Below are 225,318 nucleotides of genomic sequence, written 5' to 3'. Positions count from 1 at the left end.
CTATGCTTATTGGGACGGCAAGAAAAATGGGCAACAGCAGCAGGGCGAATGGCAAAAGCGTTTCGATGCGTATGCCAAGGCCTATCCCGCCGAAGCCGCCGAATTGCAGCGCCGCATGCTAAGCGAGCTGCCCGGCGACTTCGCCGAGCGCGCCCGCGCCTTTGTCGAAGCCACCAACCAGAAAGCCGAAACGGTCGCCACGCGCAAGGCCTCGCAATTGGCCATTACCGCCCTTGTCGAGATGCTGCCCGAGATGCTGGGCGGCTCCGCCGACCTGACCGGTTCCAACCTGACCGACTGGAAGGGCGCCGAGCCGGTACGCGCCGGAGAGCTGCATTTGCGCTTTGGGCGCCACATCAATTACGGCGTGCGCGAGTTCGGCATGGCCGCCATCATGAATGGCGTGGCTTTGCATGGCGGCTACCTGCCTTTCGGCGGCACCTTCCTGACGTTTTCCGACTACTCGCGCAATGCGCTGCGCATGGCCGCCCTGATGAAGCAGCGGGTGGTGCATGTGTTCACGCACGATTCCATCGGCCTGGGCGAGGACGGCCCCACGCACCAGTCGGTGGAGCATGCCGCCAGCCTGCGGCTGATCCCGAATCTGCATGTCTGGCGCCCTTGCGACACGACTGAAACGGCGGCCGCGTGGGCCTATGCCATTCAGCGTCCAAGCAGCGTGGGCATGACTGTGCGCGACGGCGGTCCCAGCGCCTTGCTGTTGTCCCGCCAGAACCTGCCCTTCGTGCCTCGCGACGCGCAGGCCATTGCCGGCATAAGCCGGGGCGGCTATGTGCTGCGCGATGCGCAGGACGCCCGCGCGGTTATCATTGCGACAGGATCCGAAGTGGCGCTGGCGCTGGGTGCGCAAGAGCAGCTGGCCGCCAAGGGGATTGCGGTCCGTGTGGTTTCCATGCCTTGCACCAACGTATTCGATGCGCAAGACCGGCAATGGCGCGAATCGGTGCTGCCCAAGGGCTTGCCGCGCGTCGCCGTCGAGGCGGGCGTTACATCGGGCTGGTACAAGTATGTCGGTCTGGACGGTGCCGTGGTGGGTCTTGATACCTACGGCGAATCCGCGCCGGCCGGTGCCTTGTTCAAGTTTTTTGGCTTGACCGCCGAGCACGTCGCTGCGGCCGTCGAACAGGTTTTATAAACAGGAGAGCAATAATGACGATACGCGTGGCGATCAACGGCTATGGCCGTATTGGGCGCAATATTTTGCGGGCGCACTACGAAAGCGGCAAGAAGCACGATATTCAAATCGTGGCCATCAACGATTTGGGCGATCCCAAGACCAATGCCCATCTGACTCGTTTCGACACCGCCCATGGCAAGTTTCCCGGCACGGTGACGGTCGATGGCGATTACATGGTCGTCAACGGCGACAAGATCCGTGTACTGGCCAACCGCGATCCCTCGGCCCTGCCTTGGGGCGAACTGGGCGTGGACGTCGTGCTTGAATGCACGGGCTTTTTCACCAGCAAGGAAAAGGCCGGCGCGCACCTGAAAGGCGGCGCCAAGAAAGTCATTATCTCGGCCCCCGGCGGCAAAGACGTCGATGCCACCATCGTTTACGGCGTCAACCACGGCGTGCTGAAGGCCAGCGATACGGTCATCTCGAACGCGTCGTGCACCACCAACTGCCTGGCCCCGCTGGTCCAGCCTTTGCACCAGAAGCTTGGCATCGTCAATGGCCTCATGACGACCATTCATGCCTACACCAACGACCAGGTCCTTACCGACGTCTATCACGAAGACCTGCGCCGCGCCCGTTCCGCCACGCACAGCATGATCCCGACCAAGACCGGCGCCGCTTCGGCCGTGGGCCTGGTCCTGCCTGAATTGAACGGCAAGCTGGACGGCTACGCCATTCGCGTTCCCACCATCAATGTGTCCATCGTCGATCTGTCCTTCGTGGCGGCGCGCGAGACCACTGTGGAAGAAGTCAACGGCATCCTGAAGGCGGCCTCGGAAAGCGGCCCTCTGAAGGGCATCCTGCAATACAACGACGAACCGCTGGTGTCGGTGGACTACAACCACGATCCCGCTTCCAGCACGGTCGATGCGGGCCTGACGAAAGTGTCGGGTTCCCTGGTCAAGGTGTCTTCCTGGTATGACAACGAATGGGGTTTCTCCAATCGCATGCTCGATACCACGGTTGCGCTGATGTCGGCCAAATAAGCCGGGTTTTTTCATGGGCAAGGGCGGGGCAACCCGCCCTTGCCGTGTCTGTCCTATCCCCTAAGGGCCGTTCGCATTATGTCTACCATTAAAACTCTTTCTTCCCTGGCCTCGTCGGGCGCGCTTTCAGGCAAACGCGTATTCATCCGTTCGGATCTGAATGTGCCCTTGAAGGACGGTGAAATCACCGAAGACACCCGCATTCGCGCCTCCGTGCCCGCCATACGCATGGCGCTCGATGGCGGGGCCGCCGTCATGGTGACCTCGCATTTGGGCCGCCCCACGGAAGGCACGGTGGCTCCGGCCGATACGCTGGCCCCGGTCGCGCGCAGGCTTTCGGAATTGCTGGGCCTGCCGGTCACGCTGCTGGCCGACTGGGTGGACGGCGTCCAGGTCGGACCCGGCCAAGTGGTGCTGCTGGAGAACTGCCGCTGCAATGTGGGCGAGAAAAAGAACGATACGGATCTGGCGCGCAAGATGGCGGCGTTATGCGATGTGTATGTCAACGACGCCTTCGGCACCGCCCATCGCGCCGAGGCGACCACGCAAGGCATGGCGCGCTTTGCGCCGGTGGCCTGCGCCGGGCCTTTGCTGGAGGCCGAGCTGGACGCGTTGGGCCGTGCGCTTGAAAATCCCAAGCGCCCCTTGGTGGCTATCGTGGGCGGTTCCAAGGTTTCGACCAAGCTGTCCATTCTGCAAGCCTTGGCCGGCAAGGTCGACCAGTTGGTGGTGGGCGGCGGCATCGCCAATACCTTCATGCTGGCGGCGGGCCTGTCCATAGGCAAGTCGCTGGCGGAGCCGGATCAGATGGACCAGGCCAGCGCCGTCATCGACATGATGAAACAGCGCGGCGCCGATGTGCCGATTCCTTCCGATGTGGTTTGCGCCAAGGAATTCAGCGCGACGGCGGCCGCGACGGTCAAGGCGGCGGCTGATGTCGCCGGCGATGACCAGATCCTGGATATCGGCCCCGACACCGCCCAGCAACTGGCCGCCATCCTGAAGCAGGCCGGAACCATAGTCTGGAACGGCCCGGTGGGCGTGTTCGAATTCGATGCGTTCGCCAACGGCACCAAGGTGGTGGCCCAGGCTATCGCCGATTCCCAAGGCTTTTCGATCGCCGGCGGCGGCGACACGCTGGCGGCGATCGCCAAATACGGCATCGAGGACAAGGTGGGTTATATCTCCACCGGCGGCGGCGCCTTCCTGGAATTCCTGGAAGGCCGGACGCTGCCGGCCGTGGAAATCCTGCAGCAGCGCGCGCAAGGATAGGCCGGTCAAACCCTGATCAGGGCCCGATAGCCTTCGATAGCGTCGGGCCAGTCCAGCGCGAAGCCGCTGGCTTTCAAGCGCGCGTTGTTCAGGCGCTTGCCGCCGGCTTCGGTCGGCGCGGCGCCGGCCCTGGCGGGGCGCGGCGCGCCCAGCATGTCGGCCAGCGCGTCGTACAGCTGCGCCATGGGCATAGGCCTGTCATCGCTGCCGACATAGCGGGACTGCGCCTGATCCAGCATCAGCAAGTGGGCACAGGCGCGCGCCGCATCCTCGATGTGGAAGCGATTCGTCCAGTGAACCGGATCTTCGGTGACGGCGGCCCGGCCTTGGCGCAGCTTGTCCAGCAACTGTGTGCGGCCCGGTCCATACAGTCCCGACAGGCGCAGCGCCACAGCCTTGCCGCCCAGGTGCTGTTGCAGGCGATTCTCGGCCTCCAATAGTATTTCGCCGTTATAGCCCTGCGGATGGGCCGGCGTGTCCTCGTCGACCCAGTCCTGGCTGGCGCCATACACGGCGGACGAGGAAACGAACACGAAACGGCGCAAGGCCCCGGGGTCCAGCGCCGCCAGCAGGTTGGCGGCGCCATCCACGAACGCCGAGCGATAGGCTTGCGGGCTGCGTTCTCCGGGGCTTACGGCGTAAAGCACATGGCTGATGCCACGCGGCAGGCGCAGCGTGGAGGCATCGGCCAGGTCGGCGCTCAGCCATTGCAGGCCGGCCGTGCCCTGCGCGGTTGGACGGCGGCGCAAGGCCCAGACATCATGTCCCTGCGCAAGCAGGATGCGGCCCGCGCGGCGGCACAGGTCGCCGCCGCCGGCCAACAATATGGTGTGTTTTTCAGTGTTCATCTTCTGTGCGCAATCAAATAGAGCCTTCATCGTAGAATAACAATTCGGAAAGCCGGGGACCGGGCAAAGGCTCCATGCTAACCAATCACTACGGGGCAAATGCCATGATGCACAAGAACTTTATCGCCAATCAATGGGTAAGCGCGCTGGCGGGACAAACCGTGCCGGTCATCGATCCTTCCAACGGCCAGCTTTACGCCGAAATCGCCCGGTCGGGCGAAGCCGACATCGATGTGGCCGTCAGGGCAGCCCGCGCCGCCTTCGAGGGCGCATGGGGCAAGATGGCGCCGGCCGAGCGCAGCAGGCTGCTTTTGCGCGTCAGCCGCGCCCTGCAGGATCAGCACGAGGTACTGGCCCAGATCGAATCCAGGGACACGGGCAAGCCGATGCGGCAGGCTCGCTCCGACGCCGCCGCCGTGGCGCGGTATTTCGAGTTCTACGCCGGCGCGGTCGACAAGCTGCATGGCTCGACCATCCCTTACCCCAGCAATTACACCGTGCTGACCGTGCGTGAGCCGCATGGCGTGACCGGCCATATCGTTCCTTGGAATTATCCCTTGCAGATTTTCGGGCGCAGCGTCGGGGCGGCGCTGGCCGCCGGCAATGCCTGCGTGGTCAAGCCGGCCGAGGACGCCTGCCTGTCGCTGCTGAAGGTGGCTGAAATCGCCATGGAAGCCGGCCTGCCCGCCGGGGCGTTGAATATCTGCACCGGCCTGGGCATCGAGGCGGGCGCCGCCCTGTCCGCGCATCCGGGCATAGACCATATTTCATTTACCGGTTCGCCGCAGACCGGCCAGCAGGTGGCCATGGCGGCGGCGGGGCATTTTGCCCCCGTCACACTGGAGCTGGGGGGCAAGTCTCCGCAGATACTGTTTTCCGACGCCGATATCGAAGCCGCCTTGCCGGTGCTGTTGAATGCCATCATTCAGAACGCGGGGCAAACCTGCTCGGCGGGCAGCCGCTTGCTGGTGCAGCGCGCCATCTATGCCGATGTCGTCGGGCGGCTGTCCGAACTGTTCAAGGCCACGCGCACGGGGCCGGCGAGCGACGATCCGGATTGCGGGCCGCTGATCAATGCCAAACAGCAGGCGCGCGTGCGCCAATTTCTGGCAGAGGCCGAAAGCTCGGGTATTTCGCTTGCGGCGCAGGGGGCGCTCGATCCCAACGCACCCAAGGGCGGCTTCTATCAGGCGCCCGTATTGCTGGGCGATGTGCCGCCCGCGCACCGCCTGGCTCAAGAAGAGATCTTCGGCCCTGTGCTGGCCGCCATTCCCTTCGAGACCGAAGCCGACGCCTTGCGCATCGCCAATGGAACCGCCTTCGGCCTGGTGGCCGGCATCTGGACGCAGGATGGCGCAAGGCAGCTGCGTATCGCCCGCGCCATCCGTTCGGGCCAGGTGTTCATCAACAACTACGGCGCGGGCGGGGGCGTCGAGCTGCCTTTCGGCGGCACGGGCCAATCGGGCTATGGCCGCGAGAAAGGCTTCGAAGCCCTGTATGGCTTCACCACGGTCAAGACCATCGCCATCAAGCATTAACCTTTTTAATCGGAAACCTCATGTCCCTGCCGCCAGCCCTTGTACGCCAGCATCCGGATCAACTCCTGGTGGGCCTTATCTCCGTTTCCGACCGCGCAGCCGGCGGAACCTACGAAGATCAGGGCATACCCGCCTTGCAGTCCTGGCTGACGCAAGCCATCGTCCAGCCGCCGCAATATGCGGCGCGGCTGATTCCCGACGAGGCGCGGCGGATATCGGACACGATCGTGGAGCTGGTGGATGTTCTGGGCTGCGACCTGGTTTTGACCACGGGCGGCACGGGCCCGGCCCGGCGCGACGTGACGCCTGAGGCCACCCTGGCCGTCGCAACCAAGGAAATGCCCGGCTTCGGCGAGCAGATGCGCCAGATCAGCCTTAAATTCGTGCCCACCGCCATCCTGTCCCGGCAGGTAGCCGTCATACGTGAAACCGCCGATCGCGCGGCGCTTATCATCAATTTGCCGGGCCAGCCCAAGGCTATCAAGGAAACCTTGGAAGGATTGAAGGGGGCCGACGGCCAGGTGCTGACGGCTGGGATTTTCGCGGCGGTCCCATATTGCATCGATCTGATCGGCGGTCCCTATATCGAAACGCGCGACGAGATCGTCAAGGCCTTCCGGCCCAAATCCGCCATTCGGCCGGCTGCCCGTACAGATTAAGAAGGGATCTGTATCGTATCGATACCAGCGGCGGCAAGCGGGCCTGTACATTCGGGTAAAATGGCTGGAACCCTTATTAATTGATTTCAGGAGTCTTTTCATGGCCCTTGTTTCCATGCGCCAGCTGCTCGACCACGCAGCCGAGAATGGCTATGGCATACCAGCGTTCAACGTCAACAACCTTGAGCAAGTTCAAGCGATCATGGAAGCCGCCGCTGAAACCGATAGCCCGGTCATCATGCAGGCATCCGCCGGCGCCCGCAAATACGCCGGCGAAGGCTTCCTGAAGTACCTGATCCAGGCCGCGGTCGAGACCTATCCCAACATTCCCGTCGTCATGCACCAGGATCACGGTCAGTCGCCCGCCGTGTGCCAGGGCGCCATCGACCTGGGCTTTTCCAGCGTCATGATGGACGGCTCCCTGCAGGCCGACGGCAAGACCATCGCCGAATACGAATACAACCTGGATGTCACCCGCAAAGTGGTCGAAATGGCTCATAAGCTGGGCGTGACCGTCGAGGGCGAACTGGGCTGTCTGGGCTCGCTTGAAACCATGAAGGGCGACAAGGAAGACGGCCACGGCGCGGAAGGCACCATGACCATGGAGCAGCTGCTTACCGATCCCGAGCAGGCCGCCGACTTCGTCCGCCATACCCAGCTGGACGCCTTGGCCATCGCCATCGGCACCAGCCATGGCGCCTACAAGTTCACGCGCAAGCCCACGGGCGACATCCTGTCGATTTCCCGCATCAAGGAAATCCACCGCCGCCTGCCCAACACCCATCTTGTCATGCACGGCAGTTCCAGCGTGCCGCAAGACCTGTTGGCCGAGATCCGCGAATTCGGCGGCGACATGAAGGAAACCTACGGCGTGCCGGTCGAGGAAATCCAGGAAGCCATCAAGTTCGGCGTCCGCAAGGTCAATATCGACACCGACATCCGGCTGGCCATGACGGGCGCCATCCGCCGTTTCATGGCAGAGAACCCCGGCAAGTTCGATCCGCGCGAATACCTGAAGCCGGCCCGCGAAGCCGCCAAGAAAATCTGCAAACAGCGCTACGAGCAATTCGGCACCGCCGGCAATGCCAGCAAGATCAAGCCGGTATCGCTGTCCGAAATGGCCAAGCGCTACGCCGCCGGCGAGTTGGCCCAAGTCGTTCAGTAATTCAATCAATGCGCTTGTCGCAGATCTAGCTCTGATCCCGTCCGGCAGGATGCCGGCGGGATTTTTTGCCGCCGGGCCGCCCCAAGGCAAAAAGCGCCCCCCTCGGGGGGGCAGCGCGCCGAAGGTGCAGCGTGGGGGGCATTTTTGCCGCCGGGCCGCCCCAAGGCAAAAAGCGCCCCCCTCGGGGGGCAGCGCGCCGAAGGTGCAGCGTGGGGGGCATTGTTGCCGCCGGGCCGCCCCAAGGCAAAAATCCCCGGCTAGGGGTATCGATTCTTTTTCAAGGATACATCGTGGTTCAGGCTCTACATCAATCAAGCATCAAATCGCTGCCTCTGCTCGCTCGCGGCAAAGTGCGCGACATGTACGCGGTAGGCGATGACAAGTTGCTGATCGTGGCGTCCGACCGCATTTCCGCCTTCGATGTCATTCTTGACGACCCCATTCCCGGCAAGGGGCAGGTGCTGACCGAGCTCACCGAGTTCTGGCTGAAGAAGCTGGCCCACATTCTTCCCAATCACTCCACCGGCATCGATCCGGCCGAGGTGGTCGCCGCCGACGAGCGGGACCAGGTCGCGGGCCGCGCCGTGGTGGTCAAGCGCCTGAAGCCCATATTGGTGGAAGCGGTGGCGCGGGGCTACCTGATCGGTTCGGGCTGGAAAGACTACCAGGCCACGGGCAGCATTTGCGGCGTTGCCTTGCCGCCGGGCTTGCAGCAGGCCAGCCGCCTGCCCGAGCCTATCTTCACACCAGCCGCCAAGGCGGAATTCGGCTCGCACGACGAGAACGTGGATTTCGATTATGTGGTGGGCCAGATCGGGCAAGAACTGGCCGAAAAAATCCGCGCCGTCACCCTGAAGCTGTATTCCGAAGCGGCGCAGTTCGCGGCCGGCAAGGGCATCATCATCGCCGATACCAAGTTCGAGTTCGGGCTTGACGAACAGGGCCAACTGCATTTGATGGACGAAGTCCTGACCCCCGATTCTTCGCGCTTCTGGCCGGCCTCGGGCTATGCGGTCGGTGTCAGCCCGCCGTCCTTCGACAAGCAGTTCGTGCGCGACTGGCTGGAAACCCAGACCTGGGATAAAACGCCGCCCGCGCCCAAGCTGCCGGCCGAAGTCCTCGAAAAAACAGCGGCCAAATACCGCGAGGCGGCCGACCGCCTGATGGCATAAGCGCCGCGCGCATTGCGCGGCAGCCCGTACAATAAAGAGTCCATTGGGGGCTCTTTGCATTTATATGGCTGGATTTCACATGACTGATCCGAAGCAAGGCAATGACGGCGCGGCGCCGGTGGTGGGCATCATCATGGGCTCGTCCAGTGACTGGGATGTCATGAAGCATGCCGACGCCATCCTGGAGGAATTCGGCATCGCCCACGAAATGCGGGTGGTGTCGGCGCACCGCATGCCGCTCGATATGGTGGACTACGGCGCCCATGCCGCCGAGCGCGGCCTGCGCGCGATCATCGCCGGCGCCGGCGGGGCGGCGCATTTGCCGGGCATGATGGCGGCGCTGACCCCCGTGCCGGTATTCGGCGTGCCGGTGCCTTCCAAGTATCTGCGCGGCGAAGATTCCCTGTTGTCCATTGTGCAGATGCCCAAGGGCGTGCCGGTCGCCACCTTCGCCATCGGTGAAGCGGGAGCCGCCAACGCGGCCCTGCATGTCATTGCCTGCCTGGCCACGACCGATCCGGCCTTGCAGCAGAAGCTGGTGGCGTTTCGCGCCAGGCAGACCGAGGCGGCCAGGGCCATGGTGGTTCCCCCCCATGTCACGATGTAGCGCGGTCTTCCGTATTTTTGTTTCTTGTTTTTGACGACAGGTTGTCACCCATGAATGAAGCTTCTGATTCCTTTACTATCGTGCCGGGAGACTGGCTGGGCATGATAGGAGGGGGGCAGTTGGGCCGCATGTTCTGCCATGCGGCGCAAAGCATGGGCTACAAAGTGGCGGTGCTGGATCCCGACGAGCACAGTCCAGCGGGCGCCGTTGCCGAACTGCATATCCGGGCCGGCTACGAAGACTCCGCCGGGCTTGAACAACTGTCCAAGCGCTGCAAGGCCATCACCACCGAATTCGAGAACGTGCCCGCGCAAAGCCTGCGGACCTTGGCGCTGCGCTCCGCCGTAAGCCCTTCAGGCGATGCGGTGGCCGTGGTCCAGGACCGCATACAGGAAAAGGCCTTCATCAAGGGCACGGGCGTGCCCGTTGCTCCTTATGCGCCCGTCCGGAATCGGGCCGATATCGCCGCGGCGTCCACGGAGCTTTTCCCGGGTATTCTTAAAGTCGCTCGCCTGGGCTACGACGGCAAGGGACAGGCCCGGGTCAAAAGCCGCGAGGAAGCGCAGGCGGCGTTTGCGGAATTCAAGGAAGCCGAATGCGTGCTGGAGGCCATGCTGCCGCTGGCCAGTGAGCTGTCGGTGGTGATGGCGCGCGGCGCCGACGGCCGGACCGTGATTTACCCGTCGGCGCAGAACGAGCACCGCGACGGCATTCTGGCGGTTTCCACGGTCGATGCGTCCTTGCTGGCCCCCGGGCTGGCGGACAAGGCGGCCGATGCGGCACGGCGCATTGCGCAGGCGCTGGACTATGTTGGCGTGCTCTGTGTGGAATTCTTCGTGCTCAGCGATGGCAGCCTGGTGGCCAATGAAATCGCGCCGCGTCCCCACAACAGCGGGCACTACACCATGAACGCCTGCGTCACCAGTCAATTCGAACAACAGGCCCGCGCCATGGCCGGTTTGCCTCTGGGCAGCACCGAGACTCTATGTCCGGTCGTCATGCTGAATATTCTGGGTGATGTCTGGTTCGATCCGGCCAGCGGCGTAAAGCGCGAGCCCGATTGGGCGCGGGTTCTGGAAGTGCCCGGCGCCAAACTGCACCTGTACGGCAAGGCCGAGGCGCGGCGGGGGCGCAAGATGGGGCACATCAATGTGCTGGGCCAGACCTTGGCGCAGGCCCGGGAAGGCGCGGCGCGGGTGGCGCGCATTCTGGGCATTGAATTTCAAGCATGAATACGCCCGCAACGCCGGCGCCGTCCGATATGGCCCTGTTGCTGGCCAAGGCCGCGCGGCGCCTGGAGGCTGGACGCCTGGTGGCTTTTCCCACCGAAACGGTCTACGGTCTGGGCGCCGATGCCGAGAATCCGGCAGCCATCGCCCGCATCTATCAGGCCAAGGGCCGGCCTTCGAATCACCCGGTCATCGTTCATGTGGCGCCCGAGGCCGACATCGGCTATTGGACGGCTTCGGTCCCTGCCGAAGGGCGCGCGCTGATACAGGCATTCTGGCCCGGACCGCTGACGCTCATTCTTCCCCGGGCCGCGCACATTCCCGCCGCCGTCAGCGGCGGGCAGGACAGCGTGGGCCTGCGCTGTCCGTCGCATCCGGTCGCGCAAGCACTCCTAAGGGAGTTTGCGCGCCTGAAGCCCAATGGGCAGGGCGGCGTCGCCGCGCCGTCCGCAAACAAGTTCGGACAGGTGTCGCCCACCCATGCCGCCCATGTGTCCTCCGAGTTTCCCGATCTGGGGCCGGAGGAACTGATGGTGCTGGAAGGCGGGCCGTCGCAGGTGGGCATTGAGTCCACCATTGTCGATGTGTCGCGCACGGAGCGCGGCATCGGTCCCGTGCTGCTGCGTCCCGGCCATATATCGGCCGCCCAGATTGCCGAGGTATTGGGCGCGGAGCCGGCGCGTCCGGATGCGGCCGCGCCGCAGGTTTCGGGTTCGCTGAAGGCGCACTACGCGCCGCACACACCCTTGCTGCTGCGACCGCTGGAGCGCTTGCTGGAGGACGCTTCCCGGCCCGCCGAAGGACGCACGGCGGCGGTGGTTTTCCCGGGCCACGCGGGGCATCCCATGGAGCAGGTCGACTGGCTGGAGTGCCCGGATGACCCGGCTTCGTATGCGCGCGACCTGTATTCCCTGCTACGCCGCCTGGACCAGCAGGGCTATGCCCGCATCCTGATGGAACAGCCGCCCCGCAGCGCCGCCTGGCAAGCTGTGAACGACCGCATAGGCCGCGCCGCCGCGGCATTCGACCCGCGCTAAACGCCCAGGTAGCGCATCAGCACTTCGGGCCGGCCGGCCAGCGCCGCACTGTCCCGGGCTTCGACCAGGCAGCCTTTTTCCAGCACCACGCAGCGATCGGTGTGGGCCAGAACCTTGCGGTAGTTGCGGTCGACGATCAGGGTCGACATGCCGGTGCCCCGCACGGCGGCGATGATCCGCCATATCTCCGCAATGATCAGCGGCGCCAGCCCTTCGGTGGCCTCGTCCAGTATCAATACATCGGGATTGGTCATGAGCGCGCGGCCGATGGCAAGCATCTGCTGCTCGCCGCCCGACAACTGCTGTCCGCCGTGATCCAGGCGCTCGGACAAGCGCGGAAAGGTTTCGAGCACGCGTTCGTAGGTCCAGTCGTTGCGGCCGTCATAACCCGGGCGGGCGGCCACTTGCAGGTTTTCGCGCACATTCAGATTGGGAAATATCCCCCGTCCTTCCGGCACATAGGCCACACCCAGCCGCGACACCTGGTAGGGCGCCGACCGCGTGCAGTCCTTTCCGCGCACAGTGACGGTGCCGCCGCTGGCGGGCACGTGGCCCATGATGGTTCGTATCAGGGTGCTTTTTCCCATGCCGTTGCGCCCAAGCAGGCCTATGGATTCGCCTGGGTCTATCCGCAGGCTGACGCCTTGCAGCACATGGCTTTCGCCGTAGTGGGCATGCAGGGCGTCGGCCATGACCAGGGGGCTCATTCGCCGTCTCCCAGATACGCCGTCTGCACGTCGGGGTTGTCGCGTATGGCTTGGGGCTGGCCATGGGCGATGACCTTGCCGTTGACCATGACGGTGATCTCGTCGGCCACCTTGAACACCGCGTCCATGTCGTGCTCGATCAGCAGCACTGCATGCTCCGCTTTCAGCGATGCCAGCAGATCCAGCATTCTCTCGGTTTCCTCGGGTCCCATGCCGGCCAGCGGTTCATCCAGCAGCAGTACGCTGGGCCGCGTGGCCAAGCTCATGGCGATTTCGAGCTGCCGCTTGCGCCCATGCGAAAGCAGGCCGGCCAGTTGGAGCACGTCCGGCTCCAGCCCCACAAGGGAAATGGCCTGGTCCGCCGCTTCGTTGCTGTAGCGGCAGCGGCTGGCGGGGGCGGCCCAGTTCCAGAAGGCCTGATGGCCGGCCTGCGCGGCAAGGCGGCAGTTCTCGTGCACGGTCAGCGACGGAAAAATGGTGCTGCGCTGATAGCTGCGCCCCAGGCCGGCGCGTGCGCGGCGCGGCTGCGACCACGAGGTGACTTCCTGGCGATGCAGGAAGATGCTGCCTTCGTTGGGCGCGAGCTCGCCCGCCAGCACGCTGACCAGGGTGGATTTTCCGGCGCCATTCGTGCCGATGACGGCATGCACGGTTCCGCGGGCAAGGGATAAGGAAACCTGGTCGAGGGCGGTCAAGCCGCGGAATCGGCGGCTTATGTTTTGCGCGGACAGAAGAACGTCTGTCATGGTTTGGTCCTTGGGAGGGGGGCAATCGGCGCGGTCTCGCGCCGATTGCGCCGGCCTCGCCATTGCGCCTGGAGGCCGATCAGGCCGTTGGGCATGAGGGCCACCAGGGCGATGATGCTAAGGCCGAAGGTCAGGTGCCAATGGGCGGACCAGTCGCCGAACAAGGTCTGCGACTGAAAAGCCTCTTGCAGCAGTGTCAGGCCGGCCGCGCCCAGGATGGCTCCCCATAAACGGCCGCTGCCGCCCAGGATCACCATCAGCAGCACCAGGCCCGATTGTTCCCATGCAAGCAGCTCGGGATTGACGAAGCCGTCTTTGGCGGCATACAGCAAGCCGCTTGCGCCGGCCAGCGCGCCGGCAAGGCCGTAGGCGACCAGCTTGTAATTGAAGGTGGAGTAGCCCGCGCTGCGCATGCGCTGCTCGTTGACCCGGATGCCGGTCAGTGCCGCGCCGAAGCGCGAACGCATCAGCATGGCCAGGAAGGCCCAGACCAGCAATAGGCAGGCCAGGGTAAACAGGAAGAAGCTGTAGGGGCTGTCGATATTGATCAGCACCGACTCGCCCAGGCGCAGCTCGGGCCGGAAGTACAGATAGATACCGTCGCTGCCGCCGCCCACATCGGTGTCATGGAAGACGTAATAGGCCATCTGGGAAAAGGCCAGCGTCACCATGATGAAGTAGACGCCGCGGGTGCGCAGCGCCAGGGCGCCGGTCAGCAGGGCATACGCCAGCGCGCAAAGCATGGCGGCGGGCAGCATCCACAGCAGATTGCCCGGCCCGGATTCAGGCGAGAGCAGCGTGGTAACGTAGGCCGCGATGCCGAAGAACGCCGCGTGGCCCAGGCTGACCAGGCCGGCGCCGCCCACCAGCAGTTGCAGGCTGAGCGCGAAGATGGAATAGATCATGATCTTGATCGCCAGGCTGATGTAGTAGTCATTGGCGATCAGGGGGAACAAGGCAAACAGGCACAACAGCCCGGCCATGCAAAAGAGGCGCAACATAGCTTGCATGAGTCAGCCTTGCTTGAAAAGCCCTTCGGGCCTGAACAGAAGAATGCCCGCCATCAGCACGTACACCAGCACGCCCGCGACGCTGGGGAAGAAAACCTGGCCGAATGTGTCGACGAAGCCCACCAGCATGGCGGCCAGGAAGGCGCCCTTGATGGATCCGATGCCGCCGATGACGACCACGACGAAACAGATGATGAGGACGCTGTTGCCCATGCCGGGGTATACCGATGAGATGGGTGCGGCGATGGCGCCAGCCAGCGCCGCCAGCGCGACCCCGATGGCGAACACGATGCGGTACAGGCGGTTGATGTCTATGCCCAGGGAACTGATCATTTCGCGGTTGCTGGCCCCGGCCCGTATCATCATGCCCAGCCGGGTCCGGCCCAGCACCCAGTACAGCAGGCCTGCGACCACCAGGCAGACGATGGAGATGAACAGCCGGTAGACCGGATAGGTCATGACATCGCCCAGCGCGATGGAGCCGGCCAGCCAGTCGGGCGGCGCGACGCCATGCACATCGTTGCCGACGGCCAGGCTGCGCAACTCTTCGAATACCAGGATCAGCCCGTATGTCATGAGGACTTGCTGCAAGTGATCGCGGCGGTACAGGAAACTGAAGAAGGCCCATTCAAGAAAATAGCCCAGAATGGTTGCCAGCAGCAGGCAGAGCAGTACGGTGACCAGAAAGCCTCCGCCCGCGTACTGGGCGACAACCGGCTGCAGGGCGAAAGCCATGTAGGCCCCGATCATATAGAAGCTGCCATGGGCCAGATTGATGATGCCCATGATGCCGAAGATCAGTGTCAGGCCGCTGGCGACCAGGAACAGCAACAGGCCGTACTGCACCGCGTTCAGGCACTGAATCAGGAATATGACCGGGTCCACGAAGGCTCCTTGGGCTTACAGGCGGCAGCCGCGGGCCGGATCGGCCAGCGCCTTGATGGCGACGCCCTGGCTGAGGTTCTGGTCGCCCTTGACCTGACGCAAGTAGATATCCTGGATGGGATTGTTGGCCTTGGACAGGGTGAACTTGCCGCGCGGGCTGTCGATGGTGGCGGCGCTCATGGCGCTGCGCATGGCGTCCTTCTTGGATACATCGCCCTTGACGGCGGCCAGGCCGGCGGCCAGCAACTGGGCGGCGTCATAGCCCTGCACGGCATAGACGTCGGGTTGCATCTTGGGGTAGTTCTTGGAATAGTTTGCACGGAAGGCATTGTCGCGCGGTGTGTTCAGCCCATCGGCATAGTGCAGCGTGGTGAACAGGCCTTGCGCCGATTCGCCCTGCGCCTTCAGCGTGCCGTCCGTCATGAAGCCGCTGCTCAGCAGGGGCACTGTCTTGCCCAGGCCGGATGCGGCGTAATCCTGCACGAATTTCACCGCGCCGCCGCCCGCGAAAAAGGTAAAGACCGCGTCGGGCTTGATCGAGGCGACTTCCGTCAACAGGGGCTGGAATTCCACGTTCGGGAAGGGCAGGGTCAGTTCCTTCACGACCTTGCCGCCGTGCTTCTCGAAGGATTCCTTGAAGCCGGCGATGGCTTCCTTGCCCGCCGCATAGTTCCAGGTGATGGTGACGGCCGTCTTGTAGCCCTTTTCGGCGGCAACCGGACCCATGGCATAGGATGGCTGCCAATTGGAAAACGAGGTGCGGAAGATATTCTTGCTGCACAGCGGTCCGGTGATGGCGTCGGCGCCGGCGTTGGGAATGATCAGGGTGGTATCGGAATCTTTGGCGGCCTTGGCCAAGGCCATGGCGACCCCCGAGTGCACCGTGCCGACCAGGATGTCGACCTGGTCGCGCTTGATCAGGCGGTTGGCGTTGTCGGGACCCTTGGACGGGTTGGACTCGTCGTCCACCTGGAAGTATTCAAGTTCCTGGCCGGCCAGCTTGCCGCCTTGTTCCTTCACGTACAGCTTGAAGCCGTTTTCGATGGCTTGGCCCAGGGCGGCGTAGGTGCCGCTGTAGGGCAGCATGAAGCCCACCTTGACGCTGGCCAGGGCATTGCCCCCCGTCAATGCGAGGGCCGTCGCCATGGCGGCGCCTGTCAATACATGTTTCATTTGTCTGCTCCTTTGGCTTTTTATGGAATGACTGCATTATGCGCAATGCGCGGTGTGGCGGTAAATCAGGGATGGCGTGAATTGAGTTTATTCAGGAAGGCGCTTACCGCGCCGATGACCGTGGCGGGCTGATCGCGATGCGGCGAGTGGCCGCAGTCCGGAATGATGCAAAGTTCCGTCTGCGGAGCCAGGCGCTGTATGCCGCGTATCTGCTCCAGCGTGCCGTATTCGTCGCCTTCGCCTTGAATGGCCAATACCGGGCATTCGATCTTGTCCAGATAGGATTCGATGTTCCAGGCGCGGAATTCGGGATTCAGCCAGATATCGTTCCAGCCCCAGAAGGCGGAATCCGGATCCTGGTGGTAGCGGCCCAGTTTTTGCGGCAAGTCGGTTTTCAGATAGGCGTCGCGCGCCTGCTCGATATTCGAAATGGTGATGTCTTCCACGAAAATGTGGGGGGCCGCCACGGCGATGGCTTTTACCTTGTCCGGATACATGGCGGCATACAGCAAGGCAATGGAGCCGCCATCGCTGTGGCCGAACAGGACGGGACGCTCGTCCGCAAGGCCCAGCGCCTGGAATAAGGCGGGCAGGGCATCCCGCGCCTGTACATGCATGAAGCTTACCGGCCACTTTTCTTCACGGGGCCGCGGCGTGCTGCCGCCGTACCCATAGCGCGAAAAAACCAGGCCACGGCAACGGGCGGCCGCACAGACCTGGGCGGGCCAGTCCTTCCACATGGAAACCGACCCAAGCCCTTCGTGCAGGAACACCAGAAGGTCGCTGCCGGTTCTCTCGGGCGCTATCCATTGACATTCTATCGTCATGTCGCGCCCCATGGCGTCTACCGGGACAAGCTGGGTGGCGGGGGCGGCAATGGCTTGATTCATGGGCCTGTTCTATTTGTTCAGTTGGCGAAGGCGGAAACGCTGGATTTTTCCGGTGGCGGTTTTGGGCAGGTCGTCGATGAAATAAATACTGCGAGGATACTTGAAAGGGGCCAGATGTTGTTTTACATAGGCCTGAAGCTCGTGTTCGATGCCGGGGTCGCCCATCTGGCCGTTGCGCAGCACGACGTAAGCCGTGGTTTTCATCAGGCCGTCGCTGTCAGCCACGCCTATGACCGCCGCTTCCAGCACGGCATCGTGCTGGGCCAGCGCGTTCTCGACCTCGATGGGCGACACATACTGGCCGCTGACCTTGATCATGTCGTCGCTGCGTCCCGCATAGGTGTAGTAGCCGTCGGCGTCGCGAGTGTATTTGTCGCCGCTTTTCAACCATGGGCCCTGGAAGGTTTCCAGTGATTTTGAGCGGTTGTGCCAGTACATCAGGGCGGCGCTGGGGCCTTTGATATACAGATCGCCGATGGTGTCCACGGGAACGCTGCGGCCGTGGTCGTCGCGCAGGTCGACTTCATAGCCGGGCACGGGCTGGCCGGTCGTGCCATAGCGTATCCGGCCCGGCTGGTTGGACAGGAAGATATGCAGCATTTCGGTGGACCCGATGCCATCCAGGATGTCGCAGCCGAAATGCTGTTGAAAGCGGTTGCCCAGGTCCTTGGGCAGCGCTTCGCCGGCCGAGGCGCAAACGCGCATGGAAACGCTGTCCCGGGCGGGCAGCGAGGGCGAGGCCAGCATGCTGGCGTACAAGGTGGGTACGCCGCAGAATACGGTGGGGCGATGTTCCGTCAGGCGCTTGAACACCGCATCGGGCGTGGGACGTTCGGCCATCAGGACCGTGGTGGCGCCTACGGATAGTGGAAAGGTCAATCCATTGCCCAGGCCATAGGCGAAGAACAGCTTGGCCGCGGAAAATACCGTATCGCTTTCTTTTACGCCCAGCACGGGCTTGCCGTAGAGCTCGGCCGTGTACCACAGGTTGGCATGCGTATGGATGACACCCTTGGGTTGCCCGGTGGAGCCCGACGAGTAAAGCCAGAAGGCGACTTCATCGGCCGCCGTGGGACAGGCGGCTGTTTCGTCGGCTTGCGCCATCTGCTGTTCAAATTCATGGACGTCCGAAGGCAGCGCGCCGTCGGCCTGCGACACCACGGTATGCTTGACGTCATGCCCGCCCGACATGGCCTGCCGCAATGTGGGCAGCAGCGCGCCCGATACGAATACCGCCTGGCTGCGGCTATGGCGCAGCATGTAGGCATAATCGTCGGCCGTCAGCAGCGTATTGGCGGCCACCGGCACGACGCCGGCATGCAGGGCGCCCAGGAAGGCCACGGGCCAATCGACGGTATCGTGCATCAACAGCAAAATGCGTTCTTCGCGCCTTAGTCCCAGGTTCCGCAGCACGCCGGCGAACCGGGCGATCTTTCCGGCCAGCTCGCCATAGGTCAGCGTGCGTTGGTCATCGATATACGCCGGCTTGTCCGCCCTGGCGGAATTAAGTTGCACAAGATGAGCGGCGTAGTTCAGCTCGGTAGGGCAGGCTTGCATCGGGTGTCTCCGGAATTTTTTATCGTGTTCTTGCCTATACGGGCGGCGTTGGAGCTTGCGCTTTGAACGCGTCAATATCTTGATGCGAATCAACTTCCACCGCTACAGAATGCAAATTAGGGCTTTTGTTCTGTCAAGTCAAGCACTATAATGCATGTTCATCGATAGCTTAGGGTTTTTCTGGGTGAAAAAGAAACTACTAGACCGGAAAGCAGCCGTGGCCCTGCTTGATTCCAGCAGCGGCACGGACCCCTATCTGAGCTCCCTGGGCGAACGGGTCCGGCGCATGCGGGCCATGCGCGGCATGACGCGCAAAGAGCTGGCGCGGGCGGCCGGGGTTTCCGAACGCCACCTGGCGAACCTGGAGCTGGGCGTCGGCAACGTGTCCGTCCTGGTGCTGAGGCAGATTGCCCACGCCTTCAATTGCGCGATGGCCGAACTTGTCGGCGACGTCACCACGGCCAGCCCCGAATGGCTGCTGATCCGCGAAGTGCTTGACAAGCGGTCCGAGCAGGAATTGCAAAAGGCGCGTGAAGCGCTGATTCAGCTTTTTGACGATCCCGTTTCCTCCGGGCGCCGCAACCGCATGCGGCAGATTGCCCTGGTCGGCCTGCGCGGCGCCGGAAAATCCACATTGGGCCGCATGCTGGCCGCCGATATCGGCTACCCCTTTGTCGAGCTCAGCGCCGAGATCGAACGCGTGGCGGGTTGCGGCATTCTTGAAATCCACAGCTTGTACGGACCGACGGCTTATCGCCGCTACGAGCGGCGCGCTCTGGAAGAGACTTTGCAGCTCTACCCGGAAATGGTCCTCGCCACGCCGGGCGGCCTGGTGTCGGAGCCGGCCGCCCTGAACCTGATGCTGTCGCATTGCTATACGGTCTGGGTCAAGGCCAGCCCCGAAGAGCATATGGAACGCGTCATGGCGCAGGGCGATTTCCGGCCCATGGCCGGCAATAACGAAGCCATGGCCGACCTGAAGCGCATCCTGGCCGGCCGCGAAGCCTTTTATTCCAAGGCCGACTGGGTGTGTTCGACCAGCCATGTCACGTTGGAGCAGTGCTTTGAAGGCTTGCGCGCGCACATCCGCGAGGCGGCCGGCCTGGAGGCTTGATAGGCGGGCGGAACGCTGCTGGGCAAAGGCCTCTTGCGGCCGGGCGAGGCGGTTTGGATTAGAAGTGCATTTTCATGCATGTTTTGTTGACACTGAATTTTATCTGCAATATTATGCATGCAAGGCCTTACGGCAGGCATTATCTTTCAGTTTCCAAAATCAGGAACCCTCTCATGACTGAAGCCAGCACTCAAGTGGATTTCCGCACCGACCCTTCCCAGTACAGGCATTGGGTTCTTACCTTCGATGGCGCCGTTGCGACGCTGGCCATGGATGTGGCGGAAGACGGCGGCATCCGGCCCGGCTACAAGCTCAAGCTGAACTCCTACGACCTGGGCGTCGACATCGAATTGCACGATGCCCTGCAACGCATACGCTTCGAGCATCCCGAGGTCCGCACAGTGGTGGTCACCAGCCTGAAAGACCGCATTTTCTGTTCGGGCGCGAACATCTTCATGCTGGGCTTGTCCACGCATGCGTGGAAGGTCAACTTTTGCAAGTTCACCAATGAAACCCGCAACGGCATGGAGGACTCCAGCCGGTTCAGCGGCCTGAAGTTCGTGGCTGCCTTGAATGGCGCCTGCGCGGGCGGCGGCTACGAGCTGGCCCTGGCCTGCGACGAAATCCTGCTGATCGACGACCGGTCTTCGTCGGTATCCTTGCCGGAAGTGCCGCTGCTGGGCGTGCTGCCGGGCACCGGCGGCCTGACCCGCGTGACCGACAAGCGCAAAGTGCGCCATGACCATGCCGATATTTTCTGCACACTGGTCGAAGGCGTGCGCGGCCAGCGCGCAAAGGATTGGCGCCTGGTCGATCAGGTGATCAAGCCGGGGCAGTTCCAGGAAGAGGTCGCGCGGCGGGCCGCCGAACTGGCCGCGCAAAGCGACCGCCCGGCGGATGCGCAAGGCATCCGCCTGACGCCTTTGCAGCGGCTGCATGCCGACAGCGGCATCGAATACAAATATGTGCAGGTGCAGATAGACCGCGAAAAGCGCCTTGCCACCTGGACCGTGCGGGCGCCCGAAACGGCCGGGCCCCAGGATGCCGTCGGCATCATGGCCCAGGGCGATGCGTGGTGGCCCTTGCAGCTCGCGCGCGAGCTGGACGACGCCATCTTGCACATGCGCAGCAATGAACTGGATATCGGCACCTGGGTATTCAAGACCCGCGGGGATCCCGCCCTGGTTATGGACATCGACCAAGTTCTGCAGCGCCATGCCCATCACTGGCTGGTCCGCGAAACGCTGGGCATGCTGCGCCGCACGCTGGCCAGGCTGGATGTCAGTTCGCGCTCGATGTTCGCCTTGATCGATGAAGGCTCCTGCTTTGTGGGCACCCTGTTCGAACTGGCGCTGGCCTGCGACCGTTCCTACATGCTGGACGATCCCGATGCCGAACAGCCGGCCCGGATTGCCGTTGACGAATTGAATCTTGGCCACTATCCCATGGTCAACGGACAAAGCAGGCTGAATCGGCGTTTCTATGAAGAATCCGGGCCCATCGATGCCGTTCGCGCCGCCATGGGCGAAATGATTTCCGCGGACCAGGCCGAAGCCCTGGGCCTGGTCACGTTCTCGCCCGACAGCATAGACTGGGACGATGAAATCCGCATTGCGCTCGAAGAGCGCAGGGCGCTTTCACCCGATGCGCTGACCGGGCTGGAAGCCAACCTGCGCTTCGGCGGCCGGGAAACCATGGAAACCCGCATATTCGGACGCTTGACGGCATGGCAGAACTGGATCTTCAACCGTCCCAACGCCGCTGGCGAGAAAGGGGCGCTAAAGCTGTACGGCAAGGGCGAACAGGCCAGTTTCGACTGGAATCGCGTCTAGCCCCGCTGATCATAACGACCGGAATATCCCTAGGAGAGCAGACATGTCGGGCATCAATTACTCGGAAAAAATACCCAATAACGTCAATCTGTCGGGCGACCGCGCCTTGCAGCGCGCATTGGAGCACTGGCAGCCCAACTACCTTCAATGGTGGCGGGAGATGGGCCCCGAGGCCACCCAGAATTTCGACGTCTACCTGCGCACGGCTGTCAGCGTGCAGCCGGACGGCTGGGCTCACTTCGATCATGTAAAGATGCCGGACTATCGCTGGGGCATCTTCCTGGCGCCGCAGGATGGCAATCGCAAAATACACTTTGGCGAAAACATCGGCCGCGACGTATGGCAGGACGCGCCCGGCGAGCATCGGGCCAATCTGCGCCGCATCATCGTGACGCAGGGCGACACCGAGCCCGCCTCGGTCGAACAGCAGCGCCATCTGGGCCTGACCGCGCCGTCGCAGTATGACTTGCGCAACCTATTCCAGGTCAACGTCGAAGAAGGGCGCCACCTGTGGGCCATGGTCTATCTGCTGCACCGCTATTTCGGCCGCGACGGCCGCGAAGAAGCCGATGCCCTGCTGCAGCGCAATTCCGGCGACGAGGACAGCCCGCGCATCCTGGGCGCCTTCAACGAAAAAACGCCCGACTGGCTGGCGTTCTACATGTTCACGTATTTCACCGACCGCGACGGCAAGTTCCAGTTGTGCGCCCTGGCCGAATCCAGTTTCGATCCCCTGGCGCGCACCACCAAGTTCATGCTTACCGAAGAGGCCCATCACATGTTCGTGGGCGAATCCGGGGTGTCGCGCGTTTTGCAACGCACCGCCGAGGTCATGAACGAATTGAAGACCGAGGACCCGGCCGCATTGCGCGCCGCGGGCGTCATCGACCTGCCGACCATACAGCGTTACCTGAACTTCCATTACAGCGTGACCATAGACCTGTTCGGCGCCGACCAGTCCTCCAATGCCGCCATCTTTTATAGCTCCGGCCTGAAGGGCCGGTACGAAGAGGGCAAGCGCACGGACGACCACGTCCTGAAGAACGATACCTATCGCGTGCTGGAAGTGGTCAATGGGCAACTGCGCGAGACGGAAGTGCCCATGCTCAATGCCTTGAACGAAGTGCTGCGCGACGATTTCATCAAGGACTCCATGGCGGGCGTGGGGCGCTGGAACAAGGTGCTGGAAAAGAACGGCATTGCCTTCCGCCTGCAGGTGCCGCACAAGGCCTTCAATCGCCGCATAGGCACATTGGCCGGCATCCGCGTCTCGCCGGAAGGAACCGTGCTGAGCGAGGAACAATGGAAAATGCACGAGCATGAATGGCTGCCCACGCCCGAAGACCGCGAGTTCGTCGCATCGCTGATGGGGCGCGTGGTCGAACCGGGCAAGTTCGCCAATTGGATCGCTCCTCCCGTCATCGGCGTGAACCGCCAGCCCATCAATTTCGAGTACATCCGCTTCAACTGACATGAGCGCGCCCATACCGTCCAGGGTGCTGAACCAGCACCTGATCGACCCCGAAATCTGCATACGGTGCAACACCTGCGAGGAAACCTGTCCCATCGATGCGATCACGCACGACGGAAACAACTACGTGGTCGATCCCGGTATCTGCAATCACTGCATGGCCTGCGTGCCGCCTTGTCCCACGGGTGCGATCGACAATTGGCTGAAGGTGTTGTCCGACCAGGCCTATTCCATGGAGGAGCAGTTCGGCTGGGACGTCCTGCCGGCGGCGCGGGACATTCCCGAAGACGGCCCCGAAGGCGAAACGGCGGCCGGCGTCGCGGACGAAAACGCTCCGGCGGGCCCGCCGGATGAATTGTCGGCGCTGGAAGGCAGTCCCTCCACCGCTGCGGGCGCCGCCATACCGCCCTGGTCCGCGGCCCACCCCTACGTCAATATGTACACCCACAAGAACCCCATCGTGGCGACGGTGGTGGGAAATTACCGGGTGACGGGGGACGATACCGAAAGCGACATCCGGCACATCGTCCTGGACTTCGGCACAGCATCCTTTCCCGTGCTGGAGGGCCAGTCCATCGCCATTTTCCCGCCGGGTACAGATAGCGCGGGGCGTCCTCATCATGCCCGGCAGTACTCCATTGCCAGCCCCCGCGACGGCGAACGCCCACGCTACAACAATCTGTCGCTGACCGTGAAGCGGGTTACCGCGGATTACGATGGCAAGGCCGCGGCGGGCGTGTGTTCCAACTATCTGTGCGATCTCAAGAAGAACGATACGGTGAAGGTCATAGGGCCTTTCGGCAACACCTTCCTGATGCCCAACCACCCAGACGCCAACATCATCATGATCTGCACGGGTACGGGATCGGCGCCCATGCGGGCCATGACCGAGCGCTGTCGGCGCATGCTCAAGGAAACGGCATTCACGGGCAGGCTCATGCTGTTCTTCGGTGCGCGGACCGAGCGCGAACTGCCTTATTTCGGACCGCTAATGAATCTGCCCAAGGACTTCATCGATATCAACCTGGCGCTGTCGCGCGAGCAGGGACGGCCCAAGCGCTATGTCCAGGACCTTATCCGCGAACGGGCCGCCGATGTGCTGGCGCTGCTGGACAGCGAAAATACCTGTATCTATGTCTGCGGCCTGAAAGGCATGGAAGACGGCGTGTTGCAGGCGCTTGAATCGGTGGCGTCGGATGCGGGCCGCTCGTGGCCGGACCTGCATGCGCAATTGAAATCGCAAGGCAGGCTGCACTTCGAGACCTACTGAGGGCAAGGGCGGGGCAAACCCCATATTGCCTTTAGGGTTAAACTGCCTCGCTTACCAGTCAGGGAAATGCTCAGGTTTTGCCATGAAATTTAGCGAGTTCAAAGTTGGGATGGTCATCAAGCACGGGCCGGTCGTCGTCGAACAGGATCAGATGCTGGATTTTGCCAAATCGTACGACCCTCAGTGGTTTCACGTCGATGTGGAGCGTGCGAAAGAAGGGCGCTGGGGCGGCCTGATCGCAAGCGGCTGGCTGACTTGTAGCCTGGCCATGCGCATGGCGGTGGATGCGGCCTTGCACGACTCCGAGTCGTTCGGATCGCCAGGCCTGGAGCGGCTGCGCTGGCTGTTGCCGGTGCGCCCGGGCGACGCGATAAGGCTGGAAGCCACGGTCGACTCCGTGCGCACCTCATCCACGCGCGACGACCTGGGCATCATGCGCTGGTCGTGGCGGATATTCAACCAGCGCGACGAGCAGGTGCTCGAGGTCGAGGCAACCAGCCTGTTCGACCTGGGATCGCCGGCCGCATAGCCTTTCGGACAAAAACAAGGGCCGCCTTTTGGGCGGCCCTTGTTGCATAAGCGCTGTTCAAGACGGCGTCGGGTATTTAGAAAAACGCCTGCAAGCCGGTCTGGGCGCGGCCCAGGATCAAGGCATGGACGTCGTGGGTGCCCTCGTAGGTGTTCACGACTTCCAGGTTGACCAGGTGGCGGGCCACGCCGAATTCGTCCGAGATGCCGTTGCCGCCCAGCATGTCGCGCGCCAGACGGGCGATGTCCAGCGCCTTGCCGCAGGAATTGCGCTTCATGATGGACGTGATTTCCACAGCGGCCGTGCCCTCGTCCTTCATGCGGCCCAGGCGCAGGCAGCCTTGCAGGGCCAGGGTGATCTCGGTCTGCATATCGGCCAGCTTCTTCTGGATAAGCTGGTTGGCGGCCAGGGGGCGGCCGAACTGCTTGCGGTCCAGGGTGTATTGGCGGGCGGTGTGCCAGCAGGCCTCGGCCGCGCCCAGCGCGCCCCAGGCGATGCCGTAGCGTGCGGAGTTCAGGCAGGTAAAGGGGCCGCGTAGGCCGCTGACCTTGGGCAGCATCTGGTCCGCGCCGATCTCGACGTCGTCCATGACGATTTCGCCGGTAATGGACGAGCGCAGGCCGACTTTGCCGTGGATCGCGGGGGCGGACAGGCCCTTCATGCCTTTATCCAGGATGAAGCCGCGGATCTTGCCATCGTCGTCGCCGCCGACCACTTTGGCCCACACGACGAAAACGTCGGCGATGGGCGAGTTGGTGATCCACATCTTGTTGCCGCTGACGCGGTAGCCGTCGCTGGTTTTCACGGCGCGGGTTTCCATCGCGCCCGGATCCGAACCGTGATTGGGCTCGGTCAGGCCGAAGCAGCCTATCCACTGGCCGCTGGCCAGCTTGGGCAGGTATTTGCGTTTCTGCTCTTCGCTGCCGAATTCATTGATGGGCACCATCACCAGCGACGACTGCACGCTCATCATGGAGCGGTAGCCCGAGTCGATGCGTTCGACTTCGCGGGCGATCAGACCGTAGCTGACGTAGTTCAGCCCGGCGCCGCCGTATTCTTCGGGAATGGTGGCGCCCAGCAGGCCCAGTTCGCCCATTTCGGAAAAGATGGCGGGGTCCGTTTTTTCGTGACGGAAGGCTTCAAGTACGCGGGTGGCAAGCTTGTCCTGGGCGTAGGCCTGGGCGGCATCGCGCACCATGCGCTCTTCCTCGGTAAGCTGCGTATCCAGCAAAAGAGGGTCTTGCCAATGAAAAGAGGGGGCTGCCGACATAAGGGGCTCCGATTAAGTAGGTTCTAAGGTTCAGGTATCTTGGTTGTGACGGGCCGGATTCCGGCTCCGCCAGCGCATTACGACTGGGCCGCCAGGGCCTGTTCGCGGATTTTCTGTAAGGTGGTCGAAGGCGAAATGGTTTCGGGATCGATCAGGCAATGCAGTATGGCCGGCTTGCCGCTGGCCAGGGCGCGCTCGAAGGCGGGCGCGAACTGCTCTGTCGTTTCGACCCGTTCTCCGTGGCCGCCGAAGGCCTGTGCGTAGGCGGCGAAGTCGGGGTTCTGCAATGTGGTGGCCGACAGCCGCGCTGGGTAGTGGCGCTCCTGGTGCATGCGTATGGTGCCGTACATGCCGTTATCGATCAGCAGCACGATGATGGGCAACCGGTATTGCACAGCGGTGGCGAACTCCTGGCCGTGCATCATGAAGCAGCCGTCGCCGGCGAAGCACACTACGGTTTTCGAGGGATCGATGCGCTTTGCGCCCACGGCCGCCGGCAGGCCGTAGCCCATGGAGCCCGAAGTGGGCGCCAACTGAGTGCCGTAGCGCTGGAAAGGATGGAAGCGATGCAGCCAGGTGGCGTAGTTGCCCGCGCCGTTGCACATGATGGCGTCGTCGGGCAGGGCGGTGCGCAGGTAGCTCATGACCTGGCCCATCTGCAAGGCGCCGGGATGCGTGATTTTTTGCGGATCGGTCCATGCCAGGTAGCTGGACCGCATGCGGTCCAGTTCGCCCGCCCAGGCCGGCTGGCCGGCGGGCTGAAGGGCGGCGAGGGATTGCGCGAACGATATCGGCGACACATTGATGGCCAGGTCGGCGCGGTAGACGCGGTTCAATTCCAGCGCGTCCGGATGCACATGGACCAGGGTTTGCGCCGGCACGGGGATGTCCAGCAGGGTGTAGCTCTGGCTGGCGATCTCCGACATGCGTCCGCCCACCAGCAGGATCAGGTCGGCGTCCTTGATGTATTGCATGAGCGCGGGGTTGCCTCCCAGGCCCACGTCGCCCACAAAGCAAGGGTGGCTGGTGGAAAACAGCATCTGGCGGCGGAACTGCACGGCCACCGGCAATTGCCGCTGCTCGGCGAAGGCGGCAAACCGGTCCACGGCTTCCTGGTCCCAGCGCGTGCCGCCCAGGATGGCAATGGGCTTGCTGGCCCGCGCCAATTGGGCGGCCAGCGCATCCATCTGTTGCGCGGTGGGCGCGCTTTCAAGGACTTCGTAATGCGGCGCGTCGGCCACTTCGGCATATTCGACCAGCATGTCCTCAGGCAGGGCGATGACCACCGGACCCGGGCGCCCCGAGGTTGCCACATGGAAGGCGCGCGAGATGATTTCCGGTATGCGTTCGACCTGGTCGATTTCGGTGACCCATTTGGCCTGCGTGCCGAACACGGCACGGTAGTCCATTTCCTGGAAAGCCTCGCGCTCGCGCATGCCGCGTTCGATCTGGCCGACGAACAGGATGAGCGGCGTGGAGTCCTGCATGGCGATATGCACGCCCGCCATGGCATTCGAAGCCCCGGGGCCGCGTGTCACCATGCAAATGCCGGGCTGCCCGGTAAGCTTGCCGTGGGCGTCGGCCATCATCGCCGCGCCGCCTTCCTGGCGGCATACGGTGACCTGGATGGAGGCGTCGTGCAGGCCGTCCAGCACGGCCAGGTAGCTTTCTCCGGGAACGCAGAAAACGTGTTTTACGCCTTGCACGGCCAGTTGGTCGACAAGAATGTGTCCGCCCAGGCGAGGGCGCGATATGGGGGATGAGCTTGCTTTCATAAGGTTCGAGAGTAATGTGCGTTGACTGCACAACGCAATTGATAAAATTGCACAATGTCTTGCCTATTATGCAAGACTCCGATCAACATCCGTCGCCGTCGATTCTACCGCCGGCGCGGGCATTGCACTAAGATCAGGCTAATGAGAAACGGCATACCCAATCTGGGAGCGCTCCAAGCTTTCGAGGCCACCGCCCGCCTGGGGTCTTTTTCCAGGGCGGCGGAAGAGCTGTCGCTGACGCATAGCGCGGTCTATCGGCAGGTGACGGGCCTTGAGGAGAGGCTGGGGGTCCAGCTCCTGACGCGTGTGCGTCGGCGAGTCGCCGTGACCGAGGCTGGCGCGGAATACGCCGCGCGCGTGCGCCATCACCTTGAGCAACTGGAAAAAGACACTTTCGGGCTGGTCTCGCGTTCCGGCATGGGCCGCAGCCTGCACGTGGCCGTGCTGCCCACCCTGGCCACCACCTGGCTGGTGCCGCGCTTGCCCGACTTCCAGCGCCTGCACGGCGATATCGCCGTCAGCCTGTCTGTCAGGACACTGCCCTTTCAGTTCAACGATTACCCCTTCGATGCCGCCATCTATCATGCGCCGCAGATCTGGCCGCAGACGGTGGGCATAAAGTTGTTCAACGAGGGAGAACTGCTGCCCGTCTGCATTCCGGAGCTTCTGAAGCCCGGTGCCGATGCCGGCCGCGCCCTGGACGGCCTGACCCATTTGCACATGCTGTCGCGTCCCGACGCCTGGCGCCAGTGGTATCAGGCACAGGGCAGGGAATACCTGCCGTCGATGAACGCCGGCCCGCGCTATGAATTGTTCACCATGACCCTGGCGGCCGTGCGGGCCGGGCTGGGGGTGGCCCTGGTGCCGCGCTTCCTGGTGCAGGACGAGCTGGCCAGGGGCAGCCTGCTGTCCCCCTGTGACGGCGTGCTGGCCGTCAGCGACGCCTATTTCTTCAGTTACCCGGAGTCCAGCGAACGCAGCGAAGCCTTGCTTTCCTTCGAATCGTGGCTGGCCGGGATCACTCAACCATGATGGAGACCGTGCATGATGGCTAAGCCCCTGGTTCGGCCCAAAAACGGATTGGCTGCCATCGGGCATGCGGCCGTGCGCGGCGGCGTGGCCCTGCTGCTGTCCGCCGCCTGCGCTTGGCCGGCCTTCGCGGCCGCCCCCCTCGACGCCGGTCGGGACCGGCCCGCTCAGGCCAAAGAGGACATACAGCCCGAAGCGGGCACCGGCCTGTCGCAGCGCCGGATTGTACGGGCCCGCGACTACATGATCAGCAGCGCCAACCCCTTGGCCAGCCGGGCGGGCGCCCGCATCCTGGATCAAGGCGGAAGCGCGACCGACGCCCTGATCGCGGCGCAGATGGTGCTTAACCTGGTCGAGCCGCAATCTTCGGGGATAGGCGGCGGCGCCTTCATCGTCCGCTACGATGCGAAGCAGGGGGTGGTGCAGTCCTATGACGGCCGCGAAACGGCGCCAGCGGCTGCGCGCAGCGATCGTTTCATGAAGGACGGTAAGGCCATGCCTTTTTGGGAGGCCGTCAATAGCGGCCGCTCTGTGGGAGTGCCTGGAGTCGTGGCGGCTCTTGGGCTGATGCACCAGCAGCACGGCCGGACAAGCTGGGCCAGCCTGTTCCAGCCGGCCATCGATCTGGCCGAGAAAGGCTTCGCGGTTTCGCCGCGCCTGCATGCCTTGCTGCAAGACAATCAGGCTTTGCGGCGGCAAGCCGCGGCGGCCGCCTATTTTTATGATGCGCGGGGCGAGCCATGGCCGGTGGGCCACGTCCTGAAGAATCCCGCGTTCGCGGCCTTGCTGCGCCGCATTGCCCAAGGCGGGCCGCGGGCCTTCTATGAAGGCGAGGTGGCGCGGAACATCGTCGACGCGGTTGCCTCGCACGCCGTGCCGGGCGATCTAAGCCTGGCGGACATGTCTTCCTACCGGGCCAAAGCGCGCGCGCCGCTGTGCGCGCCCTACAAGGCCTATAGCCTGTGCGGCATGCCGCCGCCCAGTTCCGGTCCGTTGGCCGTGATCCAGATGCTGGAAATCCTGTCGCACACCCCTATCGCCGATCTGCCGCCCACTTCGCTCCAGGCGGTCCATTATTTCTCCGAAGCGGGCAAGCTGGCCTTTGCGGATCGCGACATCTACCTGGCCGATCCGGATTTCATCGACGTGCCCGTAAAAGGCCTGCTGGACAAGCGCTACCTGGCCTTGCGGGCCGGGCTGATAAAGCCGGACGCCACCATAGGGCGGGCGCCTGCGGGCGACCCGGTGGGCTTGAAGGCGGTCCGCGGCCAGGACGATTCCCCCGAGCTGCCTTCCACCAGCCATGTGGTCGCGGTGGACCGCGGGGGCAATGTCGTGTCCATGACCAGCTCGATAGAAACGGCGTTTGGCAGCAAGATCCTTGTGGATGGCTTTCTGCTGAACAACCAGTTGACGGACTTCTCGCTGTCTGACGTGGATGCGCAAGGCAAGCCTGTGGCCAACCGGCTGGAGCCCCTGAAGCGGCCGCGCAGTTCGATGGCGCCCATGCTGGTGCTCAAGGATGGCAAGCCTTATATGGCCATCGGCTCGCCGGGCGGCGCGGCCATCATCAACTATGTGGCAAAAACCTTGTTGGGCGTGCTGGACTGGGGCCTGGACATACAGCAGGCGATCGACCTGCCCAATTACGGCAGCCGCAATCGCTTTACCGAGCTGGAAAAAGGCAGGCTGCATGGCTTGGCCGCGCCCCTGAGGGCCATGGGCCACGAAGTGCGCGAGGTCGAGTTTCCCAGCGGACTGCAGGGCATCGTGCTGACGCCCGACGGCCTGGAAGGGGGAGCGGACCCGCGGCGCGAAGGCGTCGCGGCAGGAGGCTAACGGAAGACCACCGTGCGCTGGCCGTTCAACAAGATGCGGTGCTCCACATGCGAGCGCACCGCGCGTGCCAGCACCAGGGATTCCACATCGCTGCCCACCTGGGTCAGGTCGTTGGCGCTCATGGCGTGATCCACCCGCTCGATATCCTGTTCGATGATGGGGCCTTCGTCCAGGTCGGCGGTCACGTAGTGGGCCGTCGCGCCTATGATTTTCACGCCGCGCGTGTGGGCCTGATGGTAGGGGCGGGCGCCCTTGAAGCTGGGCAGAAAGCTATGGTGGATATTGATGGCCTTCCCCGACAGCGCCCTGCACAGCGTATCCGTCAGTATTTGCATGTAGCGTGCCAGCACGACCAGGTCGACGTTCTCCCGCGCCACGATGTTCAGTATCTGCTGCTCCTGGTCGGCGCGCGTATCCGCATTCACCGGCAGGTGGTGGAACGGTATGCCGTAGGCGTGAGCCATCCCGGCGAAGTCCGGATGGTTGGACACGATGCCGGCAATCTCCACCGGCAACTGCCCGCTGTGGGTGCGGAACAGCAGGTCGTTCAGGCAATGGCCCTGGCGGCTGACAAGAATCAGCAGGCGGCTTTTTCGCTGGGCATCGTAAATCTTGGCCTGCATGCCGAACCTGGCCGCCACGGACGAAAAGGAGGCTTCCAGGTCCGGGACGGCGGCCGGCTCGGGCAGCACGAAATGGACGCGCAGAAAAAAGCGCTGGGTTTCCAGGTCGCCGAATTGCTGTGCGTCGATGATGTTGCCATGCAGGTCAAGCAGCCAGCTGGTGACGCTGTGCACGATGCCGGTGCGATCCGGGCAGGAAAGGGTCAGGATGTAGTCGTTCATGTGTGATACAGCTGGCGATGCGCTAAGCGGGTGACTGGAGCGAGGCTTTGACTTTCTGTGCAATGGCCAGGCATGCCGTCAGTGCGGGCGATTCCAGGCCGAACAGGTTTACCAATTGCGGGATTCCATGGGACGAGGGGCCGGCAATGATGAAATCGGCGGCCGGCGAGCCCGGGCCGACGATCTTGGGGCGGATGCCGGTGTAGCCAGGGTTCAGCGCGCCGTCGGGCAAGGCCGGCCAATAGCTGCGCACCGCTTCGTAGAAGGTATCGGCCCGCCGGGCATCCAGCGTGTAGTCCTCATGGTCCACCCATTCCGTATCCGGGCCGAACTTGGCCTGCCCGCCCATGTCCAAAGTCAGGTGCACACCCAGGCCGGCGTCGTTGGGCATGGGATAGATCAGCCGGCCAAAGGGTGAACGGCCGGCCAATGTGAAATAGTTGCCTTTGCAGAAATAGGCGGTCGGTATCAGCCCTTCGGGCTGGCCGCGCAGCTTGCGAGCCGTCATGGGCGCCGACAATCCGGTGGAATTGATGACGCAGTTGGCGGTCAGTTCCATGGGTTCGTCGCCCTTGAATTCCAGATGGAATTCACCGGAGTCCAAAATGCGGCCGGCGCTGAACTCGGTGTGGAAGACGCATTGGGCGCCCTGGTTCTCAGCATCGCCCTGCAAGGCCAGCATAAGCGCATGGCTGTCGACGATGCCGGTCGAGGGCGATACCAGCGCGGCATCGCAGACCAGGGCGGGCTCAAGCTCGCGCGCTTCGGCGCCGCTGATGCGGTACAGGTCGTTGACGCCATTAAGGCTGGCCTGTTCGGCAATGTGCTGGAGCTTTGCGCTTTGCTCCGGCGTTGCGGCCACGATAAGCTTGCCCAGCCGCTTGTGCGGTATGCCGCGTTCCGCGCAATAGGCATAAAGCATTTCCTTGCCGCTGACGCATAGTTGCGCTTTCAGGCTGCCCGGCGCGTAGTAGATGCCCGCATGGATGACTTCGGAGTTGCGCGAACTGGTGCCGGTGCCAATGGCCTCGGCGGCTTCCACCACCAGAACCTCCCGTCCGGACAAGGCCAGTTCGCGCGCGACGGCGAGTCCAACAACGCCTGCTCCCAGGACGACACAATCTATATCTGCCATAAGTTTCTACATCAAAAAACCACCGGCCTGCCTCAATTGCTGGAAAGCGGCTCGGTCGAAGGGGTTAGATCAAAGTCGCCAGCATGGTAAACCAAAGGCTGGCCGAAGTTGCGGTGGCAATGCTCCACCTGTCCGATGAAAATCGTATGGTCCCCCGCATCGTGCTGTGTCAGGTTGTAGCATTCGAACCAGGCGGCGCATTCGGGCGCATCCAGCATCAGCGTTCCGCCGGGCGCGCGCGTCAGCGCCAAGCCCTTGAAGCGGTCCGCCTGGGCGCCCTGCGCGAAGCGTTTCGCCAGAGATAGCTGGGGCGCGGCCAGCACATGGACCACATACCGGCGCGCTTGCAGAAAATGCGCCAGCGACGACGCTTTTTTCGACAAGGTCCACAAGACCATGGGCGGTTCCAGGGACACCGAATTGAACGAGCTTATCGTCAATCCCACGGGGCCGCCGCCTTGGCTGGCTTCAGTCGTGATGACCGTTACCCCGGTGGCAAAACGGCCTAATGCTGATCGGAAGAAGCGGGAATCGAAGTCGGGAGGAGTCGCTGTCATACAAGGACGGGGCCGGCAGCCGCGATCAGGGCGCCAGGCGCAGGCGCGACCATTGCCGATCCGCGCCGCGCTGGAAAACCAGGCGGTCATGCAGGCGAGACGGGCGCCCCTGCCAGAACTCGACATAGTCGGGCGTAAGCCGGTAGCCGCCCCAATGCTCGGGGCGGGGCGGTTCGGCGCCCAGCGATTCGGTCAGCGCGGCGTTGCGGGCTTCCAGCTCGGCGCGCGTGATGGGCTGGCTTTGGGGAGACACCCAGGCGCCTATGCGTGAACCCAGCGGGCGGCTGTGGAAATATTCGTCGGACTCGGCCGCCGAGACTTTCTCAACGGTGCCCTCCAGGCGCACTTGGCGCTCAAGCGCGGGCCAGAAGAAAAGCAGGCTGGCGTGGGGGTTCCGGGCCAGCTCATCGCCCTTGCGCGAAGTGTAATTGGTAAAGAACACCAGTCCGCGCTCGTCGAACCCCTTGAGCAGGACGATACGGGCCGACGGCCGGCCGGCCGGCGTGGCGGTGGCCAGCGTCATCGCATTGGGTTCGGGCACCCCGGCCTTCAGGGCCTCGCCGAACCACAGGGTGAACTGCTCGATCGGCGTGGCCGCCAGGGACGCTTCAAGCAGCTCGAACTTTTCATACTTCTGGCGGATATCGGCAACAGACATGGCAGCGCAATAAAAGTGGTGAAGCAATAGTTTACCCGGTTGCGGATAGCGGCTAGGCGTTGCCGGCCAGCGACAGGCGCAGTTCGCCCACCAGCGCCTGCAGGCGCTTGTCATGGATATTGGACCGTTTCAGGGCCTGTGCCGTTTCCAGTACATACTCTACGCAAGGTCCGTAGCTGCCGTGCGCATTGCGCACGATATGGATGAGCCGGTCGGTGGGCAGGCCGCGCACATAAGCGTCCGTATTGCGGTTCATGGTAAAGACCAGGGCCGTCACCGGACCGTCATCGGTCCGGCAACTGAGCCATTTGGGCAGGTAGGCGCCGCTGGGCATCTCGCGCCGCCACAGCGCTTCCATGGTCGTTGGTACATCCCGGGCGGGAATGCGGTAGGCCATGCCCCGGCAGGATCCGCCCGCATCCAGGCCGAAAACCAGACCCGGCTGATCTGGAGTGCCCCGGTTGACGCGGGACCACAGGCACAGCGCGCGGTGGTAGCCGTGGAGCAGCGCATCGCGTTTTTCGGTGAACTCGAATTCCGGCCGCCAAATCAAAGAACCGTAACCATAAACCCAGATATCCTGATCGGCCTTCCAGTGGGCCAGGGACTGTTGCAAGGAGGCGTGTCGTTCAGCTTCGGTAAGCAGGCGGAAACTGCCGGGTGCGGGGATGGGATGCGGATCAGGCGAGAAAACGGTGTTCACTTTGTGGGCGGCTCCAGGTGCGAGTGGATAAGCTATTTTAAGGCAGTCCGCGCCCAGCGCCGGTTCCTGTTGATCAAGTGTCGCTTTTTGGCAGTGCACGCCAGTCCGGCTTATTGGAGCGGCGCGTGTAAACTTCCTTCCTGGCCGTCAGGTACGCGATCTTGCGCCGACGATCCGACATTTTGATTCCCGAGCCCGCCATGCCTGATGCCTATTCCTCTATCGATACTCAACGCCGTTTCGCCGGCCTGGAGCGCTTGTACGGACCCGGCAGCCTTTCGCGCTTGAGTGCGGCCCGGGTGACGGTGGCGGGCATAGGCGGTGTGGGATCCTGGTGCGCGGAGGCGCTTGCACGCTCGGGGGTCGGCGCACTTGGCCTGATCGATCTGGATCATATTGCCGAATCCAACATCAACCGGCAGTTGCACGCCTTGAGCGAAACCCTGGGGCAGGCCAAAGTCGTGGCCATGGCTCAGCGCGTGCATGGCATCAACCCCGCATGCCGGGTGGACATGATCGACGATTTCGTCAGCCCGGAAAACGTGGTGGACCTCATTCCGGCCGATACTCAGCTTATTGTCGACTGCACCGACCAGGCCGCGGCCAAGATCGCAATGATTCTGGAGGCCCGGCGGCGGGCGATTCCCATCGTGGTGTGCGGCGGCGCGGGTGGCAAGACCAACCCGCTGGCCTTGCGCGCCGGCGATCTGTCGGCGGCCGTCAATGATGCGCTGCTGTCCAAGCTGCGCAATACCTTAAGACGCCAGCACCGTTATCCCAAGGCGTCGGATCATGCCGGCAAGGTGCGCAAGCGGGTGCCCAAGATGGGCGTGCATGCTCTGTGGTTCGATCAGCCCGTCCTGTTGCCGACGCAGTGGCTGCAGTCGGAAAGCGATGCCGTGGCGGGAGGCGATGCGCTGGCCGGAATTGCCGATGGCAGGCAGGAACTGGGTCAGATGGCGGTCCATGCCCCGCAGGCCGCGGCCCTGCAAGGCCTGTCCTGCGCCGGCTACGGCTCCGGCGTGACCATCACCGCCGCCATGGGCATGGCGGCGGCCAACGAAGCGATACAGTGGCTGCTGGCCGGGCGATTCACGCAATGATCGTGCCTTCCAGGTACTGCACGCAAGCGCCCGCGACGTAGACGCGGTCGCCTTCCACCCGGCAATTCAGCACCCCCGTCCGGCGCGAGGCCTGCAAGGCCACCAATTCGGAGCGGCCCAGGCGCTGCGCCCAGTACGGCGCCAGCCCGGCGTGAATGGAGCCCGTCACAGGGTCTTCTTCGCCGCCGTTGGCCGGCCAAAAATAGCGCGACGCAAAATCGTGCCGGTCGCCCGGCGCCGTTACCGCGACATCCAATGGAGCCAGTTTCTTCAGTTCCTGCAGATCGGGCACCACGTTGACGACCTCGTCCTGGTTTTCATACACGGCTAGATAGGCCTGCTGGTTCTTCAGCACCTGTGCAGGTCGGATGGACAGGCCTTGAAGCAATGCCGGCGGAATATCCGTGACCGGCGTGGGCGCGCGATTCGGGAAATTCATTTCGATCAGGCCGTCTTTCTGTTGCGAGACCGCGATGTCCCCCACCGCCTTCGCCCAGAATGTGATGGGCGAGCTTGCCATATCGTGCTTGAACATGACATAAGCGCTGGCCAGCGTGGCATGTCCGCAAAAGGCGATTTCGGTCATGGGCGAAAACCACCGGATCAGGAACTTGCCGTCGGCGTCGCGCACGAAGAATGCCGTCTCCGACAGATTGTTCTCGGTCGCGATGGCCTGCATATCGGCTTCGGGCAGCCAGGTATTCAGCGGCACCACCGCGGCGGGATTGCCCTTGAATGGTTCGTCGGTGAACGCGTCGATATAGAAAATGGAAAGCTTCATGATGGAAACCCTGGGTGGAACAAGGGATCAGGCCGCGGCCAGGCCGCTTAGCCGCCGCGGTCCGGAGGGTGTCTGGATGTGAGCGATCAGGTGCGCGGGCGTGCCGGGGCCGGCGGGCAGGACGTCCAGCGGGCCTTCGAACCCGATTTTTTCAAGCAGGTCGTCGGCCGTCTGGGCGTCGGAATGAAACGCTTCCACGCGGATCAGGGAGCACCCGGCATCGTGCAGCCCGCTGGCGGGATGCGGGTCGGTTTCCCATTGTATGAGTGACGGCGCAATGCCTTGCATGACAAGGCCGCCGTCAGCCGGGATGCTTATCTTCCACTGCAGCGGCCCGCGCGTCATGGCTTCGATATGGCCCAGGGGAATGGGCGATGCGGCGCACGCGTCGTGGATATTCCCGCTGCGGGCGACCCAGGTCGCAAGCCTGGCCGGCTGGCCGGCGATGCCGTCCAGCCCGAACCAGCGTGGCCGGTCCGGCGGCAGCGCCTTTGGATTGATGGCGATGACTTCCAGATAGACCTCGTCGCCCAGCTTCAGCAGCAGGTTATGCGTGCCCATGCGCGAATGTTCGCCCCCCGGCTGCGGGGCCACGCCCAAGGCGCTTTCCACGTAGGCCGCGCCCTCGGCCAGCGATGGCGCTGTAATGACAATATGGTCGATGCAGGAACGAAGCATGGCCGACTGCGGCCTCCCGATGTGATCTGTGCAGCTACTAGCATAGCGCACGCGAAGGAGGGGTGCAGCAGGAGAAAGGGGAATAACACGCTGGAATCGAGCTCCCTGGCAGCGGGTCCGAAACTTGCTGGCGCATTGACGCCCGCCGGGCGATCCGCAAGGCGTTCGCCTTGCCTAGGAGAAGGAAATGAAAATACGGGTTTTGCTATCCATGATTCTTTTGGCGGCGCTTGCGGCCGGATGCAGCAATACATTTCGCGGCGCGGGGCAGGACATCGAGCGCGGAGGAGAAAAGATCCAGGAGAAAGCGGGCTAGCCGGACCCGCGTAACGCAGCGGAGGCTCGCGGGTTGCCTATGTACGGTGCGTCTTGCCGCCGATCACACTTTCTTGACGAACTCCGACTTCAGGCTCATGGCGCCAAAGCCATCGATCTTGCAGTCGATATCGTGATCGCTGTCGACCAGACGTATATTCTTGACCTTGGTGCCGATTTTCACCGTTCCAGCCGATCCTTTCAGCTTCAAGTCCTTGATGACCGTGACGGTGTCCCCGTCCTGCAAGACGTTCCCCGCTGAATCGCGATAGGTTCTTTCGGCCGCGGCAGCCGGCGCGCTTGCCTGCGTCGGCCACTCATGCGCGCACTCCGGGCAGATATAGGCGCCTTCATCCTCGTAGGTGAATTCGGAATTGCATTTTGGGCAGGGCGGAAATGTACTCATGTTTGATCCTTGATGCCTGAAGAAGGCTGTAAAAGCGCGAAAGTATAGGATATCCGACTCTGCTATAGTCCTTGGGCTACCGGGGCCGCATCCTGTTGATGTATCCGCCCGGATTCGACACACTTACCAAGGAAGGACCATGACCAGCCCGATGTATATCCACTCCGTTCCGGTCTTCAAGCAGATGCTGACCGCCCTGAAAGCCATCGTGGCGCAGGCCGATGCGCACGCAGCCGCCAAATCGATAGAGCCCGATGCGCTGCTGCGGGCGCGCTTGTATCCGGATATGTTCCCCCTGATTAAACAGGTGCAGGTCGCGGCCGACTTTGCGCGCGGAATCTCGGCGCGGCTGGCCGGCCTGGAAGTGCCCAGCTATGAGGGCAAAGAGGCGACCTTCGCCGACCTTGATGCGCTGCTGACCAAGACACTGGCTTTTCTGGATAGCGTGGATGCGTCCAAATTCGAAGGCGGGGAAACCCGGGACATCGTGCTGCGCCCCGGCACGCCGAAAGAAAGAAAATTGAGCGGCCGGACGTATCTGGCCAACTACGGCTTGCCTCAATTTTTCTTCCATGTCACCACAGCCTACGATATCTTGCGCCACAATGGCCTGGCGATCGGCAAACGCGATTACATGGGCGCGTATTGATCGGCCCTTCCGATGGACAGGCTCATCTCGGCCGCGGCGCATGCGCTGGCGGGGGGCGACCCTCTCGGCGCGCTTAATCGGATCGCTTTGCGCGACGATGCGCCGGCGCTTGCGCTTCGCGGCGTAGCCATGGCGCAGCTTGGCGATTTCGTCCGCGCCAGAATACTCGTGCGAAAGGCGGCGCGCGCCTTTGGCTCGCAGCAGGCCGTGGCCCGCGCCAGATGTGTCGTGGCCGAGGCCGAGATTGCGCTGGCGTCGCGCGACTTGGGATGGCCCGCGAAATCGCTGGACGCGGCGCGGGACACGCTTGAAGTGCACGGCGATAAGGCTAACGCCGCGCACGCGCGGTACCTTGAAATTCGCCGCCTCCTTCTTCTTGGATTCCTGGATCAGGCCGAACGTAAACTCGCCGACCTGGATCCCGCTCCTTTCCCGCCTTCCTCCCTGGCTGCCCACGAATTGGTCGTCGCAGGCATCGCGTTGCGGCGCCTGCGGCCCGCCGTGGCGCGCGCCGCACTGATCCGGGCCCGGGAGGCGGCGCAACGCGCGGGCATTCCTGCGCTGGCGGCCGAGGTCGACGACGCATTCCTTGTTTTGAGCACGCCCGCGGCGCGCTTGATTGCACGTGGCGGCGATCGGCCCCTATTGCTCGACGAGGTGGAAGCGCTAATGGCTTCCGATGCACTCATCGTGGACGCATGCCGCCATGTTGTGCGCGGCGCGGAATCGACGGTTTCGCTTGCGCGGCGTCCTGTGCTGTTCGCGCTGGCGCGCGCGCTGGGCGAAGCATGGCCTGATGACATGTCCCGCGATGCCTTGGTCGCGGTGGCGTTCCGCGCAAAGGCCGCCGACGACTCGTACCGCGCGCGCTTGCGGGTCGAGATAGGGCGGCTGCGTACGGAGCTTCGGCCTTTGGCCGACGTCAGCGCGACCGATAAAGGGTTTGTGCTGGCGCCGCGCCGGCAATGCCGGGTTGTTGTGCTGGCCCGGCCTGTCGAAGAGAAGCACGCGACGATCCTCGCCTTCCTGGCGGATGGCGAGGCATGGTCCAGTTCGGCCCTGGCGCTCGCTCTTGGGGCCAGCCAGCGCACCGTGCAGCGGGCGCTGGACTTGCTGGCCGCAACGGGCAAGGTGGAGTCGTTTGGCAAGGGCCGAGCCCGGCGTTGGACCACCGTATCCGTTCCTGGATTCACGACAACTTTGTTACTCCCGGCCGCGCTGGCAATCGATTAATGTGTGTTTAGCGGGTTTGTGTTTAAGCCCGCTAAACGACACATCAATACATTAGGATGGGAAGCATGAATAGATCAAACGCCGAAATTCTCCGCGAATATGAGCCCCTTCCCGATATCGATGGCATACACGGTGTCACCTATGATGGGCGGCAAGTCTGGTTTGCTTCAGACGGGCGGGTGAATGCGCTCGATCCCGAGAGCGGAAGAGTATTACGTTCCATCGAAGTTCCCGCAGAGGCGGGAACCGCCTTTGACGGCCGTCACCTGTTTCAGATGGCCAAGGGCCACATCAGAAAGATCGACCCCGCGACGGGCCGCGTGCTTGCCACGATACCGTCTCCGGGAGGTCAGGACTCCGGCCTGGCCTGGGCCGAAGGCACATTATGGGTGGGGCAGTATCGGGAACGCAAGATCCATCAGATCGATCCCGAGACGGGAGCCATACTGCGGACCATCGAATCCAACCGCTACGTCACCGGCGTAAGCTGGGTCGATGGAGAGCTTTGGCATGGAACCTGGGAAGACGATGCCAGCGAACTAAGGCGGCTCGATCCATCATCGGGAAAGGTGCTGGAGATACTGGACATGCCGTCCGGAACGGGCATATCGGGCCTTGAGTCCGATGGCGACGGTTTGTTTTTTTGCGGAGGAGGGGACAGTCGGGTGCTGAGGGCGGTTCGCCGGCCGCGGTCTGTAAAGTAGACGCGGCCGATTCGACCTCCAGAACGGCAACTCCTTTGTTGCTTGCTGTCGGCAGACCCTAGCGCTTTTCCGCTTGCGGTTCTGCCAGGTAAGGCGCCATCACCTGCGCCAGCCAATTCAGGATGGCTTGTACGCGGGGTGCAATCTGGCGCCGCTGCGGATAGAGCAGTGACACCGGCATCGGCGCGGCCGTGAAATCGGGCATGACGATGGCCAGCCGGCCTTCATCGACCAAGTGCATCGCGCCAAGGATCGGCACCTGGATCAGGCCCAACCCTGCCAGACACGCTGCCTGATAGGCATCTGTGCCATTGACGACGACTGCGCTGCGCATGGGATGGATGCGGACTTTGTTTCCGTCCTGCCACTCCCAACCGGCGCCTTGTGTTCCCAGCGTGGCGGCATAGTGGACAAGCCGGTGCCGCGACAGATCGGCCAGGGTCTTGGGCGTGCCATAGGTTTGCAGGTAGGAAGGGCTGGCCAGATTGCACATCCGCATCGCGCCCAGCGGGCGCGCAACCAGGTCGGTATCGGCCAGTCGACCGACACGCAGCACACAGTCGAATCCCTCTTGCAGCACATCCACATGGCGGTCCGTCGTGCTTATTCCGAGTTCAAGCAGAGGATGCCTGGACAAGAATTCGGGCAGCTTGGGAATGATCAGCTTGCGCGCCAGCGTATTCGGCAGGTCGATGCGCAATCGGCCTTGCAAGCCGCTGTCGGCGGGCTGGAACATCCCTTGCAATTGTTCCGCGTCGGCGATCAGGTCCTTGCATCGCGTCAGGAATTGTTCCCCATCCGAGGTAAGCCGTACGTGGCGTGTGCTTCGCTGCAGCAGTCGGGCGCCCACCAGCAGTTCCAGCTGTTGTACCGCTGTGGAGACCCGGCCTTTCGTCAGTCCCAATTGATCGGCGGCTTGCGTAAAGCTGTTGAGTTCGGCAACCCTGGAAAAAATCCGCAGTGTATTGAGATCCATGGAATTATTGTACTTTTTTAATAAACAGATAGTGTGTTTATTGGCTATTTATCCAATATATAAGAACGATTAAAGTTTATCAACGTTCATTCATTGGCCATCAAGGAGAGCAACATGGCAGAGTCAAACACACGAATCGCACTTATCACCGGCGCAAGCCGGGGCCTGGGCCGCAGCGCGGCGCTGAAGCTTGCGGAGCAGGGGATGGATATCATCCTTACCTACAAGGACAACGGGAACAAGGCACAGGAGGTTGTGCATCAAATTACGGCGCTGGGCCGCAAAGCCGTGTCGCTTCAGTTGGACGTAGGCGACAGCGGCGGCTTTTCCGCCTTTGCGGGGCGTGTGAAAGGCGCGTTGTTGGACACTTGGCAGCGTGATCAATTTGATTGTCTCGTCAATAACGCCGGCACCGGGCTTCAGGCGCCGTTTGCCGAAACGACGGAAGAGCAGTTCGACATGCTCGTCGATATCCACCTGAAAGGCACATTTTTCCTGACCCAGAAGCTGCTGCCCTTGATCAGGGATGGCGGCCGCATCGTCAACATTTCGTCGGGCCTGGCACGCTTCTCGTTTCCCGGGTATGCGGCATACGCCGTCATGAAAGGCGGCATAGAAGTGATGACCCGCTATATGGCGAAAGAGCTGGGACCGCGAGGCATAAGCGTGAATACCATCGCGCCCGGCGCCATTGAGACGGATTTCGGCGGGGGGGCGGTGCGCGACAACGCACAAGTCAATGCGCAGATCGCAAGCATCACCGCAATGGGCCGCGTCGGACTGCCGGACGATGTGGGCGGCGCGGTGGCGGCGTTGCTTGCCGATGGCACACACTGGATCAGCGGCCAGCGCATCGAGGTTTCCGGCGGCATGGTGCTTTGATTCGGGCCGCCGGCGGCCGTGTTCGCCCGCCGGCGGAACCCTACAGCAAGCGAAAGGCCAGGACCGCCACCAGGGTCGGCGGCAGCGCTCCGATCAATAGGCCCAAGGGCTGGATGGCGTTGTGCGAGAACTTTTCTTTCAGGATCGCCGCGCCGGCCGGATTGGGGGCGTTTGCAATCAAGGTCAAGCCGCCGCCGGTAACGGCTCCCGCCACAAGAGCCGTCTTGAAGTCCAGGCTCAAGCCTTCCACCAAAGAGCCCAGATAAGTCAGTGCCGCGTTGTCGGTAATGGCGGTCAAGGCCGTGGCGCCGAAGAAAACCGCGTTCGCGTCCATGCCCATCAGCAGGGGCTCCAGCCACCACTGCTGCAAGCCGCCCAGGACGACCAGGCCGGCCAGGAAGAAGGCGACCAATAACGCTTCGCGAAGGATCAGGGGATTCTGGTGCCGCTGGTAGGCGGTTGCGAATCCCAGGAAAAACAACAGCAGGCCCATGAATACCGGTGGGTGATGCGCGAACACCACGACCAGGATCAGGAAAGCCAAGTGGATCAGAATGACCGCGGCTGGCACCGCTGCGGCTTGATCTTTCGGCTTGGCCGCCATATGCCCCAATTCGCGCCGGAACAGCAGCATGGCCGAGCCGGCGTTGAACAGCACTGCGATGGCGGCCTTCCATCCGAAGTTGGCTATCATGAACCAGATGTCCCAGTTCCATTTGGCCGCAACCATCAGCACGGGCGGCGCCGCGAACGGCGTCAGGGTGCCGCCGATGGATATATTGACAAACAGGACACCCAGCGTCGCATACTTCAGTTTGGTGGAAACCTCGCGCGAGAACAAGGTGTCGCGCAGCATCAGCGCGGCCAAGGTCATGGCGGCGGGTTCGGTAATGAAGGATCCCAGCAAGGGTACGAAAGCCATGACCAGGAAATAAAGCGCCATGCCCTGGGGCAGGGGCAGGTAGCGGGCGATGAATCGCACGGCGGAGCCCGCCAATTGCAGGATGGGCCGCGTGCCCGCAACCACCATGATGGCGAACACGAACATCGGTTCGGTGAAGTTCCTGGATTCCAGGTAGGAGATCGCCTCTGGCTTGCCGCTGATGCCGAACATGAAAAGCATCAGCACCATGGCCCAGAAGCCGAAAACCACCTCGACTTCGCCAAGCAGATGCCAGATGCCGGCGTGGCGAGGCTGGGTATGAGCCAGGCGCTCGAAGTATTTGGTGGAGAAGGTATGCAGGACGGCCAAGCCGAACAGGGTGGCGCCAATGATCTGGATAAGAGTGGGTGCGTTCATGAGTCGTGTAAAAACCGCGTGGCGGCCCGACCATCGCATAAACCTGCCACACCCCAATGTGTGAACACCCGCATTGGAGTATAGCGTATGAATCGTTGAAGAAGGCCGTCGCCTTCTTATCCGCGCTTCGGTATGTCCAGGCCTCTGGCAACAGCGGGGCGGCTCAGGAAGCTGTCAAGCACGCGCGTGACATTGCTGAAGTCCTGGATGCCCACCAGCTCGCCCGCGGCGTAGAAGCCGATAAGATTGCGCACCCAAGGAAAGACGGCGATGTCGGCGATGGTATAGGCGTCGCCCATGATCCAGTCCCGGCCGGCCAGTCGTTCATCGAGCACGCGCAGCAGCCGCTTCGATTCGGCGACGTAGCGATCGCGCGGACGCTTGTCCTCGTAATCCTTGCCGGCGAATTTATGGAAGAAACCCAATTGGCCGAACATGGGGCCTATCCCGCCCATTTGGAACATCAGCCACTGTATGGCTTGGTAGCGCTCGGCGGGGTCTTGCGGCATGAAGCGGCCGGCCTTGTCGGCCAGGTAAATAAGGATGGCGCCGGACTCGAACAGGGGCAGGGGCTGCCCGCCCGGGCCATCCGGATCCAGTATGGCCGGGATCTTGTTGTTGGGACTCAGCGAAAGGAATTCCGGCGATGTCTGGTCGTTCGTATCGAAGCTGACCAGATGGGGCTCGTAGGGCAGGCCGGTTTCTTCCAGCATGATCGATGCCTTTACGCCGTTGGGCGTGGGCAGCGAATAAAGCTGGATGCGCTCGGGGTGTTGGGCTGGCCATTTCTTTGTGATGGGAAAGACAGACAGGTCGGACATGTGTTTCCTTGCGGTAGGTACGAATTGCATCAATATAGCCCAGGGCCGCGCTAGCGCATCTCCTGCGCGTATCGCAGGCGCGCCTCTTCCTCCAGGCGCGCGTCTTCCAGATCGTCCATCAGGCTGTCCATGTCGACGGGGCTGTTGTCCGTCTCGACATGGCCGGTAAGCGGGGTATCGATGGTCAGCGCGCCTGCTTCGAACAGCGCCCAGATTTCCTGGCCGTAATTCGATTCAAGAAGCCGCGGCGCATACTGGCCGAAGAAAACCGCCAGGTTGTCGACGTCGCGCTTGAGCATGGCGGGAGCTTCGCTGTTGCCGGCCGCATCCACCGCCTGGGGAAGATCTATGATGACCGGGCCGTCGGCGGCCAGCAGGATGTTGTATTCCGACAAGTCGCCATGTATCATCCCGGCGCCCAGCATGCGGACGACCTGCGTCAGCAACTGCCCGTGCAGTTCCAGGGCCTGCGCTTCGGTGAACGCGACATCGTTCAGGCGCGGCGCCACGTCGCCGGCCTGGTCGACGACCAACTCCATCAGCAGGACGCCATCGGTGCAGATATACGGCTGGGGCACGCGCACGCCCGCGTTGGCCAGGCGAAACAGCGCATCGACTTCGGCGTTCTGCCATAGCTCTTCCTGCATCTGCCTGCCGTAGCGTGTGCCTTTTTCCATGGCGCGCGCCTGCCGGCTGTTCTGCACCTTGCGGCCATCCCGGTAGGAGGCGGCCTGCCTGAAGCTGCGCTGCTTGGCATCCTTGTAGACCTTGGCGCAGCGCGTCGAGTCTCCGCTGCGCACGATATACACCGTAGCCTCCTTGCCGCTCATCAACTGGCCCAGCACCTCGTCGATGAGTCCTTCTTCAAGCAGGGGAGTGAGTCTTTTGGGCGTTTTCAGATGACCGCCTTGTGCAAAGGGAAGGCGATCCGTTGGCTGCGCGGCGGCGTTGCCGCAGGCGATGCGCCGGCGTGACGGGAAAATGGAATCATGCCTGATTATACGGGTTCGAAAGGCGGTATCGCCGCATCCAGCCATCCGCGCAAAGCGTTGGACACGCGCAGGGCCGGCGCGTTCAGCAGGTCGCCGCGGGCCAGCACCGCCACGCGGGCCAGGCCGGCATCCAGCAGAGCCTGCCGCTGTACGCCGGGCAGCAGCCCGCAAGCGTCGGGCGGTGTCAGCCAATTTTCCGAGCCGTCCCAGACGTAGATATTGCTGCGGCTGCCTTCGCAGACTTCATCCTTGTCGTTGCAGTACACGATATCGAAGTACCCGGGATGCCGCTCCAGCCAGGCCTGGGCTTGTGCATACCAGGGCCGCCTTGTCGTCTTGTGCCGCAGCCATAAGGCTTCGGCTTGCAGCGGCGTGGCGCACACGCGCAGTTGGACGGGGGTGGGCGTAGGCGGAAGCGGATTGGCTTGCAGCGATAGCTTGCCGTCTACGCTGACCAGCAGTCGCAGGCGGTGGACGGACTCCGCGTCCAATCCGGCAAGGCATTCATGGATGGCGGCGTCCAGGTGTTCGCCGGGCCAGGCGTAGCCCAGCGCCAGGCACGAGGCCCGCAGCCGTCGGCGATGGCCGGCCAGCAAGGGGATGCGGCGCCCGGTTTCGACGCGCATGGTTTCAATCAACTGAATATTCTGCAAGTCCATGGCATGCCTGGCTGGTGGTTGATGCGGTTTGGGGTTTGTCCGGGTTTGAAGCGGAACCGGTCTCCAGGATGCGCGCCTTCCACAGGCATTCCTGCCATTCCAGTTCGGCCTGGGAATCGTGGACAATGCCGCCGCCCACGCCAAAGATGCCGCTACGCCCGTCCGTCATTTCTATCGTCCGTATGGCCACGTTCAGCGAGCAGTCGCCATTCGGCGCCAGCCAGCCGACGCTGCCGCAGTAGATGCCGCGCGCCGAAGTTTCCAGCGCCCTGATCTTGCTCATCGCCGCGATCTTCGGCGCGCCGGTGATCGAGCCGCAGGGGAACAGCGCGCGCAGCAAGTCCTCCAGGCCGGCATGCGGGGCCTGGGCGGTCACGGTAGAGGTCAGGGTCCAGACCGAGGGATAGCGCTCCAGCGCGAACATGTCCGTTACCTTGACCGATCCCGGCGTGGCCAGGCGTCCCAGGTCGTTGCGCAGCAGGTCGACGATCATCAGGTTTTCGGCGCGGTTCTTTTCGCTGCGCAGCAGATCTTGAGCAGCCCGCTGGTCTTGCGCGGGGTCGGCATGGCGCGGCGCGGTGCCTTTCATGGGGCGCACGGTCAGCGCGGCGCCCTGGCGGGATACGAACAATTCGGGAGAGAACGACAGGATGCTGCGCGCGCCGTCTTCGATGTAGGCGCCATGCGCGGCGGGGTGCCTGGCCGCAATATGCCGGTACAGATCGCGCGGCGTTGCGGAACTTTCCACGGCAATAGGGAAGGTGTAATTGGCCTGGTACAGCTCGCCGCGCCCTATGCTGGCGCGCAGGCGGGCAATGTTTTCAAGATAGAGCCTCTTGTCGATCCGGGGGCGGATTTGCAGGGAAATCGGATCTTCGGATTCGGGCGCGTTCCAAACCGGCACCGTGTGCGCCCGCTCGAACACCAGCGCGGTCAGGCGCGGCCGACCCGATGCCTCGGTGGCCGGGCCCGCAGCTGAAAAGGCCGGCTCCAGCCATTCGCCCAATTCATAGTCCAGCAGCAGCGCGGTCCAGAGACCCTGTTCCCGCGCTGCCTCGATTTCCCGGAAAGCCATGGGCAACTGCTCCGCCGTATGCGCAACGATGCGGCGCAGGAAACCGTCCAATTCCAGCGCCTGTCCCGACAGGCGATTCTCGTAGCGGCAAAGCATAAGCAGGCCCTAACCGGCGGCTTCCAGGAAATCGTGCAGGACCGCGCCGGTGTGCGATTTTGCCCTTAGGTCGATGATATGCTCCGGTGCGCCTTGCGCCACCAGTCGTCCGCCGCCGCTGCCGCCTTCCGGGCCCAGATCCAGCACCCAGTCGGCCTCGGCGATGATGTCCAGGTTGTGCTCGATGACGACGACGGTATTGTCGGCCTCGACCAGCCTGTGCAGCACATGGATCAGCTTTTCCACATCGGCGATGGACAGGCCCACGGTGGGTTCGTCCAGCACGTACAGGGTATGCGGTATGCGCGAGACCCGGCCGGTTTTGATGACGCCGTCGGTCAGCCTGGCCTTGGCCAGCTCGGTGACCAGTTTGATGCGCTGCGCCTCGCCGCCCGACAAGGTGGGCGAGGGCTGGCCCAGCGTCAAATAGCCCAGCCCGACATCCTGCATCAACTGCAGTATGCGGGAGATCCTGGAATGCGCGGCGAAGAATTCAACCGCCTCGTCGACTTCCATCTTCAGGACTTCGCCGGCGCTCTTGCCGCGCCAGGTCACATTCAACGTGTCGCGGTTGAAGCGTTCGCCGTTGCAGCCATCGCACAACACCTTCACATCGGGCAGGAAACTCATTTCTATGGTGCGCATGCCCTGGCCTTCGCATACCGGGCAGCGGCCCTCGCCGGTGTTGAACGAGAAGCGGGCCGCGGTCCACCCGCGCACACGCGCGTCGCGCGTATCGGCGAACAGCTTGCGCACATCGTCCCAGAAGCCGACATAGGTGGCGGGGCAGGAGCGGGGCGTCTTTCCTATCGGGGTCTGGTCGACCTCCAGCACCCGGTCGATGTGCTCCCATCCGGAAATGCCGACGCAGCCATGCCATGCGGGCGCCTTGCGCTGCGACACGGCCTGAGCGAGATTGTCCAGCAGTACGTCTCGCGCCAGTGTGGATTTGCCCGAGCCCGATACGCCCGTGACCACGCTAAGGCGGCCTATGGGCAGGCTGGCGGCGACGTTGCGCAGATTATGCAGGTGCGCGCCCTCGACCCGTATCATGCCGGTGCCGCCGTCGATGGGACGGCGCGCTTGCAGCGGATGCGGCAAGGGTTTCTTCAAGTAGCGTCCGGTGACCGAGGCCGGATTGTCCATCAGGTCCTGCGCGGTGCCTTGCGCCACCACCATGCCGCCTCGCGTGCCGGCGCCGGGGCCGATGTCGATGATGTGCGAGGCGCGCCGTATGGTGTCCTCGTCGTGCTCGACGACCACCAGCGTATTGCCGTTGCCTTCCAGCGCGGCCAGTGCATCGAGCAGTATGCGGTTGTCCCGCGCGTGCAGCCCTATCGTGGGTTCATCGAGCACATAGCAGACGCCCTGAAGGTTCGAGCCCAACTGGGCCGCCAGCCGTATGCGTTGCGCTTCGCCGCCAGAAAGCGTCGGGGCGGCGCGATCCAGGGCCAGGTAGCCCAGGCCGACCTGTTGCATGAAGTTCAGCCGGCCCTGGATTTCGGCAAGGATGTCGCGGGCTATCTCGCCTTCGCGGCCGCGGCTGACCAGTCCTGTAAAGAAGGCTTGCGCGTCGGACACGGGCAGGGCGGCCAGTTCGGCAATGGATCGGTCGCGCCAGCGGAATGCGCGGGATACAGGGTTCAGCCGTTCGCCATGGCAGGCGCCGCAGGCTTCGGTATTGCCCTCGTACCAGGCGTTCCATGCGGTCTCTTCACCGGTCTGTTCGGCGTCGAAGCCAGCCAGTTGCAGGCCGGTGCCGAAGCAGGCGGTGCACCAGCCATGCTTGGAGTTGTACGAGAACATGCGCGGATCGGGCTCCGGAAAGCTGGTGCCGCAGCTGGGGCAGGCGCGCTTGACCGAGAAGTGCTTCTGTTCAGGGGCGGCGCGCGGCCCGGCATTGCGCCGCTCATCCAGCGAGGCGGCGCCATCCGGCGTCAGGTCGAGCAGCACGCTGAAGCTGCCCTGGCCATGCTCCAGCGCGCTGCGTACGGCTTCGCGCAATTCGGGTTCGTGACGCGGGTCGACCAGCAGATCGGCCACCGGCAGTTCTATGGTGTGTTCCTTGTAGCGGTCCAGCCTGGGCCAGGGCGCAACGGGAATGAATTCGCCGTCGACGCGCAAGTGCGTGTGGCCCTTGCCCGCCGCCCATTTGGCCAGGTCGGTGTAATAACCCTTGCGAGCACTGACCAGCGGAGCCACGATGCCGATGTGGCGGCCTCGATAATCCGTCAATATCTGCGCCACGATCTGCTCGGCCTTTTGCGGCTCGACCGGAACCTTGCAGGTGGGGCACATCTGCGTGCCCAGCTTTACGTACAGCAGGCGCAGGAAATGATGGATTTCCGTCATGGTGGCGACGGTGGACTTGCGGCCCCCGCGGCTGGTGCGCTGCTCGATCGCGACGGTGGGCGGTATCCCGTATATGGCATCGACATCGGGCTTGCCGGCCGGCTGGACGATGGCGCGCGCATAGGCGTTCAGCGATTCCAGGTAGCGGCGCTGGCCTTCGTTGAACAGGATGTCGAACGCCAGCGTGGATTTGCCCGAGCCCGATACGCCCGTGATGACGGTGAAGGTATCGCGCGGAATGCTGACATTGACACCCTTCAGGTTGTGTTCGCGCGCATTGAGTATGTCTATGCTGCGCGCGGCGCCGCGCCGGCGCTTGAGCACGCTTTGCAGCGGAGTTCCCGCTACGCCATATTCACTGGTCGGCTCGGCCAGCAGTCGTGCCTGCTGCGACTTATCTTCATAGACGATGGCGCTGGTGTAGTCGGCCAGCGCCCGGCCGGTATGCGATGCCGGAATACGGGTCAGTTCCTCGGGGGTTCCGATGCCGACAACCTGGCCGCCGGCGTCGCCGCCTTCCGGCCCCAGGTCGATCAGCCAGTCGGCCGCCCGTATCACATCCAGGTTGTGCTCGATGATAAGCAGCGAGTGGCCGGCGGCCAGCAGCTTGCGGAAGGCTCGCATCAGGCGTGCCACATCATCGAAGTGCAAGCCGGTGGTGGGCTCGTCGAACAGGAAGAGGCTGCCCTTCCTGGCGACCTTGGCGGTGGATATCCCGTCGCGCGCGGCGCTGGCCAGGTGGCCGGCCAGCTTCAGCCGTTGCGCTTCGCCGCCCGATAGCGTCGGCACCGGCTGGCCCAGGCGCACGTATTCCAGGCCGACGTCGGCCAGCGGCGCCAGACCCCATTGCACATCGCGCAGGCCGCTGAAGAAATCCAGGGCTTCGCTGATGGTCATTTCCAGAACTTCGTCAATCGAGGCGCTGCGGCCCAGGTGTTCCACCCTGACTTCCAGTATTTCAGGCCGGAAGCGCTTGCCGTCGCAATCCGGGCAGCGCAGATAGACGTCCGACAGGAACTGCATTTCGACATGTTCGAAACCGGTGCCGCCGCAGGTCGGGCAGCGCCCGTCGCCGGTGTTGAAGCTGAAGGTGCCGGCGGTATAGCCGCGTTCCCGGGATAGCGTGGCTTGCGCAAAGAGCTTGCGTATGGCGTCGAAGGCGCCCACATAGCTGGCGGGATTGGACCGCGCCGTCTTGCCGATGGGCGTCTGGTCGACCATGACGACCTCGGCCAGTTGCTCCGCGCCCAGCAGCCGGTCATGGTCTCCGGGCGACTCGGTGGGCTTGCCCTGGTGCTTGAGTATGGCCGGATACAGCACATCCTGTATCAAGGTTGATTTGCCGGATCCCGACACCCCGGTAACGCATACCAGGCGCCCCAGCGGAATGGATATGGAAACGTTTTTCAGGTTGTTGGCCCGGGCGCCTTCCAGCAGCAGGCGGGGCGTGTTGGCGGCCACCGGCATGGGCCGGGGCGCCTCGACGCGCAGGCGGCTGCCCAGGTAGTTGCCGGTAAGGGTGTCGGCATTGCGCAATTGCGCCGGCGTGCCGTCGAAAACAATTTGCCCGCCGCGTTCGCCGGGCCCCGGGCCAATGTCCAGGATCCGGTCGGCGGCGATCATGACTTGCGGATCGTGCTCGACGACCACCAGCGTGTTGCCGTTGGCGCGCAAGCGGTGCATGACCTCCACCACGCGATGCATGTCGCGCGGGTGCAGGCCGATGGATGGCTCATCCAGTACGAACAGGGTGTTCACCAGCGAGGTGCCCAGGGCGGTGGTCAGGTTGATGCGCTGGACTTCGCCGCCGGACAGTGTGCGGCTTTGCCGATCCAGCGACAAATAGCCAAGGCCGACGTCGCACAGGAACTTCAAGCGGGTGCGCACTTCATTGAGCAGCAGGTCGATGGCCGCGTCCAGGCTCGCGCCGAAGCTGATGTCAATGAAATAATCGCGCACGCGTTCAATGGGCAGCCGCATCAGGTCGTGTATGCCCAGGCCGGGCAAGGAGTCCAGCAGTTCGCGGCTCCAATTGACATGTACCGGCATGAAGCGCGGATAGTGTCCGTCGCCGTTGGCATGGATATCGCTGCCCAGGCGCCAGAGCGTCGCCTCGGGCTTTAGCCGCGCGCCGCCGCAGGCCGGGCAGGGCGTATAGCTGCGGTACTTCGACAGCAGAACGCGCACATGCATCTTGTAGGCGCGCGATTCCAGCCAGTCGAAGAAGCGCTGCGCGCCGTACCACTGAGTTTTCCAGGCGTTCGCGCCGCCTTTCCAGTCCGGCGTACCGTCGATGACCCAGCGCTTCTCGCGTTCGTCCAGGGCTTCCCATGGCGTGTCCAGCCGCACATTCGCCGCGCCGGCGTATTGCTCCATTTCTGTCTGGCATTCCTTGTAGCTATTGGTTTGCCAGGGTTTGACGGCGCCGCCCCGCAAGGTTTTTTTCTCGTCCGGCACCACCAGGCCGTAGTCTATGCCCATGACCCGTCCGAAGCCGCGGCAGGATTCGCAGGCGCCCAGCGGTGAATTGAAGGAAAAAGTGCTGGGCAAAGGCGTGCTGTATTCGATGTCGCAAGCCGCGCAGTGCAAGCGATTGCTGAAGCGCCATGCGGTTTCAGCGCCGTTCTCGTCGGACGACTCCGGCATTGCGTAGACCGTGACATGGCCATCGCCTTGCTTGAGCGCCGCGTCCAGCGCCTCCATGACGCGTTGCGGCTCGGCCGCCGCGAAACGGAAGCGATCCTGCACGACATGCAGGACACGCAGCTTTTCCGCCTTGGCCGCGCGCTTGGTCTTTCCTTTGGGAGCGGGCGGCGTGTGCAGGCGGGTTTCCTCGTGGTGAATGCGCGTATAGCCTTGCTGATCCAGGAAGCCGCGGACTTCGTCCTCGGTGTAGTTCGAGGGGATCACGATGGGAAAGGTGATCACCAGCCGGGGGTCGCCGGGTTGAGAACGCACGGCCAGTTGCTGCTGTATGGATTCGGCGCTGTCGCGCTCTACGCGCTGGCCGCAACACTGGCAGTAAAGGCGGCCCAGACGGGCGAACAGCAGCTTCAGATGATCGTTCAGCTCGGTCATGGTGCCCACCGTGCTGCGCGAGTTGCGCACCGGATTCACCTGGTCGATGGCAATGGCGGGCAAAATTCCTTCGATGCGCTCGACCTTGGGCTTGTCCATGCGGTCCAGGAACTGGCGCGCGTAGGGGGAAAAGGTTTCCACGTAGCGCCGCTGGCCTTCGGCATACAGCGTGTCGAAGGCCAGCGAGCTTTTGCCCGAGCCGGAGACGCCGGTAACGACCAGCAGTTCACCGGTATTGATGTCGACATCAAGGTTTTTAAGGTTGTTCTGGCGTGCGCCGAAGATGCGGATTTGTGAGCTCATGCCGATATGATAATCGTTCTGTTTGACGTGCCCGTGCATCCCCTTTTTTGCCGCCGGGCCGCCCCAAGGCAAAAGGCGCCCCCCTCGGGGATGAGCCCGGACACAGGAGAGTCCTAATGGACTGTCCTGTGCCTGGCGAATCCGAGCGGCATGCAAGCCGCGAGGTGGATAGCAAGCCGAAGGTGCAGCGTGGGGGCATTTTTTTGTGTCCGGGGATGGTTTTGGGGTAGAATCGTGGGTTAACTGAATTTTTAGGGCCGCGTGTTTGCGAGCCTTGCATGCAAAGATCGGAGATCATCATGGCAGAAATCAAACGTACGCGTCGCAATACCCTGGAACGCCGTTGCCTTGGCAAAGCGTTCAAGCGCCTTTTCGTGCGCGCGCCCAAGGGCGTTTTCAAGATGCTGGAAAAAGTAAAACGCGCTTAAAAAACAAGGACAATGCGCGTCCGATGGGCGCGCATCAAGCCCTTTTTGTATCAAAAAGTTAGTATGGCAAGAAAACCGCAGATACCAGGTCTGCGGTTTTTTTTTGGCCTATGATGACGGCCATAGTCAAAATACGTAAAGAAAACGACATGTCCACCTGGCGCCATCTTTTTACGGTTGTGACGCCCACGTATAACCGGGCGCACACGCTGGAAAGAGTGTATTCATCCTTGCGCGAACAGTCTTTCCAGGATTTCGAATGGGTGATCGTCGACGACGGCTCCACGGATAACACCCGTGCCATGGTCATGGGCTGGCAGCAAGAAGCCAGTTTTCCCATCCACTATATGTGGCAAAGAAACCAGCACAAAAAGACAGCCTTCAATCGCGGCGTCCGCAAGGCCAGCGGCGAACTGGTGGTCGCCCTGGACAGCGACGACAGCCTGGACACCAATGCCTTGTACACCATGGCCGTGGTCTGGGGCGAGATCCCGCCGCGGGATCGTTCCCGCTTTGTCGCCATCACCGGCTTGTGCGCGCAGCCCGACGGCCATATCGTGGGCGATATGTTTCCGCGCGACATCATAGACGCCACGGCGCTGGACATGACCTTCAAGTACCATGTGAAAGGCGAGAAGTTCGGCTGCCTGCGCACGGATGTGCTGCTGCAGTTTCCGTTTCCTGAAGAGATCGCCGGCTTCGTTCCGGAAAGCCTGGTCTGGCGCGCCATTGCGCGGGCGGGCTACCTGACCCGCTTCGTGAACCAGGTATTCAGGGTGTATCACGACAGCTCCGATTCCTTGTCCAAGCAAGGCAAGGAAAGCCAGCAGCACGCCCTGGGCTTGTGGCTGCTGGCGCAGGATACGGTGGTGGAATGCCTGCCCTGGTTCCGCTACCAGCCGCAGGCCTTTCTGATGGCGGCGGCGCGCTACACGCGATTCTCGCTGCATCTGAGGCACAGCAGGCAGGCGCTGCCCAAAGGGCGCAAGCTTAGGGGTATGGCGTCCTGCACCTTGGTCGGATTGATGTGGCCGGTGGGCGCAATGCTGTATGTGCGCGATCGCGTCAGGGCCTAGCGCCTTGAAGTTGCCTTAGTGCAGCGTGCGGGGCGGATCGATGTCGTCGGGACCGTATAGGTCGTCATCCTGATCATCGTCGGGATCGTAGCCCTCGTCGTCGTCCAGGCCGCCGTCGGCGGCCAACTCGTCGGTCATGATGAAGGGCAGGATGTCTTGCAGGTTTTCCGTCCAGGCGATTTCCTCGCCTTCCTGGTTCACCTTGATGAAACGCACGCCTTCCAGGTCGGACAATTGGATGGCCCATAGGTATTCGCAATCGAATACGTCGCCGTCGGCAATCGTCATGCCTCCGGTATTGCCGATGAGCTTGGCGCCGTTGCCTCCGATCTGCACGACCACGTGGTCGCTGGGGTCATCCTGGATGTCCAGCGGCACGGCGAAGATCACCCATTCGAAGCCGGTTTCCTCGGCGTCCATGACCTCGGCCAGAACGGGCTTGCCCATGTAGGCGCTCAGCGCATCGGCGCTGCGGCCCAGAAGGTCGAGTTCGTCGGCGGTGAAGACAAGTTGAGGTTCTTGGTGGCTGGGCATGGCGAAGAAGGCTGAAAAAAACGTACTTGATATTCTAAGGCATCCGGCCTCGCGTCCAAAGCGCTTTCGAATTGCGCTGCGCCGCCATGCTTTCCATATAGCGCCTACAATCGGGCCTTTATCCATTCTTTGATTTGCTTGTTATGGCTCAATATGTATACACGATGAATCGGGTCGGCAAGATCGTGCCGCCGAAGCGGCAGATACTGCGCGACATCTCCCTGTCGTTTTTTCCCGGCGCCAAGATCGGCGTGCTGGGCCTGAACGGCTCCGGCAAGTCGACCTTGCTGAAGATCATGGCGGGCATAGACCGGGATATCGAAGGCGAAGCCATTCCGATGCCCGGCATCAAGATCGGCTACCTTCCCCAGGAGCCGGTGCTGGATCCCGAGCACACCGTGCGCCAGTCGGTCGAAGAGGGCCTGGGCGAGCTTTTTTCCGCCCGCAAGCGACTCGACGAGGTGTATACCGCCTATTCCGAACCCGATGCGGATTTCGACAAGCTGGCGACGGAGCAGGCTGAGCTCGAGGCCATCATCGCCGCGGCCGCCACCACCGGCGCCGACGATATCGAGCATCAAATGGAAATCGCCGCCGATGCGCTGCGCCTGCCTCCCTGGGATGCCGTCATCGGCAAGTTGTCCGGCGGCGAGAAGCGCCGCGTCGCCCTGTGCCGCCTGCTGCTGTCCAAGCCCGACATGCTGCTGCTTGACGAACCGACCAACCACCTGGATGCCGAGAGCGTTGAATGGCTGGAGCAGTTCCTGCGCAAGTTCCCGGGCACCGTCGTCGGCGTGACCCACGACCGCTATTTCCTGGACAACGCGGCGGAATGGATACTCGAACTCGATCGCGGCTACGGAATCCCCTGGAAGGGCAACTACAGTTCATGGCTTGAGCAGAAAGACGACCGGCTGAAGCAGGAAGAAGCCTCCGAGTCGGCGCGTCAGCGCACCATCAAGAAAGAGCTCGAGTGGGTGCGGCAGAATCCGAAGGGCAGGCAGGCCAAGGCCAAGGCGCGTCTGGCGCGCTTCGAAGAGCTTTCCTCGCATGAATATCAGAAGCGCAACGAGACTCAGGAAATCTTCATACCGGTGGCCGAGCGCCTGGGCAACGATGTGATCGAATTCGAGAACGTCAGCAAGGCCTACGGCGACCGCCTGCTGATCGACAATCTGAGCTTCAAGGTTCCCGCGGGCGCCATCGTCGGCATCATCGGTCCTAACGGCGCGGGCAAGTCCACACTGTTCCGCATGATTGCGGGCAAAGAGCAGCCCGATTCGGGCACGGTCAATATCGGCAAGACCGTCAAGCTGGCTTTTGTGGACCAATCCCGCGAATCCCTGCCCGACGACAAAACGGTGTTCGATGCCGTGTCCGACGGCGCCGATCTTCTTACGGTGGGCCGCTTCGAAATGCCGTCGCGCGCCTACCTGGGCCGCTTCAATTTCAAGGGCGCCGACCAGAACAAGGTGGTGGGCAAGCTGTCGGGCGGCGAACGCGGCCGCCTGCACCTGGCCAAGACCCTGATCGCCGGCGGGAATGTGCTGCTCCTCGACGAACCGTCCAACGATCTCGACGTCGAGACCCTGCGTGCCCTGGAAGACGCCTTGCTGGAATTTGCCGGCAGCGTCATGGTCATCAGCCACGACCGGTGGTTCCTGGACCGCATCGCTACGCACATCCTGGCTTTCGAGGGCGAGTCGCAGGTAGTGTTCTTCGACGGCAACTATCAGGAATACGAGGCCGACAAGAAGCAACGGCTGGGTGAGGAAGGTGCCAAGCCGCGTCGTTTGCGGTATAAAGCTCTGAAATAACCCGCCGTCCGGACGGTATCTTCATGCCTATCCTGAGTTCGCACGATTCGATGGTGCTGCTGGTCGATATGCAGGCATCCTTGCTGCCCGCCATCGACCGGCACGAGCCTTTGCTGCAATGCGCGTTGCGCCTGGTCAAGGCAGCGCAACTGCTGGGAGTCCCCGTGGTCGCCACGGAGCATTGCGCCGCAAAAATCGGCGCGACCAGCCCGCTCTTGCGGCCGTGGGTCGACCACGTTATTCACAAGACCCATTTCGATGCCACGCGCGAACGGCACTTCCTTCAGGAATTGCCCAAGCGGCGCAGCAATGTGTTGTTAATAGGCACCGAAGCCCATGTGTGCGTGTTACAAACGGGTTTGGGCCTGGCGCGACAGGGGCTTACGCCCATACTGGTTGGCGATTGCGTCGGTTCGCGCCGCGCCGCCGATCTCCTGGCGGCGCAAAGTCGCTGGAATCATCATCGCCTGGAGCAAATAAGCGCTGAAATGGCGATGTTCGAGTGGCTGGAAACGCCCGAACATCCCCAGTTCAAAGAGGTTCTGGCCCTGATCAAATCCGCCTGAGCCCGTCCTGATACAACTGTTTCGGACGTTCACAAGCCTATATGCGCAAAAGTTGCCTTGGGCGCCGACTATCGGCTACTTTAGCGTGTCGCTCGCATTATTTGGAGATCAAAAATGAAATCAGCAACTCTCGGTAAATTGACCGCCGTCGGAATTCTTGCCCTGGCTTTGGGTGGTTGTTCCTCGTGGGACAACATGAGCCATCGCCAGAAAAGCACCGTTACCGGCGCAGGCCTGGGCGGTGTCGCTGGCGCCGTCATCACCGGAGGCGGCATCCTGGGTACCGTGGGCGGCGCAGCCATAGGCGGTGTCATCGGCGATCAGGTCGGAAAGAACCGCTAAGCACACCCGGATAAAAAAACCGCTGCATCGCGCAGCGGTTTTTTTATGGGTTTTCCCTAGGGAGATGAACCGGTCCGGCCAAGGCCGGGCCCGTGTTCAGCCAAAACGGGATCAGCTCTGGCTTGCTTCCACCTGGGGCATTTCTATCTTGACCTCCAGGATTTCCAGGGAATCCTGGCGCTCCAGATTGACCTTGATGTCGTTAGGGTTGATCTTGACGTAGCGCGAGATGACTTCGACCAGCTCTTTTTGCAGGCGCGGCAGGTAGTCGGGTGTAACGCCGTCGCCCCGTTCGTTGATAAGAATCAGTTGCAGACGGTCTCGGGCCACGCTGGCAGAGGTTTTTTTCTGGCCGCGCAGAAAGGAAAGAAAGGACATATTATTTCCCTCCGAACAGGCGCTTGAACAGACCTGGTTTTTCGTAATCGACGAAGCGCAGCGGCTTTTCTTCGCCCAGATAGCGCGCCACCACGTCCTGGTAGGCCAGGGCGACGTCGCTGTCGCGTATATGGATGGCGGGAATGCCCTGGTTCGAGGCCTGCAGCACGGACTCGGATTCAGGAACAACCCCGATCAGCTTGATGCGCAGAATGTCTTCGATGTCTTTGAGCGAAAGCATTTCACCCTCGGCGACACGTTTGGGGTTGTAGCGGGTCAGCAGCAGGTATTCCTTGATGGGCTCTTCGCCTTTTTCGGCGCGCCGCGACTTGGCCGATAAAATGCCCAGGATGCGATCGGAATCGCGCACCGACGAGACCTCGGGGTTGGTCACCACCAGCGCGTCATCGGCGAAGTACGAGGCCATGAGAGCGCCTGTCTCGATCCCGGCGGGCGAGTCGCAGACGATATATTCGAAGCCCATGTCGGCCAGGTCTTTCAGCGCCTTTTCCACGCCTTCGCGGGTCAAGGCGTCTTTGTCGCGCGTTTGGGAGGCGGGCAGGATAAACAGGTTTTCAAGCTGTTTGTCGCGGATCAGCGCCTGGTTCAGCGTGGCTTCACCCTGGATGACATTGACGAAATCGTAAACCACGCGGCGTTCGCAGCCCATGATCAGGTCCAGGTTGCGCAAGCCGACGTCGAAATCGATAACCACGGTTTTATGGCCTTTCATCGCCAGCCCGGAGGAGAAGCTTGCACTGGTGGTCGTTTTGCCCACCCCGCCTTTGCCGGAAGTCACCACAACAATTCGCGCCATGACGTTTGAATTCCTTTAGGTTTTTGTAAATCACGTAATCGTAATGCAAAATTGCATCAAAACCGCCTAAGCCAACGCTAATTCGCGCTTTGCTTGGCAACAAAAAATATCCGTCACTGACCCAGGGGCGTCATGCGCAAGATGTCGCCGTCCAGATGGACGATGGTGGGCTGATTGCGCAGCGACTTGTCCAACTGGGTCTCGATGACCCGGTATACGCCGGCAATGGCCAGCAGCTCGGGGTCCAACTGCGTCGTGAAGATGCGCGCGTTGGCATCCCCGCGGGCGCCGGCCATGGCCTTGCCGCGCAACGGCCCGTAAACATGGATGTTGCCGTCCGCAATGACCTCGGCGCCCTGGCTGACCACGCCGATGACGATCAGGTCGGTGTTGCGTGCGTAGATGCGCTGTCCCGAGCGCAAGGGACGGGTGATCACCATGGCGGCGGGCGGGATGTCGGCGGGGCCAGGCGCCGCCGGCTCCTGGGTCTTGGGCGCGGCGTCGGCGGAATCCGAATTCGCGGCGGCGGGCGGCGCGACAACCGGCACTTCCTGGTCCGGGGCGGGCGTGCTGGCCGGGCGCGGGACGGGATTGGCCAGATCCACCGACGCCAGCCCCTGCGCCTGGGCGGCCTTCAGGTTGGCCCCCTGGGCCACGATGCCGACCGGGTGCAGGCTGTGCCCGCGCAGCGCCTTCAGAAGGGCGGCCCAGTTTATGTCTTGCTCGATCTGGCTGGCATCGACGACCACCGGCTCGTTCTCGAAAAACGAGCCCGCGTCCTTCATGCGTTGCCGCAGCGCCGCGGTCAATTCGGCGGCGTCATGGCTATGCAGCACGACACGCAGGGCATACAGCGTGGCACTTTTGAAATCCAGTGCCAACTGGCCTTTTCGGTTGGAGGAAGAGTCGCTCACTTCGTTATCCGCTAATAAAAAATTACAAATCCAGCGCCGGACGCGCCTTATTTTTGCTGCGCCCAGGAATCTTTAAGAGTGATTGCGCGATTGATGATCGGCTTTTCAATGGTGGACGTTACGCGGTCGGCAACGAAATAGCCCAGGCGTTCGAATTGCCAGCGTGTTTCGGGAGCGGCCTGCGCCCCTGGTTCCAGCCAGGCTTGCACGGTGGTGCAGGAGGCGGGATTCAGGGCATCCAGAAAATTCTTGTCGCCGGCGTCGGGATGCGGATCGGAAAAGAGACGATCATACAGCCGGACCTCGGCGGGCACGGCATGCGCCGCGCTGACCCAGGTGATGTTGCCCTTGACCTTGACCGAATCCGAGCCCGGCGTGCCGCTTTTCGTGTCGGGCAGGTATTCCGCATGGACTTCGGTGATGTTGCCGTCCGCATCCTTGACGCAGCCGGTGCAGCGGACGATATAGCCGTATTTGAGCCGCACGGTGTTGCCGGGAAAGAGACGGAAATATTTCTTGGGCGGTTCCTCGCGGAAATCGTCGCGTTCGATCAGGAGTTCGCGCGCGAAGGGGAATTCGCGCATCCCGGCCTCCGGGTCATGCGGATTGCGCGGCGCATGGCACAGCTCGGTCTGGCCTTCCGGGTAATTGGTGACGACCAGCTTGACGGGATCGAGCACCGCCACCAGGCGTCCCGCCTTGGGGTCCAGGTCGTCGCGCAAGGCCTGCTCCAGAATGCTGTAATCGATGCGGGAATCGGCCTTGGACACGCCCAGGCGTTCGCAGAACAGGCGTATGGACGAGGGCGTGTAGCCGCGGCGCCGCAGGCCCGCCAAGGTAGGCATGCGCGGATCGTCCCAGCCGTCCACATGGCCTTCGCGCACCAGTTCCAGCAATTTGCGCTTGCTGGTCACGACATAGCTAAGATGCAATCGCGCGAATTCGTGCTGCCGGGGCAGGGGGCGGGCCAATTGCCCGAGGTCGGCCAACTGGTTCAGTATCCAGTCGTAGAAAGGGCGCTGATCTTCGAATTCCAGGGTGCAGATGCTGTGGGTGATGCCTTCCAGCGCATCTTCCACGGGATGGGCCCAGGAATACATGGGGTAGATGCACCAATCCGTGCCCGTGCGGTGATGGGCCACGTGGCGGATGCGGTACATCACCGGGTCGCGCAGATTGATGTTGGGCGAGCCCATGTCGATCTTGGCGCGCAGCGCCATGCTGCCGTCCGGATGCTTGCCGTCGCGCATTTCGCGCAACAAGGTCAGGGATTCCTGCACGGGCCTGTCGCGCCAGGGCGAATTCGTGCCTTTTTCAGTCAGGGTGCCGCGCGTGGCGCGCATCTGATCGGCGCTTTGCTCGTCGACATAAGCCAGTCCGGCTTGCACCAGGGCCTCGGCGAATTGATACATATAGCCGAAATAGTCGCTGGCAAAGTAGCCGTTATGCTCTTCTTGGTAATTCCAGTCGAAGCCCAGCCATTTCACCATATCGATGATGGCGTGTACGTACTCGTCCTCTTCCTTTTCGGGATTGGTGTCGTCGAAACGCAGGTGGCAGGCGCCCTGGTAATCCCGCGCCAGGCCGAAGTTCAGGCATATGCTCTTGGCGTGGCCGATATGCAGATAGCCATTGGGCTCGGGCGGAAAGCGGGTGCGGATGCGGGCGGAATCGATTTCGCCCCGCTCCTGCACGGACGCCGGACCCGGTTTGCCCGCCCAGCGCTTGCCCGCATAGCGGCCTTGCTCCAGGTCGTTATCGATAATAGTGCGCAGGAAGTTGGATACAGGAGCGGTCACGGGTACAGAAGTCATACGGGATAAGCAAGGAATTGTCGAGCGAAGTAAGCATTTTGCCACGTTCAGCGCTATTTGCCCGCCTATCGGGTTTACAAATGGCGAACTGGCTCTAAACTAGCGCTCATTATGACCTACTCGACACTGTGGCTGACGCAGATCCAGTTCTTTTCAAGCCTGGGATTCATGTTGCTGTTTCTTGTCATCGAGCTGGGCCTGGCCTGGGTTTTGCTGTATTTCAAGCTACGCTCGTTCGGGCCGGATCATGCTGCCTGGATCGCGGCCTACCGCTTCTGGGTGCGGGTTTTTGCGCTGGCCTTCATCCTGAGCTTCGCGTCCAGCCTGCCCGTGCTGATACAGTTCGGCAGTCTTTGGCCCAAGCTCATGGACAAGATCGGCAACGTCGCCGGCCCCTTGCTGGCCGCCGGAATACTGTCCGCCTTTATCTTCAAGTCCTGCTTCCTGGGCGCCATGCTGTTCGGGCAACGGCATGTGTCCGAAAAAGCCCATGCCCTCATCGTTTTCATGGTGGCGCTAGGGGTGGCCGTGTCGTCCTTCTGGCTGATCGTCCTGCTTTCCTGGATGCATACTCCCGCTGGAGCGGTGCTGGTCGACGCCCGTTACCAAGTCATGGCCTGGTCCGATGTCTTGTTCAATCCGGCGCTTCCCTGGTATGCGGGATTGTTCGTGCTGGCCAGCGCTTTGACGGTGGGCTTCCTTATGCTGGGAATCGTGACGGCGCAAACCTTGCGCCGCCCCATCGATGAAAGCGGCAGGCTGGTATTCAAGACGGCGATCTGGATCGCCGCGGCCGGCATCCTGCTGCAGGGCGTCATGGTGGCTGGAACCGGCAGCATGACGGCGCAATACCAGCCGGCCAAGGCGGCGGCCACGGCGGCCTATTGGCGCAGCGGCGAACAGCCCGATCTTGTACTGTTCGCCTGGCCTGACGCGGCCCGCGCCGAGAACCGGGCCGCCTGGCTATGGCGCCATGCCGGCGATGCATGGCTCGGGCGGGATGGCAAAGGCAAGCTGCGCGGCCTGGACCAGTTCGCGGGAATGTCGCCGCCAGTGGCGCTGACCTTCTGGTCCTTCAGGCTCGCGGCGGCGGTCGGCCTATGCATGGCCCTGGTCGCCTGGCTTACCTTGTGGCGCGCACGGCGCGTCCACTACGATCCGGGCGCCTTGTCGACGGCTTGGCGGCACGTGCTTGTGGGCATGACGTTCTCGGGCTGGATCATGCTGCTGGCCGGCCTGGCCTATGTGCTGCTGGGGGCCTTTCCCTATGCGGTCAACGGCACCGTGACGGTCAGCGAGATCGCGGGTGATACAGCATTTGATGTATTGCTGGGCGGTTATCTGGCCTATATGGCTTTTTACCTTTTATTTTTGGCCGGATTCTTCCAGATGCTGCGGCATATTGCCCGCTACGGCGTCGTGCCAATAGCCAGAAGACGGGGGCGGGCATGATCGATTCGCTTGCGGTGGCACTGGGGCTGGGCGCCCAGGACCCCTCTTTCTGGATGCCCCTGATTTTCATGGGCCTGTTCTTCGCCATTATCGTTGCGGGGACGGTGCTTGACGGCTTCGACGTCGGCGTGGGCTGTCTGGCTTTATTCGCGCCGGCCGATTTGCGTCCGCGCATGCTGTCGTTGCTGAGCCCTTGGCGCGATGCCAACGAGTTCTGGCTGTTTCTGGGCCTGGGGCTTTTCGTCGCCGCCTTCCCCAATGCCTGGGGCAGCGTCATGGGCGAGCTCTACCTGCCGCTGTGTGTGCTGGCCCTGGGCGTCCTGTTGCGTTCGGTATCGTTTGAAATGCGCTTGCGCGCGCCGCAGGAATTGCAGTCGCGCTGGCTGTTGGGCTTCGCTTTCGGTTCGCTGCTTACCGCGCTGGCGCACGGCTTCCTGCTGGCTCAAGTGGTGGTGTCGTACCAGACCCAATCGGGCTACCTGTGGTTTTCCGTATTCATCGGGCTGTGCGCTATCGCCGCCTACTGCCTGCTGGGGGCGGCCTGGCTGATCATGCGCGTGGCGGGCGAGCTCAGGGCGCGCGCCGTCATGTGGGGCCGGCGGGCCGTTCGCTGGTCCGCGGCGGGGGCCGTCGGGGTGTCGGTCGTGCTGGCATTCGCCAACACCGGTGTCTTTCTTAAATGGAGCGATGGCCCGCATTGGCCGGTGGTGGTGGCCTTATGGGGATTCCTGCTGATTTGTTTCGTTTCAATCGAAATGTGCTTGCAGCGCATGATCAACAGCAGCTATCGGACCACGGCGCTGCCATTCGCGATGACGCTGCTTATTTTCCTGGCGGTGCTGGGTGGACTCGGATACAGCTTTTTCCCCTACCTGGTTCTGGATGACATCACTATTTGGGATGCCGCCGCATCGGTCGATTCATTGCGGCTGATTCTGGCGGGCACCATCATAGCCTTGCCGGTGGCGTTGATCTTCAATATATGGGTGTATTGGCGCATGTTCGGCCTGTCGATACCGCCGACGCCGCCTGAGTTCGACGGCTAGGACCTTTTTTTCCCGTCGGTTGCGGCTGTCTCGGCCGGCTTTAGGGGCAGGCGGATGCGTACGGCCAATCCGCCGCCCGCCGCTTCGTCCAGCGCCAGGCTGCCGCCGTGGGCGCGGGCAATGGCATCGGCCAGGGCCAGGCCCAGCCCCACCGAACCGGTGCGCGTGCGCGCATCGTCCAGACGGGAAAACGGCCGCAAAGCCTCGGCGCGCCGTTCCGGGCTGATGCCGGGGCCGTGGTCCGCCACGGTGATGACGGCCATGTCCGACTCGGCCTCCAGCGTGATTTCGACGGGCGGCGCCGCGTGATTGAGCGCATTGGTGATCAGGTTGTCCAGCAAGCGGCCCAGTGCGACTTTATCGGCTTTCAGGTTCAGGGGCCGGCGGCTCATGCCTGCAAGTGTTACCGGGCTGCCCGCGCTTTCCCAGGCCGAAACCTGTTCTTCCAGCCAGGCGCCCAGCTCCAATGGCGAGAACTGGTAAGAGCCGGGATCGGAGCCGCGTACAAAGCCGATGAATTGATTCACCATGCGCTGCATGTCCTGCACGTCCTTGCGCATTCCTTCCTGGAAGGTGGGGTCATCGACCATTTCGATGCGCAGCCACATGCGCGACAAAGGTCCTTTCAGATCGTGCGGCAGGCCGGCCAACAAGGTACGCTGGACCGCGCTGGATTCAGCCAGAGTGTCCAGCATGGCATTGAAGCGTTCGCCAAGCAGGCGGGTTTCGCTGGGCCCCGATGGCACCACACGCTGGGGCTGTCCGGCCGCCAACTGGTCGGCCGCCTTGGCCAGCCGCGTCAAGGGCCGGGTGATATGCCATGAAAACGCCGCGGCAAGCAGCAGGAACAGGCCCATGCCGGTCAGCCACACCAGTACCATGGGCGTGGCCACCGGCGGCGCGATGCGATCCAGCGGGATGACCAGCCATTCGCGATTGGCGCGGGTGCTTTCCAGGTCGGAGTCGGGCAGCAGCGAGATATAAAGCTTGGGTTCGGGGCCGCGCGACAGGGCCACGCGCGTTCCATCGCTCAAGCGCATGTTCAGCGCCTTGACGAAGCCCCTAAGGTTGTTCCGTATGTCGCCGCTCGGCGGCGGAGGCGGCGGGTGCCGATGCGCTCGCTGTATTCTTGCCTGTCCGGGCTTGCCTTCCAGGCTGGCATCGGAGGGCAGGCTGCGCGACCACAAATGCCATTCGTTCTGGGACGCTCCGCGTACGAAATCGGCCCGCTCATCGGAAGGAATTTCCGCCAGCGACGCGCGCAGGGTGCGTATCGTCGTGGCCGTGAATTCGACGGCGACCTCTTCGGTGAATTTCTTTCGGTAGTAGGAAAGCGAGGCGAAGGTCGCGGCCTGCACCAGCAGGATGGTGCCCAGCGTGAAAAGCAGCAGGCGAGCGCGCAGCGAACGGGGCAGCAATGAACGAAGCATGGGTGTCGTGCTCAGGGCGAGAACCGATAGCCCACGCCCCATACGGTTTGTATCCATCGCGGTTGTTTGGGGTCGTCCTCGATGGCGCGGCGCAGCCGCAGGATGGCGATGTCGATGGCACGGTCGTTGCGCTCGCCCTCGTCGTCATCGCGCGCCAAGGCCAGCAACCGGTCTCTGGACAAGGGTTTTCCGGGGTTGCTGACCAGCGCTTCCAGCAGGTTCACTTCGCCGCCGGTCAACCGGATGATTTCCTTGTCTTTCGAAAGCTGGCGGGTGACCGGGTCGAAAACGAAAGGTCCGAATGAAACCGGCTTGTCCTTGTTCAGGGCCGACGCGCCTTTCTTGCGGCGCAGCACGGCTTCGATGCGCGCCAACAGCTCGCGCGGATCGAAAGGCTTGCCCAGGTAGTCGTCGGCGCCCGCCTCCAGGCCTATGACGCGGTCCACGGTCTCGTCGCGCGCAGTCAGTAAAATAACGGGAATGTCTTCGCCTTGCTGGCGCAGGCGGCGACAGGCCTCGGCGCCGTCGCCGTCGGGCATCATGCGATCAAGTACGATCAGGTCGGGCGAATACCGCTGAATCCGCGTCGCCAGATCGCTGGCATCGGGAGCCAGCAGGGTATCGTATTGATGGCGGTTAAGATAATCGGCCAGCAGATGGCGCAGGGCGGGATCGTCGTCGACAACCAGTACTTTTACTAGAGGGGTTTCCATAGGATGCCAGTTTGCCCGCTGGCATGGCGGCTGGCAAGCGCCTGGAAATGGATTGAAACGGATATGAGGCTTGTACTATGGTTCACGATACACCCGATACAGGACATGCATGATTAGAAACCCCGTGCAGTCGATGCGCCGTCGCCTTGCCGGCTATTCCTGGCTGTCAGACCTGCCCGCGATGCTTTGCTGGGCCGTGCTGGTCGGCATCCTGGGAGCGTTCGCCACCATCGCCTTCCATGAGGCCATGCACTTCATACAACACGTGGTCACCGGCGAGAGCGGATCCATCGTTGGCGTAATGCGGGGCCTGCCGTGGTACGGGCGCCTGCTTTTCCCTCTGTGCGGCGGCATTGTGGCGGGAGCCTTGCTGTGGGGCTCCAAGAAGATCAAAGCCCGCGCCAATTCCGATTACATGGAAGCGGTGGCCATCGGCGACGGCCGCCTGTCCATACGTCAGGGATTGCTGCGATCGCTGTCCTCGTTGTGCACGGTGGCGTCTGGCGGCTCCATCGGGCGCGAGGGCGCCATGGTGCACCTGGCGTCGCTGGCCGCCTCGGCGATAGGGCGCTTCACCTATTTCGGGACGGCGCGCTTGCGGCTGCTGGTGGCTTGCGGCGCGGCGGCCGGTGTTGCCTCGGCCTATGGGGCTCCGATCGCGGGAGCCCTGTTCGTGGCGGAGATCGTCATAGGCACCATGAGCATGCAAAGTTTCGGGCCGCTGCTGGTTGCGGCGGCATCGGCCAATATCGTCATGCGCATGACCGGGCACTATCAAACGACCTACGCCATGACCGGCATGCCGCAGATTCCAGGTCCCGAGGTATTGCCCTTCATTCTGCTGGGCGCCATAGCGGGCATAGGCGCGCCGCTCTTTCTGAAGTTTCTGGACTATTCCAAACGGCAGTTCCAGCGGACCGGGCTGCCGCTGCCGCTGCGCCTGGGCCTGGGCGGGCTGTTGCTGGGCCTGCTGCTGATCGCCATCCCCGAGGTGGCCGGCAATGGCTACAGCGTGGTGCATTCGCTGCTGCATTCATCATGGACCTGGCAGGCCGTCGTGCTCTTTCTGGTTTGCAAGGTGGTGGCCACGGCGCTGACGGCGGGCTCCGGGGCCGTGGGCGGCGTGTTCACCCCGGCCTTGTTTGTCGGCGCGGCCCTGGGCACCTTGTATGGCATGGTGGTGGCGTATTTCTGGCCCGGCATGCAGGCCCAGGTCTATATGTATACGCTGGTCGGCATGGGCAGCTTCCTGGGAGCGGCAACCAGCGCGCCCTTGATGGCGATACTGATGATATTCGAGATGACCCTGAGCTACCAGATAGTCCTGCCGTTGATGCTGGCGGGCGTTGTGGCCTATTTCGTATCGCGGGCAGTGGCCGAAGTCGCCATGTACGACGTGACGACGGTTAGGGAGCGGGACGTCACGCTGCGCAATCAATTAAGGCATACCGTGATCCGCGATCTGGTCAGGCCGGCCGACACGGTGGTGTCCACCGAATCGCCCGTGCGGGAAGCCTTGCAGCAGTTTCTGGAATACCCGGTGAAGTATCTGTATGTCGTAGACGTAAACAATGTTTACCAAGGCGTGATTGCCCAGCAGGACCTGACTAGTTTATTGTTGAGCGAAAGCGATATCCGGGAAAAGCGCGCCGGAGACGTTGTACGCCTGGATTTCGTCAAGACGCTGCATCCGGACATGACGCTGGATCAGGCGCAAGATTATTTCATCCAGTTCCGGGGCGAACGCCTGCCGGTGGTCAGCCGTGAAGAACAGCCCAGGCTGCTTGGCGTGGTGTACAAGTCGGCGCTGCTGGAAAAGTACAGCGCCATCAAGAGATCCCTTGATGCCAGCGGTGAAGCCATGCTGGATTTTTCAGCGGACAGGCGTCCGCGCTGAGGCTTTTTTGCTTCGATCGGATTGGACGGTTGGTATTGTCGATGGTTTTTTGGTTCCTGGATCGTACACGGATCGCCGCGCTGCTCTGGGGCGCGGGCCTGGCGTGTGCTCCCGCATGGCATCCGGCGTCCGCCGCGGGTCCGCAGTTGCGCGACCTTGCGCCCGTCCAGGTGTATGCCGCCCCTCAGATTTCCGTCGATCCGCCGCGGCCTCTCCCCGATACGCCGGGCACGGAACCGATGTTCTCGGGCATGCCGTATTCCAGTCCGGAAGCCGCCACGCCCGATATCCCCTATGACTTCTTCTGGGGCAAGGAAGACGCGGGCAGTTGGCGTCGGCATCGGCTGTCCGGCGCATCGCCCGGTTTGCGCGGTACGCGGGGCTGGCAGCGGCCGGCGCGCCGGTCCCGCGCGCCCTGGCTGGCCCGCCAGGGCGACAAATCCTGGACCCTGGGCGCCAGCAACTGGCGTTATTCCACCAAGGAAGGTCTGGATGTGACGCTGGGCAATGAAGAAATTGTCGTTCCCGCCTGGGGTAATTCCACCAAGCTGGGCGGTGTCAGCATTTCGCAATCATCGCTTGCCGGTTCCGGCGATTCCCAAAGCTGGCAGTACTCCATGTCGATCGGGGCGCTGGATTATTCCTCGGATGGAAACCCGAACGATCTGACCTATGGACCGACCGCCAGCAATACGGTGCTGCGTTATGGCGTATCGCCCGAATTTACCCTGGAGTCGCAACTGGAAGTCGCTCCCGACCTGGTCACTTCCGGCCTGGGCGGAAATTACCATACGCGCTGGGGCGTCTGGAGCGCCGGCGTGGCTCGCGCCAGCTACGGTCTTTACAAGGGCTGGCGCTATCAGGCGGCCTATACGGTCGACGTGCTGGACGATTTGCAGGTCACCTGGCTGAATGAGCGGCATACCGAAGGTTTCAGCGACCTTAGCCGCTATCGCGATGGCCAGGCATCCCCGGGAGGCATACGCCAGAAATGGACCGCGACGGTGCCGCTGGGGCGTTGGGGCGATGTCAGCGGCAACTATGAAAACGAATACTCGTCGACCGGCAATATACGGCGCAGTTTCGGCGTGGGCCAGCAGTTCTGGTACAGCCCGAATCTGCGTATCGGGTTGAAGGCGGAGCGGGAACTGATCAGCGGCGACTATGATATAGGTATTCGTTTCTCCGTCCCGATTTATTGAGCATGACCATTTCTCCACTGGAAACACTGCAGCGCGTCTTTGGCTACGAGTCCTTTCGCGGCGATCAACAAGCCATTATCGAGCATGTGGTGCAGGGGGGCGACGCCTTGGTCCTTATGCCCACCGGCGGCGGAAAATCGTTGTGCTATCAGATTCCCGCCCTGGTCCGGCCTGGCACGGGCATTGTCATTTCGCCGCTTATCGCCCTCATGCAGGATCAGGTCGATGCCTTGCTGGAACTGGGCGTGCGCGCGGCTTACCTGAATTCTTCCCAGGACTGGCGCACATCCCGCGATGTCGAGCAGGCCTTCCTGGCCGGCGAGCTCGATCTGCTGTACGTGGCGCCCGAACGCCTGTTGACCGACCGCTGCCTGGACCTGTTGTCTCAGGGCAGGGTATCGCTGTTCGCCATCGACGAAGCGCATTGCGTATCCCAGTGGGGCCACGATTTTCGGCCCGAGTACCTGGGCCTGTCCCTGCTGCACGAGCGATGGCCTCACGTGCCGCGCCTGGCCCTGACCGCCACGGCCACCTCGGCGACGCGGCGCGAGATCGCCGATCGCCTGGAGCTGAACGGAGCGCCGCATTTCGTGGCCAGCTTCGACCGGCCCAATATCCGCTACCGCATCATCGAAAAAAATGAAGTCCGGCGCCAGTTGCTGTCCTTCATCAAGGCCGAGCATGAGGGCGATTGCGGCATCGTTTATTGCCTGTCGCGTGCAAGGGTGGAGGAAACCGCGGAATTCCTCTGCGAGAACGGCATCCCGGCCTTGCCCTACCATGCGGGCCTGGGCGCGGCCGTGCGTTCCGCGAATCAGGCGCGCTTCCTGCGCGAGGAAGGCGTGGTGATGGTGGCAACCATCGCTTTCGGCATGGGGGTGAACAAGCCCGATGTGCGTTTCGTCGCGCATATCGACCTGCCGAAATCGGTCGAAGGCTATTACCAGGAAACAGGACGCGCGGGGCGCGACGGCCAGCCGGCGACGGCCTGGCTGGCCTATGGCTTGCAGGACGTCGTGCAGCAGCGGCGCATGATCAACGAGTCGCCCGGCGACGATGCCTTCAGAAGGCGTCTGGGCGCCCAGCTCGATGCCATGCTGGGCTTGTGTGAAACCGTGAACTGCCGGCGTCAGCGCCTGCTGGCCTATTTCGATCAGGAAATAGCGCCTTGCGGCAATTGCGATACTTGCCTGGAGCCGCCGCAGGCATGGGACGGCACGGTGGCCGCCCAAAAAATCCTTTCCGCCGTCTATCGCCTATGGCGCGAGCGCGGCCAGCGTTTCGGCGCGGGACATCTTATCGACATACTGCGGGGCAAGCCGACCGACCGGGTCAAGCAGTACGAGCACGAAAACCTGACGGTCTACGGCATAGGCGCCGATCTGTCGGAACAAGCCTGGCGCGGCGTATTGCGCCAGTTGCTGGCTCAGAGCCTGCTGGCGGTCGACCACGAGGGCTATGGCACGCTGGCGCTGACCGACAGCAGCCGCGATGTGCTCAAGGGCGAGCGCACGCTGATGTTCCGCCGCGAACCCGAGAAAAAGGCCCGCAGCACACGGTCGGCCAGCGCCCGTGGCAAGGATGCGGGCATCGTTCTGCCGCCGGATGCCCAGCAGCGTTTCGAGAATCTGCGTGTCTGGCGCTCCGAGGTCGCGCGCGGCCACGGTGTGCCCGCCTATGTGATCTTCCACGACGCGACCTTGCGCGAAATCGCCATGAATCCTCCGGCGTCCATGGATGACCTGGGCGGCATCAGCGGCGTCGGCGTGCGCAAGCTGGAAGCCTACGGCGAAGAAATCCTGCGTTGCGTGCGGGAGTAAAAGCGGCCGCGCCTTCAGGAAAACAGGTCCGGCGTTGCGCCCGCCGGCTTGGGCGGGGTCAGGCCCAGGTGTTTCCAGGTGGTCTGTGTGGCCATGCGGCCGCGCGGGGTGCGCTGCAGATACCCTTGCTGAATCAGGAAGGGCTCGATCACGTCCTCGATGGTGTCCCGTTCCTCGCCGATCGCCGCCGCCAGGCTGTCCACCCCCACCGGTCCGCCATCGAACTTGTGGATGATGGCCTCCAGCAGCTTCCTGTCCATCAGGTCCAGGCCTTGCGGATCCACCTCGAGCATGGCAAGCGCGGCCCCCGCGACCTGGGCGTCGATGCGCCCATCCGCCTTGACCTCGGCATAGTCGCGCACCCTGCGCAGCAGGCGGTTGGCGATACGCGGCGTACCCCGTGCCCGCCGGGCGATTTCAACGGCGCCTTCGGGTGTGGTATGGGCATTGAGCAGGCTGGAACTGCGCGTGACGATGTGCGTCAGGTCGTCGGCGCTGTAGAACTCCAGGCGCGATACGATGCCGAAACGGTCGCGCAAGGGATTGGTCAGCATGCCCGCCCGGGTGGTCGCTCCCACCAGGGTGAAAGGCTGTAAATCGATCTTGACGCTGCGCGCTGCCGGGCCCTCGCCGATCAGTATGTCGATCTGAAAGTCCTCCAGGGCCGGGTACAGGATTTCTTCCACCACCGGCGAAAGGCGATGTATCTCGTCGATGAACAGCACGTCGTTTTTTTCGAGGTTGGTCAGCAGGGCGGCCAGGTCGCCGGCCCGCTCCAGCACCGGTCCGGATGTTTGCCGCAACTGGACGCCCATTTCGTGGGCGACGATATGAGCCAGCGTGGTTTTTCCCAGGCCGGGAGGGCCGAACAGCAGGACATGATCCAGCGCCTCGTTGCGATTGCGCGCCGCCTGTATGAAGATTTCAAGTTGCTCGCGCACGCGATGCTGGCCGATATATTCCTTGAGCTCGCGCGGACGCAATGCACGCTCGATGGATTCTTCGTTCGGCGAAGCGCTTTGCGGCGCGACAATGCGCTCCACGGGGGAAAGGCTGGTCAGGGAATCGGAATGTATGGCCATGGATGTCGTGCTGATTATATTTACAGTGCTTATCGTACTCTACCCTGTGGTCCAGGGGATGCATCCGGTGCGATTGCAGCATAATTGAGCTTGCGGATTCATCCCGCGTTTCCCAATTTTATATAACGGACGGACTATGAGCGCCAGGCTACCCACCTACGAGGATGTCATCAAGGCCAGCACCACCCTGGATGCCGCGGCCTACCGCAGCCCTGTGCTGACTTCGCAAACCATAGACGCACGCCTCGGCGCCCAGGTGTTCTTCAAGTGCGAGAATTTCCAGCGCATCGGGGCCTTCAAGTTTCGCGGCGGCTACAACGCCGTGGCCAACTTGTCGGCGGCCCAGCGCAAGGCGGGCGTGGTTGCGTTCTCGTCGGGCAATCATGCCCAGGCCATCGCCCTGGCTTCGAAGCTGCTGGGCGTTGCCGCCACCATTGTCATGCCCAACGATGCGCCAGCGGCCAAAAAAGCGGCCACGGTGGGCTATGGAGCACGCGTGGTCGGCTACGATCGCCTGACCCAGGATCGCGAGCAGGTGGCGGGCGACTTGGTCGAGCGGCAGGGCCTGACCCTGATTCCTCCCTTCGATCATCCTGATGTCATTGCCGGACAGGGTACCGCGGTAAAGGAATTGCTGGAGGACGTCGGCGGCCTGGATGCGTTGTTCATTCCTTTGGGCGGCGGCGGCTTGCTGTCGGGGTCGCTGCTGGCAGCACACGCCATCAGCCCTGACTGCGAAGTCTATGGCGTGGAACCCGAAGCCGGCGACGATGGCCGGCAATCCTTGCGATCGGGCGCCATTGTTCGGATAGCTCCGCCCACCTCCATCGCCGACGGGGCGTTGACTCTGGCACTGGGCCGGCTGACCTTTCCCATTATCCAGCAGCATGTCCGCGATATCCTGGCGGTCAGCGATCGACAGCTCGTGGGGGCCATGCAGTTCTTTGCCGAGCGCATGAAAATGGTGGTCGAGCCCACCGGCTGCCTGGGTGCGGCGGCTCTGTTCAACGAATTGGTTGCCGTCAAGGGCAAGCGGGTAGGGGTATTGTTGAGTGGCGGCAATGTCGATTTATCGGCCTATGCCGCCTATTTGCAAGCCAAGGTCTAATTCGATTTTTAGCGCGTTTTTTGGTTGGGGTGTTTACACGCTTTATGGCTGGTAAGAGTGTAGCTCTGCTCTAGCTTATAAAGCCGGCGCAGCCGGTAGGCAGCGCCTTGGCAGCATAGTTGGCGAGGGACGCCGTTAGCGATGGATCATCCGTTGTTCAATAACGTGTACTTTATCGGGATTTGATCTGCGGCGTATAGCCGGCTTCCCGGATCGTCCGTTCAACCAAAGCCGCATCAGCGGCCCCATCGACGCGGACCGAATGGCTGGGCAGGTCGATTTCTATCGTGGCATCGGGTGCCGTTTTCTGAACGGCCGCGGTTATGGTGCCGGCGCAATGTCCGCAGGTCATGTCTTTTACTTCGAATTCAATCATTTCAATCTCTCGCAAAGGCTCTAAAAACCACACCATAAACCTTGCTACGGTTGGAAGGTCAAGCGGGGGGCGTCATCTTCCTAGGCGCGTGCCAGCGACTTGAGCGCCAGGCGTATGCCTTCGGCCACTTCGACGCCTTCGGGCAGGCCTTTCAGGGCGGCCTGTGTTTCATTATGGGAATAGCCCAGCGACAGCAAGGCGTTCAATATGTCGTCCCGCCCGGCGGACGGCGTGCCCGGGGCATGGGCGATATCGGCACCCAGTTTCCCGCGCAGTTCCAGCAGCAGGCGTTCCGCGGTTTTCTTGCCGATCCCGGGCACTCGCGTCAGCAGGCCGGTCTCCTGCTGGGTGATGGCGTTGGCCAGCTCGTCGACCGTCATTCCCGATAGCACGGCCAGGGCGGTGCGCGCGCCGATGCCGGTGACCTTGATCAATGCGCGGAAGGCGCTGCGCTCGCTGGTCGATGAAAACCCATAAAGCGTATGCGCGTCCTCGCGCACCGCCAGGTGGGTGTACAGGCTGACCTTGGCGCCGTTTTCGGGCAGCTTGTACAGGGTGCTCATGGGCACGTCGATTTCATAGCCGACACCACCCACATCGATGCAGACCACAGGGGGCGTTTTTTCCAGAAGAATGCCGGTAATGCGACCGATCATGGTGTTGTCCTTTTAGCGTTGACGGGCTTTAGCCCAGCAGGCGGCCGCCGCGCACGCGGCTGCCTCGGCCCGCGGCGAGCTGGCCGCTGGCTTGCAGGCGCTGGGTCAGCGGATGGAAGTGGGCGTGGCAGATGGCGCAGGCCAGGGCGTCGGCGGAGTCGGCGGCCGGCAGGCCATTGAGCCCCAGCAAATGCTGCACCATTTTCTGCACCTGCTCCTTGGCGGCGTGGCCGTTGCCTACCACCGATTTTTTTATCTGCAACGCGGTGTATTCATGCACATCCAGCAGGCTGTCGGCCAGTGCGCACATGGCCGCGCCGCGCGCCTGGCCCAGCAGCAGGGTGGAAGAGGGGTTGGTGTTGACGAAGACCTTTTCCAGCGCCGATACCGACGGTCCGGTGGCCTGAACGATCTCGCGGATGTTGTCCAGTATCACTTTCAGGCGCTGCGCCAACGCTTGGTCGGCGGGCACCACAATGGTGCCGCTGGCGACGTAGGTCAGGCGGGAGCCCTGGACATCGATCACGCCGTAGCCGGTGCGCCGCAATCCCGGATCGATGCCCAGGATACGCATCAGTGGCGGAAGTGGCGGGCGCCGGTCAGCACCATGGCGATGCCACGCTCGTCGGCGGCCGCGATGACTTCGTCGTCGCGCATGCTGCCGCCGGGCTGGATCACGCAGGTTGCACCGGCCTCGGCCACGACATCAAGGCCGTCGCGGAAGGGGAAGAAGGCATCCGAGGCGACGGCCGAGCCGGTCAGGCTCAGGCCGGCGTTTTCCGCCTTGATGGATGCGATACGCGCGGAATCGATGCGGCTCATTTGGCCCGCGCCCACGCCCAGCGTCATGCCATTGCCCACAAAGACAATGGCATTGGACTTGACGTACTTGGCCACTTTCCAGGCGAACATCAGGTCTCGCATCTGCTGCTCGGTCGGAGCCAGCTTGGTGGCAACCTTGAAGTTCGATTCGGGCACTTGGTAGTCATCGGGGTTCTGCACCAGCCAGCCGCCGCCGACGCGCTTGATGTCGAAGGCATTGCGGGCATCCCCCTGGGGTACTTGCAGTACGCGCACATTCTTCTTGGCGGCGAACACGGCCAGCGCTTCGGATGAATACTCGGGCGCCAGCAATACTTCGACGAACTGCGCGCTGATGGCCTCGGCCGTGGCCGCGTCCACCGGCCGATTGAAGGCGATGATGCCGCCAAAGGCCGAGGTGGGGTCGGTCTTGAAAGCCTGCTGGTAGGCTTGCAGCGGGCCCTCGCCCAATGCCACGCCGCAAGGATTGGCGTGCTTGACGATGACGCAGGCGCTGGCCTGGAAGCTGCGCACGCATTCCCAGGCCGCGTCGGCATCGGCGATGTTGTTGTAGGACAGTTCTTTGCCCTGCAGCTGGCGATAGCTGCCCAGCAGTCCGGCGCCCACCGGCTGATCCACATAGAACGCGGCGGACTGATGCGGATTCTCGCCGTAACGCAGCACTTGCTGCTGGCGTACCTGCACCGTCAGCGTGCGCGGCCAGGAGTCGCGCGCGGGTTCTTTGTCCTGTTCAGGCTCGGCAACGGCCAGGCTGCTCAGGTAGGCGGCGATGGCCCCGTCGTAGGCGGCGGTATGGGCGTAGGTCTTGGTGGCAAGCTCCAGCCGCAGGCCATAGGACGGCCGGCCTTGCGGGCCGTCCATGTCGGCCAGTACCCGGGAGTAGTCGGCCGGATCGATGACCACCGTTACGCCGCCTTCGGGCGTCCCGTGGTTCTTGGCGGCGGCGCGCAGCATGGCGGGACCGCCGATATCGATGTTTTCCACCGCGTCGGCGAAGGTGCATCCGGGCTTTGCGATGGTTTCGCGGAACGGGTATAGATTCACGACCAGCAGGTCGATGCGGTCTATGCCGTGTTGTTCCAGCGTCTTCAGATGCTCGGCGCTGTCGCGGCGCGCCAGCAGGCCGCCATGTATCTTGGGATGCAGTGTCTTGACGCGGCCGTCAAGGATTTCCGGGCTGCCGGTATGGCTGGCCACTTCGGTTACGGCAAGGCCGGCCTGGGCCAGCAGCTTGGCGGTGCCGCCGGTGGACAGCAGATGCACGCCGCGCTGGCTAAGGGCCTGGGCGAATTCAACGATACCGGTTTTGTCGGAAACCGAAATAAGGGCAGTCTGGATTTTCATGAAGATAAGGTCTAGGGTTTTGAATTAGGGTTGCAAGTTATGCGCCATCAGCTTCTTGCGCAAGGTGCTGCGGGTAATGCCGAGCATTTCGGCCGCCTTGGATTGATTACCTTTTGATTGCTCAAGAGCAACTTGTAAAACAGGTCGCTCGACGCAGGAAATCACCATGGCAAGCATGTCGCGCGGCTCCGAGTCGCCCAAGTCCGTAAAGTAGCGTTCAAGTTGGTCGCGTACCGATTGTTCCAGGGGGTTAGTTTTACTCATGATCCTAAGGTGTTGATGTTTTGTGGCGTACCGGCGCTGTCGGCTCCGGCCGCCCTGGCCATGATTGGCTCGTTGGATGGATGGCGATCAAACCATTGCTCTATGGCCCGGGCCTGATCGCGGGTGGTGCCGATTTCATTTATGCGCGGCAGGAACTCCCCGGCGTCGGGCATGTCGGCCAGATACCAGCCTATATGCTTGCGGGCGGACCGCACACCGGTGAATTCCCCGTAAAACCCATAATGGTCTTCCAGGTGATCCAGCAGGCAGTCGCGCAGCTCGCCATAGGTGGGTGCCGGCAAATGCTCCCCGCTGGCAAGGTAATGGCTGATCTCCCGAAAAATCCAGGGACGGCCCTGCGCGGCCCTTCCGACCATGACCGCATCGGCCCCCGTATACTCTAGTACGGATTTGGCTTTTTCGGGACTATCGATATCCCCATTGGCGACGACCGGAATCCTCAAAGCCTGCTTTACCTCGCGTATCGTATCGTACTCCGCCTGCCCTTGATACAGATCGCAGCGGGTCCGGCCATGCAGGGTAAGTGCGGCGATGCCTATGTCTTCGGCCATTTTTGCAATGCGCACGGCATTGCGCGACTCGCGGTCCCAGCCGGTGCGCGTTTTCAAGGTAACCGGCACGCCCAGGGGCGCGCAGGCATCGACCACGCTGCGCAGAATGCGGGCAACCTGGTTTTCGTCGCGCAGCAGCGCCGAGCCGGACGCCACGTTGCAGACTTTCTTGACCGGGCAACCCATGTTGATGTCGATAATGCGGGCGCCCTTGCGGACATTGAATACGGCGGCTTCGGCCATCATTTCCGGATCCGATCCGGCAATCTGCACGGCGATGGGATCGATTTCCCCATCGTGGTCCAGCCTTCTGGATGTCTTTACGCTGTTCCACAGCCGCGGGTTGCTGGCAGCCATCTCGGACACGGCATAGCCCGCCCCCAGCGCTTTGCATAGCTTGCGGTAGGGGCGATCGGTCACGCCCGCCATGGGCGCGACGAAAACAGGGTTGGGTAGGGACCAGGAGCCGATGCGCATCGGGGGATTTTAACCCCCCGCCGGTCCGGCGGGCCGGAAGCTTAGTTACGCAGGCCCTGCAACAGGTGCCGGGCCAGAGGATCGCGCAAGGCGGGAAGGATATCGAGCGTCAGCAGGGCCAGGCCGCCCGCATGGTCGACCAGGGGGTTGCCCGTGGCGAATACCCTGGGCAGGAAATCGGTGATGCCGGCGGTCAGCCAGCGGTCCGGCCTTCGCTGTCGGGCAAATTGCGCCAGCAGGCCGGCCGGGTCGGCTTCAGGCCGCGCCAGCCAGGGTGCCAGCACATGCGTCAGCTGGGCCACGTCGCGCAAGCCCAGGTTCAGGCCCTGTCCCGCCACCGGGTGCAGGGTTTGGGCTGCGTTGCCAATGGCCACGCAGCGGGCATTGATCAGCGACGGGCCGGCATGCATGCTCAAGGGAAACACATGCCGGTCGCCCACGGGCTGAAATCGCCCCAGCCGGCTGCCGAACATGCCGTAAAGGGCTTCGGCGAAGTCCTTGTCATCCAGGGCACGGATGCGCCCAGCCTCCGCCGGCGGGCAGCACCACACCACGCCGTACAGATCGTCTCCGTGGGGATGCGGCAAAATCGCCAGGGGGCCGTTGCGGGTGAAGCGCTCGAATGCCCAGCCCGGTCTGGGCCGGGCGGAGCGGACGGTGGCCAGTACCGCGTCCTGGCGGTACTGGCGTTCAATCCCTTGCGGCCGGATGCCGTCCGATTGGACGGCCAGCGCGCTGCGAATCCGGCTTGCGCCCAAGTCGAGTTCAACCTGTCCGGCCGCCAGGGTCAGCGTGGGCGATGCCTCGATCAGGGCCACGCCGCTGTCCAGCAGCGCCCGATGCAGGCTGGATAGCAAGTCGTCGTAGCCGACCACGCTTCCCAGCCGGGGGACTTCCAGTTCGTCGTGCCTGATCAGGGTGCGTCCAAGCCGGCCGCGTTGGGACACATGAACGGTGGCGATATCCGCCGATGCCGAAGGCCAGGCGGCCAACTGTTCCAGCAGTACGCGGCTGCCATGGTTCAGGGCCAGAGTGCGCGGGTCTATCGCCGCATTTGGTTCGGTCGCCGGACCGCGGGAAACGGCAAAGCGCGGGCCGACCAGCGCAATCCGCCGGGGCCGGGGCGATTTTCTGGCCAGGGCCAGGGCCAGCGCGCTGCCCGCCGGTCCGGCGCCGCTGATGGCGATATCGTATGTGGGCGTATCCATGCGTATTCCCCGCTCTACTACAATGCGCAAGATTGTACGGTTTCGAGGCCTGCAGTCCCGAAATATTCAACAAGGCAGCTCATGACGCAATTTACCACTCCGGTCCGCCATCGAAGCAAGGCCGCCGCCGCTTGGCTGGCCTGCCTGCTGGGCGTGTTCGGCGCCCATTGGTGGTATGTGGGCCGGCCCAAGGCCTGGATGTTCACGGCATTTTCCGTGGCGATGCTCGTGTTGGCCCAGTTCTACCCGGTATGGTGGGACAATCCCGCCTTTCTGATATTGATCGTGCCCATCACGGAAGGTTATATCGAAGCCCTGGTGTTTGCCTTGAAGCCGGACGAATGGTTCGACGCCAAGTACAACCAGGGTTCCGGCCGCAGCACCCGCACGGGCTGGAACGCCGTCCTGGCCGCCATCGCAACCACTTTCCTGGGCGGCACGGTCCTGATGTTCGGCATCGCCCTGATCGTGATGCATGTCTATACCGCGATGGGCTGGCTGGACGGCTACGTTTTCTAGCCGGCGTCGACGGCCTTTATGTGTTGTTTGCCGTATTCGTCATGCTGCGTTTTGTACGCTAAGGGTTGTCCCTAGTGGTCTTGGACGTTACAATGCAAGTTGTTCATTTTATAGGAGCTGTGCGGTGAATTCCGACCCCGGCGATAGTAGCGGCCGATCTTGTATCGGCTCATCCATCACCAGGCGCGTCTAGGCAGCTAGCAGGCTACACCAAGCACAGCTTCCGCCACGCCCTGGTTTTTCAAGGGCGTGGCAGTCGAATTGAATGCATGGCATTCAGACTCCCGTCGTTTTTCAAGTGTTGAATCCGTCGCTCGCGTAGCGGGGGCTTCCTGCGCCGCGTTCGCGGCGCGCATGAATGCATTGGGGGTTTTTATGCGTCTATTCAATTTGTTTTTGCGTCGTGCCGGCGTCCAGTCGGCTCCCATCCGCAGCCCCAGCCGCGTATCGCGGCTTACGGTGGTTTGCCCGCATAACGTGCTGGCCGACGTCCGCAAGCAGATCTATCTTGATTTCGAGGCGGCCGGCCTGCGGGTTGCGGCAATGTCGGTCGACGGGGCTCAGCAACAGGGGCTGGCCCGAGCCTGCGTTACCGTCAATTGCCCGCCCGAGCTGCGCCCGGTGCTGATGTCACAGGCGCGCCAGCTCAGTTCGTTTCCGGGCGTGCATCAGGTGCAATGGGGTGATCGCCGCCATATTGCTTTAAACTAACGGCGTTCGCGCTTACTGGATTTTGCCCCATGAATTTGATCGATTGGCTTACGCCTTGGGAATTTTCTCCAACGCTGCTGCTGATGTTCTTCGTGGGCATTTGCCTGTTCGTGCGCGGAACCCGGGTTCATCGCGTCAGCAAGGCGCGCCAGTTTTTTTTCTGGACGGGCCTGGTGTTTCTGTACCTGTCGCTGCATACCCGCATCGACTACTACGCCGAGCGCATGTTCTTCATCCATAGGCTCCAGCACCTGGTGCTGCATCACCTTGGGCCGCTGCTGATCATGGGCGCCTATCCAGGGCAGGTCTTGCGGGCCGGCCTGCCCATGTCCTGGCGCTTGCGCTTGCGCGATTTCCGCGCCAGCGCCCCGGGCCGGGGCCTGATAGCGGTTCTGACCAACAAGTTTCTGGTGCCTTTCCTGTTCGTGGTGCTGGTGATAGGCTTTCTGATTCCCACGGTGCAGTTTTATTCCATGCTTGACTGGCGCCTGTACCGCTTCATGAACTGGTCGGTGGTCATCAGCGGCTTCATGTACTGGAACCTGATCCTGGATCGCCGGCCCAGCCCGCCCGCCGTGTTGTCTCCAGGCGGCCGCATCATCTCGCCTGTGGTGACCATGGTTCCGCAAATGGTGGTCGGCGCCATCATCACTTTCACCGAGCACGACCTTTATCCCATCTTCGACCTTTGCGGCCGCGCCATACCCGGCATGACGGCCGTGACCGACCAGGCCATAGGCGGGCTCACCATGTGGGTGCTGGCGGGCTTCGTCGAGGTGTTCGGCCTGCTATTCGCGCTGGCTACGCTCATGCGCTTGTCGGCCCGCAACCGTTTACCCAACAAGCAGGACCTCCGGCGGGCCAAACAGGCCGCCATTATTTCCGCCACCTGATTTCCTTCGTTCCGGACACATGACCGCCGCAAGACATTCATTCCGAAACATGCTCCGCTCCCGTATCCTGTGCGCCGGACTGGCCGCATCCATGGTGGTCTGGCCGCTGCGGGCGGGGGCGCAGCCCATAGGAATTCCCAGCATGGGCTCCGCATCGTCCGCCGAGCTCTCGCCAGCGCTGGAGCGCACCCTGGGCGACGCGATCATGGAGCAGGGTCGGCGCGATCCCACCTATATCGCCGATCCCGACGTCAGCCAGTACCTAACCGCCATGGGACGGCGGCTGGCGGCGCATGCTCCGGGCGGAACCCCTCAGCCCATAACGGTATTCGGCGTGCGCGATGCACAGATCAATGCCTTCGCGCTGCCGGGCGGCTATATCGGCGTCAATAGCGGTTTGGTGGTGTCCGCCCAAAGTGAATCCGAATTGGCGTCGGTGGTTGCGCACGAAATCGGGCACGTCGTCCAGCGGCATATCGCCCGTGGCATGACGCAGCGCTCGCAAAGCAGCGGCGTCATGATGGCGGCTCTTGCGGCAGCCTTGCTGGCAGCTTTGTCGGGCAGCGGCGACCTGGCCATGGGCGTGGCCGCTTTTGGCCAGGCCGCGGCCGTCGACCGGCAATTGGGCTTTTCCCGCCAGGCCGAGCAGGAAGCCGACCGGGCCGGATTCGAAATGATGCGCAAGACCGGTTTCGACCCGGGCGGCATGGTGCGCATGTTCAATCAGCTGAGCAATGCATCAAGGCTGAACGAAGGCACGGGCGGCGGTGGCTACACCAGCACCCATCCCCTGTCCATACAGCGCATGTCCGATATACAGAATCGCGTCAGCGAGCTGCCCGCCACGCATCATCAGGATACCGATACCTTCTGGTACGTGCGTGCCAAGCTGCGCGTGGCGCAGGCGCGCGATGGGCAGGCATTGCGCCTGGCCGTGGAGAAGCTGCAGCTGGATACGCGGCAAACCAGCGGCGTGGAGCAATCGGCTGCGTGGTATGGCCTGGCCTATGCCGATAGTCAGAAGAAAGATTTTGCGTCGGCGCAGCGGGCGCTGGAAAAGGCCCGGGAAGGCGGCCGCAACTCGCCCGAAATCGCCGCTTTATCCGTTGCGCTGGCCCTGGGGCAGGGCGACCAGGCACAGGCTTTGGCGCTGGCCCAGTCCGCCTGGGATCGTTGGCCCGACAGCCAGGGCATCGCCCTGGCCCGCGCCGATGCCATGCAGAAAACCGGGCGGGATTCGGACGCCGTGGCTTTCCTGGCGGAGCGGATCAAGCAGTGGCCGGAATTGCCGCGCCTATATCAATTGCAGGCGCAAAGCCAGGAGCGCCTGGGGCGGAAGGTTGCGGCACGGCGCACCATGGCTTCTTATTACGAATTGACCGGCGCCTTGCCGACGGCGGTTGAGCAACTGCAGCAGGCGCGCGGCATGAGCAAGGATTTCTACGTGCAATCCGAGCTCGATGTGCAGATTCGCACACTGAAGGAACGCCTGAAAGCGGATCGCGAACTGCTGGAACGCTTCAAGTCTTCCTAGGCCATGGGTCCAGGGCCTGGCCCATTTATCTATGTTCCCATTTCGAAGAAGCGCGCCAGCCGCATAGGCAGCCAGCCTATATGGCCCGGAAACGGGCTGGTCACGAATCCGACATGGCCGCCTTCCGCCGGCTGGTGCAGCAAGACGGAAGATGAACAGTCTTGCGATCCGGGCAGCGATGGCTCGGGAATGAAGGGATCGTTGCGCGCATTGAGCAGCAAGGTGGGTATGGCGATGGTTTTCAGATGCGGCTTGCTGGAGGCCCTGGTCCAGTAGTCCAGCGCGTTCTTGTAGCCATGCATGGGGGCGGTATACAGGTCGTCGAACTCGCGCAGGCTTCTGGCCAGGTTGATGCGCAGCACATCGATATTGCCCGGAAATCGCTTGGCTTTTTCCTGCATCTTGATCTTCATCGTCTTCAGGAAGTAGCGTGAATACAGCTTTTTCCCCAGCCATGATTCCGACAGACAGGTCCCGCAGGCGACCAGATCCAGCGGAACGGAGACCGCGGCGCAGGCCGCAAGCCATGATAATTCCGTCGCCTGTTCACCGATGTATTTCAGCATGGCGTTGCCGCCCATGGAAACGCCCACGGCGTGCCAGCGCGCGTCCGGCACACGCTGCCGCACTGTGCGCAGGATGAAATCGATGTCCGCCGAGTCCCCGGAATAATAGGCGCGCGCCATGCGGTTGGGAAAACCCGAGCACCCGCGGAAATGCGCAATGACGACGATCCAGCCGCGGGCCCGGAAATGCTGGGCGATGGCCTGGGCGTAATGGCTATGGCTGCTGCCTTCCAGGCCATGGAACATTACCAGCGCGTTTGTGCCGGCATCGCTGGGCGTGCCCGCCCAGTCGTCATCCTGCATCCAGCGCCTGGCCGCGGTCCGGGCAAGCCTGGTGTCGGGCTTCGCCGCCTGGCCGTTCGCCAGGCGGTCGGAGAACAGCCCAGGGCCCGTCCAGTCGAAGTCCAGGAAATCACCGTCCGGCGTATCGACGCGCTCGCGCACGAAGGCGATGCGGTGGTAACGCGCCGCCAGCGCGCCATACAAGGTTTGCAGGTGGCCTCCAGGCAGCCAGGCGGGCGTGGGGCAGGGAGAGGTATCGAACTTTGCTGTCACGGCCCGCCTTCAGTGTAGGGTGTCGGGCCGGTCTTGCAAGTCGAACAGTCCGGCGTCCTGCGGTGCGTGCGAAGCATGGTGCAGGATCATTTTCCAGCCGGCGGGACCCTTGCTGAAGATATTGGTCGTATAGCAGTGCGCGGACTTTTCGCCCTGCGCGGTGGCGACGGTGATTTGTTCGATCAATACATGTATCGAGTTCATGACGCTGGTCATGATCATGGGCCGTATGGGATGGATCGTCACCGGGCCGTTGGCGAAGATCTGCTGCCAGGCGCTTTGCATGGCGTCGTGTCCAATGGTGCGCATGCCTCCGGGATGGATGCAGACGACTTCCTCGTCGTCCGACCAGACGCGCATCATCAGGTTCAGATCGGCTTGTCGCAGCGCTTCGTAGAACGCTTGCTCGGCCTCTTGTGGCGTTGTAAACATAGACGGGAAACCATAGGGAAGTTGCGGCGCGATGCCGCGGCTAGAGGTGCTTGGAGGGCCTGGCGCCGCCAGGCCTTAATGCCCGTGGACCTTTTCGCCTTCTTTCAACTGATAGGAGGCGCCGCAATACTGGCAGACTGCCTTGCCCGTCTTGACCACTTCAATGTAGATGCGCGGGTGCATGCTCCATAAAGGGGCTTTGGGCCCGGGGCAGTACAGGGGCAAATCCTTGGCTTCAACAAAAATGGTCTCGTCCTTGGGGACGGCGGATGTCGGGGCGCTGCTCATGGTTGGGTCCTGGAAAAGAGTCTGTTCGCGGGATGGTCGATGGTTCTAGGCTTGGGTCAGCCAGTGATGGTACTTGGCATTCTTGCCGTTGACGACGTCGAAGAACGCTTTCTGCAATTTTTCGGTGATGGGGCCGCGGCTGCCCGACCCTATGCTGCGGCGGTCGATTTCGCGGATGGGCGTGACCTCGGCGGCGGTGCCGGTGAAGAAGGCTTCGTCCGCAATGTACAGATCGTCGCGCGTCAGGCGCTTGGTCTGCAAGGGTATGCCCAGGTCGGCGGCCAGCGCATGGATGGTCGAGCGGGTGATGCCGGTCAGGGCCGAGGCGATTTCAGGCTCGCACAGGACGCCGTCCTTGACGATGAAGATGTTCTCGCCGGAGCCCTCGGCCACGAAGCCCTCGGTATCCAGCAAGATGGCCTCATCGTAGCCGTGTTCCAGCGCCTCGTTGTTGGCCAGGATGGAGTTGGCGTAGGTGCTGGCCAGCTTGGCCCGCGGCATGGTCACGTTGACATGCTGGCGCGCATAGGAAGAGATCTTTACCCGTATGCCCTGTTGCAGGGCTTCTTCGCCCAGATAGGCGCCCCAGGGCCAGGCGGCTATGGCCACATGAACCGTTGCGCCTTTGGGCGAGACCCCCATTTTTTCGGAGCCGTAGAAGGCCAGGGGGCGGATGTAGCAGGACTCCAGCGCGTTCTCGCGCACCACCTGCAACTGGGCGGCATTGATGGCGTCCTGGTCGTAGGGAATGTCCATTTGGTAGATGTGCGCCGAATTGAACAGGCGCCGGGTGTGGTCCTGAAGGCGGAAGATAGCGGTGCCGATATCGGTGTGATAGGCGCGCACTCCTTCGAAGACCGCCAGGCCATAATGCAGGGAGTGGGTCAGCACGTGTGTCGTCGCATCGCGCCAAGGCACGAGCTTGCCGTCATACCAGATAAAACCATCGCGATCGGACATCGACATAACGCTCTCCCAAAGATGTGGCTTCGATTGTACCAAGGGCGACGGCCTTACAATACCCGCTTTTCTTGCAAGGCGGCAGGGTGGTGGCGCAGTACAGAATTCCTTCGTGGTGGCCGGATGCCTCCAGGAGACACAGCTTCAGCGCAGGCTTCGTCGATGTTATTCCCGCACTGATCGCGACCTCCACCTGGGGTTTCGTGACGGGCATTGCCCTGGTCAAGTCGGGGCTCACCGAAAGCATGGCCACCTTGATGACGCTGACCGTTTTTGCCGGGTCGGCGCAATTGACATCCTTGCCGCTGATCGAGTCATCGGCGCCGCTCTGGCTGATTTTCGCCGCCGGCATGGTGGTGAATGTCCGTTTCCTTATCTTCGGCGCGGCGCTGCATCCTTATTTCCGCCATATGCGGTGGCCCAGGCGCCTGGTGCTGGGCTACCTGTCCAGCGATATTTCGTTTGTGTTGTTCATGGCCCGCTACGGCGACAGCAAGATAAAGGGCAGCTCCGAGCAACTTTGGTATTTTCTGGGCATCATCATTCCTGGCTGGGTGGGATGGAACGCGTTTTCATTGCTGGGCGTTTTCCTCGGCTCCTTCGTTCCGGCCAGCTGGTCCCTGGAGTTCGCCGCGATCCTGGCGCTCATGGCCATCATCATCCCGCTGGTCAAGACGCGCCCCATGGCGATGTGCCTGATCGTGGCGGGCGTCATTGCCTGGCTGGGCCAGCCCCTGCCCTTGCGGATGGGCCTGGCCGCCGCCGTGGTCGGCGGAGTGGCCGCGGGCGTGCTGACCGAAAAAAGAATGGCGCGCAAGGCACGCAGGAGAGGCGCATGACGGGCGACCTGGACTACGACTTGTACATCCTGGGAGTCATCGGACTGCTGACCCTGTGCAGTTTTCTGACGCGCGCCGGCTATTTTCTGTTCGGCGATTATTTCCCCCTGAGCGAATCGGTCAGGCGCGCCTTGCGTTATGCGCCGACGGCCGCGCTGATCGCCATCGTCGTGCCCGAACTGTTGCCCTGGCGGGCGGGTGTCGGCCCCGTGCTGGACATCAAGGTGGTTGCCGCACTGATCGCCATCCTGATCTTCTGGCGTACGCGCAGCACCGTGCTCATCATCGTGGGCGGAATGATGGCCTACTGGCTGTTGAAAGCCCTTTTTTAGGACTGTGGCCGGGCCGGCTTGGGACAGCTTGCGCAATAGCCCGCAAATCGTATGCTTTTAACGACACTTTGATGCTTTTATGCCCGCCATGGGCTGGGCCGGGGCCGTCAACCGGGGCATGCACCCCATGCTGCGCTAAAATACCCCGGTTACAAGAGCCGCGGACGGGGTTTTCCCGATTCGGGCGCAAACCATTTTCAATGACAGACACTACACCCACACATACCGATACCCCTGCCGTCACTTTCTCCAGCTTCGGCCTGCATCCCAGCATTCTTTTGGCGGTCGCCGAAACCGGATACACCACCCCTACGCCAATCCAGGCCCAGGCCATGCCCATCGTCATGGACGGCCGCGATGTCATGGGGGCCGCGCAAACGGGCACGGGCAAGACGGCGGCGTTCACGCTGCCCATTCTTCATCGGCTGATGCAGTTCGCCAATACCAGCGCCTCTCCGGCGCGCCATCCTGTGCGCGCCCTGATCCTGACGCCGACGCGCGAACTTGCCGACCAGGTAGCGGCTAGTGTCTCCACCTATAGCAAGTCGACGCCCTTGCGTTCGGCCGTCGTGTTCGGCGGCGTGGATATCGGTCCTCAGCGCGATGCCTTGCGGCGCGGATGCGAAATCCTGATCGCCACCCCGGGCCGCCTGCTCGATCACATCGAGCAGAAGAATGTGAACCTGAGCCAGGTGGGCATACTGGTGCTGGATGAAGCCGACCGCATGCTGGACATGGGCTTCCTGCCCGATCTGGACCGCATCGTGCGCCTGCTCCCGGCCAAGCGCCAGGGCCTGCTTTTTTCGGCCACGTTCAGCAACGAGATCCGCAAGCTGGCACGCAGCTTCCTGACGAATCCGGTCGAAATCGAAGTGGCCGCGCGCAACGCCACGGCGGATACCGTGACGCAAATCGCCTATCCGCTGGCCGGCAATGAAAAACGCGCCGCGGTTGTGCATCTGGTGAAATCGCGCGGCTTCAACCAGGTCATCGTTTTTTCGAACACCAAGATAGGCACGGGCCGACTGGCGCGTGAACTGGTGCGCGATGGCGTGAAGGCTGAATCGATACATGGCGATAAAAGCCAGCTGGACCGCATGAAGGCGCTGGATGCGTTCAAGGCCGGCGAGCTTGAAGTCCTGGTCGCGACCGACGTGGCCGCGCGCGGCCTGGATGTGGCCGGCGTGCCTTGCGTCATCAATTACGACCTTCCCTATAACGCGGAAGATTACGTGCACCGCATCGGCCGCACCGGCCGGGCGGGCAATAAGGGCGAGGCGATCGCGTTTTTCACACCCGAGGAAGAGCGTTATCTGCTCGATATCGAAAAGCTCATTAAAGCCAAGATTCCCCGTGGCCAACTGGCGCTGCCGGCCATGCCGCGCCGCGCCGCGCCCGCATCCGGGCGGGGAGAGCGTCGCGGCTACACGCCGGGCGGCGCTGCCTCCAAGCCGGTGGATGATTTTTTCTTCAAGCCTTACGTCCCATCCGCCTCGTCCGGCATGGCCGAGACCGCCAAACCCAAGGCGGCCTCCACCAGCGGCAAGAGGTCGGTGGGCGTGCTATTGGGCGGCGGACGCTAGCAGCTCATGCAGCGGCCCGGGTCCGTTCGCGGAAACGGGCGAATCTCCTTCAAGGCTGCGTATCAAGCGATCCAGATGGCCGATGTGAGGCAGCATCGTGCCAAAAAACAGATTCCCTTCAGGATTCTGAATCAGGATGGTCGGAAAATTTTCGACATCCTCGTCGCCGAGCAGATCGGGACTCTCTTCAATATCTATCCATATAAACACATGTGCCGGCCATTTGTCGGCCAGCGCCTGGAATTGCGGGCGGTATTCCGAGCAGGTATCGCACCATGCGGCGCAATAGCAGGCCACGGCAAGGCCGCCGCCTTGCCGCAGGCGGTCCAGCAAAGTGTGTTTATCATGTATGGGGTCGAACACTGGCATAGAGACAAATGGCATCCGGTTTGACTATGATAGTCGTGTCGTTATTTCAAGGTTACTTATGAGCGATTCCAAGCTTGCATTGCGCCCACTATCGTCGGGGCCGACAGGACTGTCGGCTGTAGGCCTGGCCTTCAAGCGCGCCCTGGTTTCACAGTGCCATCCCAAAATGCTGGCGGCGCTGTTCCTGCCTTTCATCATTGCGCTGCTGGGGGCCATTATATTGCTTTGGGCATTCTGGACTCCCCTGACCGGCTGGCTGAACATGCAGGCCGCCGATTGGGAAATCGTCAACGAAGTCGATCAGTGGTTGTTGGCGGTGGGCCTGTTCTCGATCAAGCTTTATCTCATTCCCCTGCTGGCCGTGGCCATACTGTTGCCGCTGTCCGGCATACTTGGACTGATCATTGCGGCCGTCTTCGTCATGCCCATCGTGTTGCGGCACCTGGAAAAGCGCGAATACCAGGGCATTTCGCGCCAGGGCCAGTTTTCCACGACGGTGGGCGCCTGGAACGCGATATGGGTAGGCGGGCTGTTCGCCATCGGCTGGCTCGCAACCATGCCCTTGTGGCTGGTGCCTCCGATGCCGGTGCTGCTCCCCATTTTCTGGTGGACGTTCGCGTTCACCCGCATGCTGCGGGTCGATGCGGTCATCGAGCACGCCAGCGCCCAGGAAAGGCGCATGATATGGCGCAGGCATAATCGGCAGCTCTGGCTGATCGGCTTCGTCCTGTCGCTGATCAATCTGTTTCCCCCCGCCTGGCTGGTACTGCCGGTATTCTCCGCGCTGGTGTACGCTCATTTCAGCCTGGAAGCGCTGCGGCAGTTGCGGGCGCATAATGTCATCGATCCCAAAACGGAATAATAAGCAAAGGACGTGAAAATGAGTGTAGCGACAGCACCCAGACTGCGGTTGATCATTGTTGGCGACGAAATCCTGTCGGGTCGCCGCCAGGACAAGCATTTTTCAAAAATGGTCGAACTGCTGTCCCAGCGGGGCATGCAGCTGGGCGGCGCGGAATTCATTTCCGACGAACGCGAGACCATTGCCGCGACCCTGGCGCGCAGCTTCGCCACCGACGACGTGGTGTTCTGCTGCGGCGGCATAGGCGCCACGCCCGATGACCAGACCCGCCAGGCCGCCGCGCAGGCTTTGGGTGTCGAACTGGAGCTCCACCCCGAAGCGGCCCGCCTTATCGCCGAGCGCTGCGCCGACAACGAACGCCGCGGCCAAGGCAGCGGCGATATGTCCTTGCCCGAGAATCAGCAGCGCTTGCAAATGGGCGTGTTTCCGGTTGGCGCCGAAATCGTGCCAAATCCCTATAACAAGATTCCGGGCTTTTTCATCAGGAATCATACTTTCATGCCGGGCTTTCCAGTCATGGCCTGGCCCATGATGGAGTGGACGCTGGATACGCGCTATCGCCAGTTCCATCACGCGGTGACCCGCATCGAGCATTCCTTCCTGGCTTTCAAGCTGCCTGAATCGCGTATTACGCCGGCCCTCGAGGAACTGGAGAAGCGTTGGCCGGGCATCAAGGCGTTCAGCCTGCCCAGCATGGGCGAGACCGGCCATCCGCATATCGACCTGGGTGTAAAGGGCGAGCCCAAGGCCGCCGCTGAGGCCCTGGCTTATCTTCGCGCCGAAGTCGTCCGGGTCGGAGGCCAGCTCAATCCCCCGGAAAAATAAGGCTTGCCAAGCCGACGGTTTTTTTCATATTATGGAATTGTTGCGTTGCGTCAAAATTAAGACTATGCCACGATCCTCCTTGCTCCCCTCCGGCTTCAACGGCACTCCAGCCATCCACGATTCACCCATTGCCATCCAGGTGCTCGAGCGCGCCATGTCGCTGCTCGACGTATTGGCAAAACGGTCCGATCCGGTGCCGCTGAAGGATCTGGCCGCCGCCACGGGCCTGCACACCTCGACCACCCACCGCATATTGAACGATCTCGTCGTGGGCCGCTATGTCGAGCGGGTCGATAGCGGCTTGTATCAGTTGGGCATGCGTCTGCTGGAGCTCGGATCGTTGGTCAAGGGTCGGCTCAATGTGCGGGAAGTGGCCCTGGAGCCCATGCGCGAACTCCACAAGCTGACGGGCCAGACCATCAATCTATCGCTGCAGCAGGGCGATGAAATCGTCTACATAGAACGGGCATGGAGCGAGCGCTCGGGCATGCAAGTGGTCCGCGCGATAGGGGGGCGGGCGCCTTTGCATCTTACATCCACCGGAAAATTATTCCTGTCCGTCAGCGATCCGCGCCAAGTCAAGGCCTATGCCATGCGTACGGGCCTTGCGGGCACCACCCGCAACAGCATCACGCAAACAGACCAGCTTGAGCGCGACCTGGCTCAGGTTCGCCGCCACGGCTACTCGCGCGATAACGAAGAGCTGGAATTGGGCGTGCGCTGCATTGCGGCCGGCGTATACGATGACAGCGGCAAGCTGCAGGCGGGCTTGTCGATATCCGCTCCGGCCGAACGCATGCGCGATGAATGGATACCCATTTTGCTGCGCACAGCGGCGCAGATATCCGAAGCGCTGGGCTACGAAGCCGATCACTAAGGGCCGCAGCGGCCGCGGGGTTTAATTGTGCGCGTATCACTGCTGACGTGCTTGACCATGCTGGCCTTTGCCGGCAATTCCATACTCTGCCGCCTGGCGCTAAAGGAAGGGCATATCGATCCCCTGGCCTTCACCGTGCTGAGGCTGGCCAGCGGAGCCCTGGTATTGGCTTTGCTTGCCTGGTTCCGCAGCACTCCGGCTCAACGGGCCGGCAATTGGCCGGGAAGCATCGCCTTGTTCCTGTACGCGGTCGCCTTCTCCCTGGCCTATGTCGGCATGGAGGCAGGCACCGGCGCATTATTGCTGTTCGCCGCGGTGCAACTGACCATGCTGCTTTACGGCATGGCGAAAGGCGAGCGGCTGACGGCGCTGTCCCTGTTGGGCTTGCTTATCAGCATTGGAGGGCTTGTTTACCTGTTGCTGCCCGGCAGCGCCGCGCCGCCGCTCGGTAGCGCCACGCTCATGGTCGTCGCGGGTATTGCATGGGGCGCGTATTCCCTCTTGGGCAAGAACGCCGCAAGCCCGCTTGCAACAACCGCCGGCAATTTTGCACGGGCCGTCCCCTTGAGCCTGATCTGCGCCGCGCCGTTCATCGCCACCCTGCAATGGGATGCGCTGGGCGTGCTGTACGCCGTATTGTCGGGCGCGGTGGCTTCCGGCCTGGGCTACGCCATCTGGTACGACGTCATGAAGCATCTGTCGGTATTGAAGGCCAGCACGGTGCAATTGACCGTGCCGATACTCAGCGCGCTGGCCGGCGTGGCTTTCTTGAACGAGGCCATGACGCTGCGTCTTATGCTTGCCTGCGCGGCCGTGCTGGGCGGCATTGGCCTGGTTTTGGCGAGCAGGCAGCGCTTGCGGAGCTGATAGCCTTTCAGGGTCGATAGGGCGAAATTCCGCCAAGATCCTCCGAAAGCTCGAAGGCGGTACGTTTCATTTCCGGAACCAGCTCTTCGACCATGCTTTCATTGAAGCGATACAGCGGAATCACGACTGAGATGGCTCCCAGCAGCCCGGTGCCTCTGGAAAAGACGGGACATGCAATCGCTGCGCTTTCCGGGTCACGCTCGCCCTTAGTCACCGCATAGCCCAGCCGGCGAATCGTCTCGTAGCGTTCCCCCGGAGCCGCCTCGCCAATTGCGCGGATAACATGGCCCGCGGCCCCGACATCAAGCGAAAACTGCTTCCCTTCGACGACGTGCAGGCGTACCGCTCTATGCGGTTGTACGTGATGCAGGCAGACCCGCTGATCGCCCTCTCTTACATACAATCCGGCGCATTCGCCTGAAACAGACACCAATTGTCTTAAGCGCGGCAGCACGTAATCGGCCAGGTTGAAAGACCTGCGGTACATCTCGCTAAGAATCAACACCCGGGGTCCGACGACATACCGTCCATCCGCCAGGCGCTTGACGAAGCCGGCCAATATCAGCGATTCCAGCAAGCGAAGGATAGTGCTTTCATATAGCCCGGTTTCGGTCGCCAGCATGGAAAGAGTAAGGCCGTCTTCCGATGATTCAAACGCCCCGAGAATTTGCAGGGCTCGATTCACAGCCGCCACACCTTCTTTTTTGGCGGGTTCAGCAAGGGTTTTCCCTTGTATTTTTTCTTTTTTCATAATAATAGAATTCGTTTCTGAAATATTTATTTAATAGAAATAGATTCTATTAAATCCGCAAGATTGCCTGTTGGCAACAAGAATAATCTGGAACTTCATTCATGGCCAATAGCCACCGGAACAAGGCCTGCATTATCGGCGCTTACGAGCATCCGACGCGCCACGCACCGCATACGACCGTTGCACGGTTGCACGCGGACGTGGCGATAGGGGCGATAGAAGACGCGGGGATAGGCAAAAACGACATTGACGGGTTTTTCTGTTCGGGCGATGCGCCGGGAATGGGGCCGACCTCTCTGGTCGAATATCTGAACCTCCAGACAAAATATGTCGATTCGACCGATGTCGGAGGAGCATCCTATCTGAATCTGGTCAATCATGCGGTCCGGGCCATTCAACAGGGAAAATGTTCCGTGGCCTTGGTGACCCTGGCCGGCCGGCCCTTGAGCGAAGGCGTTGCCACGGGGCTCAGGCCCAAGGTGCGGAACCCGAACCAGCCGGATTACCCGTGGGAGCAGCCTTATGGCATGGCCAACGTGGCGGGCTATGCCATGTGTGCGATGCGGCACATGCACGAATACGGCACCACCAGAGAGCAGCTTGCAATGATCAAGGTCGCTGCGTCCCATCATGCGCAACATAATCCCAACGCGAAGCTGCGCAAGAGGCTCAGCGTGGAGGATGTGCTGGGTTCGCCCGTGATCGCCGATCCTTTGACCCGGTCGGATTGCTGCGTCATAACCGATGGCGGGGGAGCGGTGATTGTCGCCCGGCCAGAGATCGCCCGCGGCCTGAACAGGCCGGTCGTGCGTGTCAGGGCTGCGGGAGAAACGGTAAAGCATCAGAGCGGAGGTTACATCGACCTGACTTATTCAGGCGCCGCCTGGTCCGGCGCGGCCGCCTTCGAGGAAGCCGGCGTTGCGCCTTGCGATATCCAATATGCGTCGATATACGACAGTTTCACCATCACTGTGCTGATGCTGCTTGAAGACCTTGGCTTTTGCAAAAAGGGAGAGGGCGGACGCTTCGTGCAGGACGGCAACCTGATTTCGGGCATAGGAAAACTTCCTTTCAATACCGACGGCGGCGGCCTTTGCAACAACCATCCCGCCAATCGCGGCGGCATGACCAAAATCATAGAGGCCGTAAGGCAGTTGCGGGGCGAAGCGCACCCCGCCGTGCAAGTACCTGGCTGCGAGCTCGCGCTGGTGCAGGGAATAGGGGGGATGCTGGCGACGCGGCATGGAAGCAGCACATTAATCCTTGAGCGGGAGTAAGAGCATGAGTCTGATCGAAAGAGAATATGCGGCGCCTATCGTCGACGAGGATTCAGGTCCTTTTTGGCAAGCCGCCAGCCAGGGCAGGTTCCTTCTCAAATACTGCAATGCTTGCGAAAAGCCGCATTGGTATCCGCGGCCCAGATGCCCATTCTGCCTGAGCGACGACACCGTGTGGAGAGAAGCCGCCGGTACGGGCGTGATCTATTCATACAGCGTCGTAAGGCGAGCCGCCCAGCCTTATGTCGTGGCGTTCGTGTCGGTCGACGAAGGTCCCAGCATTTTGACAAATATCGTGGATTGCGATGTTGATACGGTTCATATCGGCATGAAGGTCGCAGCGGCGTTTCGCCCAACCGATGGTGAGGCGATTCTTGTTTTTCGGCCAGTGGAAAAAGGATAGCAGGGACATGATGGATAAAACGATCTCTTCATTTGCTAAAGCAGTGGAGGATATACATGACGGAGCATCGATGATGATTTCCGGATTCGGGGGGGCTGGCCTGCCTTTCCACCTTATTGAAGCCGTGCTGGAAACAGGCGTGAAAGAGTTGACGGTCATCAGCAATAACGCCGGCAGCAAAGGCCTGGGTATTGCAAAGCTCGTCAAGGCGGGCCGGGTTCGAAAAGTGGTTTGCTCCTTTCCGCGCCAGCCTGGTTCGGATGATTTCGACCAAATATACAGGCAAGGAAAGCTTGAGCTCGAACTGGTTCCTCAAGGAACGCTGGCCGAACGCATCCGCGCCGGCGGCGCCGGAATTGGCGGGTTCTTTACGCCGACCGGTGTGGGAACAGAGCTTACGGCGGGAAAAGAGATCCGGATCATCAATGGCGTCGAACAGGTCCTGGAATACGGCCTGACTGCCGACTTTGCGTTGATCAAGGGCAATCTGGCGGATCGGTGGGGCAATCTGACCTATCGGGGTACCGCCCGAAATTTCGGACCTGTCATGGCGACAGCGGCACGATGCACCATTGCGCAGGTCAGCCATGTCGTTCCCCTGGGCGATATTTCGCCTGAGCATGTTGTTACGCCGGGTATTTTTGTTGACCGGGTTGTGGTTTCAGGAAGGTGATGCATGACAAAAAATTATGTACCGAGGACGCCCGAGCAGGTGGCCAGGCGGGTTGTTGAAGATATACACGACGGAGCGTACGTGAACCTGGGCATTGGCCGTCCCATGCTTGTGTCGAACTGCCTGCCGCCGGATAAGGAAATTATCCTGCACAGCGAAAACGGCGTCTTGGGGATGGGTGAGATCGCCAAGGGGAACGACGTCGATCCCGACTACGTCAATGCGGGAAAGCAATCCATCCTGCTCAGAAAAGGGGCGGCGCTATTCCACCATGCCGATTCGTTTTCGATGATACGGGGCGGCCACATCGATATTTGCATACTCGGTGCGTTCCAGGTGTCTGAAAGGGGTGATCTGGCGAACTGGCGGACCATGGACGCGACCGCGATTCCCGCCGTCGGTGGAGCCATGGATCTGGCCAAAGGCGCGAAGCAGGTATTCATCATGATGGAGCACTTGACCAAGGATGGGCAATCAAAACTGGTCAAGAATTGCTCCTACCCGCTCACGGCGGCGGGAGTGGTAAAGAGGGTTTACACCGACCTTGCAACATTGGAAATCGGTAAAAACGGTTTCAAGGTCATCGACAAAGTGGCAGGACTTTCACATAACGAACTGGAGACTATCTCCGGCTTGACCATACAGGAGACGTAATTTCATGCAATCTTGGACTACCAAAAAGATAATCGCGGCGATTTCGCTCGGGCTTGCGGGGAGCATCGCATCCGCGGCTTATCCCGAGAGGCCCATAACCATGGTCGTGGGCTTTTCGCCGGGCGGAACGGGTGATAGCACAGCAAGGATATTGGCGGAATCGATGGGGCCATTGCTTGGTCAGTCGATCGTTGTTGAAAATAAAGCCGGAGCCAATGGAAATATCGCCACATCATTCGTATCGCGCGCCGCTCCGGATGGGTACACGCTATTTGTGACGTCGATCGGGCACGCCGTGAATCCCGCCATGTACAAAAACGTCACCTACGATCCCGTCAAGGACTTCACCCCCATCGGGAAGGTGCTGACCGCGCCTAACGTCATGGTGGTTCCCAAAAGCTCACCATTCAATAACGTTAAAGAGCTGATCGACTATGCGAAAAAGAATCCCGGCATGTTGAATGTCGCCTCATCGGGAATCGGCACGTCGGTGCATTTGTCGGCGGAGCTCTTCAAGCAGCTGGCGGGTGTGGATGTCACGCATGTTCCTTACAAGGGTACCGGAACAGCCATGCCCGACCTGCTTGCGGGCACCACGCAACTGATGTTTCCGAATCTGCCCAGCGCCTTGCCGCACGTCAAACGGGGCGATCTGAAGGCGTTCGGCGTTACAACGAAGCAGCGCTCGAGCGCGGCGCAGGATATTCCCACCCTTGCCGAGGCAGGTGTTCCCAACTACGACATGTCGACCTGGTACGGGATGATCGGGCCCGCCGGCATGGACAAGGATGTCGTCGCGCGCTTGAATGAGGTATTGCAGAAAGTGCTGAACGACCCATCGGTTCGGGCAAGGCTGAATTCGCAAGGGGCCGATCCCGCGCCCGGCAGCCCTGAAGAGTTCGGTGCCTTTGTGGCCCAGGAGACCGAAAAGTGGGCCAAGCTCGTCAAGGAATCGAAGCTGGAGATCAATTGATATAGAGGAACCACGTTGCGGGGCATTGCATAGTGCCCCAGCGCGGTCCAAATGGAAAAACCGCCCGGACTTCAGATGGAAGCCGGGCGGTTTTTTGTTGATGGCGGATTATTGAGGCTGCAGCCCGGCCTTCTTGAACAGCGCGGCCCATTGCGGTACCTGCTGGTCCACTTTCTTGGTGAGCGATTCCGGATTGGCTTCCGCGGTCAGCACGGTGGCGCCCAGGCCGGCCATGCGTTTCTGGAAGTCGGGATTGGCCAAGCCGGCCTGCAATGCCGAAACCAGCTTGTCGACGACGGGCTTGGGTGTGCCCTTGGGTACCCACATGCCGTGCCAGATGCCGACTTCAAAGTCCTTGAAGCCCGATTCCTGCATGGTGGGCAGGTCGGGAAGCGTCGGTACGCGCTGTTTGCTGGTGACCGCATAGGCCTTCACCGTGCCGGCCTTGATATGCTGGGTGGTGTTGGTGGTTTGGTCGCACATGACATCCACTTGCTTGCCGAGCAGGTCGTTCATGGCCGGGCCCGTACCCTTGTAGGGAATGGTCAGCAGATCGACGCCGATGGCGTTGGTGAACATGGTGCCGCAAAGATGGCTGGCGGCCCCGATGCCGGCATTGGCCAACGACACCTTGTCTTTATTGGCCTTCAGGTATTCGACCAGTTCCTTGATGTTGTTGGGCGGGAAATCGGCACGCGCAATGATGGTCATGGGCACGTCGACAACCAGGCCAATGGGCTGGAAGCTGGTATTGGGATTGTAGCCGGGGTCCTTGTACAGGGAAGGGGCGGTCGAGAAGCCGATGTGCATCAACAAGAAGTTATAGCCGTCCGGCTTGGCGCGCGCCACCTGGCTGGTGCCAATGGTGCCGCCGGCGCCGGCCTTGTTTTCCACCACTACGGTTTGGCCCAGGGTGGGGCGCATGGCCTCGGCCAGCGAACGCGCCACGTTGTCGGTGGGGCCGCCCGCGGAGAACGGTACAACCATGTTTATGGTGTGGTCCGGATAGTCGGCAGCCTGCGCGGCCCCCGCGCTAAGCAGAGTACTAAGGAACAGGGCCGAGCCGATCTTCAGGGTGGAATGCTTCATTGAATCTCCCTTCGCTTTTGGCAAAGTAAAAAAGTGGTTAGCAAATGTGTGGATAGAAACGCATACTAGGCCAAAAGAAATAGCTTGTCGCCTAGGTTTACCCCTTATAAGTAACCCTGTCCCCTATGCAGGCTTTCCTTTTTCCCTGTAATTGAAGCTGATTGTTGCGTTGCAGCAAAAAATGCTTGACTCCCCCTTTCAATCAGGTAGAATTTGTTTTGTGCAGTGCAGCATAGAAGGTTTTCACAGGTGTGTGGTGATTTGCTTAGCCTTCTTTATTTTTACGCCCGGGTGACCCCCGGATATTACGAATCGCGTCAACGGTTCACTTATAAAGGAAACATCATGAGCGCAATCCCCCAACACGTTCTGGCCGGCCAAAAAGCCTCGCTGGACAACCTGCTTGCCATTCAAGGCACCTTTTTCGGCGGTTTTGAAAAGCTGGTGGACCTGAACCTGAAGGTCATCAAGGCCACACTGGACGAAGTCGCCCAGAAATCGCAGCAAGCCATCGAGGTCAAGGACGCCCAGGAAGCATTGGCATTCACCTCCGGTCTGGTGCAGCCGAACGCTGAAAAAGCCTTGGCCTACAGCAAGCACGTCTACGATATCGTATCCGGTGTGCAGGTCGACCTGTCCAAGCTGACCGAAGAGCAGATCGCTCAGGGCCAGCAACAGGTATCCGACGCCATCGATCAGATTTCCAAGAATGCGCCCACGGGCTCCGAAGGCGCCGTCGCCTTGCTGAAGTCTTCATTGGCTACCGCCAACAGCGCCTACGAATCGGTTTCCAAGGCCACCCGCCAGGCGGTCGACGCAGCCGAGTCCAACCTGAACGCCGCCACCAATGCGACATTCAAGGCCGCTACCGACGCCGCCGAGGCCGCCACCAAGTCGGCTCCTCGCGCGCGCCGCGCCACCGCCGCCTGATTGCAGGCCGGTCGGCATGAGCCGATAAGGCTGCCGGCTTCGGCGATACGCCGCCGGCGGTCCGGCCGGATGCGGTAAAAACAAAGCCCCGGGGATCCTTCCCTGGGGCTTTTCTTTGTGCGGCGCCGCTGATTATCCCAGCGCGCGCACGCATTCCCCGATAAGGGCGGGGCCTCGGTAGATCAGGCCGGTATACAACTGGATGGCATTCGCGCCCGCGGCGGTCTTCTCTTGGGCCTGCTTGCCCGACACCACGCCGCCCACGCCGATGATGGGAAAGGCAATGCCCAATTGTCCGCGCAGGCGCTCGATCACCCGTAGCGACAGTGCATGCACGGGCGGCCCCGACAAGCCGCCTGTTTCGCCGGCGTGAGGCAGGCCGCGAACGGATTCGCGCGAAAGTGTCGTGTTCGTGGCGATAACGCCATCCACCCCGTAGCGCGGCAATAAGGCGGCGATGATGTCGATCTGCTCGATATCCAGGTCGGGCGCTATCTTGACGACCATGGGCACGTGCCGGCCATGCAGGTCGGCCAAGGCCTTGCGTTTTTCCTGCAGCGGCGCCAGCAGGCCGGTCAGCTCTTCCTGGCCTTGCAGCGCGCGCAGGTTCTGCGTATTGGGCGACGAGATATTGACCGTGACGTAGTCGGCGTGGGGGTACACCCCTTCCAGGCCGATCAGGTAATCGTCCACAGCCCGCTCGATAGGCGTGGCGGCGTTCTTGCCGATATTCAGTCCAAGTATGCCGCCGTGGTTGCGCCATTCGCTTTTGCGCACGTTAGCGATGAAGGCATCCAGCCCCTTGTTGTTGAAGCCCAGGCGATTGATCAGGGCCTCGGCGCGCGGCAGACGGAACATGCGTGGCTTGGGGTTGCCCGGCTGGGGTTTTGGGGTGACCGTGCCCACTTCCACAAAGCCGAAGCCCAAATTGCCCAGCGCGTCGATGTGCGCGCCGTTCTTGTCCAGGCCGGCTGCCAGTCCGATGGGATTGCGAAACGATAAGCCCATGAGGCGGCATGGCTTTTCCGGCCGCGAGGCCATAAGGCCACGGGTCAGGCGGCAGTCGTAGGCCTTTTGCAGGGACGAAAGCGTCAATTCGTGGGCGGTTTCGGCATCCAGCGAAAACAGCGCGGAGCGGGCCAGCGGATAGGAGTTGAATAAAAGAGACATGATGGGGTCAGGGGATGGTGCCTTCGGGCTCGGCCCAGATGCCGTTACGCAATATCTGGAAGGGTTTGTAGGACGACTTATAGGACATTTTACGGCTTTGCCGGATCCAGTAGCCCAGGTAAAGCCAGGGCAGGTCCAACTGGCGGCACTGCTCCAGTTGCCACAGGATGCCGTAGGTTCCCAAGCTGCCGTGGGCCTCTGGGTCGAAGAAGGTGTACACCGACGAAAATCCGCTATCCAGAATGTCGATCATGGAGATCATCTGCAATGCGCCCGACGGCAGGCGAAACTCGACCAGCCGGGAATCGACTCGGCTGGTAAGCAGGAATTGCGTGTATTGGGCCTGGCTGTCTTCGTCCATGCCCGCGCCGGGATGGCGGGCCAGTTGATAGCGCTGATAAAGCTCGAAGTGCTCGGCGCTCCAGTGCAGCGGCAGGGTGTGCGTAATCAGCCCGTTGTGCCGGTTCCAGGTTTTGCGCTGGGTGCGATTGCGCTGGAAGCGCTGCGTGTCTATGCGTATGGGAAGGCAGGCTTGGCAGGCATCGCAATGGGGGCGATAGGTGAACAGGCCGCTGCGGCGAAAGCCCTGTTCCACCAGCTCGGAATACGTTTCGGCATCGATAAGATGGGTGGGGGCGGCAACCTGCGATCTGGCATCCAGCTCCGGCAGATAGCTGCAGGGATACGCGGCAGTGGAGTAGAACTGCAGTGTCTTGAATCCCGGCTCGGTCGGATGGCTCATGGCTTAACTCGATGACGCTATGCAGGTCATTATTGCTTCATTTGTTCCAGAGGTGCAAGCTGGCCGGATCCCAGGATCTGTCCAGGCGGCCAGTCGGGCGCCTCGTGGCGCAGCGCGGCATCCAGCAGGGCCAGAAAATCCCGGCGGGTCATAGCCCGCGCGCCCAGGCTGGACAAATGGCCGGTTTGCTGTTGGCAATCGATGTGCCTGATGCCGCGCATCAGCAGGAAATTGGCCAGGTAGGCCAATGCCAGCTTGCTGGCATCGCTGGCCAGGCTGAACATCGACTCGCCAAAAAAGAAATGGCCCAGGCAGACTCCGTACAATCCGCCGGCCAGGCGGCCGTCTATCCATGTCTCGATGCTATGCGCCGCACCAGCCTTGTGCCAGGCGGTATAGGCGGCCTGTATGGCTGGCGATATCCAGGTGGCATGCCGACCGCCGCGAACCGCGGCGCACGCGGCGATGACCTGGGGAAATGCCATGTCGGTGGTGATGCGTATCCGGGCATCGGGGCTCTGTTCGGCACGGGCCGTCTGGCGCAGCTTCTTTCTGAGTGAATGCGACGCCTTGAAATCTTCGCAGGCAAGGACCATGCGCGGATCCGGGCTCCACCACAAGACGGGCTCGCCCTGGTTGAACCACGGAAAAATACCTTGGCTGTACGCTTCGGTCAGGCGCGGGATGGACAGACGGCCGCCCGCCGCCAGCAAGCCTTCGGGCAGTGCCGAGTCGGGGTGGGGAAAGGGCGCGGCATCATCCAGCCAGATCAAGCTTGCCACGGGGATACCTGCTTATTTCGGGAACGGATCGGGAATGTCGTAATGGTGGAAGGGGAACACGCCGGTCTTGCAGTCGGCGACATAATGCTCCAGGGTGGTAATGATCGTGCGGAAAGCCAATTCGGACCAGGGGATATCGTCCACGCTGAAGAAAGCGGCTTCGAGGCTTTCAGGGCCGGGATACAGTTCTTCGCTAAGCACTTGGGCAAGATAGAAGAAATGCACCTGCTCCGCGTGCGGCACGTCGATCACGGTGTATAGCTGGCCAAGCTCAATCTGCGCACCCGCCTCTTCCTGCGTTTCCCGCATGGCGCCCTGGGCGGTAGTTTCGCCCAGTTCCATGAAGCCCGCCGGCAGAGTCCATGTGTTGTACCTGGGCTCTATGGCGCGGCGGCACAGCAGGATCTTGCCTTCCCATACAGGCAGCACACCCACTACATTGCGTGGATTCTGATAATGCACCGCTCCGCAGCTGTTGCACACGGCCCGCATGCGGTTGTCGTCGGGGGGAATGCAAAGGGCGATGGGCGTGCCGCACTGGCTGCAGAATTTCTGCGTGCGCGGAGCGGGAAAATAGAAATTGGGGGCGTGCGATGTCATGGAGTGATTCTAACCAAATCACGCATCCATGTCGGCGCGGCACGGCACCTTCAGGTTTCACGCGGCACGCGGACGGGGTACGAAACCCAGGATGTCCGGAATGGCCTCGGCCGGGCAGAAACGCAGCTCGACCGGCGGACCATGGGCATCAATCCATTTCACCAGCAAGGCTTCGCCGCCGGCCCCGCCCTGCGCTTCGAGCCGCTCCAGCATGGCCTTGCCATCCGGCGTGAACAGCGACGCCAAGACCGGCTCCAGGTCGCGTCCGGCGATCAGCGCGGGTCCGTGCTCGGTTTGCGCGTACAGTTTTCCATCATCATCCAGCCACCAGCCCCGCGGCTCATCGACGGTCAGGCCGTTATGGGTGCGCAAGCGCGGACCGCCCGCGCCTTCCTGTGTCGTGTGCAGGATGTAGGGGGCGGCATCGAGCCGCACATAAACCCGTTGCGGGCCGTTCTGGAAATACCATTGCCCCGCTTCATCGGCGGCATAGTTCCGGCCGATGAAGGCAAGGATGGGAGGACTGCTTATGACTTCGCCCGGGCGCAAGCCATTGCCCGCGGCATCGAGCGGAACAAGCGCATCGCCTTGCGGGTGCAGTCGCCATTCGCCGCGTTCGGTAAGGGACAGCCACCCGAAAACATCGGGCACATCGGGCCAGCGCGCCATCGCGGCTATTACGTTTTCATCCATGCTTTCTTTTGCCGAGCTTTACGGTACAAGAAGTATAGGGCGCCAGCGGGGCGGGTGCGCAAGAGGACCGGCCCGCGAATCCGCGCCGGCCGCAATGGCCGCCCCGGCGCTAGCGGCGGTCCAGATGCTGCGCCAGGGCATTGCCCAGCGAATGCGCCGCTTCGGCCAGTATCACCAGGGCCAGCACAACCAGCAGCATGGCCTCGGGCAGGAATTCCCGGTAGCCATAACGAATGCCCAGGTCGCCCAGGCCCACGCCGCCGATTGCTCCCGCCATGGCGGAATAACCGACCAGGCTGGCCAGGGCCAGGCCCAGCGCCGCCGCGATACCCGCCGATGCCTCGGGCAGCAAGATCCTGCAAATGATCTGCCAGGGCCGGGCGCCCAGAGTCAGGGCGGACTCCAGGAGACTGCGATCCACGCCGCGCAAGGCGGTTTCCACGCGTCGCGCGACAAGCGGGGCGGCAATGATGGACAACGGAATAATGCTTGCGCCCAGTCCTATCGCCTGGCCAAACAGTTCGTGGACCAGCGGGATGGCAATGACCAGAAGAATAATGGAAGGGACGCTGCGCAGGCCGTCCAGCGCCAGCCCGACGGCGCCGGGCAGCCGCAACAGGGGCAGGGGGCTGCCGCGGCCGGCCAGGTAAAGCGCAAGCCCCAGGGGTATGCCGATTGACGATGCCGCAAGGCCGGATGCGACGACCATCACCAGCGTTTCGCCGAACGACGTAACGAATAGCTCCATCATGGCCGACGACATGGCTGTGCTCCTTTCAACATCCCCGCAAATTGTAAGAGCGGTCCTCGTACATCCGAAGTACATTTTCGGCTGAGCGACATAGCTGAAAGTAATATTGCCCGCCGCCTCGGCATGTATCATGTCGCCATCTCATGCAGCCGCTGACAGTTTTAGTTTCGAGGGTCTTTTGAGCCATTCTCCCAATACGCGCCCGGATGCGAGCCTCTTCAGCAACCGCAAAGTGGTGATCTTGCTGGCCACCCTGTGTTGCATGTTGTGGGGCAGTGCGTATCCCGCCATCAAGAATGGCTACGAACTTTTCGACATCGCGACGGACGATATAGCGGGCAAGATGGTGTTTGCAGGCTATCGCTTTCTTTGCGCCGGACTGGTGCTGCTGGCCATGGGCCGTTTTGGAGGACGCCCCATTGCGGGCTTGGGCGGCCGGCGCATCGGCCAGCTGACTTTGTTGGGCCTGGCCCAGACGGCATTGCAATACGTGTTTTTCTACGTCGGCCTCAGCTACACCACAGGTGTCAAGGCCTCCATTCTGAATGCGACCGGCACCTTCTTCAGCGTATTGCTGGCGCATTTCATCTACAAGAACGATCGCCTGAGCCACAACCGGATTCTGGGTTGCCTGACCGGTTTCGTAGGCGTCATGGTCGTCAACCTGGACACGCGCGGGCTGGATTTCCAGTTCACCCTTCTGGGCGAGGGCTGCATCGTGATCGCCGCTCTCGTTCTGTCCGCCGCCTCCATCTATGGCAAGAAAATCTCGCAGACGATGGATGCCGTGGTCATGACAGGCTATCAACTTGCCATAGGCGGCTTCGCGCTGCTTCTATTCGGATACGGCACCGGTGGAACATTGACGGGCTTCACATGGGCCTCATCGGCCATGCTGGCCTATCTGGTGGTCCTGTCGGCCGCCGCTTTTTCCCTATGGAGCATTTTGCTCAAGTACAACCCGGTGGGCGTGGTCACCATTTTCAATTTCCTGATTCCGATATTCGGCGCGGTGTTGTCGGCTGTGTTCCTGGACGAAAGCATTCTGGAATGGAAGAACGCGATTGCGCTGGCGCTGGTTTGCATCGGCATATGGAGAGTCACGGCGGAGAATCCTTCCATCAGGAATGGATAATGCGGCGGGCGGGAGCGTTGCCTTTCCGCCCGGCGGCCGCAATACGCTGCTCGATTCGCGAAGAATGGGTTTGCAGCACGGCCAGCAATTCGGGCAGGCGTTCCGGCGTAATCCGTTCCTTGATGGCTGCCAGGCTAAGAGCCGCCACGACCCGTCCCTGGGAATCGCGTATCGGTACGCCCAAACCTCGCACCTCGGGCAGTACAAAGCCGTTGCTCAGCGCATAGCGGGCTTTCCGCGCCTTGTCCACTGCCTGTCGAATAGCCGCCAGGGTGGAGGCATGATAGGCGCTCAAGCTGTGCTTGATCGCCTCGTATACCGTCTGTTGTTCAGCTTCGTCGAGCGAGGCCAGCAAAACGACGCCTCCGGCTCCTACGCCCAGAGGCCTGCGGTTGCCGACATCTATCGTGAAAGCCTTGACCGGATAAGAGCCTGACTGACGGTCCAGGCAAATGACGTCGTAGCCCGACCGGACACTGAGAAAGCTCGTGTCGCCCGTCCGTTGGGCGACCTCCACCATGTGGTCGCTGCATAGTTCACGCAAGTCATAAGCCTGGTGCCCCGCGGACCATCCCAGTACCGATATCTCCTGGCCCAAGGTATAGCGCTTGTCGTCGTCCTGGGCCACGAAGCCATGCTGGCGAAGGGTATCGAGTATGCGATGGACGGTCGGCTTTGTCAGGCCCGATTCCCGTTGAAGGTCGATCAGGCGTTTGCCCTGGGCGCTGGAACCGACCAGGCGTAACAGTTCGATCGCGCGGCTAATGGATTGTGTCATGGATTCAGGTCTTCACAATGGTCTGTAATGTGGAACATTATGCCAATAAATTGACTGGTGGTTAGCAACTAAATAGTATTTGCTATGTTTCAGATATCGTAATGTGGACCATTTTGATATCTGTCTGGCAAGCACCCCACCTTTTTCCCGGCAAGGATCCCACTACATGTTTAAGGTTTTCGATTTGTTGAACGGAGCGAAGATGACGGCGGAATACGCCGAGGCGTCGCTGAAACAGGGAGTTGCGGCGGTTCATATAACGCTGAACAATTATCGGGGGATCAATCCGGTTCCCGACCTCAGGCATTCCCTTAACGAGCTGGCCGCTTATCGTCGGCATCTGGCAAGCTTGAGCGATCTTGTTTATCCCATAGAGACTTTCAATGATTTCGCTCACGCCGAGAAAGTAGGCAAGCTGGGAGTGGTGCTGGGCTACCAGAACGTGCCTGGCGTCGAGCGCGATCTGGCGCTGATGGAGCTTTTCCACGGCTTGGGCGTGCGCGTCATCCAGATTGCCCATAACATCCGCAACTTGTATGGCGACGGCTGCGCCGAGCCGGCCAATGCGGGCCTGTCGTCGCTTGGCCGGGATATGGTTGCCGTTCTTAACGATTTGGGTATCGTCATAGACCTGTCGCATGTCGGCGACCGGAGTTCGCTCGATATCCTGGATTTGTCCTCCCAGCCGGTGGCCATAACTCATGCGAACGCCTATTCACTATGCGCAAACGCGCGCAATAAAAGCGACGCCGTTCTGGATGGCTTGAAGGCAAACGGCGGGGTGCTGGGCGTGACCTACCTTCCACCGCTCGTGCTGTTGCCCGGGCAGAAGAAGCCTGCCGCCGCCGATGTGGCCGCGCATATCGCCTATGCGGTCAAGCGCATGGGCGCCGGCCATGTGGGCATCGGTTCCGACTTCATTACCGGCCAGCCCCCCGAGCGCTATCAGGAATTCATGCGCAAGCCGGAGGTATACGGAACCTGGCCCTGGCTCTACCCCATCAACGATCTCAAGGAACAGCAGGACTTCCTGGCGTCACTGACGGATATCGGCCTTTCGAAAGCGGAGATCGAAGGGATGGCCTGCGGCAACTTCCTTCGCCTGTTCCAGGCTGTCATGAAGTGATGGCCGATATGCGAAGCCTGTACCTGATTTATGCCGAGGATGTTTCCGAAAGCGAAGCCATCCGAGCGCCATTGCGCGAAGAGCACATCAAGCGCCGAGCGCTTTTGCACGAGGCGGGCCGGGTCGTCGTTTCGGGGCCTCTTGTGAGCAGTGATGCCGACGCCGCGTATTCCGGCAGTCTGATGGTGGCGGAGTTTGCTTCTCTGGACGAGGCTCGCCAGTGGGCGATGGGCGATCCCTACGTGCAAGGCGGCGTTTACAAGAACATTGTCGTTAAACGGATCAATACCCATTTCCTGAAATGAAAATACTTAAACTCATTGCGTGCGCCGCGATTGCGGTCTCGGCCATTTCAGGGCCGGTTTACGCGGCTTATCCGGACAGGCCTGTCAAGATCGTCGTGGGATTCGCCGCCGGCGGCCCCGCGGATATTACGGCTCGGCTGGCGGCGAAGATTCTGTCCGGCAAGTTGGGTCAGCAGTTCGTCATCGAGAACAAGGCGGGTGCCGGCGGTGGCATCGCAACGGCTCAGGTCCTGAAGGCGGCACCAGACGGATACACCTTGCTGCTGGCCGCATTCGCCGATGTGCTCAACCCGATCATGAATACCCGGCTTCCGTATCGCTTGTCCCGGGACTTTACGCCTGTCACCCGAATTACCGGAGTAGGAAATGTCCTGGTAATCCATCCCAGCTTGCCGGTAAGCAGCGTTGCGGAACTGATCGCGTATGGAAAAGCGCATCCCGCGGAGCTCAATTACGGATCCGCCGGTGTCGGGTCGGCCAGCCACCTTGCCGGGGAATTATTCGCTTCGCTTGCTGGAGTCAAGGCCACTCATATTCCCTATCGGGGTACGGCCCAGGCCCAGGTAGCCTCTCAGCAAGGCTCCGTGCAGTTCATGTTCGATAGCCTGATCAGTGCGTTGCCCAATTACAAGGCGGGCAAGGTACGCGCATTGGCGGTAACCACCTCGCAGCGTTCGCCCGGCGCACCGGAGATCCCGACTGTCGCGGAACAGGGTCTGCCGACTTATGACTTGACTTCGTGGTTTGGCCTGGCCGCCCCGGCGGGAACGCCCCAAGTTGTCGTCGACACGCTGGCGCAGGCATTGCGCGAAGGCTTGAAGGACCAAGAAGCCAAGCAGGCGCTGCTTACCTTGGGAGGCCTGCCCGACGACATGTCGCCCGGCGACTTTGGCCGCTATATCCGGGCGGAGGAAGACAGATGGGCCGCATTGTTTGATCAGGGCCTCATCAAGATCGAAAAATGATTCCGCTCGACGTCCTCCCCTGACTTCATCATATTTGCAGGAGCCGCCTTGATAGTCGAAGAACGCCGATATACGTTTTTTCCCGGCAAGCTGCAGGTATTCCTGCACCTGTATGCGCAGGAAGGCATGAAGGTGCAAAGAAGGTATTTGCGGCATCTTTTGGGGTACTACGTTTCGGAGATCGGCCAGCTTAATCAGATTACCGCCTTGTGGGGCTACCCATCGCTAAGGGAGCGCGAGGAGTGGCGTGAGGCGCTGTTCGCCGATCCAGCCTGGATTGCCTTTGTGGACAAAGTCCGGCCGCTGATGACGAACCAGGAGTGCCGGCTGCTGAAACCGGCGCCATTTTTCAAGGACGATCTGTCAGCTTTTTTGTCCGCACAAAATTCAAATGGAGGAAACAACAATGTCTTGTAAATTTCAATATGAAACGCCTGCGCGGCGTGCGTCGGGCCTCTTGTGCCGCAGCCTGTTGACGCTAATGCTCGGCTTGGGTTTGCCGGCAATCGGTACCGCGGCTGAAAGCGTCGACGCATTTCCCAGCAAGCCCATCAAACTGGTTGTGCCATTCTCCGCCGGCGGCGGCATAGACATGATGGCGCGCATTGCCGCGCAGAAAATGAGCGAGTATCTGGGGCAGAACATAGTCGTCCAGAATCAGGGCGGAGGGGGCGGGGTCGTAGCCTCCCGCGGCGCCGTGCAGGCTCCACCCGACGGCTACAACCTGATTTTCCATTCGGTTTCATCGGCCGTGGTGAACGCCACGGTGGACAGGAATCTGGGTTACGACCCAATAGGCGGATTTACCCCCGTTTCGCTGGTCGCGCAGTTTCCCCTGGTCATGATCATAGATCCCAATCTGCCCGCCAAGAACATGGCGGAATTCATTGCGCTGCTCAAGGCCAATCCCAAGCAATACAGCTATGGTTCTTCGGGCATAGGCAGCGGGATCCATCTGGCCGCCGAGCTGTTTCGCAAGCTTGCCGGCGTCGAAATCCAGCATGTGCCCTATAAAGGCACCTCGTCGGCCTTGGCGGACGTCCTGGGCGGCCGCCTGGCCATGCTCATCGATGGCGTTCCGCCCGAGATGGGAAATATCCGCGCAGGCAAAGTCAGGGCGCTGGCCGTCACGACCACCGAGCGATCCGAGGTGCTGCCCGACGTGCCCACCATGGCCGAAGCGGGGCTTGCCGGCTATGACATTCCGTTTTGGGTAGCCATATATGCGCCTGCGGGCACACCCAAGCCCATTGTCGACAAGCTCTCCAAAGCGGTGTCGTATGCGATGCACGATCCCGAGGCGGTTGCCCGCCTGAAGGCGGCGGGCGCTGTCGGGGTCGGCTCCTCTCCCGAGGAGCTCGACGCCTTCTGGAAAAAGCAGCTGGCGCTGTACAGCGACTTGGTGAAGTCGTCGGGAATAGACCTCGACAGCAATAGATAGTTCAGGGCTGCACCGTCCCCGGCAATGCCGGCGCAGCTCCATGGCCTCCATCAGGACTGTGGAATGAAACCTTCCTTTTTACCTTTAATTTTGAACTCAATTGAACTGAAATGATGGAAAAGAAACTTACCGGAAAGATTGCGCGCGAACGCATACGCCTTATGGAAACACCCCGGCCTCAGCCTGGCCTGATAGAAGGATTCAAGGCCCTGGGCGACGCCACCGGCATCGTCTCCGACATTATGGACAGTCTTGGAATTACGGGCGCTATTGGAGCATCGGTGTTGAAGCCCACTATCTCGGGCACCAGCATCGTAGGGCCGGCGCTTACGGTACGCAATATCGTCCAGCGCGAGCATCCCTATGAAACGGGCAAGGCCAACGTCAATAAAATGGCCGAATTCGAGGCGCATAATTTGGCGTCAGGCGGCGATGTGGTCGTGATCCAGGGCGTCGCGGGAGTGTCCAATATGGGCGGCATATCCGCTCAGACCGGAAAAAGACAGGGAGAGGCGGGCGCCATTGTCTCGGGCGGAATTCGCGATGTGCCGCATTCGCGCAGCGTGGGCTATCCGCTATGGGCCAGTGAAATTACGCCGCTTACAGGAAAATCGCGACTTGAAACTGTGGAAATCAACGGCGACATCGAAATCTGCGGAGTGCGTGTTTCGCCGGGAGATATCGTCATAGCGGACGACACCGGCGTGTGTTTCGTGCCGCGCGGCCGGGCTGAAGAAGTGTTGAAGCTGGCGGCCGTAAAGCATGCCCAGGAAACCAAAAAATGCGCGGCCCTGGATGCGGGAACGCCGGTTGCCGATCTGCCCAAGAATGCTTGAGATTATGCTGGGTCGCCCATGTTGCGCTTGGCGGGGCCGAACCCTTGACTTCAACGCGATGGATTGCATATGCCTCACATCATTGTCGAATACTCCCGAAACATCGAGGCTATTCAGCCCATGGAAGGATTGCTAAGGGCGATCCATGAAGCGGCGATCGTATCAGGGGTATTCGAGACCCAGGCGATCAGAACGCGCGGTGAGCCCCGCGATGCCTTTCTGATTGCCGATCTGAAAAACCCGCATGCCGGCTTTGTGCATATCACGGCTAGGATACGTCCCGGCAGGAGCCGGGACATGCAGCAGCGGTTGGGGGAAGGGTTGCTGAAGGCGGCGGAGGAATATTTTCGCGGCGCCGCCTACGTCCATCCATTGGCCTTGAATGTTGAAATTCACGAGCTGCCGCCGATAAGGTTCGGTTCTCGCCTTAATCAGGCCGATCAGATGGGCTGAGCGGCTCCGGCTATACCGGTTCGAACATGGTGTCCGCACCGCAAGAACTGGTGTGCCGCAGCCAGGCCGCACCGCATGCCGTGCAGCGGTAGCGCCGCTCGAGTATGCCCTCCCAGTGGACAGGAGGGTGTACTTTTTCCAGCAACATCAGGGCATGCGGTTGTCTTGGTCCCGCACTCAAGGAAAGCTTACGGCAAATTGCGCAAAGAGGGATGGATTCCGCGAAGTGCATGCAAGCAGGGTATTGCATGCCGGGCGGGCCATCTATAGTGCAATTGGTCTACGCTCATTTCCGCAGGGCAAGCGACAGGGCGATCCCGATGGCTATGCCAATGCCGATTCCGCCCACGATATTGTCCATGGCGGTGCCTATGGCAACGCCTATGGCGACTCCGATGGCTATCGTTGATCCTGATTTCACGAAACCACGATAACACCTGGGGGCGGGCGTCGTAAACGCTGCGATTGGCCCCGCCCGGGAACGCTGTTATTGGGTTTCGCTGTATGGGGCAAAACGCCCGGTGATCGGATCGCGAATAAAAAGCACGCCGGTGCCAACGCCAAAATAAGCGCCATGCAAGGTCAGCGATCCCTCTTCAACGGCATCGCGGACCGCGGGGAAAGTCATCAGGTTCTCCAGGCTGTAGTCGACCACCGCCCATTCCAGCTGCCTGATCCAGCTTTGCCGGTCTTCGGTGGGAGGCCCCACGCGTTGGGCCACCGGTGCGATTTGCGACATCCATTTGCCGATGAAATCGCGCTTGGTCAGTGGGGCGGCATTGTTGGCATAGGCCGCAACGCCGCCACAGCTGGCATGGCCAAGCACAACGATATGCTTGACCTTCAGCGCATTGACGCCGAACTCGATGGCGGCGCTGGTGCCGTGAAACGAAGTTTCGGTGTCGGATTCGCAGGGTGGGACAAGGTTGGCAATATTGCGTATTACAAATATCTCGCCGGGGTCCGCGTCAAAGATGGTTTCGGGGGCAACGCGGGAATCGCCGCAGCCAATGACCATGATTTCCGGGTGCTGCCCAGATTTGGCGAGTTCTTCGTAGCGTTCCCGCTCACGGGCGAGGCGGCCGTTTAAAAATGATTGATATCCGGAGGTTAGCCTGGATGGAAACACGTATAGTTCCTTTTGTTATTTGAGGCTCATGAATTTTACGCCTATACGGCGGCAAGGCAACGCCCGGGACAAATGAAAAGCAAGGCGGAGAATGCAAAAAGCCCGCGCGATGGCGGGCTGACAGGCTTTTTTTCGTAGCGGAAAATTGTTATGAATTAGCCTGGGACTTGTTCAAATACTGGAGGCGCAACTCGGAATCGAACCGGGGTACACGGATTTGCAATCCGCTGCATAACCACTCTGCCATTGCGCCGTATCAGCTGTAGCTAAGCCCATAAGTATACCATGTGTTTCCTTTGCCCTAGGGGGCCGGGGTTCTGGGCAATTGACTGACGATTATCATGGTGACTATGGCGGTGGCGGCCATGACGCCCAGCAGCATGGTGAAGCCCGCCTGCTTGACGATAGGTCCGATCAGCCACACCGCAAGCGAACTGGCCCCAAGGGAAACTGCCAGGCGCATGCCCGAAACCCGTGAGCGCATGCTGTCGTCGACGAAGCGCACGATCATGGCATCGATGAAAGGAATGGCGCCGAACACGGCCGCCATGAACAGGAACTGCAGGAAATAGAAAGCCCAGCCGTCCAGGGCTATGGACGCCGCAAGCAACACCGCTTGCGTGGCAATGATGGATAGATACAGCTTCTTGAGCGCGATCTTGTCGAGCAGGTGGCCGACGATCAATTGCGCCGCGGATGCAACGGCATAGATGATGGCCAGCAGCAGGCCGATCTGGGCGGGATCCTGGGAAATCCGCTGCAGGCGATCAGCCAGCAGTTCGTAATTGCTATTGGTCGAGAAGTTGAACAGCAGGCTGCTGCTGGTGGCCGCCATGGTCATGATCAGGAACAGCTTGGCCATGGAAATGCCGGGCAGGGCTACGGTGGTGGTTTTCTTCTTGGCGGGGGGCGTGGTTTCGCGCGACGCGAGCCATGCAAAAAGCACCCCGCAGACCAGGCTGACGATGCCAGGCACCAGGAAGGCCATGCGCCATCCAAAGTATTTCACCAGCAGGCCCGTGATCATCGCCGCAAGCGCGACGCCCAGATTGCCGGCCAAGCCATTGACCCCGATGATCCATCCAGGCCGCGTGGCTCCCTGGACCAGCATCGGAATGCCCACCGGATGGTAGATGGAGGCGAAGCACCCCAGCAGAGCCAGCGCCAGTGCCATCTGTACGGGAGACCCGGCGGCGCTGACCAGGATGGCCGAAGCCCCCATGCCGAAGAAGAAAAGGATCATCATCGGCCGGCGTCCCCAGTGGTCGCCCAGCTTGCCTGCGGGCAGCGATCCGATTCCGAAGAAAAAGAAGGCCGCCACGCTGTAAGGCATGAGATCCTCCCAGCGCTGCGCGCCGAAATCCGCCGCAATGCTGGTGACGGCGGTGGCGAATATAAGCAGGAACATATGGTCGATGGCGTGACCGATGTTCAGCAGAAGTTGTGTTGGCCGATTGTTCATGCCCGGATTATCCGCTAGGATGGCCAAATCATCTTGCTCCAGACTGTCAATAATGAGTCCAAAACCGCCAACATCGAAAACGGCATCAGGCGCGCCTTCTAAAAATGCGCACAGCCGGAATGCCAGCGCCAGTATTGCCAATCGGGTGCCCCGCGCCGTGGCCGCCCTGGCCCGATCCGATCCCGCCGGCTGCGTCATCGCCCCCCATCATCATTTGCGCGATCAACTGATCTATGCCATTGAGGGCGTCATGACGATACGGGCGAACGGCTCCATATGGACGATACCGCCCAGTCACGGAATGTGGATGCCGGCGCACATGGAACACGGGATACGGATGGACGTCGCTGTCGAGATGCGCACCCTGTATTTTCAGCCCGGCGTGGTCCGGGGCAGGACGGACGCATGTTGTGTGCTGGCGATCACGCCCTTGCTGCGGGAACTGGTCCTGCGTGCGATGGCTATTACTCCGCGCTACGATCCCGACAGCGCCGAAGGGCGGATGATGCAGGTCCTGGTGGACGAGGTCGGCCTGCTTGCGCAGCAGCCTTTGTCGCTGAAGCTGCCGGCGGACAAGCGTCTGCTCAGGCTATGCGAAGCGCTCCTGGCCGATGTGTCCAGCGCAGCTTCCATCGCCGAATTGGGAGAAAGCGTGGGTTTGTCCGAACGCAGCGTGATCAGGCTTTTTCCCAAGGAGACCGGTTTGAGCCTGCTTCGCTGGCGCCAGCAGGCGCGGTTGATGCGCGCTTTTGCTCTGGCCGAGCAAGGCATGACAATGACCCAGATCGCTTTGGAGCTTGGCTACGGCAGCGCTTCGGCTTTCAGCAAGATGTTCAGGAAGCTGTTCGGGCAGGCGCCCCGGTCGTTTTTTCGGGCCAGCCATTTGGGGGCAAGGTCGACTCCGCCTTGATGATCCGGACCTGACCATCGCATCACGTCGCCATCTATGCCTTGATGTGCTTCTCGAAACGCTGGTTCAGATCGGCATTGCTGATCACATTGGCGAAGCCGTCGAAATTGCCGTCCCGGGCTATGTCCTGTGCAACGCGCAGGAAGGCATCCATGGCGACGCGCGCCAACGAGCCGCCGACGCTGATGCGCCGCACGCCCATGCCTGCCAGGTCTTCAACCGTATAGCCGAGCGCGGTGGGGTTAAGGAAATTGACGGCGCGGCCGCCGGCCGCCTGAACGATGGCGGCTATGTGTTCCCTGCTCTTGATGCCGGGCGCGTAAAGGCAATCCGCCCCCGCGTCCGCAAACGCCTTCATGCGGCGGACGCTTTCATCGATATCGGGGGCGCCGCGTATGAAGCCTTCGGTCCGGGCGGTAAGCAATACGCGTTCACCGGTCTGGTCGATGGCCCTGCGCGCCGCCTTGATCCGGGTCACCGCGGTATCAAAGTCGTACAGGCCGGTGGCTTCGCCTTGGGGCGCATCCTCGATCGACAGGCCGGCCACCCCGGCCGCAACGCAGCGGACGATGTTTTGCTGCATCTTATCGATATCGTCGGAAAATCCATTCTCGAAATCCGCGTTTAGCGGAATATCCACGGAGTCGGCCAGCTCTTTCAGATGGGCCAGCACGGTATCCAGATCTTGCGCGCCATCCGGCAGGCCGTTGGCATGCGCGTGGCCCGAGCTGGTGGAGGCAATGGCCTTGAAGCCCAGGTCTTCCAGGCAGCGTGCGGTGCCGACGTTCCAGGGGTTGGGAATGACGAAGCATCCGTCTTTATGCAGCTTGGCAAACTCTTCACGCTTTTCAGCGGCAGTACGCAATCCGGTCATACGACACCTCGTGGGGGTAAGCTGCCGGTCATCTACCGGCCGAACCTTGGGAAGGTTAAACGCAGGAGCGGATTCCATGCAAGCTTCTCGGACGCCGGCCCGTCCGCTGAAGGTTCAATCGGTCTCGGGCAGTTTGGCGATCACCTTGATCTCGAACTGGAAGCCATAGAGCCAGGTTACGCCGACGGCCGTCAGTGTCGGGTGGGGTGCCTGACCCCAATATTCCGGCACGATATTCCAAATGGTCTCGAACTTGGACTCCGGATCGACGATGAATACCGTGACGTCCACCACATCGTCGAATGAACTGCCCGCGGCCTTCAGGATTGCGTTCAGATTGTCGAATGCCTGCCGGACCTGTGTTTCCAAGTCGGGCTCGGGTGAGCCGTCTTCGCGGCTGCCGACTTGTCCCGAGACGAACAGAAAGCCGTTCGATTTGATCGCGGGCGAATAGTGATTTCGTTCATAAAGGGCTTGGCGTCCGGGTGGGAAAACGACGTTGCGGGTTGCCATGGGATATCTCCATCATTGGGTCGAAGCCGACCCGGGGTTTGACGATGGAGGGACTGTAAAGGTTTAAGTGCGCCGAATAAACCGGCGAATCGCGTCATCACTATTCGTAAAATCCAAACAGTTGCGATTCAATATTTTTAAAAGGCGGGCGCTTGGGGCTTGCCGCCGACCTGCCTGGCTACGCGGTCTAAGGATGCAAATTACTACAGTGATCCGGCCGCCGCGCGGCTAGAATCCAGTATCCGTTCCATTACAGGAGGATCAAAATGCCCAGCAAGAATACAGTCTGCCTCTGGTATGACGGCGCCGCATTGGACGCCGCGAATTTCTATGCCGAAACGTTTCCGGACAGCGCGGTGGTGGCGGTCCATCACGCTCCCGGAGATTATCCTTCGGGCAAGCAGGGCGATGTCCTGACGGTCGAGTTCACCGTGATGGGTATTCCCTGCCTAGGCTTGAACGGCGGACCGGCCTTCAAGCATAACGAAGCGTTTTCCTTCCAGGTCGCCACCGACGATCAGATCGAAACGGACCGATTGTGGAATGCGATTGTCGGAAACGATGGACAGGAAAGCGCTTGCGGCTGGTGCAAGGACAAGTGGGGACTGTCGTGGCAAATCACGCCACGCGCCCTGACGGATGCGATCACCGATCCTGACCCGGCGGCGGCCAAGCGTGCGTTCGACGCCATGATGGACATGCGAAAGATCGACATCGCCACCATAGAGGCGGCTCGGCGCGGCTGATTCCGAAATGCGGGCTCAGCCCGCCAGCATTTATTTAATGACGCCGCAAGCCATGCGGGCTCCGCCGCCGCCCAGCGGTTGCGGATGGTCGGAATAGTTGTCGCCGCCTTGATGGACCATTAGTGACCGCTCCTTTACGTCCGCCAATTTGAGCCGTGGCGCCAATACGGGATTGCCCGCGGTTCCATCCTCATTGACGTAAAGCGCGGGAAGGTCTCCCAGGTGGCCCTTGCCCCAGGGTAGGCCGTGCTTGCCTGTTTTCTTGGGATCCAGGTGTCCGCCGGCGGCTTGGGCTGGCGTCATTTTCCCGTCTTTCTCGGCGGCGTCGCAACTGGGATTTTCATGGACATGAAAGCCGTGAACGCCGGTTGCAAGGCCGGATAGTTTGGGCGTGAACACCAGGCCATATTGCGACTCTGAAATAGTGACCGTGCCGACAGCCTTCCCCGCCCCCTTGTCGGTGGCTTCGTGCATTTCTACCGTGACATCCGCATGGGCCAACCCCGCCGCGCACGCCAAGGTGCCTGTGGCAATACATACGAGCAGTTTCTTCATGGGTTTCTCCTTGGAAAAGGAGAAAGATAGCAATCGCCATGCCTGACCGCCGGGAATGCCATTGGAGGCACTTGGGCCTACAAGTGTGGAACCTATTGCCGTGCCGTCCATTGCCGGTAGCCCTGAGCGCGCAGGACGCAGGCAGGACATTCGCCGCAGCCATATCCCCACGCGTGCAGAGTACTGCGGTCGTTCAGATAGCAACTATGGGTTTCTTTGCGGATCAGGTCCACCAAGGGCATGCCGCCCAGTTCTTGAGCCAGCTCCCAGGTATCGGCCTTGTCCAGCCACATCAATGGGGTTTCCAAAACCAGCGGGCGATCCACGCCCAGGCTAAGCGCCACTTGCAAAGCCTTCAGCGTATTGTCGCGGCAGTCCGGATAGCCCGAATAGTCGGTCTGCGACATGCCGCCCACCAGCACGTCCAGCCCCCGCCGGTAAGCCAGTGCGGCGGCCAAGGTGAAGAACAGCAGGTTGCGGCCGGGCACGAAGGTGTTGGGCAGTCCGTCCGCCTGCATGGCAATGGCCATGTCGTCCGTCATGGCCGAAGCGCCCAATTGCCTTAGCACATCTACATTAAGCAGATGGTCGCTACCCAGCCGGGTAGCCCAGTCCGGATGCAGTTCGGCCAGGCGCCGGCGCAGCGTGGCGCGGCAGTCCAGTTCCACCCGATGGCGCTGGCCGTAATCGAAACCGATGGTCTCGACATGGCCGTAACGCGCCAGCGCCCAAGCCAGGCAGGCGGTGGAATCCTGGCCGCCGGAAAATAAGACCAGGGCGCGCCGGTGAGCTTGCCCGGAGGTGATCATATGGCGGCTGAAAGCGCGTCGCGCCGTTTCATGACGCGGGTTATGGCGTTAAGGGCCACTCCATACATCGGAACGAAAAGCAGCAGGCTGACCGCCAGCTTGATGACGTAGTCCACCATGGCAATCTCCCCCCAGTTCTCGGCCATGAAGGGGTTGCTGCTGCGCCAGAAGGCGATACCGAAGAAGGCAACTGTGTCCAGCGCCTGTCCAAACACGGAAGCCGCCGCGGGCGCCACCCACCATTGCACGTAGCCGCGGCGCATGCGGTCGAACACCTGTACGTCCAGCAATTGGCCCAGGACGTAGGCGGCGAAGCTGGCGAAGGCGATACGGAATACGAAACTGTTGAAATCGCCCAGTGCATCCACGCCGTTGAAGCGTCCTTCATGGAACAGGACCGACACGATATAGGAAGCGATCAGCGCCGGCACCATGGCCCGCGTGATCACGCTGCGCGCTTCAGTTTTGCCTATCAGCCGCACGGTCAGATCGGTGGCCAGGAAAATAAAGGGAAAGCTGAAAGCGCCCCAGGTGCTGTGAAACCCAAACAGGTCGATGGGCAACTGCACGAGATAGTTGCTGGCGATGATGATAAGGACGTGGAACGCTACCAGCAGGGCAAGGTAGAACGATACCCGCGATGGCGGGACGGAGGCGGAAGTCATGTTGAGCCTTTTTGATGGATGGGGTTAGGGAACCCATGGAGGAAATGCTAGCGCGCATTATACGCCGAGTTTTGCGAACCATTGGCTGGGCGGGGCCGCGTCTATGAGTGATGGAGGGGCCGAAACACGTTTCCATGTTTTTACACGAGTGACGAATTTTTCAACAGTATGTATTGACATTAATGTCTATAAAATTTACCATAGTGTCAAAATCATGGTTACTAGCTATCCACAGGAGACAAAATGATCAAAGGCATCTATGGGCTGAACATCGCCGTGGCCGACCTCGACACCGCCACCAAAAAATACGAAAACATTCTCGGGGTGTCCGGCAAATTCATTACCGAAGAGAACTTCGCTTTTCCCGGCTTGAAGGGCACCAGCTTCGATGTCAATGGGTTTCATCTGAATCTTATTGCCTCGACATCGCCAGACACTTCTGTAGCAAAGTTCATCGAGAAAAAAGGGGAAGGGGTTTTTCTGCTATCGCTTGAGGTCGGCGACATGGACCAGGCGCTCGGCGACATGCGGGGCCAGGGATTGACCCCGCTCCTGAAGGAATCGGCAAAAGGCGTGTTTGGCGAAGTCAACTTCATACATCCCAAAGAGATGAACGGGGTCCAACTGGAAATCTTCAAGCCTGCGAAATAGCAGCACGCAACCAGCAGCGGCTGCTTCTCAAGGAGGTCTTATGGTTGACGACGTTGAGCAGGATATTGTTGATGTTGTGGTAATCGGTGCAGGCGTAGCCGGTTTGTTCGCCGCCGTTGAGGCCGCCGAAATGGATGCGTCCGTCATGCTGCTGGAAAGCCAACCGGAAATCGGCGGCAGCTCCCGCTTGTCGGGCGGCTATGTCGCGCTATGCGAAACGGAGCTCGAGCAGGCCAGCCGTGACGAGCTGCTCGCGGATCTTGATGAGGCTCATCACCATGACAGCCAATTTGAGCTGTCGCGCATTTATACCGAAAACAGCGCGGATACCTATCTTCGTCTGAAAGACCTGGGCGTGGAGTTCGTCAGCACCATGCGGTTTTCCCACATGAGCAAACCATGGGCCCATGAACCCGGAGGCATAGGCGGCGGCGCGGAGTTGGTGCTGAAGCTGGAAAAGGCAGCCCGGCGCCGCGGCGTAAAGATTCTGACGTCCACCCGTGCGCGCGGCCTGCTGCGTAATGAAAAAGGGCGGGTCGTCGGCGTTGAAGTATCCCGGGATGGCCGCAGGACCGTGCTGCGCGCGCGCCGGGCCGTTGTCCTGACCTGCGGCGGTTTTACGCGTAACCCCGAACTCATCGAACAGTACGGAAGGGCGGGCGCAGAGAAAATCACGCCATTGACGGGGGCCGGCTCATTGGGCGACGGCCTATTGATGGGCAAGGACATCAACGCGGACACGGCATATCTCGAGATTGGCGTCGCGCCCACCGGCCCGGTGGATCCCGTCATGAATGCCATGTCGCTGGTCAACTACAAGGGCGCCATTCTGGTTAACAAGAACGGGCAGCGTTTCTGTCGAGAGTCGGACGTTTATCTGGATCTGTCGTGGGCCGGGTTAAAGCAGCCCGATACCCTGATGATCCAGGTCTATGACGCGGAAATTCGCGAAGACTATATGCGATGGAAACTCGCCCACGTATTGGGCTTGTGTCGAGAAATCAAGGCCGACACCATCGAAGGGCTTGGCGCGGAACTGAATGCGTCGCACGATGTGGACGCCGAAGGCCTGCTCCGGACCATAGCCGCTTATAACGGCTATGCGGAAAGCGGCCATGATCCGGATTTCGGGCGAGTCCACTGCGTCGGCATCGCAGGCAAGCTGCGCCGAATATCCAAGCCTCCCTTCTATGCGGCGGTGCTGGTTCCCGGCACCACGCACTTCAATGGCGGCTTGCGGGTAAGCCGCAACATGCAGGTAGTCGACACGGAAGGGGACGTGATCCTGGGCTTGTATGCCGCCGGCGAAGTTATAGGCGGCTTTCACGGCGCTGGCTATATGTCGGGATCCTTTCTGGGAAGCTCTTTGATTTTTGGCCGGATCGCCGGCAAAAACGCAGCAGATGAAGTAAAGCGCGCGGTCTGAATCATCGCCGCGCAGTGATTCAAGGAAACGGAAACCCCAGGTAGTGCAAGCCTGCAACCGGGTGGTCCGGATGTTAACCAAATTGACGGCTGATCGATATGAGCAAAGCAAAACAAAAGATGCTTGGAATCAAGGAAAAGCGAGAGCTGCAACGGCGCACGGTTGTCGAAGCGGCAGCCAAGCTTTTCAGCCAGAAAGGGTATGCGGGAACCAGCATGCTGGACGTTGCCCGCGCCTTGGAAATCAGCAGGCCGGCGCTCTATCACTACTTCGTCAGCAAAGAGGATGTGCTGACGACCTTGGTGAAAGAGGTAACCCTCTATCTGGAGAACGTAGGCGATTCCTTGACGGCGGACGGGTCGCGGGATCCCGCCGAAACTCTGTATGAGATGACGCGAAAGAATGTGCTGTTCATCTTGAATAACACCGTCATGTTCAGAGTCGTGGAGCGTTCCGAAAACGATCTCCCCGAAGATATCCGGCGGCTGAACGACCGGGCCAAGCGAGGCATATACGATCGCTTTCGCATTGCCATTGAACGGGGCATTGAAACGGGACACTTCAGAAAAGTGGATCCGGCCGTCGCGGCGTTCTCCATTATTGGCTTGTGCAGCTGGTCGGCCTGGTGGTACAGCCCGGATGGCCGGCTGATCCCGGAGGAAATCGCGGATCAAGTTGCGATGATGGGGCTGGAGTCGGTACGGGCGTCGGACGGCAAGTCGATCAATCTGGACGAGTTGCGGCCGGCCATTGCCGATGCGCGTAAATCCCTCGAACGATTATCCAATCTGTTCGGAAAGAATTAAGGCTGGCGGCTGACGGCAAGCTGGCAACAAACCGTAGTCAGGCATGACGATAAAGCCATGGAGACGATGTAAATGAGTAATGCCATACCCTATTATTTCAGGTCGCTGGATTGGGACAAGCTGATAGCGGATTATCCTCCGCCTCCCAATTACAACGGCACAGTGGGTGCGATGTCCGACGAGCAAATCCATGATCTCCAGAACGAGCGATTTCTGGCGCGCGTGGAAGAGGCCTGGAAACTGCCGTTTTATACGCGCCGCTGGTCGGCCGTGGGTCTTGAGCCCGGCGATATCCAGAGCCTGGAGGACATCGAGAAGATTCCTACCTTCAACAGCGACGATCTTAAATCCGCAATCGAGTCGGCGCCGCCGTTTGGAGATCACCACCCTTACCGCCGCGAAGACTTCGGCGACGTTCCGATCAAGATTCAAACCAGCGGCGGCACCACAGGTATGCCGCGCGTTACGCTGTTCGACGCGCTTGCCTGGGAGGTTCAGGGAATCCAGACGGCTCGCGGCCTGTATGCGCAAGGAGCCCGGCCTGGCGATGTCATCCAGATACCGTTCACGACATCGCTGGCCAACGCCGGCTGGTCGGCCTACAACGCTGTTTTCAACTGGCTGGGCTGCGTGCCTGTCACAACCGGCTCGGGCAAGGTAACGCCGAGCGAGCGGCAGCTGGAGTTTGCCAAAGCCTGGGGAACGAATGGTTGGTACTGCTATGGCGACTACCTCGGCCGGCTCACTCAGGTGGCCGAGCAAATGGGCTTTGATTTGCACCAGCTCCCCACCAAGTATCTCTTTACCTTCCTTGGGCCGGACAGCGATGGCGCATTGCGCCGAGGACTCGAAGAAGCCTGGGGCGCGCCCGTCTACGACAACTATGGCTCTCATGAAGTAGGTCTGGTGGCGTGGGAGTGCCAGCACAAGAAAAACAAGCATATCAATGAGGACACGGCATTTATCGAGGTTTGCGATGCCCAGGGCCGACGCCTGGCCGACGGTGAAACAGGCAGCGTCGTTGTCACCAGCCTGCATCGCAGCGTTCCCCCTTTCATACGTTACGACCATCGCGACATGATGGCCCTGTATCCACGGGAAAAGTGCGAATGCGGCGTGTGCTCAAGAAAGCTCTCGAGCTTGTTTGGCCGCATGGATGACATGGTCAAGCTGCGGGGCACAAACATCTATCCCTTGAGCTGCCAAGGAGCGATCAAAAAAGATCCGCGCACCACGGGCGAGTTTTTGTGTGTGGTATCGCATGTGGGCGAAGGCGTGGCGCGCCAGGATGAAATGGTTATCAGGGTCGAGCGCAAATCGACAACGGTGAACAAACAAGCGCTGCGCGATGATCTGACCGCAACGCTTACGGCCGAACTCGGCGCGCGCATTCAGGTCGAGATTGTCGAGTCCGACGAGCTCGACGAGTACACCAAATCAGGCGAAAAGCCCAAGCGCTTGCTTGATCTGAGAAAACGATAACAAGCAGTCGATGTGGCTGTCCATTTAACCGAGGAGACAATGATGTTTCAAATATTCAATAAAACAATTCTTGCAGCAGCGATGGGCGTTCTGACTTCACTTGTGGGGCCCGCATCCGCGCAAGCGGCCGACAAGGCCAAAGGCGAGCCTGTCGTTATCGGCGTGATCGAAGATCGTTCCGGTTCGGCCACGTTCTATTCGCAAGAGTCGGTGAAGGCGATCAAGCTGTTTGCCGAATCCATCAACAAGGGCGAGCTTGCCTACATGGGCGGTACGGCCGGCAGCGAGCCCGGTATTCAGGGCCGTTCCATCGAACTCATTTTCGAGGACGATGAGAACAACGCCAACTTGACAGTCGTCAAGTCGCGCCGCTTGATTGAGCGCGGTGCCGATGTATTGTTTTTTCTGTCCGGATCAGGCGCCACCATGCAGGGTCGCGTGGTCTGCGCGGAACAGAAGATCCTGTGCATGGCGCCGACCAACGTCAGTTCACGGCTGGTCAGTCCGCCCAACAATGAATACATCTTCACGATGGCGCCTATCAGCGAGCTCAGCGGAGGCGCCTACATTGACGCATGGAAAAAACTCAACTTCAAGCGCGTTGCGATTATTTCCGATAGTTCACCCACCAGCCGCGTGCTGCGAGATGCTTATAAGAAGACGTGGGAAGCGGCCGGCTTTGAAACCGTGGCGGACGAAATGATGGAGATCGGATCCACGGATGCCAACTCGCAGGTCATGCGCGTGCGTGGACAAAAACCCGATGTGGTCTTCGACTCCTTTGCTTCGGCGGCGGAATCGGCGGCGATGTACAAAAGCCTTCAGCGATTCGACGTAAGAGCGCAGCGCTGGGCTCAGAACAACTTGACGGCCACACCAAAAATATGGGAGCTGGCCGGCAACGCGGTTGATGGCGCATTGGTCGTCGATCCTATCGGTCCTGGCAATCCGAATACCGATGCCGTCAAGTCAATTTACGAGAAGGTGCACGGGGAAAGTTCGTTCGTCTGGCTGCATGCCGTCGTTTGGGACGGACTGATGTTGGTGAAAACAGCGGCAAAATCCGCTGACACGCTGGACGGCACGGCATTGCGCGACGCTATGGAAAAGGTCACCGCTTTCCCCTCGGCCTTTGGCCAAAAGGGCAACACCTTGAACTTTGCCAAGGGAGTGCATAACGGAACCTCCGAGAAAGGCTTGGTGATCGTGCAGTTCAAGGACCAAAAACCCTCTGTGCTGTGGGATGTCTATCAGCCGGCCAAATAAGGATAAGCATGTTATTTAGCATCGTTTCTTCCGGCATAGGGATAGGCGCGTTGTATGGCTTGCTGGCCTTGGGATATTTTCTGTTTTTCCAGGCCACCACCGCCATCAATTTCGCGATAGGGGCCATTGCCATGTTCGCGGGCATGGCAATGGCAGTGGTCTCTCAAGACATGAGCCTGCCGTGGGCAATCGGCATATTGGTTGCCGTGGCTCTGGCCGTTCTACTCGCGTGGATTTCGGAGGCGGCCATACTGCGCCCAATTCTTGCCAGGAGCAGCGATGAATTTGGCGCTGTGGTGGCAATCGTGGCGCTGATGTTTGTCATCGAACAGTTGGCCGGCGTCATCTTTGGCCGGCGGCCCATTCAGGGTAGGCAACTGTTCGATGCCGTTCATTTTGTCGGCGACGGAATTATTGAAAGCCGTTTCCTCTGGAATACCGTGATTTCGGTGATCGTCTTCGCGGTGGTCGTCGCTTGGCTCAAGCATGGAAGCTATGGCCGGATGCTGCGCGCGGCGGGCGACAATGAAACGGCCGCGCGCGTGCTGGGCCTACCCATTCGCCGCATCAAATTTGCCGCCGTGTTTGCCACGGGCCTGGTCTGCGCCGTAGCCGGCGTGCTCTACGTATCGCAGGCGCCGCTGAACTTCCACTCCCACCTTGCGTTCGCTATTGCGGGCTTCATTGCCTTTGTTATTGGAGGCACAGGAAGCGCATGGGCGCCGTTGGTGGGTGGGATTCTGCTGGGGCTGATCGAAGCGTTCACTATCTGGTTCCTCGGCGGGGGCGCACGCGACTATATGTTGCTGCTGCTGGTGCTTGTGGTGTTTTCGGTCAGGCCGGAAGGCATATTCACCGTTCGAGTAAGAACGTAAGTCGAGGAGCAAGGATTCATCATGAGCACGATACGGTCTCATCAACATAAGCTTTCGCGATCCTTGCGAAAGGAAAGCCTTCTGGGTCTGCTTGGCACGCTGGTATTCATTGTTTTTGTGGGCAACCAGGTATATCGGCAGGATCTTGGCATTCTGGTCATCGTTTACGCCTTGCTCGCGCTGGGCATGTATTTGCCGCTAGCCCTGGGAGGGCGGCTCTCGCTGGCATATAACGCTTACTTCGCCATCGGCGCATACTCCGTCGCGATCACCGGTCAACAAGGAGGCGCTCTGCTGTGGCTGGCTCCCATCCTGGGTGTCGGTTTGTCCATGCTGACCGCGGCCGTTCTAGCCGTGGTAACGCGAAAATTGTCCGGTTTTCACCTGGCGGTCGCCACCATGCTGTTCGGTATTGTGGTGCACACATGGCTCATTCACTCAGGTGATTGGGCTGGCGGGCCGGAAGGCATCGGCGGTATTCCGCGCCTGTCTTTTTTTGGGTGGGAACTTGGCCGCACCCAACTGATCGCTGTCGGAGCGCTGCTGGTCTGGCTTATCGCCACAGCCATTGCCCGTTTTCGCATGTCTTTCTTTGGTATCGCGCTGCGCGCGCAACGCGAAACCGTACCCGCGGCGCAGGCCAGCGGGGTGCCTGTCGTCAGTTTACGCATTATCTCCTTGGCCCTGGGAGCTGGCATTGCCTCCATTGCCGGCATGCTGCTGGCCCTAATGAATCAATTCATTCTGCCGGAATCGTTCGGCATCAAAGTGGTGTTCCTGGTGCTGTTCATGCCCATCCTTGGGGGCATGTTTACTCCATGGGGCTCTGTGCTGGGAGCGCTCATCGTAGTGTTTTTCACGCTTGGCTTTGATTTCTTCGAGGGTCCTGGCGTGCTGACGTTCGGCATTCTTGCCTTGGTCATCCTGCTGGCATTTCCTCAGGGAGTGTTGGGTGGCTTGGCTGCGTTGCGTCAACGTTTCACGAGGCCCGGTGCAGCAGCGGGAGGCCACTGACATGAGTTATTTGCGTTGTGAAGAGGTTCTGAAGTCATATGGCGGAGTCAAGGTTTTGCTCGGGGTGAATTTCGAAGTTCGAGGCGGGCAGATTTTAGGGCTTCTCGGTACCAATGGCGCGGGAAAATCGACGCTGATCGACATCATCTCCGGCATTACGCCGCTCGATTCGGGCGCTGTTTACCTTGGCGAGCACGAAGCGCGCGGGCAAGGCAGCGAAACCCGGGCTTACCAGGGGCTGGCTCGCACCTTTCAGCATCCCCAGGTAGCCAAGGACCTGACGTTGCGGGAAAACGTGCTGATAGGCGCCAGCGTCAGCGAGCTGAAAGGCTTGCCGCGTGTTTTCAGTTCCGCGCTGGGAGGGTTCTTCAAGGGATGGGGGGCTCTAAATGAACAGGTCGAGCAGGTGTGCGCCGACGTGGCGCTGAACAATATCGACCGCCTGGCCGGTGAAGTGACCTTCGGCGAGCTGCGCCTGGTCGAAATGGCTCGTGTGTTGATGCAGAAGCCCAAAGTCGTGTTGTTGGACGAACCCTTTTCCGGCGTCGGAGACAGCGGCATACAAGGCATCATTTATTCGCTTGGCAAGCTCAAGGAGGCGGGGGCCGCCGTGCTGCTCGTCGACCACAACATCGACATTCTGGCGCCTCAGGTCGATCGCATGGCGCTTCTGGCACAGGGAAAGATTGTGGTGCAGGGCGATGTGCAATCGTGCCTGACAAGCCCAGTCTTTCGCGAGACATATATTGGAGTGAGCTGAATGAGTACCGAATCCACATTGGATGTAAGTTCCGTCACCGTCCGCTATGGTGGTGTCGAGGCAGTTACCGATGCACGGATGTTTGCTCGCCCAGGCACCATTACCGCCATCGTCGGTCCAAACGGCGCCGGCAAAAGCAGCCTCTTTCTTGCCATGATGGGGGCGTTGAAAGCCAGTGGCGGCAAGGTAAGCGTTGCAGGCAAGAGCCTGGACGCGCTTGGACCCACAGCGCGCGTCCGTAGCGGGCTGGTATTGGTGCCGCAAGGGCGTCAAATTTTCCCGCGATTGACCGTCCAGGAGAACCTGAAAGTCATGGTGGATGCGTTATCGCTTGATCAGTCACGCGTCGAGGCGGCGATCGAGCGCTTTCCCCGGCTGAAAGAACGCCGCGGTGTTGCGGCTGGAACCTTGAGCGGCGGAGAGCAGCAGATGTTGGCGCTGGCGCGCGCGCTGATGACGAATCCAAAAGTGCTATTGCTGGACGAACCGATGCTCGGCCTGGCGCCCGTCGTCGTCGAGCAGGTGATCGAATTGTGCTCCCAGTTGGCCGAAGAGGGTATTGCCGTCGTTATTGCCGAACCGTCCGTGCGCCTTGTTGGCCGCAACGTTAGCCGCGGCTACGTCATGATACGAGGCCGAATCAGTCAGGAGATCATTGGTTTGCCCATGATCGAGACGGAGTACATGCGCCTGCTTGGCATGACGTCCTGATGGCATTCGAAATGAAGTCAAGCATGCATGCTCCTCATATTTCCTCCGACATTCGCACACATCACTTCACCAATCGCGAGGGATTGCGCCTGGCGGGGGATATTGGGGGAGATCCAGGCGCTCAACCGATCGTGCTCTTGCACGGCGGCGGCCAGACCCGGCACTCCTGGCGCCAAACTCTCGATGAGCTCGTGTCGCGAGGCTATCGCGTGATCAGCCTTGACGCGCGAGGCCATGGGGACAGCGATTGGGCGGCCGATGGCGACTATCAACTGGAAACGCTGGGCCGCGATCTGCTTGACGTGATCGGGACGCTGCCTAAGAAGCCCATCATCGTTGGGGCCTCCATGGGTGGCATGACGGCCTTGTTTGCCGTTGGGCTGGCCAGAGAACAGGCCGTGCGCTCAGTCATTCTGGTTGATGTGGTCCCAGGGCTGGACCCTCAGGGCTCGCAACAGATTGTGGATTTCCTGCAAGGGCATATGGGCGGCTTTGACAGCCTTGAACAGGCGGCGGACGCCGTATCCGCCTACAACCCTCATCGGCCGCGGCCGAAGGACATCAGCGGCTTGATGAAGAACTTGCGATCCCATGACGACGGTCGCCTGTATTGGCATTGGGATCCTGCATTCTTTACTACCTCTGATCTGATCGAGCCGCTTGCCTTCCGTGATCGGCTGTACCAGATATGCACCTCCATCACTATTCCCGTGCTGTTGGTCAAGGGGATGTATAGCAACGTGGTTACCGACCAGGGAGTCCAGGAGTTCCGTCAACGTTTGCCGCAACTGCGGGTTTTTGAAGTCAGCGGAGCAGGCCACATGATCACCGGCGACCGGAACGATCTTTTCAACGAAGGCGTGCTCAAGTTCATCGAAGAGCACGTGGGTGCCGAATAGCCGGCGTCAGGCTGGATGCCATCCAAGGCTCAGCCTGTGCCAAGGGAACCGATTATGAATAACGAGAAGGACGACATGCTTTCTGAAGAGACACGCTCATTTTCACTGGATGGGAAACTTGCGCTGATAACCGGAGCGTCAAGTGGCATAGGCCGGTATCTGGCTGGTGTTCTTGGCCGTGCGGGGGCGTCGGTCGTTCTTGCCGCGCGCCGCAAGGCCGTGGTCGCCGAAGAGGCGGCCCGGCTTCGGGAGCAGGGCGGGCAAGCCGTGGGCATCGCCATGAATGTAGCCGAAACAGAATCGATCGATACCGCTTTCGATGAGATTCACAAACTGTTTGGTCGCCGTCCGGATATTCTCGTCAATTGCGCGGGGGTGGCCCTGCTCAAGCCGTTCCTTGAGCAAACACCCGAAGAACTTGATGTCGTGATAGGAACCAACCTGCGCGGCGCTTTTCTTGTGGCGCAGCGCGCGGCCCGGGCCATGGCGGAGCAAGGCGGCGGTGCAATCATCAACGTAGCCTCTACCGCCGGATTGCGGCCTGGCGGAATGCTGTCCAGCTATGGGGCCACCAAGGCCGGGCTGATCCACTTGTCCAAGGTCATGGCCTACGAGCTCGCTCGAAACAATATCCGCGTCAATGCGCTATGCCCGGGCAATATCGAAACGGAGATGCATCGCGAGTTCGAAGATGCGGGCTTTGCGCAAGCGCTGGTCAAGCGGATTCCCCAGCGCCGTTTTGGGCAGTGCAAGGACTTGGCGGGCGCCACCTTGCTGCTCGCCTCCGACGCCGGCGCCTACATGACCGGTACCGTCCTGACCGTCGATGGCGGGCAAATCGTCAACTCCATTTGATTTCAGGATCGAGGCCGATTGTGAGAGAAACACTTGAATTCATGATGTATGACTGGCTCAAGGTTGACAGCCTGAGCGAGCGGGAGCGCTATGCGGCACACACCCGGGAGACATTTCAGTCAGTGCTGGATCTGAGCGAACGCATCGCCACTGAAAAGTTCCATCCCCTGAATCGCCTGGTGGATGCGCAGGAGCCCGAGTTCGATAATGGACGAGTACGTTTGCCGGGCGGCGTCAAAGAAGCCGTCAACGCGTATGCCAATTCCGGCTTGTTGGCGGCTGGCCACGACTATGAAGTCGGCGGCATGCAGTTGCCCTATGTCGTCGATATGGCGGCCAATACCTTTTTTTCGCTGAACAGCATCGGTCTGGCCGCCTTTGGAATGCTTACTTACGCCAACGCCAATTTGCTGATGGCGCACGGCACGGAAGCGCAGAGAAGCGTTTTTGCGCTTCCGCAAATGGAAGGGCGCTACTTCGGCACAATGTGCCTTAGCGAGCCAGGCGCGGGGTCCAGTCTTGGTGATCTCACCACCAAGGCATTGCCGGACGGACAGGACTATGCGGATTGCCCTTTAGGGCCGCGCTACCGCCTAAAAGGCAGCAAAATGTGGATCTCTGGCGCCGAGCACGACTTATCAGAGAACATAGTACATCTTGTCCTGGCAAAAATTCCCGATGAAAGCGGACAACTGCCGCCCGGTCCCGGAGGCATTTCATTATTCATCGTTCCTAAGTACCTTGTCACGCCCGAGGGAGGGCTGACCGAGGCCAGGAACGATGTTGTGCTGGCCGGCCTGAATCACAAATTGGGTTATCGCGGCATACCGAACACTTTGTTGAGCTTTGGCGAGAGCGGCGGCGCCATCGGCTATCGGGTTGGCGAACCGGGACAAGGGCTGCACCTTATGTTCCATATGATGAACGAAGCCCGCATCAACATCGGCATGGGTGCGACGATGCTTGGCTTTGCGGGTTATCAGGCTTCGCTGGATTATGCGCGCGAACGCCGCCAGGGGCGCTTGCGCGGCAGTAAGGGCCGAAAATCCGATGGCCAGCAGGTCAAATTGATTGAGCACCCGGACGTTCGGCGCATGTTGTTGGCACAGAAATCCCTGAGCGAAGGCGGACTTGCCTTGGCTCTGTATTGCGCGCGTCTGGTGGATGAGAAGCGTACGGGCGACGAGGCGCAGCGGAAGCGCGCTGGCCTGATGCTGGAATTGCTGACCCCCGTGGCGAAAAGCTGGGCAAGCGAGTGGTGTCTCGAAGCGAACAGTTTGGCCATTCAAGTGTTGGGAGGCTACGGCTATACCCGGGATTTTCCGGTAGAGCAATATTGGCGGGACAACCGCCTGAACATGATTCACGAGGGTACGCACGGCATTCAAGCCCTCGATTTACTGGGCAGGAAGATTCGCCAGAACGATGGACAGGCCTACGCCTTATGGGTTGAAGGTGTGCAACAGACTCTTGAGCAGGCCAAGGCTCATGAGGAATTGGAGCCCTATGTCGACGCGCTGGCGCATTGCATGGACCGGCTGTCCGAAGCCACCCGCAAAGCGCAAGACCCGGAATGCGCCGAGCGGGCATTGGCCAACGCCACGCCCTATATGCAGGCATTTGGCCATGTTGTGGTGGCCTGGCTGTGGCTTCAGGTTCTATTGGCCGCACTCGAGTCGCCAACCGCCGGTAACGCGCTCGTTCAAGGGAAAAGGATGGCGATGCGGTATTTCTTCGCCTATGAACTCTCCAAGGTCGCGAGCTGGCTGGATGTGATCCTGAAGGGGGATGACACCGTACTGGCTATGCAGGGCGATTGGTTTTAATGAAATTAAGCGGGACGGATCTATGTCAGAGCTTGTGAGCTACACCAACGATGATGGCATCGGCATTATCACCATCGATAACCCCCCGGTCAATGCGTCGTCACAGCCTGTCCGGCAAGCATTGGCGGCGATTTTGGCCAGCATGAAGCAGGCCGGGGATGTAAAGGCCGTGTTGTTGCGATGTGCCGGTCGAACCTTCATGGCGGGCGCCGATATCCGGGAGTTCGATGGTGCCGATATTCCTCTTCCCGATCCAAATGAGATCCATGCATTATTGGAATCGCTTCCGGTTCCGGCGATTGCCGTCCTGCATGGCACGGTCCTGGGCGGTGGGCTGGAATTGGCTTTGGCGTGCCACTACCGCGTGGCTCTTCGGTCAACGCGATTGGGCATGCCCGAGGTTACGCTGGGTTTACTGCCCGGAGCTGGCGGGACCCAACGATTGCCGCGCCTGATTGGCGTGTCTGAAGCGCTGGACATGATAGCCACTGGAAAGGCGGTATCGGCCGACCGAGCGCTGCGGATGGGTTTGTTGGATGACGTGTTTGATGCGGACCTTGACGCCCAGGCACTGGCATTCGCCCGGCTTGCGGCTCATAAGGATGTAGCAGCGAGAGTTCTCAGATACCGCTCTTTTGACCTTGAACAGGGGGAAGCCCTTGTTCTGGAAAAGTGGCTGGAGAGGCTGCCGCCGGAGGACAAGGGAGGGCGCGGATCGCGCGCTTGTGTTCTAGCCATAAAAATGGCGGCGGAGCTGCCATTCGACGAAGGCCTGGAATTCGAACGTCGCTCCTTCTTGAAATGCAAGGCTTCGACTGAGTCCAAGGCCTTGCGGCATGCGTTCTTTTCGGAACGTGAAGCTTCCAGAATTCCAAACCTGCCGGACGACCTGATGCTTCGCCCGATGACGTCGGTGGGCATTGTGGGCGCCGGTACGATGGGCGTAGGAATCGCCATGAGCTTTGCGAACGCTGGAATGCCTGTCATATTGCAGGACCTCAGTGCCGAGACTCTGGCTCGCGCCACCGAGGCGATACGCACAACGTATGGCGCCGCGGTCGATAAGGGCCGCATCAGCGCGCAGGATGCCGAGAGCCGCCGCGGTTTGGTCCGCACGGCAACCGACGACATGCAATTGGCTCAATGCGATCTGATCATCGAGGCGGCCTTCGAGAGCCTTGGCATCAAACAGCGTATTTTCGAGCGACTGGGCAAGATAGCGAAGCCGGGCGCCATTCTTGCCAGCAACACTTCGTCGCTTGACGTCAATAAGCTTGCCGATGCCTCCGGGCGCCCCGCGGACGTTCTGGGCATGCACTTCTTCAGCCCGGCCAACATCATGCGTTTGCTGGAGGTGGTCCGCGCCGACCTGACGGCGCCGGATGTATTGGCTACCGTCATGCGCCTGGCCAAGCGCATTGGCAAGGTTCCGGTCGTTTCAGGCGTGTGTTTCGGATTTATTGGCAATCGCATGCTGGAAGGTTATTTGCGCGAAGCCGAGTTTCTGATTCTCGAGGGAGCGTCGCCTGCATTTATCGACGAGGCGCTGGAAGATTTCGGCATGGCGATGGGGCCTTGCCGCATGATTGACATGGCCGGCGTAGACGTGGCGGCCAAAGTGGTTATCGAGCAAAAAAAGGCCAACATCCTGCCCGAAGATCCGACGTATCGGGTCGTCGTGCAGGCATTGCATGATGCAGGCCGGTTCGGACAGAAAACCGCTTGCGGTTACTACCGCTACGAGGGCCGCAAGCCCGTGGAAGATACCGACGTGACGCCAATTTTTGTTGAATTGGCTCGCGTCCATGGCATTCAGAGACGCACGGATATTACGGCACGGGAAGTCGTGCAACGTTGTTTGTACCCGTTGATCGCCGAGGGCTACCGGATTCTGGAAGAGGGTATTGCCTACCGTCCGGGTGACATTGATGTCGTGTGGCTTAGCGGATACGGCTTTCCTGCTTATCGCGGCGGGCCGATGTTCTATGCCCAGACGCTGGGCGAAGCCGAATTGGCCGGGCGCATCGCTTCCTATGCAGAGACGCGAGGAAACTTGTTTGGTTATTGGACCGTACCCGAGTCCCTCCAAAGGGCTCGGCGCTAAAAAAGCGTACGAGGGATACGGATCACATTTTCATCATTTGATACTTTAAGGAATACAAATGGAAGAGGCGGTAATTGTTTCAACGGCCAGGACGCCGATAGGTAAATCGTTTCGAGGCGCATTCAATCATACGACGTCACCAACCCTGATGGCACACGCGCTGGAAAATGCCGTTGAGCGCGCCCGCATTGATCCCGAGCGCATCGATGATGTCATTGTCGGCACCGTGCTGGGCGCCGGCACATCAGGATGGAATGTCGCTCGCCAATCCGTGTTTGCGGCGAATCTGCCAGTGTCGGTGAGCGCGCAGACCATGGACCGGCAGTGCGCATCCGGGCTGATGGCTATTGCCACCGCGGCAAAGCAAATCATGGTGGACGGTATGGACATTGTGGTCGCGGGCGGCCAGGAAAATATTTCGATAGTGCAGAATCGATATTACGAATGGGCCAATGCCGAACAGGATGCCCTTGTGCTCAAGCATGCCCCGAACTCATACATGCCTATGCTGGATACGGCTGAGTATATTTGCCGCAAATACGACATATCGCGCGAGAGCCAGGACGAATATTCCTTGCAGTCCCAACTGCGTACGGCGAAAGCTCAGCAAGAAGGGCGCTTTGCCGACGAAATCGTGCCTATCACAGTCCAGATGCAGGTAAAGGACAAGGCTACGGGTCAAACGTCATTGAAGTCGATCACATTGGCCCAGGATGAGGGCAATCGCCCGAGCACGACGCTTGAGTCCCTTGCCGCTTTGCAGCCGGTGATACAGGGCGGAGTCATTACTGCAGGCAACGCGAGCCAACTGTCCGATGGCGCCAGCGCCTGCGTGTTGGTCAGTTCAACCTTTGCCGAACGCCAGGGCCTGGCTCCGATGGGGATTTACCGCGGCATGGCCGTCGCCGGCAATGCGCCCGAAGAAATGGGACTCGGACCGATCTACGCCGTGCCCAAGCTTTTGAAAAAGCACGGCTTGACTGTACAGGACATCGGGTTGTGGGAACTGAACGAAGCGTTCGCGTGCCAGGCACTGTATTGCCGCGACAAGCTGGGCATTGATCCAGAACTGTTCAATGTCGATGGCGGCAGTATATCCGTCGGCCATCCCTATGGCATGACAGGCTCGCGCCTGACGGGACACATATTGATCGAGGCCAAGCGCCGCGGAGCGCGTTACGCAGTGGTCACAATGTGCATAGGCGGCGGCATGGGTGCGGCGGCGCTGTTCGAGGTCGTATAGTCTGTATCGTTCAAGAAAGTGCGGTGACGGTCAAGGCGCTGTTGGATTGGACGGGCGCCGTGTCCGCCTTATCTGCCGGACATTAGGCCGGCAGATTCCCTCAAGCTCGCCATGTCATTGCGCTAGTAGAACTATCGATGCCGGGCGTTGTTTGGTACATACGGCACGTACTCGGGATCCCGCTATTTTTAACTGCGTGCTATCCACGGTTCCTCTTCAGCCAACGCGTCCGTTATGGCTTGCGCCGTTGAAATCACTTCCGCTCGCTGACGCTCATCTTCGAAGTCGGGCTCATTTACGACCAAGCTCAAACCGCCGATCACTTGTTTGCTAGCGAAGATGGGCGCCGCAATGCCTACTCGTCCCTTCGCTACTTCTGAGGTCGTGACCGCTACTCCCATCTTGCGAATCTGGACGAGATGGTCGCGAAACTCTTTCCAACTTATGCAGTGCAAGGTGCGTCTGATTTCTTCTTCGTTTTCCAGATAGATTTTCTCCAGTGTGCGATCACTCAGATGCGCAAGAATGGCTTTAGAAGTTGCGCCGACGAATAACGGCATCGCCACACCACGCTCATATGAGGTGAGCGGATAGGGGGCATTGCCCGCCTCCTGATGCACACACATGACTTGGTCCCGATAGCGACGGCTAAGTACTGTTACAGCGCGTTGAGTGGTGCGATCCAACAGCTTGCGCATTTGTGCCGCGCCCAGCCGAATCAGTGGATCACTTATTCGTACCACCCGGTCGAACTGTACGAACGCAGGGCCCAACACATAGCGCGAGCCGACGATCGGTATCAGAAAACCCGCTTGACTCAGTTCCTGTACGTCGCGGTATGCAGAACTGGTGGACGTCCCCATCTCGTGAGCGATTTCTTCTACTGACCAAGTGTGCTGCTGTTCGAATAATTGAAAGATATGCAGGATGCGATTGCGTGGACGAATTGTTGGTTTCATCGTAATACTTGCAAAATTTGCACTGATTGGTAATAATCCAAAATTCGCAAATAATGCGAATTAATTGGGGCTCTTAGATTATCATGATGACACAAAGTTCTTCTCCCGTTGATGGCCGCATACCGGTGAGCTTACTGACCGGCTTTCTCGGCAGTGGCAAAACGACATTGCTGAATACTTGGTTGCGTGATCCAGCCATGGCCGACGCTGCAGTGATCGTCAACGAGTTCGGGGAAGTGGGAATTGACCATGATCTAATCGCAAGCAGCAATGACAACACTATTGAGCTTAGTACCGGGTGTCTTTGCTGCACGGTACGTGGCGATTTGGTTGAAACACTGCGCGAGTTATATGTAAAGCGCGAACGTGGTGAAATCCCGCGGTTTTCAAGAGTTCTCGTCGAAACTACCGGTCTAGCGGATCCCGTTCCTGTAATCCAGGCGTTAATCACTTTTCCGGTGGCCCGCGCTTATGTACTTGGCCGTGTGATAACGGTGGTCGACGCCGTCAATGGCGGGCACACCCTTCACGCACATCCAGAGGCCTTGCGGCAGGTCGTTGTTGCAGACGAATTGGTCTTAAGCAAGAATGATCTGGCTGACAGTGGAGCGCTAGCAGAGCAGGTTGGCCGCCTTAATCCTGGTGCCGGACTGACTCTTTCCAGCACTGGCGCGCCGCCATCCGCCAAATTATTGGACGGTGTCAACATCTACGATCCTACTACTCGTCCAGCCGCAGTAGCCGAATGGCTTAACGCTGATCGCTATGGTGGCTTGGTCGAGGCCGAAGCCTTGGAGCAAGGGCATGCTCATAACGGCGAAAGTACTACCCATAGGCATGAAGGCCACGATCATGGCCATGACTCTCATGGAAAGCACGACGCCAGCCGCCACTCTCACGATATCGGCAGTTTCTGCCTGAGCTATAGAGAGCCGCTTCATTGGGAGCATGTCTGTGCTTGGTTGGATGCTTTGGTGCTTGCACATGGCGATCAATTGTTGCGTGTAAAAGGCATTATCAACGTAGCAGGCAGGGAGCGTCCCGTTGTTGTTCAAGCCGTACAGCGCCTGTTCCACCCCCCAGCAGCATTATCCGATTGGCCGAAAGGTAGTACAGACTCGCGCATAGTTTTTATCACCCGCGGCCTTTCGCGTGAGTTCGTGTCAGAAGTCTTCGACACATTACGCCTGCGCCAGCCCATTCATTCCTGATTTTGACACACCCCGGCTGCTAATACGCAAAGCTGCCGACCACATTTTGCATCAACCACTAAGGAGAACGTTCTATGGATACTCTTATCAAGAACGGCTTGATCGTTACCGCCGAAGGCCGCTACCTGGCCTCCATCGGTATTCGAGATGGCCAGATCGCCGGCATTTATGAGCCAGGCACCGAACCAGACGCCGTGGAAATCATCGATGCGCAAGGGCTTGCCGTGCTGCCTGGTGCGATCGATATGCATTCGCATCACCGCCAAGGTTCTGCAAAGGGGTTCGAGTATAAGGACACCATTTACACTGCAACGATGCAGTGCGCGGCGGGTGGTGTCACCACTAGCGTAGGCATGCCAAACGTTGTCCCTCCGCCAAACTCCGTCGATCTGCTTGAAAAGCAGTATGAAGTCTATCGTAGCGATGCCATTGTAGACTGGAACTTCAATCCGGCTCCGACTATCGACAGTGAGATCGCAGGCATGGCGGGCACCGGGGTAGCGGCTTTCAAGATCTTCATGGTTGTCGATACAGGTCGGGACTATCCTCATATGCCGGGGATCGGTGTCCATGACCACGGTAAGATCCTCGAGATCATGAAACGCTGTGCGGAGTTGAACGTGCCGCTGATGGTGCACCCGCATGATCAAGCGTTAATGGACGTCATCGAGCATGAATACTGGGAGCGCGGCGAGCGGGATGCTTTGGCTTATGCCAAGGCTTATGCGGCCCATGATGGGGTTATATGGGAAACCGCAATTGCCACGTTGCTGCGTCTTCAGCGAGCCGCTGGGTGCCACCTTCACATACTGCACACCCAGACTGCTGGCAGTGTGGAGCTTATCCGTCAAGCAAAGGCCGCTGGCCAGAAGGTCACCTGCGAATTGAATCCATGGGCACTCTTCTTGGGTTGCGATTGGAGCGCGATTCAACGTTTGGGCTCTTACGCACTGTCTTACTGGGTACCGGAAAAGAACGTGCCAGGCCTCTGGCAGGGTGTGCGAGACGGCACTATCGACATTATCGCCACCGATCATGCCCCGCATACGCGTGAAGAAAAGGAAATCGGCTGGACCGACGGCTGGAAAGCTCACACCGGTACCCCTTCCACACAGTTCTATCTCAGCATGTTCCTTACTGCGGCGCTGGAGGGAAAATTGCCTTTGGAGCGCGTGGTTGAGACTTGTTCGACCGCGCCGGCCCGACTGTTCAAGCTCGAGAAAAAAGGTCAAATCCGGCTGGGTTTCGATGCTGATTTGGTGCTGGTTGACCTTGAACGCGAGTATGAGGTCCGCGACGAGGATGTACTGAGCTTAGTCGGATGGAGCCCCTATGCTGGACGCAAGTTCAAGGCTAAGCCGATACGCACCTTGGTGCGCGGTCGCACCGTGTATGCGGATGGGAAGGTGGTGGGAGAAAAAGGATGGGGTAAACATGCACGAGCCGCACGGAATGGAGTGTCGTTGGAAACGGCTTAATCATGGCTCGTATGGGCCCTGCCGATGGCGTGGGCTCTCACTTATTTCGATAACGGTGGTGGCATGAAAGCTTTGCAGCTGAATCTTCCTTATGGGTGGCGCGGAAAAATCGGTCTGATTACGCCCTCCAGCAACAACATTAACGAACCGGAGTTTTACCGGCTGGCTCCGCCAGGCGTTACGGTTCATACGGCTCGAGTCCTGTTAACCGGAGAGATGGATGAAGCTTCATACCATCGCATGGCCGATGAGCTCGGCCGTGCGGCACGCGAGCTAGCGACTGCCGAAGTCGATATCGTGGCCTACGGATGTACAGCAGGCTCGGTCATCGTCCCTCTTCACCAGCTCTCCGGTGCAATGTCAGCAGAGACTGGTACGCCAGCCTTGGTCACGGCGGGCGCGGTGGTTTTGGCGCTAAGGGCATTGGGAGTGAGCAAGGTAGCGATGGGAACGCCGTATCTGGATTTCGTCAATCGTCGAGAAGTCGACTTCTTGCGCGAGCATGGCATCACCGTGACGAAGTATCTGGGATTGGAGCTCGGAAACGATCAACAGGAGCGCCGCTGCATTGGCCATGTTTCTCCGCAGGCGGTGTTTCGAATGGCGCTCGAAATTGATACGCCGGATGCGGAAGCCATTTTTATCAGTTGCGCCAACCTGGCGACGATAGATGTCATCGAAGCTATCGAAGATGCGTTGGGCAAACCGGTAATTAGCAGTAACACAGCGTGTTTCTGGGCTTGTCTTCGAACGCTTGGCATTAACACGAGCATTTCGAATTATGGCCGTCTACTACGAGATTTCACCAATCCGATCGTGGCAGATATCTAAGATTTATGACCTTGGGAAAAAAATAATGATGAATCGTCGTCGCTTCAATCAGCTTCTTGCCATTGCCACAACGGGTGGCGTGCTGGGCCCGTTGCCACTGATCGCACGGGCAGCCAACTGGCCCGCGCGGCCTGTCAGTCTAATAATTCCGTATGCTCCCGGAGGCAATACTGATTTCATGGCGAGGCTCACAGCAGAGTGGCTATCGCGTGCGATCAATAGCCCCGTAGTGCCGGAGAATCGAGCCGGCGCAGGTGGAATCATCGCTGCGGGCCACGTGGCGCGCTCAACTTCGGATGGCTATACACTGTTCTTCGCTACCATTACGCAGATTTCGCTTGCTCCCTTTCTTTACAAGATCCAGTACGATCCCTTCAAGGATTTTGTACCGATTGCCAACGTTGGAGGCAATCCGCTTGTACTGACTGTCACCAGCGCGTCGCGCTTTAAGTCGCTCGAAGATCTGATCGAGTTTGGCCGTGCCAATCCGGGAAAAATTACGGTTGGGCACGCAGGCGTTGGCTCGCTGTCCCACCTTTCCGCGTTTATCTTTCTAAAGCGCGCTGGCATTGAGGCCACGCTGGTGCCGTACAAGGGAGGAGGCCCCGCGCTGGCCGACATGCTAGGAGGTCATACAGATCTCTATTCCGCAAACATTTCTGAAATCATGGGGCACGCATCAGGTGATCGGGTTCGTTTCCTGGGGGTCTCCAGCTTGGAGCCAATTCCGCAGCTTCCTGGAGTGCCCACTATCGCTTCTATTATTCCGGGTCATCAGATCGAGACCTGGAATGGCGTAGTCGGTCCAACGGGAATGCCGGCCGATGTGGTTGATCGCTTGGCTGACGAGGTCTCCAGAATGTTGAAGGACACAATGGTCCGGGAGAAGCTGGTTGGTGCGGGAGTGCTGCCGCAAGATGGACAGGTCAAACATGCCTTTGCAGAGCGTATCCGGCGAGATGTGGAGCTCTGGCGACCGATGATGGAGCAGGCAGGAATTCAGCCAGAGTGAACACTTTAAAGTGACCATGCTGCTGCCGGGGTGGCTATACTTCCGCTCCGCAAGAGGCGTCTGACGGCAGTCAGCTTCATTGGAGGCAACGTGTGGCTGGAGAGAAAGAGCGTAGGGACAGACGCCGCAAAGGCCTGCAATTGCTCGCGGTAGCGATAGCCGGCATCGTAGCAGCCTGGTGGCTGTGGCAGTATTTCGTTGTTGCGGGCGAAATCGTTACCGACAACGCCTATGTACATGGCAACGTCGTTCTGATTACCCCTCAGATCGATGGCACCATTGCATCGCTATTGGTTGAAGAAACAGAGCATGTGAACGAAGGTGAGTTACTGGTTCGTCTGGATGCGATGGATGCCCGAAATCGATTGCGACTAAAAGAAGCTCAGTTGGCTCTTGTCGTGCGCGACACTCGCGCCCTATATCTCAAGACCGCTACGCTACAGTCGTCCTTGGCTTTGTATCGCAGTCGGATTGAACGTGCTCGCGCCGAGCTTGTGAGAGCTGGCGATAGCGCACGGCGCAGAATATCGCTACAGACTGGTGGCGCCGTTTCGACTGAGGAACTGCGCACTGCCGAAGCAGCGCTTGCGGTAGCGCGCAGCGATCTGGCGGCTGCCGAGGCCGCATTGAGTATTGCCACCGCAGAGCTCCAGGCTCATTTGGCCCTGGTTGGAGAGCATAGTCCGCAACAGCATCCCGCAATTGAGCAGGCCGCATCGGAAATGCGCGAGGCTTGGCTTGCTGTCCAACGCACGGAAATACGTGCTCCAGTGACTGGGCAAGTTGCGCGAAAACATGTCGAGGTCGGCCAGCGTGTCGCTGAGGGGGCGAATTTGATGTCTATCGTTGTCCTTGATCAGTTATGGGTTGAGGCCAACTTTAAGGAGAACCAGTTACGAGACATAAAGCTAGGTCACCCAGTACGCTTGTATGCCGATCTTTATGGTCGTCAGCTTGCCTATGACGGTTGTGTTTCGGGGATTGGCGCCGGTACCGGAGCAGCTTTTGCGTTGCTGCCCGCTCAGAATGCGACTGGCAACTGGGTAAAGATTGTGCAACGAGTGCCTGTCCACATAAAGTTGGATGCTGCTCAGTTGCGTCAGTATCCATTGCGTGTCGGGCTCTCTATGCGGGCTGTCGTAGATACCCATGCGCCAAAGGCGGCTAACAAGGACTGTCGATCATCGCCAGCGGCTCGTAGCGATAGCGTTAGCCAATTGGAGCAAGCTGCCGATGGCGCCGTGCGTGCTGTCATCGACGCACAGTTTCCCGCGGCTTCATGAGTGAGGCATCCAGTTCACAGCAGCATCTGGCTCAGGCGATTGCGCCAGCAATATGGCCATTAGAAGGCATGCGCCGGCTTGCTGGCACGGTGTCAGTGTCGCTGGCCACTTTCATGAGCGTGCTGGACATCTCCATCGCCAATGTATCGCTTCCGACGATTGCCGGCGATCTGGGTGCCAGTCCCACTCAAGGGACATGGATCATCACCAGTTTCGGCGTTGCCAATGCTATCGCGCTACCGTTGACCGGCTGGTTGGTATTGCGGTTGGGAACGTTGCGACTATTTCTTGCCAGTGTGACGCTCTTTACTCTTATGTCGGTACTGTGTGCGATAGCGCCAACGCTGGAGTCATTGGTTGTGTTTCGTGTGCTTCAGGGCTTGTTCGCCGGACCCATGGTTCCGCTCTGTCAAGCCTTGCTGTTGCGGATCTATCCTCCCCAGCAACTCGGTTTTGCACTATCAATCTTGGCAATGACCACGCTCAGTGCTCCTGTGATAGGACCGCTATTGGGAGGTTGGCTGAGTGATAACTGGTCGTGGCATTGGATATTCCTGGTAAACGTCCCGGTCGGCATAGTGTCCGTCTTGGTCGCTTGGCGTGCATTTCGAGGGCTGGAGACCCCGGTAAGGATGGTCCGCGTCGATAGTATGGGCCTCGGTTTGCTGGTTGTCTGGGTAGGCTCGCTTCAATTCCTGTTGGATATGGGGCGTCACAACGATTGGTTCGCTTCCGCAGTGATTGTTCTGTTGGCATTAACCGCGTTGATAGCGTTCGCCGCATTCATGATCTGGGAAAGCACCGAACGGCACGCTATCGTTGATTTAAATCTGTTTGGTGCTCGCAACTTCCGAATAGGAAGCTTGACGATGGCTGCTGCCTACGGACTATTTCTTGGCAATCTTGTGTTGCTGCCGCTTTGGCTTCAGCAGTATATGGGTTACAGCGCCACGCTTGCGGGGCTCGTAATGGCGCCGGTGGGCCTGACAGCGCTATTGGCTGCGCCATTGGCCGGCCGTGCGGTTTCCAGCTCTGATCCGCGCCGTCTGGTTAGCATCGCGTTCTTGATATTTGCGTTCGCGTCATGGTTGCGAGCGCAATTTAACACCGATACAGACCTTGGCTCCATGATGATAGCCAGCTTAGTGCAAGGAGCGGGCAACGCTTTGTTCTTTGTGCCATTAATGGCTATTGTCCTTAACCGCATGCCATCCGACAGGATTGCATCTGCTTCTGGCATTAGCATAGGCTTGCGTTACATTGCGGGCGCATTTGGCACCTCGCTAATGATTAGTGCATGGGATTGGCGTGCATCAGTACATCGTAATCGGTTGGTAGAGGGCATTGCCGACGGTACTTTGCCGTGGCTTGAATATGAGCGCGTCCTTGTTACGGCCGGCCTGACTCCATTGCAAAGCCTAGCCCATGCGGAGCGCATTCTGGAGCAACAAGCCCATACGTTAGCTGCAAACGACTTATTCCAGTTCTCTGCTCTTTGCTTTTTGCTGCTTTTGGCGCCGTTATGGCGAGCAAACTGGGCGCGACCTGCCAAGGCAGCAAGCGCGGCGTGCGGGGCAGCAGCAGGTCCACACAAACCGCCGCCAGGCTGATCTCCATGACCGATAGCGTTAGGCCCATATAGTGCCGGCTTGGCCATTGAGTACTGACGACGTGGCGGCGGGCGGTAGCGTATCTGTAGCGATGCCCGGTTATTCCAGGCGGGTACTCGACCTTACGGTATTTTCATGCAGGGACTCGTTGAGCTGATCCACCACCACGCCCCATCATTGCCTACCTGGTACGCCGTGACGCGCAGCATTTACCGCTCGCCGTCTTCGCGCAGCCATTGAAGATACGCGGAGCGCGTCACGGCGGATACCGAGCCCAGCACCTTCCGATGGCTGACTTGGTGCCGCAGTTTCAAGCGCGCATCGGCCACGGCGCGGGATTTGCAGAACCAGTGGCAGCTGTGCTGAAACAGATACAGCTCCGCCGAGAGATGATAGGCGCGGGTTTTCGCATCCCAGCGGTTTTCGCTGTTCACTACGTCGCGTAGGCCGGCCGCATGGATGTGCAGCAGCTTGCGAAAGTCCCGCGTCAGTGCGGGAAGAAAACGTTCGGCGTAAGGCACGCAGAACGGAAGCGTTCCCATGCCGGCGGCCAGCGCGCTTTCCTTTTGCATGGCGTCGGCCAGCGACTTTACCTGTGCTGCCACTGTGCTCTCGGTCTGGGCGAAGTTTTGCAGCACCTGGACCTGACGGGTTCCATCCTTCTCCTGGATGGCGCGGGTGTAGCCCTGCGTCAGGGTTTCCATGTGGCGCTCAAGCTGCAAATTGGCCAAATGGCGCCCCAGCAATGCAATGCGCATGCGCTGGTAGCGCATGCGCAATACCTGCCATGCCGCGACGACCATCAACAGAGTTAATGTAATTTCCATTGCCTGTATTCCTACATCGCCCAACCGAAACGCCGGCGCACAAAACAAAAAGGCCCAAACCGAAGTTTGGGCCTTTTTGTGAATTTGGAGCGGGAGACGAGTCTCGAACTCGCGACCTCAACCTTGGCAAGGTTGCGCTCTACCAACTGAGCTACTCCCGCATATTTACCGCTTGCTTCATTCGTGGCGGCTTGGACCGCTGCTGAAAGAAGCCTCGCATTATAAGCACTTTTTTCTCGCCGCGCAAATCGCCCTGTTTTGGGTTTCTTGCGCTTTCATGGCCTGCCTTTTCAAGCCGGCCGCGATAAAGCTGTACTGCCTAATGCCTTTAAGCTTGTTGCCTTTAAACCTACCGCGCTACCTACCGCGCTTCAAGCTCTTTGGGTTGAATATTTAAATGGATTAATATTCAGCCAAGACCAAGATAATAGCATGATCCTACCCATATCTGTCAAGCAATGCCTTGCGCTTTTGCATGCCAGGCTGCCTTGCCGACGAGCCGGCAGGGCAAGGTATGCTTATGCCTTCGTCCGACCTTGATCGACTCCTCATTACCGGCAGGATGAGCTTTGCTGCATATTCACGACCAGGATCTTACTTCTCTGAACACTCTGGGCCTGCATTCGCGGGCCAGGGCGCTTGTCCGTTACAGCGCTGTCGGGCAATTGCCGCTGCTTACCCAGCAGGCGGCGCGCTACGGCAAGGTAATGGTGCTGGGCGGCGGCAGCAATGTGGTGCTTGCTCCCCTATTGGATTGCCTGGTCGTCAAGGTCGAGTCGCAAGGGATCCGGGTCCTGGATGAAAGCGATGATGCATGGATAATCGAGGCCCAGGCGGGCGAAGTCTGGCACGATCTTGTGGCCCATTGCGTAGGCCGTGGCTGGAACGGTCTGGAAAATCTTGCGCTCATTCCCGGCACGGTCGGGGCGGCGCCGGTGCAGAATATAGGCGCCTACGGGGTCGAGCTGGATCAGCGTTTCCATAGCCTGACCGCCTGGGATCTGCTCAATGGGCGCCAGCTTGAAATGGGCCCGGAGGATTGCCGGTTCTCGTACAGAAACAGTTTCTTCAAGCAGTCGGAGCCCGGCCGGTGGCTGATTACGGCGCTGCGCCTGCGCCTGCCCAAGGCGTGGCGCCCGGCGCTGGACTATCCGGATTTGCGCGATCATCCCATGTTGCAGGCCGGTGGCGCGGCGGTAAGCGCCCGGCGGATATTCGATGCGGTCTGCGAAGTCCGCCGGCGCAAGCTTCCGGATCCGGCGGTATTGGGCAATGCCGGCAGCTTTTTCAAGAACCCCATCGTTGATGCCGCGGCGTTCGATGCCGTCAGGAAGATGCATCCCGACGTGGTGGCCTATGCGCAGGACGACGGCCGTGCCTACAAGCTGGCGGCGGGTTGGTTGATCGACCGCGCGGGCTGGAAGGGAAGGCGCATGGGGCGGGTGGGCGTGCACGACCGCCAGGCGCTGGTGCTGGTGAATTACGGCGGCGCGGACGCCCGGGACATCGCGCAGTTGGCCGGCGCAATCAAGGCCGACATCCAGGCTCGTTTCGGCGTGATGCTGGAGCAGGAACCCGTGCAGGTCTGCTAAAAAAACAAGGCCCGCGCGGGCGGACCTTGAAAAGTTATGTGCTTCGCGGAAGTTGCAAGCATCCTGCCGCAGACAAAAATACTAAGTCGCCAGCACGTCCTGCATGTCGAACAGTCCGAATTCCTTGCGGGCAAGATAGCGGGCCGCGCGCAGGCTGCCTTGCGCGTATGTGGCGCGGCTGCTGGACCGGTGCGTGATTTCGATGCGTTCGCCTGTGCCGCAAAAATACACGGTGTGATCGCCGACGATGTCCCCGCCGCGCAAAACGGAAAAGCCGATCTTGCCGTTTTCCCGCGCACCGGTTTCGCCGTGGCGCGCCCAATCGGCAATATCGTTCAGTTTCTTGCCCCAGGCCGATGCCACGGCCTCGCCCATGGCCAGGGCCGTGCCGGATGGGGCATCGACCTTGTTGCGGTGGTGGGCTTCGAATACTTCGACGTCGTAGCCGCTATTCAGCAGCTTGGCGGCCATTTCCAGCAGCCTCAGGGTGGCATTGACGCCGACGCTCATGTTGGGGGCGAATACGATGGCGATTTTCTGGCTGGCGGCCTGGATGGCCAATTTGCCTTTGTCATCGAATCCCGTTGTGCCGATGACGCACTTGGTGCCATGCTTGATGCATGCCTGCAGATGCGCCAGGGTTCCTTCGGGCCGGGTAAAGTCGATCAGGCAATCGGCATCGGCCAAGGTGTCCAGATCGTCGGTGATCACGGCCCCGGTGTCCTGGCCCAGGAAGGCGCCGGCGTCCTGGCCGATGGCGGCCGAGCCCACCCGGTCCAAGGCCACGGTCAGTTTCAGGTCGGGACTTTGAAGCACGGCTTCGACAAGCATGCGGCCCATGCGGCCGTCGGCCCCTGCAATAGCGATACGCATAGTTCTCCCTTTTGTCAGCGCAGTGGTTCGGCGGTGTTTCGGCCGGCGTTGGGAGCGCCGGGATTGGCCGTGCGCGGTTCGCTGGCATTGATCAATGGCCGGCGCGGCTGCTGGGCCGGGACGGCTTCCTGAGGCTGGGCGCTCTGCGCATCGGCATCCGTGGCTGTTTTGCCGTCGGTGGGTGAATTCATTTCCGGAGCGGATCCGCCGACGACGGGGCTGGGTTGCGCCTGTTCGGGCATGGCCTCGGAACCTGCCGTATCGGAACTGATCTTGCCGGTGCCGCCCTGCGCGTCACCGTTCTCGCTTGCGCCGGTGTCCGCTTTCTGGAAAGGTTGCCGGTCCGGCTGCTGGTCGCCTTCCCAACGGACCAGGCTGTCGCCTTCGAACCAGACCGTGAATTTCCGTTCTTCTTCATCTCCGTAGCCGGGCTTGTTATAGTAGGGGTAATCCCAGCGATTGGTCCGGAATATATCCTGCAAGGTGGGGGTGCCCAGAATAAAGCGGACTTGTTCGCGGCTCATGCCTTTTTGCAATTGGGCAATTTGCTCGGAAGTGATCCAGTTGCCTTGCTGGACATCGGGGCGATACGGGAAACCCCAGTTGGTCGTACCGCAGGCCGTAAGGGCCAGGGCGAGCACACTGGCCGTCAGGCCGGCGCGTAGCGTTGAAAATATTGGTTTTGCAGTCGTCAGCACGAAGCGCCCCTGTTATTCAGATCGAATAAAACCGTTATCATAAAGGTTTAAGAATAAACGCATAATAGCGTTAGTCAGCGTTGGGCGCACAGCGTAGCTTGCGCGCGCCCGAACATCATCTTACCGCCAGAGACATTTTAGCTATGAACGACCAAAATGAACTGAAGAATATGGGCTTGAAGGCGACCTTTCCGCGCCTCAAGATTCTTGATATTTTCAGGCGTGCCGATCTCCGGCACCAAAGCGCTGAAGACGTTTACCGTACCCTTATCGCCGAAGATGTCGATATCGGATTGGCTACGGTGTACCGTGTGTTGACCCAGTTCGAGCAGGCCGGCATTCTGGTGCGCAGCCAGTTCGACGGCGGCAAGGCGGTATTCGAGCTCAACGACGGCGACCATCACGATCACCTTATCTGCACCAATTGCGGCAAGGTGGTCGAATTCACCGATCACGATATCGAAAAACGCCAGCATAAGATCGCCAAGGATCAGGGCTTTGTCCTGGAAAGCCACACCATGCTGCTGTATGGCATTTGCTCCGATTGCTCGCCCAAGCACGCCAAATAAAAAAAGCCGGAACCCGCAAGGTTCCGGCATGCTGCATCGCTTAACGATGCAGGGCTGTTTCCCGCTTAGCTTGCCAGCATCTCGCGCGCATGCTTGCGCGTGGTGTCGGTGATTTTCAGGCCGCCCAGCATGCGGGCGACCTCGTCGATGCGGCCCTGCGCGTCGAGCGCTTGAATGGTCGACAAAGTGCTTGAATCGGCCGTCGATTTCCTGACCTCGTAATGGTGCGAGCCGCGTGCCGCGACCTGCGGCAAATGGGTCACGCACAGCACCTGGTGGCGTTCGCCCAGTTCGCGCAGCAGGCGGCCCACCATTTCGGCCACGGCTCCGCCCACACCGGTATCGACTTCATCGAAGATAAGCGTGGGAACCCGCGCCGCCTGGCTGGCAATGACCGACAAGGCCAGCGAGATCCGCGCCAGCTCGCCGCCCGACGCCACCTTGGCCAGGGGCTTGGGACTGACGCCGGGGTGGCCGGCCACCAGGAATTCAATGGTTTCGTTGCCATGCGGGCCCGCAGGGCTTTGGGACATGCCGACTTCGAATCGGCCTCCTTGCATGGCCAGCGTTTGCATGGCCGCGCTGACCTGCTTGGCCAGGTTTTTGCTGGTTTTTTGCCGGGCCTTGCTTAGCTGGACAGCCAGTTCGTGGTATTGGCTTGCCGCCGCTTGCGCCTGGGCCGCCAGCGCCGGGATGTCGGCGGCGGTCTGGCTGGCATTCAATTGGTCTTGCAGGCTTTGCCTGAACGATGGGATGTCATTGGGCTCGATCTTGAATTTGCGCGCCAAGTCGAAAATTTCGGAAAGCCGTTGTTCCGCCTGGGCGAGCCGGTCGGGTTCGAGCTCGAGCTTGTCCAGATAACTGTTCAGGTCGGATACGGCTTCCGCCGCCGAGATGCGGGCCGATTCTATGGCGTCGTAAATGCCTTGCAGGTGGCTATCGTGGCGCAGCAATTGTTGCAGGGCATGTCCTGCGGCATTCAGCGCTTGCTGCGCCGATCCCTGATCGCCATCGAGAGCCGTCAGTGCTTGCGTGGCGCCGTCCAGCAGCGCCTGGGCATGCGCCAGGCGGTTGTGGTCGTTGTTGATGGCGTCCCATTCGCCGGGCTGCAAGCCCACTTGATCCAGTTCCGACAGCTGCCATTCAAGGCGTTCGCGCTCTTCTTGCAATGCGGCACTGTTTTCGCGGGCGGCGTCCAGTGCTTTCTGGGCCTGCTGCCATTGCTGCCAAGCTTGCTGCACCTGCCGCGCCAGGGGCAGGTGTCCGCCCTGGGTGTCCAGCAGTTCGCGCTGGTTGGCCGCTTTCAGCAGGCTTTGATGAGCATGCTGGCCGTGGATATCGACCAGGTATTCGCCCAGCTCGCGCAATTGCCCCAGTGTTACCGGCAGCCCGTTGATGAATGCGCGGCTGCGGCCCTGGTTGTCGATGACGCGGCGCAAGATCAGGGCATCGTCGGTGTCGAGTTCCTGCTCGCGCAGCCAGGCCTGCAGCGTGGAGGGAGGGTCGAATACGGCGGAGATATCGGCGCGCGCGGCGTTCTCGCGCAATGCGGAGGCATCCGCGCGGGCGCCCAGGGCCAGCGACAGGGCGTCGATGAGTATCGATTTGCCTGCGCCCGTTTCGCCCGAGAATACCGTGAATCCGGCGTCGAACTGTATTTCCGCCTGTTCGACTATGACAAAATCGCGTATATGCAAAGTACGCAGCATGGGCTATTCGACCTCGTCGGAGGGTTGCGGCATGTGGTTCCAGTACAGCTTGCGTCGCAGCGTGGAGAAGAAGCTGTAGCCGGTGGGATGGATGAAGCGTACGGTATTTTTCGCCCGGCGCACCTCGATGCGGTCGCCGGCCTGGCAGTCGGACCAGGTTTGCATGTCGAAGTGAACGCTGGCGCCGGATTCCACCCGGCCCAGGGCGGTAACGGTAAGGCTCAGGGTGCCACTGTCGGGCAGCACGATAGGCCGGTTGGACAGGGTTTGCGGCGCCACCGGAACCAGCAGGATGGCATTCAGGCGCGAATGGACAATGGGGCCGTTGGCGGAAAGCGAATATGCGGTCGAACCCGTCGGCGTGGCGATGATAAGCCCGTCGGCCCGTTGGCTGTACATGAAGGCGCCGTCGAACTCGACCGTTACCTCGATCATGCCGCCGCGCCCGGCGCGGTTCAGGACGACGTCGTTCAAGGCCACGCCCGAAAAAAGGGTTTGGCCTTCGCGCACCACGCGCCCTTCGAGCAGGACGCGGTCTTCGGCTTCGTAGTTGCCCTGTATGACGCTGGCCAGGGCATCGTTGGCGCTATGCAGGGGGATGTCGGTGATGAAGCCCAGTCGGCCGTGGTTGATGCCGATAAGAGGCACATTGCTGTCGGCCAACTGGCGGGCCGCGCCCAGCATGGTTCCATCCCCGCCCATGATGACGGCCAGGTCGGCCTGCTTGCCGATTTCCTGGTAAGAGGCTACGGTGTGCTCCCGGATGCCGGTATTTTTTGCCGTATCGGCCTCGATAAGCACATTACAGCCCGCCGCGCCCAGCGTGCCGGCCAGCTTGCGCAAGGGGGCGTCAAGACCGGTGTCCTGGTAGCGGCCCACGATTGCAACGGTTTTGAAGTGCATAAGGCGAATACCTGCTGGTTTGATGGAATAATGGACGCATTGATTATAGGGTCCCGCAAGGGTTTATGGCTGTGGGTGGGACAACCCGAACCTGAAAGTTTGCATAAAATAGAATCATGGACGACCGAGCGAATGCGCTTCTCAAAGCGCTCATAGAACGATACATAGCCGACGGACAACCCGTTGGATCCCGGACCCTTTCGAAAATGTTCGATCTGTCGCCCGCGACCATACGCAATGTCATGTCCGACCTGGAAGACCTCGGTCTTATCCACAGCCCCCACACGTCGGCCGGCCGGATACCCACGCCCAAGGGCTACCGCCTGTTTGTCGATCGCTTGCTGGCGGTGCAGCGCTTCGAAGTGCTGCCGGCCAGCCAGATCCGCCAGATATTGCCGGCGGCGGAGCCGGGCAGGGCCGTTACAGCCGCCGCGGCGCTGCTGTCGAACCTGTCGCAATTCACCGGCGTCGTCCTGGCGCCAAAGCGCGCCCAGGTTTTTCGGCAGATTGAATTCATCCGCCTATCGGAAAAAAGGGTGCTCCTGATCATCGTCACCCCCGATGGCGATGTCCAGAACCGCATCCTGTTCGTCTCCCGCGACTATCTCGAGCAGGAATTGCTCGAGGCCAGCAATTTCTTCAATCAGCATTTTGCAGGCATGTCCTTCGAAGAGGTCCGGCTTGCCATCGCCGACGAGCTTTCCTCTTTGCAGGCCGACATCTCCCGCCTGATGCAGGCCGCCGTCGAGGCCGGCGCCGCAACGGCCGATACCGACGAGTCGCTGGTGATTTCAGGTGAAAGCAAGCTGCTGGATATTTCCGAGATCGCCTCCGACATGGACAGGCTGCGGCGCATGTTCTCCTTGTTCGAAAAGAAAACCGATCTGCTGCAATTGCTGGACGTGTCCAGCCGCGCCCAGGGCGTACAGATCTACATCGGAGGCGATTCCCAGTTGGTTCCAATGGAGGATGTTTCGGTCATCACCGCGCCCTACGGCGTCGATGGGACGGTGGTCGGAACGCTGGGCGTCATCGGGCCGTCGCGCATGGCCTACGAGCGGGTCATTCCCATTGTCGATATCACCGCCCGGCTGCTGTCCAATGCGCTCAGCCACAATCAGTCCTGACGCGGACCGGCCGCCGTTTTCCGGCGGCGTGTTCGTCGTGGCCCCATTTTCCTGCCCCCGGTTTTGCTCCATGTCTTCCTTGTTTCCCTCGTCCTATCTGCCCGAACCCGTCGATCCACAGGCGTTCAACCCCAACCCTGTTCCCCGTGATCCGGGCCCCGTCGGCGTGCTGCTCGTCAACCTGGGCACGCCCGACGAACCGGCGGCGGGGGCGATACGCCGCTACCTGGGCGAGTTCCTGTCCGATCCCCGCGTAATTGAAATCCCGCAATGGATATGGCAGCCCATCCTGCGCGCCTTCATTTTGACGCGCCGGCCTCGCGCCCTGGCGCCGCGCTACAAGGAAATCTGGCTGGAACAGGGGTCGCCGCTGCTGGTCTGGAGCCAGGCGCAAGCGCAAGGTGTAAAGGATGCGCTTGCCGCGCAAGGCATCCCGGCATGCGTCGGGCTGGGCATGCGTTACGGGAATCCTTCGATTGCCGATGCCATGGCCGAGCTGCGCCTGGCCGGCTGCCAGCGTATCCTGGTCCTGCCCATGTATCCGCAGTATGCGGCCAGCACCACCGCAACGGCGGTGGACAGCGTGGCCGCCTACGCCGCCAAGCTGCGCGACCAGCCCGAGCTGCGCTTTGTAAAGCGTTATCACGATGATCCGGGTTACATCGATGCGTTGGCGGGGCAGGTGCGCCGGTATTGGGCCGCCAATGGCAAGCCCGAGCGGCTTTTGCTCAGCTTCCACGGTCTGCCGCGCCGGACGGTCGAGCAGGGCGATCCCTATTATCGGGATTGCATGGAAACCGCGGGTTTGCTCAAGCAGCGGCTGGGCGCCGAGGGCGAGCGGGTTCATGTGTCGTTTCAAAGCCGTTTCGGCGCCGAAAAATGGCTGGAACCGTATACCGAGCCAACACTGCGCGAATGGGCCAGGCAAGGCATCAGCCAGGTGGATGTCATGTGTCCGGGTTTTCTGGCTGATTGCCTGGAAACCCTGGAGGAAATCCAGATGCAGTGCCGCGATGCCTTTCTGTCCGAAGGCGGCCGGCAATTCCGCTACCTGCCCTGCCTGAACGACGACCCGGAATGGGCCGCCAGCCTGGCGGGCATTGTCCGGCGGCACCTGGCCGGATGGGTTTGAGCCGGCGGGTGTAAACTTCAGTGCCCCGCCCATCAACGCGGCGGGCGCGGCAAGCTTGCGCAGGCTCAAGCCCGACGACGAATCCAGAACGAATTTTGACCGGGAAACCCTATGTCCCAGGTCTTGAAATGGGGGCGGATGCCCCCATTTTCATGGAATTGCATACCGTAGATGTGGAGATTTTTTATGCCGGCACCCAAGGAACCCGTAGATCCCAAGCAGCAGGATTCATCGGTTGATACGTCTGAACACCTCGAGGTGAATGACGCCCAAGGCACACCCGACAATACCGATATTGACGATACACGGGCCAACGAACAATTGGCCGCCGAGGAAGACTGGGCGACCTTGCTGTCCGAGTCGCAAGCCAAGGTTGCGCAGTACCACGAGGAACTGTTGCGGGCCAAGGCCGAGGTTGAAAACATACGCCGCCGCGCCCAGGAAGACGTGGCGAAGGCGCGCAAATTCGGCACCGAGTCGTTTGCCGAAAGCCTGATTCCCGTCAAGGACAGCCTGGAGGCCGCCCTGGCGCTGACCGATCAGACCGCCGAGGCCTGGAAAGAGGGTGTGGAAGCCACCTTGCGCCAGTTGAACTCGGCGTTCGAACGCAATCTGCTCAAGGAAGTGGCGCCGGCCGAGGGCGACAAGTTCGATCCGCATGTGCATCAGGCGATTTCGGCGGTTCCGTCGTCGCTGCCCGAGGGCTCCGTGGTGCAGTTGCTTCAGAAGGGCTACACCATTGCCGACCGGGTATTGCGGCCCGCCCTGGTCATGGTGTCTTCCGGCCAGCCGTCGTAAAAAACCCGCGGCCAGGCTTGAAATCGGGCTTTGGATCCCCATGTGGGATCCATCAGGCAGTTTTTTACAAATTCAAAATTTTTTGCAGGGTTATAAGATTATGGGCAAGATTATCGGCATTGACCTGGGTACGACCAACAGCTGTGTGGCTGTTCTGGACGGCAGCAGCGTCAAGATCATCGAAAACGCCGAAGGCACGCGCACGACGCCTTCCATTGTGGCGTACATGCAAGACGGCGAAATCCTGGTCGGAGCCCCCGCCAAGCGTCAGGCCGTCACCAATCCAAAGAATACGCTTTATGCCGTCAAGCGCCTGATAGGCCGCAAATTCGACGAAAAAGCGGTGCAAAAAGACATCAATCTCATGCCTTACGGCATCGTCAAGGCTGATAACGGCGACGCATGGGTCGAGGCGCAAGGCAAGAAACTGGCGCCTCCCCAAGTCTCGGCCGATGTGCTGCGCAAAATGAAAAAGACGGCTGAAGACTACCTGGGTGAAGAAGTCACCGAGGCGGTCATTACCGTTCCCGCCTATTTCAATGACAGCCAGCGCCAGGCCACGAAGGACGCCGGCCGCATCGCCGGGCTGGACGTCAAGCGCATCATCAACGAACCGACCGCTGCCGCGCTGGCCTTTGGCATGGACAAGACCGAAAAGGGCGATCGTAAAATCGCCGTATACGATCTGGGCGGCGGTACCTTCGACGTTTCCATCATTGAAATCGCAGACGTCGATGGCGAAAAGCAGTTCGAAGTGCTGTCCACCAACGGCGACACTTTCCTGGGCGGCGAAGACTTCGACCAGCGCATCATTGATTACATCATCGGCGAATTCAAGAAGGAAAGCGGCGTCGACCTGTCCAAGGACGTGCTGGCATTGCAGCGCCTGAAGGAATCGGCCGAAAAAGCCAAGATCGAACTGTCTTCGGCGCAGCAAACCGAGATCAACCTGCCGTATATCACGGCGGACGCATCCGGGCCCAAGCACCTGAACTTGAAGATCACCCGCGCCAAGCTCGAAGCCCTGGTCGAGGAGCTTATCGAACGCACCATCGAGCCGTGCCGCATCGCCATCAAGGATGCCGGCGTGAAAGTGTCCGAGATCGACGACGTGATCCTGGTCGGCGGCATGACGCGCATGCCCAAGGTTCAAGAAAAGGTCAAGGAATTCTTCGGCAAGGAACCCCGCAAGGACGTCAATCCCGATGAAGCCGTCGCCGCTGGCGCCGCCATCCAGGGCTCCGTGTTGTCCGGTGATCGCAAGGACGTGCTCCTGCTGGACGTTACACCGTTGTCGCTGGGCATTGAAACCCTGGGCGGCGTGATGACCAAGATGATCCAGAAGAACACCACGATCCCCACCCGGTTCTCGCAGGTGTTTTCCACCGCCGACGACAATCAGCCGGCGGTCACCATCAAGGTGTTCCAGGGCGAGCGCGAAATTGCCGCGGGCAACAAGGGACTGGGCGAGTTCAACCTGGAAGGCATTCCGCCCGCCTCGCGTGGGACGCCCCAGATCGAAGTCACCTTCGACATCGACGCCAACGGCATCTTGCATGTGTCAGCCAAGGACAAGGGTACCGGCAAGGAAAACAAGATCACCATCAAGGCCAATTCCGGCTTGAGCGACGACGAGATCGAACGCATGGTGAAAGATGCCGAGGCCAACGCCGAGGAAGACCACCGTATCGCCGAGCTTGCCCTGACCCGCAACCAGGCCGACGCGCTGTTGCACTCCACGCGCAAGTCGCTGGGCGAGTATGGCGAGAAGCTCGATGCGGCGGATAAGGAAGCCATTGAAACGGCCCTGAAAGAACTCGAAGACACCTTGAAGGACGGCGACAAGGCCGCCATCGAGGCCAAGGTCGAGGCTCTGTCCACCGCTTCGCAGAAGCTGGGTGAAAAGATGTACGCCGACATGCAGGCGCAAGCGGCGGCGGCGCAAGGCGACGCGGCCGATGCGGCCAAGCCTGTCGACGACGATGTGGTCGATGCCGACTTCAAAGAAGTCAAGCGCGATCAATAAGCGCAAGTTGTAGCGGTTTGAGCCCGGTTTCTGGTGTTTTACCGGAAATCGGGCCTTCTTATTCAAGCACAAAGAACAGACGTCCAAGACGCAAGCGACTCAAATGGCAAAACGCGACTATTATGAAATCCTGGGGGTAGCGAAGAACGCCTCTGACGATGAGCTGAAAAAAGCTTATCGCAAGCTGGCAATGAAGTACCACCCCGATCGCAATCCGGATAGCAAGGAAGCGGAAGAGAAATTCAAAGAGGCCAAAGAGGCCTACGAGATGCTGTCTGACGAACAGAAGCGCGGCGCATACGACCGTTTCGGCCACGCCGGAGTCGATCCCAATGCCGGGATGGGCGGCGGCGGAATGGGCGGGGCGGGTTTCGCCGATGCGTTCGGCGATATCTTCGGAGAGATCTTCGGCGGCGGACGTCGCGGCGGCGGCCCGCAGGTGTACCGCGGGGCCGACCTCAAATACACGCTGGACATCAGCCTGGAGCAGGCCGCCAACGGCTTCGATACCGAGATCCGGGTCCCAAGCTGGGAAACCTGCGATGTCTGTCATGGCTCGGGCGCCAAGCCCGGCACCCATCCCAAGACCTGCCACACCTGCGACGGCGCCGGCACAGTGCGCATGCAGCAGGGCTTCTTCAGCGTGCAGCAAACCTGCCCCACCTGCCACGGCACAGGCAAGGAGATCACCGATCCCTGCGTGGCCTGCGACGGCGTCGGGCGCACGCGCAAGAACAAGACGCTGCAGGTCAAGATTCCCGCGGGCATCGACGACGGAATGCGCATACGGTCCAGCGGCAATGGCGAACCTGGCGTCAATGGCGGCCCTCCGGGGGACTTGTACGTCGAGATCCACCTGAAGCCGCATGGCATATTCCAGCGCGACGGCGAAGACCTGCACTGCGAATTGACCATTCCGTTCACGACGGCGGCCCTGGGGGGCGAACTCGAGGTACCCACTTTGGCGGGCCGGGGCGAAATCACGATTCCCGAAGGCACGCAAACCGGCAAGACTTTCCGCTTGCGCGGCAAGGGGATACGGGGTTTGCGGGCCAGCTATCCCGGGGATCTGTACTGCCATATTTCGGTGGAAACGCCGGTGCGCTTGTCGGACGAGCAGAAGAAGATTCTGCGCCAGTTCGAGGCGTCGCTGTTGCAGGGCGGGGAAAAGCATTCGCCCAAAAGCGAGTCCTGGACGGATCGGGTCAAGAACTTTTTCTCGTAGCCGGCTTACCCGTTTGGGTTCTTAAGAAGGGGGCCGTGGCAAGTGCGGCTCCGGCTTCGCGCGCATGGTTCTGGCTGCGCCAGAACTTCCCGGCCCAGCAACTGGAAACGGAGCGTACGCGGAACTCGCCCGAATGGACAGCCCCCGGCTGTCCATAAACGCCGGGCTCAAGCAGCCGCGTACTTGCCTCTCCGTTTTCAGCCGCTGACCCGGCATGCGCGAGGCGCCTGCGCCGCACCTGCCACGGCCCCCTTAAGCCTTATGGGTAGCGGGAAACGCAATCGCTCTGGCCATGCCGGAATAGGATTAAGGGCAGGTTACTTCCCCTGCTTGCTTTCATCCGCCGCAATCGCGGTGCTGAACCCTGCGGGATCCAGTCTCTTCCGCAACGCCTCATTCACCTTGTCGGCCGTCAGCGCCGCCAGTTCCTTGTCTATCTTTTCCGACCAATCGAACGTGCGGTCCAGCTGCAAGTAGTTGATCCAGGCCGATGCCAGCGTGCCGTCCCGGCTGCGGGCCAGTTTGCGGAAGTTCAGCATTGCGGCGGCGCCTTCGCGCACCTCTTCGTCCGTGAACCCGTTCTTTAGAACCCGCTTCAGCTCTTCCTCAATGGCAAGTTCCAGCCGCTGGCTGTTTTGCGGCGCGTGTATCGCATAAATCGTCCAATCGCCCGACGGCTCGTACGACGATGCGTCCATATAGCTGCGCACATCGTAGGACAGGCCGTCCTTGACCCGGACGCGGGTCCAGAGGCGCGACGTCTCGGAACTGCCAAGCAGGTAGTTTGCCAGGTAGAGCGCGGCATAGTCCGGATCGGTATCCTGCATCTTCAGCGGCAGCTTGGCCAGATAGAAGGCGTTGGCCTTGTCCGGCGTATTGATCGCGAATGTCTTGGGAGGAACGTCCCGGTAAGGATCGGCGACTCGCGTATAGGCCGGCGCCTTGCGCCAGTCCTTCAAGCCTTTGGTCAGGGCGGCTTTCACGGCGTCTGAATCGAAGGCGCCGACGGCGGCGAACTCTATGGTTCCGGCTCCGTAGAAACGGGAGTGGAAATCGATCAATTGCTGGCGGGTAAGCGCCGCGATGCCTTGCTGCGCTTCCTCGAACGTGGGCGTATAGCGCACATCGTCGCTGGGCCAGGGGTTGTCGTGCCGGGCCAACGCGCGCGAGGCCAGGGCGCTGGGCTCGGCCATGGCATTGCTGATGGCGGTGCTGGCTTGCTGCTTGTATTCGACCAGCTCCTGTTCGGGGAAGTTGGCTTCACGAACGATATGAAGCACCAGTTCCACCAGTTCAGGCAAATGCTTCTCTGTGGTCGACATATCGGCCATTACGATCCCGGCCCCTCCGTCGAAGCTTACGCTGGCTTCCAGCGCGTCGTAGCGGTCTTCGATTTCCTGGCGGGACATGCCCTTCGTGCCGTGATCCAGCAGCGAGGCTACGGCACTGGATATGTCGCGCTGGCCTTTCAGGCTGTCGGCATCGCCGAACTGGATCAGCAAGTTGGCTTCCACGCGGTCGCCCCGGGTAGGTTTGGACAGCAGTGCCAGCTTGACCTTTCCGTTGGGCAGGTCAAGCGGCGCGCGTTGCGTCGCCGCATTGATGTTTGCGGGGCTGGTGTCGAAAGCCGCTACGGCCGCCGCCGTATCCTTGCCTTTGTAGTCCTTGAACAGGGCGGCCAGATCCACATTCTCCGCCGTGGGAGCCCTTAGCGGTTTTTCGGTGGGAATATACCGGCCATTGGTGCGATTGCTGGGCGTCAGGTAAGCGGCGGTCACGCGTTGCACGTCGGCAAGCTTCATGGCTTCCACCCAGTCGCGCTGCAGGAAGAACAGGCGCCAATCGCCGTCGGCGGCCGTCTCCGACAGGGCGGACGCCAGGCTGGGCGGGTTTGCATATGTCTTGGACCAGTCGGTCAGCCATTTATTGCGTATGCGCTGCAGATCCTGTTCGGTAAAGGGTTCCGATCCGACCGAGGCCAGTGTTTCGTTCAGGGTGGCAAGCGCCTTGGCCTGATCCATGCCGGACTCCAGTTGCGCGCCGAAGAAGGCGTAGCCGGGTTGATGCAGTCCGGCGGCGAAGCCGAATACGCCGGCGCTCAGGCCCTGGCCAACCAGCGCTTTGTATAGACGTCCGGATGGCGTATCCGACAGTATCGAAACGCCGATGTCCAATGCCGTGAAATCGCGGCTGGCAGCGGCCGGTGCGTGATACAGCGCCGCGATCAGGGGGCTGCCGCCTTGACGGCGCAAGGTGACCTGGCGCTCGCCGTCCTGAACGGGCTCCACCGTGTACTCGGGCGGCAAGCTGCGTTCGGGCCGGGGGATTTTCCCGAAAGCCTTGGCGATGGTTTCAAGGGTTGCATCGGGATCGAAACGGCCCGCGACGATCAGTACGGCATTGTCGGGCTGGTAATACTCTTTGTAGAAAGCGCGCAACTGACCGATGTCCACATTTTCAACGTCCGAGCGCGCGCCTATGGTGTTATGGCCGTAGTTATGCCACTGGAAGGCCGCCGCCTGCATTTGCTGCATCAATACCTGGAAGGGGTTGTTTTCGCCGCGCTCCATTTCGTTGCGCACGACCGTCATTTCGGCATCCAGGTCTTCCTTGGCGATCAGCGAATTCACCATGGCGTCGGCCTGCCAGCCCAGATACCAGGACAGCGTTTCCGGATCGGCGGCGAAGCTGGCGTAATAGTTGGTGCGATCGCTGCTGGTCGAACCGTTGGCGGCCAGGCCGCGCTTGGAAAACTCAGCCAAGGCATTGCGCAGAGAGGGCGTGCCGCGAAACAGCATGTGCTCCAGCAAATGGGCCATGCCGGTCTGGCCGTAGTTCTCGTGCCGCGACCCCACCAGATAGGTCATGTTGACGGTGGTCGTAGGTTTGGATGCATCGGGCGCCAGCAGGACGCGCAAGCCATTGGGCAGGGTGTATTCCGTGACCCCCTCGACCGAAGGGCCTTGAGCCATTCCGGCGGGCAAGTCTTTGGCGCCCGCCGAGGTCGCCATGAAAGCAAGAAAAAGAAAAATGCCGAAGCGAATCAGGGCCTGGGGCAGTAAGGTATGCATGCGCGCGTCCATACGGGAATTTCGGTGAATGCCAGTGCTTCTTTTAACATAAGCGGCACACCCCGAATCCGCCGCTCGGGCTTTTATTTGGACAGGTGGCGCATCGCCTGTTCGATGCCGCTGACGGTCACGCCATACATATGGTTGTGCATGATGTCCTGGATGATGGCGATGGATTGCCGATACTGCCAGTATGCGGGCGGTTCCGGATTCAGCCATACGGCTTTGGGCCAATTCTCCAGCAGCCGCTGCAGCCAGGCCGCGCCGGTTTCCTTGTTGTAGTGCTCCACCGATCCGCCGGGCTGCAGGATTTCATAGGGGCTCATGGTGGCGTCGCCCACAATGATCAGCCGCCAGTCGTCGTTGTACTTGCGCAGGATGTCCCAGGTGTCGAATCGTTCGGCGTAGCGGCGGCGATTGTTCCGCCATAGGGATTCGTACGGGCAATTATGGAAGTAGTAGACCTCCAGGTGACGGAATTCGCTGCGCGCCGCTGAAAACAGTTCTTCCACCCGGGCAATGTGATCGTCCATGCTGCCGCCCACGTCCAGCAGCATCAGGACTTTCACGGTGTTGTGCCGCTCGGGCATCATTTGCAGGTCCAGGAAGCCGGCGTTTCGGGCTGTGCTGCTGATCGTGTGATCCAGGTCCAGCTCCAGCTCGGCGCCTTCCCGGGCAAAATGCCGCAGCCGGCGCAATGCCATCTTGAAGTTCCGGGTTCCCAGCTCCTGCTGGTCGTCGTAGTCCTTGAACTCGCGCTTTTCCCAAACCTTGACGGCGGTCCGGTTGCCCGCCGACGGCCCGCCTACCCGTATGCCCTCGGGATGATAGCCGCCATGTCCGAAGGCGGAGGATCCGCCCGTGCCTATCCATTTGCTGCCGCCGGCGTGGCGTTCCTTTTGTTCTTCCAGGCGTTCCTTGAAGAGCTCCATCAGCTTGTCCCAGCCGTGTTTTTCGATGGCGGCCTTTTCTTCGGGGCTAAGGTTTTTCTGGAATTCCTTGATCAGCCAATCCAGCGGGATTTCCTTGTCTTCAGGAAAGGAGAGCTGTAAATTGCGATAGAACTCGCCGAACGCCTGATCGTAGCGGTCGAACAGCGTTTCGTCCTTGACCAGCGTCATTCGGGCAAGGTGGTAGAAGTCATCGATGGTGGGGGCCATCAGGCCGCTTTGCAGGGCTTGCAGCAAGGTCAGGTACTCCTGCACCGATACGGGCAGCCTGCGTGCCCGCAAGTGGTAGAAGAAGTCAATCAGCATGATGGGCTCGCAAGGTGTATTCCAGGTGTTTCTCGACTTCAGGCCATTCGCCTTTGCCAAGGCTGTACATGACTGTGTCGCGCACCGTGCCGTCGCGGCGCAGGGCGTGGTGCCGCAGGATGCCGTCCTTGCGGGCGCCCAGGCGTTCTATGGCGCGCTGCGAGGCGATGTTGAAATTGTCGGTACGCCAACCCACCAGCGCCGCGCCCAGTTCGTTGAATGCGTGACGCAATAGCAATAGCTTGCAGGCGGTATTGACGTGGCTGCGCTGCCAGCTTTCGGCATACCAGGTATAGCCGATTTCCAGGCGGGCCAGGGCGGGCACGATATCGTGATAGCGGGTAGTGCCTATGACCTTGCCGCTGCGGGTCTCGACGACGGCGAAGGGCAGCATGTGGCCCGCCGCAAGGCCTTGCAGGGCTGTCTGGATATAGGCGGCGGCGCCGCCGGGTTCCGGCACGGACGTTACGCGCAGTTCCCATAGCCGGCCATCGGCGGCGGCTTTTTCCAGCGCATCGGCGTGGCCGCCTTGCAGCGGCACCAGACTGACCCCGTGCCCGCCAAGGGTGGCGGGAGAGGGCGGTTGACGGAATCCTTGTGTCATAGTCACGGTCTTTCTTTATGGATATCGGCAGGGCGGATCAGCGGCGCTGGCCCGCGCGGGCCACGGCGGCCAGTCGTTGAAGCAGCGTCAGGTCCTGCTCGTTCTTCAGCAGGGCGCCGGCCATCAGGGGCAAGTCGTTTTCCGTGCTGCCGATGTCCTTGGCCGATACGGCTTCGTTGACCAGCAGGCGCAGCCAGTCCAGGAACTCGGAAGTCGACGGTTTCTTCTTCAGCCCCGGCGCATCGCGCAAGGCGAAGAAAGTATCCAATGCCGCCCGGAGAACCTCCTCTTTGATGCCGGGGTAATGCACGGCCACGATTTCCTGCATGGTCGACCGGTCGGGGAAGCTGATGTAATGGAAAAAGCAGCGCCGCAAGAAGGCGTCAGGCAGATCTTTTTCGTTATTCGACGTAATAATGATCAGCGGACGATGCTTTGCCTGTATGGTCTGGCGGGTTTCGTATACATGGAATTCCATGCGGTCCAGCTCCCGCAGCAGATCGTTCGGAAACTCGATGTCCGCCTTGTCGATCTCGTCGATCAGCACGACAACCGGTTCATCGGCTTCGAACGCCTGCCATAGCACGCCCTTGACGATGTAGTTGCCAATGTCGCGCACCTTTTCGTCGCCCAATTGGGAGTCGCGCAGCCGGGAGACGGCATCGTATTCGTACAGGCCCTGGTGAGCCTTGGTGGTGGACTTGATGTGCCACTGCAGCAAGGGGCGCTTCAATGCGGCGGCGACTTCCTCGGCCAGCATGGTCTTGCCCGTGCCAGGTTCGCCTTTGATAAGCAGCGGCCGCTGCAGGGCAAGCGCCGCGTTTACAGCAAGTTTCAGATCGTCGGTGGCGACATAGCGCTCGGTGCCCGTGAATCGTTCGGAAGAAAAAGCGGGTGCAGCAGGAGTCATCGTATCGTTCCGTAGTTATAGAAGAAGGCCTGTCCGTTATCGCGGCCTTGTGCATTCATTCGTGTATGGCATGTCGCAATTATCGTACAATCATCATTTTTAGCCGGTCTATTGACATAGATCAAATTTTATTCAACGCCAAAACAAGAGCTATTATGAAGTTGCGAACATCCCTGACGCGCACCTTGAATGCGCTAGCCGTTATGGCTTCCTGTGCTATTGCGGGCCAAGCACTTGCGGCTGATGCCGCGCCTGTGGGCGACGCCAAGGCCGCTCTCTCTAAAACCTCTATGTGTATTGGCTGCCACGGCATCCCGGGCTACAAGTCCAGCTACCCCGAGGTCTATCACGTACCGATGATCGCCGGCCAGAACGCCGAGTACATCGTTGCAGCGCTAAAAGAATATGCCAGCGGCGCGCGTACGTTCCCGACCATGGAAGCGATTGCGCAAAGCCTGTCCGAGCAGGATATGGCCGATCTTGCCGCTTACTACTCCAGTCTTAAATAATCGGGGGCCTGAATGAAAAAACTAACACTCGCCTTGGCTGGCTCCGCTTTGTTCGCTCTGGCGTCCGGCGCGTTCGCCGCCGACCTGGCCGCCGGCAAGGCCGCGTTCGAAAAATTCACGTGTGCGTCGTGCCATGGCGCCGACGGCAAGTCCTCGGTCATGCCGGCATACCCCATCCTGGCCGGCCAGCATCAAGACTATCTCGAGCATGCCCTTCGGGCCTACAAGCGCGGCGCCTCCGGTGCTCCCGCCACCGCCAATACGCGCAAGAACGCCATCATGGGCGCCATGGTCGCGCAGCTTTCGCCAGCCGATATCCAAAATATCTCGGCCTGGCTGGCCAGCCTGCCTTCGCCCCTGGCGGTGCGCAAGTAAGCCAGCCGGCATGCGCATGGCGGCACCGGTTTCATGAGCCGGACAGTTGGAAGTCGATTGGGCCGGATTCTGTATCGCACAGAATCCGGCCCTTTTGATGTAAGGCGCGGCCCGGCTTAGTTTCGGGTTGCGTGGCGCCGGATCAGTTCCAGGTATTTGTCGGTATCCAGAGGCGTGCCCAGACGTTGCGCCTCCCACACGACTTCGCCCAGGGCCTCCATGATGATGTGCGCCGCGTCATGGGGCTCGTGGGTGGCCAGCAGATTCTGAAAGGCGGCCTTGATCCCGGGCGGCTGGTCTATGGATAGCTGCTCGTTGATCGCCAAGTGCATGGATAGATGCAGGAAGGGATTGGTTTTTCCCTGTTCGACCGAGAAATCCCGGTTTGCGCTCTCCGGATCCACCATGTCGGCGTGGTATTCCGGATGCATCTCCATCAGGTCGACCGCCATGGTTTCCAGAGGCGTCAGGATGCCGCCCGAGCGGTGCTTGCCCCACGCTTCGGTGAAAAACTGGCGTACTTGTTCCCGCGAGGGGTTGAACATAGAGCTTCCTGTTGTAAAGCGATTGCCGTAAGTGCATCATTTTAGCCGTCCCCGCATTCCGCTTGTGAATGCAGGCAGGGCGCGGTGATATCAGATTTGGCAAATTTAGGATAAACTACTCTTATATAAGACTGAGCGTTTTACTTTTCGTTCTACCGATTTTTTACTCCTTCCGGAGCACAACTGGAGCATCCATGTCCTATCAGCACATCAAAGTCCCGGCAGCGGGCCAAAAAATCACGGTTAACGCCGATTTTTCGCTCAACGTCCCCGACGAGCCCGTAATCCCCTTTATCGAAGGCGATGGCACTGGCGCCGATATCACGCCGGTCATGCTCAAGGTCGTTGACGCTGCGGTGGCCAAGGCTTATGGCGGCAAACGCAAAATCCATTGGATGGAAGTCTATGCCGGTGAAAAATCCACCAAGGTGTATGGCCCCGATGTCTGGCTGCCCGAAGAAACCCTGGCGGCCGTCAAGGACTACGTCGTTTCCATCAAGGGCCCATTGACCACGCCGGTGGGCGGCGGCATCCGTTCCCTGAACGTCGCGCTGCGCCAGCAACTGGACCTGTATGTCTGCCTGCGTCCCATTCAGTACTTCAAGGGCGTTCCTTCGCCTGTGCGCGAGCCGGAAAAAACCAATATGGTGATTTTCCGCGAGAACTCGGAAGACATCTACGCCGGCATCGAATTCGAGGCCGAAAGCGCCAACGCCAAGAAACTCATTGCCTTCCTGCAAAACGAGCTGGGCGTCACCAAGATCCGCTTCCCCGAAACCTCGGGCATCGGCGTCAAGCCGGTTTCGCGCGAAGGTACGCAGCGCCTGGTCCGCAAGGCCATTCAGTACGCCATCGACAACGACAAGCCCTCGGTCACCCTGGTGCACAAGGGCAACATCATGAAGTTCACCGAGGGCGGTTTCCGCGATTGGGGCTACGAACTTGCGCAAAAGGAATTCGGCGCTCAAATGATCGACGGCGGCCCATGGTGCAAATTCAAGAACCCCAAGACGGGTCGTGAAATCACTGTCAAGGACGTTATCGCCGACGCTTTCCTGCAGCAGATCCTGCTGCGCCCGGCCGAATACGACGTCATCGCCACGCTGAACCTGAACGGCGACTACGTGTCCGACGCGCTGGCCGCACAAGTTGGCGGCATCGGCATCGCCCCGGGCGCCAACCTGTCCGACTCCGTTGCCATGTTCGAAGCCACCCACGGCACCGCGCCCAAGTACGCCGGCAAGGACTACGTGAACCCCGGTTCCGAAATCCTGTCCGCCGAAATGATGCTGCGCCACATGGGCTGGACCGAGGCTGCCGACCTCATCATCTCCAGCATGGAAAAATCCATTCTGTCGAAAAAGGTCACCTACGACTTCGCGCGCCTGCTCGAAGGCGCAACGCAGGTTTCGTGCTCCGGCTTTGGCCAGGTCATGATCGAGAACATGTAATCAGTTCTGAACTGATTCATTGAAGTCGCAAAAAAAGCCCCGCTTTCATACGAAAGCGGGGCTTTTTCCTATCCGAATAGCGCTCCTCCGGCCCAAAAGGCCGCATACAAAAGCGTACCGAAATAGACGACGGTCAGTATTGTGCTGAGATAGCCCAGCACGACGAATACGCCGTCGCGCTGAATCATGCCGATCGCCAGTAACAGTATGCCTACCGCCGGCGCGGTGTTCGAGAACGGAATGAGGCCGAAGGGCGCCATCAGCAGAACCCCCCCGAATATCAATACGCAGCCATTGATGACTGTCATGTATTGGGCGGTCATGCTGAGCGCTCGCGGCCGCACCCAGGCATCGATGCGCGAAACGATGCGCACCCCTTTACGCAGTGCGGGAAGCAGCTTTTTTGCATCGAGCTTGCGATCCAGAATCTTTTCCGGCAGCCACGGCATCCGGTTCAGGGTGATCGCCACCGCCAACAGTACGATTGCCGCACCGAAAACAGTGGAAACTCCAGGTATCGAAACGGGAATCAAGAAGGGGAGCGTGGCGAGCGCGCAAAGCAACAGTAGCCCCTGCTCGCCGATTGAGGCCATCAATTCGCGCAAAGATACCGTTTCGCCTTGTATGGCGTCGATGGTACGAGTCAAAGTGGCACTGAGTGAAGCGGTGGTGTCGTTGAACTGCATCAGGTTTGTTTTGCCCGGTCTATCAAGTTGAAAGGGTTGAACCAATAAGCTGAAGCTTCCCGCCCGAGGCAGGAATGCATATGCCAGGACAGGGGCGCCGCCGGCGCATTTACACGTCGAGGGTTCGGGCGGCACATTGCCAAAGTATACCGATAAGTGATGGGCTAAGGCCTCTTGGGCAGATACCGCAATGCATCGACCGCTTTGCCGTCGTAGCGAAGCTCGAAATACAGGTTCACGGCATTGCTGCCCGTGCTTCCCATGGTGGCAATCGTTTGTCCTTGCTTGACCTGCGCGCCTTCTTTTGCCAGCAAGGCCTGGTTGTGGGCATAAACGCTTAAAAAGTCGGCGTCGTGGTTCACGATGAGCATATTGCCATAACCGCGCAAGCCATTGCCCGCGTATATCACCTTGCCTGCCGCCGCCGCCTTGACGGGCGATCCCGCTTCGCCGGCGATATAGACCCCCTGGGTATGGGGAGCGGAGGCTCCCCGGTTCGGTCTTCCTTCCGCGGGCCAGACAAGGTCGATGGATCGCGGGGCGGCGATGGACGGGCTTTTTGTCGAGCCGCGCGGCGCGGGCGCCGCTGCCGGGCCGCCCCTCACATTCAGAATCTGTCCGACCTGGATGCTGTTGCCGTCTTTCAGCTTGTTTGAACGTATGAGGGCATCAACGCTTTGCCCATGTTCGCGTGCAATCTTTGTAAGGGTGTCCCCCCTTGCAACGCGGTATTGGCCTTGTCCGACGGGCTTGCTGGTGCCGCATGCCGCCAACAGCACCGCCATGCCCAGAACGGCCAAGGATCGACCGTAAGGGCGAATTATCGATGCAAAATCAAAAGGTCTTGTGCTGGGACGGCGTCGGGTAAAAAAAATCGGTAAAAACATTATCCGGAAAATAGGTAGATGAGCATTGCGTTCCAACAACATACTACACGACGGTTCCCTCGTAGGTGTCGAGCCGGCGAAGTCTGCGGATTTTTTACCGGCCTTATCGTTCCGAGGCGTTTTTATCGCGTGAGTTTACAGGTGTCACGACCATCAGCAATCGAGCGGTGCCTTGCCCAATGTTCCTTCCCATGTGAGGTTTGCTGCAATTGAAATGCACACAGTCGCCCGCGTTCATCACAAAGGAGTCTTCGCCGATATGGAACTCTATGCTTCCCTCGATCAGGTAGAGGACCTCCTCGCCGTCGTGGGTCAGCAGAGCGGGGCGTTCTTTGCTTCCTGGCGGAAAATTCAATTCGAAGGCGCTCATCTGCTGATCCGGTATGTCACCGGTCGAAAGACGGTAGCTGTAGCCGTGAGCCATTAGCGCCGTCTGGCCTTCGCGCTCCTGCGCCCGGTTCAAAATATAGCCTTTGCCGGTATCGGGTGCTTCTTCGAAGAACTCGTGCAGCGAGATGCCGAGACGCGTGGCAATCATGATGAGGTTCGCGATGGATGTACTGGTTTCACCACGTTCCAGGCGCGAAAGGAAGCTGACGGACAGAGTGGTTTCCTTGCTCAGCTCGCCCAGTGTAATTCCCTGCTTTCGGCGTGCGTGACGCAGCCTTTCGCCCATCTGCCGGGCCACAACTTCTATTCTTGCTTTGATCTTTTGGTTCATTCTTTCCGCTGTGACGATTTGAACAATAAAGCGATCTCCACTTGGTGGAGCAAGTGTACTCGTTGAATGCGCTCATCCAGAAAGACCATTCGAAAATGCTTGCACAACCCATGGCTCTTATTGTAATGTGCACTATATGCAACTTAATTGCATGTAGTGCAATTTTTAAAGCGATAAGCAAAATTGAAGGAGACGAGCAAACATGGATAGGTACAACATTTCAAGGCGGGGCCCCGCCCAGGGACGTGCGAAACGTGTCTGCATGCAGTTTATCGCGGCGGGAGCATGTTTGATGGCATCCGGCGCTCAGGTATGGGGGGCGGGAATATCGGACGATGTAGTGACGATTGGCATACTTAACGACCAGTCCGGAACCTATGCCGATCTCGCCGGGCCCGGCTCGGTACAGGCGGCAAAAATGGCCATTGAGGAAATGGGAGGTCAGGTCGCGGGTAAGAAAATAACGCTGGTTGTCGGAAATCATCAAAATAAGGCCGATGTGGGCGCGGCCATTGCACGTTCCTGGTTTGATCGGGAAGGCGTCGATATGATTGCCGATTTTTCCAATTCGTCGGTCGGTTTTGCTGTTCAGAAACTTGCTCAGGAGCGGGGAAAGGTGGCGCTGATCGCGGCGGCTTCCACTGACTTCACCGGCAAGGCTTGTACTCCGACTTCCGCGCAATGGGTCTATAACAGCTACACCAATGGATACGGGTTGGCCAAAGTTTTGACTGCGCAACAGTACAAGAAGTGGTTCCTCATCACCGTGGATTACGCTTTCGGCCATGCTTTTGCGAAGGATATGCGACAAGCGGTGGAGGCCGGTGGAGGCAAGGTGGTGGGAGAAGTCCGCCATCCCTTGAATACAGCGGATATGAGTTCATTTCTCTTGCAAGCGCAATCGTCGGGTGCGGATATTATTGCGCTGGCCAGCGCGGGCAGCGATATGACCACTGCGATCAAGCAGGCGGGCGAATTCGGCATTATGCCTAAGCAGGCTTTGGCTGCTCCAGCCGTATTCTTGACGGATGTTCACAGTATAGGTTTGAAGGCGGCCCAGAATCTCAAGTTCGTGACGGCGTTTTACTGGAATCGGAACGAGACAACCCGCGCATGGTCCAGGCGATTTTTTGAGCGTCATGGGGCGATGCCGACCATGACGCATGCCGGTGTCTATTCAAGCGTCTTGCATTACCTTAAGGCAGTGGATGCCGCAGGGACGGACGAAGCGGTCAAAGTCATGGAAAAGATGCGCGCGCTGCCTGTTCAGGATGTATTTGCAGAAAATGGTTATCTGCGGGCAGACGGCCAGATGGTTCACGATATGTATCTTGTAAAGGTCAAATCCCCGGAAACATCCAAAGAGCCTTGGGATTATTACGAGGTTCTGGCGACCATTCCAGGTGATGAGGTTTTCAAGCCTTTGGCACAGAGCGAGTGCCCTTTAATTAAACAGTAACGCATGAGAGCCAACAAGGAGATAAACCATGATGTCGGCCAATAAGCATACCCCCGAAGGTCGAAGTAAAGACCTGCCGCCGCAAATTCGCCATATCGATGAAATGGATTGGGAAACTATACGCTGGCCCGGTGAAACAGGAAAAATGCTGTTTCATCCCACGCCTGATAATCCCACCATCCCCAACGCTGGTTTGCTGCGGCTTGAGCCCGGCGCGTTTCATCCCTGGCATCGGCACGATTTTGCACAGGTCTGGTACATCCTGGAGGGGCGGTTTACGATTGGTGGAAGGGAATGTGCCCCCGGCACAATGCTGTTCCATGGAGACCCACATTGCGAAGAAGAGCTTCGCACTGAAACGGGGGGACTGATTATTATTGTGCAGTATCCCGGCCCAACAACAGGAGGACGGCCGATTTACTACGATCGATTCAATATGAGCGAACGTATTGAAGTGGGCCAGGAACGTACAGATATCTAAAAAGCGGATATCGATAATGTTTAATTTTCAGTTGATTCATTGACGCTCGGAAAGCCCCGGTTTATGTAAACGAAACCGGGGCTTTTGCGTGTCGGAAGCCTTTGTTGCGGACAAACTGGAATGGCGGGCGCTGGTGTGGCACCTTTCTTTGCGCCGACCGTCAAAATTCCTGAGGAAGCTACTGCAGCGTCACCCGGCCTTTCCCAAAATATTGGGCACTCGTCTGTCGAATCACCTGGGCATCCAGCCCTCCCGCGGCGGCCGACAGCATTAATCTTGCCATCACGTACTCCAGCCGCGCTTGCGCCAGATCCAGGCGCGACCGATATAGTTGATCCTGCGTATCCAGAATATCGAGCATGCTGTGCGTTCCCGCCCCGAAGCCAGCCTCGATGGCTTCCAGCGCCTGCATGCCGGACCGTTCGGCCACGATCAGCGCATTGATCCGTTGCGCCCCGCTGACGACGGCATGATACTGCTTGGTCACTTCCACGGCGATTCGCTCGCGTGCCGCCGCCAGCTCCTGCAGGGCGCGATCCCGATTGTGCTTGGCCTGATCGACAAGAGCGCTTGTCAGGCCGCCGGAATAAATGGGCAGGGAAATTTGAAATCCGATCTCGGTGGTGTTGCTGTCCTGGTGGCGGGTGGCGATGGTTTCATTGCTGGCGAAGCGGCGGGTGGCAAAGAGCTCCAATGTGGGCAGGTGGCCACCGAAGCTGCGATCCACTTCGTGGGCCGCAACGCGCAGGCTTTGCTCGCCGCTATGGATTTGGCCGCTGCCTGCCAGGGCGGCCGACTGCCATTGCGCAAGGGAAGGGGGCGAGAGCGGCTGTGCTTGGAAATCAGGCTTCAGGGTGGCCAGGCGCAAAGGGACGGGACCGACCATTTCCTGCAGTTCGCGCTGTGCAACCACCATGGCGTCCTTGGCGGCGATCAGGTCGGCGCGCGACAAATCGCGCCGCGTAGCGGCTTGGCGGATATCCGTGATGGTACCTTCGCCGTTGTCGTAGCGGTGTTGGGCGGCTATTTGCAGTTTTTCGTTGGCATCCAGCTTGTTCTGGGCCAGCACGATGTTTTCGTGGGACAGCAAGGCCTGGAAGTAACGGTTGAACAGCCGCGTCGCGGTGTCTGATGCTTTTGTATCGAAAACGGCCAGGCTGTGGTCGGCGCGAGCGTGGCCCTGCCGGTATTCGGCAAAGCGGCTCCAGTTGAACACGGTCTGGGTGGCGCGGATCTCGCTGGTCTTGATTGTGTAGTCTAGGTCCTCGTCGCGCACTCCGCCCAGAGGGCTGGGGGTTTCCAGGGTGCCGCGCAGTTTGCTGCGGCCCAGCGACGCGCTTACTTGCGGCAACAGGCCTGCACGGCCTATGCCGCGGTTGGCTTGGCCGGCTTCGCGTTCGCTGATGGCGGCGCGGTAGCTGGGGTCGTGTTTCAAGGAAGCTTCCCAGGCCTGAACGAGTGTGAGGTCGAGTACGGGCGGTTGAGTCGCCTCGTCCGTTGCGTGCATGGTTCGCTGCGTGGAAGGTTCGGCCGTCTGGGCCTTATGGGGCAGCAGGCAGGCCAGCATGGCGAGGGGCAATAGCATGCGCATCGTGGCGGGTATTCGCATCACTGCTCCTTGAATGACTTGTCCAATCGATCGAGGAAAGGTTTCAGCAGATAGCTGAGCATGGTGCGTTCCCCCGTCCGGATGAGAACGGACGCGGGCATGCCGGGGCGAATGGTGTTGGCGCTGAGCATGTCGGCGCCTTCCGGGGTAACTTCGACCTGGGCAAGGTAGTAGGGGGTTTTGCTGTCCTTGTCCTCGAGGCGGTCGGCGGAAACAGTCAGCACTTTTCCCGGCACATTCGGTGTCTGGGCGTGGTTGAAGGCGGGAAAACTGATTTCCACATCCAGGCCGGGCTGCATGCGATCAACGGCCTGTACGGGCACCTGGGCCTGGATCAGGTAGTTGCGGTCCTCGGGCACGACCTCCATCAGAAGGGCGCCCGGCGATACGACGCCGCCGACGGTGTGTATGCTCAGGTTTTGAACATAGCCGTCCACCGGAGCTTGAATGTCGGTTTGCCTTACGGTGTAGTCCAGAGCGCTCAATCGGTCGTGCAACGCGGAGGCCTCTTTATGAACATCCGACAGTTGCGATTGCACTTCTTTCTGATATTCCTGCTCACGCTGCAAAATACGCAGCTTCAGCTCGGCGATCTGGTTGCGTGTGCGGCCGGCTTCGACGGCATCGTTCGAGAGCGCCGCCCGTAACTGGGCGGCGTTGCGCTCAAGCTCATACATGCGGTTGCGTGGCAGGTAGCCTTCGCCCGCCAGTTTGCGCACGCCCTGCAATTCCCGCTGCAAATAGCCGATCTGGGATTTTCGATTGGACTGTACTCCGTCCAGGCTCGCCAGTTGTTGTTCGGCCCCCTGCAGATTTTCCTTCAGGATGCCGATCTCCCCTTGCAGCGCCTGCCTGCGGGTGTCGAACAGACGTTGCTGAGCCCGCGTGGCGCGGATAAAGCGCGGGTCGTCGCCAAAGCGTTCTTGCACTGCGGGAATGGGCTCGACGCGATCCAGGCTGTCACGTTCGGCGATCAATCGGGCTTCAATGGCGGCGGCGGTGATGTATTGAGAACTGACAACGCCCTGTTCGGCCTGGACCCGTGTGGCATTGAGGCGGACAAGTGTCTGCCCGGCCCGGACGTAGTCGCCTTCGCGCACCATGATTTGCTCGACGGTGCCGCCTTCCTGGTGTTGCACGGCCTTGCGGCTGCCAGCCACTTGAACGACGGCGTTGGCGGTAACGCCCGCATCCAGCGGCGCGAAAGCGGCCCAGCCGGCAAAGCCCCCGAAGCCCACGAGCAGCACTGCAAGCCCCCAACGCAAAGGTGCGGTGAAGTCGGTATCGACGCGTGGAAGATTGTTCGCGCCTGGAGCGGAGTTTTCGATGTAGGTGCTCATGTCAGGTTCGGCTGGTCCTGATGGCATGCAATGGCGTTGTGAGCGGGTACGGACTGTCCGGACCGGTTCCAGAGGCAGAGCCCTGTTCCGGCTGCGCGGCGGCCTTGATCTGTTTCGGATGCAATGCGCTCAGTACGTCGTCGCGCGGGCCATACATCGCCAGATTGCCCTCGCGCATCATCAATAGTTTGTCCATGGTGTTAAGCACGCTCATACGGTGCGTGATCAGCACGACAGTGCTTCCGCGGCGCTTCATATCGGCAATGGCCTGCATCAGAGCCGCTTCGCCCCTCTCGTCGAGGTTGGAGTTGGGCTCGTCCAGCACCAACAGCGCAGGGTCGCCATACATCGCTCGCGCCAGGGCGATCCTTTGCTTTTGTCCGCCGGACAGCGAGGCGCCATCGGTGCCCAAGCGAGTATCGTAGCCTTGCGGCAGGCGCAGGATCATGTCGTGCACGCCAGCCCGTTGCGCGGCTTCGATGACTCGTTCGTCGTTCACGGCGCCGAAGCGGGCGATGTTCTCGGCGATTGAACCTTCGAATAACTCGATGTCCTGCGGCAGGTAGCCGATATGCGGGCCCAACTCGTCTTTGTTCCACAAATAGACATCCGCGCCATCCAATCGTACGGTTCCCGCTCGCGAAGGCCAGATGCCGACCAGGACGCGGGCCAACGTCGACTTGCCCGCGGCGGACGGGCCGATGACGCCAACGGCGTCGCCAGCCGGAATATCGAACGACAACCCTTTGAGGATCGCGGTTTGCCCGCCGGGTGCGCCGGCGAAGACGTTTTCCAGGCGAATGTGGCCTTTCGGGGCGGGCAGGGTCAGAGTATTGCCGCGCTGCGGCGCCTCCTTCAGGATTTCGTCCAGGCGGGCGTATGCCTGCCGGGTATTGAGCATCTGCCGCCATGCGCTGATGGCTTGTTCGACGGGGCCCAGCGCCTTGCCCATCAGAATCGAACACACAATCATCATGCCGGCCGTGATGGAGCCGTCGATGACGAGCAGGGCACCCACGCCCAGAACAATCGATTGCAATGTAATGCGCACGAAGCGGCTGGCGGTGCTGATACGGGCATTGCGGTCGGACGCCTGGGTCTGAAGGGACAGTACGCGGCTGTGTTGTCCAAACCAGCGCGCCCGCAGGCCTGGCAACATGCCCATGGCCTCAATGACCTCGGCATTGCGCAGGTGGTTGTTGGCAAAGGCGGCTGCGGAAATCGAGGCCTGGTTAGCCTCGGCCAGCGGCCTGTGGGTTATGGCGTTGGTGATGTAGGCCAGCACAATCAATATGAGCGAACCGCCCAGGGTAATAAATCCCAGCAACGGATGCACCATGAAGGTGACGGCAATGTAAACAGGGGTCCAGGGCGCGTCGAAGAATGCGATCAAGGCGTTGCCCGTCATGAACTGACGCAGGTTTGTCAGGTCTTGGACGGCTTGCGCGGGATTGCCGCCGGCGCGGCGCAGATTGCGCTCAAACGAGGCAGTGAAGATGCGCTGGTTCAAAAGCATATCGAAACGATTTCCGACACGTATCAGCACTTGCGAGCGGGCAAATTCCAACAATGCGGACAGCAGGTACAAGCCGACGACCAGCAGCGTAAGCATCAGCAGCGTGGTTTGATTCGCGCTGGTCAGTACCCGGTCATACACTTGCAGCATATATAGCGCGGGCGTAAGGCCAAGTATATTGATAACGCAGCTGAATGCGGCCAGGCTGTAGAAAATATTGCGAAACCGATATAGCGCTACACCCAGTTCGGTACGGCGGGACGATGTCATAAGTATCCTGCGGAAAGGCACGCTCGAACGGCGAAAGCATGCGCTGCCACTATATCCGCTGAATTTTCGCCGCTTGATGACAACGTGTGGCCTGATGTTGCTTTTGCTTCAGGTTCTTACGCATCCGTTGACGAACTGACCGGTCCGCATATGGCGTTCAAGCCCGGGGTTAAGGGATTGATAAGGTCCAAGGCACGCTTATCGCGCCGCGGATTGGTAAAACCCTATAACGAACGTAACGTTTGCGCACGAGTTTTTCTGTGCGACTGTAATAACGTCCCTCTTGAACCTACGCGTGCCCGCCCCCGGGCCTGCGTCAACATCAAGGTACGGGATGTCTGTATTGCATATCTGGGTATTTGTGCGGATATTGTGCATGACCGTGTTGCGCGGCTTGCTGCTGACTGCGGCGACGACTGGACTTTCGCAAGCTCAACGTGTGCCCGATATGTTTACCTTGCGAGGCTCGTCGTTGTTGCCTGAAGCGTCCAGGGCATCCCGTCCGGCGGCAAGCGCGGCGCAGCACATGGGGAGCGCAAAACCGGATGTAGTCGATTTGTCGCAGGCTTGGCGAATGGCTTTGGATCACGACTATCGCTACAAGGCGGCCATAAGCGAGAGGCTTGCGGCGCAAACGGCTCGCCGGCAAGGCAGGGCAGGCCTGCTGCCGCAAGTGCAGGCCGGATATATACGCGGCCGTGTCACAGGCGCTATTTCGCAGTTCAACTTTTCTGGCCGGGACGTTTCTTCCGACATAAGCTACGACTCGTCAAATGCCTATATACAGTTGCAGCAGGCGCTGTTGGATTATGGGCGCTATGCGGGGTACCGCCGTGGTGTGGCAATGGCTGACGAAGGTACGGCCACTTTCATGGTTCGCCAGCAGGAAACGGGTTCGCGGCTGGCGGCGGCGTACTTCAATGTGTTGCTCGCCAATGATCGGCGCGCCTTGCAGCGCGCGCGGATTACCGCATTGGCGGAGCGTCTTGAAGGCCTGAAAGCCCGGTATGCGCGCAGTGCCGGCACCACGACTGCCGTGCGGGAGACTGCCGCCAGATTGGCCGTTGCCAAAGCGGACGAAATCGCCGCGCATGATGAGTTGGTCGTGGCTGCGCGGGAGCTGCAATCCATGCTGGGTTTTGCGCCTGTTTATGTTGCCGGTCCGGGTGACGACTTTCCGCTGCGCCCGCCGCAGCCTGCCGATCTGGACGAATGGCTGCGGCGAGCCAGCGCGAATAACCCGTCGGCGCAGGCGGCTCGCGAGGCAGTGAATGTGGCGCAGGCGGAGCTGGACCAGGCCAAGAGCGAGTACTGGCCCACGGTGAGCCTGGTTGCCAGCTACAGCAATGCGGACAGCGAAAACCTGTCTGTGTTGAGTCAGCGCAGCAATACCTTCATGGTGGGTATTCACGTTGCGATCCCTATTTTTACCGGGGGCTACACCACGGCGAACGTGGCCCGGGCGCGCGAAACCTACCGGCAGCGCCAGCACGAGTTCGACGCGGCTCGCGAGAAGGCATCGGCCGACACGTTGCGCCAGTATACGAACGTGGTCAAGGGTGTCGAGCGTATCCTGGCGCTTCAGTCGGCGGTGGCTTCAAGCCAGCTTAGCGTCGACGCGGCCCGGAAGGCCTTTTCTTACGGCGTAGGCAGCAATCTGGATGTGCTCGACGAGCAGGATGTGCTGTTCGAGGCCCGATCGAAGCTGGAGCAGGCGCGGCTCGAGTATTTGATGGCTTACCTGCAACTGGAGCACGTCGCGGGCGAACTTGAAAGTAGCGATTTCGATTCGATCAACGATCTGTATTTGAGTACACGGGTGAAGCTGGACATATATCCATAATCTTTTTGCCCTAGTTGAAACGGAATTTATCCTAGGGCGGCTGCCCGGTTCCAGGAATACCTTCATCCTTTCCTATGATTGAAACGGCTTTTGGCTGCAAGCCAAATATCCCGCCGGGCAAATGGCCATTACATTTGCAGCAGAATATTCGTATGTCGACATGGAATGTCATAGTGAATGGGAAGCGTGTTGGTAGCATCGGAATGCACCGTTGCAGCGTTGCTCGGTTGTTTACTTCACACGGTTGTAGGTTTCATCAACCCCCAGGGAGGTTTAAATGGCTTCGTTCTCGACCACATTCTTCAATCGGGACCTTGTCTCCGATTTCACATCAGGCGTAAAGCATCTGCTACCTGGCTCTTTTGACATATTTTCGCGACTCAAGGATAAATTTGGGGACGACGATCACGACCATGGCCATGGCCATGGTCACGGCCATGGCTGGCCTCCGCCTCATGGGGAGGCCAAAGGCAACCCCAATTTGTTTCGCGCCGAGCTGGACGATGCCTCGGGCACCATCACATTTGTGACGGAGCTTGGCCGCATACCCATGCAATGGAGCGCCGACGGCAAAGCCCAGGCGTTCCGTACCGGAGACACCATGACGCTCGCCTTGACGGGCGAAATACTGTTGACAAGTCCAAGCGGCGATCAGACCTTCAGCCTGACCCCTTCGGACTTGCTGCGGTTGCGAGATGGACTTGGCGATACCGGCAAGCTTACGCTGGACGACATACGTGAGGCGGCCGCTCCACTGATCCAGTTTCTGGCCGATCGGGGCATTGACGTCACCGGCGCCCACCTGGATGGCGAAGTGCTGAAGTTCACCATGGACATCTCCGAGTCCGAGGCGCTGGCGCCCGGAACCTCATTGACGGAGGCCTTTACCAACAGCACTATCGATCTTTCCGTGGCTGCGCAGGTAATGCAGAACCTGGCGGTTCAATTGGTCACCACAGAGGGCGTAATCGACCTTGGCACGGGTTCGCCTATCGGCCAGTTTCTGCAGGAAGTGATCGTTGATGGGGGCGGCACGATGAAGCTGGGGCCCATCACGATTGAGGGTGAGGGCTCGGCTTCTTATGATGTTGGATCATTGACGCCAACTGTGGATGGCAATGTGGTGATCACCGAGAACGAGGATGCGTCCTTGCCCGGCTGGAAGGTTTTGTTGGGCGGGGGCGACGATTCGCTCGGTATCGACGTGGTGCTGGCGGATGACAACGAGGTATCGGGCAGCAGCGCCAACCGAACGCTGGATCTGGGCGCCGGGGATAATACCCTGTATCTCGATGGCAATTTGGGCATGACCATTGAAGCGGGGAAGGGTGATAACTGGATTCAGTTTACCGAGCAGGTTTCAAACCTGAAGGATGTCGGTACCGAGGAAGGGCTGCTGGCCGGCGCGACGCGCGTGGTCGAGTTCGGTGGCGGCGATGAGCTGGTCTTTGGTCAACATGGCGATGGCGCCGATCCGCGCGCGCTTACCGGCGATGTGCTGCAAGGCGCGCGTGTGGATGTTGACGTTGACGCCATGGCTACGTTGCTGGCCAAAGTGGAGACTGCCGCTGCCAATGTGGAGGTCGACAATTGGACAGCTTTCCAGCACGAGGGCGATACCTTCGTTTTCGTGCAGAACGGGAATATGAGCTTGGAGTCCGGTGATGGCCTGATCCAGCTGGTCGGTTATACCGGTGAGCTCAACGATAGCAATTTCATTCTTCCGGCTGCCGCGTAACAAGACCCGGTTATTTCGTTCAATCCCTATAAGCCGGCAGCCTACGGGCTGTCGGCTTTGCTTATGGGGTCATGCGAATTGCCATATTTATTAACAAAAATGATTAATAACGATAAATTTCTCATTTGTTGTTGAAGGTCGCGTTTCCTATCATCCATATCTTTGATCCATATCATGAGGACCCGGAGGAGGGGATGATGAACCACAATACCAAACAGTATGCCGGTGCATGGCGGACGAAATGCGTGTTCACCGCGGTTGCCGCAATAATCGGCGTTCTTGGAATGGCCGGCGCCGCGCCCGCAAAAGCCGCGGATTTCGATGGGCCCATTACATTGGTGATCCCGTTTTCACCGGGTGGATCGACCGATATCATTGGACGCCTATTGGCGGACCGCTTGTCCACCGCTGTCAAGCAGCCCGTTGTGGTCGAGAATCGCGCGGGCGCGGGCGGCAATATTGGCGCCTCGCTGGTGGCAAAGGCCAAGCCGGACGGTCGCACGCTGCTGTTCGGCACCACAGGCATTCTCTCCATGAACGAATACCTGTACTCCAGGCCGGGGTACAAGATGTTCCAGGACCTGGTGCCCGTGGTCTATACGGCCTCGATCAGCAATGTCCTGATCGTCAATCCCAAGATGCCGGCCAGCACCGGCGCGGAGCTGCTCAAGCTGCTTAAGGACAACCCCGGCAAATACACTTTCGCGTCGTCCGGCGTGGGCAGTTCGACTCATATGTCGGGTGAGCTCTTCAAGAGCATGGCGCAAGTCGATCTGATGCATGTGCCCTATAAGGGCAGCGGCCAGGCGCTGGTGGATCTGGTGGGCGGACAGGTCGACATGATCTTTGATAACGCGCCCTCGGCCCTGCCGATGATACAGTCCGGCCAGGTAAAGGCTATTGCCGTTACCAGCGCCAAGCGTCTTGGCGCCATGCCCGAGCTGCCGACCATTGAAGAGTCCATGGTGCCGGGCTATGAGTCCCTTTCATGGACCGGTGTGGTCGCGCCGGGCGGCACGCCGCAACCCATCATTGATCGCTTGAATAAAGAGATCAATCTTATTCTTGACGCTCCCGATGTGCGCAAGAGATTGGGCGAGCTTGGCGCCACGCCCACCGGCGGCTCGCCGCAGGACTTCACCTCGCATATCGAACGCGAACGGGCGAAGTGGGGCAAAGTGATACGCGACGCCAAAATGCCCGTGCTGTAAATACCGACCCCCCGCGGAGCATGGCTCCACGGGGGCTGGATGCCTGCTAGATGTCCAGTATGCGCACCGAAGGCGGGACCGGCGTGTCGTGCAAGGTGGCGCGCATGGCGTCCAGCAGCAGCTCCGAACTGGGTGACAGGGAACGCAATTTTCGGGTCACCAAATAGACCGGGCGTGTCAAGGTGGGGGAAATCAGTTCCCTGAACACAAGGTCGCGATCTTCCACGCGGCCCGCCGCCAATGCGGGCAATATCGAATATCCGCCATCCACACGCAGCAGAGCGCAAAGCGACGATGTGTTGGACACTTCGTTGCGGATGCCTTCCATGAGTTCGGGCCGGGCCGCATGGGTTCGAAGGAATGCGCCTATGCCCGTGTCATCGGTGAATGCGACGAAATCCGAGCTGTCCAGTTCCTGCCAGCGTAGAGGCCGCTTCCCCCACGCATAGCGATGCGTGCTGCTGCACAGGACGCCGAAACGGTCTTCAAAGATGGGTGTGTACACCAATTCCGCCAGTTGTTGGTGTGGACTGGCGAAAGCGAAGTCGATATCGCCATTGATGACCATGCGCTCTATTTGCCGGGACGCTTCATCGTGCAGGGAAACGGTGATGTTGGGGAATGCCTGCTTGAGGCGCGATATGGCTTTGGCCAGGAAGTAATGCGTGACCGATGCCGCCGCCGCAATCCTCACATGCCCCCGATGGCCATTCGCCAGTGATTCCAGGTCGGTGACGGCCCCTTCGAACTGGTTGAGTATGCGTTCCGCCTGCTCTTTGAACCCTGCCGCCACTGGGGTCAGCGCAACACGGCGCGTGCTGCGATCGAACAGCTTGAACCCTATGGTGTCTTCGAACTGCTGAATCGTGGCGGTAAGCGCCGATTGGGTCAGGAAGAGTTCGGCCGCCGCGAGTGTGAATGATCCCGTGTTGGCAACCGCGACAAAGGCGCGGAAGTGGCGCAGTGAAATGTTCCGGTTCATCTCTTTCCCAGGCTGCTTTATTTATCATCTAAATTGAATAATACATAAATACATATCATTTGTCATGAAAATACGCCACACCTAGAATGAAGGTTCTGAAATCCGGATGCTTGCGCATCGGAACGGTACATCGAGGAGCTAAAAGAGATGGAAAGATCGGGCGTATTGCGTATCCAATCCATGCGCGACCAGTGTTCGGCGCAGGAATGGCAGGCGCGCATCGACCTTGCGGCTTGCTACCGCCTGGTCGAGATGTACGGCATGGCCGACATGGTGGCCAACCACATATCCAGCCGGGTTCCAGGCGAGGAAGGGGCGTTCCTGATCAATGCCTATGGGATGATGTACGAAGAGATCACCGCTTCAAGCCTGATCAAGGTCGACCTCGATGGCAATATCCTTGCCAAGCCGGATTTTGGCGATCTGGACTATGGCATCAACAAGGCAGGCTACGTCATTCACAGTGCGGTCCACGCGGCGCGCCCCGAAGTGGCCTGTGTCATCCATACGCATAGCTGGGCCTCGATGGCGGTGTCCTCGCTGGAATGCGGATTGCTGCCTTTGACGCAGACAGCCATGCGTTTCCTGCACATCGGCTATCACGACTACGAAGGCGTGGTGCTCGATGTCCAGGAGCAAGCCTCTATTGTCGGCGACCTGGGCAAGGGCGAGGCCCTGATCCTGCGCAACCATGGCGCGCTGACCGTCGGGAATACGGTTGGAGAAGCGTTCAACTGGATGCACAGGCTGGAACTGGCCTGCCGTTCCCAGCTCGCGGCAATGGCGGCCAATAGCCCCTTGCGGCCTGTGCCCCAGGATGTGCTTCAGGAAACATGGAAGAACTACCAACCCGGCACGCGCCGCCCGTACGGCGTCATGGAATGGCCGGCCCTGCTGCGCAAGCTTGATCGCACAGATCCTTCCTATCGCGAATAACCGCCTTAAAACCATGCCTTTCACGGCTGCCCGCTGGCGGCCGGATGGACACATTTTGCCTTTTGACATGCCACATAACCGCCCCTTTCGCATCCTGCTCTCCGAAGCGACCTTCGCCCGCATCGGGGACGCCATGGCCAGCGCGCTGAATGGACGGCCATTCGAGCCGGTCTTTTCAGCCGCAAGCGCAAGCGATGCGCCCGTCGACGTCGATGCGGCCTTCATCTCCCGGGACGTGACCGGCTTGTCCACGAAATACGTTGTTCAGGAGCCGCTGCAGGCGTTTTATGAGTCGCTGCGGCTATCGCCCGGGCTGCGGTGGGTCCACGCCCATTCCGCCGGGGCGGATCGGCCGATATTTCCGGAGCTTATCGCGCGTGGCGTCCGCGTCACGATGTCTCCGGGGGCCAATGCGGACGTAGTGGTTCAGACGGCGCTGGCGGGGATGCTTTCCCTGGCGCGGCACTTCCCCAAGCTGCTGGCGGCGCAACATGCTCGCCAATGGGCGCCCTTGATAGGAGAGCGGCTTCCCGCCGACATGGCCGGCCAGACGGCGGTGATCGTCGGCTGGGGGCCGATCGGACAACGGCTGGGGGCTTTCCTGCGGATGTTGGGGATGAATGTCATTGCCTTGCGCCGCGCCTCGGCTACAGGCGATGAAGAGGTGGAAACCCATGCGTTCGAAGCCCTGAACGACCTGGCGCCGCAAGCGGACTGGCTGATTCTTGCATGCCCTCTTACCGATCGGACGCGGCAGTTGGTCGATCGCCGCACATTTGCGGCGATCAAGCCCGGAGCGCGTCTGATCAATGTGGCGCGGGGAGAAGTCGTCGTGGAAAGCGACCTGATCCGAGCCTTGCGGGAAGGCGTGTTGTCCGGAGCGCATCTGGACGTATTCGAGCATGAACCACTGCAACAGGAATCGCCGCTCTGGGCCCTGGATAACGTCCTGGTGACGCCGCATTCGGCCGGCCATTCGGACGGGAATGTTAGGCGTGTGGACCAGATATTCCTGCAACACTTGCGCGAATGGGCCGCTTAGCCCATTGCCTCATTTCACGCTGTCTTATCTATTTCGGATCAAACCATGTCCATTCTTGCTTCGCGAGTCAATCGCATCAAACCCTCACCGAGTTCCATGGCTGGCCAGCGGGCACGCGAGCTGCGCGCATCTGGGCGCGATATCGTCGCCTTGACCGCGGGCGAACCCGATTTCGACACGCCTGATAACGTGATCGAAGCGGTCAAGCGCGCCATGGCGGCTTCGCGGACCAAATATACCGATGTAGGCGGCACGCCGGAACTCAAGGAGGCAATCCGAGCGAAGTTCCTGCGTGAAAACGGCTTGTCATTCAGCGCCAGTGAAGTCATCGCCTGCACCGGCGGCAAGCAGGTGATTTTCAACGCTTTGCTCAGCACTGTCGAACAGGGTGTTGAAGTGATCATTCCCACGCCGTACTGGGTATCCTACCCGGATATCGTGCTGCTGGCGGGCGGCACCCCGGTCTTCGTGGCCTGCCCTCCTGAACGGCAATTCAAGCTGCAGCCCGAGGATCTGGAGAAGAGCATTACCGCCCATACGCGATGGGTCGTCCTGAATGCGCCGAACAACCCAAGTGGCGCCGTGTACAGCCGTGAAGAGTTGCGCGCCCTGGCCGATGTGCTGCTGCGGCATCCGCATGTGTGGATCATGACCGACGATATGTACGAGCACATTCTGTACGATGGACGCCAGTATGCGACCATCGCCCAGGTGGCTCCGGAGCTGAAAGCACGTACCTTGACGATCAATGGCGTCTCCAAGGCCTACGCTATGACTGGCTGGCGCATAGGCTACGGCGGGGCGCCCGCGGAACTCATCAAGGCGATGACCAAATTGCAATCGCAAAGCACTTCAAGCCCCAGCTCCATCAGCCAGGCGGCCGCCGTCGAAGCCTTGAACGGCCCGCAGGACTTTCTGGCGGAACGCGCACAGATATTCCAGTCGCGCCGGGATCGGGTCATGGAGGCCTTGAATCAGATCGAGGGCATACGCTGCCATACGCCCGAAGGGGCGTTCTATGCATTTCCCAGTTGCGCCGAGCTCATAGGCAAGCGGACTCCCGCCGGCCAGATCTTGCGCACGGACGAGGATTTCGTCATGTACCTGCTGGAGGAGGTCAACCTGGCCGTCCTGCAGGGCGCGGCCTATGGCGTTTCGCCTTTTTTCCGAATTTCCTTTGCCAGCTCCATCCCGACGCTGGACGAAGGTTTGGCACGCTTGAAACTGGCGTGCGGGAAGCTGGCCTGATTGTTTTCCATCCCCCGAGCCGTGCGGGCATTGGCAGGTGCCGGCTCGCCGGCCCGCTCCGCATGTGCGCCGTAATCTGATTCCACTACAAGGCCAGGGTTTGTCCTGATTCCGGCTTGCCGCGCTTTCATTTAATGTATGCATTAATTTATACGTTAACGCATGCATAAAGCATGACGCAGAAATTCATGAACACTCTTGCCCGCCTATCCGAATCCATGGCCGATGTCGCAGTCCGCGAACTGCGCCGGCGCATTCTGGATAACGTCTGGCCGCCGGGCTACCAGGCGCTGGAACAGGAACTTGCCTTGGCACTGGGCATGAGCCGCACGCCGATACACGAGGCGCTGATCTGTCTGCAGAACGAAGGCCTGGTCGAACTGATTCCCCGGCGCGGCATGCGTGTCTTGCCGGTTTCGGCCGAGGACATGCGCGAAATCTATGAAGTGCTTACGGCCCTGGAGTGCGCCGCGGTCGAGATGGTGGCGTTGCGCCAGCCCGGCGAACAGGAGCTGCGGCCGCTCGCCGACGCGACCCGGGATATGGCTCTGGCGCTGGAAGAGGGCGGCGCCGGGTTGGAGGCATGGGCGGCCGCGGACGAACGCTTCCACAAACAGTTGCTGGTTCTTTGCGGCAATCGCCAACTGCACGATACGGTCCTGAATTATTGGGATCGAGCCCATCGGGCCCGCATGTTCACGCTCAAGCTGCGCGCCAGGCCGGTGAATTCCACGCAAGAGCATCTGGCCTTGGTGGAGCGCTTGCTTGCGGGCGACGTGCAGGGCGCCGTAGCCATCAATAAAGCGCACCGGCAGCGGGCCGCTACCGAGCTCTTGTCCATTTTCGAACGTTTCAACCTTCAACAGATGTAATCATGACAAAAGAATATTCAATAGCTGTACTGCCCGGGGATGGAATTGGCCGCGAGGTCATGGATGCGGGGCTGGCCGTGCTCCAGGCGGTAAGCCCGAAAATACATCGCACATTCGATGCCCGGGCTCACGCCGCCGGAGCGCAGCACTATCAGGAATCGGGCGACGCCCTGCCCGAGAAAACCCTGGCGGCCTGCCGCGCCGCGGATGCGATACTTTTTGGCGCCATGGGCTTGCCGCATGTGCGCGGAGCCGACGGCACCGAAATCATTCCCCAGCTCGATATCCGGTTTGCACTGGATCTGTATGCCGGCGTTCGCCCGATCCGTACCTTCGCGGGCCTGCCCATACCCTTGTCCGATCCGCGCGCCGCGGCTATCGATCTGGTCCTGGTACGCGAAAATACCGAGGGCCTGTTCTATTCGCGCGGGCGCAGCCAGCAGGAAGGCGACGAGGCGGTTGTGGACCCCATGAGGATTTCGCGTGCCGGCACCACAAGAATTTGCGACTTTGCCTTCAGGCTGGCGGAGCGCCGGAAATCCCAGGGCCGCCCGGGCCATGTCACCAACGTCGATAAAGCCAACGTATTCCACTCGATGGCTTTCTGGCGCCGGATCTTCGAAGAAAGGGCAAGCCATTTTCCGGATATCGAATCATCCAGCGCCTATGTCGACGCGATGGCGCTCAATCTGGTGCTCAAGCCTTGGCAGTACGACGTTCTGGTTACGGAAAACATGTTCGGCGATATCTTGTCCGATCTGGTCGCGGCCATGGTCGGCGGCATGGGCATGGCGCCATCGGGCGATATCGGGGACGACTATGGCTTGTTTCAGCCCGCCCATGGCAGCGCCCCGGATATCGCGGGCAAGGGTATTGCGAACCCGACGGCAATGATTCTGTCGGTCGCCATGATGCTTGATTGGCTGGCCGACCGGACCCAAGACAACGCTTTGGCCGATGGCGCCCAGGCTATCGAGCGGGCGGTCGCCCGCTCGTTTTCCAGCGGCGCGGTAATTCCGTTTGAATTCGGAGGCAGCAGCAATACCGCCGATATTACGAAGGCAATCATTGCCAATCTATAAAGCCGTCCGTCATGCACGCATGCGGGCCGGTCAAATAAAACACAGGAGACGAATATGAAAGGAGTGATGCGCGGCGCGTTGCTGTCGCTGATGATGGGCTCGGCCAGCTTTTGCGTGGCGGCCCAAAGCTATCCGACCAAGCCGATCAAGCTGGTTGTGCCGTCGGCGCCGGGCGGCAGCACCGACCAATTGGCCCGTCTGATGGGTGACAGGTTAAGCGCGGCCTGGGGTCAGACGGTTGTTATCGAGAACAAGCCAGGCGCCGGCCTGACTTTGGGCGCCTCCTATGTTGCCGACGCGCCTGCCGACGGCTATACGCTGCTGATGGGCGCGGTCCATCACTCCATTGCACAGAGTTTCTACAAAAACCTGTCCTACGATGTCCAGCGTGATCTGGCACCGGTGTCCATCGTTGCCATTGTTCCCAATGTCATGATTACGCGCAGCGATTTCCCGGCAAACACCACCGCGGAGGTCATTGCCTATTCGAAGGCCCATCCGGGCGATTTGACCTATGGCAGCACCGGTGCGGGCACGGCCCATCACCTGATAGGCGAACAGTTCAACACCATGGCCGGCACCGACCTGTTGCATGTGCCGTACAAAGGCAGCAGCCCCGCCCTGATCGACCTGATGGGGGGACGCATCGACTTCATGTTCGACACCGTGGCATCCTGCCTGCCGCATATCAAGTCCGGCAAGCTAAAACCCATCGCGGTAGCGACAGGAACCCGGTCCAGCGCTTTACCCGACGTTCCCACCATGGACGAGTCGGGATTGGCAGGATTTGATATTGCAACGTGGTTCGGATTGATGGTGCCAGCGGGTACGCCCCAACCGATCATCGACAAGATCCATGCCGAAACGGTCCGCATTCTTGCCGATCCCGCCATCAAGAAACGCTTGCTGGCCATGGGGGCGGAACCGGTCGGGAACAGCCCCGATGAAATGGGCAAGCGGATCAAATCCGAAGTCGCCAAGTTCGACGAACTGATCGACAAGGCTAAAATCAGCGCGAAAGCGAACTGATTCGTAGGCGTCCATAAAACAAGGCAGCGTTCATCATGACAAAAAATCCATCCAGTCGACAACATGTGCTTCTTGTCGAATTCCGCATCCGTCCGGCGTTTATCGGTGAATTCGAATCGGCGATTTTGCACAATGCCGCCATGTCGCTGGAAAACGAAGCAGGGTGCCGCCGCTTCGACGTGTGTCGCGACCCCCAGGATTCGGCCCTGTTTTTTCTTTATGAAATCTATGACGACCAGGCGGCCATCGACGCGCATATGCAATCGCCGCATTATCTGGCCTTCAATGCTTCGAGCCAGGATTGGGTGGAGCAAAAGACAGTGCGGAAAATGCTGCTGCTGGCGCCCAATGCACCAATATCGTAAAAAGATGCACTTATTTAGACAAATCAGGCATTAACTTAGTGCATTCCCTAAGTGTTCGAATCGTAATAATCATGCACAATCCCGTTCATGCAGGTGAGGAGACAAAGCCCTGCATGGGCAAGCCGATAAATCGGTACATAAGAAAGTTGCAGAACCCATAAAAAATATAAATACGCAAAGGCCGACGACACAATCGTCGGCCTTTGCCATTTTCGCCGGCCTTTTTTGCGCCGCCGCGCCTATCCGTGCATGGCTGATTTCGAGAACACATTAAGCACCACCACGCCGGCGACGATCAGGCCGATGCCCAGCAAAGCCGCCGCATCCAGGGTCTGCTTGTACATAAAATAGCCTATCAACGAAATGGCCACGATGCCCACGCCCGACCATATCGCATAGGCGATGCCGACCGGAATCACCCGCAAGGTCAGCGCCAGGCAGTAGAAGGCCACGCTATAGCCCGCCACCGTTATGGCGGACGGGTAGAGGCGCGAGAAGCCATCCGATGCCTTCAGGGCCGTGGTGGCAATGATTTCGGCGGCAATGGCTATGGCAAGATAAATCCAGCTCATGAATATTCCTATGGTTCTTCGTGCATCGCAGTGTCGGCCCGCAATAATACTTGCACGGCGCCAGTCCCTCCATCCGGTTCCGAACATTCCACATAGGCAATAACGGCGGCAATCTGGGTCAGCCAACGCCGGATGGTTTGTTTCAGGACGGATTCACCGTCTTTCGACCCGTAGCCTTTGCCATGCACGATACGCACGCATTTGATCTGCTGCGCCAAACACGATTGCAGAAAACGATCCAGCCGCTCGCGCGCCTGTTCCAGCGTGCTTCCATGCAGATCCAGGCTGGCGCCTATGAGCCATTTGCCGCGCTTCAGGCCTTTGATCAGATCCGTGCCGTGGCCGGGGCGCAGATAGCGGGTATCGTCTCCGTCCATCGTCGCCGGCCGGTAAAGATCCGAGGTTTGCGGCAGTCGCACAGGGTCCACGCCCGTGGCGCGTTCGCGTCGTTGACGGAATATATCGCCTGACTCAAGAGAGCGCGGCGCCGGAAGGATGGCTCGCCGGGTGTCCTTGATGGGCGTCACCGATTTCATCGTGCGCCGGAATAACAGGGCGTCTTCCCGGCTCAGTGCAGGTTCGGCCGCTTTGGCGGCTTTCGGGGCGGCGGGCAAGGAAGTCGCCGGAGCAGCGGCAGGTTGGGACGCCGCCGCCCTGCTCAGGCGTTTCAGGTCGGCGAGCCCGTTGGAGGATTCGCCCTTGCGCCCGCTTTTATTCGCCCGCATTCTCCAGCCATCGCTGTGCGTCCAGAGCGGCCATGCAGCCCGTTCCGGCGCTGGTGATGGCCTGGCGATAGACGTGATCCTGGACGTCCCCGGCCGCGAACACGCCGGGTATCGAGGTCATGGTGGCCAGGCCGTTCAGGCCGCTGCGGGTGGTGATGTAGCCGTTGGCCATGTCCAGCTGGCCCTCGAAGATGCCCGTATTCGGCTTATGCCCGATGGCAATGAACACGCCGGTCACCGGAAGGTCCTCGGTGGCGCCGGTCTGCGTATTGCGCAGGCGGGCGCCGGTCACGCCGGATGGGTCGCCCAGCACTTCGTCCAATTGATAGAACAACTTGAGCTTCATGTTGCCGTTGGTGACCTTGTCCATCAGCTTGTCGGTCAGGATGGGCTCGGAGCGGAACTTATCGCGCCGATGGACCAGGGTGACGCTGCGGCAAATATTGGACAGGTACAGGGCTTCCTCGACGGCCGTATTGCCCCCGCCGACCACGATTACGTCCTGGTTCTTGTAGAAGAAGCCATCGCAGGTGGCGCAGCCCGACACGCCGCGGCCCATGAATTCCTGCTCGGAAGGCAGGCCCAGGTACTGAGCGGACGCCCCGGTGGCGATAATAAGAGCGTCGCAGGTATAGATTGCGCCGGTATCCCCGGTCAAGGTGAACGGCCGTTTGGATAGATCGACACCGGCGATATGGTCGAAGATCATTTCTGTGTTGAAACGCTCGGCATGTGCTTGAAAACGCTGCATAAGATCGGGACCCTGCACGCCCTGGGCGTCGGCCGGCCAGTTGTCTACATCGGTGGTCGTCATAAGCTGACCGCCTTGTTCCAGGCCTGTGACCAGTACGGGATTCAGGTTGGCGCGGGCGGCGTAGACGGCGGCGCTATAGCCGGCCGGGCCCGAGCCTAAAATCAGTACTTTGGCGTGTTTGGGAGTCGTCATTACAGAAAATCCGAAAAAAGTGAACAGCCAATTATAATGAGTCCATGGCTAGATTACCCGCTACATCCCCGCGCTCCTCCCGCAACGTGCGTAATGGTCCCTCTCCCTTGCAGTCCAGGCTGTCGGGCTTGCTGCGCGAAGCGCGCTGGATCGTCTTTGCCGCGCTGGCTGCGTGGCTGGGTCTGGTGCTCGCGACCTGGCATCCGTCCGATCCCGCCTGGTCGCATTCCGTGCACACAACGACCATACTCAATAAAGGCGGCACACTGGGCGCCTATATCGCCGATTTCCTGCTTTTCCTATTCGGCTATTCCGCCTGGCTATGGGTGGTTCTGCTGGCGCAGAGGGTCGCATTGGGCTTTTATCGCCTGACCCACCTGCTGCTGCCCAATCGCGAAGAGCCTTTGCCGCGCGTGCGCTGGGAAGTCGGAATAGGCTTCTTTCTGCTGTTTATCGGCGCCATGGGCACGGAAGCCCTGCAATTGACGCAATTCGGCGCCCAGTTGCCGGCTGGCGCCGGCGGCCAGTTGGGCCAGTTGCTGGCGCATATCATGTCCTTGTCCATGGGCACCACGGGCTGCACGCTGTTGCTGCTGGTGTTCGCGGCGGTGGGCGCCAGCCTGTTCTTCGGGTTTTCCTGGCTGCTCGTGGCCGAGCGGGTGGGCCTGCTCATCGAAAAAGCCGCACGCCGGGTGCTGGAGCTGAAAGCGGCGCGGGAAGATCGCAAGGTCGGGCAGGCCAAGAAGGCCGAGCGCAATGAAATCGTGGTCGCCAAGCAGGAACAATTGGTCCACGAGCAACCGGTGCGCATCGAGCCGGCCATCACATCGGTTCCCAAGTCGGTGCGCGTCGAAAAGGAAAAGCAGAAAACCCTGTTTGCCGCGCCGGTCGAGGCGGGCGGATCGGGCGACCTGCCAGCCATAGATCTGCTGGACATGCCCGTCGAGCAGGCCGAGACGGTTTCGCCCGAAACCATTGAATACACCTCGCGCCTGATCGAGAAAAAACTGTCCGATTTCGGCGTCAAGGCCGTCGTGGTGGCCGCCCAGGCGGGGCCCGTCATCACCCGCTACGAAATCGAGCCGGCAACCGGCGTCAAGGGCAGCCAGATCGTCAACCTGGCCAAGGACCTGGCACGCGCACTCAGCCTGGTCAGCATCCGCGTCGTGGAAACCATTCCGGGCAAGAATCTGATGGGCCTGGAGCTGCCCAATCCCAAGCGGCAGATGGTCAAGCTGTCGGAAATCATCGGCTCGCAAACCTATCACGCCAGCGCGTCGATGCTGACCATGGCGCTGGGCAAGGATATCGCCGGCAATCCGGTCGTGGCCGATCTTGCCAAGATGCCCCACCTGCTGGTCGCGGGCACCACCGGTTCGGGCAAGTCCGTGGGCATCAATGCCATGATCCTGTCCTTGTTGTACAAGGCCGATGCGACGCAAGTCAGGCTGATCCTGATCGATCCCAAGATGCTCGAAATGAGCGTCTACGAAGGCATACCCCATCTGCTGGCGCCGGTGGTCACCGATATGCGCCATGCCGCCAACGCCCTGAATTGGTGTGTGGGTGAAATGGAAAAACGCTATCGCCTCATGAGCAAGATGGGCGTGCGCAACCTGGCCGGCTACAACACCAAGATACGCGACGCCATCAAGCGTGAAGAGCCCATACCCAATCCCTTTTCCCTGACGCCCGACGCGCCCGAGCCCTTGTCGACACTGCCCATGATCGTGGTGGTCATCGACGAGCTGGCCGATTTGATGATGGTCGTCGGCAAGAAGATCGAAGAGCTCATCGCCCGCCTGGCCCAGAAAGCCCGCGCGGCGGGGATTCATCTTATTCTGGCCACCCAGCGCCCCAGCGTCGATGTCATCACGGGGCTGATCAAGGCCAACATTCCCACCCGCATCGCTTTCCAGGTGTCATCCAAGATCGACTCGCGCACGATTCTGGACCAGATGGGCGCGGAGGCATTGCTTGGACAGGGGGATATGCTGTATTTGCCTCCCGGTAGCGGCTTGCCCGCCCGGGTGCACGGCGCATTCGTGCACGACGACGAGGTGCATCGTGTCGTGGAAGCCCTGAAAGAGCAGGGCGAGCCCAACTACATCGAGGGCCTGCTGGAAGGCGCGCTGGAAGGCGAAACCGGCGATGGCGTAGGCGGTGTAACCGGCTTTGCCGACGCCGAGTCCGATCCCTTGTATGATCAGGCCGTGGAAGTAATCCTGAAAAACCGGCGGGCATCCATTTCGTCGGTGCAGCGCAATCTGCGCATAGGCTATAACCGCGCGGCCCGCCTGCTGGAGCAAATGGAGCAGGCCGGGCTGGTCTCCGCCATGCAGTCCAATGGCAATCGTGAAATCCTGGTTCCAGCGGGGAATTCCTCCAATGAAGATTAAACACTTAGCGGCTGCCATATGCATGGCCGCCAGCCCCTTGCTTGCCTGGTCGGCCGATGCGCCCTCGCAATTGCGCAAGTTCATTGCCCAGGTTCCTTCCGCGACGGGACAGTTCAGCCAGCAGCGCGTGGATGGCCAAGCGCAGGGCAAGGCCCCCCAAACGGGCGAATTCTCGTTTCTGCGGCCCGGCAAGTTCCGATGGGCCGTCAAGAAGCCATACGAGCAGCTCATTGTTTCCGACGGCAAGCAGGTCTATCAGTACGATCCCGACCTGGCCCAGGTCAGCGTGCGCGGCGTGGACCAGTCCCTGGGCGCATCGCCGGCGGCCATCCTGTTCGGCTCGGGTTCGTTGGACCAGGCCTTTGATATCGCCGCCTTGCCGGGCAAGGATGGACTGGACTGGCTGCGCGCCAAGCCGCACGGCGCCGATGCCGGATTCACGCATGTGGATATCGGCTTCGCGGACGGGCTTCCCGCCAGGCTGGAGCTGCTCGATTCCTTCGGCCAGACGACGCGCATCGATCTTAGCCATATCGTGTCCAATCCCAAGCTGGATGCGGACGAATTCACCTTCACGCCGCCTGCGGGCGTTGATGTCGTCAAGATGCAGTAGGCCTGTATGGCAAGCTCCCACGATTTATTCGGGTCCGCCATCGCTTCCACGCACGCGCCCCTGGCCGAGCGCATGCGCCCCAGGACGCTGGACGATGTAGTCGGCCAAGCGCATTTATTGGGTCCCGGCAAGCCCTTGCGAGTCGCGTTCCAGTCGGGACGGCCTCATTCCATGATTTTCTGGGGGCCTCCGGGCGTGGGCAAGACAACCCTGGCACGCCTTATGGCCGACGGCTTCGATGCCCAGTTCCTGGCGATGTCGGCTGTGCTGGGCGGGGTCAAGGACATACGCGAGGCGGTGGTTTCCGCTCAGGTCGCCCAGGGGCAGGGCAGGCGCACCATCCTTTTCGTCGATGAGGTCCACCGCTTCAACAAGGCGCAGCAGGACGCTTTTTTGCCCTATGTGGAAAGCGGCCTGTTCACCTTCATCGGAGCCACCACCGAAAACCCCTCTTTCGAGGTCAATTCGGCGCTGCTGTCACGAGCGCGGGTCTATGTGCTGCAGTCCTTGTCTGTCGACGAGCTGCAAGAGCTCATCGATCGCGCCATTGCCCTGCTTAACCGGGATGGCTCCGGTACGGGCGCGGGGGCCGACGCGGCTGTTATCGCTGCTCCGGGCGAGGATGCCGTTCAGGGCTCGGCGGCTGGCGATGCCGCCCCACCTGTTCTTCTGGATTTCGATCCCGCCGCGCGCGAGCAATTGGCGCGTTGGGCGGACGGCGATGCGCGCCGCGTCATCAACGCCATGGAGGTCGTGGCCGAATCCGCGCGCGACGCGGGCGTGGCCGTGGTCGACAGCGCCTGGCTGGAAACGTCGCTGTCGCAGAATCTGCGCCGTTTCGATAAGGGAGGCGATGCCTTCTACGATCAGATCAGCGCCCTGCACAAGGCGGTCCGCGGCTCAGACCCGGATGCTTCCCTGTATTGGTTTGCCCGCATGCTGGATGGCGGGGCGGACCCGCGCTATCTGTCGCGGCGCATCGTGCGCATGGCCATCGAGGACATAGGGCTGGCCGACCCCCGCGCCACCGAACTGGCCCTGAACGGCGCCGACATCTACGAGCGCCTGGGGTCGCCGGAGGGCGAGCTGGCCCTGGCCCAGGCGGTGGTCTACATGGCTTGCGCCGCCAAATCGAACGCGGTGTACAGCGCTTACAAAATGGCCCGGCGCTATGCCGAGGAAAACGGCAGTGCGCCGGTTCCCATGCATTTGCGCAACGCGCCCACCAAGCTCATGAAGGAACTGGGCCACGGTCACGCATACCGTTACGCGCACGACGAGCCGCACGGCTATGCCGCGGGCGAAAGCTACTTCCCCGATGGCCTGCGGGCCAGCTTCTACAAGCCGACCGACCGCGGGCTAGAAGGTAAAATCTCCGAAAAGCTGGCATTCTTGCGGCAGTTGGACAAGCAGAGCAAGTCCAAATAGCCGCCAGCATGCCCGCCGTATCCTTTAATTTTTTTCTTGGTTGATTATGTTAGACCCCAATCAGTTGCGTAAAGATCTGCCCATCGTCGTCAAGGCCCTGCAGCTTCGCGGCATTGCCTTCGACACCGACCGCTTCAACCAACTGGAAGCGCGACGCAAGTCGGTTCAGGTGGAAACCGAGGCTTTGCAGGCGCGGCGCAATGCGGTCTCCAAGCTGATTGGCCAACTGAAATCAAAAGGGGAAGACGCCAGCAAGGAAATGGCCGAGTCGCAGCAGATTCCGGCCCGCCTGAAGGAACTGGAACTGGATCTGGCGGCGGTGCAGGGCGAGCTGAACGAATGGCTGATGACCATTCCCAACCTGCCTCATGAAAGCGTGCCCGCCGGCAAGGATAGCGACGATAACGTCGAAGTGCGCCGCTGGCTTCCGCCCGGCATGGCCACCGACGCCAATGGCAACCCCGCGCCGTTTACCTTCGAGCCCAAGGACCACGTGGCTTTGGGCGAGCCCATGGGCCTGGATTTTGAAACGGCCCGTAAACTGTCCGGCGCCCGCTTCATGATGCTGCGCGGCCCTGTCGCCCGCCTGCATCGCGCGCTGGCCCAGTTCATGCTGGATCTTCAGACCACCGAGCATGGCTATCAAGAATGCTATACCCCATACATTGTCAACAGCTCCACCCTGTTCGGCACCGGGCAATTGCCCAAATTCAAGGACGACATGTTCTGGGTGACCAAAGGCGGGCAAGACGAGGACTCTGAACGGGATGAGCAGGGAAACACGGTCGCCCGTGAAGATCTGTACCTGATCTCGACCTCTGAGATCACCTTGGCCGGATCGGTGCGCGATACCATCATCCCTCAACAGGACCTGCCTCTTAAACTGACCGCCCACACACCCTGCTTCCGTTCCGAGGCGGGCAGCGGAGGCCGCGATACCCGCGGCATGATACGCCAGCATCAGTTCGATAAAGTCGAAATGGTGCAGATCGTTCATCCGGAGCAGTCCTACCAGGTGCTCGAAGAGATGGTGGGCCATGCCGAGACGGTGCTGCAGCGCCTGGGCGTGGCCTATCGAGTGGTATTGCTGTGCGGCGGCGACATGGGTTTCGGCTCCACCAAAACCTACGATATCGAGGTCTGGCTGCCGGCCCAGAACACCTGGCGCGAAATTTCGTCGATATCCAACTGCGAAGCCTTTCAGGCGCGCCGCATGCAAGCCCGCTACCGCCCCGAAAAAGGCAAGCCTGAATACCTCCACACCTTGAATGGATCCGGCTTGGCCGTTGGCCGGGCGCTTGTCGCGGTGCTGGAGAATTATCAGCAAGAAGACGCAAGCATCGTCATCCCGGAGGTGCTGCGCCCCTACATGGGCGGACTTGACCGCTTGGCAGCGGGAACCTGAAAGCAAAAGGCCCGCTTGCTGGCGGGCCTTGCGGGCAACTGGACCCCGCTTAAAGCGGGGATGTCTGTTTTGCCTGGTCAGTCGTCCCAACCGCCGCGATGGCGGCGGTGATGCTTGCCGCGATGCTTGTATTCTTTATAGTGCCTGTGGCCACGGTATTCTTCACGGTAATAGCGTGAGCGATAAACGGGTACCGGCCTATATACGCGTTCGGGCAGTATCACCACCCTGGGGCGTTCCACGTATCGAACCGGCGGATAGTAGTAATCGGGTTCACTATAGATAATGCCTGGCACCCCGATGGAAATATCCACATCGACGCGCGCCATGGCGGCATTGGAGCCCAACATGGCTGTAGCAGCCGCCGCGAGCAATAGCAGTTTTTTCATGCGAGCACCTGTTTATTAATTCGTTCAGCCTATTGTGCCGTTTATTGGTTTCAGAACGGTTAGGCGAAACAGGTAAAGCGCTTCAAAAAGCTACAGCCATATGGCCGGTATGGACCATGATTACATTTGATAACGCCTGTTGTTGTTATTTGGCATGCCGAATCAGGTAGCTGATCAGGTGATGGCGTCGGCGCGGTTGTTTTTTGTGCTTTCCAATGCCGGGCGCCGAATAGGCGGGGCGGCTTACCGGCCGGTGGCTGTGTATCGTTGACGACACCCAGGCCCCATCGTCCGATTCGGCGGCGCTTGCCGATACCCGGCCTGTTCCCGCGGGAAGGAAGCCCGGGGGCGGCTTCGCATGCCCCCCATCGCTTCCTTTCGGGCTTTCGTCGACCTCGTCGGTGGATGGAGATGACAGGGTCAGTACGCTGAACAAGACCACGATCCAAAATAGCAGGGAAAGCGTGACCGACAGCAGCCCGTCAAGGCTGCCGTAGCCGGTGGCTTCGGAAGCCTTGATGCCAAGAAACGATGACAGGTAAGGGATATGGCCCAGCCCTTCGACCAGAAGATTGCCAGGCAAGCGATACACGAACTTGACCGATTCCCAGAGTTCCCACAGGCTATAGGCCCCGTCGTGATTGATATCGACGACCAAGTGCAGAGATTCGATTTTCATGACGGCTCCTTTAAGCTAGCTAGCCGGCCCTGTCATGATATGCATGCCAAAGCCGAAATTCAGAAGGCGCGACGGCCTCTTTACCAACTCATGACACTTGGTAACACTATAGGCTTTTACGGAAATTGTGGCAACGTAAACCTGACCTTGGCGCAACGCAAGGCTGGCGGGCCCGCCAGCCGCTACCCGGCGCTTGCGGATGTCCGGATGGGACGCAACAATGTCTGGAATCTTGACAGTTCTTGATCTTGGTAATTTGTTTGATACGACATTAGAGAGGGAAGGTTGGTATATTCAGAGATAAGTGATGTGTTCAAGCGCCGATGCGATTGGTTTGCGGACTCACTTTCCAATGACTTGAATCTCCAGGAGATAGCATGAGTTTCTTTAGCAAAATTCTAGAAAAATTGGGCATTGGTACCGCTGATGCCGCTCCAGCTCCCGCTGACAATGCATCTGCGGCGGCGCAAGCCACGGCCTCATCGGCAGCCTTGCCTATGGTCGATGTGGTTGCCCAATTAGAGAAAAGCGCGGCGGCGAATTCTCAGAAATTGAACTGGCGCACTTCCATTGTCGACTTGCTCAAGCTTTTGAACATGGACAGCAGCTTTGCCGCACGCAAGGAGCTGGCCACCGAGCTTGGCTGCCCAGCGAACCTGATGGATGATTCGGCTCAAATGAATATCTGGCTGCACAAAACGGTGCTTGCCCGCATTGCCGCCAACGGCGGCAACGTTCCTCCGGAACTCCTGGATTAAGCCAAGGGTTGAACGCGCCGGGCGAAAGCTCTTCGCGCGCTGTAAACAAAAAGGGCTGCCTTGCGGGGCAGCCCTTTTTAGATTTCATTGGCGGACAGGGTGGGATTCGAACCCACGGTACGGGGTTACCGTACGCCTGATTTCGAGTCAGGTACATTCGACCACTCTGCCACCTGTCCTGTTTACTGCATTTTTACTGCTATTGCCCGCTAGGCCCATTGCTTGAAGTCTGGTCGAAAACCAAGCGGCGTAAGTAGGCAAGTCCGCTATTCTAGCAAGGAAATAAAAAAATTCATAATCGCCTTGCCGGCCGATTGGGGGGCGGTATCGGGCGGTACACTAATACCGGAATGCAGGGCTTTTTGGACCCAATAAGAAAGGAACGACATGCTTACAGGTAAACGTGCAGTCATCACAGGTTCGACCAGCGGTATAGGCCTTGCCATGGCCCGCGAATTTGCGGCCAATGGCGCCAACGTGGTCATCAATGGTTTCGGCGATGCCGCCGCCATTGAAAAAGAGCGGGTCAATATTGAATTGGAATTCGACGTCAAGGCGTATTACATCAATGCCGACCTGATGAAGTCGGACGCAACTCGCGAATTCATCGATGCGGCCGTGAAGGCTCTGGGCGGTATCGACATCCTGGTCAATAATGCCGGCATCCAGCACACCGATTTGATCGAAAACTTCCCGGTCGAGCGCTGGGATGCCATTATCGCCTTGAATCTTTCAGCGGTTTTCCACGGCACTGCGGCCGCCCTGCCGCATATGAAGAAGCAGGGTTGGGGCCGTATCATCAACATTGCTTCGGCGCATGGGCTGGTGGCTTCCGCCAATAAATCGGCCTATGTCGCGGCCAAGCATGGCGTGGTCGGCCTGACCAAGGTCACGGCGCTTGAGAACGCGGGCAATGGCGTCACCTGCAATGCCATCTGCCCGGGATGGGTGCGTACCGCGCTGGTGGAAAAGCAGATCGAAGCCTTGGCGCAAAAGGCGGGCACGGACATCGAAACGGCCGCCAAAGAACTGCTTGCCGAAAAACAGCCTTCTCTTCAGTTCGTCACACCCAAGCAATTGGCGGGCGCGGCGGTGTTCCTGTCCTCGGAAGCGGCCGATCAAATGACCGGCACGACCTTGACCCTGGACGGAGGCTGGACGGCGCGCTAGCGTGCCGCCGAATATTCATCACTCAAGGAAACAATAATGCTGTTGCTACTGTCGCCGGCGAAAAAGCTGGACTACGACTCGCCTGTGCGCACCACCTTGCATACGCAACCTTTGTTCGTGGACCAGGCGGCCGGCCTGATCAAGGTCCTGAAGAAAAAATCCGCCACCGAAGTGGCCGATCTGATGAAACTTAGCCAGGCATTGGCCAAGCTCAACGTGGATCGCTATGCCGCCTGGAAGCCGGTATTCGATCAAACCAATTCCCGTCAGGCTGTGCTGGCCTTCAATGGCGATGTCTATGAAGGCCTGGACGCATCGAGCTTGTCCGATGCGAAGCTGAAATGGGCTCAGGAACACCTGGCCTTGCTTAGCGGGTTGTATGGCGTGCTGCGGCCGCTGGACCTGATGCGTCCCTATCGGCTAGAGATGGGCACGCGGCTGGAAACCGGCAAGGGAAAGAATCTGTACGAATATTGGGGCAGCTCGATTGCGGGCTATCTGAACGAGCGTCTGGATGCCTTGCCCGGAGCCCGGAAGGCGTCGTCCCGGGTGGTGCTGAATCTTGCATCCGAAGAGTATTTCAAGGCAGTGGATCTGAAAACGCTACAGGCCAGGGTGGTTCAATGTGTTTTCCAGGATTACAAGAACGGTGCCTGGAAAGTAATCAGTTTCCATGCCAAGCGGGCACGCGGACTGATGGCCCGCCATGTCATTGAAAACAAGATCGCGACGGTCGATGCCTTGCAGGGATTCGCCAGCGAAGGCTATGCCTATGCCGCATCCGAATCCTCCGCCGACAAGCTGGTGTTCAGGCGCAAGCAGGCTTGATGGCGCAGGCGATTATGCGCCATTGCTGGCGGTTTCAAGGCCGCGCATTTCCTGCCGTATCAATTGCGCGGCTTTGACCATCTGCCGCAAGGGATAGGCCAGGGCGGCAAGCTCGCCTTCGGTCTCTATGGAAGCCGGCGGATCGGCATCCTTGTCGTCCAGATATAGCTCGACGGCGTCCAGCGATTTGCGGATGCCTTCCGGAACGTCGGTGAGGCTGGCCAGGATAGGTATCGCCGATGTGATCTGCGATGCCAGGACGTGGTTTTGTATAAGCAGATTGTTCAATTCCGGAACATTGTTCTGGCGCTTGATCGGCTCGTCCATCATCCGATAGAAGGCGGCGGCGAAATTGCCGAAGGCGATATGCATGTTCTTGCGCGCCACCCGCCAATGGACTTCGGCCTCGTGCTGCTTGGCGTCCAGTTCCGCGGAGCTGGACGCCGCCTGAGCGCGTGTAAGTTCGGCATAGCGCAGGCCGGCCTTCAGGAAGGCCTGGTTCGATTTCCTGGCGGCCCTGGCCAGCGAGCCCATGAAGCTGTGTTCCCACCAGGGCAGAATGTAGCTGCACAACAGTGCCAGGCCGCATCCTATGAAGGTGTCGGCCAGCCTTTCTCCGATGACGGCATTGGTGGTGGGCGACAGGAAATGGAAGACCAGCAGCACGAACAGGGTATTGAAGATGGCCGCGGCCATGAAATTCACCTGTATCAGGCTATAGCCCAGCACGCAAGTCACGACCAGCACGGCAAGGTAGATGTCGGGGCTGTGGGTGATGTTGAACAGCAGCAAGGCCAGGCCGCAGCCTATCAGTGTTCCGATCAGACGCCAGCCGTTGCGCTGGCGCGTCAGCGCAAAGCCGGGCTTCATGACGACCAGGATGGTCAGGACTATCCAATAGCTGTGGGCGCTAAGCCCGGACCCCATTCTTTCGAGGACACCGGTGTGCGCCACCACGGCTGAAAGCGTCATGGCAAGCAGGGCGGCAATGGCCACGCGCGAGGCATAGCGAAAATGCGAGGAGTCCATGCGCAGGTTGCTGGTCAGCATGCCCAGGCGCCAGGTCTTGCGCGACAGGAATCGGTCCAGCGACTTGTCCAGGCGCATGTCCACCAATTCCGTATTGCCCACGCCGCTTATATGCTCGGCCATGCGATCGACCAGGCGCGTCGCATTGCGCAAGCGGCGCAGCACTTGCACCAGCAGGGCGTAGACCTCGGGTTCGCTGTCGACCATGCCGCCCTCGCGGTATTTTTCCAGTTCGTATTCAATGGCGCGCAGCTCCGCCTTGACGCTGTTGCGCTCTTTGACATGCCGGTTGCGCGCGACATTGAACGCGATATCGGCCACATTGATGGACAGCTTGCGCAGCGCATCCCGGCTGAAGATCAGCACGTCGCTGTTGGGCAGGGTGCGGCGCAAGGTGGCGTAGTCGGTATGGGTGGCGACCAGGCTGTCCAGCAGCGCGACCATATCGATGAAGATATTCAGCGATGCGGTGCGCAGGCGATCGGCGCGGCCCCGTCCTTTGGGAAGCTCGCGCAGGACAGTGTCGCGCGCCGCCTGGTGTTTGTCGGTCATGGCCGATTGCGTGTGGATCAGAAGCCGGTAGCTTTCATCCAGATCGGAATTCACATCGTAGAAACGGGACCTGGCGGCCATGTAATCGGCGGTTGCGAACAAGGCGACGGATAGCGCCTGCAGCTCTTCACGGTGCCAGAGCAGCCGGTGCGCCGCGAAGCTGAACGCAAAATAGAAGACGCCGCCCAGGAAGGAATAAATCGTGTGCTCAAGCACTTCGTGGGGGGCCAGAGGCACGCGCATGGTCAATGTCATGATCAGCAGACAGGCAAAACCGAGCAGGCCGCCTTGCTTGCCAAAAACCGTGAACATTGAGAACAGGAAGCACAGGCAGGGAACCACCAGCCAGATCAGCAGGCTGTGCGAGGACGCCAGTCCGGTTACGGCGGCGGTCAGCGAGCCCAGCAAGATGGCGGCCAGCATGCCGTTGGTTCCATATCGCCGCGGTCCGCCGGGCTGGTCGATGATGGCGACGCAGGCGGCGCCGATGGCGGCAATCATGCCTACGCTGTACATCTGGAAGACGCCCACCAGAATCAGCGCCGGAAGCAATACGCCTATGGCTTGCCGCAGGCCGCCAAAAAAATAATGGCTGTAAAGAAAGCGCTGGAGCTGGGGTATGCGTGTGATCATGCAAACTCCGAATGACGGGAGGCAAGAAAGTATAGATGCAAAACGAAGTCCCGATTGGCAAGGCCGCGGTTCGTTGACATTATCGAACGATCGTTCTATTCTTTGGCGAAAGAAGAGGGGAGGCTGAAATGGATGTCGGATTCCGCTTGGATGGCAAAGTTGCGCTGGTAACCGGCGCGGCCGGAGCGCTCGGCTCGCATTTTGCCGGCACGCTGGGCCGTGCCGGTGCCACCGTCATTCTGGCCGGACGGCGCCTTCAGCCCCTGGAGCAACTGGCGGCGCAGCTGCGCGGCGCAAATATCGACGGGCACGCGCTGCACATGGATGTCGGCGATCCCGCCAGCGTAGAGCTGGCTTTCCGGCAAGCCTGGTCGCTTTGCGGCATCGTCGACATCCTGGTGTGCAATGCCGGCGTGGCGGTCAACAAGAAATCGCTCGATATACTGGCCGACGAGTGGTCGCAGGTCGTCGACGTCAATCTGAAAGGCAGCTGGCTGGTGTGCAAGCAGGCCGCGCGGCACTTGGTGGATGCCGGCAAGCCCGGCTCCATCATCACGGTCACCTCCATACTGGGGCATCGCGTTGCCGCCGCTGTACTGCCTTACGCCGCGTCGAAAGCGGGGCTGGAGCACATGACCCGCGCCATGGCGCTGGAGTGGGCCCGCTACGGCATACGTGTCAACGCGCTGGCCCCGGGATACATGGAAACCAACTTGAATCGCGATTTCTTCGCATCGGAAGCGGGCCAGGCCCTGATCAAGCGTATCCCTCAGCGCAGGCTGGGCACGCCGCGGGATCTGGATGGCGCCTTGCTGCTGCTTGCGTCCGATGCATCTCTTTATATGACCGGCAGTTCCATCGTGGTCGATGGCGGTCATTTGCAGTCGTCTCTTTGAGGGCCAGCCATATGGACTTTACCTTGTCGCCGCGAGGCGAAGGATACCGCAGCCGCATCAGGGCGTTTGTCGAGCAGGAGCTCCTTCCTCTTGAAGAGCGCGCCGATTCGTATGACGAACACGAGAACATCGATTTGGCCCTGCTTCGGAACATGCGCGGCAAAGCCCGTGAGCAGGATTTATGGTGCCTGCAAATGCCCAGGGAGCGGGGCGGACAAGGCTTGAGCATCGTTGAAATGGCCGCATGCTACGAAGAGATGAACCGGTCCATTTTCGGACCGGTCGTGTTCAACTCGGCGGCTCCCGACGACGGCAACATGATGGTGCTCAACAAGGTGGCCACCGAAGCTCAGAAAGAACGCTGGCTGCAACCCATCATCAATGGCCAGGTGCAGTCGTCCTTTGTCATGACCGAGCCTGCGCCGGGTTCGGGGTCCGACCCGGCCATGATGCGTACCGTCGCCGTGCGCAAGGGCGACCGCTGGATAGTCAACGGCGTCAAGCATTTCATCACCGGCGCGGCGGCGGCGTCCCATTTCATTTTGATTGCGCGCACATCCGACGATGCGCGCAAGGGCTTGACGGCCTTTCTGTTTCACAAGGACGATCCGGGCTGGGAGATCCTTCGGCGCATACCCATCATGGGTCCCGAGGAGCATGGCGGGCATTGCGAGCTAAGGTTCGACAATATGGCCATACCCGACGAGAATCGCCTGATGGAAGTCGGAGACGGCCTGAAGCTGACGCAAATCCGTCTGGGCCCGGCACGGCTGACTCACTGCATGCGCTGGCTGGGCCTGTCCAAGCGTGCGCTGGAGATCGCCGCCGACTATGTCGGCCACCGCGAAGCCTTCGGATCGCGGCTCGCCGATCGGGAAGGGGTGCAGTGGATGCTGGGCGAGGCCGCCATGGCCATCCAGACAGGCCGCCTGTTGACCATGCATGCGGCCTGGAAGCTCGATCAGGGCGATTTCGCCCGCAAGGAAGTGTCCATGGCCAAGGTGGCGGTCGCAAACGTCTTGCAGCAGTCGGCCGATACCGCCATCCAGTTATGCGGCGCCAGGGGCTATTCCAAAGATACACGCCTTGAATGGATATACCGCTATGCGCGCCAGGCCCGGCTTGTCGACGGCGCGTCCGAAGTGCATAAAATGGTCCTGTCCCGGCAAATGATGAAAGAGGGCGGCGATTTCTGGAAATGGGGCTAGGGAGGCAAATGAGCCCGGAAGCCATACAGCGCGAATTGGTGCTTTATGTTCAGCAGCGGACCGGCGCGCAGCGCGCCGAGCCGCTGGCCTTCTCGCGCCTGTCGGGCGGCGCCATACAAAGCAACTATGCCCTGTCGGTCGAATGCCTGGGCGGCAGCCGGCCAGGCAGGCTGGATCTGGTCGTGCGCAGCGATTCGCCGTCCAAGGTCGATGCCAGCCTGACGCGCGAACAGGAATTCCAGGTCTTGCGCGTGGCGCGCCAGGCCGGGGTGACGGTACCCGAGCCGCTATGGCTGTGTACCGATACGTCGGTCATCGGCAATGTATTTTGCATCATGGCCCGTGTTCCGGGCATGGCGGAAGGGCGCAAGCTGGTTCGCGCGCAACTGGAAGACCGGCAGGTCAAGAACATTACCGAGCAGTTGGGAAGGGAGCTGGCGCGCTTGCACACAGTATGCCCGCCCGACGCCAGACTGGATTTTCTTCCGGTGCCGGCGGGTTCGCCGGCATTGTGGCGGGTGCAGGCCTATCGCGATGCGCTGGATCGCATACCGGAGCCGCATCCCGTCCTGGAATGGTCCTTGAACTGGTTGCAGGACAACGCTCCCGAAAGCGCCGGGATTGTGCTGTGCCATTGCGATTTCCGGACGGGCAACTACATGGTCGATCAGGGGCGGGTCAGCGGCATACTCGATTGGGAGTTCGCCGCCTGGAGCGATCCTTACGAAGACCTGGGATGGCTGTGCGCCAAAAGCTGGCGTTTCGGCGTCAACGACAAGGCGGTCGGCGGAATTGGCCATAAGACGGACTTGTTCGCCGCTTATGGCCAGGCCAGCGGCCGCCCGGTCGATGGCAATGCGGTGCTCTACTGGGAGGCCATGGGCATGACGCGCTGGGCAATCATTGCCTTGCAGCAGGCCCAGCGCCACATTTCGGGCGGACAGGCCTCGCTGGAGCTGGCCCTGACCGGACGGCTGGTGCCCGAAATCGAATTCGACTTGCTCGAGCATATCCAACACCACGGAGGGAGCGCATGAATAACCGGCCTTACGGAAATGAACTGCTGAGCGTGGCGCGGCGTACGCTGTTGGACGAATTATTGCCTTTACTGCCCCCTGAAAAGACCTACGATGCTCTTATGATCGCCAATGCCATGGCGATCGCCGCGCGCGAACTGGCGCCGCACGCGGCCGACGACGAGTCGGCCCGTTGCGAGATCCGGCGCTTTCACGCCGAGACGGGGCGGGATGGATCCGCCCAGGCTAGCGAACATGAGTTGGCGGCCCTGATACGGGAGCGTGCCATCCGCGAGTCGGACTATCCGCGTCTGCGGGAACTGCTGCTGACGTTGACGAGGGCCAAACTGCTGCTTTGCAACCCCAGGCATCTGGACCGGTAGAGGGCATCCATGGACGATAAATATCATCAGGGGCTGGACAGGAATTCCGCCAACTATTCAAGCCTGACGCCGATCAGTTTTTTGCAGCGGTCGGCGCATGTGTTTCCTGAAAAGACCGCCATTATCGACGACGGCATGACGCTGACGTACAGGGACTTCTATCGCCGCTGCCGCGGCATGGCCGCATCCCTGGAAAACATGGGAATAAGGGCCGGCGACACCGTTTCGGTACTGTGCTTCAACACGCATGAGCTGCTGGAGTGCCATTATTCCGTTCCCATGGCCGGGGCGGTGCTGAATGCGTTGAATACCCGCCTGGACCCGGCCACCTTGCGCTTCATCCTGGAGCACGGCGAATCCCGCCTGCTGTTCTATGACACCGAATTCGAGCCCATGCTGCGGCAGGCGATGCAGGGCATGGCCTCGCCGCCCGTATGCGTTGCCATTGTCCGCCAGGCAGGCGTTTCGCAGGGCTTGTCCAGCCTGGATTATGAAAGCCTGGCGGCAGCGGGCGACCCCGATTTTCAATGGCGCAAGGTCGGCGACGAATGGGATGCCATTGCGCTGAACTACACTTCGGGCACGACCGGCAACCCCAAGGGCGTCGTGTACCACCACCGGGGCGCCTACCTGGCCGCGCTGAGCAACGCCATGGCCTTCAACATGACGGCCGATACCGTCTACCTGTGGACTCTGCCCATGTTCCACTGCAACGGCTGGTCCTACACCTGGGCCATCACGGCGGTGGGCGGCACGCATGTCTGCCTGCGCAAGGTCCAGGCCGACCATGTCCTGGAGCGCATCGAAGGCTGCAAGGTCACGCACATGTGCGGCGCGCCCGTCGTGCTGAATATGCTGCTCAACGATTTCCACAAGAACGGCCAATCCCTTTCCAGCCCTGTGCAGTTCGCCTTGGGCGGCGCGGCGCCTCCCAGTCCAGTCATACGCCGAGCGCAGGAGATCGGCTTCGGCATCACGCACCTGTATGGCCTTACCGAGTCCTACGGGCCGTCCACCCTATGCGTCTGGCAGAACAAGTGGGCGGATCTGTCCACCGACGATCTGGCGCGAAAAATGGCCCGGCAGGGCGTGGGCCTGTTCGCCATCGACGATGTCGCCGTCGTCAGTCTTGCCGATGGCTCCCTGGCGCCTTGCGATGGGCAGACGCTGGGCGAACTGGTCATGCGCGGGAACACGCTCATGAAGGGCTACCTGAAGAACGAAGCCGCCACGCGCGACGCATTCAGGGACGGCTGGTTCCGCACGGGCGACCTGGCCGTCATGCACCCCGACGGCTATGCCGAAGTTAAAGACCGGGCCAAGGACATCATTATTTCCGGCGGAGAAAACATTTCCAGCCAGGAGGTCGAAGAGGTTCTGTACCGCCACCCCCAAGTGCTCGAAGCGGCGGTGGTGGCCATGCAGGATGACAAGTGGGGCGAGACCCCCTGCGCCTTCGTCGCCTTGAAAGATGCCATGCAGGCGGTGAACGAGCAGGAAATCATCGCGTTTTGCAAAGCCCATATGGCTTCCTACAAGGCACCCAGGAAAGTCGTCTTTGGGGAACTGCCCAAGACATCCACAGGGAAAATCCGGAAGAATCTTCTGCGCGAGCGGTTGGCCGAAGACGGCGGATCCCGTCCCCGCGAAGACAGTACGCAAGGGAGGTGACAGCTATCGATTATGCAGACTTGGCAACAGATGTGGAAACGAAGAATCAACCTGTAGCACCATAACTATTCCAGGAGACATTCGCATGTTCAAGTTTTTATCTAAACGACCCATCATGGCGCTGGCGCTGGCCGGCGCATTTGCCGCGGTTCCCGCCCAGGCGGCCGAAGAGCCCATCAAGATAGGCGCCATCTATATCATGTCGGGCAGCGCCGCCACCTATGGAAAGTTTGCCGAGCAGGGCATCAAGCTGGCCATGGATGAAATCAATGCGGCCGGCGGCGTGCTGGGGCGCAAGCTGACGCTGCAATTGGAAGACGGCCAAGGCAAGGCGGCGGTGGCCATCCAGGCGGCGCGCAAGCTGGTCTACCAGGACAAGGCCGACATCCTGATGGGGCTGGATAGCTCGGGCGTTGCACAGGGCCTGGTGCCTGTGCTTCCCGAACTGGGCAAGCCATTTATCATCACCCACGCGGCAACACCGGACGTCACAGGCAAGCTGTGCAACGCCTATACCTACCGCATCAGCGTGAATGTTCATCAGAACATGTCGGGGGCGGCGGCAATCGCGGCAAAAACCGGCGCCAAGAAGTGGACCACCATAGGTCCCGACTATGCTTTCGGGCATCAGTCCTGGGAATTTTTCGGCAAATACCTAAAAGAGAAAATGCCCGATGCCCAACTCATGACGGAAACGGCTTTCCCGCGATTCGGCGCCGAAGACTTCACGCCTTTCATCAATGGCGTCATGGAGAACAAGCCCGACGGCGTGCTGATTTCGCTATGGGGCGGCGATCTGGTCAACTTCGTTCGCCAGGCCAATAATCGCGGCTTCTTCAAGCAGGGCTTCCAGGTCTTGATGACGGTTGGCGCGGCCACCGAAGTGCTGTCGGCGCTGGGCGAGCAAATGCCCGAGGGCGTATGGCTGGGAACACGCTACTGGTATGGCGCGCACGATAACGATCTGAACAAGAAATTCGTTGCCGCCTACCAGAAAAACTACGGCACCCCGCCCAGCTATAACGCCGAAGGGGCATACGTTGCCGTGCATGCCTACAAGGCGGCCATCGAGAAAGCCGGCAAGGTCGACGGCAAGGCGATCGCCCAGGCTCTTTCCGGCCTGAGCATTCCCGCGCCGACGGGCACCTTGACGCTGCGCAAGGGCGATAACCAGGCGTTGATCGGACCGACCTGGGGACGCACAGGTTCCATGAACACACAGGACAAGATCCGCTCATTGACCGAGGTGCAGTTCTTCGATGGCGAAAAAATCACGCCGCCCGTCGACCCCGCCTGCAAGCTGTAATTCATTCGATCGTTCGCGGGAAAGCAGCGCTGCCCTTTTTCGGCCACACAGAAAAGGGGCGGCGCAATCACTGAGGGGGCGTCATGAGCAGTATCGGCTTGGCTTTGCTCAATAGTCTTGATATCGGCTTGCTGTTATTCGTTATCGCCATCGGGCTGAATATCATTTTCGGCGTGCTGAACGTCATCAACTTCGCCCACGGGGCGCTGTACATGCTGGGGGCCTATCTGGCCTACACCTGCATTATCCTGCTGGGCATGCCGTTCTGGCTGACCTTGCTGGTGGCGCCGCTGGGCGTGGCCTTGTTGGCGGTGCTCATCGACAGGCTGATGCTGCGCTTCATCTATCAGCGCGAGGTATCCGACAGCCTGCTGCTGACGTTCGCGCTGCTGCTGATCTTGAATGAATCCGTGCGGCTGTTGTGGGGGACCGGCATACATGTCGTCGATCCTCCCGCAATGCTGCAGGGCACGGTCGCCTTGCCGGGCGGCGTCACCTATCCCGCCTACAGCCTGTTCGTGGTGGCGGTGGGCCTGGTGTTCGTATGCGGCTTATGGTTCTTGTTCAACCGCACGCGGGCAGGCAAGATCATGCGCGCCGCCGCGCTGGACCGCGAAATGGCTCAGGTGCTTTGCATCAACACCAAGCTGGTCATCACCGCCGTGTTTGCCTTTGGCGCCTGGCTGGCCGCCGTCGGCGGGGTGGTTGCCGCGCCCATGCGCGCCATCGACCCGGGGATGGGCGACAAGATCATTATCGAAAGCTTCATCGTCGTCGTCATCGGCGGGTTGGGCAGCTTTCCGGGCGCCTTGCTGGGCGCCATCGTGCTGGGTCTTATCCATGGATTGGGCGGCCGCTTCCTGCCCGAAATCAATCTGATCCTGCCGTTCGTGGGCATGGCCGTTGTCTTGCTGCTAAAGCCCCACGGCCTGATGGGAAAGGGGGCGTCGCTATGAAAAAAAATCTCACCAAGGCAGTGCTGGCAGTCTTGCTTGTCCTGCTTATCGCCTTGCCCTGGATCGCGCCGTATTTCTATATCTTCATCGCCACGGAAATTCTTATCCTGGGGTTATTCGCGGCCAGCTTCAATCTTATTTTCGGCTACACGGGCATGCTCAGTTTCGGCCATGCCGCCTTTTTCGGCGTTGGCGCCTATGCCACGGCGCTGCTGCTGCAAGGCATGCAATGGCCTTTGCTGGCCTGCCTGCTGGTGGCCATCGCGGCGGGCGCGATCCTTGCGCTGGTCATCGGGTTCTTCAGCGTACGCCTGAACGAAGTGTATTTTTCCATGCTTACGCTGGCGTTCGGCATGATGGTCTTCGCCGTGGTTCATCAGTGGCGCTCGGTCACGAACGGCAGCGATGGCATTGCCGGATTCAGCGTGACGTCATTGGGCCTGGGTTTCGACCTGACGCTGGGCAACCCCAGCGTCTACTACCACGTGGTGCTGGCAGTGGTTGTTTTGGCCACCGCGCTGTTGTACTTGATCTGCCGTTCTTCATTCGGCCTGATTCTGCGCGCCATACGCCAGAACCCCGAGCGCGTGGCCTTCTGCGGGTTGAACGTGCGCAGCTATCGCCTGGCGGCATTCACTCTGGCGGGCGCTTTTGCCGGCCTGGCGGGCGGCTTGATGGCGCCGTTCTTGCGCATCGCCAGTCCCGAACTCGTGCATTGGTCCATGTCGGCCGAACCGGTGCTGATGTCCATCCTGGGCGGGACAGGCTATTTCCTTGGCCCCTTTTTCGGAGCCGCCATGTTCGTCTTGCTGGAAACCTGGATCACCAGCATGACGCAGGCCTGGATGCTGGTGCTGGGCATCATCCTGGCGCTCATGGTGATGTTCTTCCGGCGCGGACTGCTGGGTACCTTTCTTGATTGGTGGCTGGAGCGAAAATGACACAACCCATCTTGCAGATCAGCAATCTGACCAAGCGCTTCGGCGGCGTCGCCGCGGTATCCGATGTGTCGCTTCAGGTCTTTCCCCAAGAAACCCTGGCCATCATCGGCCCCAACGGCGCGGGCAAGACCACCTTCTATAACATGCTGTCCGGCCGCATGCATCCCACCGCGGGCACCATCGTGTTCCAGGGGACCGACATAACCGGGCTGCCAGCCCATCGCATCAGCCGCATGGGCGTGTCCCGTTCATTCCAGATCAATAACATCTTCAATGAAATGAGCGTGCGCGAAAACGTGGAAGTCGCGCTGACGGCCTATCATGGCGACAGCCGGCGATGGGTCAACATCGCGTCGCGCAACAAGCCCATTCAGCAGGAAGCGGATACCTTGCTGGAACGCTTGTCACTGACCGGGATCGCCACGAAGCGGGCCGGTTTCATCAGCTATGGCGACAAGCGGCTGGTCGAGATCGCCGTCGTCCTGGCGACCCGGCCGCAACTGGTGCTGCTGGACGAGCCCACGGCCGGCATGACTCCCGATGAAACCCACCGCGTGACAGCCCTGGTCAAATCCCTGGCCGCGACGGGCGACTACACCTTCCTGATCACCGAGCACGACATGGGCGTGGTGTTCGACGTGGCCGACCGGATACTGGTCATGCATCGCGGTCAAAGCCTGGCCCTGGGCACGCCGCAAGAGGTCAAGGCCCATCCCGAGGTCAGGCGTGCCTATCTGGGCGACGCCGAAGAGGAGCTGGCATCATGATTCTGGAAGTCGATAATATTCATACCTATTACGGCGAAAGCCATGCGTTGCAAGGCATATCGCTCAAGCTCAATGAAGGCGAAACCGTCTGCCTGCTGGGACGCAACGGCGCCGGAAAAAGCACGACGCTGCGCAGCATCATCGGCTTGTCGGCGCCGCGTTCGGGCCGCGTGGCTTTCCAGGGCCGCGACATTACCGGACAGCCGGCCTACCGCATCGCGCGCATGGGCGTGGGCTTGGTCCCCGAAGACCGGCGCATATTTCCCGGCTTGAGCGTGCGCGAGAACCTTGAAATAGCCCAGTATCGCCGGCCGGGAGCCACGCCCCGCTGGACCATGGAGCGTATCTTCGACGAATACCCCATGCTGGGCGAACTGGCCGGACAGGATGGCGCAACCTTGTCGGGCGGACAGCAGCAAATGCTGGCGGTGGCCCGCTCGCTCATGAGCGAGCCGCTACTGCTGCTGCTCGATGAACCCAACGAGGGGCTGGCGCCTGTCATCGTCAAGCAGATCGGCGCGCTGATCGACGAACTGGCCAAGACAACGACCATCCTGTTCACCGACCAGAGCGTGCATTTCGCCTTGAAGCATGCCAAGCGCGCCTACATCCTTGAAAAGGGCATGATTGTCCACGAGGCAAAAAGCGAGGACCTGATCGGCGATACGGAAACCCAGCATCGTTATTTGTCGGTATAGAAATACCGTAAACTTGCGCGGCGGAAAACAACAGCGGGAGCCTGCGATGATTGCTGATTTTGAGTCTTTCAAGATCGAGCTGAGCCTGTCGAAAGTTGAAATCTGCCGCGAGCTTTACCATCAGAACCGGGACCTCATCCGCATCAAGAAAGAGCATGTGGCGGTCAGGAACCTGGTCCGCATCATCAACTCGACGCTGCGGCTGGCAAGTTCCAAGGGGTTTCATGCCATGTCGCTGCGCGACCTGTGTGCGGATTCGGGCTTCAGCATAGGCGGCCTGTACGCCTACATACGAAGCAAGGAGGACCTGCTGGGCCTTATCCAGGGCCATGGCTTTCTGCTTACCCGGCGCACCATGCTGGCCTATACGCAAGACATCGCGGCGCCGCGCGACAAGCTGCTTGCGGCGGTGAAGGCGCATGTGTACCTTAGCGAGCTGATGCAGCCCTGGTTCTATTTTTCCTTCATGGAAACCAAGAGCCTGCCCGAAAAGCAGAAGAAAGAAGCCATCGCCATCGAGCTCGAGATCGAGAACATTCTTTACGGCATCATTCAGGAAGGCATCGAGGCGGGAACGTTCCGGCAGATCAATGCCCGTTTGCTGGCATCGCTATGCAAGGCCATGATGCAGGATTGGTACCTGAAGCGGCGAAAATACAGCAATCAAGAGGTCAGTGCCACGCAGTATGCCGAGTTCATCGGCGCGTTGCTGGAAAGCCGCTTGCTTCCCTGATTTGCCTATGCCCGCGTTACGCGCTACATTATTGTGTTGATCCGTTCAATTATCCGGAGCGGATCGCCAGAGGCACTGTTGCCCGGGCCATCCGCCCGGTTTTTTGCGCCTGTAATAAATTTGCCGTTGGCCGCGTCACAAGCGTGTGTTGCCAAGGCTTCCGTTTCTACCTCCCGCGTTCCCAGGAACGCTCGTGCTGTGTTTCGATGAGTACGGGTCGGGTCGGCAAGGTGTCTGGGTGGCATGGCTCCGTGAGCCATAAAGCGCCAGATCATGTTGCTGCAACCGGTTCAAGCTCGGGCCTTTGGGCCGGTCGGGATATCAGTGCTGGTTACGAAAGGAAAACAATATGGAACTCAATGGCGCCGACATCGTCGTGCAGTGCCTGGCCGAAGAAGGTGTGGACCACGTGTTTGGTTACCCCGGCGGCGCAGTGCTGTACATCTACGACGCAATCTACAAGCAAGACAATTTCAAGCATATTCTGGTGCGCCACGAGCAGGCAGCCGTGCATGCGGCCGACGCGTATTCGCGCTCGTCCGACAAGGTGGGCGTCGCGCTGGTCACCAGCGGGCCGGGTCTGACCAATGCCGTCACAGGCATCGCCACGGCCTACATGGACTCCATTCCAATGGTGATCATCAGCGGCCAGGTGCCCAGCCACGCCATAGGCGAAGATGCTTTCCAGGAATGCGACACCGTGGGCATCACACGGCCTTGCGTCAAGCATAATTTCCTGGTCCGCGACGTCAAGGACCTGGCGGAGACCATGCGCCGCGCCTTTTATATCGCCAGGACAGGCCGTCCCGGCCCGGTGCTGGTCGATATCCCCAAGGACATCACCGTCGCCAAGTGCAAGTACAGCGCCAAGCGCGGCGAAGTCAAGATGCGCTCATACGCGCCGGTCAATAAGGGCCATCTGGGGCAAATCAAGAAAGCGGTGCAGATGCTGCTCGCCGCCGAGCGCCCCATGATCTATTCGGGCGGCGGCGTGATTCTGTCCGACGCTTCGGCGGAGCTGCGCCAATTGGTCGAACTGACCGGCGCGCCATGCACCAACACCCTGATGGGATTGGGCGCATTTCCGGCAAGCAACGACAAGTTCGTGGGCATGCCGGGCATGCATGGCACCTACGAAGCCAATATGTCGATGCAGCACTGCGATGTGCTGATCGCCGTGGGTGCGCGTTTCGACGATCGCGTCATCGGCAATACCAAGCATTTCGCGCAGAACCCCCGCAAGATCATCCATATCGACATCGATCCCTCATCGATCTCGAAACGCGTTCGCGTCGATGTGCCCATTGTGGGCAACGTGAAGGATGTGCTGCAGGAAATGAACGCCGTGTATGCGCAGGCCGCGGCCGAGACGCCGCCCAACAAGCCGGCCCTGGCCAAATGGTGGGAGCAGATCACCGCTTGGCGAGGCAAGCAATGCCTGGTTTATGAAAATTCCGACTCCATCATCAAGCCGCAATTCGTGGTCGAGAAGCTGTGGGAAGTCACGGGCGGCAACGCGTTTGTGACCTCGGACGTCGGCCAGCACCAGATGTGGGCCGCGCAGTACTACCGTTTCGACGAGCCGCGCCGCTGGATCAATTCCGGCGGCCTGGGCACCATGGGTGTCGGCCTGCCTTACGCGATGGGCGTCCAGATGGCCAATCCGGACAGCCAGGTCGCCGTCATTACCGGCGAAGCCTCCATCCAGATGAACATCCAGGAACTCTCCACCTGCAGCCAGTACCGGATGACGCCCAAAGTGCTGTGCCTGAACAACCGCTACCTGGGCATGGTGCGGCAATGGCAGCAGATCGACTACGGTTCGCGCTACTCGGAATCCTATGTCGACGCCTTGCCCGACTTCGTCAAGCTGGTCGAAAGCTACGGCCACGTCGGCATGCGCATTGAAAAGCCGGCCGACGTCGAGCCGGCCATACGCGAGGCATTCACCAAGTACAAGGACAGGCTGGTTTTCATGGATTTCATTACCGACCAGACTGAAAATGTATGGCCCATGGTGAAAGCCGGCCGCGGCCTGACCGAAATGCTGCTCGGTTCCGAAGACCTGTAAGGAGAGAAAAATGAAACATGTAATTTCTATCCTTCTGGAAAACGAACCCGGCGCGCTGTCGCGTGTGGTCGGCCTTTTTTCGGCGCGCGGCTACAACATCGAAACGCTTACCGTGGCGCCTACCGAAGACACGACGCTATCGCGCATGACCATAGTCACCAACGGGTCGGATGAGGTGGTCGAACAGATCACCAAGCATCTGAATCGCCTGGTCGATGTGGTCAAGGTGGTGGATCTGTCCGAAGGCCCGCACATCGAGCGCGAGCTGATGCTGATCAAGGTCCGCGCCGTGGGCAAGGAGCGCGACGAGATGAAGCGCATGGCCGATATCTTCCGCGGCCGCATCATCGACGTCACCGACAAGGTCTACACCATAGAGCTCACCGGCGACCAGGACAAGATCGAGGCCTTTATCGGCGCCCTCGATCGCAGCGCCATCCTGGAAACGGTGCGTACCGGCGTGTCAGGCATCGGCCGCGGCGAACGCGTCCTGAAGCTTTAATTTATTATTACCGGCCAGGCGGCAGTATGCCGGCCAATGTTCAACCTTGAATGCCGGATGCGGCATCCGGCAAAAATCAAAATACCAAACGGTTATTGGAGCACCCAAATGAAAGTTTTTTACGATAAAGATTGCGACCTTTCCCTGATCAAAGGCAAGACGGTTGCCATCATCGGCTACGGCTCGCAAGGCCATGCGCACGCGCTCAACCTGCATGAGTCCGGCGTCAATGTGGTCGTCGGCCTGCGCAAGGGCGGCGCCTCGTGGAACAAAGCCGCAAATGCCGGCCTGAAGGTCCTGGAAGTTGCCGAAGCCGTCAAGGGTGCCGACCTGGTCATGATCCTGTTGCCCGACGAAAACATCGCCGAGGTGTATCGCAATCAGGTTGCCGGCAACATCAAGGCGGGCGCCGCTCTTGCGTTCGCGCACGGCTTCAACGTGCACTACGGCCAGGTCCAGCCGCGCGCCGACATCGACGTCATCATGGTCGCTCCCAAGGCGCCTGGCCACACCGTGCGCGGCACCTATAGCCAGGGCGGCGGCGTGCCTTCGCTGGTGGCCGTGCATCAGGACACATCCGGCGCCGCGCGCGATATCGCCTTGTCGTACGCCTGCGCAATCGGCAGCGGCCGTGCCGGCATCATCGAAACCAATTTCCGCGAAGAGACCGAAACCGACTTGTTCGGCGAACAAGCCGTGCTGTGCGGCGGTACCGTCGAGCTCATCAAGGCCGGCTTCGAAACTCTGGTCGAAGCGGGCTACGCGCCTGAAATGGCTTACTTCGAGTGCCTGCACGAACTGAAGCTGATCGTCGACCTGATCTACGAAGGCGGCATCGCCAACATGAACTACTCCATTTCCAACAATGCCGAGTACGGTGAATACGTCACGGGCCCGCGCATCGTTACCGAGGAAACGAAGAAAGCCATGCGCCAATGCCTGGCCGACATCCAGACCGGCGAATACGCCAAGAACTTCATCCTGGAAAACGCCGCCGGCGCCCCCACGCTGACGTCGCGCCGCCGCATCAACGCCGAATCGCAGATCGAGCAGGTCGGCGGCAAGCTGCGCGCCATGATGCCCTGGATCGCCGCGAACAAGCTGGTCGATCAGACCAAGAACTGATCCTGGAGTCTTCAAGGACCAGCTCTTGCAATCATGCATTGCAAAAAAACCCGGCTTCGGCCGGGTTTTTGTTAGTTAGGCTGTTGCCCCGAGTCTTGAATCACCTTGGACCATCGCGCCATCTCGTTCGTCACGTATTTTTTATGTCCGGCGGGATCCAGGCGGTCGTCATTGATTATGCTCAGGCCAAGAGCCTCTTCACGCTGTATCAATTGCGGATTTTTCAATGCCGACCGCAGGGCCGCGTTCAATTTGGCAAGAACTTCAGGAGGTGTGTTGCGCGGCGCATAAAGGCCATGCCACACGGTCACGTTGAAACCCGTCAAGCCCGATTCGGTCAAGGTCGGGACGGCGGCCATCGACGGTAGCTTGAGCCGCTGGGTACTGGTGACACCGTACGATTTCACCTTTTTTGCCTCAATCTGAGTCACCGCATTCGTGGCCTGCTCGCACATCAGGTCGACTTGGCCGCCCATCAGGTCGATCATGGCGGGGGCCGTTCCTTTATACGCTATGGTGGTCATGTTCACCTTTAAAGCCTCTTGCAGCATGAGGCCGCAAAGATGCGAGGCCGAGCCCACACCGGCGTTCGCAAGATTGACCTTGTCCTTGTTTTCGTTGATCCACTGGCGTAATTCGTCAAAACTGTTTGCGGCAAGGCTGGGCCTGCCTATCAGTGTCGAAGGGGCCTCATTGATCAAGCCCAGGAACTCAAAACTATCGGGCACTTGATAGCTGAGCTGCTTATACAGGGAAGGCGCGGTCGCCATGCCTATGTGATGGACGAGCAGGGTGTAGCCATCGGCTGCGGTGCGAGCCACTTTCGCCGTGCCTATGGTGCCTCCCGCCCCCGATACATTTTCGACGATGACGGCTTGCCCCAGTGGTTCACGCAGCGCTTCGGCTACGTCACGCGCGATCTTGTCGCTGGGGCCGCCAGCGGCAAATGGCACTACCAGCGTAACCGCCTTCTCCGGAAATGCGGCGTGGCCGGTCACGGAAAACCCGGCAAGCGCCAGTGTCAGGGCCAGTTTTTTAAGATTCATGATGTTGTCTCCTTTCTTGGAATTGGCAGTTATGCCGAAATGGTCTGCATGACGCGGTACAGGTCCGTTTTCCCTTCAAAGCCGATGCCGGGCAGCTCGGGCATCGTGATGTAGCTGTTCTCGACTTTCACTCCATCGGGAAAGCCGCCAAAAGGCTGGAAAAGGTCCGGGTACGATTCGTTGCCGCCGAGCCCCAGGCCGGCGGCAATATTCAATGACATTTGATGGCCGCCATGGGGAATGCAACGGCTTGGCGACCAGCCATGCTCTTTCAGCATGTCGAGAGTGCGCAGGTACTCGACCAGCCCGTAGCTAAGGGCGCAATCAAATTGCAGCCAGTCGCGGTCCGGGCGCATGCCGCCGTAGCGAATCAGATTGCGGGCATCCTGCATGGAGAACAGGTTCTCACCTGTGGCCATGGGGTTTTTGTAGTAGCTGCGCAAAGCCGCCTGCAGCTCGAAATCAAGCGGGTCTCCGGCTTCCTCGTACCAGAACAGGTCGTATTGCGACAGTGCCTTGGCATAGGCGATTGCCGTATCGAGATCGAAGCGCCCATTTGCATCGACGCAAAGCTTCTGGCCATCTTGTAATACGCTGAGGATGGAATCAATGCGGCGCAGGTCTTCGTCAAGCGAAGCCCCGCCGATCTTTTTCTTGACCACGCTGTAGCCACGATCTATGTAGCTGCGCATTTCGTCTTTAAGCTTATTGTGATCTTGCCCGGGATAGTAATATCCGCCAGCGGCATAGACGAAGACCTTTTTATTGGCTTGACCGTTGCCATAGCGGTCAGCCAATAACTGGAACAGCGGCTTCCCCTCGATTTTGGCGACGGCATCCCAAATTGCCATGTCTATCGTGCCGATCGCTACAGAGCGCTCCCCATGGCCGCCCGGCTTCTCGTTGGTAAACATGGCATCCCAGATGTTATGCGGATCCAGGTTATCGCCACTTGCATTGACTAGCGTGGCAGGGTCGGCTTCGAGTATCCGTGGAATAAAGCGGTCCCGCATCAGTGTGCCCTGGCCATAACGCCCATTGGAATTGAATCCGTATCCGATAACGGGCTTGCCCTCGCGAATGACATCCGTGACAACCGCCACAAGACTCAAATTCATTTTGCTGAAGTCGATGTATGCGTTTCGGATTGGTGAGCTGATGGGTAGTGTTTTTTCAATAATATTGACGATTTTCATCTGCCGAACCTAAACTGTATTTTGGAAAGTGGTCCCATATAGTCGGCGTTGCCACTTTTAATAGCCAATGCTATTTTTTTCTCTTTCTATGCTTTCAAAGCACTGGCATGAACATCTCCTGGCTTGAAGACTTCCTGGCACTGGCATCGACAAAAAATTTCTCGCGTGCGGCAGATTTGCGCCATATGACTCAGCCGGCATTCGGCCGCCGCATTCGCGCTCTTGAAGAATGGCTGGGGGCGGATCTGTTTGATCGAAGCACCCAGCCCGTCACGCTGACCGAAACCGGAGAATGGTTCCGTAAGATTGCCCAAGATCTTCTTGCTCAGGTGGCGCGCCTTCCTTCGGAAGCCCGGGCCGTGGAAGAGTCATGGTCGACCACCTTGCAGTTTGCGGCGACGCACACCCTGTCTTTCACCTTTATGCCCAATTGGCTGCGCAGCCTGGAGCCGCGTATCAGCATAGGAGCCATACAATGCGTATCCGACATGCTGCAGCGTTGCGAAGCTCTCATGCTCCAAGGCAAGGCTCAGTTCGTACTGAGCCATACGCATCCACAGGTTCAGAGCCAACTCGAGATGGCAGGCTATCCATCGATCCAACTGGGAAATGACACCCTTGTTCCGGTATCCCTGAAGGACGAGACAGGGCAAGCTCGCCACGATGTGACTTCAGGGGACAAGCCGCTGCAACTATTGGATTACAGCGCGGAATCAGGCATAGGGCGCATTTTGCATACGGTCCTTGAGCCTGAATTGGATCGTTTACCTATCCACACGGTTTTTACGGCCCATTTGGCCTCGGTGCTCAAGCCCATGGTGCTTAGTGGGCGCGGGGTCGCATGGTTGCCGCAGTCTTTGATAGCCGATGACCTTGACTCGGGCCGTTTGACGCCCGTCGGCCCTGCGGCCTGGCGGATTCCCTTGCAGGTTCGGCTTTATCGCGATCGGTCTAATATCAACCGAACCGCTGAAATGTTCTGGGATGCTGTTTCAAATTGCCAGTTGGAACATTGAGTACAAGTGCGATTTCCGGGCATAAGCATGCAAGAAAAATCATGAAATAGACCCGTCATCGCCTCCGTATCTTATTGCTAACATGTTAGATAAGGGTTAGTATGCTGATACGGAGGTGATTATGACTTTGGGTTCTTCTGAAAAGCCCCTGGGGGGCGCTACAAGCTTGCGCAATCAGGCATACGAACTGTTTTGCGAGCAAGTCCTTGCGGCCAGGCTGTATCCAGGGCAGTTCGTTTCGCAGCAAGAGCTGACCCTGCTGCTGGGCATGCCTCTGGGGGCTATACGGGAAATGATCCCCAGGCTCGAAGCCGCCCGGCTCATAATCACGGTCCCCAAGCGGGGCCTGCAGATCATGCCGGTCGATCTCAAGTTGATCCGCAATGCCTTCGATGTTCGCCTGATGATCGAAAAGGAGGCCGCCAGCGCCTTCATTCGAACCATCACGGACAGCGAGCTCGATCAGATCGCGGACGCCCACAGGACCATGCTGGCGCGCGCGCTCGATGACAAGCCTGATGTCGGGCTGGATAAGGAAGCCCTTGCTCTGGACTGGAGCTTCCATCATCGCATGGTCGATGTCCTGGATAACGAAATCATATCGGACATGTACCGAGTCAACAGCCTGCATATCAAGCTTATCCGCATCGACAGCGATCTTGCGCGGCCGATGCGGGTCGTGCCCGCGATGCGCGAGCACTTGGCATTCATCGCTGCGCTTCAGGCGCGCGACGAATCGAGTGCCGTGGCGCTGATTTGCGAACACATCAATGCATCGCGCCAGCGCGTATTGACTCGCGCCATGGGCTTGCAAGGAAACGATGGCGCCCGCTTGCGCCATTCAGGATGATTTCTTAACCGCAAAAAAAATTATCAGGAGACAAACATGAAACATCGATTCTATTTCCGCACTTTCTTGCTGGGCGCGTTTGCGGCCTGGGCCGCCGGCGCTTCAGCCGCCGCCTATCCGGAAAAACCCATAACGCTGGTCATTCCGTTCGCCGCTGGTGGAAACAACGATATATCGGGCCGGATCATCGCCAAGAAAATGGGCGATATCCTGGGGCAGCCCATCGTTGTGGAAAACAAGACCGGCGCGGCTGGCGCCATCGGCGCCACGTTCGTCGCGCAGGCAAAACCCGACGGCTACACGCTGGGCTTTCTAAGCAGCGGCCCCTTGGCCACGAACATGAGCCTCTACAAGTCGCTGGCCTATGATTCGCTGAAGGATTTTGCTCCCGTTGCCCGTACCACGACCAGCCCCAGCGTCCTGGTGGCGAATCCAGCGGTTCCCGTCGACGCGTTGCGGCCTTTCGTCGATTATTTGAAGAAGCATCCGGGCACAGTCAACTACGGCACTTCGGGCAACGGATCTTCGCCTCACCTGGCGGCCGTGTTGTTCGAGTCGATGGCCGGCGTGAAAATGGTAAACGTGCCGTACCGGGGCGGAAGCCAGGTCAACACCGACCTGGTAAGCGGCCAAATCCAGATTTCATTCAGCCCCATCCTCGAGGCCGTCCCTTTCATACAGTCGGGCAAGCTCAAGGCTTTTGCCGTGACTTCCGCGGCGCGATCTGATCTATTGCCCAACATTCCCGCGCTTGCCGAATCGTATCCCGGCTACGAGGTGCTGACCTGGAATGGCATTGTGGCTCCGGCGGGCACGCCAGCGGACCGGATCGCCAAGCTCAATGCCGCTGCCGTACAGGCGGTCAAGTCCCCGGATGTCGCCGAACGTCTCAAACAGCTGGGCCTACAGCCCGCGCCATCCGATAGCCAAGGTTTTCGGCAATACATCGAGCAGGAAATCAAGCACTTTGCCAATCTGTTGCGCCTGGCCGGTGTCAAGCCGCAGTAAGTCCCTGCAACCCGTTAGGAATATTTAAAGAGGTAGTCATGACAAAACTGTTTTCCCCCGGGCAGATCCAAGGTATCGTTCCGCCGCTTGTCACCCCTTTTGACGCATCAAACGAAATCGACGAAAGCAGCCTGCGCGCAGTCGTGAAGTTCATGATTTCGCAAGGCGTGCATGGCCTTGTCGCCGGTGGAAGCTCGGGCGAAGGATTTGCGCTGGAAACCGATGAATTGCGCCGGATTGTCGATATAAGCGCGCAAGAGGCGCAGGGGCGCCTACCTTTGGTGGCTGGGGTGATTGCCAACAGTACACGCGGCACGATACGCAGAATACGCGCTCTTGAAGGCCTGGATGTCAGCGCATTGCAGGTGACGCCGGCCCACTACATTTATAAGACCGATGACGCATCCATGATCCGGCATTTCCAAGAGATCGCGGACGCCACCGATATCCCTATCCTGATCTATAACGTCATTCCTTGGAATTATCTTTCCCCTTCGCTCATCCTGCGTATCATGCGCGAGGTTCCCGGAGTGGTCGGCGTCAAGCAAAGCGCCGGCGATCTTAAGGCGCTGGCTGATCTGCTGATCGCCGCGCACCCGCAAGACCGCATCTATGCCGCCGTGGATTCATTGCTGTACCCCTGCATGGCTTTGGGCGCTCATGGCGTGATATCCATGCTGACTTCGACCGCGCCTGGTGCTTGTGTAAGCTTGTGGAATGCCGTTCGTCGCGGCGACCATGATTATGCGCTGACGCTGCATCAACGGCTGCTGCGGCTATGGAACGCCATGTATGCGGATAACCGTGTCGCCCTGGCCAAATTCACCTTGTCGCTGCAGGGCGTGCCCACCGGCCACACCCTGAGGCCGATTCCGCCAGCGTCGCCGGCTCAACAGCAGGCTATTCGCGAGGCATGGGAAAACCTGCAAGAAATGATGGAAGCGGCAAGATGACCGGGTTGTCCGGATAGCGGGCCGCCGATGTGGAGGAGAAGGAGCGGGGGAGGCGTTCCACAGGCCAAGGCGCTCCTCCATATGTTGTTAAAAGTTTGGTTTGTGTCATTTTGATATTGCTAATGCAAATAGAAATAGTTATCATTTGCGATCTAAGTTTAAACTAACTTTGGATCAATAAAAATGATGGGGAAATCTTTAGTCTGGTGGGGTGGGGTGTTCTTGGCGGTTGCGGTTACGCAGACGAGCGCTCAGGAAAATAACAAGACAGATACGCAAATATCGGCGGCAGGCGATTCAGCCATACCAACATTGTCTCCGCTACGTGTTCAGGGGCAGAATCTGGCAGAAGCATTGCCGGAAGGTTCTGTCGTCATCACCCGCCAGCAGCTGGATGAGCGAGCCATTGAAAGTTGGGATGATTTTTCAAAGCGCGGCGAGCCTGGTGTGAACATCAATCCCCAGAACAACAGCATTAACATCCGCGGTATGGACGGTGACCGGGTCGTGACCCGCGTGGACGGTATCAGGGTGCCGTGGCTGGACGATGGCGCACGCAGTGCGGAGGGCGGATTGAACACCGTTGCATTCAATTCTTTATCGGCCATCGATATAGTGCGGGGAGCCGGTGCGGTGCAGTCGGGCTCGCTCATAGGTTATCTGGATCTGCGTACATTGTCTCCCCGCGATCTGCTGGCTCCGGGCAAGGATTTCGGTGCCTTGCTCAAGACTGGCTACGATAGCGTGGACGAGAGCTTTGGCGCGGATGCGGCGCTGGCTGGACGTATTGCGGATGGAACCCGCTGGCTGGTGCAGGCGGGGCATCGCAAAGGTCACGAACGGGACAATAAAGGCGAAGTCGGCGGTTATGGCGAATTGCGCGAGCTGCCCGATCCGATGGACTACACGCAAAACAGCGCTTTGATCAAGCTGGAGCACGACCTGACGGCCGAGCAAAGGCTCAGCATCAGTGGCGAGTTGTTCCGCCGCGAATCGACAATTGACGATCGGCGGGAGCAGAATACGGCCAACTATGGTATCGGTCAGTATCACAGCGAAAAGAAGCAGGATCGCGACCGCGTTGTGCTGGGTTACGACTATCAGTCGGCACAGCATCGATCATTGCTCAATTACGGCGAGGCCAAACTTTATTGGCAGAAGATTCGCCTGGAAGACGGCATGAACGGAATCCGGTCGGGCAGGACGGCCAAAGGGCCTTATGGCCGCAACAATACCATCGAAGAGTCGACGATAGGATTGGTGACATCCTGGGGCGGCTATATCGATGGCGCGCTGAAGCAGCATTGGTCCGCGGGTGGAGAGTGGGCGGGAAACGATACGGAGCAGGTTTCTCGCGGTTTTGACAGCTGCCCTATAACGGGCTGCGCGCATCTGCGTTCAAACCAGGCCGATATGCCGAAAGTGAAAGGCAATACCTGGTCATTGTGGGCGCAAGATGAGTTTTCCTGGTCTGATGGAAAATATGCGCTGACTCCCGCCTTGCGTTTCGATGCCTATGAGCAAAAACCGCAATCTGGCGGAATGTATGGCAGCAATCTTATTGGTTCGCAGGCCCTGCCCAGCAACAGCGGCGAGCGCCTGTCGCCATCCCTTCTTGCGGCCTACAAGCCGCGGGAGAACTTGTCGTTCTATGCGAAATACGGCTATGGCTTCAAGGCGCCCAACGCCAGCCAGCTTTACCTGACTTTCGGCGGGAAGTCGCCCGGCGAGTATGTCGTGCTTGGCAATCCCAATCTGAATCCTGAAATCAGCCATGGCTGGGAGCTGGGCATGGACGTGGGCGATACGGAACGCGGGGCCCATTTCAGTGTCTACGACACGCGCTATAAAGACTACATCGACCGCATCGTCTATACCAAGACCGCTCCCGGACGCGACCCGCGATGGGACGCGAATGGCTACGGCACCGTGCATCATTATGCAAACCGTTCCCGCGTACGCATCTACGGAGCCGAGGCTCGCGCTCACTGGGCATTCAACGATAACTGGTATACCTGGGGTTCGCTGGCATGGGCCAATGGAAAAGATCGGGACAGGGACACCTACCTGAACAGCGTTGCGCCGCTGAAGGCCATTGCGGCTCTGGGATATCGTACCGAGCAGTGGGGCGCCGAGAGCATCGTTACCATGGTTGAACGCCGCAGCAAAGTCGAATATCCCGAGGCGACGGCCAGCCAGAAGACGCCGGACTTCAAGGCGCCCGGCTATGGCTTGCTGGACTTGACCGCCTGGTGGAAGCCGGCGGCCGTCAAGGGCGTGCGCCTGCAGGCGGGTGTATATAACGTTTTCGACAAAAAATATTGGAATGCCCTGGACGTACCCACGCCGTCGGCCAGCGCCACCGGTTATGCCTACCCCATCGACAGCTATACGCAGCCGGGCCGCAGTGTGCGGGTAAGCCTGACCTACCAGTATTGATCGGGGCCGGAACCCTTTATTTAATCCCTTCACCGTCCGGCCATCGCGCGGCACGAAACTTGCGTGCGCGATGCCGGGCGGATTTCGTTCGAATACAGGGATGCCAATGCAAAAACAGCCTTCATTTCGGTTATTCTTCGTCTTACGATGAATAAACCTCCTTACCCCCATCCCATTATTGCGCGCGAAGGCTGGCCTTTCCTGGCCGGCATCGTGCTGGTGTCAATCCTCGTCAGTATCTGGTCGGGCGCCGCATCGATCCCTTTCTGGCTGTTATCAATTTTTGTACTGCAGTTTTTTCGCGATCCGGCGCGAGTCGCGCCGGAAGGCGAGCTCAACGTCCTGTCGCCCGCGGACGGCAGGGTGGTCGCCGTGGAAGAAGTGCGCGATGCCTACGCCGACCGCGATGCACTGAAGATCAGCGTATTCATGAACGTCTTCAACGTGCATTCGAACCGGTCGCCGGTCGATGGAACGGTGCAGTCGGTCAACTATTTCGCGGGACAATTTTTCAATGCGGCGCTCGATAAGGCCTCGCTGGAAAACGAGCGCAACGCGACGGTGCTGCATACGCCGCATGGCCACGTGGTAACCGCGGTCCAAGTGGCCGGCCTGGTTGCCAAGCGTATACTTTGCTATACGAAGCCGGGCGAGCGGCTTTACGCGGGTCAGCGCTACGGTTTTATCCGTTTCGGGTCGCGCGTGGATGTATACCTGCCCCTGGGTGCGCGGCCGCGGGTGGCGATAGGCGACAAGGTTCAGGCTACCAGCACGGTATTGGCCGAGCTGCCCGATAGCGCTACAGTCGACTCAAGCGAGTAAATTCCCATGCCAAATTCCGACGACTCCCATCGGCGGCGCAGTATCTACCTGCTGCCGAACGCATTCACCACCGCCAACCTGTTTGCCGGCTTCTACGCCGTCGTGCAGGCCATGAACGGGCGCTTCGATGTGGCCGCGATTGCCATTTTCGTGGCCATGATCTTCGATGGCATGGATGGCCGCGTGGCTCGCCTGACCAATACGCAATCCGCGTTCGGCGAGCAATACGATTCCCTGTCCGACATGGCTTCGTTCGGCATTGCGCCGGCGCTGGTCATGTACGAGTGGACCTTGCAGGGACTGGGGCGTTGGGGCTGGCTGGCCGCCTTCATTTATGTGGTGGGCGCGGCCCTGCGGCTGGCGCGCTTCAACACCAACATCGGCGTGGTCGACAAGCGCTTCTTCCAAGGGTTGCCCAGCCCCGCGGCGGCGGCCCTGGTGGCTGGCTTCGTCTGGCTGGCGGTCGATAACAAGCTGCTACTGGAAAGCCATACAATTTCCTGGGTGGCTTTCGTGTTTACCGTATATGCCGGCATCGCCATGGTCACCAATGCGCCGTTCTATAGCGGTAAAACATTCGCGCTGGGACGCAGCGTGCCGTTCTGGGTTATTTTGCTGGTCGTTGCCGCCTTTGTGTTCGTTTCCAGCGATCCACCCATCGTGCTGTTCGGGCTGTTTGTGGTTTACGGCTTGTCGGGCTGGTTCATTATGCTGTGGCGCTGGCGTCGTGCCCGCCAACTGAATCGCCTCCGGCACGAAGGCATGGCGGCCGGTACGGCCGACGAGGCCGGGCCTACCGAGCACTCCTTCAGCGCGACGCACACCTTCCAGTCGCCAGAGTTGGGCGGCCAGACGGACAAGCACGGTTCGCCTTCAAGCAAGCCCGATCAGTAAGCCCGGTTATCCGCTTGCAGCCCGGCAAACGGACTGCAAGCCCTGCGGCAGCCTTCGGCTTCAAAAAAACCAATCGTCGCGATCGTACATCGGGTCGGGGCCCGGGTGGAAACGGGTGACTTTTGCCCCGTCCATGCCAAAGTACACATGCATCAGCGAATTCCAGGCGCCGGCCTGCCGGTAGCGGTAGCTCCATACGATTTGCGTGGATGAAGGCAGGCCTACCGTACTGATTTCGGCCGGCGGGCCGAACTCGCAACGAACCCGCTCGGGCGTCCAGGTGCCGGAAGCCAGCAGGCTGAAATGCTGGTCGGTCAGCAAGGGCTCGATTCTATCGGTATTGCCCGCGCTGTCGACATGGGTGCCCCAGGCGTATTGCCCATAGGGCTGCTGGCTCCAGATGAGGCGCT

219 protein-coding genes, 3 tRNA genes and 1 pseudogene (2 of these 223 only partly in view) are annotated in these 225,318 nt (G+C 60.4%); 131 read left to right on the top strand and 92 right to left on the bottom strand.

The genetic code is table 11. The annotated features are described in order from the left end of the window. The 3 genes from tkt to V0R37_RS02090 form a co-directional block, all read left to right on the top strand. Positions 1-1,156, top strand: the 3' portion of a protein-coding gene (tkt, locus tag V0R37_RS02100; protein ID WP_420372911.1) for a transketolase. It extends 860 nt beyond the left edge of the window; the window shows 1,156 of its 2,016 coding nt (coding positions 861-2,016); its start codon lies off the left edge, out of view; the stop codon is at positions 1,154-1,156. 14 nt (positions 1,157-1,170) lie between these two features. Continuing rightward, complete coding sequence (gap, locus tag V0R37_RS02095; RefSeq protein WP_420372910.1) at positions 1,171-2,184, top strand: type I glyceraldehyde-3-phosphate dehydrogenase; 1,014 nt, start codon at positions 1,171-1,173, stop codon at positions 2,182-2,184. A gap of 78 nt (positions 2,185-2,262) precedes the next feature. Then, positions 2,263-3,456 carry a phosphoglycerate kinase gene (locus tag V0R37_RS02090; RefSeq protein ID WP_420372909.1) on the top strand — a complete coding sequence of 398 codons (1,194 nt, stop codon included), beginning with the start codon at positions 2,263-2,265 and terminating at the stop codon, positions 3,454-3,456. A 5-nt stretch (positions 3,457-3,461) separates the two neighbouring features. On the opposite strand, the gene V0R37_RS02085 is transcribed toward V0R37_RS02090, so the two are convergent. Next, positions 3,462-4,304 (bottom strand): NAD-dependent epimerase/dehydratase family protein, encoded by an 843-nt coding sequence (locus tag V0R37_RS02085; RefSeq protein WP_420372908.1) that lies wholly within the window; start codon positions 4,302-4,304, stop codon positions 3,462-3,464. A 107-nt stretch (positions 4,305-4,411) separates the two neighbouring features. On the opposite strand from V0R37_RS02085, the gene V0R37_RS02080 reads away from it, so the two are divergent. The 7 genes from V0R37_RS02080 to V0R37_RS02050 all read left to right on the top strand — a co-directional run bounded on the left by V0R37_RS02080 (position 4,412) and on the right by V0R37_RS02050 (position 11,711). Next, on the top strand, positions 4,412-5,842 hold the full coding sequence (locus V0R37_RS02080) for an aldehyde dehydrogenase family protein (protein ID WP_420373126.1): 1,431 nt from the start codon (positions 4,412-4,414) through the stop codon (positions 5,840-5,842). Between the two features lie 20 nt (positions 5,843-5,862). Beyond that, the gene (gene mog, locus V0R37_RS02075) at positions 5,863-6,501 is read left to right on the top strand and encodes a molybdopterin adenylyltransferase (protein ID WP_420372907.1); all 639 of its coding nucleotides are present in this window, start codon (positions 5,863-5,865) and stop codon (positions 6,499-6,501) included. Positions 6,502-6,601: 100 nt separating this feature from the next. Then, entirely contained in the window at positions 6,602-7,666 is a 1,065-nt protein-coding gene (gene fba, locus V0R37_RS02070; RefSeq protein WP_420372906.1) for a class II fructose-bisphosphate aldolase, read from the top strand. Positions 7,667-7,956: 290 nt separating this feature from the next. Next, positions 7,957-8,838: a phosphoribosylaminoimidazolesuccinocarboxamide synthase gene (locus V0R37_RS02065; protein ID WP_420372905.1), complete on the top strand. Its 882-nt coding sequence runs from the start codon at positions 7,957-7,959 to the stop codon at positions 8,836-8,838. 79 nt (positions 8,839-8,917) lie between these two features. Continuing rightward, positions 8,918-9,445, top strand: coding sequence for a 5-(carboxyamino)imidazole ribonucleotide mutase (purE, locus tag V0R37_RS02060; RefSeq protein ID WP_420372904.1), 528 nt, complete (start codon positions 8,918-8,920; stop codon positions 9,443-9,445). A 50-nt stretch (positions 9,446-9,495) separates the two neighbouring features. Further along, positions 9,496-10,677 carry a 5-(carboxyamino)imidazole ribonucleotide synthase gene (locus V0R37_RS02055; RefSeq protein WP_420372903.1) on the top strand — a complete coding sequence of 394 codons (1,182 nt, stop codon included), beginning with the start codon at positions 9,496-9,498 and terminating at the stop codon, positions 10,675-10,677. After that, positions 10,674-11,711: an L-threonylcarbamoyladenylate synthase gene (locus V0R37_RS02050; protein ID WP_420372902.1), complete on the top strand. Its 1,038-nt coding sequence runs from the start codon at positions 10,674-10,676 to the stop codon at positions 11,709-11,711. Before V0R37_RS02055 ends, V0R37_RS02050 begins: the two co-directional genes overlap by 4 nt. Here the strand turns inward: V0R37_RS02050 and V0R37_RS02045 are convergent. The 7 genes from V0R37_RS02045 to V0R37_RS02015 all read right to left on the bottom strand — a co-directional run bounded on the left by V0R37_RS02045 (position 11,708) and on the right by V0R37_RS02015 (position 18,679). Further along, a complete protein-coding gene (locus V0R37_RS02045; RefSeq protein WP_420372901.1) occupies positions 11,708-12,418 on the bottom strand; it encodes an ABC transporter ATP-binding protein in 711 nt (236 codons plus the stop codon). The two genes, V0R37_RS02050 and V0R37_RS02045, sit on opposite strands and share 4 nt — an antisense overlap. Beyond that, positions 12,415-13,164 carry an ABC transporter ATP-binding protein gene (locus V0R37_RS02040; RefSeq protein ID WP_420372900.1) on the bottom strand — a complete coding sequence of 250 codons (750 nt, stop codon included), beginning with the start codon at positions 13,162-13,164 and terminating at the stop codon, positions 12,415-12,417. The genes V0R37_RS02045 and V0R37_RS02040 overlap by 4 nt, the downstream gene beginning before the upstream one ends. Further along, entirely contained in the window at positions 13,161-14,165 is a 1,005-nt protein-coding gene (locus V0R37_RS02035; RefSeq protein WP_420373125.1) for a branched-chain amino acid ABC transporter permease, read from the bottom strand. The genes V0R37_RS02040 and V0R37_RS02035 overlap by 4 nt, the downstream gene beginning before the upstream one ends. Positions 14,166-14,177: 12 nt before the next feature. Then, positions 14,178-15,059, bottom strand: coding sequence for a branched-chain amino acid ABC transporter permease (locus V0R37_RS02030; RefSeq protein ID WP_420372899.1), 882 nt, complete (start codon positions 15,057-15,059; stop codon positions 14,178-14,180). A gap of 15 nt (positions 15,060-15,074) precedes the next feature. Beyond that, a complete protein-coding gene (locus V0R37_RS02025) occupies positions 15,075-16,232 on the bottom strand; it encodes an ABC transporter substrate-binding protein (protein ID WP_420372898.1) in 1,158 nt (385 codons plus the stop codon). Positions 16,233-16,297: 65 nt separating this feature from the next. Further along, entirely contained in the window at positions 16,298-17,122 is an 825-nt protein-coding gene (locus tag V0R37_RS02020) for an alpha/beta fold hydrolase (RefSeq protein ID WP_420372897.1), read from the bottom strand. Between the two features lie 9 nt (positions 17,123-17,131). Then, complete coding sequence (locus tag V0R37_RS02015) at positions 17,132-18,679, bottom strand: benzoate-CoA ligase family protein (protein WP_420372896.1); 1,548 nt, start codon at positions 18,677-18,679, stop codon at positions 17,132-17,134. A gap of 217 nt (positions 18,680-18,896) precedes the next feature. Between V0R37_RS02015 and V0R37_RS02010 the strand changes: the two genes are divergently transcribed. From V0R37_RS02010 to V0R37_RS01990, 5 genes are all read left to right on the top strand, one after another. Then, the gene (locus V0R37_RS02010) at positions 18,897-19,793 is read left to right on the top strand and encodes a helix-turn-helix transcriptional regulator (protein ID WP_420372895.1); all 897 of its coding nucleotides are present in this window, start codon (positions 18,897-18,899) and stop codon (positions 19,791-19,793) included. 173 nt (positions 19,794-19,966) lie between these two features. Further along, a complete protein-coding gene (boxC, locus tag V0R37_RS02005) occupies positions 19,967-21,625 on the top strand; it encodes a 2,3-epoxybenzoyl-CoA dihydrolase (RefSeq protein WP_420372894.1) in 1,659 nt (552 codons plus the stop codon). 43 nt (positions 21,626-21,668) lie between these two features. Beyond that, positions 21,669-23,096: a benzoyl-CoA 2,3-epoxidase subunit BoxB gene (boxB, locus tag V0R37_RS02000; RefSeq protein WP_420372893.1), complete on the top strand. Its 1,428-nt coding sequence runs from the start codon at positions 21,669-21,671 to the stop codon at positions 23,094-23,096. 1 nt (position 23,097) lies between these two features. Then, the gene (gene boxA, locus V0R37_RS01995; protein ID WP_420372892.1) at positions 23,098-24,366 is read left to right on the top strand and encodes a benzoyl-CoA 2,3-epoxidase subunit BoxA; all 1,269 of its coding nucleotides are present in this window, start codon (positions 23,098-23,100) and stop codon (positions 24,364-24,366) included. Positions 24,367-24,448: 82 nt separating this feature from the next. Further along, on the top strand, positions 24,449-24,895 hold the full coding sequence (locus tag V0R37_RS01990; RefSeq protein WP_420372891.1) for a MaoC family dehydratase: 447 nt from the start codon (positions 24,449-24,451) through the stop codon (positions 24,893-24,895). Positions 24,896-24,971: 76 nt separating this feature from the next. Here V0R37_RS01990 and V0R37_RS01985 read toward each other — a convergent pair whose 3' ends face one another. Beyond that, positions 24,972-26,165: an acyl-CoA dehydrogenase gene (locus V0R37_RS01985; protein WP_420372890.1), complete on the bottom strand. Its 1,194-nt coding sequence runs from the start codon at positions 26,163-26,165 to the stop codon at positions 24,972-24,974. Positions 26,166-26,242: 77 nt separating this feature from the next. Continuing rightward, positions 26,243-27,940, bottom strand: a complete 1,698-nt coding sequence (locus tag V0R37_RS01980; RefSeq protein WP_420372889.1) for a thiamine pyrophosphate-binding protein — start codon at positions 27,938-27,940, stop codon at positions 26,243-26,245. 141 nt (positions 27,941-28,081) lie between these two features. On the opposite strand from V0R37_RS01980, the gene V0R37_RS01975 reads away from it, so the two are divergent. Both V0R37_RS01975 and ggt read left to right on the top strand, forming a co-directional pair. Further along, positions 28,082-28,972: a LysR substrate-binding domain-containing protein gene (locus tag V0R37_RS01975; RefSeq protein WP_420372888.1), complete on the top strand. Its 891-nt coding sequence runs from the start codon at positions 28,082-28,084 to the stop codon at positions 28,970-28,972. Positions 28,973-28,984: 12 nt separating this feature from the next. Then, entirely contained in the window at positions 28,985-30,808 is a 1,824-nt protein-coding gene (gene ggt / locus V0R37_RS01970) for a gamma-glutamyltransferase (RefSeq protein WP_420372887.1), read from the top strand. Here the strand turns inward: ggt and purU are convergent. The 5 genes from purU to V0R37_RS01945 are packed head-to-tail and all read right to left on the bottom strand — an operon-like array spanning position 30,805 to position 34,706. After that, positions 30,805-31,653: a formyltetrahydrofolate deformylase gene (purU, locus tag V0R37_RS01965; protein ID WP_420372886.1), complete on the bottom strand. Its 849-nt coding sequence runs from the start codon at positions 31,651-31,653 to the stop codon at positions 30,805-30,807. The two genes, ggt and purU, sit on opposite strands and share 4 nt — an antisense overlap. Before the next feature lie 22 nt (positions 31,654-31,675). Further along, positions 31,676-32,788, bottom strand: a complete 1,113-nt coding sequence (locus V0R37_RS01960; RefSeq protein WP_420372885.1) for an NAD(P)/FAD-dependent oxidoreductase — start codon at positions 32,786-32,788, stop codon at positions 31,676-31,678. Positions 32,789-32,820: 32 nt separating this feature from the next. Next, a complete protein-coding gene (locus tag V0R37_RS01955; RefSeq protein WP_420372884.1) occupies positions 32,821-33,345 on the bottom strand; it encodes a flavin reductase family protein in 525 nt (174 codons plus the stop codon). A 25-nt stretch (positions 33,346-33,370) separates the two neighbouring features. Continuing rightward, a complete protein-coding gene (pdxH, locus tag V0R37_RS01950; RefSeq protein ID WP_420372883.1) occupies positions 33,371-34,003 on the bottom strand; it encodes a pyridoxamine 5'-phosphate oxidase in 633 nt (210 codons plus the stop codon). A 52-nt stretch (positions 34,004-34,055) separates the two neighbouring features. After that, positions 34,056-34,706 carry a gamma-glutamylcyclotransferase gene (locus V0R37_RS01945; protein ID WP_420372882.1) on the bottom strand — a complete coding sequence of 217 codons (651 nt, stop codon included), beginning with the start codon at positions 34,704-34,706 and terminating at the stop codon, positions 34,056-34,058. 200 nt (positions 34,707-34,906) lie between these two features. On the opposite strand from V0R37_RS01945, the gene V0R37_RS01940 reads away from it, so the two are divergent. After that, positions 34,907-35,809, top strand: a complete 903-nt coding sequence (locus V0R37_RS01940; protein WP_420373124.1) for a tRNA threonylcarbamoyladenosine dehydratase — start codon at positions 34,907-34,909, stop codon at positions 35,807-35,809. Here V0R37_RS01940 and V0R37_RS01935 read toward each other — a convergent pair. After that, a complete protein-coding gene (locus V0R37_RS01935) occupies positions 35,799-36,590 on the bottom strand; it encodes a PhzF family phenazine biosynthesis protein (protein WP_420372881.1) in 792 nt (263 codons plus the stop codon). The two genes, V0R37_RS01940 and V0R37_RS01935, sit on opposite strands and share 11 nt — an antisense overlap. Positions 36,591-36,617: 27 nt before the next feature. Next, entirely contained in the window at positions 36,618-37,268 is a 651-nt protein-coding gene (locus V0R37_RS01930; RefSeq protein WP_420372880.1) for a VOC family protein, read from the bottom strand. A gap of 187 nt (positions 37,269-37,455) precedes the next feature. On the opposite strand from V0R37_RS01930, the gene V0R37_RS01925 reads away from it, so the two are divergent. Then, on the top strand, positions 37,456-37,584 hold the full coding sequence (locus tag V0R37_RS01925) for an entericidin A/B family lipoprotein (RefSeq protein ID WP_420372879.1): 129 nt from the start codon (positions 37,456-37,458) through the stop codon (positions 37,582-37,584). A 63-nt stretch (positions 37,585-37,647) separates the two neighbouring features. Here the strand turns inward: V0R37_RS01925 and V0R37_RS01920 are convergent, their stop codons facing one another. Further along, positions 37,648-37,989, bottom strand: a complete 342-nt coding sequence (locus V0R37_RS01920; RefSeq protein WP_420372878.1) for a zinc ribbon domain-containing protein YjdM — start codon at positions 37,987-37,989, stop codon at positions 37,648-37,650. 139 nt (positions 37,990-38,128) lie between these two features. Between V0R37_RS01920 and V0R37_RS01915 the strand changes: the two genes are divergently transcribed. The 3 genes from V0R37_RS01915 (at position 38,129) to V0R37_RS01905 (ending at position 40,575) form a co-directional block, all read left to right on the top strand. Further along, positions 38,129-38,638 (top strand): DUF1993 domain-containing protein, encoded by a 510-nt coding sequence (locus V0R37_RS01915; protein WP_420372877.1) that lies wholly within the window; start codon positions 38,129-38,131, stop codon positions 38,636-38,638. 12 nt (positions 38,639-38,650) lie between these two features. Beyond that, complete coding sequence (locus tag V0R37_RS01910; RefSeq protein WP_420372876.1) at positions 38,651-39,871, top strand: ATP-binding protein; 1,221 nt, start codon at positions 38,651-38,653, stop codon at positions 39,869-39,871. A 65-nt stretch (positions 39,872-39,936) separates the two neighbouring features. Then, the gene (locus V0R37_RS01905) at positions 39,937-40,575 is read left to right on the top strand and encodes a Vgb family protein (RefSeq protein ID WP_420372875.1); all 639 of its coding nucleotides are present in this window, start codon (positions 39,937-39,939) and stop codon (positions 40,573-40,575) included. A gap of 58 nt (positions 40,576-40,633) precedes the next feature. On the opposite strand, the gene V0R37_RS01900 is transcribed toward V0R37_RS01905, so the two are convergent. Beyond that, positions 40,634-41,551, bottom strand: coding sequence for a LysR family transcriptional regulator (locus V0R37_RS01900; protein WP_420372874.1), 918 nt, complete (start codon positions 41,549-41,551; stop codon positions 40,634-40,636). A 114-nt stretch (positions 41,552-41,665) separates the two neighbouring features. Here V0R37_RS01900 and V0R37_RS01895 point away from each other — a divergent pair, with 114 nt between their 5' ends. Then, complete coding sequence (locus V0R37_RS01895; protein WP_420372873.1) at positions 41,666-42,433, top strand: SDR family NAD(P)-dependent oxidoreductase; 768 nt, start codon at positions 41,666-41,668, stop codon at positions 42,431-42,433. A gap of 40 nt (positions 42,434-42,473) precedes the next feature. Here the strand turns inward: V0R37_RS01895 and V0R37_RS01890 are convergent, their stop codons facing one another. The 6 genes from V0R37_RS01890 to uvrA form a co-directional block, all read right to left on the bottom strand. Beyond that, positions 42,474-43,733: a putative Na+/H+ antiporter gene (locus tag V0R37_RS01890; RefSeq protein ID WP_420372872.1), complete on the bottom strand. Its 1,260-nt coding sequence runs from the start codon at positions 43,731-43,733 to the stop codon at positions 42,474-42,476. Between the two features lie 116 nt (positions 43,734-43,849). Next, on the bottom strand, positions 43,850-44,554 hold the full coding sequence (locus V0R37_RS01885) for a glutathione S-transferase N-terminal domain-containing protein (RefSeq protein WP_420372871.1): 705 nt from the start codon (positions 44,552-44,554) through the stop codon (positions 43,850-43,852). A 50-nt stretch (positions 44,555-44,604) separates the two neighbouring features. Then, positions 44,605-45,453 (bottom strand): PA4780 family RIO1-like protein kinase, encoded by an 849-nt coding sequence (locus V0R37_RS01880; protein ID WP_420373123.1) that lies wholly within the window; start codon positions 45,451-45,453, stop codon positions 44,605-44,607. A gap of 98 nt (positions 45,454-45,551) precedes the next feature. Then, a complete protein-coding gene (locus V0R37_RS01875) occupies positions 45,552-46,205 on the bottom strand; it encodes an aminotransferase class IV (RefSeq protein WP_420372870.1) in 654 nt (217 codons plus the stop codon). After that, positions 46,177-47,376 (bottom strand): aminodeoxychorismate synthase component I, encoded by a 1,200-nt coding sequence (locus tag V0R37_RS01870; protein WP_420372869.1) that lies wholly within the window; start codon positions 47,374-47,376, stop codon positions 46,177-46,179. The genes V0R37_RS01875 and V0R37_RS01870 overlap by 29 nt, the downstream gene beginning before the upstream one ends. A 9-nt stretch (positions 47,377-47,385) precedes the next feature. Further along, complete coding sequence (gene uvrA / locus V0R37_RS01865) at positions 47,386-53,109, bottom strand: excinuclease ABC subunit UvrA (RefSeq protein WP_420372868.1); 5,724 nt, start codon at positions 53,107-53,109, stop codon at positions 47,386-47,388. 299 nt (positions 53,110-53,408) lie between these two features. Between uvrA and V0R37_RS01860 the strand changes: the two genes are divergently transcribed. Together V0R37_RS01860 and V0R37_RS01855 are read left to right on the top strand one after the other, a co-directional pair. Then, positions 53,409-53,537: a hypothetical protein gene (locus V0R37_RS01860; protein WP_264129781.1), complete on the top strand. Its 129-nt coding sequence runs from the start codon at positions 53,409-53,411 to the stop codon at positions 53,535-53,537. Positions 53,538-53,686: 149 nt separating this feature from the next. After that, positions 53,687-54,613: a glycosyltransferase family 2 protein gene (locus V0R37_RS01855; protein ID WP_420372867.1), complete on the top strand. Its 927-nt coding sequence runs from the start codon at positions 53,687-53,689 to the stop codon at positions 54,611-54,613. Between the two features lie 15 nt (positions 54,614-54,628). Here the strand turns inward: V0R37_RS01855 and V0R37_RS01850 are convergent, their stop codons facing one another. Then, positions 54,629-55,147 carry a hypothetical protein gene (locus tag V0R37_RS01850; protein WP_420372866.1) on the bottom strand — a complete coding sequence of 173 codons (519 nt, stop codon included), beginning with the start codon at positions 55,145-55,147 and terminating at the stop codon, positions 54,629-54,631. Between the two features lie 143 nt (positions 55,148-55,290). Here V0R37_RS01850 and ettA point away from each other — a divergent pair, with 143 nt between their 5' ends. From ettA to V0R37_RS01835, 3 genes are all read left to right on the top strand, one after another. Further along, positions 55,291-56,964, top strand: coding sequence for an energy-dependent translational throttle protein EttA (ettA, locus tag V0R37_RS01845; protein WP_420372865.1), 1,674 nt, complete (start codon positions 55,291-55,293; stop codon positions 56,962-56,964). Between the two features lie 23 nt (positions 56,965-56,987). Beyond that, positions 56,988-57,530, top strand: a complete 543-nt coding sequence (locus tag V0R37_RS01840; protein ID WP_420372864.1) for an isochorismatase family protein — start codon at positions 56,988-56,990, stop codon at positions 57,528-57,530. A 114-nt stretch (positions 57,531-57,644) separates the two neighbouring features. Continuing rightward, positions 57,645-57,872, top strand: a complete 228-nt coding sequence (locus V0R37_RS01835) for a YMGG-like glycine zipper-containing protein (protein ID WP_420372863.1) — start codon at positions 57,645-57,647, stop codon at positions 57,870-57,872. 111 nt (positions 57,873-57,983) lie between these two features. Here the strand turns inward: V0R37_RS01835 and minE are convergent, their stop codons facing one another. From minE to V0R37_RS01815, 4 genes are all read right to left on the bottom strand, one after another. Next, positions 57,984-58,250: a cell division topological specificity factor MinE gene (gene minE, locus V0R37_RS01830; protein WP_420372862.1), complete on the bottom strand. Its 267-nt coding sequence runs from the start codon at positions 58,248-58,250 to the stop codon at positions 57,984-57,986. A gap of 1 nt (position 58,251) precedes the next feature. After that, entirely contained in the window at positions 58,252-59,067 is an 816-nt protein-coding gene (minD, locus tag V0R37_RS01825; RefSeq protein ID WP_420372861.1) for a septum site-determining protein MinD, read from the bottom strand. 113 nt (positions 59,068-59,180) lie between these two features. Next, entirely contained in the window at positions 59,181-59,981 is an 801-nt protein-coding gene (gene minC, locus V0R37_RS01820; RefSeq protein ID WP_420372860.1) for a septum site-determining protein MinC, read from the bottom strand. Between the two features lie 47 nt (positions 59,982-60,028). After that, positions 60,029-61,795, bottom strand: a complete 1,767-nt coding sequence (locus tag V0R37_RS01815) for a glutamine--tRNA ligase/YqeY domain fusion protein (protein WP_420372859.1) — start codon at positions 61,793-61,795, stop codon at positions 60,029-60,031. A 111-nt stretch (positions 61,796-61,906) separates the two neighbouring features. Between V0R37_RS01815 and V0R37_RS01810 the strand changes: the two genes are divergently transcribed. Both V0R37_RS01810 and V0R37_RS01805 read left to right on the top strand, forming a co-directional pair. Next, positions 61,907-63,247 carry a cytochrome ubiquinol oxidase subunit I gene (locus V0R37_RS01810; RefSeq protein WP_420372858.1) on the top strand — a complete coding sequence of 447 codons (1,341 nt, stop codon included), beginning with the start codon at positions 61,907-61,909 and terminating at the stop codon, positions 63,245-63,247. Then, the gene (locus tag V0R37_RS01805) at positions 63,244-64,293 is read left to right on the top strand and encodes a cytochrome d ubiquinol oxidase subunit II (RefSeq protein ID WP_420372857.1); all 1,050 of its coding nucleotides are present in this window, start codon (positions 63,244-63,246) and stop codon (positions 64,291-64,293) included. The genes V0R37_RS01810 and V0R37_RS01805 overlap by 4 nt, the downstream gene beginning before the upstream one ends. On the opposite strand, the gene V0R37_RS01800 is transcribed toward V0R37_RS01805, so the two are convergent. Then, positions 64,290-65,723, bottom strand: a complete 1,434-nt coding sequence (locus V0R37_RS01800) for a sensor histidine kinase (protein WP_420372856.1) — start codon at positions 65,721-65,723, stop codon at positions 64,290-64,292. The genes V0R37_RS01805 and V0R37_RS01800 overlap by 4 nt on opposite strands. An 11-nt stretch (positions 65,724-65,734) precedes the next feature. Next, positions 65,735-66,436 (bottom strand): response regulator, encoded by a 702-nt coding sequence (locus V0R37_RS01795; protein ID WP_420372855.1) that lies wholly within the window; start codon positions 66,434-66,436, stop codon positions 65,735-65,737. Between the two features lie 109 nt (positions 66,437-66,545). Between V0R37_RS01795 and V0R37_RS01790 the strand changes: the two genes are divergently transcribed. From V0R37_RS01790 to recQ, 3 genes are read left to right on the top strand one after another with little or no spacing between them, the layout of a single operon-like run. Next, the gene (locus tag V0R37_RS01790) at positions 66,546-68,333 is read left to right on the top strand and encodes a ClcB-like voltage-gated chloride channel protein (RefSeq protein WP_420372854.1); all 1,788 of its coding nucleotides are present in this window, start codon (positions 66,546-66,548) and stop codon (positions 68,331-68,333) included. Between the two features lie 41 nt (positions 68,334-68,374). After that, positions 68,375-69,535: a fimbria/pilus outer membrane usher protein gene (locus V0R37_RS01785; protein WP_420372853.1), complete on the top strand. Its 1,161-nt coding sequence runs from the start codon at positions 68,375-68,377 to the stop codon at positions 69,533-69,535. A gap of 2 nt (positions 69,536-69,537) precedes the next feature. After that, on the top strand, positions 69,538-71,355 hold the full coding sequence (gene recQ, locus V0R37_RS01780) for a DNA helicase RecQ (RefSeq protein ID WP_420372852.1): 1,818 nt from the start codon (positions 69,538-69,540) through the stop codon (positions 71,353-71,355). A 14-nt stretch (positions 71,356-71,369) separates the two neighbouring features. On the opposite strand, the gene ruvB is transcribed toward recQ, so the two are convergent. After that, a complete protein-coding gene (ruvB, locus tag V0R37_RS01775) occupies positions 71,370-72,437 on the bottom strand; it encodes a Holliday junction branch migration DNA helicase RuvB (RefSeq protein WP_420372851.1) in 1,068 nt (355 codons plus the stop codon). 136 nt (positions 72,438-72,573) lie between these two features. Here ruvB and V0R37_RS01770 point away from each other — a divergent pair, with 136 nt between their 5' ends. After that, positions 72,574-73,545, top strand: a complete 972-nt coding sequence (locus V0R37_RS01770) for a threo-3-hydroxy-L-aspartate ammonia-lyase (RefSeq protein ID WP_420372850.1) — start codon at positions 72,574-72,576, stop codon at positions 73,543-73,545. Positions 73,546-73,717: 172 nt separating this feature from the next. Here the strand turns inward: V0R37_RS01770 and V0R37_RS01765 are convergent, their stop codons facing one another. From V0R37_RS01765 to V0R37_RS01735, 7 genes are all read right to left on the bottom strand, one after another. Then, the gene (locus V0R37_RS01765; RefSeq protein ID WP_420372849.1) at positions 73,718-73,921 is read right to left on the bottom strand and encodes a heavy-metal-associated domain-containing protein; all 204 of its coding nucleotides are present in this window, start codon (positions 73,919-73,921) and stop codon (positions 73,718-73,720) included. Between the two features lie 80 nt (positions 73,922-74,001). Further along, positions 74,002-74,577 carry a Holliday junction branch migration protein RuvA gene (gene ruvA, locus V0R37_RS01760; protein ID WP_420372848.1) on the bottom strand — a complete coding sequence of 192 codons (576 nt, stop codon included), beginning with the start codon at positions 74,575-74,577 and terminating at the stop codon, positions 74,002-74,004. A gap of 28 nt (positions 74,578-74,605) precedes the next feature. Beyond that, entirely contained in the window at positions 74,606-75,151 is a 546-nt protein-coding gene (ruvC, locus tag V0R37_RS01755; RefSeq protein WP_420372847.1) for a crossover junction endodeoxyribonuclease RuvC, read from the bottom strand. Then, positions 75,151-76,743 (bottom strand): bifunctional phosphoribosylaminoimidazolecarboxamide formyltransferase/IMP cyclohydrolase, encoded by a 1,593-nt coding sequence (purH, locus tag V0R37_RS01750; protein ID WP_420372846.1) that lies wholly within the window; start codon positions 76,741-76,743, stop codon positions 75,151-75,153. Before purH ends, ruvC begins: the two co-directional genes overlap by 1 nt. Before the next feature lie 24 nt (positions 76,744-76,767). After that, entirely contained in the window at positions 76,768-77,007 is a 240-nt protein-coding gene (locus tag V0R37_RS01745; RefSeq protein WP_420372845.1) for a helix-turn-helix domain-containing protein, read from the bottom strand. Next, complete coding sequence (gene dusB, locus V0R37_RS01740; protein WP_420372844.1) at positions 77,004-78,056, bottom strand: tRNA dihydrouridine synthase DusB; 1,053 nt, start codon at positions 78,054-78,056, stop codon at positions 77,004-77,006. Before dusB ends, V0R37_RS01745 begins: the two co-directional genes overlap by 4 nt. A gap of 41 nt (positions 78,057-78,097) precedes the next feature. Then, the gene (locus V0R37_RS01735) at positions 78,098-79,264 is read right to left on the bottom strand and encodes an FAD-dependent monooxygenase (RefSeq protein WP_420372843.1); all 1,167 of its coding nucleotides are present in this window, start codon (positions 79,262-79,264) and stop codon (positions 78,098-78,100) included. Positions 79,265-79,345: 81 nt separating this feature from the next. Between V0R37_RS01735 and V0R37_RS01730 the strand changes: the two genes are divergently transcribed. From V0R37_RS01730 to V0R37_RS01715, 4 genes are all read left to right on the top strand, one after another. Further along, entirely contained in the window at positions 79,346-79,783 is a 438-nt protein-coding gene (locus tag V0R37_RS01730; protein ID WP_420372842.1) for an NINE protein, read from the top strand. Between the two features lie 375 nt (positions 79,784-80,158). Then, a complete protein-coding gene (locus V0R37_RS01725) occupies positions 80,159-80,494 on the top strand; it encodes a hypothetical protein (RefSeq protein ID WP_420372841.1) in 336 nt (111 codons plus the stop codon). Positions 80,495-80,523: 29 nt separating this feature from the next. After that, the gene (locus V0R37_RS01720) at positions 80,524-81,387 is read left to right on the top strand and encodes a cytochrome c oxidase assembly protein (protein ID WP_420372840.1); all 864 of its coding nucleotides are present in this window, start codon (positions 80,524-80,526) and stop codon (positions 81,385-81,387) included. A 49-nt stretch (positions 81,388-81,436) separates the two neighbouring features. Beyond that, complete coding sequence (locus V0R37_RS01715) at positions 81,437-82,921, top strand: M48 family metalloprotease (RefSeq protein ID WP_420372839.1); 1,485 nt, start codon at positions 81,437-81,439, stop codon at positions 82,919-82,921. Positions 82,922-82,950: 29 nt separating this feature from the next. Here the strand turns inward: V0R37_RS01715 and V0R37_RS01710 are convergent, their stop codons facing one another. From V0R37_RS01710 to V0R37_RS01695, 4 genes are all read right to left on the bottom strand, one after another. Next, positions 82,951-84,042 (bottom strand): YheT family hydrolase, encoded by a 1,092-nt coding sequence (locus V0R37_RS01710; protein WP_420372838.1) that lies wholly within the window; start codon positions 84,040-84,042, stop codon positions 82,951-82,953. Between the two features lie 9 nt (positions 84,043-84,051). Beyond that, positions 84,052-84,474, bottom strand: a complete 423-nt coding sequence (locus V0R37_RS01705; protein WP_420372837.1) for a YybH family protein — start codon at positions 84,472-84,474, stop codon at positions 84,052-84,054. A gap of 75 nt (positions 84,475-84,549) precedes the next feature. Continuing rightward, the gene (locus V0R37_RS01700) at positions 84,550-84,762 is read right to left on the bottom strand and encodes a zinc-finger domain-containing protein (protein WP_420372836.1); all 213 of its coding nucleotides are present in this window, start codon (positions 84,760-84,762) and stop codon (positions 84,550-84,552) included. A gap of 45 nt (positions 84,763-84,807) precedes the next feature. Further along, positions 84,808-85,728: a branched-chain amino acid transaminase gene (locus V0R37_RS01695; protein WP_420372835.1), complete on the bottom strand. Its 921-nt coding sequence runs from the start codon at positions 85,726-85,728 to the stop codon at positions 84,808-84,810. A gap of 83 nt (positions 85,729-85,811) precedes the next feature. Between V0R37_RS01695 and V0R37_RS01690 the strand changes: the two genes are divergently transcribed. The 3 genes from V0R37_RS01690 (at position 85,812) to V0R37_RS01680 (ending at position 88,476) form a co-directional block, all read left to right on the top strand. Beyond that, a complete protein-coding gene (locus V0R37_RS01690) occupies positions 85,812-86,561 on the top strand; it encodes an AzlC family ABC transporter permease (RefSeq protein WP_420372834.1) in 750 nt (249 codons plus the stop codon). Next, on the top strand, positions 86,558-86,893 hold the full coding sequence (locus tag V0R37_RS01685) for an AzlD domain-containing protein (RefSeq protein ID WP_420372833.1): 336 nt from the start codon (positions 86,558-86,560) through the stop codon (positions 86,891-86,893). The genes V0R37_RS01690 and V0R37_RS01685 overlap by 4 nt, the downstream gene beginning before the upstream one ends. A gap of 200 nt (positions 86,894-87,093) precedes the next feature. Beyond that, positions 87,094-88,476: a DEAD/DEAH box helicase gene (locus tag V0R37_RS01680; RefSeq protein WP_420372832.1), complete on the top strand. Its 1,383-nt coding sequence runs from the start codon at positions 87,094-87,096 to the stop codon at positions 88,474-88,476. Here the strand turns inward: V0R37_RS01680 and V0R37_RS01675 are convergent. Next, complete coding sequence (locus tag V0R37_RS01675) at positions 88,456-88,845, bottom strand: thioredoxin family protein (RefSeq protein WP_420372831.1); 390 nt, start codon at positions 88,843-88,845, stop codon at positions 88,456-88,458. The genes V0R37_RS01680 and V0R37_RS01675 overlap by 21 nt on opposite strands. Positions 88,846-88,903: 58 nt before the next feature. On the opposite strand from V0R37_RS01675, the gene V0R37_RS01670 reads away from it, so the two are divergent. The 4 genes from V0R37_RS01670 (at position 88,904) to V0R37_RS01655 (ending at position 92,276) form a co-directional block, all read left to right on the top strand. Further along, entirely contained in the window at positions 88,904-89,707 is an 804-nt protein-coding gene (locus V0R37_RS01670; RefSeq protein ID WP_420372830.1) for an EI24 domain-containing protein, read from the top strand. A gap of 18 nt (positions 89,708-89,725) precedes the next feature. Continuing rightward, positions 89,726-90,532, top strand: coding sequence for a competence/damage-inducible protein A (locus tag V0R37_RS01665; RefSeq protein ID WP_420372829.1), 807 nt, complete (start codon positions 89,726-89,728; stop codon positions 90,530-90,532). A 64-nt stretch (positions 90,533-90,596) separates the two neighbouring features. Further along, positions 90,597-91,409 (top strand): IclR family transcriptional regulator, encoded by an 813-nt coding sequence (locus tag V0R37_RS01660; RefSeq protein ID WP_420372828.1) that lies wholly within the window; start codon positions 90,597-90,599, stop codon positions 91,407-91,409. A 27-nt stretch (positions 91,410-91,436) separates the two neighbouring features. Next, positions 91,437-92,276, top strand: coding sequence for a DMT family transporter (locus V0R37_RS01655; RefSeq protein WP_420372827.1), 840 nt, complete (start codon positions 91,437-91,439; stop codon positions 92,274-92,276). A 7-nt stretch (positions 92,277-92,283) separates the two neighbouring features. Here the strand turns inward: V0R37_RS01655 and V0R37_RS01650 are convergent, their stop codons facing one another. Next, the gene (locus tag V0R37_RS01650) at positions 92,284-93,027 is read right to left on the bottom strand and encodes an IclR family transcriptional regulator (RefSeq protein ID WP_420372826.1); all 744 of its coding nucleotides are present in this window, start codon (positions 93,025-93,027) and stop codon (positions 92,284-92,286) included. A 101-nt stretch (positions 93,028-93,128) separates the two neighbouring features. On the opposite strand from V0R37_RS01650, the gene V0R37_RS01645 reads away from it, so the two are divergent. Genes V0R37_RS01645 through V0R37_RS01625 form a run of 5 tightly spaced genes read left to right on the top strand, consistent with a single transcriptional unit; the run spans position 93,129 to position 97,007 of the window. Then, the gene (locus V0R37_RS01645) at positions 93,129-94,304 is read left to right on the top strand and encodes a thiolase domain-containing protein (protein WP_420372825.1); all 1,176 of its coding nucleotides are present in this window, start codon (positions 93,129-93,131) and stop codon (positions 94,302-94,304) included. A gap of 4 nt (positions 94,305-94,308) precedes the next feature. After that, the gene (locus V0R37_RS01640) at positions 94,309-94,707 is read left to right on the top strand and encodes a Zn-ribbon domain-containing OB-fold protein (RefSeq protein WP_420372824.1); all 399 of its coding nucleotides are present in this window, start codon (positions 94,309-94,311) and stop codon (positions 94,705-94,707) included. A 7-nt stretch (positions 94,708-94,714) separates the two neighbouring features. Beyond that, positions 94,715-95,380, top strand: coding sequence for a 3-oxoacid CoA-transferase subunit A (locus V0R37_RS01635; protein ID WP_420372823.1), 666 nt, complete (start codon positions 94,715-94,717; stop codon positions 95,378-95,380). Positions 95,381-95,383: 3 nt separating this feature from the next. After that, positions 95,384-96,034, top strand: coding sequence for a 3-oxoacid CoA-transferase subunit B (locus V0R37_RS01630; protein WP_420372822.1), 651 nt, complete (start codon positions 95,384-95,386; stop codon positions 96,032-96,034). 4 nt (positions 96,035-96,038) lie between these two features. Beyond that, positions 96,039-97,007 (top strand): Bug family tripartite tricarboxylate transporter substrate binding protein, encoded by a 969-nt coding sequence (locus V0R37_RS01625; protein ID WP_420372821.1) that lies wholly within the window; start codon positions 96,039-96,041, stop codon positions 97,005-97,007. A gap of 108 nt (positions 97,008-97,115) precedes the next feature. Here V0R37_RS01625 and V0R37_RS01620 read toward each other — a convergent pair whose 3' ends face one another. After that, complete coding sequence (locus V0R37_RS01620; protein ID WP_420372820.1) at positions 97,116-98,096, bottom strand: tripartite tricarboxylate transporter substrate binding protein BugD; 981 nt, start codon at positions 98,094-98,096, stop codon at positions 97,116-97,118. 345 nt (positions 98,097-98,441) lie between these two features. On the opposite strand from V0R37_RS01620, the gene phaP reads away from it, so the two are divergent. Next, the gene (phaP, locus tag V0R37_RS01615) at positions 98,442-99,026 is read left to right on the top strand and encodes a TIGR01841 family phasin (RefSeq protein WP_420372819.1); all 585 of its coding nucleotides are present in this window, start codon (positions 98,442-98,444) and stop codon (positions 99,024-99,026) included. 132 nt (positions 99,027-99,158) lie between these two features. Here phaP and V0R37_RS01610 read toward each other — a convergent pair whose 3' ends face one another. The 6 genes from V0R37_RS01610 to V0R37_RS01585 form a co-directional block, all read right to left on the bottom strand. Beyond that, on the bottom strand, positions 99,159-100,196 hold the full coding sequence (locus V0R37_RS01610; protein ID WP_420372818.1) for a quinone-dependent dihydroorotate dehydrogenase: 1,038 nt from the start codon (positions 100,194-100,196) through the stop codon (positions 99,159-99,161). Positions 100,197-100,203: 7 nt separating this feature from the next. Continuing rightward, on the bottom strand, positions 100,204-100,938 hold the full coding sequence (locus tag V0R37_RS01605; RefSeq protein ID WP_420372817.1) for an arginyltransferase: 735 nt from the start codon (positions 100,936-100,938) through the stop codon (positions 100,204-100,206). A 29-nt stretch (positions 100,939-100,967) separates the two neighbouring features. Beyond that, a complete protein-coding gene (aat, locus tag V0R37_RS01600) occupies positions 100,968-101,720 on the bottom strand; it encodes a leucyl/phenylalanyl-tRNA--protein transferase (RefSeq protein WP_420372816.1) in 753 nt (250 codons plus the stop codon). 12 nt (positions 101,721-101,732) lie between these two features. Next, a complete protein-coding gene (locus V0R37_RS01595) occupies positions 101,733-102,320 on the bottom strand; it encodes an NUDIX hydrolase (protein ID WP_420372815.1) in 588 nt (195 codons plus the stop codon). Between the two features lie 57 nt (positions 102,321-102,377). After that, positions 102,378-103,013 (bottom strand): DUF2946 family protein, encoded by a 636-nt coding sequence (locus V0R37_RS01590; protein WP_420372814.1) that lies wholly within the window; start codon positions 103,011-103,013, stop codon positions 102,378-102,380. Between the two features lie 109 nt (positions 103,014-103,122). Then, a complete protein-coding gene (locus V0R37_RS01585; RefSeq protein ID WP_420372813.1) occupies positions 103,123-103,776 on the bottom strand; it encodes a methionine ABC transporter permease in 654 nt (217 codons plus the stop codon). A 250-nt stretch (positions 103,777-104,026) separates the two neighbouring features. On the opposite strand from V0R37_RS01585, the gene V0R37_RS01580 reads away from it, so the two are divergent. Further along, on the top strand, positions 104,027-104,899 hold the full coding sequence (locus V0R37_RS01580; RefSeq protein WP_420373122.1) for a DMT family transporter: 873 nt from the start codon (positions 104,027-104,029) through the stop codon (positions 104,897-104,899). On the opposite strand, the gene V0R37_RS01575 is transcribed toward V0R37_RS01580, so the two are convergent. Beyond that, positions 104,886-105,677: an IclR family transcriptional regulator gene (locus tag V0R37_RS01575; protein WP_420372812.1), complete on the bottom strand. Its 792-nt coding sequence runs from the start codon at positions 105,675-105,677 to the stop codon at positions 104,886-104,888. The two genes, V0R37_RS01580 and V0R37_RS01575, sit on opposite strands and share 14 nt — an antisense overlap. 166 nt (positions 105,678-105,843) lie before the next feature. On the opposite strand from V0R37_RS01575, the gene V0R37_RS01570 reads away from it, so the two are divergent. The 7 genes from V0R37_RS01570 (at position 105,844) to V0R37_RS01540 (ending at position 110,803) form a co-directional block, all read left to right on the top strand. Next, positions 105,844-106,803 carry a dipeptidase gene (locus V0R37_RS01570; protein ID WP_420372811.1) on the top strand — a complete coding sequence of 320 codons (960 nt, stop codon included), beginning with the start codon at positions 105,844-105,846 and terminating at the stop codon, positions 106,801-106,803. Further along, entirely contained in the window at positions 106,803-107,108 is a 306-nt protein-coding gene (locus V0R37_RS01565) for a YciI family protein (RefSeq protein WP_420372810.1), read from the top strand. Before V0R37_RS01570 ends, V0R37_RS01565 begins: the two co-directional genes overlap by 1 nt. Further along, on the top strand, positions 107,105-108,073 hold the full coding sequence (locus V0R37_RS01560) for a Bug family tripartite tricarboxylate transporter substrate binding protein (protein WP_420372809.1): 969 nt from the start codon (positions 107,105-107,107) through the stop codon (positions 108,071-108,073). Before V0R37_RS01565 ends, V0R37_RS01560 begins: the two co-directional genes overlap by 4 nt. Before the next feature lie 48 nt (positions 108,074-108,121). After that, on the top strand, positions 108,122-108,490 hold the full coding sequence (locus V0R37_RS01555; protein WP_420372808.1) for an NIPSNAP family protein: 369 nt from the start codon (positions 108,122-108,124) through the stop codon (positions 108,488-108,490). Then, positions 108,480-109,514 carry a Bug family tripartite tricarboxylate transporter substrate binding protein gene (locus V0R37_RS01550; protein ID WP_420372807.1) on the top strand — a complete coding sequence of 345 codons (1,035 nt, stop codon included), beginning with the start codon at positions 108,480-108,482 and terminating at the stop codon, positions 109,512-109,514. Before V0R37_RS01555 ends, V0R37_RS01550 begins: the two co-directional genes overlap by 11 nt. Before the next feature lie 110 nt (positions 109,515-109,624). After that, positions 109,625-110,350, top strand: a complete 726-nt coding sequence (locus tag V0R37_RS01545) for an RraA family protein (RefSeq protein WP_420372806.1) — start codon at positions 109,625-109,627, stop codon at positions 110,348-110,350. 69 nt (positions 110,351-110,419) lie between these two features. Beyond that, on the top strand, positions 110,420-110,803 hold the full coding sequence (locus tag V0R37_RS01540; protein ID WP_420372805.1) for a 5-carboxymethyl-2-hydroxymuconate Delta-isomerase: 384 nt from the start codon (positions 110,420-110,422) through the stop codon (positions 110,801-110,803). A gap of 286 nt (positions 110,804-111,089) precedes the next feature. Here V0R37_RS01540 and V0R37_RS01535 read toward each other — a convergent pair whose 3' ends face one another. The 4 genes from V0R37_RS01535 to V0R37_RS01520 form a co-directional block, all read right to left on the bottom strand. Then, positions 111,090-111,224, bottom strand: a complete 135-nt coding sequence (locus V0R37_RS01535) for a glycine zipper domain-containing protein (protein WP_420372804.1) — start codon at positions 111,222-111,224, stop codon at positions 111,090-111,092. A gap of 66 nt (positions 111,225-111,290) precedes the next feature. Beyond that, on the bottom strand, positions 111,291-111,932 hold the full coding sequence (locus V0R37_RS01530) for a carbonic anhydrase (RefSeq protein ID WP_420372803.1): 642 nt from the start codon (positions 111,930-111,932) through the stop codon (positions 111,291-111,293). Positions 111,933-112,111: 179 nt separating this feature from the next. Continuing rightward, positions 112,112-112,185: transfer RNA gene (locus tag V0R37_RS01525), tRNA-Cys, on the bottom strand. Between the two features lie 48 nt (positions 112,186-112,233). Then, positions 112,234-113,394: an MFS transporter gene (locus V0R37_RS01520; RefSeq protein WP_420372802.1), complete on the bottom strand. Its 1,161-nt coding sequence runs from the start codon at positions 113,392-113,394 to the stop codon at positions 112,234-112,236. A gap of 52 nt (positions 113,395-113,446) precedes the next feature. On the opposite strand from V0R37_RS01520, the gene V0R37_RS01515 reads away from it, so the two are divergent. Continuing rightward, positions 113,447-114,304, top strand: coding sequence for an AraC family transcriptional regulator (locus V0R37_RS01515; RefSeq protein WP_420372801.1), 858 nt, complete (start codon positions 113,447-113,449; stop codon positions 114,302-114,304). Positions 114,305-114,338: 34 nt separating this feature from the next. Here the strand turns inward: V0R37_RS01515 and V0R37_RS01510 are convergent, their stop codons facing one another. Together V0R37_RS01510 and V0R37_RS01505 are read right to left on the bottom strand one after the other, a co-directional pair. After that, positions 114,339-115,178 (bottom strand): isocitrate lyase/PEP mutase family protein, encoded by an 840-nt coding sequence (locus V0R37_RS01510; RefSeq protein ID WP_420372800.1) that lies wholly within the window; start codon positions 115,176-115,178, stop codon positions 114,339-114,341. A gap of 114 nt (positions 115,179-115,292) precedes the next feature. Further along, complete coding sequence (locus tag V0R37_RS01505; RefSeq protein ID WP_420372799.1) at positions 115,293-115,691, bottom strand: RidA family protein; 399 nt, start codon at positions 115,689-115,691, stop codon at positions 115,293-115,295. Between the two features lie 266 nt (positions 115,692-115,957). Here V0R37_RS01505 and V0R37_RS01500 point away from each other — a divergent pair, with 266 nt between their 5' ends. Continuing rightward, a complete protein-coding gene (locus V0R37_RS01500; RefSeq protein WP_420372798.1) occupies positions 115,958-116,437 on the top strand; it encodes a VOC family protein in 480 nt (159 codons plus the stop codon). A gap of 30 nt (positions 116,438-116,467) precedes the next feature. On the opposite strand, the gene sodC is transcribed toward V0R37_RS01500, so the two are convergent. The 3 genes from sodC to V0R37_RS01485 all read right to left on the bottom strand — a co-directional run bounded on the left by sodC (position 116,468) and on the right by V0R37_RS01485 (position 118,466). Next, entirely contained in the window at positions 116,468-116,992 is a 525-nt protein-coding gene (gene sodC, locus V0R37_RS01495; RefSeq protein WP_420372797.1) for a superoxide dismutase [Cu-Zn] SodC, read from the bottom strand. 92 nt (positions 116,993-117,084) lie between these two features. After that, positions 117,085-117,801, bottom strand: a complete 717-nt coding sequence (gene queC, locus V0R37_RS01490; RefSeq protein WP_420372796.1) for a 7-cyano-7-deazaguanine synthase QueC — start codon at positions 117,799-117,801, stop codon at positions 117,085-117,087. Then, positions 117,798-118,466 carry a 7-cyano-7-deazaguanine/7-aminomethyl-7-deazaguanine transporter gene (locus V0R37_RS01485; RefSeq protein ID WP_420372795.1) on the bottom strand — a complete coding sequence of 223 codons (669 nt, stop codon included), beginning with the start codon at positions 118,464-118,466 and terminating at the stop codon, positions 117,798-117,800. Before V0R37_RS01485 ends, queC begins: the two co-directional genes overlap by 4 nt. Before the next feature lie 243 nt (positions 118,467-118,709). Between V0R37_RS01485 and V0R37_RS01480 the strand changes: the two genes are divergently transcribed. The 14 genes from V0R37_RS01480 (at position 118,710) to V0R37_RS01415 (ending at position 134,384) form a co-directional block, all read left to right on the top strand. Next, positions 118,710-119,117, top strand: a complete 408-nt coding sequence (locus V0R37_RS01480) for a VOC family protein (protein WP_420372794.1) — start codon at positions 118,710-118,712, stop codon at positions 119,115-119,117. A 40-nt stretch (positions 119,118-119,157) separates the two neighbouring features. After that, positions 119,158-120,543 (top strand): FAD-dependent oxidoreductase, encoded by a 1,386-nt coding sequence (locus V0R37_RS01475; RefSeq protein WP_420372793.1) that lies wholly within the window; start codon positions 119,158-119,160, stop codon positions 120,541-120,543. Between the two features lie 98 nt (positions 120,544-120,641). Next, positions 120,642-121,349, top strand: a complete 708-nt coding sequence (locus tag V0R37_RS01470) for a TetR/AcrR family transcriptional regulator (RefSeq protein ID WP_420372792.1) — start codon at positions 120,642-120,644, stop codon at positions 121,347-121,349. Between the two features lie 72 nt (positions 121,350-121,421). Further along, positions 121,422-122,831: a phenylacetate--CoA ligase family protein gene (locus V0R37_RS01465; RefSeq protein ID WP_420372791.1), complete on the top strand. Its 1,410-nt coding sequence runs from the start codon at positions 121,422-121,424 to the stop codon at positions 122,829-122,831. 39 nt (positions 122,832-122,870) lie between these two features. Continuing rightward, positions 122,871-124,097 (top strand): ABC transporter substrate-binding protein, encoded by a 1,227-nt coding sequence (locus V0R37_RS01460; protein ID WP_420372790.1) that lies wholly within the window; start codon positions 122,871-122,873, stop codon positions 124,095-124,097. 8 nt (positions 124,098-124,105) lie between these two features. Next, on the top strand, positions 124,106-124,972 hold the full coding sequence (locus tag V0R37_RS01455; RefSeq protein WP_420372789.1) for a branched-chain amino acid ABC transporter permease: 867 nt from the start codon (positions 124,106-124,108) through the stop codon (positions 124,970-124,972). Between the two features lie 21 nt (positions 124,973-124,993). Next, complete coding sequence (locus V0R37_RS01450) at positions 124,994-125,986, top strand: branched-chain amino acid ABC transporter permease (protein ID WP_420372788.1); 993 nt, start codon at positions 124,994-124,996, stop codon at positions 125,984-125,986. A gap of 1 nt (position 125,987) precedes the next feature. Next, positions 125,988-126,746: an ATP-binding cassette domain-containing protein gene (locus tag V0R37_RS01445; RefSeq protein ID WP_420372787.1), complete on the top strand. Its 759-nt coding sequence runs from the start codon at positions 125,988-125,990 to the stop codon at positions 126,744-126,746. Then, positions 126,747-127,457 (top strand): ABC transporter ATP-binding protein, encoded by a 711-nt coding sequence (locus V0R37_RS01440; RefSeq protein WP_420372786.1) that lies wholly within the window; start codon positions 126,747-126,749, stop codon positions 127,455-127,457. Between the two features lie 11 nt (positions 127,458-127,468). Beyond that, the gene (locus V0R37_RS01435; protein WP_420372785.1) at positions 127,469-128,356 is read left to right on the top strand and encodes an alpha/beta fold hydrolase; all 888 of its coding nucleotides are present in this window, start codon (positions 127,469-127,471) and stop codon (positions 128,354-128,356) included. 54 nt (positions 128,357-128,410) lie between these two features. Then, positions 128,411-129,211, top strand: a complete 801-nt coding sequence (locus V0R37_RS01430; protein ID WP_420372784.1) for an SDR family NAD(P)-dependent oxidoreductase — start codon at positions 128,411-128,413, stop codon at positions 129,209-129,211. Between the two features lie 20 nt (positions 129,212-129,231). After that, positions 129,232-131,037 (top strand): acyl-CoA dehydrogenase family protein, encoded by a 1,806-nt coding sequence (locus tag V0R37_RS01425; RefSeq protein WP_420372783.1) that lies wholly within the window; start codon positions 129,232-129,234, stop codon positions 131,035-131,037. A gap of 22 nt (positions 131,038-131,059) precedes the next feature. Beyond that, complete coding sequence (locus V0R37_RS01420; protein WP_420372782.1) at positions 131,060-133,141, top strand: 3-hydroxyacyl-CoA dehydrogenase NAD-binding domain-containing protein; 2,082 nt, start codon at positions 131,060-131,062, stop codon at positions 133,139-133,141. 58 nt (positions 133,142-133,199) lie between these two features. After that, positions 133,200-134,384 (top strand): acetyl-CoA C-acyltransferase, encoded by a 1,185-nt coding sequence (locus V0R37_RS01415; protein WP_420372781.1) that lies wholly within the window; start codon positions 133,200-133,202, stop codon positions 134,382-134,384. 188 nt (positions 134,385-134,572) lie between these two features. Here the strand turns inward: V0R37_RS01415 and V0R37_RS01410 are convergent, their stop codons facing one another. Next, positions 134,573-135,343 carry an IclR family transcriptional regulator gene (locus V0R37_RS01410; RefSeq protein ID WP_420372780.1) on the bottom strand — a complete coding sequence of 257 codons (771 nt, stop codon included), beginning with the start codon at positions 135,341-135,343 and terminating at the stop codon, positions 134,573-134,575. Positions 135,344-135,426: 83 nt separating this feature from the next. On the opposite strand from V0R37_RS01410, the gene V0R37_RS01405 reads away from it, so the two are divergent. The 6 genes from V0R37_RS01405 to V0R37_RS01380 all read left to right on the top strand — a co-directional run bounded on the left by V0R37_RS01405 (position 135,427) and on the right by V0R37_RS01380 (position 142,768). Further along, positions 135,427-136,554, top strand: coding sequence for a CobW family GTP-binding protein (locus V0R37_RS01405; RefSeq protein WP_420372779.1), 1,128 nt, complete (start codon positions 135,427-135,429; stop codon positions 136,552-136,554). A 74-nt stretch (positions 136,555-136,628) separates the two neighbouring features. Beyond that, positions 136,629-138,032 carry a dihydroorotase gene (locus V0R37_RS01400; RefSeq protein WP_420372778.1) on the top strand — a complete coding sequence of 468 codons (1,404 nt, stop codon included), beginning with the start codon at positions 136,629-136,631 and terminating at the stop codon, positions 138,030-138,032. Between the two features lie 63 nt (positions 138,033-138,095). Beyond that, complete coding sequence (locus tag V0R37_RS01395) at positions 138,096-138,863, top strand: maleate cis-trans isomerase family protein (protein WP_420372777.1); 768 nt, start codon at positions 138,096-138,098, stop codon at positions 138,861-138,863. Next, on the top strand, positions 138,814-139,875 hold the full coding sequence (locus V0R37_RS01390; RefSeq protein ID WP_420372776.1) for a Bug family tripartite tricarboxylate transporter substrate binding protein: 1,062 nt from the start codon (positions 138,814-138,816) through the stop codon (positions 139,873-139,875). The genes V0R37_RS01395 and V0R37_RS01390 overlap by 50 nt, the downstream gene beginning before the upstream one ends. A 92-nt stretch (positions 139,876-139,967) precedes the next feature. Then, the gene (locus V0R37_RS01385; RefSeq protein ID WP_420372775.1) at positions 139,968-141,158 is read left to right on the top strand and encodes an HlyD family secretion protein; all 1,191 of its coding nucleotides are present in this window, start codon (positions 139,968-139,970) and stop codon (positions 141,156-141,158) included. Further along, positions 141,155-142,768 (top strand): DHA2 family efflux MFS transporter permease subunit, encoded by a 1,614-nt coding sequence (locus V0R37_RS01380; RefSeq protein ID WP_420372774.1) that lies wholly within the window; start codon positions 141,155-141,157, stop codon positions 142,766-142,768. Before V0R37_RS01385 ends, V0R37_RS01380 begins: the two co-directional genes overlap by 4 nt. 209 nt (positions 142,769-142,977) lie before the next feature. Here the strand turns inward: V0R37_RS01380 and V0R37_RS01375 are convergent, their stop codons facing one another. Further along, the gene (locus V0R37_RS01375) at positions 142,978-143,595 is read right to left on the bottom strand and encodes a hypothetical protein (protein ID WP_420372773.1); all 618 of its coding nucleotides are present in this window, start codon (positions 143,593-143,595) and stop codon (positions 142,978-142,980) included. 85 nt (positions 143,596-143,680) lie between these two features. Next, positions 143,681-143,756: transfer RNA gene (locus V0R37_RS01370), tRNA-Gly, on the bottom strand. A 408-nt stretch (positions 143,757-144,164) separates the two neighbouring features. Between V0R37_RS01370 and murB the strand changes: the two genes are divergently transcribed. Then, positions 144,165-145,187 carry a UDP-N-acetylmuramate dehydrogenase gene (murB, locus tag V0R37_RS01365; RefSeq protein WP_420372772.1) on the top strand — a complete coding sequence of 341 codons (1,023 nt, stop codon included), beginning with the start codon at positions 144,165-144,167 and terminating at the stop codon, positions 145,185-145,187. Between the two features lie 81 nt (positions 145,188-145,268). Here the strand turns inward: murB and dapB are convergent, their stop codons facing one another. Both dapB and V0R37_RS01355 read right to left on the bottom strand, forming a co-directional pair. Next, positions 145,269-146,060, bottom strand: coding sequence for a 4-hydroxy-tetrahydrodipicolinate reductase (gene dapB / locus V0R37_RS01360; protein WP_420372771.1), 792 nt, complete (start codon positions 146,058-146,060; stop codon positions 145,269-145,271). A 272-nt stretch (positions 146,061-146,332) separates the two neighbouring features. After that, positions 146,333-146,737 (bottom strand): annotated as a pseudogene (locus V0R37_RS01355) (outer membrane protein assembly factor BamE); the annotation flags it as partial. 164 nt (positions 146,738-146,901) lie between these two features. On the opposite strand from V0R37_RS01355, the gene fur reads away from it, so the two are divergent. Continuing rightward, a complete protein-coding gene (gene fur, locus V0R37_RS01350) occupies positions 146,902-147,327 on the top strand; it encodes a ferric iron uptake transcriptional regulator (RefSeq protein WP_420372770.1) in 426 nt (141 codons plus the stop codon). A gap of 65 nt (positions 147,328-147,392) precedes the next feature. On the opposite strand, the gene recN is transcribed toward fur, so the two are convergent. Continuing rightward, positions 147,393-149,036, bottom strand: a complete 1,644-nt coding sequence (gene recN / locus V0R37_RS01345) for a DNA repair protein RecN (RefSeq protein WP_420372769.1) — start codon at positions 149,034-149,036, stop codon at positions 147,393-147,395. Positions 149,037-149,039: 3 nt separating this feature from the next. Further along, on the bottom strand, positions 149,040-149,939 hold the full coding sequence (locus tag V0R37_RS01340) for an NAD kinase (protein ID WP_420372768.1): 900 nt from the start codon (positions 149,937-149,939) through the stop codon (positions 149,040-149,042). Positions 149,940-150,055: 116 nt separating this feature from the next. Here V0R37_RS01340 and hrcA point away from each other — a divergent pair, with 116 nt between their 5' ends. The 5 genes from hrcA to dnaJ all read left to right on the top strand — a co-directional run bounded on the left by hrcA (position 150,056) and on the right by dnaJ (position 156,247). Continuing rightward, positions 150,056-151,066, top strand: coding sequence for a heat-inducible transcriptional repressor HrcA (gene hrcA, locus V0R37_RS01335; protein ID WP_420372767.1), 1,011 nt, complete (start codon positions 150,056-150,058; stop codon positions 151,064-151,066). Positions 151,067-151,136: 70 nt separating this feature from the next. Then, positions 151,137-152,198, top strand: coding sequence for a ferrochelatase (gene hemH / locus V0R37_RS01330; protein WP_420372766.1), 1,062 nt, complete (start codon positions 151,137-151,139; stop codon positions 152,196-152,198). Positions 152,199-152,384: 186 nt separating this feature from the next. Beyond that, a complete protein-coding gene (grpE, locus tag V0R37_RS01325) occupies positions 152,385-152,996 on the top strand; it encodes a nucleotide exchange factor GrpE (protein WP_420372765.1) in 612 nt (203 codons plus the stop codon). 100 nt (positions 152,997-153,096) lie between these two features. Beyond that, complete coding sequence (dnaK, locus tag V0R37_RS01320) at positions 153,097-155,022, top strand: molecular chaperone DnaK (RefSeq protein WP_420372764.1); 1,926 nt, start codon at positions 153,097-153,099, stop codon at positions 155,020-155,022. Between the two features lie 103 nt (positions 155,023-155,125). After that, positions 155,126-156,247, top strand: coding sequence for a molecular chaperone DnaJ (gene dnaJ, locus V0R37_RS01315; protein ID WP_420372763.1), 1,122 nt, complete (start codon positions 155,126-155,128; stop codon positions 156,245-156,247). A gap of 317 nt (positions 156,248-156,564) precedes the next feature. Here dnaJ and V0R37_RS01310 read toward each other — a convergent pair whose 3' ends face one another. The 4 genes from V0R37_RS01310 to V0R37_RS01295 form a co-directional block, all read right to left on the bottom strand. Next, a complete protein-coding gene (locus V0R37_RS01310) occupies positions 156,565-159,318 on the bottom strand; it encodes a M16 family metallopeptidase (RefSeq protein WP_420372762.1) in 2,754 nt (917 codons plus the stop codon). An 83-nt stretch (positions 159,319-159,401) separates the two neighbouring features. Further along, positions 159,402-160,574: a vWA domain-containing protein gene (locus V0R37_RS01305; protein WP_420372761.1), complete on the bottom strand. Its 1,173-nt coding sequence runs from the start codon at positions 160,572-160,574 to the stop codon at positions 159,402-159,404. After that, the gene (locus V0R37_RS01300; RefSeq protein ID WP_420372760.1) at positions 160,564-161,178 is read right to left on the bottom strand and encodes a GNAT family N-acetyltransferase; all 615 of its coding nucleotides are present in this window, start codon (positions 161,176-161,178) and stop codon (positions 160,564-160,566) included. Before V0R37_RS01300 ends, V0R37_RS01305 begins: the two co-directional genes overlap by 11 nt. 37 nt (positions 161,179-161,215) lie before the next feature. Continuing rightward, on the bottom strand, positions 161,216-162,088 hold the full coding sequence (locus tag V0R37_RS01295; RefSeq protein ID WP_420372759.1) for an AAA family ATPase: 873 nt from the start codon (positions 162,086-162,088) through the stop codon (positions 161,216-161,218). A 155-nt stretch (positions 162,089-162,243) separates the two neighbouring features. On the opposite strand from V0R37_RS01295, the gene V0R37_RS01290 reads away from it, so the two are divergent. Together V0R37_RS01290 and V0R37_RS01285 are read left to right on the top strand one after the other, a co-directional pair. After that, a complete protein-coding gene (locus tag V0R37_RS01290) occupies positions 162,244-162,597 on the top strand; it encodes a c-type cytochrome (RefSeq protein ID WP_420372758.1) in 354 nt (117 codons plus the stop codon). Positions 162,598-162,609: 12 nt separating this feature from the next. After that, on the top strand, positions 162,610-162,972 hold the full coding sequence (locus V0R37_RS01285; RefSeq protein WP_420372757.1) for a c-type cytochrome: 363 nt from the start codon (positions 162,610-162,612) through the stop codon (positions 162,970-162,972). A gap of 116 nt (positions 162,973-163,088) precedes the next feature. Here the strand turns inward: V0R37_RS01285 and V0R37_RS01280 are convergent, their stop codons facing one another. Beyond that, entirely contained in the window at positions 163,089-163,517 is a 429-nt protein-coding gene (locus V0R37_RS01280; protein ID WP_420372756.1) for a DUF1841 family protein, read from the bottom strand. Positions 163,518-163,711: 194 nt separating this feature from the next. Here V0R37_RS01280 and icd point away from each other — a divergent pair, with 194 nt between their 5' ends. Then, entirely contained in the window at positions 163,712-164,968 is a 1,257-nt protein-coding gene (gene icd / locus V0R37_RS01275; protein WP_420372755.1) for an NADP-dependent isocitrate dehydrogenase, read from the top strand. Between the two features lie 68 nt (positions 164,969-165,036). Here the strand turns inward: icd and V0R37_RS01270 are convergent, their stop codons facing one another. The 3 genes from V0R37_RS01270 to V0R37_RS01260 all read right to left on the bottom strand — a co-directional run bounded on the left by V0R37_RS01270 (position 165,037) and on the right by V0R37_RS01260 (position 167,262). Then, positions 165,037-165,654 (bottom strand): exopolysaccharide biosynthesis protein, encoded by a 618-nt coding sequence (locus V0R37_RS01270; protein ID WP_420372754.1) that lies wholly within the window; start codon positions 165,652-165,654, stop codon positions 165,037-165,039. A gap of 164 nt (positions 165,655-165,818) precedes the next feature. Then, the gene (locus V0R37_RS01265; protein WP_420373121.1) at positions 165,819-166,439 is read right to left on the bottom strand and encodes a peptidoglycan DD-metalloendopeptidase family protein; all 621 of its coding nucleotides are present in this window, start codon (positions 166,437-166,439) and stop codon (positions 165,819-165,821) included. 205 nt (positions 166,440-166,644) lie between these two features. After that, entirely contained in the window at positions 166,645-167,262 is a 618-nt protein-coding gene (locus tag V0R37_RS01260; RefSeq protein WP_420372753.1) for a helix-turn-helix domain-containing protein, read from the bottom strand. 262 nt (positions 167,263-167,524) lie between these two features. Here V0R37_RS01260 and V0R37_RS01255 point away from each other — a divergent pair, with 262 nt between their 5' ends. Further along, entirely contained in the window at positions 167,525-168,721 is a 1,197-nt protein-coding gene (locus V0R37_RS01255) for an ABC transporter substrate-binding protein (RefSeq protein WP_420373120.1), read from the top strand. A 31-nt stretch (positions 168,722-168,752) separates the two neighbouring features. Next, positions 168,753-169,202: a cupin domain-containing protein gene (locus V0R37_RS01250; RefSeq protein WP_420373119.1), complete on the top strand. Its 450-nt coding sequence runs from the start codon at positions 168,753-168,755 to the stop codon at positions 169,200-169,202. A gap of 178 nt (positions 169,203-169,380) precedes the next feature. Here V0R37_RS01250 and V0R37_RS01245 read toward each other — a convergent pair whose 3' ends face one another. From V0R37_RS01245 to V0R37_RS01235, 3 genes are read right to left on the bottom strand one after another with little or no spacing between them, the layout of a single operon-like run. Beyond that, positions 169,381-170,811: a TolC family outer membrane protein gene (locus V0R37_RS01245; protein WP_420372752.1), complete on the bottom strand. Its 1,431-nt coding sequence runs from the start codon at positions 170,809-170,811 to the stop codon at positions 169,381-169,383. After that, positions 170,811-172,151 (bottom strand): HlyD family type I secretion periplasmic adaptor subunit, encoded by a 1,341-nt coding sequence (locus tag V0R37_RS01240; protein ID WP_420372751.1) that lies wholly within the window; start codon positions 172,149-172,151, stop codon positions 170,811-170,813. The genes V0R37_RS01245 and V0R37_RS01240 overlap by 1 nt, the downstream gene beginning before the upstream one ends. 1 nt (position 172,152) lies before the next feature. Further along, positions 172,153-173,937, bottom strand: coding sequence for a type I secretion system permease/ATPase (locus V0R37_RS01235; RefSeq protein ID WP_420372750.1), 1,785 nt, complete (start codon positions 173,935-173,937; stop codon positions 172,153-172,155). A gap of 376 nt (positions 173,938-174,313) precedes the next feature. Between V0R37_RS01235 and V0R37_RS01230 the strand changes: the two genes are divergently transcribed. The 3 genes from V0R37_RS01230 to V0R37_RS01220 all read left to right on the top strand — a co-directional run bounded on the left by V0R37_RS01230 (position 174,314) and on the right by V0R37_RS01220 (position 178,729). Then, positions 174,314-175,780, top strand: a complete 1,467-nt coding sequence (locus V0R37_RS01230) for a TolC family outer membrane protein (RefSeq protein WP_420372749.1) — start codon at positions 174,314-174,316, stop codon at positions 175,778-175,780. 277 nt (positions 175,781-176,057) lie between these two features. Continuing rightward, the gene (locus V0R37_RS01225) at positions 176,058-177,518 is read left to right on the top strand and encodes a hypothetical protein (protein WP_420372748.1); all 1,461 of its coding nucleotides are present in this window, start codon (positions 176,058-176,060) and stop codon (positions 177,516-177,518) included. Positions 177,519-177,712: 194 nt separating this feature from the next. After that, complete coding sequence (locus V0R37_RS01220) at positions 177,713-178,729, top strand: Bug family tripartite tricarboxylate transporter substrate binding protein (RefSeq protein ID WP_420372747.1); 1,017 nt, start codon at positions 177,713-177,715, stop codon at positions 178,727-178,729. A gap of 46 nt (positions 178,730-178,775) precedes the next feature. Here the strand turns inward: V0R37_RS01220 and V0R37_RS01215 are convergent, their stop codons facing one another. Next, positions 178,776-179,711 (bottom strand): LysR family transcriptional regulator, encoded by a 936-nt coding sequence (locus V0R37_RS01215; RefSeq protein WP_420372746.1) that lies wholly within the window; start codon positions 179,709-179,711, stop codon positions 178,776-178,778. 147 nt (positions 179,712-179,858) lie between these two features. Here V0R37_RS01215 and V0R37_RS01210 point away from each other — a divergent pair, with 147 nt between their 5' ends. The 7 genes from V0R37_RS01210 to V0R37_RS01180 all read left to right on the top strand — a co-directional run bounded on the left by V0R37_RS01210 (position 179,859) and on the right by V0R37_RS01180 (position 186,285). Then, the gene (locus tag V0R37_RS01210; RefSeq protein ID WP_420372745.1) at positions 179,859-180,647 is read left to right on the top strand and encodes a class II aldolase/adducin family protein; all 789 of its coding nucleotides are present in this window, start codon (positions 179,859-179,861) and stop codon (positions 180,645-180,647) included. A gap of 67 nt (positions 180,648-180,714) precedes the next feature. Next, complete coding sequence (locus V0R37_RS01205; RefSeq protein ID WP_420372744.1) at positions 180,715-181,689, top strand: D-2-hydroxyacid dehydrogenase; 975 nt, start codon at positions 180,715-180,717, stop codon at positions 181,687-181,689. A gap of 45 nt (positions 181,690-181,734) precedes the next feature. Continuing rightward, positions 181,735-182,937 (top strand): pyridoxal phosphate-dependent aminotransferase, encoded by a 1,203-nt coding sequence (locus tag V0R37_RS01200; RefSeq protein WP_420372743.1) that lies wholly within the window; start codon positions 181,735-181,737, stop codon positions 182,935-182,937. A gap of 188 nt (positions 182,938-183,125) precedes the next feature. Then, entirely contained in the window at positions 183,126-183,809 is a 684-nt protein-coding gene (locus tag V0R37_RS01195; protein WP_420372742.1) for a GntR family transcriptional regulator, read from the top strand. Between the two features lie 2 nt (positions 183,810-183,811). Next, positions 183,812-184,891: an isocitrate/isopropylmalate dehydrogenase family protein gene (locus V0R37_RS01190; protein ID WP_420372741.1), complete on the top strand. Its 1,080-nt coding sequence runs from the start codon at positions 183,812-183,814 to the stop codon at positions 184,889-184,891. Positions 184,892-184,945: 54 nt separating this feature from the next. Then, positions 184,946-185,920, top strand: coding sequence for a tripartite tricarboxylate transporter substrate binding protein (locus V0R37_RS01185; protein WP_420372740.1), 975 nt, complete (start codon positions 184,946-184,948; stop codon positions 185,918-185,920). A 35-nt stretch (positions 185,921-185,955) separates the two neighbouring features. Next, positions 185,956-186,285: a putative quinol monooxygenase gene (locus V0R37_RS01180; protein WP_420372739.1), complete on the top strand. Its 330-nt coding sequence runs from the start codon at positions 185,956-185,958 to the stop codon at positions 186,283-186,285. A 239-nt stretch (positions 186,286-186,524) separates the two neighbouring features. On the opposite strand, the gene V0R37_RS01175 is transcribed toward V0R37_RS01180, so the two are convergent. From V0R37_RS01175 to trxB, 3 genes are read right to left on the bottom strand one after another with little or no spacing between them, the layout of a single operon-like run. Beyond that, positions 186,525-186,857, bottom strand: coding sequence for a DMT family transporter (locus V0R37_RS01175; protein WP_420372738.1), 333 nt, complete (start codon positions 186,855-186,857; stop codon positions 186,525-186,527). A gap of 8 nt (positions 186,858-186,865) precedes the next feature. Then, positions 186,866-187,582, bottom strand: coding sequence for a Smr/MutS family protein (locus V0R37_RS01170; RefSeq protein ID WP_420372737.1), 717 nt, complete (start codon positions 187,580-187,582; stop codon positions 186,866-186,868). Continuing rightward, positions 187,569-188,528: a thioredoxin-disulfide reductase gene (gene trxB / locus V0R37_RS01165; RefSeq protein ID WP_420372736.1), complete on the bottom strand. Its 960-nt coding sequence runs from the start codon at positions 188,526-188,528 to the stop codon at positions 187,569-187,571. The genes V0R37_RS01170 and trxB overlap by 14 nt, the downstream gene beginning before the upstream one ends. A gap of 44 nt (positions 188,529-188,572) precedes the next feature. Between trxB and V0R37_RS01160 the strand changes: the two genes are divergently transcribed. Genes V0R37_RS01160 through serS form a run of 4 tightly spaced genes read left to right on the top strand, consistent with a single transcriptional unit; the run spans position 188,573 to position 194,373 of the window. Further along, the gene (locus V0R37_RS01160) at positions 188,573-190,927 is read left to right on the top strand and encodes a DNA translocase FtsK (RefSeq protein ID WP_420372735.1); all 2,355 of its coding nucleotides are present in this window, start codon (positions 188,573-188,575) and stop codon (positions 190,925-190,927) included. Further along, positions 190,917-191,540 (top strand): outer membrane lipoprotein chaperone LolA, encoded by a 624-nt coding sequence (gene lolA / locus V0R37_RS01155; RefSeq protein WP_420372734.1) that lies wholly within the window; start codon positions 190,917-190,919, stop codon positions 191,538-191,540. The genes V0R37_RS01160 and lolA overlap by 11 nt, the downstream gene beginning before the upstream one ends. A gap of 6 nt (positions 191,541-191,546) precedes the next feature. After that, entirely contained in the window at positions 191,547-192,968 is a 1,422-nt protein-coding gene (locus tag V0R37_RS01150) for a replication-associated recombination protein A (RefSeq protein WP_420372733.1), read from the top strand. A 46-nt stretch (positions 192,969-193,014) separates the two neighbouring features. After that, complete coding sequence (gene serS, locus V0R37_RS01145; protein WP_420372732.1) at positions 193,015-194,373, top strand: serine--tRNA ligase; 1,359 nt, start codon at positions 193,015-193,017, stop codon at positions 194,371-194,373. Positions 194,374-194,450: 77 nt separating this feature from the next. On the opposite strand, the gene V0R37_RS01140 is transcribed toward serS, so the two are convergent. Together V0R37_RS01140 and V0R37_RS01135 are read right to left on the bottom strand one after the other, a co-directional pair. Further along, positions 194,451-194,762: a virulence factor gene (locus V0R37_RS01140; RefSeq protein ID WP_420372731.1), complete on the bottom strand. Its 312-nt coding sequence runs from the start codon at positions 194,760-194,762 to the stop codon at positions 194,451-194,453. 145 nt (positions 194,763-194,907) lie between these two features. Beyond that, entirely contained in the window at positions 194,908-195,441 is a 534-nt protein-coding gene (locus V0R37_RS01135) for a hypothetical protein (RefSeq protein WP_420372730.1), read from the bottom strand. A gap of 377 nt (positions 195,442-195,818) precedes the next feature. Here V0R37_RS01135 and V0R37_RS01130 point away from each other — a divergent pair, with 377 nt between their 5' ends. Beyond that, positions 195,819-196,199 (top strand): DUF3597 domain-containing protein, encoded by a 381-nt coding sequence (locus tag V0R37_RS01130; RefSeq protein WP_420372729.1) that lies wholly within the window; start codon positions 195,819-195,821, stop codon positions 196,197-196,199. An 88-nt stretch (positions 196,200-196,287) separates the two neighbouring features. On the opposite strand, the gene V0R37_RS01125 is transcribed toward V0R37_RS01130, so the two are convergent. Continuing rightward, positions 196,288-196,378: transfer RNA gene (locus V0R37_RS01125), tRNA-Ser, on the bottom strand. Between the two features lie 208 nt (positions 196,379-196,586). Here V0R37_RS01125 and V0R37_RS01120 point away from each other — a divergent pair. Further along, positions 196,587-197,369: a 3-hydroxybutyrate dehydrogenase gene (locus V0R37_RS01120; RefSeq protein ID WP_420372728.1), complete on the top strand. Its 783-nt coding sequence runs from the start codon at positions 196,587-196,589 to the stop codon at positions 197,367-197,369. Positions 197,370-197,405: 36 nt separating this feature from the next. Further along, complete coding sequence (gene yaaA / locus V0R37_RS01115) at positions 197,406-198,197, top strand: peroxide stress protein YaaA (RefSeq protein ID WP_420372727.1); 792 nt, start codon at positions 197,406-197,408, stop codon at positions 198,195-198,197. A gap of 12 nt (positions 198,198-198,209) precedes the next feature. Here yaaA and V0R37_RS01110 read toward each other — a convergent pair whose 3' ends face one another. Continuing rightward, positions 198,210-200,411: an FUSC family protein gene (locus V0R37_RS01110; RefSeq protein ID WP_420372726.1), complete on the bottom strand. Its 2,202-nt coding sequence runs from the start codon at positions 200,409-200,411 to the stop codon at positions 198,210-198,212. Between the two features lie 128 nt (positions 200,412-200,539). Between V0R37_RS01110 and V0R37_RS01105 the strand changes: the two genes are divergently transcribed. The 14 genes from V0R37_RS01105 (at position 200,540) to ilvC (ending at position 214,684) form a co-directional block, all read left to right on the top strand. Next, on the top strand, positions 200,540-201,307 hold the full coding sequence (locus tag V0R37_RS01105) for an SDR family NAD(P)-dependent oxidoreductase (protein ID WP_420372725.1): 768 nt from the start codon (positions 200,540-200,542) through the stop codon (positions 201,305-201,307). An 11-nt stretch (positions 201,308-201,318) separates the two neighbouring features. After that, entirely contained in the window at positions 201,319-202,515 is a 1,197-nt protein-coding gene (locus V0R37_RS01100; RefSeq protein ID WP_420372724.1) for an acyl-CoA dehydrogenase family protein, read from the top strand. 8 nt (positions 202,516-202,523) lie between these two features. Beyond that, the gene (locus V0R37_RS01095; RefSeq protein WP_420372723.1) at positions 202,524-203,552 is read left to right on the top strand and encodes a phosphotransferase family protein; all 1,029 of its coding nucleotides are present in this window, start codon (positions 202,524-202,526) and stop codon (positions 203,550-203,552) included. Further along, positions 203,549-203,914, top strand: a complete 366-nt coding sequence (locus V0R37_RS01090; RefSeq protein WP_420372722.1) for a DUF6285 domain-containing protein — start codon at positions 203,549-203,551, stop codon at positions 203,912-203,914. Before V0R37_RS01095 ends, V0R37_RS01090 begins: the two co-directional genes overlap by 4 nt. 9 nt (positions 203,915-203,923) lie before the next feature. Beyond that, positions 203,924-205,585: an AMP-binding protein gene (locus V0R37_RS01085; RefSeq protein WP_420372721.1), complete on the top strand. Its 1,662-nt coding sequence runs from the start codon at positions 203,924-203,926 to the stop codon at positions 205,583-205,585. 85 nt (positions 205,586-205,670) lie between these two features. Further along, positions 205,671-206,891: an ABC transporter substrate-binding protein gene (locus V0R37_RS01080; RefSeq protein ID WP_420372720.1), complete on the top strand. Its 1,221-nt coding sequence runs from the start codon at positions 205,671-205,673 to the stop codon at positions 206,889-206,891. An 83-nt stretch (positions 206,892-206,974) separates the two neighbouring features. Continuing rightward, entirely contained in the window at positions 206,975-207,847 is an 873-nt protein-coding gene (locus V0R37_RS01075; protein WP_420372719.1) for a branched-chain amino acid ABC transporter permease, read from the top strand. After that, positions 207,844-208,788, top strand: a complete 945-nt coding sequence (locus V0R37_RS01070; RefSeq protein ID WP_420372718.1) for a branched-chain amino acid ABC transporter permease — start codon at positions 207,844-207,846, stop codon at positions 208,786-208,788. Before V0R37_RS01075 ends, V0R37_RS01070 begins: the two co-directional genes overlap by 4 nt. Next, positions 208,785-209,555 carry an ABC transporter ATP-binding protein gene (locus V0R37_RS01065; RefSeq protein ID WP_420372717.1) on the top strand — a complete coding sequence of 257 codons (771 nt, stop codon included), beginning with the start codon at positions 208,785-208,787 and terminating at the stop codon, positions 209,553-209,555. The genes V0R37_RS01070 and V0R37_RS01065 overlap by 4 nt, the downstream gene beginning before the upstream one ends. Then, on the top strand, positions 209,552-210,253 hold the full coding sequence (locus tag V0R37_RS01060) for an ABC transporter ATP-binding protein (protein ID WP_420372716.1): 702 nt from the start codon (positions 209,552-209,554) through the stop codon (positions 210,251-210,253). Before V0R37_RS01065 ends, V0R37_RS01060 begins: the two co-directional genes overlap by 4 nt. 46 nt (positions 210,254-210,299) lie before the next feature. Further along, complete coding sequence (locus tag V0R37_RS01055; RefSeq protein ID WP_420372715.1) at positions 210,300-210,986, top strand: TetR/AcrR family transcriptional regulator; 687 nt, start codon at positions 210,300-210,302, stop codon at positions 210,984-210,986. 349 nt (positions 210,987-211,335) lie between these two features. Further along, the gene (locus V0R37_RS01050) at positions 211,336-213,057 is read left to right on the top strand and encodes an acetolactate synthase 3 catalytic subunit (RefSeq protein WP_420372714.1); all 1,722 of its coding nucleotides are present in this window, start codon (positions 211,336-211,338) and stop codon (positions 213,055-213,057) included. A gap of 10 nt (positions 213,058-213,067) precedes the next feature. Further along, the gene (gene ilvN, locus V0R37_RS01045) at positions 213,068-213,559 is read left to right on the top strand and encodes an acetolactate synthase small subunit (RefSeq protein ID WP_264129614.1); all 492 of its coding nucleotides are present in this window, start codon (positions 213,068-213,070) and stop codon (positions 213,557-213,559) included. A gap of 108 nt (positions 213,560-213,667) precedes the next feature. Continuing rightward, positions 213,668-214,684 carry a ketol-acid reductoisomerase gene (ilvC, locus tag V0R37_RS01040; protein WP_420372713.1) on the top strand — a complete coding sequence of 339 codons (1,017 nt, stop codon included), beginning with the start codon at positions 213,668-213,670 and terminating at the stop codon, positions 214,682-214,684. 71 nt (positions 214,685-214,755) lie between these two features. On the opposite strand, the gene V0R37_RS01035 is transcribed toward ilvC, so the two are convergent. Together V0R37_RS01035 and V0R37_RS01030 are read right to left on the bottom strand one after the other, a co-directional pair. Further along, positions 214,756-215,730: a tripartite tricarboxylate transporter substrate-binding protein gene (locus tag V0R37_RS01035; protein ID WP_420372712.1), complete on the bottom strand. Its 975-nt coding sequence runs from the start codon at positions 215,728-215,730 to the stop codon at positions 214,756-214,758. Positions 215,731-215,759: 29 nt separating this feature from the next. After that, positions 215,760-216,926 carry a mandelate racemase/muconate lactonizing enzyme family protein gene (locus V0R37_RS01030; RefSeq protein WP_420372711.1) on the bottom strand — a complete coding sequence of 389 codons (1,167 nt, stop codon included), beginning with the start codon at positions 216,924-216,926 and terminating at the stop codon, positions 215,760-215,762. Positions 216,927-217,033: 107 nt separating this feature from the next. Here V0R37_RS01030 and V0R37_RS01025 point away from each other — a divergent pair, with 107 nt between their 5' ends. From V0R37_RS01025 to pssA, 7 genes are all read left to right on the top strand, one after another. Then, complete coding sequence (locus V0R37_RS01025; protein WP_420372710.1) at positions 217,034-217,942, top strand: LysR family transcriptional regulator; 909 nt, start codon at positions 217,034-217,036, stop codon at positions 217,940-217,942. A gap of 121 nt (positions 217,943-218,063) precedes the next feature. Next, positions 218,064-218,792, top strand: coding sequence for a GntR family transcriptional regulator (locus V0R37_RS01020; RefSeq protein WP_420372709.1), 729 nt, complete (start codon positions 218,064-218,066; stop codon positions 218,790-218,792). Positions 218,793-218,828: 36 nt separating this feature from the next. Then, positions 218,829-219,800: a Bug family tripartite tricarboxylate transporter substrate binding protein gene (locus tag V0R37_RS01015; protein WP_420372708.1), complete on the top strand. Its 972-nt coding sequence runs from the start codon at positions 218,829-218,831 to the stop codon at positions 219,798-219,800. 38 nt (positions 219,801-219,838) lie between these two features. Further along, entirely contained in the window at positions 219,839-220,753 is a 915-nt protein-coding gene (locus tag V0R37_RS01010) for a dihydrodipicolinate synthase family protein (RefSeq protein WP_420372707.1), read from the top strand. Between the two features lie 354 nt (positions 220,754-221,107). Further along, positions 221,108-223,192 (top strand): TonB-dependent hemoglobin/transferrin/lactoferrin family receptor, encoded by a 2,085-nt coding sequence (locus V0R37_RS01005; protein WP_420372706.1) that lies wholly within the window; start codon positions 221,108-221,110, stop codon positions 223,190-223,192. Between the two features lie 147 nt (positions 223,193-223,339). After that, positions 223,340-224,014 (top strand): phosphatidylserine decarboxylase, encoded by a 675-nt coding sequence (locus V0R37_RS01000; RefSeq protein WP_420372705.1) that lies wholly within the window; start codon positions 223,340-223,342, stop codon positions 224,012-224,014. A gap of 6 nt (positions 224,015-224,020) precedes the next feature. Further along, positions 224,021-224,908, top strand: a complete 888-nt coding sequence (gene pssA / locus V0R37_RS00995; RefSeq protein WP_420372704.1) for a CDP-diacylglycerol--serine O-phosphatidyltransferase — start codon at positions 224,021-224,023, stop codon at positions 224,906-224,908. Positions 224,909-224,968: 60 nt separating this feature from the next. Here the strand turns inward: pssA and V0R37_RS00990 are convergent, their stop codons facing one another. After that, positions 224,969-225,318, bottom strand: partial view of a hypothetical protein gene (locus tag V0R37_RS00990; protein ID WP_420372703.1) — the 3' portion only. It continues 169 nt past the right edge of the window; 350 of the gene's 519 nt are visible here — the last part of the coding sequence; its start codon lies beyond the right edge, outside the window; the stop codon is at positions 224,969-224,971.

Source organism: Pollutimonas rozaliensis, from assembly GCF_048751585.1.
GTDB lineage: Bacteria > Pseudomonadota > Gammaproteobacteria > Burkholderiales > Burkholderiaceae_B.
The sequence above is the reverse complement of the archived record's forward strand: the minus strand, read 5'-3'. Positions and strand labels throughout refer to the sequence as shown.

Excerpts from the sequence above, each read along its gene's own strand:
- V0R37_RS01185 (WP_420372740.1), top strand. The coding sequence starts at position 184,946 with ATGAAAGGAGTGATGCGCGGCGCGTTGCTGTCGCTGATGATGGGCTCG.
- V0R37_RS01890 (WP_420372872.1), bottom strand. The coding sequence starts at position 43,733 with ATGAACGCACCCACTCTTATCCAGATCATTGGCGCCACCCTGTTCGGC.
- V0R37_RS01885 (WP_420372871.1), bottom strand. The coding sequence starts at position 44,554 with ATGTCCGACCTGTCTGTCTTTCCCATCACAAAGAAATGGCCAGCCCAA.
- V0R37_RS01485 (WP_420372795.1), bottom strand. The coding sequence starts at position 118,466 with ATGACTTCCGCCTCCGTCCCGCCATCGCGGGTATCGTTCTACCTTGCC.
- V0R37_RS01840 (WP_420372864.1), top strand. The coding sequence starts at position 56,988 with ATGCCTATCCTGAGTTCGCACGATTCGATGGTGCTGCTGGTCGATATG.
- V0R37_RS01805 (WP_420372857.1), top strand. The coding sequence starts at position 63,244 with ATGATCGATTCGCTTGCGGTGGCACTGGGGCTGGGCGCCCAGGACCCC.
- V0R37_RS01435 (WP_420372785.1), top strand. The coding sequence starts at position 127,469 with ATGAAGTCAAGCATGCATGCTCCTCATATTTCCTCCGACATTCGCACA.
- V0R37_RS01095 (WP_420372723.1), top strand. The coding sequence starts at position 202,524 with ATGAGCCCGGAAGCCATACAGCGCGAATTGGTGCTTTATGTTCAGCAG.
- hemH (WP_420372766.1), top strand. The coding sequence starts at position 151,137 with ATGTCTTCCTTGTTTCCCTCGTCCTATCTGCCCGAACCCGTCGATCCA.
- V0R37_RS01090 (WP_420372722.1), top strand. The coding sequence starts at position 203,549 with ATGAATAACCGGCCTTACGGAAATGAACTGCTGAGCGTGGCGCGGCGT.
- V0R37_RS01260 (WP_420372753.1), bottom strand. The coding sequence starts at position 167,262 with ATGAACCAAAAGATCAAAGCAAGAATAGAAGTTGTGGCCCGGCAGATG.
- V0R37_RS01635 (WP_420372823.1), top strand. The coding sequence starts at position 94,715 with ATGATGGATAAAACGATCTCTTCATTTGCTAAAGCAGTGGAGGATATA.
- V0R37_RS01430 (WP_420372784.1), top strand. The coding sequence starts at position 128,411 with ATGAATAACGAGAAGGACGACATGCTTTCTGAAGAGACACGCTCATTT.
- V0R37_RS02025 (WP_420372898.1), bottom strand. The coding sequence starts at position 16,232 with ATGAAACATGTATTGACAGGCGCCGCCATGGCGACGGCCCTCGCATTG.
- V0R37_RS01000 (WP_420372705.1), top strand. The coding sequence starts at position 223,340 with ATGAATAAACCTCCTTACCCCCATCCCATTATTGCGCGCGAAGGCTGG.
- V0R37_RS02055 (WP_420372903.1), top strand. The coding sequence starts at position 9,496 with ATGAATGAAGCTTCTGATTCCTTTACTATCGTGCCGGGAGACTGGCTG.
- V0R37_RS01920 (WP_420372878.1), bottom strand. The coding sequence starts at position 37,989 with ATGAGTACATTTCCGCCCTGCCCAAAATGCAATTCCGAATTCACCTAC.
- V0R37_RS01215 (WP_420372746.1), bottom strand. The coding sequence starts at position 179,711 with ATGAACCGGAACATTTCACTGCGCCACTTCCGCGCCTTTGTCGCGGTT.
- V0R37_RS01295 (WP_420372759.1), bottom strand. The coding sequence starts at position 162,088 with ATGACTCCTGCTGCACCCGCTTTTTCTTCCGAACGATTCACGGGCACC.
- V0R37_RS01380 (WP_420372774.1), top strand. The coding sequence starts at position 141,155 with ATGAGTGAGGCATCCAGTTCACAGCAGCATCTGGCTCAGGCGATTGCG.
- V0R37_RS01960 (WP_420372885.1), bottom strand. The coding sequence starts at position 32,788 with ATGGCAGATATAGATTGTGTCGTCCTGGGAGCAGGCGTTGTTGGACTC.
- V0R37_RS02040 (WP_420372900.1), bottom strand. The coding sequence starts at position 13,164 with ATGACAGACGTTCTTCTGTCCGCGCAAAACATAAGCCGCCGATTCCGC.
- V0R37_RS01160 (WP_420372735.1), top strand. The coding sequence starts at position 188,573 with ATGGCTAGATTACCCGCTACATCCCCGCGCTCCTCCCGCAACGTGCGT.
- V0R37_RS01580 (WP_420373122.1), top strand. The coding sequence starts at position 104,027 with ATGTTGTGGGGCAGTGCGTATCCCGCCATCAAGAATGGCTACGAACTT.
- V0R37_RS01230 (WP_420372749.1), top strand. The coding sequence starts at position 174,314 with ATGACCGTGTTGCGCGGCTTGCTGCTGACTGCGGCGACGACTGGACTT.
- V0R37_RS01245 (WP_420372752.1), bottom strand. The coding sequence starts at position 170,811 with ATGCGAATACCCGCCACGATGCGCATGCTATTGCCCCTCGCCATGCTG.
- V0R37_RS01900 (WP_420372874.1), bottom strand. The coding sequence starts at position 41,551 with ATGGATCTCAATACACTGCGGATTTTTTCCAGGGTTGCCGAACTCAAC.
- dnaJ (WP_420372763.1), top strand. The coding sequence starts at position 155,126 with ATGGCAAAACGCGACTATTATGAAATCCTGGGGGTAGCGAAGAACGCC.
- V0R37_RS01810 (WP_420372858.1), top strand. The coding sequence starts at position 61,907 with ATGACCTACTCGACACTGTGGCTGACGCAGATCCAGTTCTTTTCAAGC.
- V0R37_RS01120 (WP_420372728.1), top strand. The coding sequence starts at position 196,587 with ATGCTTACAGGTAAACGTGCAGTCATCACAGGTTCGACCAGCGGTATA.
- V0R37_RS02020 (WP_420372897.1), bottom strand. The coding sequence starts at position 17,122 with ATGAATCAAGCCATTGCCGCCCCCGCCACCCAGCTTGTCCCGGTAGAC.
- V0R37_RS01700 (WP_420372836.1), bottom strand. The coding sequence starts at position 84,762 with ATGAGCAGCGCCCCGACATCCGCCGTCCCCAAGGACGAGACCATTTTT.
- V0R37_RS01030 (WP_420372711.1), bottom strand. The coding sequence starts at position 216,926 with ATGAAAATCGTCAATATTATTGAAAAAACACTACCCATCAGCTCACCA.
- V0R37_RS02080 (WP_420373126.1), top strand. The coding sequence starts at position 4,412 with ATGCACAAGAACTTTATCGCCAATCAATGGGTAAGCGCGCTGGCGGGA.
- mog (WP_420372907.1), top strand. The coding sequence starts at position 5,863 with ATGTCCCTGCCGCCAGCCCTTGTACGCCAGCATCCGGATCAACTCCTG.
- V0R37_RS01795 (WP_420372855.1), bottom strand. The coding sequence starts at position 66,436 with ATGGAAACCCCTCTAGTAAAAGTACTGGTTGTCGACGACGATCCCGCC.
- V0R37_RS01565 (WP_420372810.1), top strand. The coding sequence starts at position 106,803 with ATGGCCGATATGCGAAGCCTGTACCTGATTTATGCCGAGGATGTTTCC.
- V0R37_RS01200 (WP_420372743.1), top strand. The coding sequence starts at position 181,735 with ATGTCCATTCTTGCTTCGCGAGTCAATCGCATCAAACCCTCACCGAGT.
- V0R37_RS01985 (WP_420372890.1), bottom strand. The coding sequence starts at position 26,165 with ATGTCGGCAGCCCCCTCTTTTCATTGGCAAGACCCTCTTTTGCTGGAT.
- V0R37_RS01075 (WP_420372719.1), top strand. The coding sequence starts at position 206,975 with ATGAGCAGTATCGGCTTGGCTTTGCTCAATAGTCTTGATATCGGCTTG.
- V0R37_RS01725 (WP_420372841.1), top strand. The coding sequence starts at position 80,159 with ATGCGTCTATTCAATTTGTTTTTGCGTCGTGCCGGCGTCCAGTCGGCT.
- V0R37_RS01175 (WP_420372738.1), bottom strand. The coding sequence starts at position 186,857 with ATGAGCTGGATTTATCTTGCCATAGCCATTGCCGCCGAAATCATTGCC.
- V0R37_RS01990 (WP_420372891.1), top strand. The coding sequence starts at position 24,449 with ATGAAATTTAGCGAGTTCAAAGTTGGGATGGTCATCAAGCACGGGCCG.
- V0R37_RS01190 (WP_420372741.1), top strand. The coding sequence starts at position 183,812 with ATGACAAAAGAATATTCAATAGCTGTACTGCCCGGGGATGGAATTGGC.
- V0R37_RS01050 (WP_420372714.1), top strand. The coding sequence starts at position 211,336 with ATGGAACTCAATGGCGCCGACATCGTCGTGCAGTGCCTGGCCGAAGAA.
- V0R37_RS01630 (WP_420372822.1), top strand. The coding sequence starts at position 95,384 with ATGACAAAAAATTATGTACCGAGGACGCCCGAGCAGGTGGCCAGGCGG.
- V0R37_RS01300 (WP_420372760.1), bottom strand. The coding sequence starts at position 161,178 with ATGACACAAGGATTCCGTCAACCGCCCTCTCCCGCCACCCTTGGCGGG.
- V0R37_RS01460 (WP_420372790.1), top strand. The coding sequence starts at position 122,871 with ATGATGTTTCAAATATTCAATAAAACAATTCTTGCAGCAGCGATGGGC.
- V0R37_RS01575 (WP_420372812.1), bottom strand. The coding sequence starts at position 105,677 with ATGACACAATCCATTAGCCGCGCGATCGAACTGTTACGCCTGGTCGGT.
- V0R37_RS01240 (WP_420372751.1), bottom strand. The coding sequence starts at position 172,151 with ATGAGCACCTACATCGAAAACTCCGCTCCAGGCGCGAACAATCTTCCA.
- V0R37_RS01975 (WP_420372888.1), top strand. The coding sequence starts at position 28,082 with ATGAGAAACGGCATACCCAATCTGGGAGCGCTCCAAGCTTTCGAGGCC.
- ruvC (WP_420372847.1), bottom strand. The coding sequence starts at position 75,151 with ATGCGTATCCTGGGCATCGATCCGGGATTGCGGCGCACCGGCTACGGC.
- V0R37_RS02085 (WP_420372908.1), bottom strand. The coding sequence starts at position 4,304 with ATGAACACTGAAAAACACACCATATTGTTGGCCGGCGGCGGCGACCTG.
- V0R37_RS01675 (WP_420372831.1), bottom strand. The coding sequence starts at position 88,845 with ATGCCAGTGTTCGACCCCATACATGATAAACACACTTTGCTGGACCGC.
- ilvC (WP_420372713.1), top strand. The coding sequence starts at position 213,668 with ATGAAAGTTTTTTACGATAAAGATTGCGACCTTTCCCTGATCAAAGGC.
- V0R37_RS01940 (WP_420373124.1), top strand. The coding sequence starts at position 34,907 with ATGCCTGATGCCTATTCCTCTATCGATACTCAACGCCGTTTCGCCGGC.
- ruvB (WP_420372851.1), bottom strand. The coding sequence starts at position 72,437 with ATGGCCATACATTCCGATTCCCTGACCAGCCTTTCCCCCGTGGAGCGC.
- V0R37_RS01855 (WP_420372867.1), top strand. The coding sequence starts at position 53,687 with ATGTCCACCTGGCGCCATCTTTTTACGGTTGTGACGCCCACGTATAAC.
- trxB (WP_420372736.1), bottom strand. The coding sequence starts at position 188,528 with ATGACGACTCCCAAACACGCCAAAGTACTGATTTTAGGCTCGGGCCCG.
- V0R37_RS01010 (WP_420372707.1), top strand. The coding sequence starts at position 219,839 with ATGACAAAACTGTTTTCCCCCGGGCAGATCCAAGGTATCGTTCCGCCG.
- grpE (WP_420372765.1), top strand. The coding sequence starts at position 152,385 with ATGCCGGCACCCAAGGAACCCGTAGATCCCAAGCAGCAGGATTCATCG.
- V0R37_RS01285 (WP_420372757.1), top strand. The coding sequence starts at position 162,610 with ATGAAAAAACTAACACTCGCCTTGGCTGGCTCCGCTTTGTTCGCTCTG.
- fba (WP_420372906.1), top strand. The coding sequence starts at position 6,602 with ATGGCCCTTGTTTCCATGCGCCAGCTGCTCGACCACGCAGCCGAGAAT.
- V0R37_RS01915 (WP_420372877.1), top strand. The coding sequence starts at position 38,129 with ATGACCAGCCCGATGTATATCCACTCCGTTCCGGTCTTCAAGCAGATG.
- V0R37_RS01930 (WP_420372880.1), bottom strand. The coding sequence starts at position 37,268 with ATGCTTCGTTCCTGCATCGACCATATTGTCATTACAGCGCCATCGCTG.
- V0R37_RS01455 (WP_420372789.1), top strand. The coding sequence starts at position 124,106 with ATGTTATTTAGCATCGTTTCTTCCGGCATAGGGATAGGCGCGTTGTAT.
- boxB (WP_420372893.1), top strand. The coding sequence starts at position 21,669 with ATGTCGGGCATCAATTACTCGGAAAAAATACCCAATAACGTCAATCTG.
- V0R37_RS01650 (WP_420372826.1), bottom strand. The coding sequence starts at position 93,027 with ATGAAAAAAGAAAAAATACAAGGGAAAACCCTTGCTGAACCCGCCAAA.
- V0R37_RS01225 (WP_420372748.1), top strand. The coding sequence starts at position 176,058 with ATGGCTTCGTTCTCGACCACATTCTTCAATCGGGACCTTGTCTCCGAT.
- V0R37_RS01645 (WP_420372825.1), top strand. The coding sequence starts at position 93,129 with ATGGCCAATAGCCACCGGAACAAGGCCTGCATTATCGGCGCTTACGAG.
- pssA (WP_420372704.1), top strand. The coding sequence starts at position 224,021 with ATGCCAAATTCCGACGACTCCCATCGGCGGCGCAGTATCTACCTGCTG.
- dapB (WP_420372771.1), bottom strand. The coding sequence starts at position 146,060 with ATGCGTATCGCTATTGCAGGGGCCGACGGCCGCATGGGCCGCATGCTT.
- queC (WP_420372796.1), bottom strand. The coding sequence starts at position 117,801 with ATGATCACCTCCGGGCAAGCTCACCGGCGCGCCCTGGTCTTATTTTCC.
- V0R37_RS01670 (WP_420372830.1), top strand. The coding sequence starts at position 88,904 with ATGAGCGATTCCAAGCTTGCATTGCGCCCACTATCGTCGGGGCCGACA.
- V0R37_RS01065 (WP_420372717.1), top strand. The coding sequence starts at position 208,785 with ATGACACAACCCATCTTGCAGATCAGCAATCTGACCAAGCGCTTCGGC.
- V0R37_RS01080 (WP_420372720.1), top strand. The coding sequence starts at position 205,671 with ATGTTCAAGTTTTTATCTAAACGACCCATCATGGCGCTGGCGCTGGCC.
- V0R37_RS01210 (WP_420372745.1), top strand. The coding sequence starts at position 179,859 with ATGGAAAGATCGGGCGTATTGCGTATCCAATCCATGCGCGACCAGTGT.
- ilvN (WP_264129614.1), top strand. The coding sequence starts at position 213,068 with ATGAAACATGTAATTTCTATCCTTCTGGAAAACGAACCCGGCGCGCTG.
- V0R37_RS01695 (WP_420372835.1), bottom strand. The coding sequence starts at position 85,728 with ATGTCGATGTCCGATCGCGATGGTTTTATCTGGTATGACGGCAAGCTC.
- uvrA (WP_420372868.1), bottom strand. The coding sequence starts at position 53,109 with ATGAGCTCACAAATCCGCATCTTCGGCGCACGCCAGAACAACCTTAAA.
- V0R37_RS01640 (WP_420372824.1), top strand. The coding sequence starts at position 94,309 with ATGAGTCTGATCGAAAGAGAATATGCGGCGCCTATCGTCGACGAGGAT.
- V0R37_RS01705 (WP_420372837.1), bottom strand. The coding sequence starts at position 84,474 with ATGTTTACAACGCCACAAGAGGCCGAGCAAGCGTTCTACGAAGCGCTG.
- V0R37_RS01035 (WP_420372712.1), bottom strand. The coding sequence starts at position 215,730 with ATGAATCTTAAAAAACTGGCCCTGACACTGGCGCTTGCCGGGTTTTCC.
- V0R37_RS01070 (WP_420372718.1), top strand. The coding sequence starts at position 207,844 with ATGAAAAAAAATCTCACCAAGGCAGTGCTGGCAGTCTTGCTTGTCCTG.
- V0R37_RS01815 (WP_420372859.1), bottom strand. The coding sequence starts at position 61,795 with ATGACTTCTGTACCCGTGACCGCTCCTGTATCCAACTTCCTGCGCACT.
- V0R37_RS01685 (WP_420372833.1), top strand. The coding sequence starts at position 86,558 with ATGACGGGCGACCTGGACTACGACTTGTACATCCTGGGAGTCATCGGA.
- dusB (WP_420372844.1), bottom strand. The coding sequence starts at position 78,056 with ATGCGCATCGGCTCCTGGTCCCTACCCAACCCTGTTTTCGTCGCGCCC.
- purE (WP_420372904.1), top strand. The coding sequence starts at position 8,918 with ATGACTGATCCGAAGCAAGGCAATGACGGCGCGGCGCCGGTGGTGGGC.
- V0R37_RS01800 (WP_420372856.1), bottom strand. The coding sequence starts at position 65,723 with ATGCTTCGTTCATTGCTGCCCCGTTCGCTGCGCGCTCGCCTGCTGCTT.
- gap (WP_420372910.1), top strand. The coding sequence starts at position 1,171 with ATGACGATACGCGTGGCGATCAACGGCTATGGCCGTATTGGGCGCAAT.
- ettA (WP_420372865.1), top strand. The coding sequence starts at position 55,291 with ATGGCTCAATATGTATACACGATGAATCGGGTCGGCAAGATCGTGCCG.
- V0R37_RS01255 (WP_420373120.1), top strand. The coding sequence starts at position 167,525 with ATGCAGTTTATCGCGGCGGGAGCATGTTTGATGGCATCCGGCGCTCAG.
- V0R37_RS01170 (WP_420372737.1), bottom strand. The coding sequence starts at position 187,582 with ATGCGGGCGAATAAAAGCGGGCGCAAGGGCGAATCCTCCAACGGGCTC.
- V0R37_RS01665 (WP_420372829.1), top strand. The coding sequence starts at position 89,726 with ATGAGTGTAGCGACAGCACCCAGACTGCGGTTGATCATTGTTGGCGAC.
- V0R37_RS01290 (WP_420372758.1), top strand. The coding sequence starts at position 162,244 with ATGAAGTTGCGAACATCCCTGACGCGCACCTTGAATGCGCTAGCCGTT.
- phaP (WP_420372819.1), top strand. The coding sequence starts at position 98,442 with ATGAGCGCAATCCCCCAACACGTTCTGGCCGGCCAAAAAGCCTCGCTG.
- purH (WP_420372846.1), bottom strand. The coding sequence starts at position 76,743 with ATGAAAATCCAGACTGCCCTTATTTCGGTTTCCGACAAAACCGGTATC.
- V0R37_RS01955 (WP_420372884.1), bottom strand. The coding sequence starts at position 33,345 with ATGACAGCGACTCCTCCCGACTTCGATTCCCGCTTCTTCCGATCAGCA.
- V0R37_RS01680 (WP_420372832.1), top strand. The coding sequence starts at position 87,094 with ATGACAGACACTACACCCACACATACCGATACCCCTGCCGTCACTTTC.
- V0R37_RS01405 (WP_420372779.1), top strand. The coding sequence starts at position 135,427 with ATGATGACACAAAGTTCTTCTCCCGTTGATGGCCGCATACCGGTGAGC.
- V0R37_RS01055 (WP_420372715.1), top strand. The coding sequence starts at position 210,300 with ATGATTGCTGATTTTGAGTCTTTCAAGATCGAGCTGAGCCTGTCGAAA.
- V0R37_RS01515 (WP_420372801.1), top strand. The coding sequence starts at position 113,447 with ATGAGTCCAAAACCGCCAACATCGAAAACGGCATCAGGCGCGCCTTCT.
- recQ (WP_420372852.1), top strand. The coding sequence starts at position 69,538 with ATGACCATTTCTCCACTGGAAACACTGCAGCGCGTCTTTGGCTACGAG.
- V0R37_RS01860 (WP_264129781.1), top strand. The coding sequence starts at position 53,409 with ATGGCAGAAATCAAACGTACGCGTCGCAATACCCTGGAACGCCGTTGC.
- V0R37_RS01905 (WP_420372875.1), top strand. The coding sequence starts at position 39,937 with ATGAATAGATCAAACGCCGAAATTCTCCGCGAATATGAGCCCCTTCCC.
- V0R37_RS01895 (WP_420372873.1), top strand. The coding sequence starts at position 41,666 with ATGGCAGAGTCAAACACACGAATCGCACTTATCACCGGCGCAAGCCGG.
- V0R37_RS01625 (WP_420372821.1), top strand. The coding sequence starts at position 96,039 with ATGCAATCTTGGACTACCAAAAAGATAATCGCGGCGATTTCGCTCGGG.
- V0R37_RS01605 (WP_420372817.1), bottom strand. The coding sequence starts at position 100,938 with ATGAGCCATCCGACCGAGCCGGGATTCAAGACACTGCAGTTCTACTCC.
- V0R37_RS01020 (WP_420372709.1), top strand. The coding sequence starts at position 218,064 with ATGACTTTGGGTTCTTCTGAAAAGCCCCTGGGGGGCGCTACAAGCTTG.
- V0R37_RS01400 (WP_420372778.1), top strand. The coding sequence starts at position 136,629 with ATGGATACTCTTATCAAGAACGGCTTGATCGTTACCGCCGAAGGCCGC.
- V0R37_RS01375 (WP_420372773.1), bottom strand. The coding sequence starts at position 143,595 with ATGGAAATTACATTAACTCTGTTGATGGTCGTCGCGGCATGGCAGGTA.
- purU (WP_420372886.1), bottom strand. The coding sequence starts at position 31,653 with ATGAACGACTACATCCTGACCCTTTCCTGCCCGGATCGCACCGGCATC.
- V0R37_RS01505 (WP_420372799.1), bottom strand. The coding sequence starts at position 115,691 with ATGGCAACCCGCAACGTCGTTTTCCCACCCGGACGCCAAGCCCTTTAT.
- V0R37_RS01470 (WP_420372792.1), top strand. The coding sequence starts at position 120,642 with ATGAGCAAAGCAAAACAAAAGATGCTTGGAATCAAGGAAAAGCGAGAG.
- V0R37_RS01720 (WP_420372840.1), top strand. The coding sequence starts at position 80,524 with ATGAATTTGATCGATTGGCTTACGCCTTGGGAATTTTCTCCAACGCTG.
- V0R37_RS01445 (WP_420372787.1), top strand. The coding sequence starts at position 125,988 with ATGAGTTATTTGCGTTGTGAAGAGGTTCTGAAGTCATATGGCGGAGTC.
- V0R37_RS01340 (WP_420372768.1), bottom strand. The coding sequence starts at position 149,939 with ATGCACTTCAAAACCGTTGCAATCGTGGGCCGCTACCAGGACACCGGT.
- hrcA (WP_420372767.1), top strand. The coding sequence starts at position 150,056 with ATGGACGACCGAGCGAATGCGCTTCTCAAAGCGCTCATAGAACGATAC.
- serS (WP_420372732.1), top strand. The coding sequence starts at position 193,015 with ATGTTAGACCCCAATCAGTTGCGTAAAGATCTGCCCATCGTCGTCAAG.
- V0R37_RS01195 (WP_420372742.1), top strand. The coding sequence starts at position 183,126 with ATGAACACTCTTGCCCGCCTATCCGAATCCATGGCCGATGTCGCAGTC.
- V0R37_RS01220 (WP_420372747.1), top strand. The coding sequence starts at position 177,713 with ATGATGAACCACAATACCAAACAGTATGCCGGTGCATGGCGGACGAAA.
- V0R37_RS01060 (WP_420372716.1), top strand. The coding sequence starts at position 209,552 with ATGATTCTGGAAGTCGATAATATTCATACCTATTACGGCGAAAGCCAT.
- ruvA (WP_420372848.1), bottom strand. The coding sequence starts at position 74,577 with ATGATCGGTCGCATTACCGGCATTCTTCTGGAAAAAACGCCCCCTGTG.
- V0R37_RS01935 (WP_420372881.1), bottom strand. The coding sequence starts at position 36,590 with ATGAAGCTTTCCATTTTCTATATCGACGCGTTCACCGACGAACCATTC.
- V0R37_RS02090 (WP_420372909.1), top strand. The coding sequence starts at position 2,263 with ATGTCTACCATTAAAACTCTTTCTTCCCTGGCCTCGTCGGGCGCGCTT.
- recN (WP_420372769.1), bottom strand. The coding sequence starts at position 149,036 with ATGCTGCGTACTTTGCATATACGCGATTTTGTCATAGTCGAACAGGCG.
- yaaA (WP_420372727.1), top strand. The coding sequence starts at position 197,406 with ATGCTGTTGCTACTGTCGCCGGCGAAAAAGCTGGACTACGACTCGCCT.
- lolA (WP_420372734.1), top strand. The coding sequence starts at position 190,917 with ATGAAGATTAAACACTTAGCGGCTGCCATATGCATGGCCGCCAGCCCC.
- V0R37_RS01025 (WP_420372710.1), top strand. The coding sequence starts at position 217,034 with ATGAACATCTCCTGGCTTGAAGACTTCCTGGCACTGGCATCGACAAAA.
- boxC (WP_420372894.1), top strand. The coding sequence starts at position 19,967 with ATGACTGAAGCCAGCACTCAAGTGGATTTCCGCACCGACCCTTCCCAG.
- V0R37_RS01305 (WP_420372761.1), bottom strand. The coding sequence starts at position 160,574 with ATGCTGATTGACTTCTTCTACCACTTGCGGGCACGCAGGCTGCCCGTA.
- V0R37_RS01140 (WP_420372731.1), bottom strand. The coding sequence starts at position 194,762 with ATGAAAAAACTGCTATTGCTCGCGGCGGCTGCTACAGCCATGTTGGGC.
- V0R37_RS01475 (WP_420372793.1), top strand. The coding sequence starts at position 119,158 with ATGGTTGACGACGTTGAGCAGGATATTGTTGATGTTGTGGTAATCGGT.
- V0R37_RS01620 (WP_420372820.1), bottom strand. The coding sequence starts at position 98,096 with ATGAAGCATTCCACCCTGAAGATCGGCTCGGCCCTGTTCCTTAGTACT.
- V0R37_RS01520 (WP_420372802.1), bottom strand. The coding sequence starts at position 113,394 with ATGAACAATCGGCCAACACAACTTCTGCTGAACATCGGTCACGCCATC.
- minD (WP_420372861.1), bottom strand. The coding sequence starts at position 59,067 with ATGGCGCGAATTGTTGTGGTGACTTCCGGCAAAGGCGGGGTGGGCAAA.
- V0R37_RS01570 (WP_420372811.1), top strand. The coding sequence starts at position 105,844 with ATGTTTAAGGTTTTCGATTTGTTGAACGGAGCGAAGATGACGGCGGAA.
- V0R37_RS01785 (WP_420372853.1), top strand. The coding sequence starts at position 68,375 with ATGGTTTTTTGGTTCCTGGATCGTACACGGATCGCCGCGCTGCTCTGG.
- V0R37_RS01135 (WP_420372730.1), bottom strand. The coding sequence starts at position 195,441 with ATGAAAATCGAATCTCTGCACTTGGTCGTCGATATCAATCACGACGGG.
- V0R37_RS01850 (WP_420372866.1), bottom strand. The coding sequence starts at position 55,147 with ATGCCCAGCCACCAAGAACCTCAACTTGTCTTCACCGCCGACGAACTC.
- V0R37_RS01480 (WP_420372794.1), top strand. The coding sequence starts at position 118,710 with ATGATCAAAGGCATCTATGGGCTGAACATCGCCGTGGCCGACCTCGAC.
- V0R37_RS01235 (WP_420372750.1), bottom strand. The coding sequence starts at position 173,937 with ATGACATCGTCCCGCCGTACCGAACTGGGTGTAGCGCTATATCGGTTT.
- V0R37_RS01105 (WP_420372725.1), top strand. The coding sequence starts at position 200,540 with ATGGATGTCGGATTCCGCTTGGATGGCAAAGTTGCGCTGGTAACCGGC.
- V0R37_RS02015 (WP_420372896.1), bottom strand. The coding sequence starts at position 18,679 with ATGCAAGCCTGCCCTACCGAGCTGAACTACGCCGCTCATCTTGTGCAA.
- V0R37_RS01980 (WP_420372889.1), bottom strand. The coding sequence starts at position 27,940 with ATGAAAGCAAGCTCATCCCCCATATCGCGCCCTCGCCTGGGCGGACAC.
- V0R37_RS01790 (WP_420372854.1), top strand. The coding sequence starts at position 66,546 with ATGATTAGAAACCCCGTGCAGTCGATGCGCCGTCGCCTTGCCGGCTAT.
- V0R37_RS01280 (WP_420372756.1), bottom strand. The coding sequence starts at position 163,517 with ATGTTCAACCCCTCGCGGGAACAAGTACGCCAGTTTTTCACCGAAGCG.
- V0R37_RS02045 (WP_420372901.1), bottom strand. The coding sequence starts at position 12,418 with ATGAGCCCCCTGGTCATGGCCGACGCCCTGCATGCCCACTACGGCGAA.
- V0R37_RS01415 (WP_420372781.1), top strand. The coding sequence starts at position 133,200 with ATGGAAGAGGCGGTAATTGTTTCAACGGCCAGGACGCCGATAGGTAAA.
- V0R37_RS01150 (WP_420372733.1), top strand. The coding sequence starts at position 191,547 with ATGGCAAGCTCCCACGATTTATTCGGGTCCGCCATCGCTTCCACGCAC.
- V0R37_RS01410 (WP_420372780.1), bottom strand. The coding sequence starts at position 135,343 with ATGAAACCAACAATTCGTCCACGCAATCGCATCCTGCATATCTTTCAA.
- icd (WP_420372755.1), top strand. The coding sequence starts at position 163,712 with ATGTCCTATCAGCACATCAAAGTCCCGGCAGCGGGCCAAAAAATCACG.
- V0R37_RS01420 (WP_420372782.1), top strand. The coding sequence starts at position 131,060 with ATGTCAGAGCTTGTGAGCTACACCAACGATGATGGCATCGGCATTATC.
- V0R37_RS01730 (WP_420372842.1), top strand. The coding sequence starts at position 79,346 with ATGACGCAATTTACCACTCCGGTCCGCCATCGAAGCAAGGCCGCCGCC.
- V0R37_RS01205 (WP_420372744.1), top strand. The coding sequence starts at position 180,715 with ATGCCACATAACCGCCCCTTTCGCATCCTGCTCTCCGAAGCGACCTTC.
- V0R37_RS01610 (WP_420372818.1), bottom strand. The coding sequence starts at position 100,196 with ATGTCTCTTTTATTCAACTCCTATCCGCTGGCCCGCTCCGCGCTGTTT.
- V0R37_RS01270 (WP_420372754.1), bottom strand. The coding sequence starts at position 165,654 with ATGCAGTTCAACGACACCACCGCTTCACTCAGTGCCACTTTGACTCGT.
- V0R37_RS01660 (WP_420372828.1), top strand. The coding sequence starts at position 90,597 with ATGCCACGATCCTCCTTGCTCCCCTCCGGCTTCAACGGCACTCCAGCC.
- V0R37_RS01540 (WP_420372805.1), top strand. The coding sequence starts at position 110,420 with ATGCCTCACATCATTGTCGAATACTCCCGAAACATCGAGGCTATTCAG.
- V0R37_RS01180 (WP_420372739.1), top strand. The coding sequence starts at position 185,956 with ATGACAAAAAATCCATCCAGTCGACAACATGTGCTTCTTGTCGAATTC.
- minE (WP_420372862.1), bottom strand. The coding sequence starts at position 58,250 with ATGTCCTTTCTTTCCTTTCTGCGCGGCCAGAAAAAAACCTCTGCCAGC.
- V0R37_RS01390 (WP_420372776.1), top strand. The coding sequence starts at position 138,814 with ATGGCCGTCTACTACGAGATTTCACCAATCCGATCGTGGCAGATATCT.
- pdxH (WP_420372883.1), bottom strand. The coding sequence starts at position 34,003 with ATGTCTGTTGCCGATATCCGCCAGAAGTATGAAAAGTTCGAGCTGCTT.
- V0R37_RS01130 (WP_420372729.1), top strand. The coding sequence starts at position 195,819 with ATGAGTTTCTTTAGCAAAATTCTAGAAAAATTGGGCATTGGTACCGCT.
- V0R37_RS01550 (WP_420372807.1), top strand. The coding sequence starts at position 108,480 with ATGTCTTGTAAATTTCAATATGAAACGCCTGCGCGGCGTGCGTCGGGC.
- V0R37_RS01450 (WP_420372788.1), top strand. The coding sequence starts at position 124,994 with ATGAGCACGATACGGTCTCATCAACATAAGCTTTCGCGATCCTTGCGA.
- V0R37_RS01875 (WP_420372870.1), bottom strand. The coding sequence starts at position 46,205 with ATGGACTTGCAGAATATTCAGTTGATTGAAACCATGCGCGTCGAAACC.
- V0R37_RS01545 (WP_420372806.1), top strand. The coding sequence starts at position 109,625 with ATGATGGAAAAGAAACTTACCGGAAAGATTGCGCGCGAACGCATACGC.
- V0R37_RS01085 (WP_420372721.1), top strand. The coding sequence starts at position 203,924 with ATGGACGATAAATATCATCAGGGGCTGGACAGGAATTCCGCCAACTAT.
- V0R37_RS01585 (WP_420372813.1), bottom strand. The coding sequence starts at position 103,776 with ATGTCGTCGGCCATGATGGAGCTATTCGTTACGTCGTTCGGCGAAACG.
- V0R37_RS01560 (WP_420372809.1), top strand. The coding sequence starts at position 107,105 with ATGAAAATACTTAAACTCATTGCGTGCGCCGCGATTGCGGTCTCGGCC.
- V0R37_RS01925 (WP_420372879.1), top strand. The coding sequence starts at position 37,456 with ATGAAAATACGGGTTTTGCTATCCATGATTCTTTTGGCGGCGCTTGCG.
- ggt (WP_420372887.1), top strand. The coding sequence starts at position 28,985 with ATGATGGCTAAGCCCCTGGTTCGGCCCAAAAACGGATTGGCTGCCATC.
- V0R37_RS01500 (WP_420372798.1), top strand. The coding sequence starts at position 115,958 with ATGCCCAGCAAGAATACAGTCTGCCTCTGGTATGACGGCGCCGCATTG.
- V0R37_RS01715 (WP_420372839.1), top strand. The coding sequence starts at position 81,437 with ATGCTCCGCTCCCGTATCCTGTGCGCCGGACTGGCCGCATCCATGGTG.
- V0R37_RS01910 (WP_420372876.1), top strand. The coding sequence starts at position 38,651 with ATGGACAGGCTCATCTCGGCCGCGGCGCATGCGCTGGCGGGGGGCGAC.
- V0R37_RS01465 (WP_420372791.1), top strand. The coding sequence starts at position 121,422 with ATGAGTAATGCCATACCCTATTATTTCAGGTCGCTGGATTGGGACAAG.
- V0R37_RS01770 (WP_420372850.1), top strand. The coding sequence starts at position 72,574 with ATGAGCGCCAGGCTACCCACCTACGAGGATGTCATCAAGGCCAGCACC.
- boxA (WP_420372892.1), top strand. The coding sequence starts at position 23,098 with ATGAGCGCGCCCATACCGTCCAGGGTGCTGAACCAGCACCTGATCGAC.
- V0R37_RS01590 (WP_420372814.1), bottom strand. The coding sequence starts at position 103,013 with ATGGATGAAAACGTAATAGCCGCGATGGCGCGCTGGCCCGATGTGCCC.
- V0R37_RS01735 (WP_420372843.1), bottom strand. The coding sequence starts at position 79,264 with ATGGATACGCCCACATACGATATCGCCATCAGCGGCGCCGGACCGGCG.
- V0R37_RS01595 (WP_420372815.1), bottom strand. The coding sequence starts at position 102,320 with ATGACATCGCACGCCCCCAATTTCTATTTTCCCGCTCCGCGCACGCAG.
- V0R37_RS02035 (WP_420373125.1), bottom strand. The coding sequence starts at position 14,165 with ATGTTGCGCCTCTTTTGCATGGCCGGGCTGTTGTGCCTGTTTGCCTTG.
- V0R37_RS01015 (WP_420372708.1), top strand. The coding sequence starts at position 218,829 with ATGAAACATCGATTCTATTTCCGCACTTTCTTGCTGGGCGCGTTTGCG.
- V0R37_RS01870 (WP_420372869.1), bottom strand. The coding sequence starts at position 47,376 with ATGCTTTGCCGCTACGAGAATCGCCTGTCGGGACAGGCGCTGGAATTG.
- V0R37_RS01110 (WP_420372726.1), bottom strand. The coding sequence starts at position 200,411 with ATGATCACACGCATACCCCAGCTCCAGCGCTTTCTTTACAGCCATTAT.
- V0R37_RS01510 (WP_420372800.1), bottom strand. The coding sequence starts at position 115,178 with ATGACCGGATTGCGTACTGCCGCTGAAAAGCGTGAAGAGTTTGCCAAG.
- V0R37_RS01745 (WP_420372845.1), bottom strand. The coding sequence starts at position 77,007 with ATGAGTAAAACTAACCCCCTGGAACAATCGGTACGCGACCAACTTGAA.
- V0R37_RS01310 (WP_420372762.1), bottom strand. The coding sequence starts at position 159,318 with ATGCATACCTTACTGCCCCAGGCCCTGATTCGCTTCGGCATTTTTCTT.
- V0R37_RS01440 (WP_420372786.1), top strand. The coding sequence starts at position 126,747 with ATGAGTACCGAATCCACATTGGATGTAAGTTCCGTCACCGTCCGCTAT.
- V0R37_RS01250 (WP_420373119.1), top strand. The coding sequence starts at position 168,753 with ATGTCGGCCAATAAGCATACCCCCGAAGGTCGAAGTAAAGACCTGCCG.
- V0R37_RS01765 (WP_420372849.1), bottom strand. The coding sequence starts at position 73,921 with ATGATTGAATTCGAAGTAAAAGACATGACCTGCGGACATTGCGCCGGC.
- V0R37_RS01395 (WP_420372777.1), top strand. The coding sequence starts at position 138,096 with ATGAAAGCTTTGCAGCTGAATCTTCCTTATGGGTGGCGCGGAAAAATC.
- V0R37_RS01835 (WP_420372863.1), top strand. The coding sequence starts at position 57,645 with ATGAAATCAGCAACTCTCGGTAAATTGACCGCCGTCGGAATTCTTGCC.
- dnaK (WP_420372764.1), top strand. The coding sequence starts at position 153,097 with ATGGGCAAGATTATCGGCATTGACCTGGGTACGACCAACAGCTGTGTG.
- V0R37_RS01100 (WP_420372724.1), top strand. The coding sequence starts at position 201,319 with ATGGACTTTACCTTGTCGCCGCGAGGCGAAGGATACCGCAGCCGCATC.
- sodC (WP_420372797.1), bottom strand. The coding sequence starts at position 116,992 with ATGAAGAAACTGCTCGTATGTATTGCCACAGGCACCTTGGCGTGCGCG.
- fur (WP_420372770.1), top strand. The coding sequence starts at position 146,902 with ATGAACGACCAAAATGAACTGAAGAATATGGGCTTGAAGGCGACCTTT.
- V0R37_RS02050 (WP_420372902.1), top strand. The coding sequence starts at position 10,674 with ATGAATACGCCCGCAACGCCGGCGCCGTCCGATATGGCCCTGTTGCTG.
- V0R37_RS01265 (WP_420373121.1), bottom strand. The coding sequence starts at position 166,439 with ATGGCGGTGCTGTTGGCGGCATGCGGCACCAGCAAGCCCGTCGGACAA.